This window comes from Arthrobacter sp. OAP107, from assembly GCF_040546765.1.
Lineage (GTDB): Bacteria > Actinomycetota > Actinomycetes > Actinomycetales > Micrococcaceae > Arthrobacter.
In genome coordinates this window covers 4,219,981-4,446,549 of the sequence record NZ_JBEPOK010000001.1, presented here as the reverse complement: position 1 = coordinate 4,446,549, position 226,569 = coordinate 4,219,981, and the positions used below count along the sequence as shown (strand labels likewise).

197 protein-coding genes, 6 tRNA genes, 3 rRNA genes, 4 pseudogenes and 2 riboswitches (2 of these 212 cut by a window edge) are annotated in these 226,569 nt (G+C 66.9%); of the genes and pseudogenes, 105 read left to right on the top strand and 105 right to left on the bottom strand.

What is annotated here, in order from left to right; genetic code table 11:
- Window positions 1-1,124 carry the 3' portion of an MFS transporter gene (locus tag ABIE00_RS20365; protein ID WP_354262477.1) on the top strand. The gene continues 70 nt to the left of window position 1, outside the view, so 1,124 of the gene's 1,194 nt are visible here — the last part of the coding sequence; its start codon lies beyond the left edge, outside the window; its stop codon occupies window positions 1,122-1,124.
- A 226-nt stretch (window positions 1,125-1,350) separates the two neighbouring features.
- On the opposite strand, the gene aceB is transcribed toward ABIE00_RS20365, so the two are convergent.
- Both aceB and aceA read right to left on the bottom strand, forming a co-directional pair.
- The gene (gene aceB / locus ABIE00_RS20360; protein ID WP_354262476.1) at window positions 1,351-3,021 is read right to left on the bottom strand and encodes a malate synthase A; all 1,671 of its coding nucleotides are present in this window, start codon (window positions 3,019-3,021) and stop codon (window positions 1,351-1,353) included.
- A gap of 257 nt (window positions 3,022-3,278) precedes the next feature.
- On the bottom strand, window positions 3,279-4,595 hold the full coding sequence (aceA, locus tag ABIE00_RS20355) for an isocitrate lyase (protein ID WP_354262475.1): 1,317 nt from the start codon (window positions 4,593-4,595) through the stop codon (window positions 3,279-3,281).
- 161 nt (window positions 4,596-4,756) lie between these two features.
- Here aceA and ABIE00_RS20350 point away from each other — a divergent pair, with 161 nt between their 5' ends.
- Window positions 4,757-6,271 (top strand): helix-turn-helix domain-containing protein, encoded by a 1,515-nt coding sequence (locus tag ABIE00_RS20350; RefSeq protein WP_354262474.1) that lies wholly within the window; start codon window positions 4,757-4,759, stop codon window positions 6,269-6,271.
- A gap of 825 nt (window positions 6,272-7,096) precedes the next feature.
- On the opposite strand, the gene ABIE00_RS20345 is transcribed toward ABIE00_RS20350, so the two are convergent.
- A complete protein-coding gene (locus ABIE00_RS20345; protein ID WP_354262473.1) occupies window positions 7,097-7,690 on the bottom strand; it encodes a hypothetical protein in 594 nt (197 codons plus the stop codon).
- Between the two features lie 414 nt (window positions 7,691-8,104).
- Between ABIE00_RS20345 and ABIE00_RS20340 the strand changes: the two genes are divergently transcribed.
- On the top strand, window positions 8,105-9,853 hold the full coding sequence (locus ABIE00_RS20340; RefSeq protein WP_354262472.1) for a pyruvate dehydrogenase: 1,749 nt from the start codon (window positions 8,105-8,107) through the stop codon (window positions 9,851-9,853).
- A gap of 122 nt (window positions 9,854-9,975) precedes the next feature.
- Here ABIE00_RS20340 and ABIE00_RS20335 read toward each other — a convergent pair whose 3' ends face one another.
- The 4 genes from ABIE00_RS20335 to ABIE00_RS20320 all read right to left on the bottom strand — a co-directional run bounded on the left by ABIE00_RS20335 (window position 9,976) and on the right by ABIE00_RS20320 (window position 14,186).
- Complete coding sequence (locus tag ABIE00_RS20335; RefSeq protein WP_354262471.1) at window positions 9,976-10,842, bottom strand: hydroxymethylpyrimidine/phosphomethylpyrimidine kinase; 867 nt, start codon at window positions 10,840-10,842, stop codon at window positions 9,976-9,978.
- Window positions 10,843-10,954: 112 nt separating this feature from the next.
- Window positions 10,955-12,013 carry a TAXI family TRAP transporter solute-binding subunit gene (locus ABIE00_RS20330; RefSeq protein ID WP_502914245.1) on the bottom strand — a complete coding sequence of 353 codons (1,059 nt, stop codon included), beginning with the start codon at window positions 12,011-12,013 and terminating at the stop codon, window positions 10,955-10,957.
- Window positions 12,010-13,521 carry a HAMP domain-containing sensor histidine kinase gene (locus ABIE00_RS20325; RefSeq protein ID WP_354262470.1) on the bottom strand — a complete coding sequence of 504 codons (1,512 nt, stop codon included), beginning with the start codon at window positions 13,519-13,521 and terminating at the stop codon, window positions 12,010-12,012. Before ABIE00_RS20325 ends, ABIE00_RS20330 begins: the two co-directional genes overlap by 4 nt.
- Window positions 13,518-14,186 (bottom strand): response regulator transcription factor, encoded by a 669-nt coding sequence (locus ABIE00_RS20320; RefSeq protein ID WP_354262469.1) that lies wholly within the window; start codon window positions 14,184-14,186, stop codon window positions 13,518-13,520. Before ABIE00_RS20320 ends, ABIE00_RS20325 begins: the two co-directional genes overlap by 4 nt.
- Before the next feature lie 401 nt (window positions 14,187-14,587).
- Here ABIE00_RS20320 and ABIE00_RS20315 point away from each other — a divergent pair, with 401 nt between their 5' ends.
- Both ABIE00_RS20315 and ABIE00_RS20310 read left to right on the top strand, forming a co-directional pair.
- Window positions 14,588-16,018, top strand: a complete 1,431-nt coding sequence (locus tag ABIE00_RS20315) for an MFS transporter (RefSeq protein WP_354262468.1) — start codon at window positions 14,588-14,590, stop codon at window positions 16,016-16,018.
- A gap of 279 nt (window positions 16,019-16,297) precedes the next feature.
- Complete coding sequence (locus tag ABIE00_RS20310) at window positions 16,298-16,990, top strand: queuosine precursor transporter (protein ID WP_354262467.1); 693 nt, start codon at window positions 16,298-16,300, stop codon at window positions 16,988-16,990.
- A gap of 59 nt (window positions 16,991-17,049) precedes the next feature.
- On the opposite strand, the gene ABIE00_RS20305 is transcribed toward ABIE00_RS20310, so the two are convergent.
- From ABIE00_RS20305 to ABIE00_RS20280, 6 genes are all read right to left on the bottom strand, one after another.
- A complete protein-coding gene (locus tag ABIE00_RS20305; RefSeq protein ID WP_354262466.1) occupies window positions 17,050-18,024 on the bottom strand; it encodes a hypothetical protein in 975 nt (324 codons plus the stop codon).
- A 153-nt stretch (window positions 18,025-18,177) separates the two neighbouring features.
- Window positions 18,178-19,482, bottom strand: a complete 1,305-nt coding sequence (gene tgt / locus ABIE00_RS20300) for a tRNA guanosine(34) transglycosylase Tgt (protein WP_354262465.1) — start codon at window positions 19,480-19,482, stop codon at window positions 18,178-18,180.
- Window positions 19,483-19,515: 33 nt separating this feature from the next.
- Window positions 19,516-20,241, bottom strand: a complete 726-nt coding sequence (locus ABIE00_RS20295; RefSeq protein ID WP_331571984.1) for an SRPBCC family protein — start codon at window positions 20,239-20,241, stop codon at window positions 19,516-19,518.
- A gap of 88 nt (window positions 20,242-20,329) precedes the next feature.
- Window positions 20,330-21,442, bottom strand: a complete 1,113-nt coding sequence (locus ABIE00_RS20290) for a DUF6707 family protein (RefSeq protein WP_354262463.1) — start codon at window positions 21,440-21,442, stop codon at window positions 20,330-20,332.
- Window positions 21,443-21,527: 85 nt separating this feature from the next.
- Complete coding sequence (locus ABIE00_RS20285) at window positions 21,528-22,067, bottom strand: NUDIX hydrolase family protein (RefSeq protein ID WP_354262462.1); 540 nt, start codon at window positions 22,065-22,067, stop codon at window positions 21,528-21,530.
- A 126-nt stretch (window positions 22,068-22,193) separates the two neighbouring features.
- Window positions 22,194-22,922 carry a VOC family protein gene (locus ABIE00_RS20280; protein ID WP_354262461.1) on the bottom strand — a complete coding sequence of 243 codons (729 nt, stop codon included), beginning with the start codon at window positions 22,920-22,922 and terminating at the stop codon, window positions 22,194-22,196.
- A 141-nt stretch (window positions 22,923-23,063) separates the two neighbouring features.
- Between ABIE00_RS20280 and ABIE00_RS20275 the strand changes: the two genes are divergently transcribed.
- Complete coding sequence (locus tag ABIE00_RS20275) at window positions 23,064-23,681, top strand: YdeI/OmpD-associated family protein (RefSeq protein ID WP_354262460.1); 618 nt, start codon at window positions 23,064-23,066, stop codon at window positions 23,679-23,681.
- Window positions 23,682-23,762: 81 nt separating this feature from the next.
- On the top strand, window positions 23,763-25,484 hold the full coding sequence (locus ABIE00_RS20270; RefSeq protein ID WP_354262459.1) for a glycoside hydrolase family 32 protein: 1,722 nt from the start codon (window positions 23,763-23,765) through the stop codon (window positions 25,482-25,484).
- A 53-nt stretch (window positions 25,485-25,537) separates the two neighbouring features.
- On the opposite strand, the gene ABIE00_RS20265 is transcribed toward ABIE00_RS20270, so the two are convergent.
- The 4 genes from ABIE00_RS20265 to ABIE00_RS20250 all read right to left on the bottom strand — a co-directional run bounded on the left by ABIE00_RS20265 (window position 25,538) and on the right by ABIE00_RS20250 (window position 30,781).
- Window positions 25,538-26,701, bottom strand: a complete 1,164-nt coding sequence (locus ABIE00_RS20265; RefSeq protein WP_354262458.1) for an ABC transporter ATP-binding protein — start codon at window positions 26,699-26,701, stop codon at window positions 25,538-25,540.
- Window positions 26,698-28,290, bottom strand: a complete 1,593-nt coding sequence (locus ABIE00_RS20260; RefSeq protein WP_354262457.1) for an ABC transporter permease — start codon at window positions 28,288-28,290, stop codon at window positions 26,698-26,700. Before ABIE00_RS20260 ends, ABIE00_RS20265 begins: the two co-directional genes overlap by 4 nt.
- Window positions 28,291-28,294: 4 nt before the next feature.
- Window positions 28,295-29,341, bottom strand: a complete 1,047-nt coding sequence (locus tag ABIE00_RS20255; RefSeq protein ID WP_331571968.1) for an iron ABC transporter substrate-binding protein — start codon at window positions 29,339-29,341, stop codon at window positions 28,295-28,297.
- A gap of 162 nt (window positions 29,342-29,503) precedes the next feature.
- On the bottom strand, window positions 29,504-30,781 hold the full coding sequence (locus ABIE00_RS20250) for a glycoside hydrolase family 76 protein (RefSeq protein WP_354262456.1): 1,278 nt from the start codon (window positions 30,779-30,781) through the stop codon (window positions 29,504-29,506).
- A 176-nt stretch (window positions 30,782-30,957) separates the two neighbouring features.
- Between ABIE00_RS20250 and ABIE00_RS20245 the strand changes: the two genes are divergently transcribed.
- Both ABIE00_RS20245 and ABIE00_RS20240 read left to right on the top strand, forming a co-directional pair.
- Entirely contained in the window at window positions 30,958-31,776 is an 819-nt protein-coding gene (locus ABIE00_RS20245) for an SDR family NAD(P)-dependent oxidoreductase (protein ID WP_354262455.1), read from the top strand.
- A complete protein-coding gene (locus ABIE00_RS20240) occupies window positions 31,773-33,005 on the top strand; it encodes an acyl-CoA dehydrogenase family protein (protein ID WP_502914244.1) in 1,233 nt (410 codons plus the stop codon). The genes ABIE00_RS20245 and ABIE00_RS20240 overlap by 4 nt, the downstream gene beginning before the upstream one ends.
- A gap of 101 nt (window positions 33,006-33,106) precedes the next feature.
- On the opposite strand, the gene ABIE00_RS20235 is transcribed toward ABIE00_RS20240, so the two are convergent.
- On the bottom strand, window positions 33,107-33,925 hold the full coding sequence (locus tag ABIE00_RS20235; protein WP_354262454.1) for a DUF1684 domain-containing protein: 819 nt from the start codon (window positions 33,923-33,925) through the stop codon (window positions 33,107-33,109).
- 375 nt (window positions 33,926-34,300) lie between these two features.
- Between ABIE00_RS20235 and ppc the strand changes: the two genes are divergently transcribed.
- Window positions 34,301-37,111 carry a phosphoenolpyruvate carboxylase gene (gene ppc / locus ABIE00_RS20230; RefSeq protein WP_354262453.1) on the top strand — a complete coding sequence of 937 codons (2,811 nt, stop codon included), beginning with the start codon at window positions 34,301-34,303 and terminating at the stop codon, window positions 37,109-37,111.
- Window positions 37,112-37,240: 129 nt separating this feature from the next.
- Here ppc and ABIE00_RS20225 read toward each other — a convergent pair whose 3' ends face one another.
- The 3 genes from ABIE00_RS20225 to ABIE00_RS20215 are packed head-to-tail and all read right to left on the bottom strand — an operon-like array spanning window position 37,241 to window position 40,278.
- On the bottom strand, window positions 37,241-37,999 hold the full coding sequence (locus ABIE00_RS20225; RefSeq protein WP_354262452.1) for an ABC transporter ATP-binding protein: 759 nt from the start codon (window positions 37,997-37,999) through the stop codon (window positions 37,241-37,243).
- Entirely contained in the window at window positions 37,992-39,152 is a 1,161-nt protein-coding gene (locus tag ABIE00_RS20220) for a FecCD family ABC transporter permease (protein WP_354262451.1), read from the bottom strand. Before ABIE00_RS20220 ends, ABIE00_RS20225 begins: the two co-directional genes overlap by 8 nt.
- Window positions 39,145-40,278, bottom strand: coding sequence for an ABC transporter substrate-binding protein (locus ABIE00_RS20215; protein ID WP_354262450.1), 1,134 nt, complete (start codon window positions 40,276-40,278; stop codon window positions 39,145-39,147). The genes ABIE00_RS20220 and ABIE00_RS20215 overlap by 8 nt, the downstream gene beginning before the upstream one ends.
- A 181-nt stretch (window positions 40,279-40,459) precedes the next feature.
- On the opposite strand from ABIE00_RS20215, the gene ABIE00_RS20210 reads away from it, so the two are divergent.
- Window positions 40,460-41,233 (top strand): DUF6390 family protein, encoded by a 774-nt coding sequence (locus ABIE00_RS20210; RefSeq protein WP_354262449.1) that lies wholly within the window; start codon window positions 40,460-40,462, stop codon window positions 41,231-41,233.
- Window positions 41,234-41,316: 83 nt separating this feature from the next.
- On the opposite strand, the gene ABIE00_RS20205 is transcribed toward ABIE00_RS20210, so the two are convergent.
- The 12 genes and pseudogenes from ABIE00_RS20205 to ABIE00_RS20155 all read right to left on the bottom strand — a co-directional run bounded on the left by ABIE00_RS20205 (window position 41,317) and on the right by ABIE00_RS20155 (window position 50,680).
- A complete protein-coding gene (locus ABIE00_RS20205; RefSeq protein ID WP_354262448.1) occupies window positions 41,317-41,667 on the bottom strand; it encodes a hypothetical protein in 351 nt (116 codons plus the stop codon).
- On the bottom strand, window positions 41,645-41,950 hold the full coding sequence (locus ABIE00_RS20200) for a HypC/HybG/HupF family hydrogenase formation chaperone (protein WP_331571948.1): 306 nt from the start codon (window positions 41,948-41,950) through the stop codon (window positions 41,645-41,647). The genes ABIE00_RS20205 and ABIE00_RS20200 overlap by 23 nt, the downstream gene beginning before the upstream one ends.
- 13 nt (window positions 41,951-41,963) lie before the next feature.
- Window positions 41,964-42,470 carry a hydrogenase maturation protease gene (locus ABIE00_RS20195; protein ID WP_354262447.1) on the bottom strand — a complete coding sequence of 169 codons (507 nt, stop codon included), beginning with the start codon at window positions 42,468-42,470 and terminating at the stop codon, window positions 41,964-41,966.
- A complete protein-coding gene (locus ABIE00_RS26000) occupies window positions 42,467-42,586 on the bottom strand; it encodes a DUF6893 family small protein (RefSeq protein WP_373427236.1) in 120 nt (39 codons plus the stop codon). The genes ABIE00_RS20195 and ABIE00_RS26000 overlap by 4 nt, the downstream gene beginning before the upstream one ends.
- Window positions 42,583-43,953 carry a hypothetical protein gene (locus ABIE00_RS20190; RefSeq protein ID WP_354262446.1) on the bottom strand — a complete coding sequence of 457 codons (1,371 nt, stop codon included), beginning with the start codon at window positions 43,951-43,953 and terminating at the stop codon, window positions 42,583-42,585. Before ABIE00_RS20190 ends, ABIE00_RS26000 begins: the two co-directional genes overlap by 4 nt.
- Window positions 43,950-44,603, bottom strand: a complete 654-nt coding sequence (locus tag ABIE00_RS20185; RefSeq protein ID WP_354262445.1) for a DUF6084 family protein — start codon at window positions 44,601-44,603, stop codon at window positions 43,950-43,952. Before ABIE00_RS20185 ends, ABIE00_RS20190 begins: the two co-directional genes overlap by 4 nt.
- Window positions 44,600-45,373: a DUF5947 family protein gene (locus ABIE00_RS20180; protein WP_354262444.1), complete on the bottom strand. Its 774-nt coding sequence runs from the start codon at window positions 45,371-45,373 to the stop codon at window positions 44,600-44,602. The genes ABIE00_RS20185 and ABIE00_RS20180 overlap by 4 nt, the downstream gene beginning before the upstream one ends.
- Window position 45,374: 1 nt before the next feature.
- The gene (locus ABIE00_RS20175) at window positions 45,375-46,490 is read right to left on the bottom strand and encodes a NifU family protein (protein WP_502914243.1); all 1,116 of its coding nucleotides are present in this window, start codon (window positions 46,488-46,490) and stop codon (window positions 45,375-45,377) included.
- A gap of 148 nt (window positions 46,491-46,638) precedes the next feature.
- Window positions 46,639-48,102 (bottom strand): annotated as a pseudogene (locus ABIE00_RS20170) (nickel-dependent hydrogenase large subunit); the annotation flags it as partial.
- A 214-nt stretch (window positions 48,103-48,316) separates the two neighbouring features.
- On the bottom strand, window positions 48,317-49,375 hold the full coding sequence (locus tag ABIE00_RS20165) for an NADH-quinone oxidoreductase subunit B family protein (RefSeq protein ID WP_354262441.1): 1,059 nt from the start codon (window positions 49,373-49,375) through the stop codon (window positions 48,317-48,319).
- A 30-nt stretch (window positions 49,376-49,405) separates the two neighbouring features.
- Window positions 49,406-50,347, bottom strand: coding sequence for a hydrogenase nickel incorporation protein HypB (hypB, locus tag ABIE00_RS20160; protein WP_354262440.1), 942 nt, complete (start codon window positions 50,345-50,347; stop codon window positions 49,406-49,408).
- A gap of 3 nt (window positions 50,348-50,350) precedes the next feature.
- A complete protein-coding gene (locus ABIE00_RS20155; RefSeq protein ID WP_354262439.1) occupies window positions 50,351-50,680 on the bottom strand; it encodes a hydrogenase maturation nickel metallochaperone HypA/HybF in 330 nt (109 codons plus the stop codon).
- Between the two features lie 205 nt (window positions 50,681-50,885).
- Here ABIE00_RS20155 and ABIE00_RS20150 point away from each other — a divergent pair, with 205 nt between their 5' ends.
- Window positions 50,886-51,191 (top strand): hypothetical protein, encoded by a 306-nt coding sequence (locus ABIE00_RS20150; protein WP_331571926.1) that lies wholly within the window; start codon window positions 50,886-50,888, stop codon window positions 51,189-51,191.
- Between the two features lie 26 nt (window positions 51,192-51,217).
- Here ABIE00_RS20150 and ABIE00_RS20145 read toward each other — a convergent pair whose 3' ends face one another.
- Entirely contained in the window at window positions 51,218-51,862 is a 645-nt protein-coding gene (locus ABIE00_RS20145; RefSeq protein ID WP_354262438.1) for a DedA family protein, read from the bottom strand.
- Window positions 51,863-51,936: 74 nt separating this feature from the next.
- Between ABIE00_RS20145 and ABIE00_RS20140 the strand changes: the two genes are divergently transcribed.
- Entirely contained in the window at window positions 51,937-52,467 is a 531-nt protein-coding gene (locus ABIE00_RS20140) for an O-acetyl-ADP-ribose deacetylase (RefSeq protein ID WP_354262437.1), read from the top strand.
- Here ABIE00_RS20140 and ABIE00_RS20135 read toward each other — a convergent pair.
- Window positions 52,464-53,417 (bottom strand): RluA family pseudouridine synthase, encoded by a 954-nt coding sequence (locus tag ABIE00_RS20135; protein ID WP_354263450.1) that lies wholly within the window; start codon window positions 53,415-53,417, stop codon window positions 52,464-52,466. The genes ABIE00_RS20140 and ABIE00_RS20135 overlap by 4 nt on opposite strands.
- Window positions 53,418-53,605: 188 nt before the next feature.
- Here ABIE00_RS20135 and ABIE00_RS20130 point away from each other — a divergent pair, with 188 nt between their 5' ends.
- Both ABIE00_RS20130 and ABIE00_RS20125 read left to right on the top strand, forming a co-directional pair.
- Window positions 53,606-54,235, top strand: coding sequence for a helix-turn-helix domain-containing protein (locus ABIE00_RS20130; RefSeq protein ID WP_354262436.1), 630 nt, complete (start codon window positions 53,606-53,608; stop codon window positions 54,233-54,235).
- Complete coding sequence (locus ABIE00_RS20125) at window positions 54,228-54,920, top strand: SRPBCC family protein (protein ID WP_354262435.1); 693 nt, start codon at window positions 54,228-54,230, stop codon at window positions 54,918-54,920. Before ABIE00_RS20130 ends, ABIE00_RS20125 begins: the two co-directional genes overlap by 8 nt.
- 159 nt (window positions 54,921-55,079) lie before the next feature.
- On the opposite strand, the gene yczR is transcribed toward ABIE00_RS20125, so the two are convergent.
- On the bottom strand, window positions 55,080-56,561 hold the full coding sequence (gene yczR / locus ABIE00_RS20120; protein WP_354262434.1) for a MocR-like transcription factor YczR: 1,482 nt from the start codon (window positions 56,559-56,561) through the stop codon (window positions 55,080-55,082).
- A 60-nt stretch (window positions 56,562-56,621) separates the two neighbouring features.
- Between yczR and yczE the strand changes: the two genes are divergently transcribed.
- A complete protein-coding gene (yczE, locus tag ABIE00_RS20115) occupies window positions 56,622-57,290 on the top strand; it encodes a membrane protein YczE (protein ID WP_354262433.1) in 669 nt (222 codons plus the stop codon).
- A gap of 28 nt (window positions 57,291-57,318) precedes the next feature.
- Here yczE and ABIE00_RS20110 read toward each other — a convergent pair whose 3' ends face one another.
- Genes ABIE00_RS20110 through ABIE00_RS20095 form a run of 4 tightly spaced genes read right to left on the bottom strand, consistent with a single transcriptional unit; the run spans window position 57,319 to window position 64,844 of the window.
- Window positions 57,319-58,233, bottom strand: coding sequence for an Fpg/Nei family DNA glycosylase (locus tag ABIE00_RS20110; protein WP_354262432.1), 915 nt, complete (start codon window positions 58,231-58,233; stop codon window positions 57,319-57,321).
- The gene (locus tag ABIE00_RS20105) at window positions 58,226-58,477 is read right to left on the bottom strand and encodes a hypothetical protein (RefSeq protein WP_354262431.1); all 252 of its coding nucleotides are present in this window, start codon (window positions 58,475-58,477) and stop codon (window positions 58,226-58,228) included. The genes ABIE00_RS20110 and ABIE00_RS20105 overlap by 8 nt, the downstream gene beginning before the upstream one ends.
- Window positions 58,464-63,302 carry an Lhr family helicase gene (locus tag ABIE00_RS20100; protein WP_354262429.1) on the bottom strand — a complete coding sequence of 1,613 codons (4,839 nt, stop codon included), beginning with the start codon at window positions 63,300-63,302 and terminating at the stop codon, window positions 58,464-58,466. The genes ABIE00_RS20105 and ABIE00_RS20100 overlap by 14 nt, the downstream gene beginning before the upstream one ends.
- Before the next feature lie 51 nt (window positions 63,303-63,353).
- The gene (locus ABIE00_RS20095) at window positions 63,354-64,844 is read right to left on the bottom strand and encodes an FAD-dependent oxidoreductase (RefSeq protein ID WP_354262428.1); all 1,491 of its coding nucleotides are present in this window, start codon (window positions 64,842-64,844) and stop codon (window positions 63,354-63,356) included.
- A gap of 268 nt (window positions 64,845-65,112) precedes the next feature.
- Here ABIE00_RS20095 and ABIE00_RS20090 point away from each other — a divergent pair, with 268 nt between their 5' ends.
- Window positions 65,113-66,090: an IS481 family transposase gene (locus ABIE00_RS20090; RefSeq protein WP_354262427.1), complete on the top strand. Its 978-nt coding sequence runs from the start codon at window positions 65,113-65,115 to the stop codon at window positions 66,088-66,090.
- Here the strand turns inward: ABIE00_RS20090 and ABIE00_RS20085 are convergent.
- Complete coding sequence (locus ABIE00_RS20085) at window positions 66,087-66,761, bottom strand: DUF4232 domain-containing protein (RefSeq protein ID WP_354262426.1); 675 nt, start codon at window positions 66,759-66,761, stop codon at window positions 66,087-66,089. The genes ABIE00_RS20090 and ABIE00_RS20085 overlap by 4 nt on opposite strands.
- Window positions 66,762-67,218: 457 nt before the next feature.
- On the opposite strand from ABIE00_RS20085, the gene ABIE00_RS20080 reads away from it, so the two are divergent.
- Genes ABIE00_RS20080 through ABIE00_RS20070 form a run of 3 tightly spaced genes read left to right on the top strand, consistent with a single transcriptional unit; the run spans window position 67,219 to window position 71,502 of the window.
- The gene (locus ABIE00_RS20080) at window positions 67,219-68,196 is read left to right on the top strand and encodes an efflux RND transporter permease subunit (protein WP_354262425.1); all 978 of its coding nucleotides are present in this window, start codon (window positions 67,219-67,221) and stop codon (window positions 68,194-68,196) included.
- A complete protein-coding gene (locus tag ABIE00_RS20075) occupies window positions 68,193-68,642 on the top strand; it encodes an efflux RND transporter periplasmic adaptor subunit (RefSeq protein WP_354262424.1) in 450 nt (149 codons plus the stop codon). Before ABIE00_RS20080 ends, ABIE00_RS20075 begins: the two co-directional genes overlap by 4 nt.
- A 1-nt stretch (window position 68,643) precedes the next feature.
- The gene (locus ABIE00_RS20070; RefSeq protein WP_354262423.1) at window positions 68,644-71,502 is read left to right on the top strand and encodes an efflux RND transporter permease subunit; all 2,859 of its coding nucleotides are present in this window, start codon (window positions 68,644-68,646) and stop codon (window positions 71,500-71,502) included.
- Here ABIE00_RS20070 and ABIE00_RS20065 read toward each other — a convergent pair.
- Window positions 71,499-72,080: an SRPBCC family protein gene (locus ABIE00_RS20065; protein WP_354262422.1), complete on the bottom strand. Its 582-nt coding sequence runs from the start codon at window positions 72,078-72,080 to the stop codon at window positions 71,499-71,501. The two genes, ABIE00_RS20070 and ABIE00_RS20065, sit on opposite strands and share 4 nt — an antisense overlap.
- Before the next feature lie 123 nt (window positions 72,081-72,203).
- On the opposite strand from ABIE00_RS20065, the gene ABIE00_RS20060 reads away from it, so the two are divergent.
- Window positions 72,204-72,569: a hypothetical protein gene (locus tag ABIE00_RS20060; protein WP_331571896.1), complete on the top strand. Its 366-nt coding sequence runs from the start codon at window positions 72,204-72,206 to the stop codon at window positions 72,567-72,569.
- 193 nt (window positions 72,570-72,762) lie between these two features.
- Here the strand turns inward: ABIE00_RS20060 and ABIE00_RS20055 are convergent, their stop codons facing one another.
- Window positions 72,763-74,151: a cation:dicarboxylate symporter family transporter gene (locus tag ABIE00_RS20055; protein ID WP_354262421.1), complete on the bottom strand. Its 1,389-nt coding sequence runs from the start codon at window positions 74,149-74,151 to the stop codon at window positions 72,763-72,765.
- Between the two features lie 208 nt (window positions 74,152-74,359).
- Window positions 74,360-74,449, bottom strand: a tRNA-Ser gene (locus ABIE00_RS20050).
- A 147-nt stretch (window positions 74,450-74,596) separates the two neighbouring features.
- Here ABIE00_RS20050 and ABIE00_RS20045 point away from each other — a divergent pair.
- Genes ABIE00_RS20045 through ABIE00_RS20030 form a run of 4 tightly spaced genes read left to right on the top strand, consistent with a single transcriptional unit; the run spans window position 74,597 to window position 78,416 of the window.
- Complete coding sequence (locus tag ABIE00_RS20045) at window positions 74,597-75,637, top strand: zinc-dependent alcohol dehydrogenase (RefSeq protein WP_354262420.1); 1,041 nt, start codon at window positions 74,597-74,599, stop codon at window positions 75,635-75,637.
- A gap of 17 nt (window positions 75,638-75,654) precedes the next feature.
- Window positions 75,655-76,053: a 6-pyruvoyl trahydropterin synthase family protein gene (locus tag ABIE00_RS20040; protein ID WP_354262419.1), complete on the top strand. Its 399-nt coding sequence runs from the start codon at window positions 75,655-75,657 to the stop codon at window positions 76,051-76,053.
- Between the two features lie 5 nt (window positions 76,054-76,058).
- Window positions 76,059-77,189, top strand: coding sequence for a glycosyltransferase (locus ABIE00_RS20035; protein WP_354262418.1), 1,131 nt, complete (start codon window positions 76,059-76,061; stop codon window positions 77,187-77,189).
- Window positions 77,190-77,192: 3 nt separating this feature from the next.
- Window positions 77,193-78,416, top strand: coding sequence for a DNA glycosylase AlkZ-like family protein (locus tag ABIE00_RS20030; RefSeq protein WP_354262417.1), 1,224 nt, complete (start codon window positions 77,193-77,195; stop codon window positions 78,414-78,416).
- Window positions 78,417-78,425: 9 nt separating this feature from the next.
- On the opposite strand, the gene ABIE00_RS20025 is transcribed toward ABIE00_RS20030, so the two are convergent.
- Window positions 78,426-78,941 (bottom strand): nucleoside deaminase, encoded by a 516-nt coding sequence (locus ABIE00_RS20025; RefSeq protein ID WP_354262416.1) that lies wholly within the window; start codon window positions 78,939-78,941, stop codon window positions 78,426-78,428.
- A 60-nt stretch (window positions 78,942-79,001) separates the two neighbouring features.
- On the opposite strand from ABIE00_RS20025, the gene ABIE00_RS20020 reads away from it, so the two are divergent.
- From ABIE00_RS20020 to ABIE00_RS20005, 4 genes are all read left to right on the top strand, one after another.
- Window positions 79,002-79,835 carry a phosphatase PAP2 family protein gene (locus tag ABIE00_RS20020; protein ID WP_354262415.1) on the top strand — a complete coding sequence of 278 codons (834 nt, stop codon included), beginning with the start codon at window positions 79,002-79,004 and terminating at the stop codon, window positions 79,833-79,835.
- Window positions 79,836-79,847: 12 nt separating this feature from the next.
- Window positions 79,848-80,483, top strand: a complete 636-nt coding sequence (gene upp, locus ABIE00_RS20015) for a uracil phosphoribosyltransferase (RefSeq protein ID WP_354262414.1) — start codon at window positions 79,848-79,850, stop codon at window positions 80,481-80,483.
- Between the two features lie 84 nt (window positions 80,484-80,567).
- The gene (locus tag ABIE00_RS20010; RefSeq protein WP_331571876.1) at window positions 80,568-80,945 is read left to right on the top strand and encodes a VOC family protein; all 378 of its coding nucleotides are present in this window, start codon (window positions 80,568-80,570) and stop codon (window positions 80,943-80,945) included.
- Between the two features lie 45 nt (window positions 80,946-80,990).
- The gene (locus ABIE00_RS20005) at window positions 80,991-81,671 is read left to right on the top strand and encodes an HAD-IA family hydrolase (RefSeq protein WP_354262413.1); all 681 of its coding nucleotides are present in this window, start codon (window positions 80,991-80,993) and stop codon (window positions 81,669-81,671) included.
- Here ABIE00_RS20005 and ABIE00_RS20000 read toward each other — a convergent pair.
- The 5 genes and pseudogenes from ABIE00_RS20000 to ABIE00_RS19980 form a co-directional block, all read right to left on the bottom strand.
- A complete protein-coding gene (locus tag ABIE00_RS20000) occupies window positions 81,602-82,486 on the bottom strand; it encodes a hypothetical protein (protein WP_354263527.1) in 885 nt (294 codons plus the stop codon). The two genes, ABIE00_RS20005 and ABIE00_RS20000, sit on opposite strands and share 70 nt — an antisense overlap.
- Window positions 82,487-82,505: 19 nt before the next feature.
- Window positions 82,506-82,757: pseudogene (locus tag ABIE00_RS19995) on the bottom strand (glycosyltransferase family 2 protein); the annotation flags it as partial.
- A 247-nt stretch (window positions 82,758-83,004) separates the two neighbouring features.
- The gene (locus ABIE00_RS19990; protein WP_354262412.1) at window positions 83,005-83,814 is read right to left on the bottom strand and encodes an aggregation-promoting factor C-terminal-like domain-containing protein; all 810 of its coding nucleotides are present in this window, start codon (window positions 83,812-83,814) and stop codon (window positions 83,005-83,007) included.
- A gap of 5 nt (window positions 83,815-83,819) precedes the next feature.
- Window positions 83,820-83,974, bottom strand: a riboswitch (cyclic di-AMP (ydaO/yuaA leader).
- 104 nt (window positions 83,975-84,078) lie between these two features.
- Window positions 84,079-85,710: a sensor histidine kinase gene (locus tag ABIE00_RS19985; protein WP_354262411.1), complete on the bottom strand. Its 1,632-nt coding sequence runs from the start codon at window positions 85,708-85,710 to the stop codon at window positions 84,079-84,081.
- 3 nt (window positions 85,711-85,713) lie between these two features.
- On the bottom strand, window positions 85,714-86,454 hold the full coding sequence (locus ABIE00_RS19980) for a response regulator transcription factor (protein WP_354262410.1): 741 nt from the start codon (window positions 86,452-86,454) through the stop codon (window positions 85,714-85,716).
- 274 nt (window positions 86,455-86,728) lie between these two features.
- On the opposite strand from ABIE00_RS19980, the gene ABIE00_RS19975 reads away from it, so the two are divergent.
- The 4 genes from ABIE00_RS19975 to ABIE00_RS19960 all read left to right on the top strand — a co-directional run bounded on the left by ABIE00_RS19975 (window position 86,729) and on the right by ABIE00_RS19960 (window position 90,878).
- On the top strand, window positions 86,729-87,229 hold the full coding sequence (locus ABIE00_RS19975; protein WP_354262409.1) for a hypothetical protein: 501 nt from the start codon (window positions 86,729-86,731) through the stop codon (window positions 87,227-87,229).
- A 701-nt stretch (window positions 87,230-87,930) separates the two neighbouring features.
- Window positions 87,931-88,806: a winged helix-turn-helix domain-containing protein gene (locus tag ABIE00_RS19970; RefSeq protein WP_354262408.1), complete on the top strand. Its 876-nt coding sequence runs from the start codon at window positions 87,931-87,933 to the stop codon at window positions 88,804-88,806.
- 53 nt (window positions 88,807-88,859) lie between these two features.
- On the top strand, window positions 88,860-89,387 hold the full coding sequence (locus ABIE00_RS19965) for a SixA phosphatase family protein (protein WP_331571857.1): 528 nt from the start codon (window positions 88,860-88,862) through the stop codon (window positions 89,385-89,387).
- Window positions 89,388-89,450: 63 nt separating this feature from the next.
- On the top strand, window positions 89,451-90,878 hold the full coding sequence (locus ABIE00_RS19960) for a D-alanyl-D-alanine carboxypeptidase family protein (RefSeq protein WP_354262407.1): 1,428 nt from the start codon (window positions 89,451-89,453) through the stop codon (window positions 90,876-90,878).
- Window positions 90,879-90,906: 28 nt separating this feature from the next.
- Here the strand turns inward: ABIE00_RS19960 and ABIE00_RS19955 are convergent, their stop codons facing one another.
- The 5 genes from ABIE00_RS19955 to ABIE00_RS19935 all read right to left on the bottom strand — a co-directional run bounded on the left by ABIE00_RS19955 (window position 90,907) and on the right by ABIE00_RS19935 (window position 96,497).
- On the bottom strand, window positions 90,907-91,515 hold the full coding sequence (locus tag ABIE00_RS19955) for a hypothetical protein (protein WP_354262406.1): 609 nt from the start codon (window positions 91,513-91,515) through the stop codon (window positions 90,907-90,909).
- A gap of 17 nt (window positions 91,516-91,532) precedes the next feature.
- A complete protein-coding gene (locus ABIE00_RS19950; RefSeq protein WP_331571851.1) occupies window positions 91,533-92,183 on the bottom strand; it encodes a TetR/AcrR family transcriptional regulator in 651 nt (216 codons plus the stop codon).
- Window positions 92,180-94,216 carry a YhgE/Pip family protein gene (locus tag ABIE00_RS19945; protein WP_354262405.1) on the bottom strand — a complete coding sequence of 679 codons (2,037 nt, stop codon included), beginning with the start codon at window positions 94,214-94,216 and terminating at the stop codon, window positions 92,180-92,182. Before ABIE00_RS19945 ends, ABIE00_RS19950 begins: the two co-directional genes overlap by 4 nt.
- Entirely contained in the window at window positions 94,213-94,971 is a 759-nt protein-coding gene (locus ABIE00_RS19940; protein WP_354262404.1) for an ABC transporter ATP-binding protein, read from the bottom strand. The genes ABIE00_RS19945 and ABIE00_RS19940 overlap by 4 nt, the downstream gene beginning before the upstream one ends.
- 68 nt (window positions 94,972-95,039) lie before the next feature.
- The gene (locus ABIE00_RS19935) at window positions 95,040-96,497 is read right to left on the bottom strand and encodes a dihydrolipoyl dehydrogenase family protein (RefSeq protein WP_354262403.1); all 1,458 of its coding nucleotides are present in this window, start codon (window positions 96,495-96,497) and stop codon (window positions 95,040-95,042) included.
- Between the two features lie 129 nt (window positions 96,498-96,626).
- Here ABIE00_RS19935 and ABIE00_RS19930 point away from each other — a divergent pair, with 129 nt between their 5' ends.
- The gene (locus tag ABIE00_RS19930; RefSeq protein ID WP_354262402.1) at window positions 96,627-97,355 is read left to right on the top strand and encodes a FadR/GntR family transcriptional regulator; all 729 of its coding nucleotides are present in this window, start codon (window positions 96,627-96,629) and stop codon (window positions 97,353-97,355) included.
- An 88-nt stretch (window positions 97,356-97,443) separates the two neighbouring features.
- Here the strand turns inward: ABIE00_RS19930 and ABIE00_RS19925 are convergent.
- Window positions 97,444-97,517: transfer RNA gene (locus ABIE00_RS19925), tRNA-Arg, on the bottom strand.
- A 279-nt stretch (window positions 97,518-97,796) separates the two neighbouring features.
- Between ABIE00_RS19925 and ABIE00_RS19920 the strand changes: the two genes are divergently transcribed.
- Window positions 97,797-99,623 carry a phosphoenolpyruvate carboxykinase (GTP) gene (locus tag ABIE00_RS19920; protein WP_354262401.1) on the top strand — a complete coding sequence of 609 codons (1,827 nt, stop codon included), beginning with the start codon at window positions 97,797-97,799 and terminating at the stop codon, window positions 99,621-99,623.
- A gap of 200 nt (window positions 99,624-99,823) precedes the next feature.
- On the opposite strand, the gene ABIE00_RS19915 is transcribed toward ABIE00_RS19920, so the two are convergent.
- The 4 genes from ABIE00_RS19915 to ABIE00_RS19900 form a co-directional block, all read right to left on the bottom strand.
- The gene (locus ABIE00_RS19915) at window positions 99,824-100,984 is read right to left on the bottom strand and encodes a globin domain-containing protein (RefSeq protein WP_354262400.1); all 1,161 of its coding nucleotides are present in this window, start codon (window positions 100,982-100,984) and stop codon (window positions 99,824-99,826) included.
- Window positions 100,985-101,151: 167 nt separating this feature from the next.
- Complete coding sequence (locus ABIE00_RS19910; protein WP_354262399.1) at window positions 101,152-101,601, bottom strand: RrF2 family transcriptional regulator; 450 nt, start codon at window positions 101,599-101,601, stop codon at window positions 101,152-101,154.
- A gap of 102 nt (window positions 101,602-101,703) precedes the next feature.
- A complete protein-coding gene (locus ABIE00_RS19905; RefSeq protein ID WP_354262398.1) occupies window positions 101,704-102,186 on the bottom strand; it encodes a hypothetical protein in 483 nt (160 codons plus the stop codon).
- Between the two features lie 10 nt (window positions 102,187-102,196).
- Window positions 102,197-103,615, bottom strand: a complete 1,419-nt coding sequence (locus tag ABIE00_RS19900) for a phosphomannomutase/phosphoglucomutase (RefSeq protein WP_354262397.1) — start codon at window positions 103,613-103,615, stop codon at window positions 102,197-102,199.
- 129 nt (window positions 103,616-103,744) lie between these two features.
- Between ABIE00_RS19900 and ABIE00_RS19895 the strand changes: the two genes are divergently transcribed.
- Complete coding sequence (locus tag ABIE00_RS19895) at window positions 103,745-105,955, top strand: RecQ family ATP-dependent DNA helicase (protein WP_354262396.1); 2,211 nt, start codon at window positions 103,745-103,747, stop codon at window positions 105,953-105,955.
- Here ABIE00_RS19895 and ABIE00_RS19890 read toward each other — a convergent pair.
- The 3 genes from ABIE00_RS19890 to ABIE00_RS19880 all read right to left on the bottom strand — a co-directional run bounded on the left by ABIE00_RS19890 (window position 105,900) and on the right by ABIE00_RS19880 (window position 109,918).
- On the bottom strand, window positions 105,900-107,375 hold the full coding sequence (locus ABIE00_RS19890) for an MFS transporter (protein ID WP_354262395.1): 1,476 nt from the start codon (window positions 107,373-107,375) through the stop codon (window positions 105,900-105,902). The two genes, ABIE00_RS19895 and ABIE00_RS19890, sit on opposite strands and share 56 nt — an antisense overlap.
- Window positions 107,376-107,468: 93 nt before the next feature.
- Window positions 107,469-107,557, bottom strand: a tRNA-Ser gene (locus ABIE00_RS19885).
- 117 nt (window positions 107,558-107,674) lie between these two features.
- Complete coding sequence (locus ABIE00_RS19880; protein WP_354262394.1) at window positions 107,675-109,918, bottom strand: prolyl oligopeptidase family serine peptidase; 2,244 nt, start codon at window positions 109,916-109,918, stop codon at window positions 107,675-107,677.
- Window positions 109,919-109,979: 61 nt separating this feature from the next.
- On the opposite strand from ABIE00_RS19880, the gene ABIE00_RS19875 reads away from it, so the two are divergent.
- Window positions 109,980-111,941 carry an FAD/NAD(P)-binding protein gene (locus ABIE00_RS19875; RefSeq protein WP_354262393.1) on the top strand — a complete coding sequence of 654 codons (1,962 nt, stop codon included), beginning with the start codon at window positions 109,980-109,982 and terminating at the stop codon, window positions 111,939-111,941.
- A gap of 173 nt (window positions 111,942-112,114) precedes the next feature.
- On the opposite strand, the gene ABIE00_RS19870 is transcribed toward ABIE00_RS19875, so the two are convergent.
- The 3 genes from ABIE00_RS19870 to ABIE00_RS19860 form a co-directional block, all read right to left on the bottom strand.
- Entirely contained in the window at window positions 112,115-112,927 is an 813-nt protein-coding gene (locus ABIE00_RS19870) for a VOC family protein (protein ID WP_354262392.1), read from the bottom strand.
- Window positions 112,928-113,050: 123 nt separating this feature from the next.
- Window positions 113,051-113,182 carry a hypothetical protein gene (locus ABIE00_RS19865; protein ID WP_331571821.1) on the bottom strand — a complete coding sequence of 44 codons (132 nt, stop codon included), beginning with the start codon at window positions 113,180-113,182 and terminating at the stop codon, window positions 113,051-113,053.
- 299 nt (window positions 113,183-113,481) lie between these two features.
- Window positions 113,482-113,569, bottom strand: a tRNA-Ser gene (locus ABIE00_RS19860).
- A 113-nt stretch (window positions 113,570-113,682) separates the two neighbouring features.
- Between ABIE00_RS19860 and ABIE00_RS19855 the strand changes: the two genes are divergently transcribed.
- The 10 genes from ABIE00_RS19855 (at window position 113,683) to ABIE00_RS19810 (ending at window position 124,332) form a co-directional block, all read left to right on the top strand.
- Window positions 113,683-114,666: an NAD(P)H-quinone oxidoreductase gene (locus tag ABIE00_RS19855; RefSeq protein WP_354262391.1), complete on the top strand. Its 984-nt coding sequence runs from the start codon at window positions 113,683-113,685 to the stop codon at window positions 114,664-114,666.
- Window positions 114,667-114,793: 127 nt separating this feature from the next.
- On the top strand, window positions 114,794-115,402 hold the full coding sequence (locus ABIE00_RS19850) for a PadR family transcriptional regulator (RefSeq protein ID WP_354262390.1): 609 nt from the start codon (window positions 114,794-114,796) through the stop codon (window positions 115,400-115,402).
- On the top strand, window positions 115,399-116,133 hold the full coding sequence (locus ABIE00_RS19845) for an ABC transporter ATP-binding protein (RefSeq protein ID WP_354262389.1): 735 nt from the start codon (window positions 115,399-115,401) through the stop codon (window positions 116,131-116,133). Before ABIE00_RS19850 ends, ABIE00_RS19845 begins: the two co-directional genes overlap by 4 nt.
- 1 nt (window position 116,134) lies before the next feature.
- Window positions 116,135-117,712, top strand: a complete 1,578-nt coding sequence (locus ABIE00_RS19840) for an FtsX-like permease family protein (protein WP_354262388.1) — start codon at window positions 116,135-116,137, stop codon at window positions 117,710-117,712.
- Between the two features lie 1,464 nt (window positions 117,713-119,176).
- Window positions 119,177-121,474 carry a carbon starvation CstA family protein gene (locus ABIE00_RS19835; protein WP_331571811.1) on the top strand — a complete coding sequence of 766 codons (2,298 nt, stop codon included), beginning with the start codon at window positions 119,177-119,179 and terminating at the stop codon, window positions 121,472-121,474.
- Window positions 121,474-121,695 carry a YbdD/YjiX family protein gene (locus tag ABIE00_RS19830; protein WP_331571809.1) on the top strand — a complete coding sequence of 74 codons (222 nt, stop codon included), beginning with the start codon at window positions 121,474-121,476 and terminating at the stop codon, window positions 121,693-121,695. The genes ABIE00_RS19835 and ABIE00_RS19830 overlap by 1 nt, the downstream gene beginning before the upstream one ends.
- Before the next feature lie 2 nt (window positions 121,696-121,697).
- On the top strand, window positions 121,698-122,162 hold the full coding sequence (locus tag ABIE00_RS19825) for a GNAT family N-acetyltransferase (protein WP_354262387.1): 465 nt from the start codon (window positions 121,698-121,700) through the stop codon (window positions 122,160-122,162).
- Window positions 122,163-122,200: 38 nt separating this feature from the next.
- Complete coding sequence (locus ABIE00_RS19820) at window positions 122,201-122,923, top strand: bacterial proteasome activator family protein (RefSeq protein WP_354262386.1); 723 nt, start codon at window positions 122,201-122,203, stop codon at window positions 122,921-122,923.
- Window positions 122,924-122,929: 6 nt separating this feature from the next.
- Window positions 122,930-123,373: a hypothetical protein gene (locus ABIE00_RS19815; RefSeq protein ID WP_354262385.1), complete on the top strand. Its 444-nt coding sequence runs from the start codon at window positions 122,930-122,932 to the stop codon at window positions 123,371-123,373.
- 113 nt (window positions 123,374-123,486) lie between these two features.
- Window positions 123,487-124,332: an aldo/keto reductase gene (locus ABIE00_RS19810; protein ID WP_354262384.1), complete on the top strand. Its 846-nt coding sequence runs from the start codon at window positions 123,487-123,489 to the stop codon at window positions 124,330-124,332.
- A 100-nt stretch (window positions 124,333-124,432) separates the two neighbouring features.
- Here the strand turns inward: ABIE00_RS19810 and ABIE00_RS19805 are convergent, their stop codons facing one another.
- The 3 genes from ABIE00_RS19805 to ABIE00_RS19795 form a co-directional block, all read right to left on the bottom strand.
- On the bottom strand, window positions 124,433-124,612 hold the full coding sequence (locus ABIE00_RS19805) for a hypothetical protein (RefSeq protein WP_354262383.1): 180 nt from the start codon (window positions 124,610-124,612) through the stop codon (window positions 124,433-124,435).
- Between the two features lie 39 nt (window positions 124,613-124,651).
- Window positions 124,652-125,737, bottom strand: a complete 1,086-nt coding sequence (locus ABIE00_RS19800) for a hypothetical protein (RefSeq protein ID WP_354262382.1) — start codon at window positions 125,735-125,737, stop codon at window positions 124,652-124,654.
- Between the two features lie 91 nt (window positions 125,738-125,828).
- Window positions 125,829-126,074: a hypothetical protein gene (locus ABIE00_RS19795; protein WP_354262380.1), complete on the bottom strand. Its 246-nt coding sequence runs from the start codon at window positions 126,072-126,074 to the stop codon at window positions 125,829-125,831.
- A 437-nt stretch (window positions 126,075-126,511) separates the two neighbouring features.
- Between ABIE00_RS19795 and ABIE00_RS19790 the strand changes: the two genes are divergently transcribed.
- Both ABIE00_RS19790 and ABIE00_RS19785 read left to right on the top strand, forming a co-directional pair.
- Window positions 126,512-126,775 (top strand): GlsB/YeaQ/YmgE family stress response membrane protein, encoded by a 264-nt coding sequence (locus ABIE00_RS19790; protein WP_003801204.1) that lies wholly within the window; start codon window positions 126,512-126,514, stop codon window positions 126,773-126,775.
- Between the two features lie 177 nt (window positions 126,776-126,952).
- Entirely contained in the window at window positions 126,953-127,147 is a 195-nt protein-coding gene (locus ABIE00_RS19785; RefSeq protein ID WP_354262379.1) for a hypothetical protein, read from the top strand.
- Between the two features lie 23 nt (window positions 127,148-127,170).
- Here the strand turns inward: ABIE00_RS19785 and ABIE00_RS19780 are convergent, their stop codons facing one another.
- The gene (locus ABIE00_RS19780; RefSeq protein ID WP_354262378.1) at window positions 127,171-127,503 is read right to left on the bottom strand and encodes a hypothetical protein; all 333 of its coding nucleotides are present in this window, start codon (window positions 127,501-127,503) and stop codon (window positions 127,171-127,173) included.
- Window positions 127,504-127,570: 67 nt separating this feature from the next.
- Window positions 127,571-127,963 carry a nuclear transport factor 2 family protein gene (locus ABIE00_RS19775; RefSeq protein ID WP_354262377.1) on the bottom strand — a complete coding sequence of 131 codons (393 nt, stop codon included), beginning with the start codon at window positions 127,961-127,963 and terminating at the stop codon, window positions 127,571-127,573.
- Window positions 127,964-128,217: 254 nt separating this feature from the next.
- Between ABIE00_RS19775 and ABIE00_RS19770 the strand changes: the two genes are divergently transcribed.
- From ABIE00_RS19770 to ABIE00_RS19750, 5 genes are all read left to right on the top strand, one after another.
- Window positions 128,218-128,697, top strand: a complete 480-nt coding sequence (locus ABIE00_RS19770; RefSeq protein WP_354262375.1) for a DUF805 domain-containing protein — start codon at window positions 128,218-128,220, stop codon at window positions 128,695-128,697.
- Window positions 128,698-128,873: 176 nt separating this feature from the next.
- Window positions 128,874-129,509, top strand: a complete 636-nt coding sequence (locus ABIE00_RS19765) for a hypothetical protein (RefSeq protein WP_354262374.1) — start codon at window positions 128,874-128,876, stop codon at window positions 129,507-129,509.
- The gene (locus ABIE00_RS19760) at window positions 129,509-129,748 is read left to right on the top strand and encodes a helix-turn-helix domain-containing protein (protein WP_354262373.1); all 240 of its coding nucleotides are present in this window, start codon (window positions 129,509-129,511) and stop codon (window positions 129,746-129,748) included. The genes ABIE00_RS19765 and ABIE00_RS19760 overlap by 1 nt, the downstream gene beginning before the upstream one ends.
- A gap of 130 nt (window positions 129,749-129,878) precedes the next feature.
- Complete coding sequence (locus tag ABIE00_RS19755; RefSeq protein WP_354262372.1) at window positions 129,879-130,352, top strand: SRPBCC family protein; 474 nt, start codon at window positions 129,879-129,881, stop codon at window positions 130,350-130,352.
- Between the two features lie 13 nt (window positions 130,353-130,365).
- The gene (locus ABIE00_RS19750) at window positions 130,366-131,352 is read left to right on the top strand and encodes a hypothetical protein (RefSeq protein ID WP_354262371.1); all 987 of its coding nucleotides are present in this window, start codon (window positions 130,366-130,368) and stop codon (window positions 131,350-131,352) included.
- 32 nt (window positions 131,353-131,384) lie between these two features.
- On the opposite strand, the gene ABIE00_RS19745 is transcribed toward ABIE00_RS19750, so the two are convergent.
- From ABIE00_RS19745 to ABIE00_RS19730, 4 genes are all read right to left on the bottom strand, one after another.
- Entirely contained in the window at window positions 131,385-131,525 is a 141-nt protein-coding gene (locus tag ABIE00_RS19745; protein ID WP_354262370.1) for a hypothetical protein, read from the bottom strand.
- Window positions 131,522-131,764 (bottom strand): hypothetical protein, encoded by a 243-nt coding sequence (locus tag ABIE00_RS19740; RefSeq protein WP_354262368.1) that lies wholly within the window; start codon window positions 131,762-131,764, stop codon window positions 131,522-131,524. The genes ABIE00_RS19745 and ABIE00_RS19740 overlap by 4 nt, the downstream gene beginning before the upstream one ends.
- Window positions 131,739-131,981: a hypothetical protein gene (locus tag ABIE00_RS19735; protein WP_354262367.1), complete on the bottom strand. Its 243-nt coding sequence runs from the start codon at window positions 131,979-131,981 to the stop codon at window positions 131,739-131,741. Before ABIE00_RS19735 ends, ABIE00_RS19740 begins: the two co-directional genes overlap by 26 nt.
- Before the next feature lie 444 nt (window positions 131,982-132,425).
- Window positions 132,426-132,498, bottom strand: a tRNA-Thr gene (locus ABIE00_RS19730).
- A 224-nt stretch (window positions 132,499-132,722) separates the two neighbouring features.
- On the opposite strand from ABIE00_RS19730, the gene ABIE00_RS19725 reads away from it, so the two are divergent.
- Window positions 132,723-133,490 carry an HAD family hydrolase gene (locus tag ABIE00_RS19725; RefSeq protein ID WP_354262365.1) on the top strand — a complete coding sequence of 256 codons (768 nt, stop codon included), beginning with the start codon at window positions 132,723-132,725 and terminating at the stop codon, window positions 133,488-133,490.
- Between the two features lie 89 nt (window positions 133,491-133,579).
- Here the strand turns inward: ABIE00_RS19725 and ABIE00_RS19720 are convergent, their stop codons facing one another.
- The 3 genes from ABIE00_RS19720 to tmk all read right to left on the bottom strand — a co-directional run bounded on the left by ABIE00_RS19720 (window position 133,580) and on the right by tmk (window position 137,003).
- The gene (locus tag ABIE00_RS19720) at window positions 133,580-135,151 is read right to left on the bottom strand and encodes an alpha/beta hydrolase (protein ID WP_354263449.1); all 1,572 of its coding nucleotides are present in this window, start codon (window positions 135,149-135,151) and stop codon (window positions 133,580-133,582) included.
- A gap of 62 nt (window positions 135,152-135,213) precedes the next feature.
- Window positions 135,214-136,359 (bottom strand): DNA polymerase III subunit delta', encoded by a 1,146-nt coding sequence (locus ABIE00_RS19715; RefSeq protein ID WP_354262364.1) that lies wholly within the window; start codon window positions 136,357-136,359, stop codon window positions 135,214-135,216.
- Window positions 136,356-137,003: a dTMP kinase gene (gene tmk / locus ABIE00_RS19710; protein WP_502914296.1), complete on the bottom strand. Its 648-nt coding sequence runs from the start codon at window positions 137,001-137,003 to the stop codon at window positions 136,356-136,358. The genes ABIE00_RS19715 and tmk overlap by 4 nt, the downstream gene beginning before the upstream one ends.
- 115 nt (window positions 137,004-137,118) lie before the next feature.
- Here tmk and ABIE00_RS19705 point away from each other — a divergent pair, with 115 nt between their 5' ends.
- Entirely contained in the window at window positions 137,119-138,303 is a 1,185-nt protein-coding gene (locus ABIE00_RS19705; RefSeq protein ID WP_354262362.1) for a trans-sulfuration enzyme family protein, read from the top strand.
- Window positions 138,304-138,312: 9 nt separating this feature from the next.
- Window positions 138,313-138,669 (top strand): DUF2516 family protein, encoded by a 357-nt coding sequence (locus tag ABIE00_RS19700; RefSeq protein ID WP_354262361.1) that lies wholly within the window; start codon window positions 138,313-138,315, stop codon window positions 138,667-138,669.
- Between the two features lie 12 nt (window positions 138,670-138,681).
- On the opposite strand, the gene ABIE00_RS19695 is transcribed toward ABIE00_RS19700, so the two are convergent.
- Complete coding sequence (locus tag ABIE00_RS19695; protein WP_354262360.1) at window positions 138,682-139,503, bottom strand: class I SAM-dependent methyltransferase; 822 nt, start codon at window positions 139,501-139,503, stop codon at window positions 138,682-138,684.
- A 105-nt stretch (window positions 139,504-139,608) separates the two neighbouring features.
- Here ABIE00_RS19695 and ABIE00_RS19690 point away from each other — a divergent pair, with 105 nt between their 5' ends.
- Complete coding sequence (locus ABIE00_RS19690) at window positions 139,609-140,355, top strand: phosphoglyceromutase (RefSeq protein WP_354262359.1); 747 nt, start codon at window positions 139,609-139,611, stop codon at window positions 140,353-140,355.
- Between the two features lie 124 nt (window positions 140,356-140,479).
- Here the strand turns inward: ABIE00_RS19690 and phoU are convergent, their stop codons facing one another.
- Window positions 140,480-141,142, bottom strand: a complete 663-nt coding sequence (gene phoU / locus ABIE00_RS19685) for a phosphate signaling complex protein PhoU (protein WP_354262358.1) — start codon at window positions 141,140-141,142, stop codon at window positions 140,480-140,482.
- 203 nt (window positions 141,143-141,345) lie between these two features.
- On the opposite strand from phoU, the gene ABIE00_RS19680 reads away from it, so the two are divergent.
- Entirely contained in the window at window positions 141,346-142,614 is a 1,269-nt protein-coding gene (locus tag ABIE00_RS19680) for a sensor histidine kinase (RefSeq protein WP_354263447.1), read from the top strand.
- Window positions 142,611-143,291 carry a response regulator gene (locus ABIE00_RS19675; RefSeq protein WP_354262357.1) on the top strand — a complete coding sequence of 227 codons (681 nt, stop codon included), beginning with the start codon at window positions 142,611-142,613 and terminating at the stop codon, window positions 143,289-143,291. The genes ABIE00_RS19680 and ABIE00_RS19675 overlap by 4 nt, the downstream gene beginning before the upstream one ends.
- A gap of 127 nt (window positions 143,292-143,418) precedes the next feature.
- Here the strand turns inward: ABIE00_RS19675 and ABIE00_RS19670 are convergent, their stop codons facing one another.
- On the bottom strand, window positions 143,419-144,009 hold the full coding sequence (locus ABIE00_RS19670) for a hypothetical protein (protein ID WP_502914240.1): 591 nt from the start codon (window positions 144,007-144,009) through the stop codon (window positions 143,419-143,421).
- Window positions 144,010-144,335: 326 nt separating this feature from the next.
- Here ABIE00_RS19670 and ABIE00_RS19665 point away from each other — a divergent pair, with 326 nt between their 5' ends.
- The 6 genes from ABIE00_RS19665 (at window position 144,336) to rlmB (ending at window position 149,338) form a co-directional block, all read left to right on the top strand.
- Window positions 144,336-144,818 carry a CarD family transcriptional regulator gene (locus tag ABIE00_RS19665; RefSeq protein WP_003801164.1) on the top strand — a complete coding sequence of 161 codons (483 nt, stop codon included), beginning with the start codon at window positions 144,336-144,338 and terminating at the stop codon, window positions 144,816-144,818.
- Between the two features lie 196 nt (window positions 144,819-145,014).
- Window positions 145,015-145,797: a 2-C-methyl-D-erythritol 4-phosphate cytidylyltransferase gene (ispD, locus tag ABIE00_RS19660; protein WP_354262356.1), complete on the top strand. Its 783-nt coding sequence runs from the start codon at window positions 145,015-145,017 to the stop codon at window positions 145,795-145,797.
- Window positions 145,798-145,820: 23 nt separating this feature from the next.
- Entirely contained in the window at window positions 145,821-146,333 is a 513-nt protein-coding gene (gene ispF / locus ABIE00_RS19655; protein WP_354262355.1) for a 2-C-methyl-D-erythritol 2,4-cyclodiphosphate synthase, read from the top strand.
- A gap of 97 nt (window positions 146,334-146,430) precedes the next feature.
- Complete coding sequence (locus tag ABIE00_RS19650; RefSeq protein WP_354262354.1) at window positions 146,431-146,757, top strand: hypothetical protein; 327 nt, start codon at window positions 146,431-146,433, stop codon at window positions 146,755-146,757.
- A gap of 32 nt (window positions 146,758-146,789) precedes the next feature.
- Complete coding sequence (gene cysS, locus ABIE00_RS19645) at window positions 146,790-148,244, top strand: cysteine--tRNA ligase (protein ID WP_354262353.1); 1,455 nt, start codon at window positions 146,790-146,792, stop codon at window positions 148,242-148,244.
- Window positions 148,245-148,336: 92 nt separating this feature from the next.
- Entirely contained in the window at window positions 148,337-149,338 is a 1,002-nt protein-coding gene (gene rlmB, locus ABIE00_RS19640) for a 23S rRNA (guanosine(2251)-2'-O)-methyltransferase RlmB (protein ID WP_331571749.1), read from the top strand.
- A gap of 291 nt (window positions 149,339-149,629) precedes the next feature.
- Here the strand turns inward: rlmB and ABIE00_RS19635 are convergent, their stop codons facing one another.
- Complete coding sequence (locus ABIE00_RS19635; RefSeq protein ID WP_354262352.1) at window positions 149,630-150,439, bottom strand: carbon-nitrogen hydrolase family protein; 810 nt, start codon at window positions 150,437-150,439, stop codon at window positions 149,630-149,632.
- Window positions 150,440-150,552: 113 nt separating this feature from the next.
- Between ABIE00_RS19635 and glgX the strand changes: the two genes are divergently transcribed.
- From glgX to ABIE00_RS19620, 3 genes are read left to right on the top strand one after another with little or no spacing between them, the layout of a single operon-like run.
- Window positions 150,553-152,679, top strand: coding sequence for a glycogen debranching protein GlgX (gene glgX, locus ABIE00_RS19630; RefSeq protein ID WP_354262351.1), 2,127 nt, complete (start codon window positions 150,553-150,555; stop codon window positions 152,677-152,679).
- A 17-nt stretch (window positions 152,680-152,696) separates the two neighbouring features.
- Window positions 152,697-153,218, top strand: coding sequence for a guanyl-specific ribonuclease (locus ABIE00_RS19625; protein WP_354262350.1), 522 nt, complete (start codon window positions 152,697-152,699; stop codon window positions 153,216-153,218).
- 4 nt (window positions 153,219-153,222) lie between these two features.
- Window positions 153,223-153,579 carry a barstar family protein gene (locus ABIE00_RS19620; RefSeq protein WP_354262349.1) on the top strand — a complete coding sequence of 119 codons (357 nt, stop codon included), beginning with the start codon at window positions 153,223-153,225 and terminating at the stop codon, window positions 153,577-153,579.
- Between the two features lie 11 nt (window positions 153,580-153,590).
- On the opposite strand, the gene glgP is transcribed toward ABIE00_RS19620, so the two are convergent.
- Window positions 153,591-156,209: an alpha-glucan family phosphorylase gene (gene glgP, locus ABIE00_RS19615; RefSeq protein ID WP_354262348.1), complete on the bottom strand. Its 2,619-nt coding sequence runs from the start codon at window positions 156,207-156,209 to the stop codon at window positions 153,591-153,593.
- 131 nt (window positions 156,210-156,340) lie between these two features.
- On the opposite strand from glgP, the gene ABIE00_RS19610 reads away from it, so the two are divergent.
- From ABIE00_RS19610 to ABIE00_RS19580, 7 genes and pseudogenes are all read left to right on the top strand, one after another.
- Entirely contained in the window at window positions 156,341-158,413 is a 2,073-nt protein-coding gene (locus ABIE00_RS19610) for an alpha-1,4-glucan--maltose-1-phosphate maltosyltransferase (RefSeq protein WP_354262347.1), read from the top strand.
- Window positions 158,414-158,419: 6 nt separating this feature from the next.
- Complete coding sequence (gene treS, locus ABIE00_RS19605; protein WP_354262346.1) at window positions 158,420-160,216, top strand: maltose alpha-D-glucosyltransferase; 1,797 nt, start codon at window positions 158,420-158,422, stop codon at window positions 160,214-160,216.
- Window position 160,217: 1 nt separating this feature from the next.
- Window positions 160,218-164,160, top strand: a pseudogene (locus tag ABIE00_RS19600) (1,4-alpha-glucan branching enzyme).
- Window positions 164,161-164,623: 463 nt separating this feature from the next.
- Window positions 164,624-166,151 (top strand): 16S ribosomal RNA (locus ABIE00_RS19595).
- Between the two features lie 552 nt (window positions 166,152-166,703).
- Window positions 166,704-169,829 (top strand): 23S ribosomal RNA (locus ABIE00_RS19590).
- A gap of 163 nt (window positions 169,830-169,992) precedes the next feature.
- Window positions 169,993-170,109, top strand: a 5S ribosomal RNA gene (rrf, locus tag ABIE00_RS19585).
- Together the 16S, 23S and 5S rRNA genes form the textbook arrangement of a ribosomal RNA operon.
- Before the next feature lie 392 nt (window positions 170,110-170,501).
- Window positions 170,502-170,990: an SRPBCC family protein gene (locus tag ABIE00_RS19580; protein WP_354262345.1), complete on the top strand. Its 489-nt coding sequence runs from the start codon at window positions 170,502-170,504 to the stop codon at window positions 170,988-170,990.
- A 7-nt stretch (window positions 170,991-170,997) separates the two neighbouring features.
- Here ABIE00_RS19580 and ABIE00_RS19575 read toward each other — a convergent pair whose 3' ends face one another.
- Window positions 170,998-172,011, bottom strand: coding sequence for a LacI family DNA-binding transcriptional regulator (locus ABIE00_RS19575; RefSeq protein WP_354262344.1), 1,014 nt, complete (start codon window positions 172,009-172,011; stop codon window positions 170,998-171,000).
- 3 nt (window positions 172,012-172,014) lie between these two features.
- Window positions 172,015-173,766, bottom strand: a complete 1,752-nt coding sequence (locus ABIE00_RS19570; protein WP_354262343.1) for a glycoside hydrolase family 13 protein — start codon at window positions 173,764-173,766, stop codon at window positions 172,015-172,017.
- A gap of 222 nt (window positions 173,767-173,988) precedes the next feature.
- Here ABIE00_RS19570 and ABIE00_RS19565 point away from each other — a divergent pair, with 222 nt between their 5' ends.
- Window positions 173,989-175,359, top strand: coding sequence for an FAD-binding oxidoreductase (locus tag ABIE00_RS19565; protein WP_354262342.1), 1,371 nt, complete (start codon window positions 173,989-173,991; stop codon window positions 175,357-175,359).
- A 50-nt stretch (window positions 175,360-175,409) separates the two neighbouring features.
- Here the strand turns inward: ABIE00_RS19565 and ABIE00_RS19560 are convergent, their stop codons facing one another.
- The 4 genes from ABIE00_RS19560 to ABIE00_RS19545 all read right to left on the bottom strand — a co-directional run bounded on the left by ABIE00_RS19560 (window position 175,410) and on the right by ABIE00_RS19545 (window position 180,546).
- Window positions 175,410-176,828: a DUF4032 domain-containing protein gene (locus ABIE00_RS19560; protein ID WP_331574631.1), complete on the bottom strand. Its 1,419-nt coding sequence runs from the start codon at window positions 176,826-176,828 to the stop codon at window positions 175,410-175,412.
- 162 nt (window positions 176,829-176,990) lie between these two features.
- Window positions 176,991-178,073, bottom strand: a complete 1,083-nt coding sequence (locus ABIE00_RS19555; RefSeq protein WP_102973130.1) for an ABC transporter ATP-binding protein — start codon at window positions 178,071-178,073, stop codon at window positions 176,991-176,993.
- 240 nt (window positions 178,074-178,313) lie between these two features.
- A complete protein-coding gene (otsB, locus tag ABIE00_RS19550; RefSeq protein ID WP_354262341.1) occupies window positions 178,314-179,144 on the bottom strand; it encodes a trehalose-phosphatase in 831 nt (276 codons plus the stop codon).
- Complete coding sequence (locus ABIE00_RS19545) at window positions 179,134-180,546, bottom strand: alpha,alpha-trehalose-phosphate synthase (UDP-forming) (RefSeq protein WP_354263445.1); 1,413 nt, start codon at window positions 180,544-180,546, stop codon at window positions 179,134-179,136. Before ABIE00_RS19545 ends, otsB begins: the two co-directional genes overlap by 11 nt.
- A 280-nt stretch (window positions 180,547-180,826) precedes the next feature.
- On the opposite strand from ABIE00_RS19545, the gene ABIE00_RS19540 reads away from it, so the two are divergent.
- Window positions 180,827-181,717 carry a DsbA family protein gene (locus ABIE00_RS19540; protein ID WP_331574633.1) on the top strand — a complete coding sequence of 297 codons (891 nt, stop codon included), beginning with the start codon at window positions 180,827-180,829 and terminating at the stop codon, window positions 181,715-181,717.
- A 162-nt stretch (window positions 181,718-181,879) separates the two neighbouring features.
- Window positions 181,880-181,953, top strand: a tRNA-Thr gene (locus ABIE00_RS19535).
- 46 nt (window positions 181,954-181,999) lie between these two features.
- On the opposite strand, the gene ABIE00_RS19530 is transcribed toward ABIE00_RS19535, so the two are convergent.
- Complete coding sequence (locus ABIE00_RS19530; RefSeq protein WP_354262340.1) at window positions 182,000-182,677, bottom strand: TetR/AcrR family transcriptional regulator; 678 nt, start codon at window positions 182,675-182,677, stop codon at window positions 182,000-182,002.
- A gap of 87 nt (window positions 182,678-182,764) precedes the next feature.
- Here ABIE00_RS19530 and ABIE00_RS19525 point away from each other — a divergent pair, with 87 nt between their 5' ends.
- The 5 genes from ABIE00_RS19525 (at window position 182,765) to egtD (ending at window position 188,454) form a co-directional block, all read left to right on the top strand.
- Complete coding sequence (locus tag ABIE00_RS19525) at window positions 182,765-183,778, top strand: NAD(P)-dependent alcohol dehydrogenase (RefSeq protein ID WP_354262339.1); 1,014 nt, start codon at window positions 182,765-182,767, stop codon at window positions 183,776-183,778.
- Between the two features lie 292 nt (window positions 183,779-184,070).
- Window positions 184,071-185,363, top strand: a complete 1,293-nt coding sequence (egtA, locus tag ABIE00_RS19520) for an ergothioneine biosynthesis glutamate--cysteine ligase EgtA (protein ID WP_354262338.1) — start codon at window positions 184,071-184,073, stop codon at window positions 185,361-185,363.
- Complete coding sequence (gene egtB, locus ABIE00_RS19515) at window positions 185,353-186,753, top strand: ergothioneine biosynthesis protein EgtB (protein ID WP_354262337.1); 1,401 nt, start codon at window positions 185,353-185,355, stop codon at window positions 186,751-186,753. Before egtA ends, egtB begins: the two co-directional genes overlap by 11 nt.
- Window positions 186,707-187,471 (top strand): ergothioneine biosynthesis protein EgtC, encoded by a 765-nt coding sequence (gene egtC, locus ABIE00_RS19510; protein WP_354262336.1) that lies wholly within the window; start codon window positions 186,707-186,709, stop codon window positions 187,469-187,471. The genes egtB and egtC overlap by 47 nt, the downstream gene beginning before the upstream one ends.
- Entirely contained in the window at window positions 187,468-188,454 is a 987-nt protein-coding gene (gene egtD, locus ABIE00_RS19505) for an L-histidine N(alpha)-methyltransferase (protein WP_354262335.1), read from the top strand. Before egtC ends, egtD begins: the two co-directional genes overlap by 4 nt.
- A 44-nt stretch (window positions 188,455-188,498) precedes the next feature.
- Here egtD and ABIE00_RS19500 read toward each other — a convergent pair whose 3' ends face one another.
- Complete coding sequence (locus tag ABIE00_RS19500; RefSeq protein WP_354262334.1) at window positions 188,499-189,683, bottom strand: aminotransferase class V-fold PLP-dependent enzyme; 1,185 nt, start codon at window positions 189,681-189,683, stop codon at window positions 188,499-188,501.
- A gap of 199 nt (window positions 189,684-189,882) precedes the next feature.
- Window positions 189,883-190,242 (bottom strand): hypothetical protein, encoded by a 360-nt coding sequence (locus tag ABIE00_RS19495; RefSeq protein WP_354262333.1) that lies wholly within the window; start codon window positions 190,240-190,242, stop codon window positions 189,883-189,885.
- Between the two features lie 180 nt (window positions 190,243-190,422).
- On the opposite strand from ABIE00_RS19495, the gene ABIE00_RS19490 reads away from it, so the two are divergent.
- The 3 genes from ABIE00_RS19490 to ABIE00_RS19480 all read left to right on the top strand — a co-directional run bounded on the left by ABIE00_RS19490 (window position 190,423) and on the right by ABIE00_RS19480 (window position 191,971).
- A complete protein-coding gene (locus tag ABIE00_RS19490; RefSeq protein ID WP_354262332.1) occupies window positions 190,423-190,650 on the top strand; it encodes a hypothetical protein in 228 nt (75 codons plus the stop codon).
- A gap of 103 nt (window positions 190,651-190,753) precedes the next feature.
- Window positions 190,754-191,056, top strand: a complete 303-nt coding sequence (locus tag ABIE00_RS19485) for a DUF4193 domain-containing protein (RefSeq protein ID WP_076798765.1) — start codon at window positions 190,754-190,756, stop codon at window positions 191,054-191,056.
- 366 nt (window positions 191,057-191,422) lie between these two features.
- Window positions 191,423-191,971 carry an AMIN-like domain-containing (lipo)protein gene (locus ABIE00_RS19480; protein ID WP_354262331.1) on the top strand — a complete coding sequence of 183 codons (549 nt, stop codon included), beginning with the start codon at window positions 191,423-191,425 and terminating at the stop codon, window positions 191,969-191,971.
- Between the two features lie 102 nt (window positions 191,972-192,073).
- Here ABIE00_RS19480 and ABIE00_RS19475 read toward each other — a convergent pair whose 3' ends face one another.
- The 3 genes from ABIE00_RS19475 to ABIE00_RS19465 are packed head-to-tail and all read right to left on the bottom strand — an operon-like array spanning window position 192,074 to window position 195,738.
- Window positions 192,074-193,636, bottom strand: coding sequence for an APC family permease (locus tag ABIE00_RS19475; protein WP_354262330.1), 1,563 nt, complete (start codon window positions 193,634-193,636; stop codon window positions 192,074-192,076).
- A 12-nt stretch (window positions 193,637-193,648) separates the two neighbouring features.
- Window positions 193,649-194,659 carry an agmatine deiminase family protein gene (locus ABIE00_RS19470; protein ID WP_354263444.1) on the bottom strand — a complete coding sequence of 337 codons (1,011 nt, stop codon included), beginning with the start codon at window positions 194,657-194,659 and terminating at the stop codon, window positions 193,649-193,651.
- Window positions 194,660-194,670: 11 nt separating this feature from the next.
- Entirely contained in the window at window positions 194,671-195,738 is a 1,068-nt protein-coding gene (locus ABIE00_RS19465) for a nitrilase-related carbon-nitrogen hydrolase (RefSeq protein WP_354262329.1), read from the bottom strand.
- Between the two features lie 216 nt (window positions 195,739-195,954).
- On the opposite strand from ABIE00_RS19465, the gene ABIE00_RS19460 reads away from it, so the two are divergent.
- Window positions 195,955-196,434: a Dps family protein gene (locus ABIE00_RS19460; RefSeq protein ID WP_354262328.1), complete on the top strand. Its 480-nt coding sequence runs from the start codon at window positions 195,955-195,957 to the stop codon at window positions 196,432-196,434.
- 100 nt (window positions 196,435-196,534) lie between these two features.
- Here the strand turns inward: ABIE00_RS19460 and ABIE00_RS19455 are convergent, their stop codons facing one another.
- Complete coding sequence (locus ABIE00_RS19455) at window positions 196,535-198,124, bottom strand: MFS transporter (RefSeq protein WP_354262327.1); 1,590 nt, start codon at window positions 198,122-198,124, stop codon at window positions 196,535-196,537.
- 67 nt (window positions 198,125-198,191) lie between these two features.
- Between ABIE00_RS19455 and ABIE00_RS19450 the strand changes: the two genes are divergently transcribed.
- The 6 genes and pseudogenes from ABIE00_RS19450 (at window position 198,192) to ABIE00_RS19425 (ending at window position 206,854) form a co-directional block, all read left to right on the top strand.
- On the top strand, window positions 198,192-198,731 hold the full coding sequence (locus ABIE00_RS19450) for a TetR/AcrR family transcriptional regulator (RefSeq protein WP_354262326.1): 540 nt from the start codon (window positions 198,192-198,194) through the stop codon (window positions 198,729-198,731).
- Window positions 198,732-198,831: 100 nt separating this feature from the next.
- A riboswitch (glycine riboswitch) is annotated at window positions 198,832-198,930 on the top strand.
- 187 nt (window positions 198,931-199,117) lie between these two features.
- Window positions 199,118-201,997, top strand: coding sequence for an aminomethyl-transferring glycine dehydrogenase (gene gcvP, locus ABIE00_RS19445; protein WP_502914239.1), 2,880 nt, complete (start codon window positions 199,118-199,120; stop codon window positions 201,995-201,997).
- A gap of 25 nt (window positions 201,998-202,022) precedes the next feature.
- On the top strand, window positions 202,023-203,156 hold the full coding sequence (gene gcvT / locus ABIE00_RS19440) for a glycine cleavage system aminomethyltransferase GcvT (RefSeq protein WP_354262324.1): 1,134 nt from the start codon (window positions 202,023-202,025) through the stop codon (window positions 203,154-203,156).
- Window positions 203,157-203,587: 431 nt separating this feature from the next.
- Window positions 203,588-203,971, top strand: a complete 384-nt coding sequence (gene gcvH / locus ABIE00_RS19435) for a glycine cleavage system protein GcvH (protein ID WP_354262323.1) — start codon at window positions 203,588-203,590, stop codon at window positions 203,969-203,971.
- Window positions 203,968-205,309, top strand: a pseudogene (gene glyA / locus ABIE00_RS19430) (serine hydroxymethyltransferase). Before gcvH ends, glyA begins: the two are co-directional and overlap by 4 nt.
- 147 nt (window positions 205,310-205,456) lie before the next feature.
- Window positions 205,457-206,854 carry an L-serine ammonia-lyase gene (locus ABIE00_RS19425; RefSeq protein ID WP_354262322.1) on the top strand — a complete coding sequence of 466 codons (1,398 nt, stop codon included), beginning with the start codon at window positions 205,457-205,459 and terminating at the stop codon, window positions 206,852-206,854.
- A gap of 1 nt (window position 206,855) precedes the next feature.
- On the opposite strand, the gene ABIE00_RS19420 is transcribed toward ABIE00_RS19425, so the two are convergent.
- Entirely contained in the window at window positions 206,856-207,443 is a 588-nt protein-coding gene (locus ABIE00_RS19420; protein WP_354262321.1) for a TspO/MBR family protein, read from the bottom strand.
- A gap of 83 nt (window positions 207,444-207,526) precedes the next feature.
- Here ABIE00_RS19420 and ABIE00_RS19415 point away from each other — a divergent pair, with 83 nt between their 5' ends.
- The 3 genes from ABIE00_RS19415 (at window position 207,527) to ABIE00_RS19405 (ending at window position 211,092) form a co-directional block, all read left to right on the top strand.
- On the top strand, window positions 207,527-208,357 hold the full coding sequence (locus tag ABIE00_RS19415) for a DNA/RNA non-specific endonuclease (RefSeq protein WP_354262320.1): 831 nt from the start codon (window positions 207,527-207,529) through the stop codon (window positions 208,355-208,357).
- Between the two features lie 108 nt (window positions 208,358-208,465).
- Window positions 208,466-209,539, top strand: a complete 1,074-nt coding sequence (locus tag ABIE00_RS19410) for a lipid II:glycine glycyltransferase FemX (protein WP_354262319.1) — start codon at window positions 208,466-208,468, stop codon at window positions 209,537-209,539.
- A gap of 56 nt (window positions 209,540-209,595) precedes the next feature.
- Window positions 209,596-211,092 carry a threonine/serine exporter family protein gene (locus tag ABIE00_RS19405; RefSeq protein WP_354262318.1) on the top strand — a complete coding sequence of 499 codons (1,497 nt, stop codon included), beginning with the start codon at window positions 209,596-209,598 and terminating at the stop codon, window positions 211,090-211,092.
- A 6-nt stretch (window positions 211,093-211,098) separates the two neighbouring features.
- On the opposite strand, the gene ABIE00_RS19400 is transcribed toward ABIE00_RS19405, so the two are convergent.
- Together ABIE00_RS19400 and ABIE00_RS19395 are read right to left on the bottom strand one after the other, a co-directional pair.
- Window positions 211,099-211,938, bottom strand: coding sequence for a siderophore-interacting protein (locus ABIE00_RS19400; protein WP_354262317.1), 840 nt, complete (start codon window positions 211,936-211,938; stop codon window positions 211,099-211,101).
- 10 nt (window positions 211,939-211,948) lie between these two features.
- Window positions 211,949-212,758, bottom strand: a complete 810-nt coding sequence (locus ABIE00_RS19395; protein WP_354262316.1) for a uracil-DNA glycosylase — start codon at window positions 212,756-212,758, stop codon at window positions 211,949-211,951.
- A gap of 139 nt (window positions 212,759-212,897) precedes the next feature.
- Between ABIE00_RS19395 and ABIE00_RS19390 the strand changes: the two genes are divergently transcribed.
- The 6 genes from ABIE00_RS19390 to ABIE00_RS19365 all read left to right on the top strand — a co-directional run bounded on the left by ABIE00_RS19390 (window position 212,898) and on the right by ABIE00_RS19365 (window position 218,702).
- The gene (locus ABIE00_RS19390; protein ID WP_502914237.1) at window positions 212,898-213,272 is read left to right on the top strand and encodes a DUF3263 domain-containing protein; all 375 of its coding nucleotides are present in this window, start codon (window positions 212,898-212,900) and stop codon (window positions 213,270-213,272) included.
- Window positions 213,273-213,321: 49 nt separating this feature from the next.
- Entirely contained in the window at window positions 213,322-213,969 is a 648-nt protein-coding gene (locus ABIE00_RS19385; protein WP_354262315.1) for a LytR C-terminal domain-containing protein, read from the top strand.
- Window positions 213,970-214,127: 158 nt separating this feature from the next.
- Entirely contained in the window at window positions 214,128-214,331 is a 204-nt protein-coding gene (locus ABIE00_RS19380; protein WP_331568564.1) for a cold-shock protein, read from the top strand.
- On the top strand, window positions 214,331-215,605 hold the full coding sequence (locus ABIE00_RS19375) for an ABC transporter substrate-binding protein (RefSeq protein WP_354262314.1): 1,275 nt from the start codon (window positions 214,331-214,333) through the stop codon (window positions 215,603-215,605). The genes ABIE00_RS19380 and ABIE00_RS19375 overlap by 1 nt, the downstream gene beginning before the upstream one ends.
- A 290-nt stretch (window positions 215,606-215,895) precedes the next feature.
- On the top strand, window positions 215,896-217,524 hold the full coding sequence (gene groL, locus ABIE00_RS19370) for a chaperonin GroEL (RefSeq protein WP_331568568.1): 1,629 nt from the start codon (window positions 215,896-215,898) through the stop codon (window positions 217,522-217,524).
- A gap of 101 nt (window positions 217,525-217,625) precedes the next feature.
- On the top strand, window positions 217,626-218,702 hold the full coding sequence (locus ABIE00_RS19365; protein WP_354262313.1) for an RNase H family protein: 1,077 nt from the start codon (window positions 217,626-217,628) through the stop codon (window positions 218,700-218,702).
- A gap of 33 nt (window positions 218,703-218,735) precedes the next feature.
- Here the strand turns inward: ABIE00_RS19365 and ABIE00_RS19360 are convergent, their stop codons facing one another.
- The 6 genes from ABIE00_RS19360 to ABIE00_RS19335 all read right to left on the bottom strand — a co-directional run bounded on the left by ABIE00_RS19360 (window position 218,736) and on the right by ABIE00_RS19335 (window position 225,875).
- Window positions 218,736-219,023: a WXG100 family type VII secretion target gene (locus tag ABIE00_RS19360; protein WP_354262312.1), complete on the bottom strand. Its 288-nt coding sequence runs from the start codon at window positions 219,021-219,023 to the stop codon at window positions 218,736-218,738.
- 127 nt (window positions 219,024-219,150) lie between these two features.
- Window positions 219,151-220,635: a sensor histidine kinase gene (locus ABIE00_RS19355; RefSeq protein ID WP_354263442.1), complete on the bottom strand. Its 1,485-nt coding sequence runs from the start codon at window positions 220,633-220,635 to the stop codon at window positions 219,151-219,153.
- A 74-nt stretch (window positions 220,636-220,709) separates the two neighbouring features.
- A complete protein-coding gene (locus tag ABIE00_RS19350; protein ID WP_214847153.1) occupies window positions 220,710-221,423 on the bottom strand; it encodes a response regulator transcription factor in 714 nt (237 codons plus the stop codon).
- A gap of 61 nt (window positions 221,424-221,484) precedes the next feature.
- On the bottom strand, window positions 221,485-223,128 hold the full coding sequence (locus ABIE00_RS19345; protein WP_354262311.1) for a DNA repair helicase XPB: 1,644 nt from the start codon (window positions 223,126-223,128) through the stop codon (window positions 221,485-221,487).
- 13 nt (window positions 223,129-223,141) lie between these two features.
- The gene (locus ABIE00_RS19340) at window positions 223,142-225,631 is read right to left on the bottom strand and encodes a helicase-associated domain-containing protein (RefSeq protein ID WP_354262310.1); all 2,490 of its coding nucleotides are present in this window, start codon (window positions 225,629-225,631) and stop codon (window positions 223,142-223,144) included.
- Window positions 225,632-225,641: 10 nt separating this feature from the next.
- On the bottom strand, window positions 225,642-225,875 hold the full coding sequence (locus tag ABIE00_RS19335) for a hypothetical protein (protein WP_331568581.1): 234 nt from the start codon (window positions 225,873-225,875) through the stop codon (window positions 225,642-225,644).
- Between the two features lie 184 nt (window positions 225,876-226,059).
- Here ABIE00_RS19335 and ABIE00_RS19330 point away from each other — a divergent pair, with 184 nt between their 5' ends.
- Window positions 226,060-226,443, top strand: coding sequence for a cold-shock protein (locus ABIE00_RS19330; RefSeq protein WP_003804678.1), 384 nt, complete (start codon window positions 226,060-226,062; stop codon window positions 226,441-226,443).
- 8 nt (window positions 226,444-226,451) lie between these two features.
- Window positions 226,452-226,569: the beginning of a DUF3027 domain-containing protein gene (locus tag ABIE00_RS19325; RefSeq protein ID WP_354262309.1), read on the top strand. 446 nt of this gene lie beyond the right edge of the window; the window shows 118 of its 564 coding nt (coding positions 1-118); its start codon is at window positions 226,452-226,454; its stop codon lies off the right edge, out of view.

The following is a 226,569-nucleotide window of genomic DNA, read 5'->3' as shown; positions in this document are numbered from 1 at the left end:
TCAACATGCGCGGCCCCTTCGTGGCGGTGGCGCCGGTGCTGGGGCCGATGCAGCAGGAGCTGGGATTCTCGCCCGTTGAGCTTGGCCTGCTGACCGGGATTCCGGTGCTGTGCTTCTCACTCGCGGCACCCCTTGCCTCGCTCGCCGGGCGCCGGTTCGGCGCGGAACTTGCCATAACCCTGACGCTCGCGGGCGTCCTCGCCGGCGTGGCTGTCCGCTCGGCCGGCGGCGGCGCCATGGTGATGGCGGGTACGGTCATCCTGGGCCTCGCCATCACCGTGGGCAACATCGCGGTGCCACTGATCATCCGGCGGGACTTCTCGCCGCGGCGCCAGGGGACCGCCATGGGCATCTACACGGCCGCCCTGAACGTCGGCTCGTTTGCTACCTCCGTTGCCACCGCCCCACTGGCCGAACTGGCCGGCTGGCGTGCTGCCATTGCGGGGTCTGCGGCGTTCGCCATTGCGGCTGTCGGCTTCTGGATTTTCGCGTCTGGACGCCGGGCCTTCCTCCCCGTGGCCGACGACGGTAGGGGCGGCCCGCCGGCGGCTGGCCGCCCGGCGTCGCGCTGGATCACTGTGGGTTTGACTGTCGGCTTTGCCGGCCAGGCCATCTCCTATTACGGCGTGACCGCCTGGCTGCCCAGCCTGCTGTCCGATGTGCTGGGTATGACTCCGGCCGCCGCGGGGGCAGCCTCTTCGCTGTTCCAGATCATGGCCATTGCGGGCGGTTTGGGTGTGCCGCTGGCAGCCCGGTTTATGAGTACGACGGCGGTCGCGGTCACCTTGAGTGCCATGTGGCTGACCGTTCCGCTGGGGCTGCTGTTCGCTCCCCAGCTGTGGTGGCTGTGGTCTTCGCTCGGGGGAGTGGCCCAGGGCGGGGGCATCACCCTCATCTTCATCGCCATCATCAAGCTCGCCCGCGACCAGGCCTCGGCGGGCCGGATGTCCGCAATCGTCCAGGGCGTGGGCTACGGCGTCGCCGCCCTGGCGCCCACCGTGGTGGGTTACGTCCACAGCGCCTCGGGCACCTGGTCCATGCCGCTGCTGGTAATTCTCGGCTCCGTGCTGGCCTTCTTCGTTTCAACAACGCTGTCCGTGCGCAAGGTGCCCCGCCAGCGTTAGGCGCCGTCCCGCCGTCGTACGTTCCCTATACCCCACCAGCCCCAAACCCCAGCAGCGCGAACTGGCAGCTGATGCCCTCAAACCTGGGTTTTCGGGTCATTAGCTGCCAGTTCGCGCTGCAGGGTGGTTCCGCTGCCGGGCCACCTCCCCGGCCTTCGGGGGTGCCTGTTGCGAAGGGCGCGGCGGCCCGGCGGACGGAAATCTGTGCCGGTTCAGAGTGCGATGCTCAGGCGGCGACGAGCTCGTCCTCGATCGCCTCGGCCGTGGCGTCGATGCCCTCGCGGGCTTCGTGCAGGTACCGGGCGTAGGCGGGAACCGTGAGGAAGCTGGGGAACTTGTCGCTCAGCGTGACCTCCTCGAAGATGTCGCGGGCATCGGCAAAGCGGTCGCCGTCGAAGCGCTCCAACCGGGCGAACTCCTCGTCCAGCATTTCCTCCACCCATTCCCGGGTGATGATTTCGCCGTCATCCGTGATGGCGCGGGCGTAGATCCACTGCCACAGCTGGGAGCGGGAGATCTCCGCGGTGGCGGCGTCCTCCATCAGGTTGTGGATGGCGACTGCGCCGTTGCCCCGCAGCCAGGACTCGATGTAGCGGATGCCGACTTCGATGTTGTTCCGGATGCCCTGCTCGGTGATGGTGCCGTGTGTCGCGGCCACGTTGATGAGGGCCCGGTCGTCCGGGGTGACGTCTTCACGCAGGCGCTCCAGCTGGTTGGGCTTGTGGCCGAGGACGCTGTCGAACACCTCGCGGCAGACGGGCACCAGGTCCGGGTGCGCCACCCAGGAGCCGTCGAAGCCGTCGGCTGCCTCCCGGGTCTTGTCCGCGCGGACCTTCTCGAAGGCGTTGGCGTTGGCGGCTTCGTCCTTGCGGTTGGGAACGGCGGCGGCCATGCCGCCGATGGCCATGGCGCCGCGTTTGTGGCAGGCCCGCACCAGCTGTTCGGTGTAGGCGCGCATGAACGGGGCGGTCATGGTGACCTGGCTGCGGTCCGGCAGGACGAAGCGGGGTCCGCGGGTGCGGAAGTTCTTGATGAGGGAGAAGATGTAGTCCCAGCGGCCGGCGTTCAGGCCCGCGGCGTGGTCCCGGAGTTCGTAGAGGATTTCCTCCATCTCGAACGCGGCGGTGATGGTCTCGATCAGCACGGTGGCGCGGATGGTGCCCTGCGGGATGCCGAGCAGGTCCTGGGCCAGGATGAAGATGTCGTTCCAGAGCCGGGCTTCGAGGTGGTTTTCGATCTTGGGCAGGTAGAAGTACGGGCCCTTGCCTTGGGCCAGGAGGCGGCGGGCGTTGTGGAAGAAGTACAGGCCGAAGTCCACGATGCCGCCGGCGATGGGTTCGCCGTTGATCAGCATGTGCTTCTCGGGCAGGTGCCAGCCGCGGGGCCGGACCACGATGGTGGGTAGGTCCTCGGCGGCCTTGAGCCTGTATTCCTTGCCCTCGGGCGAGGTGAAATCGATCCGGCGCTCAAGCGCGTCGGTGAGGTTCAGCTGGCCCTGGATGACGTTCCGCCAGGACGGCGTGGAGGAGTCCTCCATGTCCGCAAGCCAGACCTTCGCGCCGGAGTTCAGGGCGTTGATGGTCATCTTACGGTCCACCGGGCCCGTGATCTCCACCCGGCGGTCTTCCAGACCGGGCGCCGGGGGAGCCACCCGCCAGTGCGGATCGTTCCGGACGGGCTCGGTCTCCCGCAGGAAACGCGGGTCCTGGCCCCGGGCGATGTCCTCCCTGCGGGCACGACGCGCCCGCAGCAGTTCCTCACGCCGCCCCGCCGTGGCCTTGTGCAGCTGCGCAATGAAGGCCAGGGCATCCGGAGTGAGCACCTCGCCCTGCCGGCAGATCGGCTGAGCGGTGAGAGTGATCCCATTGATAGTGAAGTTGTCGGTGAAGCTGTTCATTTCAAATCTCTCCTCAGAAGAAGCAAAGTGACGCGGGGGCGGCTGGTGCCGGGAGGGCCGAAAAAGGCAATCCTCCGCGTGCTGTTCCCCATACCCGGCAAGGGCCTCGCAGAGCTCGGCCAAGCCGGGGCACAGGACCCCTTTTACGCACGCTTCCGGATCGCCTTTCCCGGCCCGAGGCATGGGCACCTGGTGCCGGCCGCCGTCGTGCCTTCCGGTGAGCGATGTTGACGGCTCACCTTGGGGCTGGATGGGGACTAGTGGAACTGGCCTTCTTCTGTGGATCCCACGAGAGCCAGGGTGGATGCGTTCGGGTTGAGCGCGGTTGCGATGTCGTCGAAGTAGCCGGTGCCGACTTCGCGCTGGTGCTTGGTTGCGGTGTAGCCGCGGGACTCGGAGGCGAATTCCTTTTCCTGGAGTTCGACGTAGGCGCTCATGCCTTCGCGGGCGTAGCCGTGGGCGAGGTCGAACATCGAGTAGTTCAGGGCGTGGAATCCGGCCAGGGTGATGAACTGGAAGGTGAAGCCCATGGCGCCGAGTTCGCGCTGGAACTTGGCGATGGTGGCGTCGTCCAGGTGCTTGCGCCAGTTGAACGAGGGCGAGCAGTTGTAGGAGAGCATCTGGTCCGGGAACTCGGCCTTGACGGCCTCGGCGAACTTGCGGGCCAGCTCCAGGTCCGGGGTGCCGGTTTCCATCCAGATCAGGTCCGAGTACGGGGCGTAGGCCTTGGCGCGGGCGATGCAGGGTTCGATGCCGTTGCGGACCTTGTAGAAGCCCTCCGGAGTACGTTCGCCGGTGATGAATTCCTGGTCGCGTTCGTCGACGTCGGAGGTGATCAGGGTTGCTGCCTCGGCGTCGGTGCGGGCGATGACCACGGACGGGGTGCCGGCGACGTCGGCGGCCAGGCGGGCCGCGTTCAGGGTCCTCACGTGCTGCTGGGTGGGAATGAGAACCTTGCCGCCGAGGTGGCCGCACTTCTTCTCCGAGGCGAGCTGGTCCTCCCAGTGCACCCCGGAGGCGCCGGCGGCGATCATGGACTTCATCAGCTCGTAGGCGTTCAGCGGGCCGCCGAAGCCGGCTTCGGCGTCGGCGACGATCGGGACCAGCCAGTCCTCGACGGTCTGGATGCCTTCGGAGAACTCGATCTGGTCGGCGCGGAGCAGTGCGTTGTTGATCCGGCGGACCACGGTGGGGACCGAGTTGGCCGGGTACAGGGACTGGTCCGGGTAGGTGTGGCCGGAGTTGTTGGCGTCGGCGGCGACCTGCCAGCCGGAGAGGTAGATGGCCCGCAGGCCGGCTTTGACCTGCTGCACGGCCTGGTTGCCGGTCAGGGCGCCCAAAGCGTTGGTGTACTTGCCTTCCTTGTGCTCCTCGGTGAGCTGCTTCCACAGCTTCTCGGAGCCGCGCTTGGCCAGGGTGTGTTCTTCGGAGACCCGGCCGCGGAGACGGACGACGTCGGCGGCGGAGTAGTCCCGAGTGACGCCTTCCCAGCGCGGGTTGGCGGCCCACTCGAGCTCCAGTGCGGCGGCCTGCTGTTCGGGCGTCTGCTGGGTGGGCTCAAATGCTGCAGTCATACTTGTCTCCTTGTTAGCTCCCGGGCCATTCCGGGAAGTTTTTTCCGGGCTGACCGTCCCTGCGCCTTTGCAGGTCCGGCCAGTTTCCGGAGGGGTTTCCTTCGTGACACCTACTTTTCTGCACTTCCACAGCGCTTACTAGAGGAAAAGGCTGGAAAGAAATGCGTTTCTTCGCGTATTCTTCAGAAATGTCGCCTTCAAGCTGGAACAGGGAAGTTTCGCCGCCGCCGTCGTCCCCGCCGACAGCGGAACTGGACGTCATTGCGCTGGGCCGCCGCGTCCGCCATCTGCGCAAGCAGGCCGGCCTGACGCTCGATGACCTGAGTGCCGCCGTCGGGACCGCACCGAGCCAGCTGAGCCTCATCGAGAACGGCAAGCGGGAACCAAAACTGGGGCTGCTGCAGCACCTGGCCGGTGCGCTCGGCGTCGGCCTTGACCAGCTGCTGGGAGCCGAGCCGCCCAGCCGCCGGGCAGGCCTGGAAATCGAGCTCGAACGCTACCAGCGAGGACCGCTCTACGAATCACTGAACCTGCCCAAAATCCGCATCAGCTCGCGGTTGCCGATGGATGTTTTGGAGGCTCAGGTGGGGCTGCTTCAGGAGCTCGAACGGAAGATGAACGAGCAGGTGGCGACGCCCGAGGAAGCCCGCCGCGCGAACGGTGAACTGCGGGCAATGATGCGTGAACGAGGGAACTACTTTCCGGAGTACGAATCCGAGGCACAGAAGGTGCTCAAGCAGGTGGGTTACACCACCGGGCCCTTGAGTCAGCACGTCATCGCGGACATCGCGGAGCACCTCGGATTCACCCTCCACCACGTGGGCGATTTGCCGCATTCCACCCGCTCGGTGACCGATTTGAAGAACCGCAAAATTTATCTGACGCAGAGTGAGCGGCAGGACCACGACCCCCGCTCCGTGCTGCTGCAGGCCCTGGGCCACTACGTCCTGGGACATGAAACGCCTCGGAGCTACGGTGATTTCCTGGCCCAGCGGGTGGCTACGAACTATTTCGCGGCGGCGCTCCTGCTGCCGGAGCAGGCCACCGTGGAATTTTTGCAAAAAGCCAAGGCGGCGAAGGAAATCGCGGTGGAGGACATCCGGGACGCGTTCGCCGTGTCCTACGAGACCGCGGCCCACCGATTCACCAACCTGGCCACCAAGCATCTGGGCATCACCACCCATTTCCAGAAGACCCACCAGAGCGGGATCATCTACAAGGCTTACGAGAACGACGGCGTGAACTTCCCTCAAGACCACACCGGTGCCATCGAGGGGCAGCCGTCCTGCAAAGCTTGGACCTCCCGAGCCGTGTTCGACGTGCCGGACAAGTTCAGCGCCTACAGCCAGTACACTGACACGCCGTCGGGCACGTACTGGTGCACCGCGCGCACGGACCGGTCGGCCAGCGGGCAGTTCTCGCTGAGCATAGGGGTCCCGTACCAGCACGTGAAGTGGTTCCGCGGCCGGGAAACGACGGCCCGGGCAACGTCCAACTGCCCCGACCCGAACTGCTGCAAACGCCCGCCGGCGGCGCTGACATCGGAGTGGGCGGGGAACGCCTGGCCTTCTGCCCGGGCGCACTCCCACCTGCTCGCGGCCATGCCCCCTGGTGCCTTCCCCGGTGTGGACGAGACAGAGGTGTACACGTTCCTGCAGGCCCACTCGGGAAGCTAGGCCGACGCCCTCTCAGTTCCTGCAGTGATTCCCTAAATGCTCTCTCACCCGATCAGTCCAGGAAGGGCAACCGAAGGCCGTTCTTCGTCCGCCACACCCTGGCCTCCTTGATTGCTTTCTTGGCGTCTCGCCGGTGCAGCTTTTGGAGAGCGGAGGACCACTGTGATTTGAAGGACGCCCCAGCGTGTATGGGCCTCATGGTGCACTGCCTGCCTGAGACTCAGTGTGAGTCGGCGCACCGGACTCCACTTTTGTTGGGGCAGTGGTTGCCTGTTTAGAACGCCGAGCACGCAAGCGTGCTGAACGCCGGTTACCAGCAGCACCGCGCCCAATGCGGGAAGGTAGGGAGTCCCCAGCACGGTAGCAGTGCCAGCCGCAAACAAATAGGGAACTGCTATCGCTAGCCATTTATAAGCATTCGATGCCACCGGGCGGCCTTGGTGCTGTGCTTTCAAGGAAAATAGGGCAAATCCGGTGCCAATAACCAGCCCAACTAACCCTAGAACGGAGAGGTAGAGCCCAAATACAATTGCGAAGCCTATGTACTGGGAATCGGCCCAGAACTCATAACCTGGATTCCCTATCAGCGTCAGAAAAATGGCAAAGAGTGCGGCGAGTGTGATGACTGAGAACCAATTCGCTGCGGCGCGCAGTGGGAGTAAGCGGCTTGTGGCCGGCGACCGGAGCGCGTAACCCCAGAACTCAATGGCAAAGAGTGCGGCGAGTGTGATGACTGAGAACCAATTCGCTGCGGCGCGCAGTGGGAGTAAGCGGCTTGTGGCCGGCGACCGGAGCGCGTAACCCCAGCGTTGCCCCCAGGCCTGTTCAAGACGCCCCGCTCGATGAATCGCCCCGCTCGATGAATGACCTTTCAATGCTTTGAAGTCCAAAAACCGTCCCCATGGGTCCAGTGAAGAGCAGGAGGAGCCACAGTATGACGCTGGCTCCCGCGCTCGCAGCTGCCTGCTGGCTCCAGCCAGGAGCGCCTACATGGAGAAGCGTCCAAGTGATGGCACGGTATGGCGCTGTTGCCGCAACGAGCGTCAGGACAAACTGAATAAAACTCAAAAAATCCAAGCGCGTCGAGAGCTTGGCGGCGGCTTCCATTCCCAGTTCGTCTGGCGAGTGGCGGACAAAGCGATTTATTGCAAGAACGACACTTGCGACGGCCAGAAACTGCGCCATGCCGGAAGGGTCCAGGGCGAGGAATGACAAAGCATCAAGGAAAATTGACGTGAGGGCGGGGAACCCTTGTGCGGTAATAATCCACTTAAGGCCGACGAGCAACAAGACGAGCATCGCGAACAGTGTCAGGCCGCCGACGAATACTATTCCAACTTCGAATGCAATGCTTTTGCGCTCGCGTCGTCCCGCGTCGTGCAGGTCATTTATTGAAGTCAATGTCGCGGATGTGTTCATAGCTCGAGCGTAGGCAGTACCCCGGACATTTGGCTGGGCGCGGGTCGTTTCGGGCGGCAATGAACTGCTGCAGCGTTGCAGGGATCTGCGCGTCACGCATGACACGTTTATAGCGGACATCCCCAGTTAGAAGCCCGGAAATCCGCGGATCCCTCTGCCCCAACAGCCCAAGAAACTGCTGTACTTGGCGCAAAGCGGCAGCCAAAAGCCCTTACCCGTACAGTTCTCTGAACGTCTTATCCCGGTTCCGGGAAGTGAAAGTAAGACGGCGGCTGGCTGGCTAGCGCTGACCTTGCGGTCCCCGGCACGGCGGCCGCCGTCGTCGTTCCCGTTCATGAGCTGAACCCCGCGCCAAGGTCGGCGGACTATATTGGCCCTTGTCAGCCACCAATCTGATTGCGGGAGCGTGCACCCATGGCCAAGGAACTTGCCACCCAGCTCATCGAACAACTCCAGGCTGCCGGCGTCCAGCGGATCTACGGAATCGTCGGAGACAGCCTCAACCCGATTGTCGACGCCGTCCGCCAGACGGGCGGCTCGCAGCAGGGCGGCATCGACTGGATCCATGTCCGGCACGAGGAAGCCGCAGCCTTCGCCGCCGCGGCCGAGGCCCAGCTCACCGGGAAGCTTGCCGTGTGTGCCGGCTCGTGCGGCCCCGGCAACCTGCACCTGATCAACGGCCTGTACGACGCCAACCGCTCCGGCGCGCCCGTTCTGGCCGTTGCCTCGCACATTCCGAGCAAGCAGATCGGCAGCGGCTTCTTCCAGGAAACTCACCCTGACCGGATTTTCAACGAATGCTCCGTTTACTCGGAGCTCATCAGCACGGCGGAACAGGCGCCGCGGGTGATGCACAGTGCCATCCAGCACGCCGTGGCCTTAGGGGGCGTCGCCGTCGTCACACTGCCCGGCGACATCGCCGGGCTGGAGGCCACCGCCGAAACGCCGCTGCCCGCGAAGTTCCGGCCCGCCACGCTCACGCCGGCCCCGGAGAGTATCCAGGAGCTGGCCGATGCCATCAACTCGGCGGACAAGGTTGCCATCTTCGCCGGGGCCGGCACGCAGGGAGCCCATGACGAGGTCGTTGCGCTCGCGGAACTGATCGGTGCGCCGATCGGCCATACCCTGCGCGGCAAGGACTTCCTGCAGTACGACAACCCTTTCGACATCGGCATGACCGGGCTGCTGGGCTACGGTGCCGCGGCGGAGGGGATCGAGGACGCGGACCTGCTGATCCTTCTGGGTACCGACTTTCCGTACGACCAGTTCCTGCCCGGCACCCGCACCGCGCAGGTGGACTGTGCCGCCCACCGGCTGGGCCGCCGCACCGACGTCGACATCGCCGTCCACGGCGACGTGCTGCCCACGCTCGCGGCGCTGATGCCGCTGCTGGCTCCGAAGAAGAGCCGCCGCTTCCTCAACCAGATGCTCAAGAAGCACGACAAGCTGATGAACAAGGCCGTGGGTGCCTACACGCGCAAGGTGGAAAAGAAGCAGCCGATCCACCCGGAATACGCAGCGTCCCTGCTGGACCAGGTGGCGGCCGAAGACGCCGTTTTCACCGCGGATACCGGCATGTGCAACGTGTGGACCGCCCGTTACATCAACCCGCTGGGCACCCGCAGGCTGATCGGCTCGTACCTTCACGGCTCCATGGCCAACGCGTTGCCGCACGCCGTCGGCGCGCAGCTGGCATACCCCGGACGCCAGGTCATTTCCGTTTCGGGTGACGGCGGACTCTCCATGTTGCTCGGCGAGCTCATCACCGTTGCCGCGCACCGGCTGCCAGTCAACGTGGTGGTCTTCAACAACTCCACCCTGGGCATGGTCAAGCTGGAGATGCTGGTGGACGGCCTGCCGGACTTCGGTGTGGACGTGCCCGACGCAGACTACGCCGCCGTGGCCCGCGCCCTCGGCTTCCATGCCGTCCGGGTCACGGATCCCTCCCGGATCGAGGATGCGTACCGTGAGGCCTTCGCTAATCCCGGGCCGTCGCTGGTGGAGCTGATCACGGATCCGAAAGCCCTGTCGATTCCGCCAAAGATCACCGGTTCGCAGGTCCTCGGGTTCGCGACCGCCATGTCGAAGGTGGTCCTCAACCGTGGCGCCGGCGAGGCTGTCAGCATGGCACGCAGCAACCTCCGGAACATTCCGCGGCGGTAGCTTTCCCGCCGTCGTACGCATTCGACGGCGAGCGGTACAGAAGGCGGTTACTGCCCCGGCGCTCGGCGGCGAGCAACGCCGCCGTCCGTTCGAAACCGTGACGGGCCAGGCCAATGCAAAGCTTAGCGCGGGCCGCCCTGCCAGAGGGCGTCGAACGGGGCGCCGGAGGCCATACGGTTGCGGATGCCGGCCGTCACGAAGTCCTTCGCGGTCCGCGCTGCCTCCAATGGCGTAGCTCCCTTTGCCAATTCGGCCGTCACCGCCGCGGCGAGCGAGCAGCCTGCGCCGGAGACGGCCACCTCGCCCACCTTCGGGGCCGTCAGGACCTCGAGGGTTTCGCCGTCGTAGAAGACATCGACGGCGTCGGGCCCGGACAGGCGAACGCCGCCCTTGGCCAGAACCGCGGCTCCGCTCAGCTCGTGGATGCGAACCGCCGCGGCCTTGAGGGATTCGACGTCGGTGATCTCCAGGCCGGAAAGGGACTCAGCCTCGAAGTGGTTGGGTGTGACGAACGTGGCCAGCGGGAGGATCTGTGCCTTCAGCGCCTGGTCCGTATCCAGCGCGTGGCCCGGCTCCTGGCCCTTGCAGATCAGCACCGGGTCCAGCACCACATTGCCGAACGCCCCGGAGGACAGCGCCGAGGCAACGGTCGAGATGGTGGCCGGGCTGCCCAGCATGCCGATCTTCACGGTGTCCAGCACGGACGGTGAACCGGAAGCGGCACCGTAGGCCGCCGTCGTCGCCTCCAGCTGGTGCGCGATGACTTCCTGGTCCACGGGAACGAAACGGTGGTTCCACTCATTGTTCGGATCGAACGAGACGATGCAGGTCAGGGTGGCGATGCCGAAAACGCCGAGCTGCTGGAACGTCTTCAGGTCGGCCTGGGCTCCGGCGCCGCCGGTCGCCTCCGAACCTGCGATGGTCAGGACGACGGCGGGAGCGGCGGTGGTGTTCGCCCCGGAAAGGTTCTCAGAAGCAACAGAAGTCATCGTTCCATCCTGCCATGCCGCGAGCATCCTACTGACGCCGGAAGCGCCTGTCCCGGAAGCCCTGCCCGGGAAGCGCAGGTCCCGGAAGCCGACCGCAGTCGGGGGGCGCTGCCTAGCCGTGCAGTGTGCGGTAGGCCTCCGCTGCAGCGGGATGCAGGGGCAGATCGGCCGTGTTGATCAGGGTGTCCGGGCTCAGGAACTGAACGCCGAGGCTGGAACGGGGAACGAGTTCGTCGGCATGATCCACCAGCAGTCGAACGGTGTTCCGGACGATGTCGCCGTCGAGGTCGTCACGGCAGAGCAGGAGGTTCCCGACGCCCACGGTCCAGGCGGACCCGGCTCCCGGGTATGCGCTGCCGGGAATCAGCACGCGGTCGTAAAAGGCACCGAAGCGCCCGCGAAGGGGCCGGACCAGGTTGGACAGGTCGAGCAGCCGAAGCCCCGGCTGCTCGTTCGCCTCCGTGATGGCGGCTGTCGGAACGCCGCCCGACCAGAACAGGACGTCCACGGCTTTCCTCCGGAGCGCGGCGAGCCCGTCGTTGAGGCCCAGATTGACTTCGGTAACGGCCCCAGCCGTGCCTGCCAGCCCTGACACGTCCAGGATCCTGCCGGCCGTCAGTGATGTTCCCGACCCCGCCTCACCAATCCCGATCCTCCTGCCCTTGAGGTCGGTGTAGTTCCCGATTCCACTGTCCCGCCGCACCAGGCAGTGGACATAGTTTTCGTAGACTTTCCCGACGGCGAGCATCGCCCCGGCGGGCTGGCCCCCCGCCTGCGGCGGACCGGTCGGCGGCGCTGCCTCCTGCGGTACGCCTGGTTGCTGCGCAGCTACTTGATGTACAGCGGCGTCGAGAAGCGCGACGGCGAACGTTGCCTCGCCGGCGGCCAGTCGCTTCATGTTGTCAAGGCTGCCGCCGGTGGTCAGGGCTTCTGCGCGTTGGGCGATTCTGTGGCGTTGGAGCGACTCGGCAAGAAGCGTGGCGAACTCGAGGTAGAAGCCGCCGGCTTCGCCTCCGGCCACGGTCACCCTTGCCGGACCCGGTGACGCAGTGCACGCGGCCATGCCCGGAAGGCCAACGGCCCCGAGGACCAGGCCCAGTCCGGACTTCAGGACCCCGCGCCGGCCCACTGAATGCTGCCAGCCCACTGAATGCTCTAGGTCCCGTCTCACGGTCGCCTTCCTTCCCGCAGAGCAGCGCCCGCCCCAGGATCCGCTGCGTCAGCGCCGTCCCTTTCTGCTGCCGGAGCGGTTGTTGACCGAGCACTTGTTGCCGAACCGGCGGGAAACTCCAGGAGCGCAAGCAGACCGTGCGGATCACGTCCCCGAAGCGTCAGGCGTCCCCCGTTCGCACCCGCCAGCCGGTCCACAATGGTCATTCCCAGCCCCGTGCCCCGGATGTCGGCGTGGCGCGGGGAACGCCAAAACCGCGTGGCTGCAGCGGCGAGCTCTTCGGGCGGCAGCCCCGGACCGTCGTCGGACACTTCAATCACCACAGAGCCGCCCAGTGGGCGGGTGTCCACCGTGATGGCGGCCCCGGGCGCGTACTTGATGGCATTGGTGATCAGTTCCCCCACCATCTGGGCCAGCTCGGCGGCGCTGCAGCGAAGCTGCAGGGGTGGCTGCGGAGGAGCCTTCAAAACGAGTCTGGAGGCGACGTGTTTGGCTGCGGGGCGTGCGCGGTCTACTTCCTCCTCCAGCACGGGGTACGGATCGATGGACTGCACCGTGCCGTCCGCGCCCGGCCTGATGGATTGGTTGGCAGCATTTTCGGAAGCCCGGTGCTCGGCGGTAGCCAACTTAAGGACGACGTCCAGGATCTCCTCGACGCGCTCGAGTTCCCTCACGACCCCCTCAGCTTTGGCCCGTTCAGAGTCCGTCCGGAGTTCCAGCTGCAGCAGGTCGATCCGCAGCCGCAGCGCCCCGATGGGGTTGCGGAGCTGGTGGGAGGTATCGGCGATGAGCCGGCGCTGGGACTCCGTGCTGTTGCTTACAGTCTCGGCCATTTTGGTGAAGGAACGGCTCAGTTCCCTGAGCTCGGGTGGCCCGGCTTCGGGAAGCCGCGCAGCCCTGCCGGTGGCCTCCAGTTCCGCCACCGCCGAGTTCAACCGAAGCACCGGCCGGATCACCCATCCTGTGGCACGGAGCGCCCCCAGGAGCAGGACCGCCGAAAGCCCGGCCGCGCCCAGGCCCACCAGCAGCCAGCGGTCGCGAAGTTTCTGCCGTGCCGCCTCGAGATCCACTTCCAGGACGGCTTCACCCAGCACCTGGCTGGCGCTGCCAAACGAGCGCGAAATAAGCGCCCGGCCTGAGCCAAACGGCTGCAACGGCTCAAGCGTTGTGTCATTGAGGTTCAGGCTGGCACGGGAGATCGCATCCCGCACGTCGGGGCGGTCCGGGTCAAGCCCGCCGGACTGCACCGTGGCGGCTTCCTCCAGTCGAACCAGGACGCCCTCGCCGTAAAGGCTGGAGTAACGCTCCATTTCGCGCCGGAGCTGCGTGGGGTCACCACTTTGCGAGGCGTCGTACGCAACCTGGGCAAACCGGTTCAGTGCCGAGACGCGATTGATCTGGACTTCCTGGGTCAGCTCCCGCCCCGCCGAGCTGAGGATGGCGCTGGAGATCGCCACCACCATCACCAGGGCGAACAGGCTCAGGATGCCCAGGACCCGGCGCTTCACGACGGTTCCGCTTCAACCCGGTATCCCACGCCCCGGACGTTGATGATGAAGCCGGGCATCTGCAGCTTGGACCTCAGCCCGGTGAGGTGCACGTCCAGGGACCGGGACGAAGCCAGGAAAGCGTCACCCCACAGGGCATCGAGGATCTGTTCGCGGGTCACCACGGAGCCGGCGTTCCGGACCAGCAGGGCCAAGAGATCGAATTCCGTTGCGGTCAGTGGGAGGACCCGGGAGCCGATGGCAGCCACCCGCCGGTCGAGGTCGACGTCGAGTTCCCCCAGGACAACGCTGTGGGATTTCCCGGGCCCGCTGCGGCCCGCCCGCCGTGTCACTGCTTCAATCCGGGCGAGGAGCTCCACAAGCTTCACCGGCTTGACCAGATAGTCGTCAGCCCCGGAGCGGAGGCCAAGGACCACGCTGCGCTCGTCATCGCGTGCTGTGAGGATGAGGATGGGGCAGCCCGTGACCTGGCGAAGCTTGCGCAGGAGCTCGAGGCCGTCCATGTCCGGAAGTCCGAGGTCCAGAAGAATGACATCGTGCTCCCGGTGGATCAGCAACGCATCCGCACCCCGGGACACCCGATGCGCCTTGTGCCCTGCGGAAACGACAGCCGCCTCGAGGGCCGACGCCATCGCGTCGTCGTCCTCGACGATGAGCACGCGCATTGCCTGTTTCCTCTGCCTTCGTTGCTGTTGGGGGGACATCGGAGTCCGTTTGGACATTACTCCTTGTCCGCGGATTTCGCCTTGCTGCTGCCGCGGGAACGATGGAATGCGTGCAATGACGTTGGGTGAAGGGCAAAGGCGACCCGCCGCCGTCGGCAGTTTCCAATTCCTAAGGAAGTGTTAGGAAATGCCTCTCCACGTTGGATGTGCCAAGGATCACGCATAAATTGGCAGGTGTCCTCTTGCAGGATCTGCCGGCCAGGCGCCCGGTCCGGGGCTGCGGGCGGAGAACTGCTCAACGCCGCCGGACAGGCGCAGGGAAGCCGGGAGCGGGGATTCCGGCAGGACACCCATTTCGCACCTCGGACGCCGACGGTGGCACCGACCAGGAAGGTTCATTGATGAGCACCCAGCACGCAGCGCCCCACGACGCGGCACCCAGCGAAGCCGCACAGACACGCAGGGCCGTAAGCAACATCCTCAAGGGCTCCGCCGGCAACCTCGTCGAGTGGTACGACCTCTACGTCTACACAGTCTTCGCGGCGTACTTCCAAGCACATTTCTTCAATTCCAAGGACGAGCTCCAGGCCGGGCTCGAGGCGATGGCGGTCTTCTCGACGTCGTTCCTCATGCGACCCATCGGCAGCTGGTTCTTCGGGCGATACGCCGACCGGAACGGGCGCAAGGCCGCCCTGACCCTCAGCGTGACCCTGATGTCCGCCGGCTCCTTTGCGATTGCGATCCTCCCCACCCAGGATGTCATTGGGATCTGGGCCCTGGTCCTGCTGATCCTCATCCGCGTGCTGCAGGGCTTCTCCGTGGGCGGCGAATACGGCACCAGCGCCACGTACATGTCCGAAGCCGCCACCTCCAAGCGCCGCGGCTTCTTCTCCAGCTTCCAGTACGTGACCCTGGTCGGCGGCCAGATGCTGGCCCTGCTGGTGCTGGTGGTCCTGCAGAACAGCCTGGGCGACGGCCTGCTGAAGGAGTGGGGCTGGCGCATACCGTTCGCCATCGGCGGCGTTGCGGCGCTGGTGGTCCTTTGGCTGCGGCGCTCGATGGAGGAGACGGTTTCCGCGGAGCAGGTGCAGGCGGCCAAGGCTCCTGCCATATCCGGCGAAGCCCAGCCCGGGACCCTGCGCCTGCTGCTCACCCAGCACTGGAAGCCGCTGCTGATCTGCATCGGCGTGACCCTGGGCGGCACCGTGGCGTTCTACACCTACACCAACTTCATCCTGAAGTTCATGAACGATACGTCCGGCATTGCCAAGACGGACACGTCCGTGATCAACTTCTGGGCGCTGTTCATCTTCATGCTGCTCCAGCCCGTCTACGGCATCATCTCGGACAAGGTGGGCCGCAAGCCACTGCTCCTCTGGTTCGGCATCACCGGAGTGCTCTTCACCTGGCCGCTGCTCTCGACCCTGGCCGGCACCAAGGATCCCTTCACCGCGTTCCTGCTGATGATGGGCGGCCTGCTGATCGTGGGCGGCTACACCTCCATCAACGCGCTCGTGAAGGCCGAGCTCTTCCCGGCATCCATCCGCGCACTCGGCGTCGGGCTGGGCTACGCGATCGCCAACTCGCTCTTCGGCGGGACGGTTCCGCTGATCGGCGCCGCCCTGCAGAAGGCGGACCAGGTAGACCTCTTTTTCACGTACGTCACCATCGCCATCGGTGTGTCCCTGCTGGTCTACATCTTCGCGCTGAAGAACAAGAAGACCACGCACCTGGACCGGGAGCAGGGCCACGCCTGGTCCGGCACGGCAGCGTCCGGCGTCCCGGCGGGCGCCGCGCGCAAGGACGACGACGACGACTTCGTCAGCGCCTGAGCTCCAGTAGCGCACAGCGCCTGCTATTTACAGGCGATAACGCACGACGGCGGGTTGCCATCACCGCGGTGACCTTTGGGTCCCGGGGGCGGCAGCCCGCCGTCGTCCGTTCCCAGGGTTCGGCAGTACGTGAGTCCGGCACTTTGGGGTGCAGATAACGGTGGGAGAATGGAGGGCGGTTTCGGCGGCCAGCCGGCGGGACCCGTCCAGTGCTAATACAGCCGGCTGCCACTTCCCGAGTCGAGGGCAGCCGAGCGAACCACTACGAATGGAACACCCATGACCACCGCCCAGTCCTCCCTGCCGAAATCCACGCCGAAATTCGCCTCGGCGGGTTCCCCCTACTTCGGCATCATGCTCGCCGTCATGGCCGTGGTGCTGATCCTGTCCAACATCGGTGCCTCCAAGGGCGTGGCGCTGGGACCGATTGTCACGGACGGAGGCTTCTTCCTGTTCCCGCTGGCGTACATTCTGGGCGACGTCATCAGCGAGGTCTACGGCTTCAAGGTTGCCCGGAAGGCCATCGTCACCACGTTCGCCCTGTCCGTTTTCGCCTCGCTCTGCTACTGGGTGATCATCGCGCTGCCCGGCTTCGACGACGACTTCGGCGCTGCCAAGCAGGCCGCGCTCGAAGGCGCCATCGGCCCGGTTCCGCAGATCGTCCTGGCCTCGCTTCTCGCGTTCTTCGCCGGGCAGACCATCAACTCGTGGATCCTGGTCCGGATGAAGGCCCGTACCGGCGAAAAGTCCCTGTGGGCACGCATCATGAGCTCCTCGGTGGCCGGGGAGTTCGTGGACACGCTGATCTTCTGCAGCATCGCGGCCTCGGTGATCGGCATCAGTGACTTCGGCATGTTCGTGAACTATGTGCTGGTGGGCTTCCTCTATAAGACTCTCGTGGAGTTCCTCTTCGTTCCCGTGACAACCCTGGCCATCGGCTGGGTCAAGAAGCGCGAGCCGAGTTACGCGTAGCCTTTGGCGCGCCGGCCGCCGTTTCGACGCTTCCGTGCCAGTTCGACGTTCCGCAGCGTCTAGCCGGCAGGGAACCGTCGAAACGGCGCGGGCTGGGTTCCATCCGAGCCCTGTTCCAGCGCGCGAAGCAGCCGGTACTTGAACTCCTGCTCGCGGAACAGGTCCTTCCACTCGACCCGGATGAAAGTCCAGCCCTGCTCCATAAGAGCCTTTTCCCGGCGCCGCTCCTGAAACACGACCTCGCTCGTGGGCCGGTAATCGAAGTATTTGGTCTTGCCGTCGAACTCGAGTGCCACCTTTCGCCTGGGCCACGCAAAGTCCAGACGGTGTTCGCCCAGCGGTGTCCGCACTACGTATTGCAATTCCGGCGCTGGGATCTTGAGTCTGTGAATGAGTTCCCGGGTCAAGCTCTCACCGGCAGATTCGGAGCGGGCATCCACCAGTTCCAGCGCCCGGCGAAATGCCACGACCCCGTTGCGGCCCGCCAACGCCGTGCAGTAGTTCCGCAACAGCTGTAGGTCGGCCCCCAGCCGGGCGGCGTGGTCCACCAGAATCAGGGATTGGCGAGCGCTAAACATCAGGCAGCAGTCCACCACGGTCCGCTCTAGCGAGGTGCACGGGAGGCCATCCACAAAAGTCATCTCACGGCTGCTCACATGCCGGGTATGGGCCACCACGCCGCGCCCATGCGAAACACCCGACGGGCAGCCAGCCTGTGTCAGATGGACCTTATCGTCGACTCCCCACAGGTGGAGCCTCTGCAAGCTGGCACCCGAGGTGTGGCTGTAAACGAAGCCTCCTGCCGACGTCGTGCGTGTTCCGTGCGCGTGAGCGTAAATGAGCTGCCGCCGGCGGCCGGCGGCATTCAGGCTGGTCCACCAGTTGCCGCGCGCGTAGCAGCCGCGACGCACCCGGACCAGGGTCTCATCCCGGACCAGCTGGGCGATTGCCCGCGAATTCAACCCGCGCTCCAAGAGTTGCTCGGTGCGCCAGAGGTTCTCCCTTGCGGGCAGCCCGGCTAAAGGTTGGCTCATGTTTCCACCATGACCGCTCTGGAAGCGGAGGCCCAGAGACTCTCACCCCTATGTGGAAACAGCCTGTTTCGACGGTTCCGTGCCCGCAAGACGTCCGGCAACGTCTACCGGACAGGGAACCGTCGAAATGGGCGGATGGGCGCAGGAAGTCGCCTAGGTGTAGTACCGGCCCAGGGTCTCGGCCTTGAACTCGAAGAAGTCGCCGGAGTCGATCGCCAACCGGGCGTCGTCCACCATCTTCACCACGAAGCGCTCGTTGTGGATGGAGATCAGCGTGGCGGAGAGCATTTCCTTGGCCTTGAACAGGTGATGGATGTAGGCGCGCGAGTAGTTCAGGCACGCGTAGCAGTCGCAGCCGTCCTGCAGCGGACCGAAGTCGCGCCTGTACTTGGCGCCGGAGAGGTTGAAGCGGCCGTCGGGCGTGTAGAACGCGGAGTTCCGGGCCACCCGCGTGGGGGAGACGCAGTCGAAGGTGTCGGCGCCGTTCTCGATGGCCGTGAAGATGTCGTCCGGCTCCGAGATGCCCAGGAGATGCCGCGGCTTGTTCTCGGGAAGTTCCTCGTTGCACCAGCGAACAATGGTGCCCAGGTTCTCCTTCTCGAGGGCACCGCCGATCCCGTAGCCGTCGAACGCCATGGCACCGAGATCCCGGCAGGCCTTCCGGCGGAGGTCCTCGTACTGGGCGCCCTGGATCACCCCGAACAGGGCCTGGTACGGCTTGCCCGCCCGCTCGGCCGTGAGCCGGAAGTGCTCCTCGAGGCAACGCACCGCCCAGAGCCTCGTGCGTTCCAGCGATTCCTCCTGGTAGCCGCGCGAGTTCTGCAGAGTGGTGAGCTCATCGAAGGCGAACATGATGTCCGCACCGATCTGGTGCTGGACCTGCATGGAGATCTCGGGCGAGAAGCGGTGGCGGTCCCCGTTGAGGTGGCTCTTGAACCACACGCCGTCGTCGTCGATGTGGGCCAGGCGCTCCTTGCCGGGGGCCACGGCATCGTCCGGTCCGGAGGTGTCCACGGACTTCATGTCGATGACCTTCTTGAACCCCGAGCCCAGGCTCATCACCTGGAAGCCGCCCGAATCGGTGAAGGTTGGCCCGGGCCAGTTCATGAACGCACCTAGGCCGCCGGCTTCGTCCAGGATCCCGGGGCCGGGCTGCAGGTAAAGGTGGTAGGCGTTGGCCAGCAGGGCCTGGGCACCGAGCTCGGCCATGGACTCGGGAAGAACCGACTTGACTGTGGCCTTGGTCCCGACGGCGATGAAGGCTGGCGTCTGGATCTCGCCGTGCGGGGTGGTGATGGTGCCGGTCCGGCCCAGGAACCCGCCTCCGTTGGCGTCCTCCTGCTCGGGGGCCGGGCTGCAGGTTTCATTGAGGCGCTTGCCTACCCGGAAGGAGAACCCGGACTGGCGGGCGGCCGGCGCCGGTGCAGAAGGGGAGGACGGTTCAGGATTGGCTGGCACGGTTCAAGTGTGCCAGCTAACAGCCGTGAACCTTCACTGGAGGGGTTCTGATGTGGGGTAGTTCTCAGAGCGCCAGTCGTCCCACAGGGAACGGATCGTTTCCATGCTGTGCGCGCCGAGATCGTACAGCGAGAGGATCACCATCGAGCCGCCGTCGGGCCTTTTCTCTGGGATCACGGGCTGGTCGGCAACGATCAGCAGGCCGTCACCGTGCTCCGCATAGCTGTTGACGGTGAGCCCCACCTGGTGGTTGGTCTTGTGCCAGACCCTGCCCGAGACCTCTTCGCCGGTGCCGAGGGTGAGTGAGTACTCTTCGCCGGCAGCAGGGATGTCCTTGAGCCCGAGTTTCTCGATGGCGGAGCCGCCCGAGCCGGGGACGGAGAAGTAGCAGGTGCGGCGTGTGCCGTGGGGATGGCGTTCCAGCGCGAACCGCAGCTGCTGCAAGAAGATCAGCCAGCCCTGGGTGATGTCCTCGTCCCATGCTGCCCATTCGGAGTTGTGGTCCACACCGGCGCGGGTGACGCTGACCTCGGTTCCGGTGGGCACGGGCTTCAGCGTGAAGATGTCGCCGTTGTTGACGGTCAGAGAGGTGTGGTCCGGCCCTTCAACCACGGATTTGCTGAAGTAGATCTCATTGATCTCCGCCGCCAGCTCGTCGGCTTCCCAGCCATGCCATTGCGCGACTTTCGAGGGTTCACGCAGCATCGTCCAAACCTGTGGGGCGTCGGAATTGATCACAACGCTGAGATTGTTCGTCATGGCCTGAATCTACAACTTGGGCGCAACCCGGGCCAGAGGAATTTCCTGCTGAAGGCGGGCTCGGCAGTCCGGGAAAAGCGCAGCGCCGTTAGCCCCGGACGGACTCCAGCTCGTTCGCAATCCGGCGCTCCAGCTCCGACGCGCTGATGGTCTGCGACCCGCCGTGGGCGCGCAGGAACAGCAGCGACTCGAGGCGCAGCAGCCGCCATTCGCGCTCGGCCTCGTGGTTGGAGTTGTCGATGGAGCGGAAAATCTCCTTGTCGTACAGGTTCGGCTCGTTCAGTGAGCGCTGCCGCACCCGGGCCTGCATCCGCGCCTTGAACGGATCCGTCTCCTGGTTGTCCGGCGCGCGGAGCAGCTTCTCGTACACGGCGGCGCGGTCCTTATGCCCGGTCTGCCGGCATACGTAGCTGGACAGCGCGAGCGAGGCTTCCACGGACCCCCAGCGCCCCGGGTTGCCGTCGAAGGGCAGCACGTTCAGCAGGTCGGCCACGGACAGCGACGCCTCGGCGTCCTTGAGCATGATGAACAGCTCGTGCGCGAGGTCGCTCAGGTCCTTCAGGCAGCTGCCCGACTTGGTGTTGATGCCCTTGACCAGCTTGTCCGCCAGCAACTGCACCCCGACAGAGTCCGGATGGGCCTCCGCCACGGCTTCCACCACGGATTCCGGCGTGCCGGACGGCTCCGGGATCAGGGCCAGGTCTTCGGCGCTGGGACCGACCACCACCGGGGTGGTGGACGGCAGCGGAGGTACGACGACGGCGGCAGGCACGGTGCGCGCAGGCTCCCCGGCTGCTTCGTTCCCCACTACCGAAAGGGGAGCGCCGGCGTCGGACGCCTGGGCCTCTGCTGTTTGGACGGCACCGTCCGACGTTGGGGTGTCCGCCGTTCCGGCGCCGTCTGCGGCATGTTCGACGGCGGTAGCGGACCCGGACGCCATGTGGCCGGCGGCGTCCGGGGCGGGAGCGTCGTCGGCCGCGGGTCCGGGGATCCGGACGGACGAGCCGGCAGCGATGCGGAGCGTGCCGCCGCCGGTGAGGGTCGCAAGGACGATGGCGGGGCTGCCGAAATCGTCGGTTTCGACTTCCACGGAGTGGATTTCCGCGGACCGCTCGCCGTCAGGCAGGAGAAGGTGGTCGCCCGCCCGCAAAGAGCCCGCCTGCTGTTCACGGAAGGTCTTGGCAGCTGCAGGGTGGTTCATCGGGAGTCCTTAAGTTCTCTTGCGGTCCGCCCAACAGTCTACAAAGGAGAGGGTGCGAAGTCGGGTAGGCGCGGGCTCCCGGGCGTCAGGCGCCAACGCCGGCGTAGGCCAAAGCCTGCCGGACCAGGGCGCCGCGGCCGCCGGCGAACTCGAGCTGCACGCCGTCGCTGAGCACTTCCTGGGGAGTCATCCAGGTCAGCTCCAGAGCGTCCTGGCGGGGGTCGCATTCGCCGGTCACGGGGATGATGTAAGCCAGTGACACGGCGTGCTGGCGGTCGTCGGTGAAGCCGGTGTGCGACGGCGCGGGAAAGTATTCGGCCACGGTGAACGGCACGGGGCTGATGGGGAGCTGCGGGAAGGCCAGCGGGCCGAGGTCCTTCTCCATGTGGCGAAGGAGCGCGGCGCGGATGGTCTCGCGGTAGAGCACCCGGCCGGAGACGAGGGACCTGACCATGGTGCCGTCCTCGTCCGCCTGCAGGAGCGTGCCCACCTCATTCACGAAGCCCAGCGGATCCAGCCGGACCGGCACTGCCTCCACGTAGACCATGGGGAGCCTGCCTCTGGCTTCGAAGAGATCTTCGTCCGAGAGCCAGCCGGGGTTGGGGTCAGGGGTGCGCACGTTCATGAATCATTTTTACCCCATTGCCACAGGTCCGGCCGCCGAAGCGTGAGATCACGACGCTTAGCGGCGGCCAAAGCGACGAGATCTCACCACTCGACTTGGCGATGCCGTTGCCCGCGCCGGTGCACGCTACGCCGGGCGCCGGGCCGAGATCCAGAGGGGTGCCCGCTGGCCGCCCGCTCCGTCATTGTCCGGGTGCGCAACATGCAGGGTGCGTCCGAAGGCTTCCTCGGTCAGGGTCACGTCATGTCCCGCCGCCGTGAGGTGGTCCCGCAGTGCCTCAAGGTCCCCGGCATACTCGAACCCCAGGCCCGCGTGCGCCGCGCCTGTGCCGGGCCGCACCATGAGCACGCCGCCGTTCTTTGCGGTGAAGTCGGCGGTTTCGTCGTCGTCCGGGACCGGCCGGAACCGCGCGCCGATGTCCCGCAGCGCCTGGGCCGCGGCTGTCACGTTTTCGCTGAACCAGACCTCCACCACGGCCAGCGCCGGGTCCGCATCCGCGCAGTTGGCCCCGTGGGCGGCCTTGTCGGCGAAGAAGCTGAAGCCGTCCGCGCCCGTGATCCGGCAGGAGTCACCGTGGTCCGCCCGGACCAGCTCTGCGGAGGAGCTGTCCGATTCCGCACCGGACTGGTTGGTGCGCCGGGCAAACTCCTCGAGGTCGCCGACCTCCACGCCAAAGTGCGTGATGCCGTCCTCCGCCGCGCCCGGCTCGGCCTGGTGCAACGCCAGCCGGCCCGCACCGGCGTCGTACTCCCGCCAGGAACCCTCGTCGGTGGACTTGATCATCCCCAGGTCGGTGAGGAGCCGCTCCCAGGGTTCAACCCTGGACGTGAACTGGATGGGGCGGACACGAAGCATGCTCTCTCCTCGAACTCGAAACACCAGGATCTTCGAAAACGTCGCCGACATGGCCATGATGCCACGTCTTGAATCGCGTGGCACCGGGTTGAATCACGGTGCCCGGGTTGAATCCGGAGGCGCTGAAGGCAGAATAGGCGCATGGCCGTTGAACTCGAGGAACTGCTGGTGCCCGATGCCGCTGCCTGGCGGGCGTGGCTGGAATCCCATCACAGCGACAGCCCGGGCGTGTGGCTGGTCCTGCACAAAAAGGGCGGCAACGTCACCGAACTCGACTACGACGCCGCCCTGGACGAGGCGCTCTGCTTCGGCTGGATCGACGGGCAGGTCAAAAAGCGCGACGGCGACAGCTACCTCCAGCGTATGACCCGCCGGGGTGCGAAGAGCCCCTGGTCGGAACGGAACGTGGGCCATGTGGCCCGCCTTGAGGCGGAAGGAAAGATGACAGTCCCCGGCCGCGCCGCCGTCGACGCCGCTAAAGCCGACGGCCGCTGGGAGGCCGCCTATTCGGGACAGGCGACGGCGGAGGTCCCGGCAGACTTGGCCGCCGCCATTGCCGCCGTGCCCGAGGCGCAGGCCATGTTCGATGTACTTACGTCCGTGAACCGCTATGCGCTGATCTACCGCACCAACTCGGTCAAACAGGCGTCGACGCGGGAGCGGAAGATCGCCGGATTCGTCGAGATGCTGGCGCGCGGCGAGACGCCGTATCCGCAGAAGAAGCGCCCGCTGCCGAATTCCGATCAGCCCGCTGGTTGAGCCTGTCGAAACCGGGTGCCGGGGCATCGAAAACGCCGTCCGCGCTAAAATTGCTGCCAACTCCCAACATGAACGGCGAACATGCAGCGGTATTCCCTTCGCGCCCTGGGCCCCCGCGGGCGGTGGGTCGCGGTGGCGGTGATCCTGGCCCTGGTGCTGGCCGCGACAACGATTATCGGCCTGGCCGGCCGTTCAAACAACGGCGGAACGCAGGGCGGCGCCGCACCTGGAAGCTCCGCACCTCAGGGAAGCGGCACGCAGAGTGAAGCCCCGAAACCATTCAGCAGGCCCGAGGGCGCCTCGCAGTTCCGGCCTTCCTACCACCTCACCCCTGCCAAGGAGTGGATGAACGATCCGCAGCGGCCCTTCCTGCTGGACGGGGTGTGGCACTACTACTACCTCTACAACGCGGACCACCCCGAGGGGAACGGCACCGAGTGGTTCCACGTCACCAGCACGGACCTGGTGCACTGGAAGGACGAGGGCGTTGCCATCGAGAAGTTCAAGAACGGCCTCGGGGACATTGAGACCGGGAGTGCCGTGGTGGACCAGGACAACACGGCCGGCTTCGGCAAGGGTGCTGTCGTCGCCGTCCTGACCCAGCAGGACAAGGGTGTGCAGCGGCAGTCGCTGTTCTACTCCACGGACAAGGGCTACACCTTCAAGGCCGCCGACGGGAATCCGGCCATGGACAACCCCGGCGCGCAGCACTGGCGCGACCCCAAGATCATCCGCGACCAGGCCCACGGACAGTGGGTCATGGCGTTGGCCGAGGGGGAGAAGATCGGCCTGTACACCTCGAAGGACCTCAAGGACTGGCGCTACGCGTCCGGTTTCGAGCGGAAGGGCCTGGGGATCCTCGAATGCCCCGACCTCTTCCAGCTGGACGTCGACGGCGATCCCGCCAAACGCACCTGGGTTCTGGCGGCCAGCGCGAACGGCACAGCCGAAGGACGGACCACCGGGGTGGCCTACTGGACCGGGACCTTTGACGGGACCAGGTTCACCCCTGCGGATGACAAACACCAGTGGCTCGACGCCGGCGCGGACTTTTATGCCGCCGTCACCTGGGACGATCCCCGGCTCCCGGAAAACGAACGGATGGCGTCCCGCCACGCCATCGGCTGGATGAACAACTGGACGTACGCCCGTCAGCTGCCCACCACCGATTGGCAGGGCGGCGCCGACTCGATCGTCCGGGACATCCGGCTGAAAACCGTGCAGGGCCGGCCCACGCTCGTCTCCACGCCAACGCCGGCCCTGTCAGCGCTGGACGGCGAAGCCAGGACGGTAGGCAGCAGGGCGCTCACCCCGGAGGGTGCCGGCGGGCTTCCCGCGCCCGCAAGCGGAGCGTACCGGCTGGATGTGACCCTGGAACGGGGTCAGGGCGACGACGGCACGGAGGCCCTGCTGAACCTGGGGAACGGCGGGGCGGACTACGCCACGGTCGGCTACAACTTCGAGGCGGGCACGGCGTGGGTGAGCCGGGCTGCAGTGGTCCCGGGCGCGGACGCCCTCGGACCGCTCTTCACGGACCGGCGGAGCGCCCAGAGCCGGCCGCGCAACGGCAGCGCGCCGGGCGGCTCAACGGTCAACCCGGCAGGCCGGGGCTCCGCGGAGCTGACCATCTTCGTGGACTACTCCTCGGTGGAGGTCTTTGTGAACGGCGGCGAGCAGACTTTGACCTCCGTGGTGCTGCCGAAGGCCGGGCAGCCCGCGGTCAGCGCCGCCACGGCCGGCGGGAAGCTGACGCTGAAGTCGTTTAAGTACACCCCGCTGGCCACCGTGCTGACGGCACGCTGAAGCGGGAACGGCCACGCCGGCCCCGGCGGAACGCGGGGCCCCGGACAGGACCGTCAGGCAGACTCGATCGCGAACGCCACTGCTTCGCCCACCACGCGCAGGCAGAGCTCGGTGCCGGGCTGGGCGATGGACGCGTTCCAGTGCCGGATAGTGATCACCTCGCCGCCGCCGGGATAGCGGTGGTCAGGCAAGGCGCCGGCCAGCTGGGGCGGCACGGCGAGCTTGAGCCGCACGGTGGTCTCCGGGCCGAAATAGTCGGTGTCCACCACCACGCCGCGAATGGGCCCGTCCTCGGCGATCCGGATCTGCTCCGGACGCAGCATGAGCTGGACGCGGCCCTGCGCGGGCGGACGCCGGACGGGAATTCCGCCCAGCGAGCACGTAGCCAGCGAACCCTCCATCCACGCATCGAGGATCACGGCGTCGCCCAGGAACTCTGCCGTGGCGCGGTCGGCCGGCCGGGTGTACACCACGAACGGGTTGCCGATCTGCGCCAGCTTGCCGCCCCGCATGACGGCCACCTGGTCCGCGAAGGACAGCGCCTCGGCCTGGTCATGGGTCACGAGAATGGTGGTGACGCCGGCCTCGTTGAGGACCTTGGCCACGGCCCGCCGCGTGGCGACCCGCAGCCCGGCGTCCAAGGCGGAGAACGGCTCGTCCAGCAGCATGAGTTCGGGCTCGCGGGCCAGCGCCCGGGCAAGGGCAACGCGCTGCTGCTGCCCGCCGGAGAGCTGGTGTGGCCGTCGCTTGGCCATGGCAGTATCCAGCGACACCATCTCGAGGAGTTCGCTGACCCGGGCCTTAACCGCGCGCCGGCCGCCGTCGAGCTTTGACGCACTGAGCCCGAACGCGATGTTCTGCCCCACGGTCAGGTGCGGGAACAGGGCGCCGTCCTGGGCAACATAGCCGACGTGGCGCTTGTGCGCCGGCAGCCACACGCCGTCGCCCGCCACCGGTGAGCCGTTCAGCGAGATGGTGCCGGTGCCCGGGTGTTCAAAACCGGCAATCAGCCGCAGCAGGGTGGTCTTTCCCGAGCCCGACGGGCCAACGATCGCGGTGGTGCCGCCCTTCGCCACGGCCAGGTTAACGCCCTTGAGGACGGCCTGCGAGCCGAAGTTTTTGGTGACGGCGTCGATCTGCAGGTGGCTGTTGGTGCTTGGCGCCACGGACGGTGAGATCCGCGGTTCCGGAAGCCTGGACGGGGATTGTTCGGTCACTGTCCCGCTACTTTCTTGGACTGCTGGAAGAGCAAATAGGTCATGGGCGCCGAGATCACGATCATGAGGAGCGCGTACGGCGCCGCGCCGGCGTAATCGATTTCGCTGCTCTTGCTCCAGAACTCGGTGGCCAGGGTCCGGGTTCCGTTGGGCGAGAGCAGTAGCGTGGCGGTCAGTTCATTGGCGATGCCGAGGAACACCAGCGCTGCGCCGCCGGCCGCAGCGGGAGCGGTGAGCCGGAGCGTCACACGGATGAAGGACAGCAGCGGGGGCGTTCCCAGGGCCTGGGCCGCCTCATCAAGTTCCTTGGGCGCCTGCGCCAGCCCGGCACGGATGTTCACCAGCGCGCGCGGCAGGAAGAGGAGGATGTAGGCAGCCACCAGGACGCCCGAGGTCTGGTAAATGTTCGGGAGCAGCCGGATGCTGACGGTGACGAAGGCCAGGGCCACCACGATGCCCGGCATGGAGCTGGTGACGTAGTTGGAGAGCTCCAGTGCCTTGCTGAACCAACCGGCGTGCCGGACGGCCAGGTACGCCATCGGGAAGGCGACGATGGTGGTGGCCGCGGCGCCTGCCAGCCCGTACAGCAGGGTCTGCCACAGGGCCGGAACGAATTCGTCGGCGGCCCAGATTTCCGTTCCGCCGGCAAAGATCCAGCGCAGGACGAACAGCAGCGGCAGCCCGAAGGCCAGCAGGGTCAGCGCGAGCAGGGCCAGCTGGGCAGGGACCTGGTAGAAGTGCAGGGGCAGCCGCAGGGCCCTGGCCTGGACACCGGAGCCAACGCGGGCGTACCGGGCGGTGCCGCGGCTGCGGACCTCGACCAGGAGGAGCAGGAGGCAGAAGAACACCAGCACGCTGGCCAGCATGGTGCCCGCGGTGCCGTTGAAGGTGGACTGGTACTGCACCATGATGGCGGTGGTGAACGTGTCAAAGCGGATCATCGCGAAGGCACCGTACTCGGCCAGCAGGTGAAGTGCCACCAGCAGCGCGCCGCCGGTCATTGCGATCCGCAGCTGCGGCAGGACCACCCGGAAAAACGCCCGCCAGGCCCCGAGGCCCAGGGAGGCCGCGGACTGCTCGACGGCGGGATCCAGCCGGCTCAGCGTTGCGGCGGCGGGGATATAGACCAGCGGGAAGTAGGAGAGGGTGGCGATCAGCACGCCCGAAAACAGGCCGTGCAGCGACGGCACGGCGGAAACCCACGCGTAGCTGTTGACGAACGCCGGGATGGCCAGCGGGGCCGCAAGCAGCACGGCCCACACCTTCTTCCCGCGGAGGGTGGTCCGTTCCACGAGCCACGCGCCGCCCACGCCCAGGACGAGGCAGAGCGGCACCGTGAGCACAATCAGGAGCACGGTGTTGAGCAGCAGCTCGCCGACCCGCGGGCGCACGATCAGTTCAAGGGCGGTGTCCCAGCCCGTGGCCGCGGTCATCACCGCGACGTAGCCGAGGGGGACGAGGGAAAACAGGGCGATCAGCATCGCCATGACGCCTACTGCGGAAACGCCGAAAGGCGGGCGGGGGCGCTTGCCCCGGCCCGCCGTCGTCGTGCTTCCGGAAGTCTCCGGCGCCGATACGTGCGTGGTCACAGAATTAGAGCAGTCCTGCCTTGGTCATCAGTTCGGTGACCTTCTGGGAGTTGAGCTTGGCGGGGTCCACGGTGGGAGCGTCGAGTTCCTTGATGGGAACCAGCTTCTCGTTGGCGGGGACGCCGGAAGCGATGGCGTATTCGAAGGACGTGCCCTTCTGCAGGATCTCCTGGCCCTTCTTGCCGGTGATGAACTTCAGGAAGGCCTGGGCGTTGTCAGCGTTCTTCGAGGACTTCAGCACGCCGCCGCCGGAGACGGACAGGAACGCGCCCGGGTCCTGGTTCTTGAAGTAGTACGGCGTGACGTTCTTGGAGTTCTCGCCGGTCTTCGCCTGGTCGCCGTAGTAGTAGTAGTGGTAGATCAGCGCGGCATCGACCTCGCCGGCGTTCACTGCCTTCATGGCGGTGCTGTTGCCCTTGTAGGCGGTGGAGTTTTCCTTCATGCCCTTCAGCCAGGCCTCGGCAGCGGCTTCGCCCTTGAGCTCAACGAGGGCGGAGACGATGGCCTGGAAGTCGGCGCCGGTGGGGGAGGCTGCCCACTTGCCCTTCCACTCCGGCTTGGCCAGGTCCAGCATGGACTTGGGCAGCTTGTCCTCGGAGATCTTGTTCTTGTCGTACACCAGGACGGTGGAGCGCGCGGCGATGCCGGTCCACTTGTTGGTGCTGGGGCGGAATTCCGCCGGGACCTGGGCCACGGTGTCCTTGTTGACGTCGGCAAACAGGCCGGCGTTCTCCACCTGCGCCATTGCGGGGGAGTTTTCGGTGAGGAAGACGTCCGCCGGTGAGGCCGCGCCTTCCTGGACGATCTGGTTGGACATCTCGGTATCGTCACCCTGGCGAAGCGTCACCTTGATGCCGGTTTCCGCGGTGAATGCGTCCACCCATTCCTTGGTCAGGCTTTCGTGCTGGGCGTTGTAGACCGTGATCTCGCCCTTGGAGGCGTCAGCGGAGGACGAGGCAGCGGGGGAGGAGCTGGAGCCGCAGGCCGAGAGGCCAAGGGCTGCCGTGGCGGCGATCGCGATGCCGGCCAGCGCGTTGATGCGGATCTTCATCGGGTGCTTCTTTCTGAAAAAGTCTGGTGGGCGAGGCCCTCTGTGAGCTGGGGAAGTTAGGCAAAGCTCACTCGAAAAACTGTAGGTTAGCCAAACCTAAGCACCAAGCGGCAGAGGCATTAAGTGATGAGGATCACATCAATTACGCAACTGTTGCGTGTCCTAATTATGGTGTCCCTGTGAGGCCGGCTTTAGCGATGCCGCGGCCTCCAGGGCCAGCCAGGCCTGAAGCTGGGTGGAAAGTTCGACGGCGGCACCCGGCGGATACGTGCCGTCCGCCGGCCGCCGGGGTTCCGAAGAGAAGATGGGGCGCCCGGCCTGCCCGTGCCGGGCCAGCGGTTCGCCTGCCGCAATGAGCCGGCGGCCGGCCCAAAGGGCATCGGCCGTGCCGGTGACCAGCCCGGCGGCAGTGCTCCGGACGTCCTGCGGCAGCCGTTGGTCGTTCGCGGCCAGCGCCAGGTAGCGGGTGAGGATGCCGGTGAACAGTCCGCCGTCGCCGGTCCCGTCGCAGCGGAGAACCATGGGGTTGGCGGGTTCTGTCCTGTTGGCGGCGCCTGTTCCGTTCGCGGCGTCTGTCCTGTCGGTGAGGGGATCCGGCAGGGTGAGGTGTGCTGCCACCGCGCGCACCACGGTTGCGGCGCGCTCCAGGTTGGCAGTGCCGCCGAGTTCCAGCAGGGCGCCCAGGACGGGCCCCTGGTTATAGGTGTAGATGGCGTCCTCGAGCACCGTCTCCCCGGTGCTGCGGACCCGGATCCCGTCCAGGTACAGCCCGCGGGCGCGGTCGAACAGCCGGGCGTCCAGCCAGTCCAGCAGGGCCTGCGCCCTCGCGGCGTTGCCCGTACGCGCATAGTAAAGCGCCACCGGGGCCGTGGCCGGGGTGTTCTTGAAGTCCCGCTTGGTGCTCCAGAACGTGCCGCCGCCCAGGTCGTCCGTGGATGCCGAGTCGAACTGCAGGGTCAGGCTCTTGCGGATTCTCTCCTGCCGGCGGGGGCTGGGCCTGCGGCTCTCTTCGGCCAGCCGCTCCAACCGGAGCGTGGACAGTGCCAGCCATGCCATGTCGTCGTAGTAATGGTTGACGTACGTCAGGAAATTCCGCAGCCGGATGCCGGTGACCAGCCGCGAGGCGAGCTGGCCCGCGCTGGGGCGGGTGTTGCCGTCGAACTTTGCCGGCGGGCTGCCCGCTTTGCCGAGCTCGCGAAGACCTGTGTCCACGAGGCAGTCCAGATAGTGCGCCTGCCACCAGTAGTGCCACGGGCGGCGGAGGTTCCCGATCCGGCCGGAGGGGCGGGTGGTGGCCGCGATGTGCGTCCCGGGCAGGAAGAACAGCCGCTGGCCAAAGATGTGCGTCACCGACCGCGCGGCCTCGTCGGCCCGCTGCGCCCATTCCGTCGCGGAGGCGGGAGCGGCATGCGGGGTGGCGTCTGCATCGGGCTGCGTCATGCGGCCAGCCTAACGAAAAGCGCCCTGCAAGCGCGCCCTGCAACAGTGCCTTGCAACCGTGTGACGGCGACCGTGCGGCGCGGGTGCATCCGCCGCCCATTTCAGTTAACATTCACTAACTAACGTTCGCGGCCGGATCCGGACCGCATCGACCGGTTCCGCATCAAGGAGGATGTATGGATATCGAGGGTTCCGTCGCGCTCATCACGGGTGGTGCGTCCGGCCTGGGCGCCGCAACGGCCCGGCGGCTGTTCGACGCCGGCGCCTCCGTGGTGCTGGCCGATCTCGCCTCTTCGGCCGGCGCCGCGTATGCCGGGGAGCTGAACGCGGCCGGCCCGCAGAACCTTGGGGGCCATCAGGCGGTGGCCCCCAAGGCGGTTTTCGTGCCCGCTGATGTGACCAGCGAGGACCAGGTGCAGGCCGCCGTCGACGCCGCCGCCGGACTGGGACCCTTGCGGATCGTGGTGAACTGTGCGGGCATCGCCACGCCGGGCAAGGTCCTGGGCCGCGACGGCGTGCTGCCGCTGGAGACGTTCCAGCGCGTCATCCAGATCAACCTGGTGGGGACGTTCAACGTGGTCCGGCTGGCCTCGGCCGCAATGGCCGCCACCGAGCCTGCCGTCACGGAGTTGGGTGGTGAGGAACGCGGTGTCATCATCAACACCGCCTCGGTGGCCGCGTTCGACGGGCAGATCGGCCAGCCTGCCTACGCCGCATCCAAGGGCGGAGTGGCCGCCATGACCCTGCCGCTGGCCCGTGAACTGGCCCGGTCCCTGATCCGCGTGGTCACCATAGCGCCCGGGATCTTCGAGACGCCGATGATGGCCGGGCTGCCGCAGGAGGCACAGGAGTCACTGGGCCGGCAGGTGCCCCACCCCTCCCGGCTGGGCCGGCCCGCCGAGTACGCCAACCTCGCCGCGCACATCGTGGAGAACGCGATGCTCAACGGCGAAACCATCCGCCTCGACGGCGCCATCCGGATGGGTCCCAAGTGAGCCGCACCGGACTTGGCACGACCGCGCCCGTGATACCCGCCGTCGACACCCTGCCTACCGCTGACTTTCTTGGGTACGAGTCCCTGCTCAGCGCCGCCGAGCAGCGGAAGCTGAACGAGTTGCGGGATTTCCTGGCGGCGGAGATCGCGCCGTTCGCGGGGGACTGGTGGAACAGGGCCGAATTTCCGGCCCACATCCTGCCCAAGCTGGCTGCCCTGGAGCTGAGCACGCCGGCGCAGCGCGGCTACAGCCACCTGTTCGCCGGGCTGGTGATCGCGGAGATGACGCGGGTGGACACCTCGATCGCCACGTTTTTCCTGGTCCACCACGACCTCTTCGTCGAATCGCTCTACCGCTTCGGCTCCGAGGACCAGCGCCGCCGCTACCTCGCCAACGCCTCGAACCTCAGGACCACCGGCGCCTTTGCCCTGACCGAACCGGACCACGGCTCGGATGTGGCCGGCGGCATGGAGACGCGGGCACGCCGGATATCCGGCGTTACGGGAGAGGCCGACGACGCCGGGGACTGCTGGGTGCTGAACGGCGCCAAGCGGTGGATCGGCAACGGGACGTTCTGCGACTACCTGCTGGTGTGGGCGCGGGACGAGGCCGACGGCGCGGTGCGCGGCTTCATCGTGGACGCTTCGCTGCCCGGGGTGAGCCGGAGCCGCATCGAGAATAAGATCGCGCTGCGCACGGTGCAGAACGCCGACATAGTGTTCGAGGACGTCCGGGTTGCCGAGGCGGACCGCTTTGCCGGCATCGGCAGTTTCGAGGACACCAACGAGCTGCTCCGCGGTTCCCGCATCATGGTGGCCTGGCAGGCGGTGGGGCAGCAGCTGGCGGCGTTCGACGTCGCCCGGCAGTACGCCGTCGAACGCCAGCAGTTCGGCCGTCCGCTGGCGAGGTTCCAGCTCATCCAGCAGCAGCTGGTGTCCATGCTGGGGAACGCGGTGGCGAGTATGGGCATGATGGTCAGGATCGCCCAGCTGCAGGAGCAGGGCGCCGGGATGGCGCAGGTGGCGCTGGCCAAGTCCTACACGTCGGCGAGAATGCGCGAAACCGTGGCAATGGGCCGGTCCATCCTGGGTGGCAACGGCATCGTCACGGACTACCGGATGGCCAAGATCTTCGCCGACGCCGAGGCCATCTACACCTATGAGGGCTCGTTCGAGATCAACACGCTGATCGTGGGCCGGGCGGTCACCGGCGTCTCCGCAATCGCCTGACGGTTCTCCAGGCCCAGAGCGAAGCGCGAACTGGCAGGTAATGCCCGGAAATCTCCGTTTTGAGGGCATCAGCTGCCAGTTCGCGCATGACGGTCCGTGTTTCAGGAGGCGGGCTGCTTTTCACCGGCCTCGATCCGGGCGTCCAGGCTGTTGTTCCGCACCGGCATGGGGCAGGTGCCGTACGGCGTGAAGGCGCTGGGGTAGTTGATGGCGCGGTTGAAGTCCAGCACCACGGAGCCGTCTGGCCGGGGACGGGCTGTGGACACCTTGCGCCATTCGTCGGTCGATTCGCCGTTGGTCTCGTCGTGGAACGTGACGGTCAGGGCACCCAGCTTCTCCTCTTCGGCCTGAAGCCGGTACTCGTGGTCCTTGCCGGGCAGCCGGAACACCAGTTCGCCCACGCTGCGATGTACCCCGTCCACCAGCGGGTTGGCGGTGGAAATGGGCACATCCACCGGCTCCGGGTAGGGCTCGAACCTTGCCTCCACCGCAAGGTCGGGCCGGAAGTCAAAGGTGGGCACTCCGTCGAACCCGGTGAACACCGGCGACGACGAATCCCGGGTGCGGAGCGCGTACCTGTCGGCGCGCATCGCCAGCTCCACCACCACCTGCCGGCCGTCCGCGCCGCCGAACTGCACCCACATCAGCGATTCCTCGTCCGCGAGCCGGGCGGTAACCGTCCCGTCCACCGGCTCCCCGGTCGCCACGAGCGTCAGCCCGTCGGACGCGGCTGCGGTGAGTGTCGCCGTCGTACCGTCCGCTGACCACCGTCCGGGGACAAGGTCGACGGCGGCCGGCTGGCTTTCCAGCCACTGGAACGAGGTGAGGGTGAGCCAGCCGTGTTCGGCCGCGAGGGCGGTGTCGCGGCCCTTGCGGAAGCGGCGCCAGCGCTCGAGCTGGCCGTCTGCTGTGGTGCTCATGTGTCCTCCAACGGTGCTGCGTGTTACGGCCGGTGCGTGGCCGGCCATGGGGGTCAACTCCGGGCCCAGCCGCTTCATTCCGCGGGCCCCGGTTCCGCCGTCAAAAGCGCCGCCGGAACCGCGCACTGCCCCCGGACGCGCGGCCGGAGTAGCCTTGGTGAATGGCCCCGTTCCGGCGGATCCCGGGGGCCATGTTCCAGGTGCAGCGCCCTAAATACAGCGACCGGCCGGTCCGGTTCAAGGGCCTGACAACATCTGAGACATATTCCCGGGCTGCGGCCGGCTGCGGGTAACATCCCATAGGAACAGTAACCCGGCTCACAGTATCCAGCGCAGTGTACGAGCCAAAGTCGAACACTCGAAAGATAGTTTTCCATGGCTGACACTGCAATGAATTCCGAAACAGATCTCGCCGCCGAACTCCGCGCGGACGTGCGCCGCGTCTCCACCCTGCTGGGCGAGTCCCTGGTCCGCCAGCACGGCCCTGAACTCCTTGACCTCGTGGAGCAGGTGCGCCTGCTCACCAAGGAATCCAAGGAGGCCGCCCGGGGCGGCGCGGACGCCACCGGGCCGTGGAGCGCGCACGACGTCGTTGCCCAGGTCCGCGAGCTCCTCGCCTCCCTGCCGCTCGAGCAGGCGACCGACCTGGTCCGTGCCTTCGCCTTCTACTTCCACCTCGCCAACGCCGCCGAGCAGGTCCACCGGGTCCGCCGGTTGCGCACCCGGCAGGAGAAGGACGGCTGGCTGGCCAAGGCCGTCGAGGACATCGCGGGCCAGGCCGGCCCGGCCGTGCTGCAGGAAGTCGTCAACGAACTCGATGTGCGCCCGATCTTCACCGCGCACCCCACGGAGGCGTCCCGCCGTTCCGTGCTGGACAAGATCCGCAAGCTCTCGGACGTCCTGGCCCAGCCCACCGAGGAAGGCACCAGCGCCCGGCGCCGGCAGGACCGCCAGCTGTCCGAGATGATCGACCAGATGTGGCAGACGGACGAGCTGCGCCAGGTCCGGCCCACACCGGTGGATGAGGCCCGCAACGCCATCTACTATCTCAACAGCATCCTGACGGACGCGCTGCCCGAGATGCTCACGGATTTCTCGGAACTCCTCGGCGAGCATGGCGTCGCGCTGCCGGCCCAGAACGCCCCCATCCGGTTTGGTTCCTGGATCGGCGGTGACCGCGACGGCAACCCCAACGTCACCGCGGCCGTGACCCACGAGATCCTGCAGTTGCAGAACCAGAACGCGGTGCGGATCAGCATCGCCATGATCGACGAGCTGATCTCGGTCCTGTCCAACTCCACCGCCCTGGCCGGTGCGGACCAGGCACTGCTCGATTCGATCGACGCCGACCTCGCGAAGCTGCCCGGCCTTGACCCCCGCATCCTGGAACTCAACGCCCAGGAGCCCTACCGGCTGAAGCTGACCTGCATCAAGGCCAAGCTCATCAACACCGGCAAGCGCGTCGCCTCCGAAGCCAAGCACCAGCCGGGCCGCGACTATACCTCCACCGAGGACCTGATCGGCGAGCTCGAGCTGCTGGAGCTGTCCTTGCGCAACCACTCGGCGGCCCTCGCCGCGGACGGCGCGCTGGCCCGTGTCCGCCGGGCCATCGCCTCGTTTGGCCTGCACCTGGCCACCCTCGACATCCGCGAGCATGCAGACCACCACCATGACGCCGTCGGGCAGCTCATGGACCGCCTCGGCGGCCCCGGCATCCGCTATGCCGAGCTGACCCGGGAAGAGCGGCTCGAGGTCCTGAGTGCCGAACTCGCCTCCCGCCGTCCGCTGTCCGGCCACCCGATCAAGCTCGACGGCGCCGCTGACGGCACGTACGACGTCTTCCGGGAGATCCGCCGCGCCCTGCGCACCTACGGCCCGGACGTGATCGAGACGTACATCATTTCCATGACCCGCGGCGCCGACGACGTCCTGGCCGCCGCGGTCCTGGCCCGCGAGGCCGGCCTGGTCAGCCTATTCGGTGACGCCCCGTACGCCAAGATCGGCTTCGCGCCGCTGCTGGAAACCGTTGAGGAGCTGCGTGCCTCGGCGGAGATCGTGGACCAGCTGCTGTCCGATCCCTCCTACCGCGAGCTGGTCCGGCTGCGCGGGGACGTCCAGGAAGTCATGCTCGGCTACTCGGACTCCAACAAGGAATCCGGCGTGATGACCAGCCAGTGGGAGATCCACAAGACCCAGCGCAAGCTGCGCGACATCGCCACCAAGCACGGCGTCCGCGTGCGCCTGTTCCACGGCCGCGGGGGTTCCGTGGGCCGCGGCGGCGGACCCACCTACGACGCGATCATGGCGCAGCCGAACGGTGTCCTCGAGGGCGAAATCAAGTTCACCGAACAGGGCGAGGTCATTTCGGACAAGTACTCCCTGCCGGAGCTTGCCCGCGAAAACCTGGAACTGTCCCTCGCTGCCGTGCTGCAGGGGTCTGCGCTGCACCGCACGCCGCGCACCTCGGACGACCAGCGTGAGCGGTTCGGCCACGTCATGGAGACCATCTCCGACGCCGCGTTCGCCCGCTACCGCAGCCTCATCGACCACCCGGACCTGCCGGCGTACTTCCTGGCCTCGACGCCGGTGGAGCAGCTTGGTTCGCTGAACATCGGCTCCCGCCCGTCCAAGCGCCCGGACTCCGGTGCCGGGCTGGGCGGCCTGCGCGCCATCCCGTGGGTGTTCGGCTGGACCCAGTCGCGGCAGATCGTGCCGGGCTGGTTCGGCGTCGGCTCCGGGCTGAAGGCGGCACGCGAAGCCGGGAACTCCGCCCAGCTCGTGGAGATGATGAACGGCTGGCACTTCTTCCGTTCGGTGCTGTCCAACGTGGAGATGACCCTGGCCAAGACGGACATGGAGATCGCCGGATACTACGTGGACACCCTGGTCCCGGCGGAGCTGCACCACCTCTTCCGAGCCATCCGTGACGAGTACGAGCTCACCGTCTCCGAGATCCAGAACCTCACCGGCGAGAACGTGCTGCTGGACGCCCAGCCCACGCTCAAGCGGTCCCTGGAAATCCGTGACCAGTACCTCGACCCGATCAGCTACCTCCAGGTGGAACTGCTCCGCCGCGTGCGTGCAGAAGGCGCCGGCATTACCGGCGGCGAGATCGACGAGCGCCTGCAGCGGGCCATGCTCATCACCGTCAACGGCGTGGCAGCAGGCCTCCGCAACACCGGGTAGCCCCCGGACGCGGCCTCACCTCCCGCAGGTTTCCCCGGGACGCGTCCTCACTTTTCGTCGGGTTTGCCGCAACGCTTCCTCATCCGCTGAGGGAGCGTTGGGGGTTAAGCGGCGGGATCGGAGGAAGCGTCAGCTGCCGTAGTGCACCACGATGGTACGGCGGGGCGTCGTGCTGGGGACACCGTCGCCGTCGTCGGAGTAAGCCACGGTGCTAACGCGCACGCCGTAGAGGGCGGACAGCTGGGCGTCGGTCAGGAGTTCCGCGGCCGGGCCTGTCCGCACGCCGCCCGAGCCCAGCAGGACCACGCGGTCGGCCAGGTGCAGGGCGTGATCTGGATGGTGGGTGCTCAGGAGCAGGGCCATGCCGTCGGCCATCAGTTCGCGCAGCAGCGTCAGTACCCGGGCCTGGTTCTTGAGGTCGAGGCCGGTGGCGGGCTCGTCCAGCACCAGGATGGGCGAGCCGGCGGCAATGGCCCGGGCGATCAGGACCAGCTGCTGCTCGCCGCCGCTCAGTGTGGGGAAACGCCGGTCCCGCAGCCCGGCCGCGCCCACCCGCTCCATCGCCTCCAGTGCTGCCGCGTGGTCGGACGGACCGGGTGTCCGGAACACGCCAACGTGCCGCGCCCGCCCCATCAGGACCATGTCCAGCGCCCGGTAGGCAAAGGCGCTGCCATGCGCCTGCGGCACGTAGCCGGCGCTTTCACTCCGCCGGACGGTTCCCTCCCGCGGGTCTAGCAACCCCGCGGCGCAGCGCACCAGCGTGGTCTTGCCGCTGCCGTTGGGGCCCAGCACGGCGGTGGCAGTTCCCGGCGGCACACGGAAACTGACGCCGCGGAACACCCAGTCCCGGGACGAATAGCCGAAGCCAACGCCGTCGAGTTCAAGCACTGTCCCAGACCTTCTCGCGGTTCCGGTGCAGGAGCATGAAGAACACGGGCGCGCCGATCAGGGCCGTGAGGACGCCGAGCGGGATTTCCCCGGCGGTGGCCGTCCGGGCGATGGTGTCCACCAGGACGATGTAGGCGCCGCCGAGCAGGAAGGACACGGGCAGGAGGACCCGGTGGTCCGGGCCCACCCACATCCTGGCGAGGTGCGGGATCACCAGGCCCACCCAGCTGACGGCGCCGCTGACCGCCACCGCACCGGCCACGATCAGGGCCACGGCCACGAGCACCACCCAGCGGAGCGGGCGGGGGCGGACACCAAGGGCAGCAGCGTCCTCGTCGCCGAGGGACAGCACGTTGATCCGCCAGCGCAGGGCCAGGAGGACGGCGGCCCCGCCGAGGACAGGGATCAGGGCCACGGCGACTTTGCCGAAGGTGGCCGTGGACACGCTGCCCAGCAGCCAGAAGACGATGGCGGGCAGTGTGGTGTTGGGGTCCGCAATGTAGGTCACCAGTGCCACCAGGGCCGAAAAGAAGGACCCGGTGACCACACCGCCGAGCACGATCATGAGCATCGGTGTGCCCGAGCGTCCCGAGGTGATCAGGAACAGCGTCCCGAGGGCCAGCAGCCCGCAGGCAAAGGAACCGCCCACCAGCAGGAACGGACCCAGGCCGAGCAGCAGCGCCAGGGCGCCGCCGAAGGATGCGCCGGCAGACACCCCGATGATCTCGGGGCTGACCAGGGGGTTGCGGAAAATGGCCTGCAGCGCGGCGCCGCCGATGGCCAGGCCGCCGCCCACCAGCAAGGCGAGCAGGACCCGGGGCAACCGGACCAGCAGCACCACATTCTGCTCGGTGCCGGTGGCCTGAACCGGAACCGGCGCGAGTTGCCCGGCCAGGATCTGGACCACGTGGTCCAGCGGCACGCTGTACCGCCCCACCGCCAGCGCCAGCACCGCGACGGCGGCAAGGAAGCAGGCAGCTAAGGCGATGGGAACGACGACGGCGGCTTCCCGCCGTCGTTCTCCCTCCCGGCGCCTCCCTACGGTTTGATTTGCAGTGCCGTCCGGGGCAGGAAAAGGCCCCGCCCGCGGCAGTGCCGGCTGCGCCGGCCGCGGCCGCCTGCGCAAGCGCGGGGAACCGGCCCCATCAAGCATTGAACTGCCGGTAGTCGGCGGACTGCCCGTTTTCCGCGGTCCAGAGAATCTTGTCCAGTTCACCCTTGGTGAGCTCGTGGTTGTACAGGAACCTGAAGTATTCGGACGCCTTGCTCCGCACCGCGGACCTCTGCTGCGGGAAGGCGATGTCGCCGAGCCAGTGCCACATCAGCGGTGACTCCTGCCCGGGCGGATCCCAGCGGTAGCCGCCCAGCGGGACCTTGTACACGCGCTTCGAGCGCACCGCGGCCACGTTCTGCCACACCGGGTCCGAGTAGACGTCCTGCGGCATGGCGGCGTCGAAGTTGCCCAGCAGGATGACCTCGGGGTCCCAGCGCAGCACCTGCTCGATGTCGACGCCCACCATGCCGGAACCGGTCAGGGGGTCCTTGCCGGTGGGCGGGTTGGAGCCGCCCACCAGCTTGATGTAGAAGTCGTTGTAGCTGTTGGCGCCGGCAACCTTGAGTCCGCCCGTGAAGCGGTTGAAGTACAGGATGCTTGGGCCCTTGGACGCCCGTCCGGCCGCCAGGGACCTGACCTCGGCAAGCTCCTGGTCGCTGCGGGTTTTGAGCTCGGTGGCACGGTCGGGCTTGCCGAGCATGGTGGCGAACATGCTGACCCAGGCGTCCACATCCTCCTGGGTTCCGGAGTTCTTCAGTCCCAGCACCTGAAGTCCCGCCTTCTCCAGGGGTTCGATGAGCTGCGCGTCCGACCATTGGACCACCATGTCCGGGTTGAGGGCCCGGATGCTCTCAACGTTGGCGGTGAAGTCCTGCGTGGCGATGTCGTGGGGGAGGTCCAGGGCGGCCGGAAACATGGTGCCCATGACGCCGTCGCGCATGGCCGCCCAGGAGGCGTTGTGCATGGCCGCGAGGTGGTCGGCGCTGCGGTCGACGGCCACCAGCAGCGACGCCGACGGCATCGGGATGGTCACCACCCGGGCCACCGGCCGGGCGAAGGAGAGGGTTTTGCCGCGCTGGTCCGTGAGGCTGATGCTGTTGGTGCTGCCCGAAGGGGACGACGGCGGTGCGGTGCCGGATGCACCGCACCCGGCCAGCAGGGCGGCGGAGCCGCCGGCAATAAACACCTGTAGGGCGGCGCGGCGGTTCAGGTCTGCAGCTGTCATCGTTGACTCCCTGCGAGTGGGTCCTCACAGCATCCGCTTTGGGGGCAGGGCTGTCAACGCCTTCGCCGGCGCTCCAGGGATTGCCGGCTGCGTTCCGGGAATTGCCGGCGGCGGCCCGTCCCTTGTCGGCGCCATGGCCCGGTGCTACTTTCAGAAGACGCTCGCAGAAGGTGGCCACGGGATGGTTATCGATGGTGCCCAGTTGTTTGTCCGCTATGCCTATCCGCCCAATTCGCGGGGCAGCTGCGGTCCGCCGGACAGTGATGCCCTGCTGCACTATGGGCAGTCCGGCGTCACGGATCAGGGGCTCCGCGAACTGGCCAAGGGTTTTGCCGGCGCGTGGCCGTACCTCGAACTGATCGCGGGATCGCACGGCATCGCCGATCCGCTGGATGCCCGCGTGGTGGAGGCCTACTGGGTGGGCAACACCCTGCTGGATTCCGTCGGCATCACGAACATCGGAAATTCCATGGAGGACCGCTTCCGGGCGCGCACCGGACGGCAGTTTCCGCACCTGGTGGAAGGCGTGCTGGCGGGCGGGGTCCCGCACCACAGTTTCCACGTCTTTGAAATCTATCCGTGGCTGGGCCTGCTCCGCGACGAGCGCCGGCACGCCACCGCACTGAACGTGCTGGACAGGTGCCGGATCCGCTGGGGACAGGTGCTCGCAATGACCGGCGACGACGCCGTGGTGCGGTCCCGGCCGCTGGTGTGGGACGGCACGGCCCTGGACATCGGCGAACCCGTGGTGGAATCGGCCAAGTTTGCCGTGAACGGGACCGGGTTCGTGGCCGGGCTCGCAGTGGGCGACGTCGTCTCGCTGCACTGGGACTGGGTGTGTGACCGGTTGTCGGCCCACCAGTTGCAGCAGCTGAAGCACTTCACGGCCCGGCACCTGCGCATTGCCAATTCCGGCGTGGAGCACCGCGGAGCGGCCATAGCACTCGAGCATTAGAGCATCGGAGCACTGGAGTCGAACTCCAATCCCGGCCCCGGGCGGGGCCGGGATCCAGGGCGGCTGCCTATGGCGGCGGCGGCCTAGGGTGACTGTGGCGCCGCGCTGTCGGGATGCTCGGGGCTCTTGACGGCGGTCGCATCGCGGGCGGACGACTCGCCGGTTGGCCTGCCGGCAGGGGATTCGTCGGTGCCCGTGTGCTCGCGTCCCGGTTCGGAGCCCTCCTCCTTGACGACGTCCTCGCCCCTGCGGGTGGTGCTGACGCCGACGCCGGCGGGCGCCGGTGCCGCGTCCTCCGGAGTTTCGTCTGCTCCGGGCTGGGCGGGTTCCTTCAGCGGCGGTTCGCTGCCGAACGCCCGCGCCGTACCGGGTGCTGTGCCCGAAGAGGTGCCCTGTTCCTTGTCGGCGGGATCAGGCTGGTTCGTGGGTGACATGCTGCTCTCCTTGTGGTGGTTGTGCCGGCTGGGGTCCGGGCGCGGTGTCCGCCGGGCGGCCCATCAGTTCCAGCCCGTCCATGGCCTGTTCCGCGCCCGCGGCGTCCACGCGTTCCAGCGCGAAGCCCATGTGGATGAGGACCCAGGTACCGGGTTCCAGGGGCCCCTCATCCAGCAGCCCAATATTGATCTTCCGCTGCACTCCGGCCACATCGACCAGTGCGAGCTGGCCGCCGTAGCCCTCGAGGAGTTCAACGACCCTGCCGGGAATTCCTAGGCACATGTATGACACCGCCTTAGTTCGATGTGGACGACCGGTTGGGAGCGGAAGACTGCTGGCCGAGCAGGGACCCGACGGCCGTAACGGCTTCTGGCACCGCCGCTGCCACCGCCGGCGAGAGGCCGATACCCTCGGACAGGTCTGCGGGGACACAGCCCACCACATACGTGGCAGGCAGGCTGCCGCCCATCGACCGGAGCCGGACCAGCACTGCTGCCGGATCCATGCCGTGCGGGTCAAACGACGCCCTGCTGTCCAGGTCCGCCGAGCTGACCTGCAGCACGCGGATGCTGCCGGGGGCCGAGGTCCCGTCGGGCGGCACCGTGTCCACGAGGATCAGGGTGTCGACGCCGGCCAGGAGATCGTAGGCCAGGTGCATGCCGCGGATGCCGTAGTCCACCACCCGGACGTCGGAGGCCGGCGGCCGTGGCTGGGCGGCCAGGTGCCGCGCCACCTCGGGGCCGAAGCCGTCGTCGTGCAGGAACATGTTCCCGACGCCGGCGACGAGTACGCCGGCGGTCACATCCGCCGCACTTTCATGTACCGCCGGATATCCGGAACTGCGCGGATCCCGACGTAGATGCCCCAGAGGGCCATCGCTGCCAGCACGGAAACAGTGGCCATTCCTATTGCCTTCATTGCGGGGGTTCCTTTCCGTCCAGCGGTTCCAGTTCGTCGGGCGCATAGTAGAAGGACCGGCCGTAGCCCTCATGGAGATCAGCCGCCGGATCCTGTTCCAGCACGAGCCCGACGTGGGTGCTGCCGTCGACGTCGAAATGCACGCTGGTGACCCGCCCGGTCTGGCCGCCGAAGAACAGGTCCTGGGCGTCGGCGCGCCGCTTCGGGTGCACGCGCACGCGGCTGCCGCGCGCCACCGGGACGCCGTTGATCACGACGGCGTCCATGTCCGGCCGGACGCTGGCCTCCGCCTCGGGATTCCACCAGGGAACGTCCTCCCTGGCCGTGGTCCACGCGTCGGCCGGGTCCGCGGCGAACGCGTGCGGGTTCCGCAGGGCGCCGTGCAGCTGCTGGAGGTCCTCGGGCGACATCTCCTCGCAGCGGTCGATGACGGCGGCAGCCCGCGGATCCGTCGCCCGCGCCTCGGCCTTTTCCTCGTCAGTCAGCGTCAGCACCCGCAGTGTAAGGATCTCGTCGATCTCGGTGGAGTCGTACAGTGCCACCGAACTTTCCGGGGCCACGGCGGGGTGGTCGTAAAGGATGATCGGTGAGATCAGCAGCACGTCGGTCTGGCCCTGGGGCCCGGCAAGCACGGGCCAGCAGCGGTGCTGGGAACACAGCCGTGCTGCCGGCTGCGCCCACGCCGGCGGGTCCAGCAGCGAGACGAAATCCCCGTCCCGCACGCCGAGCAGCATGTGCGCGCCGATGAAGGAGGCCGCAATGGTTGCCTGCCGGTTCCCGGCAGGCAGGGGACCGGCCGTGTTGGCCGCGGTGACGCTGAGCCGCAGCAGCCCGCCGGAATCTTCGGCGGCGTTGAGCCGCAGTTCACCGCTGAGAGCACGACGGCGGCGCACCAGTCGGCCGGCCGGCCTCCCGGCGTCGTCCTTGAGTTCCTCGACGTCGAGTCCCTCGGGAACATCCACGGGGAGGACCAGCCCGGCCCGGAGCCGGGCCACGGAGAAGGGGCCGAAGGTGTTTTCCTGCTCGACTGCCTCGTCCCAGCTCAGCCAGTTCGCACCGCCCACGGCGAGGCTGTCCACGGGAGTGAACCCTCCGCCGTCGTCCGCTTTTTCTGCCGTGCGGGTCTGCAGCTGCAGGAAGCGGAAATGGATTTCCAGCCCGGCCTGCGTCCCTGGGGCCAGCAGGCAGTCGGCGGACATGGACGGTTCCTCCCCGCTGCCGTCCGCCGCGGCGCCCGGGGGACCAAGGATACCGAACTGCCAGCGGGCCTGGTTCTTCTGGGAGGAGGCGCGGTAGGGGTAGAGCAGGTAGCCCTCGTAGAGGACGGCGTCGGCGACTGCGCGGGCAAGGGCCAGGCTGGTGTTCATGGCAGTTCCCCGGACACATCGGCGGTGGCCTCGGCGAGCAGTTTCTCCATCGTGGCTTCCCAGGACGTGAGGCCGCGCGCGGACTTGTACCGGGCGAGGGCTGCCAGGACGTCGCGGTCCAGGCGGATCCATCCGGCGTTGGGGAAATACTGGTCCATCAGGCTGCGCCAGGCGGCGACGGGCAGCCGGTAGGACGCCTCGAGGTCCCATGGCACCTGTTCCACCGTGAACCCCGTCTGCCCCCTGGTAAAGACGGTTCCGGAGAACAGCAGCTCCAGAGGTATCTCGCCGTCGCGCAGGGCGTGCAGGTACTTGGCGGCGGCCACGTCGAAATCGAAGGTGCAGGGCAGCGGCAGGTCCACCTCGGTGTTGCCGGTGAAGCCCTGCACCATGGTGCTGCACTGCATCCAGACGAATGACTTGAGCGTGGTGGGCCAGCGGCCGCGGTCTCCGAAGAGATCCAGCAGTCCCGTCTCCTCCTCGGGCACGTAGCCGCGGCGCTGCGGCAGGATCCGGACCTGGCAGCGCAGCGCCACAGCGTGCACCACGGCGCCGGTGCCCTCCGTCACCTGCAGCCTGGCCGTCAGCTGGGGCGCGGCTGCGTAGGGTTCGGGCCGGATCTCCAGCACGGCGAAGGAAAGCTCTGTCACCGGAAGCCTCCCGTGCTGCGTGATGCACCGTTCCCGGAAGCAGGGCTGCCGGGGTCCGGGCTGCCGGAAGCTGCGCTGCCGGACTCTGCCGGGGCCGGAACGCTGCGGCGGCCGATCCGCTCGAAGAAAGCGGTGAGCTCGTCGCGTGCCTCCTGGCCGCCGTCGAACCCCCGCCAGAGGCGGCGCAGCCGGCCCACGAGCTCGTAGCACGCGTCCACGGGAACGAGGTGGCAGTCCGCGGCGGCCCGGCCCGGCCCCGGGCCGCGGATCAGCAGCGCCTCGGTGTCCGGCGCAGCCAAGCCAAGGGCCGGGTTGCAGGCCAGCACCGCGTCCCACGCGGCCAGCGGCAGTTCCGATTCCGTGGCCCCGGCCGGGCCCGGGTAGAAGGCCACCGTGCGGCCGAGTTTGGAGCTGCGGAAAAAGAACGCGAGACCCACCGGAATTTCCAGTTCGTCCCACTGCCCCGGACCGAGATCGAAGTCGGGGAAGGAGAGGTACCGGTCAGGCACCGATCGGTAGCGCATATGGGCGCCGGCGTCGGTGAAGAGGAGGTAGCAGGGCCGGCAGGTGCACATCATCGCGTGGCTCTCCAGGTCCACCACGTGCTGGTGTGCGTCGGGAATCGGTTCGCCGCACATTTCGCAGCATTCCCCGGCGGCGGGAGCGGGCCGGTTCGCGGAAATCCGCCGCAGTAAGGCCACCGGCAAGGCGCCGCTGGCCTGGCCGGTCCCCGGGCCGTGCCCTGTACCTCCTCCGTTCTCCACGTTCATGTCAGCGGTCCTGCCCCGCGGCTGCCTGCAGTTCCGGCGCCATGGCGGCTGCCGGCGCCGGGACGGGTTCCAGCCCGGCCGGCGTCACCAGCGGGAGAGCCTGCACCGGTGTCACGGCCGCCGGCGTCACGGCCGCCGTGGTAGCCGGCGCCGGGGCAACCGGCAGCGGCACGGACTGCAGGGACGCCGTCGGGACCGCCACGGACATCACGCCGTTCCGGACCAGCAGCGGAAGCGGCTCCAGGTGCAGGTCCTTGTCCTCCAGGCACATGCCCGCCCGTCTCACGTCAAAGTGGCCGCGGCATGTGGGGCAGGTGAGCAGGCCTCCGCCAACAGGCGCCGCGAGGGCGCGCTGCAGCACGGCGCCGGCCATCGAACCGGTGCAGCGCGGGCAGTAGTCGCGGTACGCGTAGATATCCTGCCCGGTACGGCAGGCCAGCACCGCGTAGCCGCCGACGAGGAAACCTGCCACCTCCCCGGGTTCGAGCCCTGCGACCTCCGGAACAGGTTCCCACGTGCCGCCGGACATGTCGTGCCAGGATTCCGCCGGCGTGCCGCCCGCCGGATTGTTCACCCGGACCAGCAGCGAGTCCACCGGAATCAGCGCCGGGGAGCCCGGCTGCTTTTCCGCCTCGACGACGTCGATCGCCGTCACTTCCGGGGCTGCGTTCTGGATGGCCTCCTCGACGGCGTACTTGAGGGTGACGGACGACGACGGGCAGCCCTGGCAGGTGCCCAGCAGTTTGAGCCGCACCACGCCGTCGGGGCTGATGCCTTCCAGTTCCACGTCGCCGCCGTGGGAGCCCAGGTAGGGCCGGACGCTGTCCAGCGCCGCGGCCACCCGTGCCTCCATCGACTGGGGGTGCAGCCCGTGGATCACCAGGAGCCCGGCCACCAGGCTGTCAGCGGTCAGCGCTTCCAGCGTGCCGTCGTCGAGCTTTCCCTGGGCCTGCAGGATTTCCATGATCCGCTGGAGTCCGGCGCCGTAGAGGTCTGTCACCTGGCGGACCAGGTCCTCGGCCCGGCCGCGGGCCACGGCCCCGCCGGCGCCGAGGGCGTCGAGGAGTGTATCGATCTGGTCGCCGTTCTGCAGCGGCGGCCGGTCCCCGCCGAGCATGGCCTACTCGCCGGTCAGGGTCTGGGTGGGGGAGTGCAGCATGTCCAGCGTCTGCCCGTTGCCCAGGTACATGTGGACACCGCAGGGGCAGGCAGGGATCGAAGCTGCGGACGGTGCGCATGATGTCGATGCCCTTGAAGTGCTCCCGGTCATTCTCCTCGAAGATCGGCTGTCCCTGGACCGCATCCTCATAGGGGCCGGCCACGCCGTTGGAGTCGGTGGGGCTGGCGTTCCAGGGGGTGGGCGGGTAGGGGTGGTAGTTGGCGATCTTGCCGTCACGGATCACCATGTGGTGGGACAGGACGCCGCGGACCGCTTCGGTAAACCCGCAGCCGATGCCTTCATCGGGGACTTCGAACGTTTCCCAGGTCTTGGTGCGGCCGGCGCGGATTTCCTCGAGGGCCTTTTCCGCGAAGTGGAGTGCAGCAGCCGCGGCGTAGGCCTGGAAGTAGGTCCGGGCGCGGTTGCGTTCGAGCGTGTTGCTCCACTGCGGGATATTCCACTCGAAGGTGACGGGTCCCTTCAGCGCGGTCTTGGGCAGGTTGATCTGCACGCTGCTGCCGGTGGCCTTGAGGTAGCCGATGTCCACGAGTCCGGCGAGCGCCGTGGCCCAGAGCCGTGCCAGCGGGCCGCCGCCGGTGTCCAGCGCGAGGTTGTCCTGGCCGTCGAACCAGCGCGGGGACATGACCCAGCTGTACTTGTCTGAAAGGTCGCGCTTCTGCGGCCGCGGGTTGGTGTGCTGGTTCCAGGGGTGCCTGCGGTCCACCGGGTTGCCCAGGGGATCGTGGGTGACGAACATTTCCTGGCCTTCCCAGTCCTCGTAGTACGAGGAGCCGAGCATGATCCGCAGGCCCAGGTTGATCCGCACCAGGTCGGTGGTGACCAGCTTGCCGTCCACCACCACGCCCGGCGTGACGAACATCTTCCGGCCCCACTCGGTCATGTCCTTGTACTCGAAGTTGCAGTAGTCCGGATCCTGCAGCGAGCCCCAGCAGCCCAGCAGCGTCCGCCGCAGCCCCACCTGCTCGTAGCCCGGCAAGGCCTCGTAGAAGAAATCGAACAGGTCGTCATGCATCGGGACGACCTTCTTCATGAACTCGACGTAGCGCATGAGCCGGGTGAGGTAGTCCGTCATCAGCTGGATGGTGGCCACTGTCCCCACGCCGCCCGGGTAGAGCGTGGAAGGGTGCACGTGGCGGCCTTCCATGAGGCAGAACATTTCGCGGGTGGCGCGGCTGACCTGGAGCGCTTCGCGGTAGAACTCGCCGGTGAAGGGGTTCAGCGAGCGCATGATGTCCGCGATGGTCCGGTAGCCGTGGTCGGCCTCATGCGGCGCCCTGGTGTTCTCCGCCTTGGCCAGGACACCAGGGTTGGTTTCGGAGACCATCTTTTCGCAGTAGTCCACGCCCACCAGGTTCTCCTGGAAGATGTTGTGGTCGAACATGTACTCGGCGGCCTCGCCCAGGTTGACGATCCACTCACCCAGGTTCGGCGGCTTGACGCCGTAGGCCATGTTTTGCGTGTAGCAGGAGCAGGTCGCGTGGTTGTCGCCGCAGATCCCGCAGATACGGCTGGTGATGAAGTGCGCGTCCCTCGGGTCCTTGCCTTTCATGAAGAGCGAGTAGCCGCGGAAGATCGAGGACGTGCTCTTGCACTCCACGACCTGGTTGTTCTCGAAATCGATTTTCGTGTAGATGCCGAGGCTGCCGACGATCCTGGTGATGGGGTCCCAGTTCATCTCCACCAGGTTGTTGTTGCCCGTTCCGCTTCCGGAACCCATGGGAATTGTTGACGTCATTGTCTTCGCCTGTCTGGACGTGGGTGGGTTACCAGGTGCGCCGGGCCCCGGTGAGGAGCTCGGGTCCGGGCCGGCGCCACTTGGGCTCCTGGTCCAGGGTGTGCGTCGTGATGCCCCGCAGGGTCCGGATGGCGGAGCCGTAGGGGCGGATGGTGCTGGTGGACAGCTTGCCGCCGGGAGGCTCGTCCATGAACGGCATGAACTTATCCGGGAAGCCGGGCATGGTGCAGCCGATGCAGATGCCGCCGACGTTGGGGCAGCCGCCAATGCCGTTCATCCAGCCGCGCTTGGGCACGTTGCACTTCACCACGGGACCCCAGCAGCCGAGCTTGACGATGCACTTGGGGGAACCGTACTCGGTGGCGAAGTCGCCCTGCTCGTAGTAGCCGGCCCGGTCGCAGCCCTCGTGGACCGTCTTGCCGAACAGCCACGTGGGACGCAGTGCCTCATCCAGCGGAATCATCGGTGCCTGGCCCGTGGCCTGGTAGAGCAGGTAGGTCATGGTTTCAGAAAGGTTGTCAGGCTGGATCGGGCATCCGGGCACGCACACGATGGGAATTCCGGCCTTGGACTTCCAGTCGTAGCCGAGGTAGTCCGGTACGCCCATGGCTCCGGTCGGGTTGCCCGCCATGGCGTGGATGCCGCCGTAGGTGGCGCAGGTTCCGGCGGCGATGATGGCGGTGGCCTTGGGAGCCAGACGGTCCAGCCATTCGCTGGTGGTGATCGGCTGCCCGGTCTCGAGGTCATTGCCGAAGCCGCACCAGTAGCCGCCGGGGTCGTGGAGTTTCTCGTTGGGGATGGAGCCCTCCACCACCAGCACGAACGGTTCCAGTTCGCCGCGGTCCGCCTTGCGGAACCACTCCAGGAAATCGTCTGCCCCTTCCTGCGGGCCGCATTCAAAGTCGATCAGTGGCCAGTGCATGGCGATCTTCGGCAGGCCGGGCAGCGCCCCGAGGACGATCTCCTCGACGCTCGGCTGGGTGGCTGCGGTCAGCGCCACCGAGTCGCCGTCGCAACTGAGCCCTGCGTTGATCCACAGCACGTGGATAAGGGCTTCTTCGGCCTTAAGGGAAGTTTCCGTAGGCATCGTTGCCTCTTTCAGTGCCCCTTGCGGGGCTCAGTGTGCTTCTGTCAGGGAACCAGCCAGGGGTTCTGGCCGGGCAACCCCGGGGGTGGGCGCCGCCACATGGGAGGCGGCGCCGTCGAGCCAGCCGTACCAGGCGGCGAGGCCTTCGCCGGTGGTGGCGGACAGGGTGAGGACTTCGGCCCGCGGATTGATCTGCCGGATGCGCCGCAGGCACTGGTCGACGTCGAAGTCGACGTAGGGGAGCAGGTCCGACTTGTTGACGATCACGAGGTCGGCTGCCATGAACATGTGCGGATATTTCTGGGGTTTGTCATCACCTTCCGTTACCGAGACGATCACCACCTTGGCTGTTTCGCCGAGGTCAAAAAGCGCGGGGCAGACGAGGTTGCCCACATTTTCGATAAAGACCGTGGAGCCCGGCTCCGGGGACAGCGCATCAAGGCCGTGCCGGAGCATGTCGGCGTCGAGATGGCAGCCCGCTCCGGTGTTGATCTGGATGACCGGGCGCCCGGTGGCGCGGATGCGGTCAGCGTCGAGGGACGTCTCCTGGTCACCTTCGATGACGCCTGCGTTGAGGCGCCCGCCAAGCTCCGTCAGCGTGCGGACCAGGAGGGTGGTCTTGCCGGCGCCCGGTGAACTCATGACGTTGAGCGCCCGGACTCCCCGGCCGGCCAGCCAGCCGCGGTTGGTGGCGGCCAACAGGTCGTTCTTGGCCAGCAGGTTCTGTTCGAGCACGATGGTCTCCGTGCCCGGATCCGCAGGGTGGTGCCCGTTCGTATGCCCGTGGTTGTGCTCATGGGAGTCTGCATGGACGTGGAGGTGATCGGTGGAGTCCGGGTGCTCGTGTGTGAAGGTGTGGCCGTGCTCATCCGTATGGCTGTGCAGATGCCCGTGCCCGGGTGTCTGCAGGTCGCCTGCGAGGTTTGAAATGCGGGTGCCGGCCTCGTCTCCGCAGCCGCATGTTGTACACATGTCCTATGCCACCTCCACGGACACCAGCATCAGCTCACGGCCGCTGAGGACTTCGACGTCCGCGCTTCCGCAAGGGCAAAGCAGGATGGGATCGTTCAGCTTGAATTCGTCCTGGCAGCTGCGGCACCGTCCCCGGCCTTCCGGCGCCTCGATCTGCAGCCGCGCGCCGGCCAGCGGAGTGCCCGCCACTGCCACGTCAAAACAAAAGCGCACGGCATCAGCCAGCACGCCGGAAAGGGGACCGATCCTCAGGTTGACCGCCGTGACCGGCCGTTCGCCTGTCCGGTAGAGAACGGCGTCGACAAGGCCCTGCGTGATGGAGAGTTCGTGCATAATCGCGCCCCTTCCTGCCAAGATAGGCTCGCGCCGGACAAAACGCAACCGTCCGCATAACCCGTGCGCCCCACCCCGGCGCGAACGGACAGTTGAGGCCCTGCGGAGCCGGATTTTTGGGGCCACAGGTGTCCGTTCGCGCCGTGTCCGTGGGTGCCGTGTCCGTGCGTGCTGCGTCTTTCGCCCGCGGCGCTAGGGTTGAAGGATGCCGTCCTTCCAGACCAGACTCAAGATCACCGGGCTGAAGCCGGGCAACCCTCCCGAAGCCGTGATGGACACCGCAGTCGAGGCGCTGCGGTCGCGGCACCATGTGGAGTCGCACCAGCTGGAGCTGGCGGGCGGTGTGCCGCAACTGAATCTGCGGTTCCTCGTGGAGCCCACCGAATACAACGGTGAGAACAGCGCGGCACGGGAATCGGCAGCCGTGATGCGCGACGCCGTCGAACGCGTTGCGCTGACAGGCTCGCTTTCGGTGCTCCGCCGCAGCCGCGGCCGCTGGGCGCCCGTTTAGGGCATAGGTGTTTAGGTTTCTAAGGCTTAGGCGCCCGGAGCTTGAGTGCCCGGCCCGGAGGCGCTGCCGGGTTCGTCCACCGGGGATCTGTCGCCGCGCCGGCGGGTGACGATCAGGCCCACGACGGCGCCGATCACCAGGCCGACCGCCACCCCAATCAGCGAACTCGCCCAGAACGGCAGCCGCGTTGTGGAGCCTGTGAAGTAGCCGAGGCCCACGAGCCACGTCGCCCACAGCACGGCTCCCAGCCCGGCGCACAGGCTGAAGCCCCGGGTGGAGACGTCGGCGATGCCCGCGGCGGCCGACGTCGCAAGCCGTCCTCCCGGGATGAACCGGGCCCCTATGATGGTGCCGTACGCGGAGGACCGGCCTGCCTTGGCGATGGCCTCGTGGATGCCGCGGTGGACTTTCCGGCCCCATGTCCAGCGGTCCAGGACGTGGCTCAGGCGGCGCTTGAACAGCTGGAACACCACCATGTCGCCTAGCCACGAGGCGGTGGCGGACAGGACGCCGACCAGGAACAGGTTGGCCCGGCCCGCGGCGGACAGGGCACCGCCCGTGATCAGCACCATCTCGGACGGGATCGGCGGAAAGATGGCATCGCCGAGGACAGCGGGGATGATCCAGAAGTAGATCGCCGTGCTCCACGTGTCCGGATTGCCGAAGTCCATTTGCACAACGTACCGCACACGGAACGGGAGCGGACCCTCTACGCCGGGCCGGGTCTCAGTGCCACACTGGCTGCATGCGGATAGAGATCGTTGAGGGTGACATCACCGGACGGCCGGTGGACGCGGTGGTGAATGCGGCCAACTCCTCGCTGCTGGGCGGCGGCGGCGTGGACGGGGCGATCCACCGCGCGGCGGGGCCGGAACTGTTGGCCGCCTGCCGGGAGCTGAGGGCGACGACGCTCCGGGACGGGCTGCCGGTGGGCGCTGCCGTGGCCACCCCCGGGTTCGGCCTGCCGGCGCAATGGGTCATACACACCGTCGGTCCCAACCGCCACGCCGGGCAGACCAACCCGGCGCTGCTGGCGTCCTGCTTCACCGAGAGCCTGCGGGTTGCCGAGGGGCTGGGTATCCGGTCACTTGCCTTTCCTGCGGTGAGCGCCGGCGTCTACGGCTGGGACGCCCGCCAGGTGGCGCAGGTAGCTTTCGACGCCGTCCGGTCCTATGCCGCCCGCTCTGCCGAAGGCGGCGTGGAGCTGGTGGAGTTCGTGCTCTTCAGCCCGGAAACCGTGGCGGTCTTCCGGAACGTCCTTGAAGGCGCTGGCTAGCGGACTTCGCTTAGCTGGAGGCGGCTGCGGTACTCGACGGGCTCCTTCGTGACGGGGTCCACGAACCGGATGCCGCGGGCCAGCAGCTGGAGCGGTTTGGTGTAGTCGTCAGGAGCCTTGTCCAGCAGCTCCGGGTAGAACGAATCGTGCAGGATGCCCAGGCCCAGCGAGGCCATGTGCACGCGGAGCTGGTGGGTTTTCCCGGAGTGCGGTTCGAGCCGGTAGAGGCCAAGTCCCCCAGCCCCGGCCGCCGTACGGTCACCTGTCCCAGCGCCGTCGAACGTCCGCAGCAGGTTGATGCGCGTCTCCGCATTCGGCTCGCCGTCGATGACTTCCGCCAGAAGATAGCTGCGGGACTTGGTCATCCGGTTGCGGACCACCACCGGGAAGTCGACGGCGGGATGCCCGGCAGCCGGTTCGGCGGCGGACACGCACTCGTATTCCTTCTGCACCTGGCGCTTCTCGAACAGCACCTGGTACTTGCCGCGGGTCTCCGGGTTGGTCGAGAGCAGGAGGATGCCAGCGGTCATGCGGTCAAGGCGGTGCATCGGGATCAGGTCCGGGAGGTCCAGCTGGTTCCGGAGCCGGACCAGTGCCGATTCCTGGATGTACGTTCCGCCGGGAGTGGTGGGCAGGAAATGCGGCTTGTCCACCACCAGGATGTGCTCGTCCTGGTGCAGAATGTTCAGCTCGACGGGCAGCCGGGTTTCCGGCGGGAGCGTGCGGTAGTACCAGATGAAGGTGTGGTCCTCGAGCCTGGTGCCGCGGTGCAGGGGGATGCCGCCCTCGCCCACGATCTCGCCGGCGTCGAACCTGTCCTCGATGCCCTGGGGGTCGATGTGGCCCCAGCGGTGCATCATGTAGTCCATTGCGGTGTCCCACGGTCCCTCGTCCGGCAGGCGCAGACGGGTGGCGTTCACGCCGTCGCGCACGGGAAGAGGGGATTGCATCACCGGTCCATTCTACTTTGCGCCCGGTTCCTGCTTGCTGCCCCGCCCCTCGGCCCGGTCCGCCCGTTTCGACGGTTCCCCGCGCAGACGACGATCCGCGCCGTCGATCGGGCAGGGAACCGTCGAAACGGCAACGGACGAGAAAAAAGTTCTTGACAAATAAAATTGTCGGTGAAGATACTTGAAGCATGTTGGACATCGAAGTGATCGAGGACCCGGCCGCGGCGGAGGCCTCGCTGGATCCTATCCGGACCCGCATCCTCCAGGAGCTGGCGGAGCCCGGGTCGGCCACGCAGCTCGCTGCGAAGGTGGGGCTGCCGCGGCAGAAGGTGAACTACCACCTCAAGGCACTCGAGCGGCACGGCCTGGTCGAGCTGGTGGAGGAGCGTCGCAAGGGCAACGTCACCGAGCGTGTGCTGCGCGCCACCGCTGCCTCCTACCTCATCTCGCCGGTGGCGCTGCAGTCGGTGGCGCCGGATCCGCGCCGTTTCGCCGACCGGTTCTCGGCCTTCTGGCTGCTGGCGCTCGCCGGCCGCATGGTCCAGGAAGTGGGGAAGCTCATCGCCGGAGCTGCTGCCGCGCGGCAGAAACTTGCCACGTTCGCGATCGACGGCGAGATCACCTTCCGCACGGCCGCGGACCGGGCCGCCTTCGCCGAGGACCTGGGCGTGGCGGTCACCCGGCTCGTGGATAAGTACCACCACGGCGGTGCCGGCGGACGGAAGCACCGGCTCGTCATCGCGCTTCACCCGGCACTCAAGCCGGAAACGCAGGACTCAACCAAAACCATCCCAGCCAAGGAGCAGGACAATGACTGACGACCGGAAATTCGAGATTGTTTTTGACACCGAGCTGCCCGGCACCCCGGAACGGGTCTGGGAAGCCGTCACCAAGGGCACGCCCGGCTGGATGTTCCCGACCGACCAGTGGCCGGACGTCAAAACCGTGGAGGAGTATCCGCGCCACCTGGTGTCGCGGATGGACGGTCCGGGTGGCTGGTTCAACCAGCTCGAGCACGTACTGGAGCCGGTCGACGGCGGCCGGGCCAGGCTCCACTATGTCCACAGCGGCATCTTCGCAGACGACTGGGACCAGCAGTACGACGGCGCCAGCAAGCACACGGAGTTCTACCTCCACACGCTGGGACAGTATCTGAAGTACTTCGACGGCCAGCCTGTAATTTTCACGGATATCCAGGCGCCGGCCGCGTCCCAGTCGCCTGGCGGCTTTGCGCAGCTCAAGAAGGCGCTCGGCGTGGACGGTGCGTCGCAGGGCGACAGTTTTGAGGTGGAGGTCGACGGCGTTGGGCGGCTTACGGGGGAGGTGGACTTTTCCAACGCGAACTTCCTGGGCCTTCGGACCGGGGACAGCCTCTACCGCTTCTTCGGCCGCAATGCGTTCGGCGCGCCCGTGGGCATGACCGTCCACGACTTCACCGGCAGCGGCGGTTCCCAGGCCACGGCCCAGGCCTGGGGTGCGTTCCTCGGGAAGGTCTACGCGTAGTCCCTGGGTCGGGACGCCGCATGTGCTGTCCGACGCGCAATCTGCTGGATGACGCGCATATTGCCGTGGGACACGGGGATTCCCGCGTCACCAGGTAATGTGCGCGTCGCCAGGGAATGTGTGGTCGCCAGGCACTGCCGCGTCCTCCGTCGCCGGCAATCAGGCGATGGCGGCGGCGGGGGAGTCGCTGAGGGTCCGCCGCAGCTGCGGGGCGGCGTCCAGCCTGTCCTGGGCGGCCCGCAGTGCGAGAACTGCGGTTTCCAGGTGGTCCGGGGGAAGCGTGAACGGAATGCGGAGGAAGTTCTCGAACACCCCGCCCACGCCGAAGCGCGGTCCGGCGGCGAGGCGGATGCCGAATTCCGGGGCGATAACGGTGAGGGCCGTGCTGCTGGGTGATGGCAGGCGGCACCAGACGGCCAGGCCGCCGTCGGGCCGTTCCGCCTCCCACCGCGGCAGGTGCGCCTTGAGCAGTTCCAGCAGCGCGGAACGGTTCTCCCGGAGCGCGGACAGGCGGGCGGGCAGGGGATCGGCCAGGTTTCGCACCAAATGCGCCGCCGCGAGCTGCTCCACCACCGGGCCGCCAAGGTCCATCGTGGTCCGGACGGCCGCGAACCGCTGAATCAGGCTCTCCGACGCGCGGATCCAGCCCGTGCGCATGCCTGCCCAGTGGGACTTGCTCAGCGATCCGATGGACACCACGGCCGGACTGAAGGATGCCAGCGGAGCCGTTGTGCCGCCGTCGAGGTTCAGCTCACGGAGCGTCTCGTCCACCACCATGACTGTGCCCGACGCCGCGGCTGCGCGGGCCAGCCGGCGGCGCTGCGCGTCGGGCATGAGCCGGCCGGTGGGGTTGTGGAAATCCGGGACTGTGTAGAACATGCGGGGCCGTTGCTGCCTCAGCACCGACTCGACTGCGTCCATGTCCCAGCCGCGCTCGGATGCGGGCGGAAGGGGGACCGGAACGATGCGGCATCCAGTGGCGCGGATGGCGTCGAGTGCGTTCGGGTAGGTCGGCTGTTCCGCGAGGACCTTGTCCTGCTTGCCCGCCAGCGCCCGCAGCACGATGTTGAGGGCGTGCTGGGCGCCGGACGTCACCAGGATCTGCCCGGCCGTGGTGGGTACGCCGGTGTCGGTATAGTGGCCGGCAATCGCTTCACGAAGGGCCGGCACGCCCAAGGCGTCGTAGCCGAAGCCGGGCAGCAGGGCGGGCAGTTCGGTGAGGGCGGCGGCGAAGGCCTGGTGGACCGCTTCACCGCTGGCAGGGAGCGACGCGTACGCGAGGTCTATGACGCCGTCGGGAACCGCCAGGCCAGGCGCCCCCGACAATCCAGCCCGGGAATCCCGCTGTTTACCTGCGCCGTACGCCGTCCGCGGCAGGCACGTGCGGCCTCGCGTGCCCTGACCGCTGCTCAGGAACCCCTGCTCGCGCAGGCTGGAATACGCCGCCGTCACCGTGGTGCGGCTGACAGCGAGGGTTGCGGACAGCGTCCGTTCGCTGGGCAGCGCAGTCCCCAGCGGGATGCGCCCGTCCAGAACCAAAAGGCGTACGACGTCGGCCAGCTCCCGGTAGGCGGGAGCGTTGCCATGGTGCCACTGGCCCAGGAGGCGGGCGAGGGCAGTGGGGGAGAGTGATCCGGACATGAGGCCAGTATTTCAAACTGGCCATGGAAAACAAGGCCAGTTCTGCTTCAGGATGGTTCAATGATGACTCGCAGACTTGTACAGCTCTTCACCGGCCTCGGCATGTACGGCATTTCGCTGGCCCTGTTCATCCGGGCCGGGCTCGGACTGGACCCTTGGGACGTGTTCCATCAGGGTGTTGCCGGCAAGACAGGCCTGAGCATCGGCGTGGTGGTCATCATCGTCAGCTTCCTGGTGCTCCTGCTGTGGATTCCGCTGCGGCAGCGGCCGGGCTTGGGCACACTCTGCAATGCGATCCTGGTGGGCGTCTTTGCCGACGTCGGGCTCGCCCTGATCCCCGCGTTCTCCCATCTCGGGGGCCAGATCGCGCTGCTGGGCGGTGCGGTGCTGCTCAACGGGATCGCGTCTGCGTGCTACATCGGTGCCCGCTTCGGCCCCGGCGCCCGTGACGGGCTCATGACGGGCCTGGCCCGGCGCACCGGCTGGTCCGTGCGCCTGTCCCGCACGCTGATCGAGGTGGTGGTGCTTTCCGCGGGCTGGCTGCTGGGCGGCTCGGTCGGCGTAGGCACGGTTCTTTACGCCCTGGCGATCGGACCGCTGGTCCAGCTCCTGCTGCCGTACTTCCTGGTTCCGGCCGCAGGCGGAGGCGCCCGCCAGGCTGCCGAGTCCCAGTCCGTGGACCGCGAGGACCGCGAAGGCCAGTCCGCGGCGCCGGCGGCCGGGTCCTGACACCGCTTCTCTGTGTCCGTTTTTCCTGTCAGGTTTCGGAGCCGTTCAGCAGGGGCTGGCACGTCGGGCAGAAGTAAATGTCGCGTTCTTCCGTGACCGCCGCGGACGCACTGCCGGGGCCCGCCGCAGTTATTCCGGCACCACTCTTGCCCGGCACACTTTTGCCCGGCACACTCTTGCCCAGCACGGCGTGACGGATGGGGGTCCGGCAGCGAAGGCACGGCTGGTGCTCGCGCCGGTACACCCAGTAGCCGGGGCGCCCGGCCGCCCGGCCCACCGGAGTTCCACGGGCATTGAGCACGGTGGTCCGGCGGCCCGGCCCGAGATTGGCCTCAAGCAGCTGCTTGGCGTCGGTGAACATAGCGGGCCAGTCCTTCACCGCGGAAGCGGGCGATGCCGGGTGGATGCCGGCCAGGAAGCACACCTCGCAGCGGTAGATGTTCCCGATGCCCGCGAGGTTGCTCTGGTCCAGCAGGGCCACGCCCACCGGCACGTCCGGCCTCGCCGCCACCCGGCGCTCGGCCTCGGCCGGGTCCCAGTCCGGGCCCAGCAGGTCGGGGCCAAGGAACCCCACAGCCTTGTCCTCCTCGCTGGTCTTGATCACCTCGAGCAGGCCAAGGGAAAATCCGACGGCGTCTGCCGCGGCCGTGCGGAGCACGCACCGGGCCGTGAATCCCGGCTTCCGCCACCTGCCGCCCGGCGGGTAGACCTGCCAGCTGCCCTCCATCTTCAGGTGCGAGTGGATGGTCAGCCGCTCCTGGCCAGGTCCGGCCAGCCGCATCAGCAGGTGCTTGCCGCGGGGGACAACCTCCTCCATGGTCCAGCCGGCCAGGTTCAGCGTGGCGAAGCGGGGCACGCGGAAGTCGGATGCGAGAAGCTTCTGGCCGGCCAGGGCCGTGTGCAGCTGGCGGGCGGCACGCCAGACGGAATCGCCTTCAGGCACGGATCCTCAGCCCCTTCGGGGTGGAGTAGGCGCCGGCGGCCGTCAGGGCCGAAGCCGCCGGGGTGTCGAGGATGCCGTGGCCGTTGACCTTTTCCATGACGAGCTTGTCCACGGCCCCGCGCTTCACCACGTCCACGAGGGCTCCGGCAGAGGCAGCGAGGACGGCCTCGTCCTCCGTGAACACCAGCAGCGTCTTGCCGCCACGTTCGACATACAGCACCAGCGCGCCGTCAACCAGCACCACGAGCGCGCCGGCTTTCCGTCCCGGGCGGTGCCCGCTGCCGGCTTCGACGTTGCCTGGGGGCCACGGAAGGGCGGCGCCGTAGGGGTTGGCCGGGTCGGTTTGCCGCGAGGGCCAGCGCCACGGGCTCCGGCTTGGCCAGTTGGGCGTCCTCGGTGTACGAGCGCAGCCGGTCGACGGTTGCGGGCACGGCAAACTGCGCGGCACCGAGATGCTCGATGAAGTATCCCCGCCTGCAGCGCCCGGCTTCCTCCAACCGGGCAAGGACCTTGTACATGAGGCCAAATCCGCCCAGGATGTTCTCGGCCATGACGGATCCGCGGGTGACAACGCCGTACCTGTCCAGGAGCAGCTCCGCGGTGGCGCGGGCGTGGATCGTGGGGTCGAGCTCGGGCGTCGGGAGCGCGGACCAGCGCCCAGCGGCGAGCGGCGGGGTGGGCGCCGGGCCGCCGGCGGATCCGTAGCGTCCGCCGGACAGGCCCGGCGAGCCGAGCAGCCCCGTGCCGTGCGACCGTCCCAGGCGGCTGAGGCGCGGCGCCCTGGCCCGCGGCGAGCGTGCAACCTGCCGGTGGGCGGTGTGCCCGCCGGCGATCAGGGACCGGACAGGGGCGAACGTATCCCCGGTGACCCGGCCGGCCCAGGCCAGATCCCAGATGGCAGACACCACATCCTGGTCGCCCAGCACGGCATCCATGCCGCCGGCAATGTCAGTCAGCTGCCGGAAGAAGTAGCCGCCGCCGTTGGCCTGCAGGTGGTCCAGCAGCCGCCGGTGGGCGTCGCCGGGTTCAAAGTCGGGGGCCGGGTTCAGCGTCAGTTCCACCGAATCCGCCAGGTGAAGGCTGATCCACCCGTCGTTCCCCGGCAGCGCACCGGCACCCGACCAGAGGACCTCGCCGGCGGCCATGAGTTCGTCCAGCATGGCGGGCTGGTAGTTGGACACCCGGCTGGCGAGCACCAGCGGTTCCCAGGCCGAGGCGGGGATGGGCACGCCGGAGAGCTGGTCCACGGCGGTGATGATGCCGTCGAGTCCGCGCAGCGCCGGCTGTCCCCGTCCCGCGCCGGGCGTGCGGACATGCTGCCATGACGGCAGGAACCTGCCGTAGGCCGTGATGTCCACGGGCTCCACCTCGGCCCGCAGCGCAGCAAGCGAGCGGCGGCGGAGTTTGCGGAGGACTTCGGCGTCGCACCATTCGCTGCCGGCCAGGGCCGTTGCCGCTGAGGCGACGGCCGACGCGGCCGCTGCTTCCGCGACGGGGTCAAGGCCGGCACGCGAATCTGACTCGGGCGGGGCAGCGGACGCCCGTTCGCCGGGAGGCGGCTCGGCGTGGGGCCGGAACTCGCCTTCCACCACGCGGCCGTCGGCCGCCAGCCGTTTCAGGGCGGTTCCGACGACGGCGGAACCAAGTCCCAGCCTGGCCGCGGCCTCGGTGGCGGTGAACGGGCCATGGGTCCGGGCATAGCGCGAGACGAGGTCGCCCAGCGGGTCGGCCACTGGCTCGATGAAGGCAAGTGGAACGCCCATGGGCAGCGGGACACCGATGGCGTCGCGCAGCCTGGCCGCGTCCTCCACAGCTGCGAAGCGTTCGACGCCGGCGATGGTCACCTTGATCGCCCGGTTCGCCCGCTGCAGGGCGGCGAGGTGGGTGGCGGCCTCGGCCGTTGTTGCCTCGGACGGCTTGGTTTCGGCAGGCTCGACCGGCGGTGTGCCGGGTTCGGTTGCCTCGACCGGCGGGGTGCCGGGGTCGGTTGCCTCGGCCGGCGGGGTGAGCCTGGCCGCGACTTCCCCGGGGTCCAGGGGGCCGAGCAGCCGGAGCAGATCGGCCACGCCCTCGAGGCCGCGGACCTTCCGGTCGGTGGCAAGGCGCTGCAGCTCGCGTTCGGTGGCGTCGATGACCCGGGCGTCGAGGAGTTCGCGCAGCTCCACACGGCCCAGAAGCTCATTGAGCAGTGTCGAGTCAAGGGCCAAAGCGGCCGCCCGGCGTTCGGCGAGCGGGGAATCGCCCTCGTAGAGGAACTGCGCCACGTAGCCGAACAGCAGTGACTTGGCGAACGGGGACGGCTGCTGCGTGGTGGTCTGGACAATCCGGAGCTCGCGGCGTTCCACCGAGGCGGCGATGTCCTTCAGGGCCGGCAGGTCGTAGACATCCTGCAGGCATTCGCGGACGGTTTCCAGGACGATCGGGAACGACGGGTACTTCCGGGCAACATCCAGCAGCTGCGCGGACTGCTGCCGCTGCTGCCACAGCGGCTGCCGCTTGCCGGGCGTCTGCCGGGGGAGCAGCAAGGCACGCGCCGCACATTCGCGGAAGCGCGACGCGAACAGGGCGCTGCCGCCCACCTCGGCGGTGACAATCTGCTCCAGCTCCTCGGGGTCGAAGAGGAACAGTTCGGCGCCGGGAGGTTCGTCCTCCATCATCGGCACGCGGAGCACGATGCCGTCGTCCGCGGCCATGGCCGATCCGTCCAGGCCGTACCGCTGGTGCAGCCGCTGGCCCACGGCAAGGGCCCAGGGTGCGTGGACCGGCATGCCGAACGGGCTGTGGAGAATGACCCGCCAGTCGCCGAGTTCGTCATGGAAGCGTTCCACCACCAGGGTTGTATCGCTGGGGACCACCTCTGTGGCCAGCTTCTGTTCGGACAGGTACTGCAGGAGGTTGTTGGCGGCGAAGTCGTCGAGGCCGCTGGCCTTGCAGCGTTCGGTGGCGGGGCCGACGTCGGACGCTGACAGTTCGCGGACAAACGCGCCAAGGGCGCGGCCCAGGTCCACGGGACGACCCAGCGAGTCGCCCTTCCAGAAGGGCAGCTTGCCGGGCTGGCCAAAGGCGGGGGAGACGAGCACTCGGTCGTGCGTGATGTCCTCGATCTTCCAGCTGGTGGCGCCCAGGGCAAAGATGTCGCCGACGCGCGATTCGTAGACCATCTCCTCGTCGAGCTCGCCGACCCGCCGGCCGCCCTTGGCCGGGGCCGTGCCCGGACCCTTGCCGTCAGAGGCTCCCGCTGGTGAGGCCGATCCTTCCGACTCCGTGCCGATGATGTAGACACCGAACAGTCCGCGGTCCGGGATGGTGCCGCCGGACGTGACCGCCAGCCGCTGGGCACCCGGCCTGCCCTCGATGGTCCCGGCGTTGCGGTCCCAGACGATCCGGGGGCGGAGCTCGGCGAATTCATCCGAGGGGTAGCGCCCGGCCAGGAGGTCCAGCGTTGCCTCGAAGGCGGACCGCGGAAGGGAGGCGAACGGGGCCGAGCGGCGGACGGTGGAGAACCATTCCTCCACATCGATGCTGCCCAGCGCAGTGGCCGCGACGGTCTGCTGGGCCAGGATGTCCAGCGGGTTGGCCGGCACGCTCAGCCGCTCGATCTTGCCCTCCAGCATGCGCTCAACGGTGATGGCGGTGTGCACGAGGTCGGCCCGGTGCTTGGGGAACAGATAGCCCTGGGAGATCTCGCCCACCTGGTGTCCGGCGCGGCCCACCCGCTGCAGCCCGCTGGCCACCGACGGCGGCGACTCGACCTGCACCACGAGGTCCACGGCACCCATGTCGATGCCGAGTTCCAGCGAGGACGTGGCCACCACGCAGCGCAGCCGGCCGGACTTCAGGTCGTCCTCGATCAGGGCGCGCTGGTCCTTGGACACGGAGCCGTGGTGGGCCCGTGCCAGCAGCGGATCGGCCCCCGCGGTGCTGCCCGCCTGCGCCATCATGTGCGCCGGTGTGGCGGTCGACGCCGGAACGCCTCCGGGCGGGGGGAGATCCGGGTCCTCCCAACCGCCGCCCACTGTCAGGAGCTGGCGTTCCGCGTGGATCTCATTGAGCCGTGCCGTCAGGCGCTCCGCCAGCCGGCGCGAGTTGGCAAAGACGATGGTGGACTGGTTGGCCAGCACCAGGTCCACGATCTTTTCCTCCACATGGGGCCAGATGGAGGCCTGCGGCTGCAGCCCGGAGGCCGGCCCGGAATCGAAGGCTCCGGCGGCGCCCTGCAGATCGGACATGTCCTCCACGGGGACGGACACCGTGAGGTCCCAGTTCTTCCGCGCTGGAGGGGCCACGATCTCCACCGGTGCGGAGCCGGCCAGGAACTGTGCCACGAGTTCCCGCGGCTCGACGGTGGCCGAGAGCCCGATCCGCTGCGCCGGCGCGGGCAGCAAAGCGTCAAGCCGTTCCAGCGAGACGGCGAGATGCGCGCCCCGCTTGGTGCCGGCCACGGCATGGACCTCGTCCACGATGACGGTGTCCACCTCGCTGAGCGTTTCCCGCGCCCTGGACGTGAGCATCAGGAAGAGGGACTCGGGCGTGGTGATCAAAATGTCCGGCGGGTTGCTGAGCAGGGCACGGCGGTCCGAGGCGGGGGTATCTCCGGACCGCACACCTACGGTGATCAGCGGAGCCGGCAGGCCCAGCCGTTTGGCCGTCTGGGTGATGCCGATGAGGGGCGACCGGAGGTTGCGTTCGACGTCGACGCCAAGCGCCTTGAGCGGGGAGATGTACAGGACACGGGTTTTCCGCTTGGGCTTCCGCGTCCGGGACTGTTTAGCCTTGGCGCCGGCAGGCGCCTCTTCGAGGCCGGGCAAAACAGCAGCCGGTGCAGCAGACCCGGACGCCAGGAGCCGGTCCAGCGCCCAGAGGAACGCCGCGAGGGTCTTGCCTGAGCCGGTGGGCGCAACAACGAGGGCATGCGAGCCGGATGAAATCGCGTTCCAGGCACCCTGCTGGGCGGGGGTGGGCTCCGAAAACGCGCCGCGGAACCACTCCCTGGTGGGCCGGCTGAACTGGCCCATCGGGTCCCGGGCGGACGTGCCGGTGGGGGTGCCGGCGGGCTCCTGCGACTGCATGCCTCCATCATGCCTCACGGCACTGACACCGGCAGAAGCACCAGGAACGCCTTAGCCGGCCGGGGGAAGGTCGCGGGTGGCCGGCCCCTCCAGCACCTGGCCGTCACTGCTGAACCGCGAGCCGTGCAGCGGGCAGTCCCACGACTTTTCGTTGTCATTCCAGTGCAGGATCCCGCCCAGATGGGTGCAGACCGCGGACAGGCTGCACGTCTTTCCGTTAACGGTGGACGTGGCCACGGGCTTCCGCTCGCGCAGCGCAACGGTGCCTGTGCCCTCTCCCGGCGCTGTACCGTCCGCCGGCGGCAGCTTTTGCAGCCGGCCCCAGTCTTTTGCCAGTGTGGCTGCCACGCCCGCGTTGAGGGTCAGGGCTGAGGCGGCGCCCGGGGGTGAGGTCACGCGGCGGTGGATGGTGTTGGCCCACGGCAGCTGGCCGCCGAGGATGTCCGCTGCGATTCCCAGGGATGCGGCCACCGCGTTGGTCATGCCCCACTTGTTGTAGCCGGTGGCGAAGAGGATGCGGCCGCGGCCGCGGGGAAGCTTTCCGAAGAAGGGCATGAGGTTGGTGGCCTGGTAATCCTGGGCGGACCACGTGTGAGTGACGGTGGCACCGGGGAAATGCTGCTGCGCCCATGACAGGACGTTCTCCAGATGTGCCTGTTCGGACCCGGCCTTGCCCACGGGGTGTCCGTTGCCGCCCACCAGGAGGAGATTCCGGCCGTCCGCCGGGTAGTCCCTGATGGAACGCACGGGCTGCTCCACGGAAATGTACATACCTTCCGGCGGCGCCGCGTCTCCTGCTAGTTCCAGAGCGGCGGCATAGGAGCGGTTCGGCTTGAGCTTGGCGAAGTAGAGACCGCGGTTCAGGATGGGGCTGCCGGTGGCCAGCACCACGGAGATCGCCTGGACCGATCCGCGGTCAGCGTGGACTGTTGACGGCTCCGCACCGGTGACGTTCCGGACGCGGACGCCTGTGACGATACGGCCGCCGTGGCTCCGGACGTCCTCCGCCAGCGCGGTGAGCACATCCATGGGGTTGATCTGCGCCTGCCCGCGAAGGCGGACCGCTCCCCGGATGGGAAACGGCAGCCCCGCGTCCCTGACGTAGTCCACTTCCAGGTCAGCGGCGAGGGCAGCGGTGAGCTCGCCACGGACCGCCTCCGTGCCCTGCTGCGTGGCTGCGTAGGTGTAGGCGTCGCGCAGCTGGAACGGCACGCCGCGCTGCTCCATATAGCGCAGCAGCCAGGCCTGCCCCTCGCGGTTGCCGGACACATAGGCGTCTACCACCTTCTGCGGGTACTGCTGCCGAAGGGCGGACAGCACGGTGCCCTGCAGCAGGGTGACCTTGGCGGTGGTGTTGCCGGTGGCTACGGCGCCCAGCCCGCGCGCCTCCACGACAAGTACGTCCTGTCCCGAGCGGGCCAACAACAGGGCCGTGGTCAGGCCGGTCAGGCCCGCACCTACCACCACGGTGTCAAAGGATTCACCGGGGGTGAACGGGTCGCCGGTGAAAGTGTCGGTCCGGTCCAACCAGAGTGACGTCACGTGCCTCAACCTGCCTTTGGCCTGCGTCTTTGCTGCGGGGCGTTCCCGCGGCCGGCCCGGCGCTCCCGGCCAGGACCCCGACGTAACCGTAAGTGTACTTACGAAGATGGGGTCCGAACAGGCTTGGGACAGGGCAAGTTGCTCGGGGCAAGCTTTGCGCTAGCTGTAATTCCCAGGGACGTTGTGAACAGCGTGGCGTGATGTAAAGGGCGAGGGCCTCCGGTATCGATTTGGGTTACCACACTCATCTCGACGCCAGGAGGCCCTCGTGTCCTACGTTACCCATGCCAATGCCGACCTGACACCTAAGGCCAGGGGGAAACTCGCTTGTTTGGTCATCGAGCAGGGCTGGACGCTGCGCCGGGCCGCGGAGCGGTTCCAGTGCTCGCCGGCAACGGCCAAGAAATGGGTGGACCGCTACCGGGCCTTGGGTGAGGATGGCATGGCTGATGCGTCGTCCCGGCCTCGACGGAGCCCGAACCGCACGCCCGCGCGCACTGAGCGACGGATTGTGGCGCTGCGTTTCACACGCCGCTGGGGACCGCACCGGATCGCTGCCCACCTTCACCTGGCCCGCTCGACCGTGGGCAAGGTTCTGGCCAGGTACCGGATGCCGAGGCTGGCCTGCCTGGACCAGGGCACCGGACTGCCCGTCCGAAAGCCGGCGCCGCAACGCTATGAACACGAGAACGCCGGGGATCTGGTCCACGTGGACATCAAGAAGCTCGGACGAATCCCCGATGGCGGCGGACACCGCGCCTTGGGACGTGCCAGGGGTCGGCGGAACCGCCGTGCCGGGACCGGGTACGCGTATCTGCACCACGCCGTCGATGACCATTCGCGTCTGGCGTACTCAGAAATCCTCGGCGATGAGAAAAAGGAAACCGCTGCCGCTTTCTGGATCCGGGCCGTCGCGTTCTTCGCCGCGCACGGAATCACCGTCAAGGCCGTGCTCACCGATAACGGATCCTGCTACCGCTCCCGGGCCTTCGCAGCTGCCCTGGGCCCGCACGTCAAGCACCGGCGGACCCGCCCCTACCGGCCGCAGACTAACGGCAAGGTCGAACGCTTCAACCGGACCCTCGCCAGTGAATGGGCCTACGCCAGGCCCTACACCTCAGAAACCGAGCGCGCCGCCACCTACGAGGCCTGGCTCCACCACTACAATCACCACAGAACCCATACCGGCATCGGCGGCAAGACCCCCATCAGCCGCGTTCACAACCTCAGTGGGAATTACAGCTAGCGGGCCTGGAACGCACCGATCGTCAGGAGCTGAATTGAGGCATTGCTGCAGGCATCCGACGGCCGGGCGACGAACAGCGACGCGGTGTCCTCGGGCGGGTAGATCCGGAACCCGGCGGCAGCGGTCTTGGTGCAGTCCGGGTAGTTCCCCGCCTGCGTGTAGCGGAGCACCGCGCTGCCTGATTTTCCTGGCGCCAGCAGGACGTCCTGGACGGCGACGGAGGTGTCACGCCGGGCCGGGGCCCCGATCGGCTGGCCGTTGGGACCGGTGGTCAGGGATACGCCTGCGAACCCTTTCAGGTGGCAGGCGGCCTTGCCGCTGTTGGTGAGGATCAGCTCCATGTAAACGCTGCCGGCGGCACCGCCGCCCGTGGCATCCGTGGTGGCCTTCAGCCCTGAGGCCTTGCACAGCTGGGCGCCCGCGGTGATGGACTGCGGCGCCGCTGACGTCGGAGCCGGCGAAGCCGGCTGCGTCTGGGAAGGTGAAGCAGAGGGCGACGCCGGGGAGGACGTCTCGGTTCCCGCCTGCGTACTGGGTGTGGTTGCGCCGGGCGCCGGTTCAGTTGTCCCCTGGGTGGCGGGCTGGCTAGGTCCGCAGGCGGTGAGCAGCAGCGCCAGTGCGGCAGCCGCCGTCGTGCATATCAGTCCGTTGTTGTTTCGCTGAGGCCTCATGGCTTTAACTTTGCGGGCGTTGCCGCCGGAGTCAACGAAGGCGCGGCGGAGACCCCGATTTGATGCCCGGATTGTGACATCGGGCCGGGAGGGACTCTCCGTTCGGTCAAATGGTTTCCCGCCGACGTTGATGCAACGATAAACCAATTTTATAGGGCAAAATTAGCCAATTTCAGGGGAAAAGTTGCGTTGATCTGCAGTTTTCGGTGTGCCAAAATGAACTTGGCCTCACTTATCCATACCTTGTAGGAAATTGAAAAGCCGGCAAGGAAATAGCGCTCGTAGTCTGGCCGCGGTCCACCATCACTCCCGCGGCCAGAAGTGTCCTCCAGCAACGGAGGATGTGCAGGGTTGAGGGGAGACAGCTCGGCACTCGTCCTCGGCAACGCCGCCGCGGACGTACCTGAAGAGGCGCATCAGTCATTGGTTTCCGGCAACGCCGCCGAAGCCAATAACGATGGGGGCTGAGGTTATGACCGGTCGGCTTGTCCGCTGGAGTCTTAAGTTTCGATTGATTGTTTTAGCCGCCGCTGGCGGCATTCTGGGGTTCGGCTTAACCACCCTGCCGTCCATGCCAGTGGATAATCTGCCAGAATTCTCTCCGCCGCATGTGGAGATCCAAACCGAGGCACTGGGCCTGTCAGCCGTGGAGGTCGAACAGCTTATTACCTCGCCCATGGAGGCCGACCTTCTGAACGGGATTGCCTGGCTCGACGAGATCCGTTCGAAGTCAGTTCCAGGCCTTTCGTCGATTGAGATGGTTTTTGAGACCGGCACCGATATTCTCCGTGCCCGGCAGCTCGTTGCAGAGCGGCTGACGCAGGCTTTCGCGCTGCCCAACGTGTCATCTCCGCCGGTACTGATGCAGCCGCTCTCCTCGTGGCTGGCACTCGCGGCGGCAGCCGGCATCCTGGTCCTGCTGCTGACGGTCCTGGGCAACTGGCGGCTCGCAGGGCTGGTGTTCCTGCTGCTCCCGGTTGCACTGTCCGGCGGCATCCTCGCCGCCGACCTGGGCGGCGGATTCGGCTCCGTCTACGTGCTGGTGGCCCTGGCGGCAGTGCTCGCCCTGGCAATCCGGGACGTGGTCATGCTGATGGGAACATACCAGTCCCTGCAGTCCCGCGCCCCGTCGGATTCGCCGGCGCACCTCATGCGGCAGGCCGCCGGAGAGAGGCTTCTGCCAACTGTTCTAACCACCGTGATCACCGGACTGGCGCTGGTGCCGCTGGTGCTGCTCGGCGGCCCGGTCGGCGGGGGCATGATCCTTCCGCTGGCACTGGTTGTGTGGGGCGGGCTTATCACCTCTGCCCTGCTGACCCTCTTTATTCTGCCGATCCTCTTCCTCCGCATTGGTCCGCGCTCCAACACGGACTGGGGGAGCTCATTGGTGATCAACAACGGACCGGTTCTGGCAGAGGGGTCGGAATTGTCATGAAAAGCAATAGTGGTTTTGGGGCCTGGCGTTCCGTTCTCGTGCTGGCCTGCGCAGCGTCAATGGGCCTCGCCGGGTGTGCGACAGTGAAACCTGCCGCCACCCCCACCTCGGCAGCGGCCAGCATGGAGAAAGCCGGCGCCGATCTGAACAAGCTGACGCTGACAGACAAGGCAGTGGAAAGGCTGGGCGTCACAACTGCCAAGGTGACCAAGGGCGAAGGCAGTGCGCTGCAGGTGCCTTACGGTGCCTTGGTCTATGACGCCAACGGCAAGACCTGGGTCTACACCAACCCCGAGCCACGGACCTACATCCGGGCCGCGGTGACGGTGGACAAGATCGCCGACAACAAGGTCCAGCTCCGGTCCGGTCCGCCTGCGGGAACCGATGTTGTCACCATTGGTGCCGCGGAACTGTTCGGTGCCGAATTCGGCACAAAGGGTCACTGACATGCTTTTCGCTCCGGGGGCGGACCTGCTCAAGGCCCGCCAGCTCGTCTCGGAGCGCGTTGCCAATGTCACACCGTCGCTGCCCACCTGGGCGGCTCCACCGGTGATGCTGCAGCCGCTCTCGTCCACCAGCCGGGTCATGAAGATCGGGCTGACCTCGGACGAGCGGTCGCTCATGGAAATGTCCATGATCACCTACTGGAAGATCCGCGCCCACCTGCTGCGGGTCCCGGGCGTGGCCAACGTGGCCATCTGGGGTGAGCGTCTGCAGATGCTGCAGGTGCAGGCCATTCCGGAGAAGCTCAAGGCCAACGACGTCAGCCTGAACCAGGTCATGGAAGTCACCGCCAACGCCCTTGACGCAGGCCTGCTGCAGTATTCACCGGGTTCGGTCATCGGCACCGGCGGCCACATTGAGACGCCTAACCAGCGGCTCAGCATCCAGCATGTGCTGCCGATCACCACACCGAAGGACCTCGCGGAGATCACCATCGAGGAGAAGAACGGGAAGCCGCTCCGCCTCGGTGATGTGGCCAATGTGGTTGAGGACCATCAGCCGCTCATTGGCGACGCCGTGATTAATCAGGGCGAAGGGCTGATGCTCATCGTCGAGAAACTTCCATGGGGCAACACGCTGGAAGTCACCAAGGGTGTTGAGGAAGCGCTGGAACAGATGAAGCCGGGGCTCAGCGGAATCACCCTTGATACGGAGATTTTCCGTCCGGCAACGTTTATCGAAGAGTCCCTGAACAACCTCAGCCGCGCGCTGATGCTGGGCTGCATCCTGGTGGTGCTGGTTCTGGGCGCCTTCCTCTTCCAGTGGCGCACGGCGCTGATCAGCCTGATCGCCATCCCATTGTCGCTGGTGACGGCGGCGTCGGTCCTTTACCTCACGGGCGCATCGGTAAACACCATGGTCCTGGCGGGGCTGGTGATTGCCGTCGGGGTGGTGGTGGATGATGCGATCATCGACATCGAGAACATCATCCGAAGACTCCGGCAGCACCGCGCCGAAGGTGGGAACCGGTCCACGGCCTCGGTGGTCCTGGAAGCGTCGTTGGAGGTCCGTGGGCCGATCATCTATGCCACGCTGATCATCATCGCCGCTGCGGTGCCGATCTTTTTCCTCCAGGGACTGACTGGGGCCTTCTTCAGGCCGCTTGCCATCTCCTACACTCTGGCGGTGTTGGCATCGATGCTCGTGGCACTGACCGTCACCCCCGCACTGGCACTGATCTTCATGCGGAAAGTCCCGCTGAAGGAGCAGGAACCGCCCCTGGTGAGGGTGCTGAAACGCGGTTATCGCGCGGTCCTGAGCCGGATGGTCAGGCGGCCCGTCGCGGGCTATGCGACCTTCGGCGCCATGGCGGCCATCGGTGCTGTCACGGCACCGCTGCTTGGGCAGTCGCTGCTGCCTGACTTCAAGGAGCGCGACTTCCTGATGCACTGGCTGACACAGCCGGGCACGTCGGTTACGGAGGAGTACCGCGTCAGCCAGAAGGCCTGCGAGGAACTGCTCACGATCCCCGGAGTCCGGAACTGCGGCTCGCACATCGGGCAGGCCTTTAACGCGGACGAGGTCGTGGGGGTGTACTTCGGTGAGAACTGGATCAGCATCGACCCCGCCGTCGACTACGACAAGACGCTGAAGTCAATCCACGAAGTGGTGGACGGCTATCCCGGCATTGTGCGCGACGTCCAGACCTACCTGAAGGAGAGGATCCGTGAGGTTCTCACGGGTGCCAGCGACGCCGTCGTCGTCCGGCTTTACGGGGACGACCTGGCCCTCCTGCGTTCAAAGGCTGCGGAGATTCAGACGATCTTTGAGCAGACCGAAGGAACAGTGGCCCCCCACACGGCACTGCAAAAGGACATTCCTCAGCTGAACATCGAGGTTGATCTGGCAAAGGCACAGAGCTACGGGCTGAAGCCGGGCGATGTCCGGCGTGCAGCGGCGTGGCTGGTGGCCGGCGAGGAAGTCGGTGACGTCTACCGGGGCGGCAAGGCATATGACGTCCAGGTCTGGAGTCCGCCGGAGGTCCGTTCCGATATCAGCAGCATCAGGAACCTGCCGATCGATACACCGAGTGGGCAGAAGATCCTGCTGTCCGATGTGGCGAGCGTCCAGGTGAAACCGACCCCGAACGTCATCCAGCGTGACGCGCACTCCCGACGGATCGATATCGAAGCCAACGTCAAGGAAGGCGCTCTGGGCGACGTGGTTGCGGCCATGGAGGAAGGGCTCAAGAAGGTGGAATTGCCGCAGGGCTTCCGTACCCAGATCCTGGGTGAGTTCCAGGAGCGGCAGGCGGCGACCAAGACCCTGCTGACGCTCGCTATCGGGGCGCTGGCCGTTATCTACCTGCTGCTGCAGGTTGCCTTCGGAAGCTGGCGGCTGGCCACGCTGGTGATCCTCACGCTCCCGATTGCCCTGGTGGGTGGGGTGTTTGCCGCCTTCATGGGCGGAGGCGTGCTGTCGCTGGGGTCCATTGTGGGCTTCCTGACGGTCATGGGCATCGCCGCCAGGAACGGCATCCTGCTCATCAACCACTGTCAGCACCTGGAGAAATATGAGGGTGAAAAGTTCGGACCCGAACTGGTGCTGCGGGGCGCCGGGGAACGCCTCTCACCGATCCTCATGACCACCTTGGCCACGGGGCTTGCCCTGGTGCCGCTGGTGGTCCTGGGGAACATCCCAGGCCACGAGATTGAACATCCCATGGCCCTGGTGATCCTCGGTGGGCTGGTGACATCCACGCTGCTCAACCTGTTCGTGGTCCCGTCGCTGTACCTGAGGTTCGCCAAGCCGAAGGCCCAGCGGCACCAGGCACCGCCGGAGCCCGTCCTGGCTAACGCCTAGCCGCGAACCTGCAGGTCCATCCGCCGCCCACGCCCCGCCACCCGCGGGAACGTGGGCGGCGGTGGTGCCGGGACGGAATCCGTACTGGTCCCGGCCCGCCGGCGCCGCAGCTCCAGCGCCAGGCTCTCCTGGCCGCGGGCCATCGCCCAGCGGTGGTTGGCCGAGAAGCCGGGTTTCAGCAGCCAGCTGAGCCGCCTCAGCAGCGGCTTGGTGGCGCTCACCCGCCAGTCGTAGGTGATCATGACCTCCGGGCCGTCCTGCTCGAAGGTCCAGCGTCCGGTCCCGTCCAGGTCTCCTGTTGCGCGGATCGCGAAGCCCCTGCTGGTGATGGGTTCCGTGACGGTCAAGGTCCAGCGGAGGGTGTAGGGGAGCCAGCCCTTGGTGTGAAGCCTGGCCATGCGCCCAACACCGTTGGCCTTGCCTGGATGGATGAGGTCCACGCGCAGGTATACGGAGGGCCACCACCGGGCCAGCCCGACGGGGTCGGCCAGGATCTGCGCGACGTCGTCCGCGGTCCCGGCCACCCGCCAGACCGTGAAGAAGGTGTAGTCCGTGCTCCTGGTGCCCTTGGCGTTCATGTGTGCCTCCTGGCGCTCCTGCCCGCTCCCGCCGGCGAAAAGATCTGCAACCATTCAAGCGCGTGCCGCCCGTCCGCCATAGACTGCAGGCGTAAGTCACCACCCCCAACTTGAGGAGTAGCGATGAACTACAGCGGAAGCCAGTATGAGAAGGCCGTGACGGCGGGGGACCTTGACCGCAGCCACGTCGGCCAGACGGTGAGCTTTCAGCCGAACGATTTCACCGTGGTGTTCGGCCGGATCGCCGGAATCGCCCGGACAGACGCCCAGGTGTACCTGACCCTGGATGGCGTCGGCGGCGGAACGCACCTGAAGGACGAGTACGACCTGCCCGTGGCGCACGAGGTGTATGTGCAGTTGGATCCGCTGAGCACCGCGGGGAAGACCATCTCGGACGCCGAGCGGGTCATCAAGGAGAAACTGGACGAGATCAAGAAGAACCTCCTCGACCGGGAACAGAAGTCTGGCTCCGGCACCAATACGGAGTAACGGCGCCGGTTGTTGGCTCCTACGGCGAAGAGCCCCGCTGCACTGGAGTGCAGCGGGGCTCTTCTAGGCAACCGCTCCGCATATGGGGGAACACGGAGCGACCCTGTCAAAACTAATGGAAAGCTTGCTTAGGTCTCAAATCGGCACCACTTTTTCCAACCCGGCGGCGGTAGTATCCCGCTACCCTTTTCGCTCATCGAACAGCAGGGATGCCCGCTTTTTCGGTTTGTGGTTCCTGCTGCTCCGCTCCGGCGGGGTATCCGTGGGGCGGTTCAGTCACGCCGGCCCCACCGTTGAATGCGGCGAGCATAGCGTCGCGATCGAACTGGCCTTCCCATTTCGACACCACGAACGTCGCAACGCAGTTGCCCAGCAGGTTGACCGCCACACGCATCGAGTCCATAAGCCGGTCAGCGCCCAGCAGCAGCGCGACGCCCGCAACGGGGAAGATGCCGAGCGCCCCGGCCGTTGCCGAGAGGGCCAGGAAGGCAGAGCCGGGAACGCCGGCCATGCCCTTGGAGGTCAGCATAAGAATGCCTAAGGCTGCCAGTTGCTGCCCCAGGTCAAGGCTGTGTCCGAATGCCTGGGCGAGGAACAGAAGTGAAATGGACAAGTACAGCGCTGCACCGTCGAGGTTGAAGGAATAGCCCGTTGGCACCACCAGTCCCGTGGTCGCGCGGGAGCAGCCCGCATTTGTCAGCTTGGCCATGATGCGCGGAAGCACTGATTCCGTGGAGGCAGTCCCGAGCGCAAGAAGGAACTCTTCGCGTGAGTACTTGATGAACTGCCACAACGGGACCCGCGGGTAGGCCCACGCCACGATGAACAGGAAGCCGATGAAAACAAGCGCGGACCCGTAGCAGGCGGCAATCAGGAGGGCGTAAGTGCTCAGGGAGCTGAGCCCGTACTGGCCGATGATGAAGGCCATCGCCCCGAAGGCACCAACCGGGGCAACCCGCATCACCCAAGTCATGATCTTGAAGAACAGTTCGAGGGTGGTCTCCATCAGGTCGAGGACGGGTTTGCACTTGTCCCGGCCGACGACCACGATGGCTGCCCCGAAGAACACGGAGAAGCACAACACCTGAAGCAAGGTGTTGGACGCAAAAGCTCCAACGACGCTCGTGGGAATGATTCCCAGAAGGAATTGTCCCGCGTCCTTGGGTGGTGCGGTTGCGGTCTTCGCGCTCAGGGCGTCCTGGGAGAGGCTGGCAGGGTCGATGTTCAGGCCGGCGCCCGGCTGAACAACATTGGCCACAACCAGCCCGAACGCCAACGCGAAGAGTGTGGCCGCAGTGAAGTACACCAGCGCTTTGACGCCCACCCGGCCGACTGACTTCACATCGCCTACAGCCGATATCCCCGTGACGATCACCAGGAAGATGAGCGGAGCGATGATCATCTTGATGAGTTGAATAAAACCGTCACCGAGCGGCCGCAGGGCGGAGCCCGCGCTGGGCCAGAAGTAGCCGATGGCAATTCCAAGCACGACGGCAACCAGGATTTGCATGAACAAGGACTTGTGGAGCGGCCTGTTCGGAGCGGGGTGTGCAGCTGGGGATACGGGTGACGGGATCTTCATGTGGCGCCTAACTGTGTGAGGCCAGGGAGGAATGATGGCCGAGGTCACTGATGACGCTAGGTGCGGCTTGTTTCAGCCGTGCTACGCAACAGCGGCGGCGGCGTAAACAAATGGAAGCGTAGTTCCATAGTGCGGAAAAGAACCGTGGCGAGGCAAAGCAAAAGACCCCGGTTCCCTCTCTTTAGAGGGAACCGGGGTCTTCGCTATGTGGCGGTGACGGTGGGATTTGAACCCACGTTGGCTTTTACACCAAACAACATTTCGAGTGTTGCACCTTCGGCCGCTCGGACACGTCACCAACCTGAATAGGGTACCGGAGCAAGGCCCGCATCCCCAAAACGGCATGTTTTTCCGGACTGATCAGCCCTGGGCAACGGGTCCGGCGCGGCCACGCCGGGACGCATCTTCCCGGAAATCGGGGCCGGGCACTAGATTCGTAAGCAAGATGAGTACTTTCCAGCAGAACGCCGAAGCAACCGCATATTGGACCGTGGGCCCGGGGCAGGGTGAACTGCGCAGTGAGAAGCTGCCTGCCCCCGGCCCGGAGGAGGCGCTGGTGCGCTCGCTGTACTCGGGCATCAGCAAGGGCACCGAACTCGTGGTCCACCAGGCCGCCGTTCCGCCCTGCGTCGCCGAGGAGATGCGCGCCCCGCACCAGGAGGGCTCCTTTCCGTCGCCGGTAAAGTTCGGCTACCTGTCGGTGGGCGTGGTGGAGCAGGGCCCGGCGGACTGGGTGGGCCAAACCGTGTTCTGCCTGCATCCGCACCAGGACCGCTACGTGGTCCCCGTGTCCTCGCTCACCCGCGTTCCCGACGGCGTCCCTCCCCGCCGCGCGGTCCTCACCGGCACCGTGGAAACGGCCGTGAACGCCCTCTGGGAGGCGGGGCCACGGCTGGGCGACCGCGTCGCCGTGATCGGCGCCGGGCTGGTGGGCGGAATGGTGGCCACGCTGCTGCGCACGTTCCCCCTCGGCCGGCTCCAGCTCGTGGATCTCGACTCCAACCGCAAGGGCCTCGCAGACTCGCTGGGGGTGGACTTCGCCCACCCGGACGACGCTCTGCCGGACTGCGACATCGTGTTCCACTGCTCCGCGTCCGAAGGCGGCCTGGAACGCAGCCTGAAGCTCGTGGGGGACGAGGGCGAGATCATCGAAATGTCCTGGTACGCCGACCGCAAAATCACCCTCCCGCTCGGCGAGGACTTCCACGCCCGCAGGCTCTCCATCCGGGCCAGCCAGGTGGGCGCGGTGGCGCGGGCCCGCCGGCACCGCCGGACCACCGCTGACCGGCTGGAACTTGCCGTGTCCCTGCTGAAGGATCCTGTGTTCGACGGCTTCCTCACGGGTGCCTCCAAGTTTGCCGAGCTGCCCGGCGTGGTCCAGGACCTGGCCGGCGGCCGGCTCGAGGCGCTCTGCCACGTGATCGAATACCCCGCCGCCGGCTCCGACGCAGCCGGTCCCGTTCCCGAAAACCACCACACCACATAGAAACCGCGAGGTAACCATTGTTCAGCCTGACCGTACGCCGCCATTTCATGATCGCCCACAGCCTTCCCCGGGAGGCGTTCGGGCCTGCCCAGGGACTGCACGGGGCAACTTTTGTGGCAGAGGTGACGTTCCGCCGTCGTGCCCTCAACGACGACGCCATCGTGCTGGACATCGGCGCTGCGGGCGGCATGATCGAGGAAGTCCTGGCCGGCCTCAACTACCGCAACCTGGACGAGCACCCGGACTTCGCCGGGAAACTGAGCACCACGGAGGCACTGGCGCAGTACATCGCAGGCGCTGTCGCGGAGCGCCTGCGTGACGATAACGACGGCCGGGAACTCGCCGGCCTGGACGTCACTCTGCGGGAAAACCCGGATGCCTGGGCGAGCTTTTCCCTCGAGTTCGACCACCGCTGACCGCCATGCCGTCCCCGCCGCCGGCCATCCGGCTCCTGGTTCCCGGAAACATCCGCCACAACTCAGGCGGCAACGTCTACAACACCGCCCTGGCGCAGGGCCTCGAGCACCTGGGTGCCGAGGTGACCATCCAGCCGGTCGCCGGCTACTGGCCGGTAGGCAGCAAGGAGGAACGACGGCGGCTGGCCGGCCTGCTCACGACGGGAACCACGGCAGGAACCGCCACCGTCACCATCGTTGACGGTCTGGTCGCCTCCGGCGCCCCTGACGCGATGGAGGCGGCCGCCGCCGCCGGCCACGCGCCATGGGTCCTGCTGCACATGCCCCTCGACGAACACCCGGACCTGGAAGTCCGGGCACTCCGGGCGGCTGCCGGCGTGATCTGCACCAGCGGTTCGGCCGCCGCCGAGATTACCCGGCGGCACGGCCTGGCCGGCATCCGCGCGGCGCTGCCCGGAACGGAACGAGGCCAGGTGGCCGCCGGATCCGAACCGCCGCGCCTGCTTGCCGTGGCGGCACTGCTGCCGAATAAGGACCAGCTGATCCTCCTCGGCGCGCTGGCCCTGCTGCAGGACCTCGAGTGGACGGCAGCCCTCGTCGGCTCGGACACGGCGGACACCGATTACGCCCGCCAGGTCGCAGCGGCGGTAGAACAACACGGGCTGGGCGGCCGGGTGGAGCTCCCGGGCGAACTGACCGGCGAAGCGCTGGAACAGCAGTGGCACGCCGCCGATCTCAGCCTGCTGATCTCCAAGGTGGAGGCATTCGGCATGGCTGTCACCGAGTCGGTGGCCCGCGGGGTGCCGGTCATCGTCCGGGCCGGCACCGGGGCGGTGGAGGCGCTGGGACTGGGGGCGGAACCAGTTCCAGGGACTCCCGAAGGTGCGGAGCCCGCCCTGCCCGGCGCCGTCGTCGAACTCGAAGACTCTGCCGAAGGAAACCCCAAACCGCTGGCGATCCTGCTGCGCAGCTGGCTCACGGACCCCGCGTTACGCGCCGAATGGCGCCGGCGCGCCCTCGCCGGCCGGGATCTCCTGCCCGGCTGGGACGCCACTGCCCGGCAGGTGCACGGCCACGTGGCGCCGGAAGCATCGCCGGGAGGCCATTCCTCGCAACCGCTCGCTGATGGAGAATGAGGCATGACCAGCCACGTCCCGTCTGCCGCCACCCTGGAATCTGCCTCCGCCCTCACCCCGGAGCTGCTCCGTGCCTGGGCCTGGCACCGGCAGGAGCTGGACGGCACGCTCGACGGCCGCACGTCCCAGGAGGTGCTCGCCGCGGCGGGCTGGGCGAGGTCGGTGGGCGGCGCCAACCCGTACCTCACCCTCTTCGCCCGCGCCGGACTCCGCCGGGACCAGGTGGACACGGACGTCCGCGAACTCCGGATCCACGAACTGCCCACCGCCCGCGGCTGCACCTACGTGCTGGGCCGGGAGGACTTCGACTGGGCGCTAAGCCTGGGCAAAAACGCTGAAGAGGCCTTCCGGGTACTGGCCAGGCTTGGCGTCGACCGCGGCGAGATCACGCTGCTGGAGGAACAGATCCTGCATGTCCTCGGCGAGGCGGACGGTCCGCTGGACCCGCGGCAGCTCAAGGATGAGCTGGGGGAGTCGGTCCGGAACCTGGGCGAGGAAGGCAAGAAGAAAGGGGCCGCCACCACGCTGCCCACAGCTCTGGGGCTGCTGCAGGCGGATGGCCGGATCCGGCGCGTTCCGGTCAACGGGCGGCTGGACCAGCAGCGCTACGCCTACACGCTGTGGGGCCTGCCGCCCAGCCGGCTCGGTCCCGAAGGTGCCCGCGAGGAACTGATCCGCCGCTACCTCGGCTGGACCGGCGGCGCCACCATCAAGCAATCCCAGTGGTTCACCGGCTTCACCCTTACTGACAGCAAGGCGGCGCTCGCCGCCGTCGGGGCCGTGGAGGTTCCCACCGCCGCCGGCGACGTGCTCTGGATGCTGCCGGCCGACGTCGAACGCCTCGCCGACTTCAGCCCGCCGGAAGGCGAACAGATCCAATTGCTGGCCGGCACCGATTCGCTCGTGCTGCATCGCCGGAACGCGGGTGACCTCTTTGCCGACGAGGACAGGGACCGGAAGCTGCTGAACACCACCCTGGCGCTGCAGGCGGACCTGCCGGACCACCCCATCTTTGACCGCGGCCGGATCATCGGACTCTGGCAGTATGATCCCGGCAACGAAAGGATCGCGGCGTGGCTCTTTGCGGGCCGGACGCCCGCCGTCGACCGGCGCATCGCCGAGGTCGAGGCGTGGATTCGGGAGGACCTGGGCGACTTCCGCTCCTTCAGCCTGGACTCGCCCGCGTCCCGGCAGGAACGGATCGACGCACTGGACGCCGCCGGCTAACCGGCCGGGTCAGTTGGGCTTACTCCCGGTGCGGTGGGCGGCGAAGAACTCCCGCAGCAGCACCCCGCATTCCTCCTCCTGCACGCCGGCGTAGACCTCCACCCAGTGGTTCAGGCGCCGCTCGCGCAGAATGTCGAACACGGAGCCCGCGGCCCCCGCTTTCTCATCCCACGCACCGAACACCACGCGGTGGATCCGGGCCAGGACGATCGCTCCGGCGCACATGGCGCACGGTTCCAGGGTCACCACCAGCGTGCAGTCCTCCAGCCGCCAGCCATCGCCGCTGCCGCCGTCCAGAGCCGCGCGTTCCCGCAGCCGCGCGGCGGCCTGGCGGATGGCCACCACCTCGGCGTGCGCGGTGGGGTCCCCGAGGGCCTCGCGCTCGTTCCGGCCGGTGCCCAGGACCGATCCGTCCGGACCGATCACGACGGCGCCGATCGGCACATCCTCGGTAGTCAGGGCCCGCCGGGCTTCTTGGAGGGCAAGGCCCATCCATTCCAGGTGTTGCGGATCTGCCGGGGCCATGGGTCAATGATAGTTTCGAAGGGTACTTACCAACGGACAAGGCAAGCGCCGGGAGTAACGATGAAGTCCCTGACTGAACGGTACGGCAGGTGGCTGGGGCCCTACGCGGCCCTGTGGATCACCCTCGTCATCGGCGGCTTCCTGGTGGTTGTCCTGACGCTCCTCAGCGCCGAGGTATACGACAGCGTCGTGGACCAGAACGGCGTCTCGGGACTGGACAAGCCTGCCCTCCAGCTGGCCAAGGAGTACCGGAACCCCGGCCTCGACTCGGCCGTCACGGCCTTCACGAACATCGGCGGCGGTATCGGCATGCCCATCCTGGCGAGCATCCTCGTTGCCTGGCTGATCTACGTCAGCCGCAGCTGGCGGCCGCTCATCCTGGTCGGCGGCGCTGCGGCGGTCTCCGTCACCGCCACCAGTGTGGGCAAGACCCTGCTGGGCCGCACCCGTCCTGACCACATCGACGCCGTTCCGCCCTTCGAGTTCTCGCCCTCCTTCCCCAGCGGGCACACGCTGAACACCACCGTGGTGATCGGCATCGTGGTGTATCTGGTGTGCCTGCAGTTCCGGAAAACCTCCGCGCGGACGTGGGTGATCATCGCGGGGGCAGTGTTCATTCTCGCCATGGGACTGAGCCGCGTGTTCCTCGGCCACCACTGGCTGACGGACGTGATGGCCGCCTGGCTGATCGGGACGGCCTGGGTTGCCGTGGTGATCCTGGCCCACCGGCTGTTCCATGTCGTACGCCGGCGGGAGCACGCGGGCCCCGCGCCCACATTCGAGCATCCGGCCCATCTCAAGGACAGCAAAGCCGAGCGGGCGGAGCGTCTCCAGGGGACTCCCGGTGCCGGGTCAGGAGCCGGAAACCGGGGCGGGGAGCCAAGCCCCGGGTGATAGTTTTGACCCATGCGCACACTCCTCGTGGACCATCCCCTGGTCGCCCACAAGCTCACCGTCCTGCGGGATAAGAACACCCCCTCGCCGGTCTTCCGCCAGCTCACCGAGGAACTGGTCACGCTGCTCGCCTACGAGGCCACCCGCGACGTCCGCACCCAGCCAGTCACCATCGAAACCCCGGTGGCCACCACGGTGGGCACCGCGTTCACCAAGCCCACCCCTCTGGTGGTCCCCATCCTGCGCGCCGGGCTGGGCATGCTGGAGGGCATGACCAAACTGGTCCCCACCGCCGAAGTGGGTTTCCTGGGCATGGCCCGCGACGAGGAAACCCTGGACATCATCACCTACGCCGAGCGGCTGCCGGACAACCTTTCGGGCCGGCAGATCTTCGTTCTGGACCCCATGCTCGCCACCGGCGGTACTCTGCGTGAGGCCATCAAGTTCCTGTTCAAGCGCGGCGCCGCCGATGTCACCTGCATCTGTCTGCTGGCCGCGCCGGAGGGCCTGGCCAAGCTGGAGGAGGAACTCCAGGACGCCAACGTCACTATCGTCCTCGCCTCCATCGACGAGAAGCTGAACGAGAAGGCCTACATCGTGCCGGGCCTGGGCGACGCCGGCGACCGGCTCTACGGCATCGCCGGCTAAACCACACCACAGTCCCGCACCACACCCAAAGTTCGCCGCCGGAGGTCTTCCGGAGGGCAGTGCGCCCCGGTTAGCCTGTGCACCATGGACTGGAAACTTGAACTCGTGTTCGTCCCCGTGTCCGATGTGGACCGCGCCAAGGACTTCTACGTCAACAAGGTCGGTTTCAACGCCGACTACGACGAGCGGCCCATGGACGGCCTGCGCTTCGTCCAGCTGACCCCGCCTGGCTCGGGCTGCTCGATCGCCATCGGGGAGGGCCTCAACGATGCCCCTCCGGGCACGGCTCCCAGCCTTCAGCTGGTGGTCAGCGACATCAACAAAGCCCACGACCAGCTCAAGGCGAACGGCGTGGACGTCAGTGACGTGGACGTCCAGGACTGGGGCCACTTCGTCTACTTCGCCGACCCGGACGGCAACAAATGGGCAGTGCAGTACCTGCCCAACCGGCCGAACGGCTGAACCCGAACAGCGCGTCTGGGGACAGGATGAGGCAGGATGGAAGGCATGAGCTTTCCTGCCGAGTCCGCCACCATCACGCTGACAGCCCGTGCCGTCCTGTTCGACATGGACGGCACGCTCGTTGATTCCACAGCCATCGTGGAGCGCGTGTGGACCGAATTTGCCGGGCGCTACGGCCTTGATATCGCCGAAATCCTCCGCACCTCCCATGGAGTGCAGGCGCTGGATACGGTCCGCCGCTTCGCTCCGGAGGGCGCCGATATCCACGCGCTGGCCGCCGAGCTGGGACGCATGGAACTGACCGAGACCGACGGCATTGTCGCGGTGCCGGGGGCGCTGCAGCTGCTGGAGTCGCTGCCGGCCGACGCCGTGGCCCTGGTGACGTCGGCTTCGCGCGACCTCGCCACCGTCCGGATGGCGGCGGCCGGGGTGGAGCTTCCGGCGGCGGTGATCACCTCCGAGGACGTGTCCCGCGGCAAGCCGCACCCCGAGGGCTACCTGCTTGGCGCGTCCCTGCTCGGGGCCGACCCCGCGGAAGCAGTCGTGTTCGAGGACGCTCCCGCCGGCATCGCCGCAGGAGTCGCCGCCGGCATCCGGACCGTCGCGGTGGGCCCGAACACCGGCGTCCTTCCCGACGGCGTGCTTCACATTCCGGACTACACCTCCGTGTCCGCGTCGGTGGAAACCGGCGAGGACGGGCGCCCGGCGATCTCCCTGCGCCTGTAGCCCCGCGCGTCCAGCCCAGAGGCCGCACGGACAGGCCCCGTCAGGACAGATCGTAGACCGTGGCGCCGCCGACGGTTTCGGCTGGTGCCCAGGAGGCCGCCCATGCCGCACCCTCGGCCGCCGAATCCGCCCGGGGTACGGGTGGAGTTTGCCGTGCCGGGATTCGCGAGCGTGCCCGGCCCGGCCAGCGTTCCCTGCCGGCCAAAGTTACCCAGCCCGGCGAAGTTGCCGCGGGTTCCCGTTGCGGCCGGTCCGGCGCTGACGATCGCACCGGAATGCGCAGTTGCCGCGGTGGTGAGGGAGTGGGCCAGCGGCGCGGCGAGTGCCGCGGCAACAGCGGCAGCCGCCGTCTTGCGCCGCAGCGCCTTGCCAGCCCCGCCGGAAGGCGCGAACGGGAGCAGCAGCAGGACCACGGCCTCCAGCGCGGAGACCAGAACCAGCCAGCGGAGCCAAGGGACATAGGCAGGGGAGCGGCCCAGCAGCTGGAAGGCCACGGCGCCGGCGGCTGCCACCGCTGCGGCGAGCGGCACCGCCGCTGCCGGCAGGGAACGGCGCTGCCAGAGCAGGACGCCGCCGAGGCCCGCGAGGCCGGCGATTCCCGGTGCCAGGGCCACCATGTAGTACGGATGGATGATGCCGGCCATGAAGCTGAACGTCAGCCCGGTGACCACCACCCACAGGCCCCAGATCACCGCCGAGGCCCGGACAGCATCCGTCCGCGGAGCCCGCCTGCCGATCCACAGCAGGGCGCCGGCGAGGATCAGGACGGACGGCAGCGGCCTTGAGCGTGCCGTCGGTGCTCGCGTTGTCCGCAACCGTGATCCGGAACGAGTGCGTGAAGGTGCCTCGCAGGTAGGCGTGGAGCCGGCGCAGGCACTCCCCCAGGTCGCGCTCCTCGTTGTAGACCGGGATGGTCACGTCCAGGACCGGTACCGCGGTGGAGGTGTCGATGGGCGACCGCCGCGTGTGCTTGATGAGGGTGTGCACCGGGGCGTGTCCGGCCGCGCCGGCTCCATGGGGCGAGTGCGGCTGGAGGTGCAGCGGTGGGTGCGGCTGGGTTCCGGAGTCCTGGTCAGTGATGGTCATGCACCAACAGTGGCGGCCGCTGTTATGAGGGTTTTAGGGCGAAGCTGTGCAGGGGCTGTGGAAGTATTTCGGTTGCGTTTTCCGAACGGCGGCGGCCGCATTTCTGCACCTCTTTTTCCGCCGCGGGAAGCCTGGGACAGCAAAAGGGCCCCGGATCCTGGCGGATCAGGGGCCCTGGCGCTCAAGCCGGGCGCCCTAAAGCGGTGCAGAAATGCTCGCCGTCAGCCGGTCCGGCCGCGGCAACCGGTCAGTACCAGTTGTGGGCGAGGTGCCAGTTCAGCGCGCCACACGGGGAGTCGTAGCGCTCCTTGATGTAGTCCAGGCCCCACTTGATCTGGGTGCGGTAGTTGGTGCGGTAGTCCGCCCCGGCGGTCGCCATCTTCTCGGCGGGCAGTGACTGCACGATGCCGTAGGCGCCGCTGCTCGCGTTGGTGGCCGTCGTGCGCCATTCCGATTCCTTGGTCCAGAGCCGCTTCAGGCACTGCATCTGGTCTGCGGACCAGCCGAAGGAGCCCAGCTTGCTGGCCGCGTAGGCCTGGGCGCCGGCGGGATCGTTCAGGGCAACAGGCGCAGCGGCCTTCGCGGGAGCGACCTTGGCGGCCACCTTGACGGCGGGCGCGGCCTTGGCAGCCGGAGCGGCCTTCGGTGCAGCTTTGGTGACTGCCTTCGGAGCCGCAGCCTTGGTGGCCTTGGGGGCAGCCTTGGCGGTGGCTTTGGTGGCTGACTGCGGTGCGATGGACGCCGCGGACGGGGCCGGGAAGGCGGAGATCAGCGTTCTGTCGAAGCTCAGCGTCTGCCCGGCGTCAGCGATGGCCGCGGCCGGCTCGGCGGCGGAAGGCGTAGCCTGGTCGGCCGCGTGGCCGGCAGCGCCGACGCCGATGAGTACGGCGGCGGCAGTAGTCAGGACGGCTGCCCGGCGCCCGAAGGACGGAAGGCCTGCCGCGAAACGGCCAAGGCCAGTCTTAGGCTTGGCAGGCTCGGCGCGGTGACGGGAAATCTTGGTGCCGGACTGCTTGGAGGCGCGTTCAGGGCGCGCCTGAGTCTTAAATTCAGACATGGTGGATTGCCTCTCAACACCTGCGGAGTTAGCTGTCGGGTTCGGATGAGGTCATCCGGCCGCACGGAAAATTCACGTGTCGGCTTCACCCCAAGGGCTGATGCGGAAAGCCCGGGACTCTGGTTCCCCCGCCTCTGCCTGATCTAAGCGGAATCCGGGAAGCGGCAGAGCTGGGCGTCAATCCGGACATGCGGCTCTAGTGGCGGCCGCACGCTATCGACGGTACAGGAGGCTTTTGATTAAGTCACATTTAGGTAACGGGAGTCATGGCGTCGGCGCGGCGCCTTGCGCGGGCAGCCGGACGGCAAATTCCGTCCGGCCGTGCCGGGACGTGACCTCCACCGTGCCGCCGTGCGCTTCCACGATTGACTGCACGATGGACAGGCCCAGCCCGCTGGTTCCCTCTGCCGAGGCCACCCCCGGTTCTCCCTGCGAAGCCCCTGGTTCTCCCCGCGAATCCGCGGTATGGAGGGCCGTGCCCGCGGTTGCTCCCACGGCGGCGGAGCCCATCGCCGCTGCGGATGCAGGCGCCAGGGGTGACTGAACCGGTGTCGCACGTGAGGCGTCTGCGCGGGCGAAGCGCGCGAAGACCTTGTCCACGAATTCGGGCGGGATGCCGGCGCCGTCGTCCGTGACAGTAATCACAGCGCTGCCGTCGGCCGAACGCATCACTCCGGTCGTCACCGTAGTGCCGGGCGGGGTGTGCTTGCGGGCATTGGAGAGCAGGTTCACGAGGACCTGGTGCAGCTGGGAGGCATCGCCCCGGACGGACACCGGTTCCTCGGGAAGGTCGAGGTGCCACGCCCGGTCCGGCGCCATGACTTTCTCGTCGCTGACCGTCTCGATCACGAGCTGCGTGAGGTCGACATCGCTGAGCTTGAGCGGCTGGCCCTCGTCGAGCCGGGCGAGCAGCAGGAGATCCTCCACCAGCGCGGTCATGCGCTCCGACTGGCTCTGCACGCGTGCAAGCGAGCGCTGGCCGTCCAGGGTGAACTTTTCCGTCATGCGCATCAGCTCGGTGTAGCCGCGGATGGCCGTGAGCGGCGTCCGGAGCTCGTGCGAGGCGTCCGCCACGAACTGCCGCACCTTCATTTCGCTTTCCTGCCGCGCTTCCAGCGCGTTGGAGACGTTGTCCAGCATCTGGTTCAGGGCGTGCCCCACACTGCCCACTTCGGTTCCGGGATGGGCGTTCGACGGCGGGACGCGGACGGCGAGTGCCACCTCGCCGGCATCCAACGGCAGGCGCGACACCTGCGTGGCCACCTCGGAGAGCTGCTCCAGCGGCTTCATGGTGCGGCGGATGAGCACCGTCCCGGCCAGACCGATCAGCACGAGTCCGCCCAGCGAGACGATGGTGATGGTCCAGACCAGCGACGTCAGGGTGCTCTGCTTCTCGGCCACGGGAAGCCCGGTCACCATGACGTCGCCATAGGGCGTCTGGGCGGCAACAAGACGGTAGGCCCCGGTGGACAGGGTGCGGTCGACGGGGATGCCGTCGCGGCGGAGCTCCAGGAGGGTCTGGTTGTCGGCGGCCGAGAGCGGTTTGCGGGTGGCATCCGATGCCAGGAAGCCGGCGCTGACCTGCCCGGACTGGATCCTGGCCACGAGGGTGCCCACCCGCTGGCCCCGGCCTTCGAGGGGGTCGGGCCTGTTGCCCGCGGAACCGAGCGGTGGGCGGCCAAAGTCCCGGGCCCTGTCAGCGGCTCCGGTGAGTTGATCGTCGAGCTGACGGGTCAGGAAGGAGTCCATTGAGGCGTAGCTGAAGAGGCCGATAGCAGCGCAAATGGCCACCAGAAGCGCCATGGCGACGAGGACCAGACGGGTGCGCAGGTGCCAGGTACCGGGCTTCAGCCAGCTTCGGCGCTGGGTACGGACTGCACCGGAAAGGTTTGCCACGGCCTACTCTGCCGGCTTGATGACGTAACCCGCGCCGCGGACCGTGTGGATCATCGGCGGGTGCACGGCATCCACTTTCTTGCGCAGATAGGAGATGTACAGCTCCACGATGTTGGCCTGGCCGCCGAAGTCGTAGTTCCACACCCGGTCTAGGATCTGGGCCTTGCTGACCACACGCTTGGGGTTCTCCATGAGGTAGCGCAGCAGCTCGAACTGGGTGGCGGTCAGCTGCAGTTCGTCGCCGGCGCGGGTGACTTCGCGCGTGTCGAGGTTCAGGACGAGGTCGCCCACAACGAGCTCGGCGGAATCCATGGCGGCCACGCCGGAGCGCTGGACCAGCCGGTGCAGGCGCAGCAGGACTTCCTCCATGCTGAACGGCTTGGTGACGTAGTCGTCGCCGCCCGCGGCGAGGCCCAGGATGCGGTCCTGCACCGCGTCCTTGGCGGTGAGGAACAGGGCCGGGACCTCCGGCGCGAAGGCGCGGATCCTGCCGAGGAGCTCGACGCCGTCGAATCCGGGAAGCATCACGTCAAGCACCAGCACGTCCGGGCGGAACTCCTTGGCGAGTTTCACGGCCTCGGGGCCGTCGGCAGCGACGGCGACCGACCAGCCGGCCATGCGCAGGCCCATGCTCATGAGTTCCGAGAGGCTCGGCTCGTCGTCGACCACGAGGGCACGGATGGGGGATCCGTCCGGGTGGGTCAGCTGGGGAAGGTTGTTGGTCATGGAGTGCGAAGTGGCCATGTGACAACTCTCCGTCCTGGTGTTTAGCCGCCGCTTTGGCAACCCTGTGCGCCGGCTGTGAATCCCAGCCTAGCGAGCTGAAAGGCGCCGTGTAGGCATTCTTCAGGCCACAGCCATGGCTCCTGCGCCGCACAGGCGGCGTCGGCAGCGGCCAGGCCCCGGCCGACGGCGGCTTCGGTGCCGAGTGGGCAGGACCGCCGCCGGCCGGCGGCGAAGGCTGGGGAGTGCCGCCGTCGGCCGGAAAAGCCCGCGGACCGGCGGCCAACGGCAAGCCGTGGACCATGAAGCGCGGGCTGGTCGTGGCCGTGCTGCCACAGTGCTGGCCGCTGGCGCAGGAGCCGCGGTGTACGGCCTGGGCAGCAACGCTGCCGCTGCCGGCGGAACGGCCGCCGGTGCCCAGGGCGGCTTGGCGCAGGGTGGAACGCAGGGCGGGTTGAGCCAGGGCAGTGCCCAGGGTGGCCTGCCACAGGATGGCGGGTCGATGGGAGGTCCGGGCGGCATGCAGGCGCCGGGCAGCGGAACCGTGCCCGGCCAGGGAGGCGACTTCGCGCCCAACGGCCTCGGCGGCATGGGCAGCGGTGTTTCTGCGGCGGTCCATTCGGAGTACGTCCTCGAGGAGAACGGGGAGTACGTCACCAAGGTGGCGCAGATCGGCACCGTCTCCGGCGTTTCCTCCGGTTCGGTCACGGTGAAGAGTGTCGACAGTTTCACGCGCACCTACACGCTCAGCGATGCCACAGTGGTGGGCAACCTGCTGCAGAGGCGCCAGCAGTGAGCGGCCGGCGACCTGGCGAGCGGCACTGCCGGATCCACCGGAGGCACGCAGCCGGGCGGAACCAGCGGCACGGGCCAGACCAGCTGATTGCCAGCCGGTGTGATTGATACGGGAAGGCGCAGCGCCCAGGCTGAACGGGCGCTGCCGCCGTCGTTCATCTGATTTGACCGGAGCGCCAACCCGCGCTGGGGCCGAAAATTCCCGCTCCGGATTGCGTCATAGCTGGACAATCGGCGTATCGCGGCTGCCGGTTTCCGGCATTTCAGATGTCATTGAATATTCAGCGCGTATTCACTGGGAAATCGAAGAAGATTCTGTAGAAGCGGCTTTCCGACCGTCCGTTCGGAAAAAAGAATCAAAAAATCGGCCGCTGGCAAAACTGTGATTTATCACACAAACACGCCGTTTGTCTCAGCATGCGGACAGTTCCGTCCATTGTTACTTGCAAGTTTTCATTGTTACGTTGCACACTTTCAAATGTGAACAAGAACTCAACAGCACCTGCAGCCGCAGAATATTGGTCCAGCACACCCGCTGCTGCCGACATGCGCTGTTGTCGAATGCACGCCTAACTTTCACCACCCCACGAAGTTTTTAGGCATTCGCCCCCAGCCCAGCGTAGGGCGCCCCTCCCCAGAATCATTGCGGGGACCCAAGCATTCGAGCCGCGATGACGGCCATTCACATTGAGGTAAGCATTCATGTCAGTTGCATCCGGATACGTCCACATCTCAGTCCGTAACGCCAACAAGGCAGGTCAGGCGCAGGGCCTGCGCCAGGGATTCGGCGCCCGCCCCGCTTTCGCTCCCGGAGGCCAGGCCAACAGCATTCCCGCCGCACCCGGTTACGCGCCGCAGGGCTACAACCCGAACTCCTACGGCCAGCTGCGCGCCGTGCAGGCCGAGGAAGCCGCGCCGCTTACCGCGCCCACCCCTTTCGTGGCCCCGGCTGCCACCGCGCCTGTCCGCCCCGTGCCGAACGATAACGTCGCCCGCGGATTCGTCCTGTACATGGGCATTGACGAGGAAACCGCGGCCGCCGCCGGCACCTCGATCGCCAAGCTTGCCCAGGAGATCCGGGCCTACGCCCAGTCGCTGGTGACCGGCGCCGAGAGCTACGCCGCCGTCGCTGTGGCTCCGGCCAGCGCCCCCGGTTCCGCGCTCGACGTCGTCCGTTCCACCTTTGGCGATCCCACCGTCAATGCCCGTCAGCGCACAGAGACTGCCCGTGTCCAGCCGGCCCAGGACCCGCGTCCCTCCGGTGTCCTGATCGACCTCGCCCGCCGCGAGGTACACCTCGACGGCGAGTCCCTGAACCTGACCTTCAAGGAATTCGAACTCCTCAACTACCTCGTGGAGAACGGCACCCGTACCGTGGGCCGCGACGAACTGCTCGAGGGCCTGTGGCGCAACGCCGAAGAAGTGCCGAACGAGCGCACCATCGACGTCCACATCCGCCGCCTGCGCTCCAAGCTCGGCCGCCTCGCCAACACCGTGCGTACGGTCCGCGGCCAGGGCTACCGCTTCTACGAGCACCCCGAGGTTGTTGTCTGGGCCGCTCCGGAGTACTCGATCTAGTCATCCCTAACGCCGCACCGGGCACTGGGCTCCGCGGCTAGTAGGGTGAGTTCATGAGTGCGCACCATAAGAAGCGGTTGGTCCTGATGCGCCATGCCAAGGCCGACTGGCCGGGCGGAGTGGCGGACCACGAGCGCCCCTTGGAGGAACGCGGCCACCGCGAGGCCCCGCTTGCCGGTAAATGGCTGCTCAAGCACAACATCGTCCCGGATTTCATCCTGTGCTCCAGTGCGCTGCGGACACGGCAGACGTGCACGTGGGTGTGCGCTGAACTCGGTGAGAAGGCCCCGACGCCGAAACTTGAGGACGGCCTCTACGGCGCCTCCGCGCTGCGCATGCTTGCGGTCATCAACCATGTGCCGGACACCGTGACCACGCTGATGGTGATCTCCCATATGCCCGGTGTGCAGGACCTGGCCATGCACCTGGCATCGCGGGATTCCAACCACGACGCCTACATGGATGCCGCCACCCGCTTCCCCACCAGCGGGCTGACGGTGCTGGAGACGGAAAAGCCCTGGGCTGAACTGGATGGCCAGGACGCCCGGCTCACGCACTTCAAGGTCCCGCGCGCCCATTAGCCGCGCACCCTTGCGCGGGCGAGTACGCTTGTCCCCAGCGTCGTCTAATGGGGAAGGGCCGCCATGCTGAATTCTGTACCCGCCCGGTGGCGGGCCGGTGCCCGGCGGTGCGCCGCCGCCGTCGTCGTCCTCCTGATGCTTTCCGCCGGCGCGCAGCCGGCAACTGCGGCGCCATCCGGTGAGCCGCTGTCCACGCAGGCTGTGTCGGACCCCGGCAATGCGTGGGTCCTGGTGAACAAGTCGCGGCCGCTGAATCCACGCCAGTTCGCGCCGTCGGACCTCGTCAGCTGGGGCGGCACCGGCCATCTGCTCCGGCGCCAGGTCGCAGGTGCCCTGGGCCAACTTTTCGCGGGCGCGCGTGCTGCCGGCTATTCCCTGGAGGTCATCAGCGGATACCGGTCCTACGCATCCCAGAGCGCCCTGTACAACTCGTACGTGCAGATGTACGGGCAGGCCTATGCTGACCAGATCTCGGCCAGACCGGGATACAGCGAACACCAGACCGGGCTGGCAGCGGACGTCGGCAACGCGGGCGGCGCCTGCGGACTGACCGATTGCTTCGGGACCACTCCCGGCGGGCGCTGGGTGGCGGCGAACGCCCACCGCTACGGCTTCATCGTGCGCTACCCGCAGGGGTACACCGGCATCACCGGCTACGCGTATGAGCCCTGGCACCTGAGGTTCGTCGGGGTTCCGCTGGCCACGGACATGAAGAGCCGCGGCATCCCCACCATGGAACAGTTCTTTTCCGCCCGGCCCACCATCAGGAGCGGGGCCGACGTGCTCGCCGCGGACTCCAGCGGCGTGCTGTGGGCCTACCCGGCCAACGGCCAGGGCGGCTTCGGCACTCGCAAACGGATCGGGCCCGGCTGGTCCGGTCTGAAGGCCGGCTTCGTCGCTGACTGGAATGCCGACGGCGTAAACGACCTCGTGGCCCAGTGGAAGACCGGCACGCTCTCGGTGTACCGCGGCAAACTCTCCGGCGGGTTCCTGAGCCCCGTCCGCGTGGGCAGCGCCGGATGGCAGTCCATGAACATTACGGTGGGGAAGTGGCACAGCGGCCAGCGGTACCCGGGCGTGGTGGGAACCGCGGCGGACGGCGCCATGTACTTCTACCCGAACGCCACGGGCGGTGCGCTCAGCGCCCGGCTCCGGCTCGGGCAGGGGTTCCAGGGGATGAAACTGACCATGGCCGACTTCGACAACGACCGCCGCCAGGATCTGCTGGTCACCAAGGCGTCCGGCGAACTCCTGCTGTACAGGTCCGACGGCGCCGGCAAGATCGTTGCCGAAGCCCGCCGCCGGGTGGGGACCGGCTGGAATGCGCTGGTCCAGTCGCACGCATCCTTCGGCTTCCAGGGGCGGGGGACGCGCGGTCTCACCGCGAAGACCACCGACGGGCGCCTCGTCTACTACAGCCTGGGCAACAGCCAGTTCACCGGTCTCCGATCCGTCGGGCCGGGCTGGCAGTCGTACAACATCTTCCGGTAGCAGGCGGCTTCCGCCAGCCGCTGGCCCGTTACCGGCGCGGCTTTGGCGGCGCTGTCCGCGGGGCCTGCTGTTGCCGAACAGGGGCCGGCACTGATTGCCGGGCGCCCGCCGGAAGTCTCGTTGCGGGACGCCCCGGAGCTCCGGCCGCGGCCGCCTGGCCGGCGGTCCTGGCAGGGCCTGCGGCGGCCCGGGGCCTGGCGGTGCCGGCGGCCCTGGCGGCGCGGCTGGACCGGGGGTGTTCTGCCTGGCGCAGCCGCCGGCGGGAGGGCCAGACCGCAGCGCAAAAAAGCACCAGCAGCGTCAGGCTTCCCGAGGCCGCAGCCAGATAGAAGTAAATGTCCGAATCCCGGGTGGTCACGGCCTGGCCCAAGGCTGCCGGGCTTTGGTTAAACGCCAGCCCCCACATGCGCAGGAAGGCGATGCTGCAACCGATGAACAGGCTGGTTCCGGCCCCGCCCGCCAGCAGGGCAAGGTAGCGGTTCCGGGCGAAGGCTTCGGCCACGGACGCCACGTACCCCACCCCAATCGCGCCCAGGAGGGCCACCAGCGCGGCTTCTTCCAGCGTGTAAGCGGTCAGCGCCAGCAGGCCCGCCGCCGCGGCAAACGCACCGATCGCTGTCTTTCCGCTGTTACCCATGTGGCCCATGGGACTAATCATCCCTGAGGAGCGGGCCCCTTCAGCACGTAGCCGCGCATGATTGTCATGATGGCTGCAACGCTTTGGTCACGGCTCCGTTCCGGGTTGTACGTCTGGCGGTCCAGCCCCACCACGAAGCAGGCGCCAAACACGGCCGCCTCCAGGCTTCCCCGGGAAATGGTGGCGTCCACGGGGTATTGCGCGGCAACACTTTCGATGGCCGTGCCGATCACCTGCAGCAGCCGGGTCCGGAGCTCGACGAAGGTGTCCTGCCATTCACTCGGGGTGCGCCACTGTTCGCCCACCCACAGCCTGGCGAAGGACGGGTACTCCGCCATAAAGTCCATGGCTTGGCCGATCATCGCTTCCATACCGGCCAGCGGGTCCGCCGTGGCGCCGCGCATGCTGAGCAACCGGGCCTCGAGGATGTCCACGCCGTGCCGCAGCAACTGGGCGATGAGATCGGACTTGCTCCCGAAGTTGTAATAGACGGTCCCCTTGGACACACCGGCGGCGGCCGCGATCTCGTCGACGGTCACACCTGACGCGCCGCGTTCCCCGATCAGGTCCATGGAGGCCTCGAACAGCTTCTGCTTTGTGGCGTTGGTCCGGCCGGGGCGGAGCTTCCTCGGTGCGGCGGGTTCCTGGTCCGCCTCCAGCGTGCTCATACTGCGATCTCCGGTTTCAGGGTTTTAAGGGTCCAGAACTTGTTCTTGCGGACGGCCAGCGTTGACAGGGCTATCCCCAGCAAAGTGTAGCCAAACAGCCCTGCCACGGTCCCCGGGACCAGGGACAGGTCCGCGCCGTAAACCAGGTGCCGCATGCCATCCACCACGTAGCCCATGGGCAGGACCCTGTGGACCGCGTGCAGCGGCTCCGGCGTGGTCTGCCACGGGAAGGTGCCGCCGGAGGAGACCAGCTGGAGCACGAGCAGGATGAGCACCACGAGCTTGCCCGGTGAACCGAGCAGCGCCACAACGCCCTGGATGATGGCGCTAAAGGCCATGGCGGCTGCCAGCAGCAACATCCACATCAGCCACGGGTGGGCAGGGTGCAGTCCCAGCCCCACATTGACGACGACGGTCAGCAGGCTCGCCTGCACTGCGGAGACCGTCAGGAACGGAAGCCAGCCGCCGACGGCGATCTTCCACGCCGGCGCGTTGGAGGCCAGGGCACGCTGGGTGATGGGCCGCATGGCCTGGACCAGCATGAAGATGCCGATCCACAGGGCCAGCGTCATGAAGAAGGGAGCGAGCCCTGCGCCGTAGGAGCCGGCCTTTGCCTGCGAGACGTTGCTGACTGCCACGGGGTCGGACATCACGGCCGAGAGGTCGCTCTTTTGCGCGTCGTCCGGGTGGGGGACCTTGCCCGCACCCTGGGACAGCCCGGCTGCCAGCTTCCCGGCCCCGGCTGCGGCGGTGCCCGCTCCGCTCTCCAGCTGCGCCGCACCGCCGTCGAGCTCCCGGGCACCTGCCGACAGGGCGGCCGAACCTTCCACCGCCGTCTGCTCTCCGGAAGCCAGTGTGGTGGCGCCGGCCGCCAGCCGGTCTGCCCCGGCAGACGCCGTCGAGATGCCGCCGGTCAAGGCAGGTGCGGCGGCGGCCAGACGCGCCGCACCGGCACTTACCGCCGCCGATCCGTCGGAAAGCTGCTGGATCTGCGCTGCGTCTGCCTGGATCTTCGCCCTGGCATCGCTGACCGGGCCGGAGGCGGCTGCGGAATCGACTTCCGCGAGCACCTTGTCGGCTTGTTCCCGGGTCAGGACACCGGCGGCCACCAGCCTGTTGTTGGACTCCTGCAGCCGGTCGCGGAGGCCGGTTTCAGCAGCCTCGAGCTGCCCCACGGCGTCCTGCACCTTGCTGTTCAGCGCCGCGTTTCCGGCCGCAACCTGGGCAGCACCATCAGCGAGGCGCTGTGAATCCGCCGGAAGCCCGGCCGTCCTGTCCCGCAGCTCCGCCAGCCCTCCGCTCAACTGGCCGGCTCCGGCGGAAAGTTCGTCGGCACCGTCACGCAGCCTTGTCTGGCCGTTATAGAGGTCGGCGGCGCCGGTAGCCAGCTTCCCGGTTCCCGCATGCAGGGTGACAGTACCCTCGTGCAGCCGGGTGACGCCATCCGCCAACTGGGTGGCGCCGTCGGCCGCCTTGACCATCTGCGTGTGGATGGTGCCGAATCCGGTGAGGAGCTGGTTGGCCGTCTCCGCACCGACATCCTTGGCCACCGAGGCATGGACGGCCGTGGTCAGCTTGTCCACAATGGTGCTCAGCAGGTAGTTGTTGGCGTCGTTGGTGGTGACGTTGAGCATTGCCTGGGTGGCCGAATCGAAGCTGCCAGGCGAGGCAAGGTTGGCCGAGAAATCCTTGGGGATCCTGAGGGCGAACGCGTACTTTCCCTCGCTGACGCCCTGGTCCGCCTCTGCCGCGGACTGGACGGTCTGCCAGTTGAACACGTGGCCCTCGAGGAGGCTGTCCGCCACCTTCTGCCCGGCTTCCAGCCGCGTTCCGCCGCTGGTGGCGGCCCCGGCGTCCTCCACCACGAGCGCGGCGTCGATGCGGTCGAGGTTGCCGTACGGGTTCCAGTTCGCGTAGAGGTACACCGCGCCGTAGAGCAGCGGCACCAGGGTGAGGGCCAGGATGGTCAGCTTGGGCAGCAGGCCGCCGGTCATGCGCTTGAGTTCGGAGCGCGCCAGCCGCAGGATTGTCATTTGGCCATCCCGCCCGTCACGCGGTCATCCGTCAGGCTGTCACCCGTCACGCCGGAGCTTTTGTCCACATATTCGGACTTCAGGGGCGTGTTGGAGCCATTGTCCTGACTAAAATCCGCCGCGGAAGGACGGGCGGCGGCGTTGCCGATTTCGGCGGACGGTCCGGTCCAGTTTTCCGGGAGGGCGGTAACGGTTGCGACGACGGCGAGTGGCCGGCCGCCGTCGTACGCCAGTTCCGTGAGCCGCGGCAGCCAGCCGGAGGGGTCCGCGCCATGCCGGTCGGGGGAATCCACGACGAGGAGGTCCGTGCCGGGATTGGCGAGGGCCAGCGCCGTGAGGAGCTCTGTGCGGCGTGCCGGCGGGAGCTGCTCCGTCCACATGCCGGCGACGTCCTCGAAACGGTTGACCTTCAGCCACGGCTTGCTGAGCAGGGCGCCACGGTAGCGGCGGGGCACCAGGGCCAGATCCTCGGTCACCAGGTCGGCGACGCTCAGGTGCTGCTCGGGTTCGTTGACGCCGGGGGAGTCCACCAGGGCGCTGGCGCGCCGCAGCGGCCTGACCCCTGCCGTGCCGTCCCAGGTGGCAGTTCCGCCGTCGGGCTTCATCCGGCCGCTGAGGACAAGCGCGAGCGCCGTCCGCTGGTCCTGTCGGTCGCCGGTCACCAGCAGCAGTTCGCCGCGGGTCACCTGGAGGGAAGTCGGCGGCAGGAGGTCGAGCCGCCGGCCTTTCACGCTGAGCTGTCGTGCGCAGAGCAAAGGGAGCCTTTCGCAGAAGTTGTCTGCCTCAAGGCTAACTGAACTGACTAGTCAGTTCAAATAAAGGCTCACAGGCCGTATTTCTCCAGCAGCCGCAGCCAGACCTCGCTGATGGTGGGATAGGAGGGGACCGCGTGCCACAGCCGGTCCAGCGGAACCTCCCCAACGACGGCAATGGTCGCGGCGTGCAGGAGTTCGGCGACGTCGGGCCCGGCAAAGGTTGCGCCGAGGAGCACCTTGCGGTCCTCGTCCACCACAAGCTGGGCCCAGCCTTCGTAGTTCCGGGCATGGAGTGAGGAACCGGCCACTTCGATCGGGAGCTCCACCGACGAGGCGTTGTAGCCGTCCTTGCGGGCCTGCTCCAGCGACCTGCCGACATTCGCCAGCTCGGGGTCGGTGAACACCACGTTGGGAATGGCGTGTTCGTCGGCGGTGTGCGCAAACCGGCTCCAGGGCTCGGGCTCCCCGTGCAGCTCGCCCTTGGCCCGGACGGCAATGGCCGCGCCGGTGGCCCGGGCCTCGTACTTGCCCTGGTGGGTCAGCAGTACTTTGCCCGCGGCGTCGCCCACCGCGTAGAGCCAGGGACCGTCGTCGTTGCCGGCCGCTTCCGCCACCAGGCCGGTTGAGTCGGTGCGGATGGCCAGGGGCTTGCCGTCGGCGGCGGTCAGCCCCACGTTTTCCAGCCCGAGCCCTTCCAGTGCGGGGTGCCGGCCGGTCGACACCAGCAGCTTGTCCACCGTGACCGTGTCGCCGCCGTCGAGCGTGAGCGTCAGGGAACCGTCGGAATTCCGGTGGACGCTACGGGTCTTGGTGTCGAGCCGGAGCTCCACACCGTCGGCCCGGAGGCCGGCGGCCACGAGTTGCGCGGCCTCGGCCGGGAAGTTGCGCAGCAGCCCGCTGCGGGCCACCAGCGTGACCGTTGATCCGAGCCGGGCGAAGGCCTGGGCAAGCTCGGTGCCGGCGACGCCGCCACCCAGCACGCCAAGCCGCCCGGGGACCTCTTTTGCCGAGGTCGCCTCGCGCGTGCCCCAGTACTCAACCTCGCCCAGTCCGTCCACGGGTGGCCGGTTGGGTGTGGAGCCGTTGGCAAGCACGACGGCGTGACGCGCCGTGAGCGCATAGTCGTCGCCGTCCAGCCCCGATACTTTGACACTCCGCTCGCCACTGATCCGGGCCCGGCCGCGGATCAGTTCGATGCCGGCGTCCTCCACCCATTCCACCTGGCTGGTGTCCTGCCACTGGGAGGTGAAGGAGTCGCGACGCTTGAGGACTGCTGCCGCGTCGAGCGTTCCGGTCACGGCCTCGCTGGCGCCGGGAACTGCCTGGGCCCCGTGCAGCGCGGTGCCCGGGCGCAGCAGCGCCTTGGACGGCATGCAGGCCCAGTAGGAGCATTCACCGCCCACCAGTTCGGCTTCGACGAGTACCGCCGTCAGGCCTCCCTGCACCACCCGGTCCGCGGCATTTTCCCCTGCCGCTCCGGCGCCGATCACAATGACGTCGAATTCCCGTTCAACAAGTCGTGGCATGGCAACAGCCTACGCCGGGAGGTGCCTCGGATTTCGGCAGGCACTGCCGCAACACCGGACCCTCCGTTCCGGGGACGTGGGACATCCGATACGGTGAGGAAAAGTACGGACAGCGCAAAGGAGCCCTCCATGCAGCCCTCCAACATGGTTCCGCCGGCCCGCTTCAGCGCCCAGGCCCGCCTGCGCGCCCTGCAGGCGGACATCATGGAACTGATCCTGGACCGGGAACTGGAGCCCGGTGACGCCCTTCCCACCGAAAACGAGCTGTGCCTGGTCCTCGGCGTGGGCCGGAACACGCTGCGGGAGTCGCTGAAGGTCCTGCAGGCACTGGGGGTCATCGAGATCCGCCACGGCTTCGGGATGTTCGTGGCGCCCAGCAATTTCGAGTCGCTCGCCGACGGCCTGATTTTCCGCGGGCGCCTGTCCCTGCGGCACCATGGCCAGGAGGCGCGGCAGCTCGTGGACGTCCGCCAGGCGCTGGAGGCTGGCCTCATCGGGAGCGCGATGGACGAGATGACCGCCGGCCAGCTGGCCGCCATTGAGGAATCCGTGATCCGCATGGAACAGAGTGCGGCGGCAGGGGAGGCCTTCGTGGAAGCCGACGCCGAATTCCACCGCAGGCTCTTTGAACCCCTGAACAATGAACTGCTGCTCAATCTGCTGGGCGTCTTCTGGAAGGTCTACCGCAAGATCTACACGGAGGTCGGGCCCGGGGTGGAGGATCTGCCGGCGCTCGCTGCAGTGCATCGGAACATCTATTCGGCCGTGGCCGCGGGGGACAAAGCCCGGGCTGCCCACGAGCTGACCCGCCACTTCGACGGCTTCCGGCAACGGATTGTGGAGGCCGTGGGCGGATAGATGGTTTTGGCCGCACCGATTTCCGCTCACGGGTGTGCTTAACGCAGAAGGTCCGCACCGGTTTCCCGGTGCGGACCTTCTCTCTCTGTGCGCCCAAAGGGATTCGAACCCCTGACCTTCTGTTCCGTAGACAGACGCTCTATCCAGCTGAGCTATGGGCGCATCTTCCGTTTCGTTTCGAGCTTTTCGCTCGCCCCGAACCTCGAATAACTTTACGCGAGGAGGGCCGCAGTTCCAAATCGAAGACGGTGTAATTTACACAACTAGACCGGTCTATGTGACCTTCGTCACTAATTTCAACTTTTCTAAATCCAAATTCCCCGGGTTTCCGCGGAAGTTGCCCCGGAAAGGGCAGGACATCCGATGTCTGACCGCCAATTGGTCCAGAGCATCAGAAATAGCATTTAGCACACACCACTGAACCCGAAGAAGGGAACTGCAATGGCCCACCTGGCGCGACTGCCGCTGCTTGAGAAAGCACCCACCACCCATACCGGTCTGCTGGCCTGGGTTGAAGAGGTCGCTGGCCTGACCCAGCCGGACCGGATTCATTGGGTCGACGGCTCCGAGGAAGAAAACACCCGCCTCACCGACGAACTCGTCGCGGCGGGCACCCTGAAGCGGCTGAACCAGGACCTGTTCCCCAACTCCTTTGCAGCCTTCTCGGATCCTGCCGACGTGGCCCGTGTCGAAGAGCAGACCTTCATCTGCTCCGAGAAGGAGCACGACGCAGGCTTCACCAACAACTGGATGGCCCCGGCGGAGATGAAGGAGAAGCTGCGCGGGCTGTTCTCCGGCTCCATGCGCGGCCGCACCATGTACGTCATCCCGTTCGTGATGGGCCACCTTGACGCCGAGGACCCCAAGTTCGGCGTCGAGATCACCGACTCCGCCTACGTGGTTGCCTCGATGCGCATCATGGCGCGCATCGGCACGGACGTCCTGAACCGGATCACCGAAACCAACGCTTTCTTCGTTCCCGCCCTGCACTCCCTGGGCGCTCCGCTGGAGCCCGGCCAGGCAGACGTCCCCTGGCCCTGCAACCCGGACAAGTGGATCGTGCACTTCCCCGAAGAGCGCTCTATTTGGTCCTTCGGCTCCGGCTACGGCGGAAACGCGCTGCTGGGCAAGAAGTGCTACGCCCTGCGCATCGCTTCGGTCATGGCCCACGACGAGGGCTGGCTTGCCGAGCACATGCTCATCCTCAAGCTCACCTCGCCGGAAAACAAGACGTACTACGTCTCGGCAGCCTTCCCGTCCGCCTGCGGCAAGACCAACCTCGCCCTGCTGGACCCCACGATCAAGGGCTGGAAGGTCGAGACCCTCGGCGACGACATCACCTGGATGCGGTTCGGCAAGGAGGGCGAGCTCCGCGCCGTCAACCCCGAGGCCGGCCTCTTTGGTGTGGCCCCCGGCACGGGCTGGGGCACCAACCCCAACGCCATGCGCGCCATCGCCAAGGGCAACAGCATCTTCACCAACGTTGCACTGACCGACGACGGTGGCGTCTGGTGGGAAGGCATGACGGAGGAAACTCCAGCCCACCTGACAGACTGGCAGGGCAACTCCTGGACGCCCGAGTCCGGCAAGCCGGCAGCCCACCCGAACTCGCGCTTCTGCACCCCGATCGACCAGATCGACATGCTGGCCGAGGAGTACCACAACCCGAACGGTGTGGAACTGTCCGCGATCCTGTTCGGCGGCCGCCGCAAGACCACCATCCCGCTGGTCACCGAGGCCCGCGACTGGACCAACGGCATTTTCATGGGTTCCACCCTCTCATCGGAGACCACCGCTGCTGCGGCCGGTGCCGTCGGCGTGGTCCGCCGCGACCCCATGGCCATGCTGCCGTTCATCGGCTACGACGCCGGCGACTACCTGAACCACTGGGTTAACCTCTCCGCGAAGGCCAACCCGGAGCGCCTGCCCAAGATCTTCCTGGTCAACTGGTTCCGCCGCACGGCAGAGGGCGGCTTCGCCTGGCCTGGCTTCGGGGACAACGCACGTGTCCTGAAGTGGGCCATCGAGCGGCTCGAAGGAAAGGCCGACGCCGTGGAGACCCCCATCGGCTTCGTTCCGACCGGCGACGCCATCGACCTCGACGGGCTCGACATGACCCCTGCCCAGGTTGAGGAGGCAGTTCACGTCGACCCCGAGGAGTGGAAGACCGAGCTCGCCTCGATCGAGGAGTGGTTCGCCAACTTCGGCGACTCGCTGCCCGCAGCGCTCCAGAACGAGCTCGACGGACTGAAGGCCCGCCTGGCCTAGACCCCACTGCCTCCCCAATCTCGCAAGCTCGATTGGGGCCCCTCGGCAGCGTGGGCCCAAAAGTACGACGGCGGCCCCGCACCTTTTTCTTCAAAGGTGCGGGGCCGCCGTCGTCCGTCCTGGAGTTTCTTGTCCAGATAATGGCTGCTAGAGGCCTCTAAAGTAGCGACAAATGGACAAGTACTCCCCGGCGGAAGAGCTTAGGAGGCCAGCCAGATGTCCGGGCCGAAGACCTCGTAGTGGATCTTCGTGGCCGGGATGCCGGCGTTGATGGCCTCATTGCGGATGTTCTTCATGAACGGCAGCGGACCGCACAGGTACAGCGACGCGCCGGCCGGGAGGTCCACCTCACGCAGCGACATGAAACCGGAGTTGGACCCGGCTTCCGGCTGCTCAAGCCAAAGCTGGAGGTCGGCGCCGCCGAGGCGTTCGACGTCGTCCGTCATCTGGGAGCGCAGGGCCCAGCTGTCCAGGGTGCTTTCGGCGTGCAGGACCAACACCTGGCGCTCGGAGCCGCTTTCGGCGAGGGAACGCAGGATCGAGGCGGTGGGTGTGCAGCCGATGCCCGCCGAGGCAAGGACCACCGGGCCGTCGCCGTCCTTCAGCGTAATTTCGCCGTACGGGTTGGAGATGTCGATGATGTCTCCGACCTCAATGCTGTTGTGCAGCACGGGGGAGACCTCGCCGCCGTCGTCGAGCTTGGTGGTGAAGCTGCGGCTGGTGCCGGCATCGCCGGACAGGGAGTACTGGCGGACCTGGCGGATGCCGTCGGGCAGGGTGACCTTGACGCTGATGTACTGGCCCGGAAGTGCGGGGGTGACCGGGGTGTCATCGGCCGGCGCGAGGGTGAAGGTCATCGATCCGGTGCCGGCCGGGATCTTTTCGATGACCGTCCACGGCATCCACATCGCGGTGTTGGACTGCGCCGCGTAAAGGTCCTTTTCCAGCTTGACCAGGGCGTCCGCCATGAGCCAGTAGACCTCGGTCCAGGCTTCCGCGATTTCCGGCGTGATCACCTCGGCAAGGTCGTCGGCAATGGCTGCGAACAGGTGCTCGTAGACCACCTGGTACTGCGGCTCGGTGATGCCCAGTGAGGCGTGGCGGTGGGCGATGCGGGACAGCACGGTCTCCGGCAGGGTGTCGGGGTTGTTCACGAGATGGGTGGCAAAGGCGGCGATGCTGCCGGCGAGGGCCTGCTGCTGGTTGCCGTTGCGCTGGTTGGAGCGGCTGAACAGCCCGTCCAGGAGTTCCGGGTGCGCGGCGAAGAGCCGGGCATAGAACTTGGGGGTGATCTCGCCGATTCGTGAACCGACCAGGGGGAGGGTGGCTTCGATGACAGGACGGGCTTTGTCCGAGAGCATTGGCACTCCTGAGCTAGTGGTCCGGGGTCTTTGGCCGGACCGGGGCTGCAGATACTGGCATTTGAAATGCCACTTTCTGGCTGATCCATTTCTACACCCTGTAGAAGGAATTTTCCAAATGGGAGGCATGTGCGGGCGTGGGCCCGACGAGGCGGTGACGGGAGGGCTCAGGCGCCGGGGCGCAGCCCGATCGCTTCGAAAACGGGAGTCATCTGACGTGAGGTGGGCAACTCGGCCACCACGACGTCGTCGAGCTCCCGGTAAAAAGCCTCGCGCGCCCGGGCGAGGGCGCCGCGGAGCCGGCATTCATTGATGAGGGGGCAGCTGCCGGCCGGGCCGATGCACTCGGCGGCATCCTCGCGGGTGTCCAGCTCCCGCAGGACCTGGCCAACGGTGGCGCGGCGGCCGGCGGCACTCAGCCGGGAGCCGCCGTTGCGGCCGCGCTCGACGTCAATCAGACCCAGCATGCGCAGCTTCGCCACGGCCTTGCTGACGTGGTTGTAGGGGGTTCCGACGGCGTCCGCCACGTTCTGGGTGGTGAGCAGGCCGCCCTCCGGTGCAGCAGCGAGCACCATGAGGGCGCGCAGGCTGACGTCCGCGAAGGCGTTGATTTTCATGGTACTAGCCTAATAGCCTGTGCAAATCGCCGGTCCACCCGGCGCGCATCGCGTGATCTGTGCGGAGCGGGGGACCAGGTCAAAGGGCCGCTCCGGACCGGTCTAGTCAGCCCAGATGACAGGTTCGTTGGAGTCGGCCGCAAGGTCGCCGAACTCCCACTCGCTGCCCCCGTTGTGGGGCGAGTACGGCAGGACGGCTGCGAAAACCGCACCGTCCCGGTGTTCCGTGGCCACGTGGATGGCGTCCGAGTCCTCCTCGACCAGGGTGATGTCGCAGACGATGGCGGCGGCCCGGAACTCGTCCCGGTGCTGGCGCAAAAGTTCCGTGATGTCGCGGATCATCCCGTCGGCATCGAACTCGCTGTCCCCGCCGGCATCCGGATCTGCCGGCGAAACGGCCACGAGCCGGACGTCGCCGTCGTTTTCCACCACGAGGGCGAACGGCAGGAACCCGCCGCTGCGCTCAAGCTGCTCCTGGGCTGCCGCCATTCCGGTGCCCAGGAGGTTTTCCAGGTCCGTGGCCGTGGCCTCCGGGACGGATGCACGCCACGACGACTGGGCCGGGATCGGATCGGGTGATGCCACGGGCGCCGCCCTAGCTGCGGACCAGGGCCAGCACGCGGTCGCGCACCCGCTCCATGGTGGCCCGGTCCGTGGCCTCGGCGTTCAGGCGCAGGTACGGTTCGGTGTTGGAGGGGCGCAGGTTGAACCAGAAGCTGCCGTCGGCGGCCGTGAAGGTGCTGCCGTCCAGGTGGTCCACGGCCACGTCCTCGGTCTCGAAATCGGCCCGGACGCGCTCGACGGCGCCGGCCTTGTCTTCGATTTCCGAGTTGATTTCGCCGGAGGAAACGTACGGCTCGTACTCCCGGCCGAGCTCGGAAAGCGGGCCGTCCTGTTCGCCGAGGGCGGCCAGCACGTGCATGGCGGCCAGCATGCCGGTGTCCGCGTTCCAGAAGTCACGGAAGTAGAAGTGGGCGGAGTGTTCGCCGCCGAAGATGGCGCCTTCCTCTGCCATGACGGCCTTGATGAAGGAGTGGCCAACCCGGGTGCGCACGGCACGTCCGCCGTCTTCGGCGACGAGTTCGGGCACCGCGCGGGAGGTCAGGAGGTTGTGGATGATGGTGGGCGTTGCCTCGCCCTGCGCCTTCGCGCGGGCGATTTCGCGGCGGGCCACCATGCCCGTGATGGCCGAGGGCGAGACCGCCTCGCCCTTTTCGTCGATGACGAAGCAGCGGTCGGCGTCGCCGTCGAACGCCAGGCCGATGTCCGCGCCGTGCTCGACGACGGCGGCCTGCAGGTCGCGCAGGTTTTCCGGCTCCAGCGGGTTGGCCGGGTGGTTCGGGAAGGAGCCGTCGAGTTCGAAGTAGAGCGGAACGATGTCGAACGGCAGCTTGGGCAGCAGCGTGTCGCCCAGGACGGCAGGCGTGGTCAGCCCGGCCATGCCGTTGCCGGCGTCCACCACGACCTTGAGGGGGCGCGAGCCGGAAAGGTCAACGAGCGTGCGCAGGTATTCGGCGTAGTCCTTCAGCACGTCCCGGACGCCGATCTGGCCCTGCGTTTCGGCAGCGGGGATGGAGCCGGCGTTCAGGTACTGCTCGGCGAGTGCCTGGATCTCCTTAAGGCCCGTCTCGGAGGAGATGGGAACGGCACCGGCCTTGGCCATCTTGATGCCGTTGTATTCGGCCGGGTTGTGGCTCGCGGTGAACGTGGCGCCTGCGGCGTTGAGCGCTCCGCACGCGTAGTACAGCTCGTCCGTGGAGATCAGGTCCAGCAGCTGGACGTTGGCTCCGCGGGTGGCCGCGCCGCTGGCGAACGCCTTGCTGAATTCGGGGGAGGAGGGGCGCATGTCACCGCCGACCAGGACCGTCTGTCCCTCCAGGCCAAGCACATCAACGAACGCTGCGCCCACGGCCTCGACGATTTCAGCGGTGATGGATTCGCCCACGATGCCGCGGACGTCATACGCCTTGAACGAGGCCGAAAGGTCAAAAGTACGGGTCTGGTCGCTAGTCACGGCACTTATCTTACGGGCACCCGCGCGGCGGCCTGTGAAGGCGCAGTCACAGAAGTGTGTGGCGGCGGGTTGTCCACATGGCACGTGCCCGGGGTTTGGTGTGTCAGAGGCGGCTGGGATACTGAATCAATGGCAAATAACCAGCACGCTCCTGTCCTTGCTTCTGCCCCCGGCACCGGTACCGGTGCCGGAAGGGATGAGGAAACGGTCGCCGGGACGCGGGGTCAGGCCCTCTCCGTGCTGCGCGAGCTGGTGGGGCGGCCGGAGGCCGACTTCCACGACGGCCAGTTCGAGGCCATCGAGGCGCTGGTCGACGGCGGCCGCCGGACGCTCGTGGTGCAACGGACCGGCTGGGGAAAATCTGCCGTTTACTTCGTGGCGTCCTTGCTGCTCCGGCGTCGCGGGGCCGGACCCACGCTGATCGTGTCGCCCCTGCTGGCCCTGATGCGGGACCAGGTGGCCGCCGCGGCCCGGGCGGGCGTTAAGGCCGTGGCCATCAACTCCGCCAACCAGCTGGAGTGGGACGCGGTGCGTGAGCAGCTTGCCGCAGACCAGGTGGATGTCCTGCTGGTGTCCCCGGAGCGGCTCACCAACCCTTCGTTCCGGGAGAACCAGCTGCCCGAACTCATCCGGCGCACGGGGCTCCTGGTGATCGACGAGGCGCACTGCATCTCTGACTGGGGCCACGACTTCCGGCCCGACTACCGGCGCATTGCCGACCTCATCGGGGAACTGCCGGACACCGTGCCGGTGCTGGCCACCACGGCCACCGCCAACTCGCGGGTAGTCCACGACATCGAGGAACAGCTCGGTGACGGCGTGCTCACCATCCGCGGTGCGCTCGGCAGGGAGTCGCTGCGGCTCGGGGTCCTGGCGCTGCCCGACTCGCGTCAGCGTCTCGGCTGGCTGCTCACCCACCTGGCCGATCTGCAGGGCAGCGGGATCATCTATACCCTGACCGTCTCCGCCGCCGAGGATACCGCCAGGCTCCTCGCCGAGGCCGGTCACGAGGTGCTGGCGTATACGGGCCGCACCGACCCCGCCGACCGCGAGCGGGCAGAGCAGCTTCTGAAGGACAACCAGGTCAAGGCGCTCGTGGCCACCTCCGCGCTGGGGATGGGCTTCGACAAGCCGGACCTCGGCTTCGTAGTCCACCTCGGCGCCCCGTCGTCCCCGGTGGCCTACTACCAGCAGGTGGGCAGGGCGGGCCGTGGCGCCGCCAATGCAGACGTCCTGCTCCTGCCTGGGTCCGAGGACCGCGAGATCTGGCAGTACTTTGCCACCGCTTCCATGCCTTCCGAGGAGAAGGCCACTGCTGTGCTGACCGCCTTGGCAGAGGCGGGCTCGGCTGTGTCCACGGTGGCTCTGGAAGCCCGGGTGGACCTGCGCCGTACGCCTCTGGAACTGCTCCTGAAGGTGCTCGCCGTGGACGGGGCGGTGGAACGCGTGGGCGGTGGCTGGCGCTCCACCGGCGTGCCGTGGACGTATGACGCCGAACGGTACCGCCGCATCGCGGAGGCCCGGGTGGACGAGCAGGACTCCATGGTCATCTACCAGGACACCGCCGGGTGCCGGATGGAGTACATCACGTCCGTGCTGGATGACGAGACCGCCGCCCCCTGCGGCCGGTGCGACAACTGCGCCGGCAGGTGGTTCCCGTCGGACGTCGCCGCCACGGCCACGGAGGCTGCCGGGCAGACCCTCAGCCGCGCAGGCATCGTGCTGGAGTCCAGGCTCCAGTGGCCCAGCGGAATGGACCGACTGGGGGTGCCGGTGAAGGGCAAGATCAAACCCGACGAGAACACGGCCGACGGCCGGGTCCTCGCCAGGCTGACGGACCTGGGCTGGGGCGGGGCGCTGCGCGAACTCTTCGCGGCCGGGGCTCCGGACCGCTCCGTCGATCCCGGCATGCTGCAGGCCTGTGTCCAGGTGCTGCGCGAATGGGGCACCGGTGACTCCCGGATACCCGGCTGGAGCGGTGCAGGACGGCCGGCAGCGATTGTCAGCATGCCCTCGCGCAGCAGGCCAGAGCTCGTGGATTCCCTGGCCCGGGGCATCTCCCAGATTGGCCGCATCCCGTACGTCGGCCAGCTGCAGCTGGAACACGGCGGCCCCACCGGCGGCCGCGGCGGCAACAGCGCCTACCGGCTGGCCGGGGTGTGGGACCGTCTGGTGGTGGGGGAGTCACTGGCGGCCGAGCTCGCTGGCCTGGGCGGCGGCAGCGTTATGCTCATTGACGACCTCGTGGACAGCCGGTGGACCGTGACCGTCGCCGGGCGCGCCCTTAGGCGGGCCGGTGCGGGCGCGGTGCTTCCGCTGGCGCTGGCCCAGGCCGGCTGACCTCGGCCCCCGCATGCCTGTGCAGCATCAGGCTATCGACCGTGCTGAGGAGCATCAGCACCGCTATCGACAGGAATGCGCCGCGGTAGGCGGCCACGCCGCTGCCCTCCGGTCCGCCTGACAGGATGCCGCCAAACCCGGACGAGAGCCGGGAATCCGACTCGAAGAGGCGAAGCAGGAGGGCGCCAACGGCGATTCCGGCCCCGGTGGCCAGCTGCACCAGCGTCGCGGAGACGGCGTTGGCTGACGTCAGCTGGGCAGGCACGATATCTGCGTACTGGACCGATGCGTACGCGGAGAAGCCAATTGATCGGAAGGCCCCGCTGCACACCAGCAGCGCGAACACCAGCGGCTCGGGTGTCTCCGGGGTCAGCAGCGCGCAGAGGGCGAAGGTGGCTGCCGAGGCCAGGGACGCGAACACCAGCACCGGCTTGAACCCGAAGCGTCTGATGAGCGGGGTTGTCGCAGGCTTGATGCCGATGTTCCCGATGAACACGGCGGCCACCATGATGCCCGCGTGCAGGGGGCTCCAGCCGAAGCCGTTCTGGAACATCAGCGGCAACAGGAACGGCACGGCGCTGATGGTCAGCCGGTAAATGAAGCCCCCAGAGTTGGTGGCCCGGAAGGTGCGGGTGCCAAACACCGTCAGGTCAAACAAGGGGTGGGCCGCGCGGCGCATCCACAGGACCGCCGCTGCCAGCGCGAGAACCCCCGCCAGAATGCTCGGCCAGGTCCACACACCGCCGGGCTTCCCGCTGGCCAATTCCAGGCCCGCCACCAGTGCGCCCACGCCCGCCGTCGTGAGGGTGAGTCCCAGCCAGTCCAGCCGCCGGTTCCAGTCGCCGGGAACCGCCGGAACCAGGCGCAGGGCGGCCAGGAATGCCGCAATGCCGAGCGGCAGGTTAATCAGGAAGATCCAGTGCCAGGACAGGTAGGTGGTCAGCGCACCGCCCACGAGTGGCGCCAGGACCGGAGCCAGCAGCCCCGGCCAGACGAGATAAGCCGTGGCGCGCAGAAGATCAGACTTTGGCGTCCCGCGAAGCACCACCAGAGTACCCACCGGCACCATCATCGCCCCGCCAAGGCCCTGCAGGACGCGGCTGACGGTCAGGACCGTGAGGTCCTGGCTGGCGGCGCACAGCAGCGACGCCACGGTGAAGACACCGATGGCGAGGCAGAAAATCCGCCGGGCCCCGAGCCGCTCCGCCAGCCAGCCGCTCAGCGGGATCCCCATGGCCACCGTCATCAGGTAGGCGGTCATGGTGATGTTCACGCTGGCCGACGGCACGCCAAAGTCCCCGGCGATGCTCGGGATGGCTGTCGTCAGGACCGTCCCGTCGAGGAACTCCATGAAGAATGTGGCCGCCACAAGCAGGGCCAGCCTGGGGCTCCAGGCCTCGTTGGCAGAAAGCTTGTTCATGGAGTCATCCTGCCACCGGAAAGCGCTTTATCGCCTTGACCGTCCGGCACGCGGACACGCAAAAGGCCCCGGTCCGAGGACCGGGGCCAAACGCGGAGACGGGGGGATTTGAACCCCCGGTCGAGTTTAACCCCGACCCTTCATTAGCAGTGAAGTCCATTCGGCCGCTCTGGCACGTCTCCAATTGCTATTACTAGCCCACCAAGGATACGCAGAACCGGCCACGCAGTGCAAAACGGCCGGTGCAGCCCGCCCAAACCGCACCGGCACCTGCGATCGGGGCGTGCTTAAGGAGGCGGTCAGGCGGTGCCCTCTGCCAGCGCCTTCCACAGGAAGTGCTGGCTGCGGCCCTGGAGCGCGGCCGCCTGCCGGTTGTCCGAGGCGCCCGCGTGCCCGCCTTCGAGGGCTTCGTGGTACCAGACGTTGGGGATGCCCATGGCCAGCATGCGCGCGGCCATCTTCCTGGCCTGCACTGGACCCACCCGGTCATCGGACGTTGCTGTCCAGATGAAGGTTTCCGGGTACTCCACGCCGTCCTTCAGCTGGTGGTACGGCGAGAAGGTCTTGATGAATTCCCAGTGCTCGGGCAGATCGGGGTCCCCGTACTCGGCAATCCACGAGTGGCCGGCCGACAGCTTCGTGTACCGGCGCATATCCAGCAGCGGCACCCCGCAGGACACGGCACCGAACAGCTCGGGATACCGCGTCAGCATGTTGCCCACCAACAGGCCGCCGTTGGAGCCGCCGACGCAGCCGAGCCGCTCCCTGCTGGTGACGCCCCGCGAGATCAGATCCCTGGCCACCGCCGCGAAGTCCTCGTAGGCGCGGTGCCGGTTCTCCTGCAGCGCGGCCCGGTGCCAGGAGGGGCCGTATTCCCCGCCGCCGCGGATATTGGCGACAACATACACGCCGCCCCGGCTGTGCCCCTCCGGAAGGCCGTCGCCCGGAACGGCTGCAGTGCGACGCTCCAGCCACGCCCGGCCGATCGTGCCGCTGTACGCCGGTGTGCGCGAGACCTCGAAGCCGCCATATCCGGAGAGCTGCGTGGGGTTCTGCCCGTCCAGGACCAGGCCCCGCGCCGCCACCTGGAAATACGGCACCTTCGTGCCGTCCGCGGAAACGGCGAAGTGCTGCTGCACCTCGTAGTCCGCTTCGTTGAAGAACGACGGCGACGCCTTGACTTCCGCGTGGCGGCTCACCACGCCCGCCCCGGCAGTTCCGCCGGAACCCCCGCCGTCGGTGGTGCCCCCGTTCGGTGCCCCGCGGGTCAGCGTCCCCCGCGTCAAAGTGCTGGGCGTCGTGAAGCCGGTGGCCACGAGCCAGAAGTCGTCCCCGGCCCCGCCTTCGGCCTCATCCTCGTCGTCCACCGCGAAGGCGTTGACGTCGTGCAGCGGCGGGCAGGCGTCCAGCAGCGAGGAGCGCCACGAGTCGGCCGGGTCCAGCACCCGGATTTCCGAGGACACGTCCTTCAGCCGGTTCAGCAGCAGGAAGTTCCGCGTCCAGCTCCAGGACTGCAGCGACGTGTGCGAGTCCGGGGCGAAGAGGACCGTCAGCTCGCGCTGGCCGGCCAGATACGCCCGGAAGTCGGCGGCGATCAGCGAACCCGCCGCGTAGGTGGTGCCGTCCACAGTCCAGTCGCGCTGCGGCCGGAACAGCAGCCATTCCCGGTGGACGCCCGTGTTCACGTCGGTGGGCACGTCCACCGGCACCCAGTCTCCGTCCTGCAGCACGGACGTGCGGCGGTTGAAGAAGTCGATCCAGTCCACCGCGAACGTCCGCTCAAAGCCGGGCGTCGATTCGTGGGCCACGATCGCCATCATGTGCTCCTCGGGGATCTCGAAGATGCGGGGCGCGTCGGCCAGGGCCTGGCCGCGGTGCAGCCGCACGGCGGTACGGGCGTACGAGGACGCCGTGCGCGGGAGAGCTTCCGCGGTGCTGGCGACCAGCAGCGTGTCTGGATCCAGCCACGAGACGTTCCCCTTCGCCGTCGGGAGGTCAAAGCCGCCGGCGGCGGGATCCACGAAAGCGCGGGTCTCGACGTCGAACTCGCGGTAGCGGTTGGCGTCGCCGCCGTCGGGGGAGAGGGCCAGGAGTGCGCGGCGGTACGGCTGCCCGGGTTCTGGCCGGAGCAGGTTTGCCCCGTGGAAGACCCATTCCACGCCGTCGGCGGCCGCCAGCGCATCCACGTCAAGCAGCACGTCCCATTCCGGGGCGTCGCTGCAGTAGCTCTCCCAGCTGGTCCGGCGCCACAGCCCCTTGGGGTTCTGCCGGTCCTTCCAGAAGTTATAGTACCACTCGCCGTGTTTGCTCACCATGGCGATCTTGTCCGTCGAGTCCAGCACCTCGAGGATGTCGCCCTCGAGCCGGACATAGTCGGCGTCCTCCAGCAGGTCCTCCGTGCGCGCATTCTGCTCGCGTACCCAGGCCAGCTGTTCCTCGCCGTAGATGTCCTCCAGCCAGATGTTCTCGTCGGTGGGCGCGGGCGCGGTCTCGGGAGGAACGGCGCCGGACGCGGGGGCAGAATCAGCTGCAGTGGTGGTCATGCGCCCATCCAAACAACATCCGCGCTCAGCTAGCAAGTCACATGCCGATACTCTGGAAGGCGTGGTTATTTCGCAGAGCATCCGGACGGCGCTGATTGGTGCCGGACCGAGGGGTACCAGCGTGCTGGAGCGGCTGCTCGCCAACTGGTCCGCCGCCCGCCCTGCCGGAGCCCGCCTGCACATCGACGTCATCGACCCCTTTCCCGCCGGTCCCGGCCACGTCTGGCAGCCCGGCCAGTCCCGGCTATACCTGATGAACACACAGTCGTTCTACCCCACACTGGTTCCCGAGGACACAGGATTGGCCGCGCCCGTTGCCGGAACCACCTTCGACCGCTGGCGGACAGCACAGCAGCGCAGCCCCCTCCCGGAGCTGTCCGACGACGAGCGGGCAGAGCTGGCCGTGCTGGGATCGGGCGACTTCCCCAGCCGCGCCATCTATGGCCGTTACCTGCGGTCCACCGTCGAGGAGCTGCTCGCCGCACTGCCCGATGGTGTCACCGTCGAGATGCACCAGGCGACGGCCACCGCTGCGCGCCGGCGGCCGGACGCAAAGTTCGACATCGAACTGGACGGCGGCGGGACCCTCACCGTCGATTCCGTCGTCCTCGCGCTGGGCCACCTCGCGTCCCGGCTCAACCCGGAACAGCGTGAACTGCAGGCGGCCGCGGCCCAACTGGGCCTGCGCTACCTCCCGCCGGCCGTTCCGGCTGACGTCGACTGGAGCGTCATTCCGGCTCAGGAGCCTGTGCTGGTCCGCGGGATGGGCCTGAACTTCTTCGACGTGATGGGCCAGCTCACGGAGGGCCGGGGCGGGAAGTTCGTGGAGGCAGGGGACCGCCTCGAGTACCTGCCCTCGGGCCAGGAACCGGTCATCTTCGCCGCGTCCCGGCGCGGAACCCCGTACCGGTCCAAGGCCACCCTCGCAGGCTACTACCCGGCGTCGGTCACGCTCCGCTACTTCACCGCGAAGGCACTGCAGAGGTTCACAGCGGCCGGGATTGTGCCGGCCTTCGACCACGACCTCTGGCCGCTCCTGCACCGGGACGCGCTCTGGGCCTACTACACGACCCTCGTGCGCTCGCAGCCGGACGCCGTGCAGGACCATGCCACGTTCCTCAAGGAGCTCGACGAGGCCCTGCACCCGCATGCCCACAGCACCGGCCGGTGGGAAGAGGACTTCAACGCCGTCGTCGGACGCCATGTCCAGCAGGGAAGCCGGCTGGACCTGCGCGGCCTTGCCGCCCCGCTGTCCGGACGGACCTTCGCCTCTCGTGCCGAGCTGGATGCCGCCGTCGTCGATTACCTCGATGACGATGCCCGCCGCTCCGCGCTCGGCGAGGACGACCCCGTCAAAATGGCCATCGGTGCCCTGCACCATGGCCGTGCGGTGCTCAAATCGGTGGTGGCCGACGGCGGCATCACCGATGAGTCCTGGGTTGCCGGCCTGCGGGGCTGGTTTGAGTCGCTGGTGGAGGGCCTGGCCAGCGGGCCTCCGGCGCTGCGCGCCGAGCAGTTGGCGGCACTGGCACGCGCCGGAATTGTCAGCTTCGTGGGCCCTGATCCCAAGTTCGCCGTGGCCCGCGGGAAGCGCACCTTCACCGCCGCCTCGCCGTGGGTACGTGGCGGTGCCGCGGAAGCGCAAGCACTGGTGGAGGCACTGGCGCCGGCCAACCGGGTGGTCCTGAACGAGTCCCCGCTGCTGGAACAGCTCCTCGCCGACGGGCTCGTCCGGCCGCGGACCATGATGACCGTGGAAGGCACGCCGGTGCAGTCCTCGGGGCTCGACGTCCGCCCGCACCCGTACCGCCCGGTAGCGGCGAACGGCGAGGTCAACGACCGGATGTACGTGCTGGGGCTTCAGCTCTCGGCCACGCAGTGGGGAACGGCCATCGCCGCCGAAGCCGCCCAGCAGGCCGGTCCCGTGTACCCCAGCGGGCAGCGGACGCTCCGTGACGCCGACGAGATCGCCCGCGCCATCCTCGGCCTGCCCCAGAACGCGTCCTCACGTTCTGCCGCCTAAGCCCAGACGCGTCCTCACATCCGGCCGTTTGAGTCCAAACGCTCCTGCAGTTCCTGCCGCTTGAGTCCAAACGCTCTTGCAGTTCCGCCGTGACACCACCCGCTGGCCGGACAAAGAATACCGGCCGGCAGCTTGGAGGAAGCTGCCGGCCGGCAATTGTTCGGGAAAGCTGGTTACTGTCCGCCGGTTCCGGCATCGCCGGCATTGCCCTGGCCCGTGTCGGCCACCAGTTTGAACCTGGCCCCGGTGGGGTCCGTCAGGGTGGCTAGCCGACCGTGGGGGGTGTCATCCGGTCCGTCAATTACTGTCGCGCCCAGGCTGACGGCCTTGTCGATGGATGCGTCAGCATCCTCGACGGCGAAGTAGACGACCCAGTTGGAGGGGACTTCGGCAGGAAGGTCGCCTGCGGCGTCGTAGATTCCGGCTTTGGCGTCCCGGCCGGCGCCCAACGTCGTGTAGCGGAACTCTGGGGTGTCGCTCATGACGTCGGTCTTCCAGCCGAACACTTCCTGATAGAACTTCACCGCGGCGGCATAGTCCTTGGTGTGAAGCTCGTGCCAGGCCGGGGCGCCCGGCTCGCCGACAAGCTCGTAACCGCGCATCTCCCGCGGCTGCCACACACCAATCGCGGCTCCGGACGCATCACCGAAGAACGCCATGTGGCCCTGCTCCGGGACGTCCATGGGTTCCATATACACCTGGCCGCCGTTGGCGGAGACCGCGGCAGCCGTGGCAGCGGCGTCGTCGGACCACAGGTAGGTGGACCACATGTCCGGCATGCCCGCCTGGTCCTCCTGCTTCTGCATGATGCCCGCGACGGTCTTGCCGTTCTTCTGCGCGGTGATGTAGCCGCCATATTTTTCCTGGTCTCCGGTCTGGAAGTCCCAGCCGAACAGTTCGCCATAGAACTGTTTAGCCTGGTTGGCATCGGTGGTCATGAGGTCGACCCAGCAGGGTTCGCCGGGCGTGGGTTCGGGCGTAGGCATGTTGTGCTCCTGGTGTGGTTTGCGGGATATCCCCGCAGGTCATGGAGGTGCTACGGACAGAACCGACACTATGCCGGGGGTGTGACAGTTTCAATGGCGGCCGCAGTCAGGCCGGGGCGGGGCTCAGCGCTGGTCTGAGTACGACGTCGCCGGTTCCTGGTCGTCGTCGGCCTCGATCCACTCGATGAAGTCCTTCAGCGACATGCACCAGTAGTAGTCCGAGTACCGCAGGCCCTGCTTGTCGGCCTTGCTCATGACCTCGACCCCCACATGGAACGGTGGATGCGGAAAGCTCCATCCCGCGGTGGCAGGAAAGCGCTGATTCAAGTGAACGCCTCCCGGCAACGGCGCGCATGAGTGGCGCGTACTCGAATTCTGCAGGGCAGGTACTCGGACTACCTGATTTTGGGCGTGGAGTCCACGCCCCTACTTGCCCGTAGGAGCCGGACATTACTTGGCCACGCAAAAGGCCGGCCGAACCAATCTTCCGATTGGCCCAACCGGCCGCCAAATTGGCCGTCATTGCGGTGCTTTCGCACGGCACGGGCCCTGCGCGGAAGGTAAGAGATTCGAACTCTTGGTACGGGGTTACCGCACACTGGTTTTCAAGACCAGCTCCTTCGGCCGCTCGGACAACCTTCCCTAACTAGTAGTGTTTCATAGGCAGTTGGCTGCAACAAAAACCACCGCGTGGCAGTTGTCGCCGGTGCACAGTATTTTTGGGGCAGGAATCAGCTAGAAATCGGGAGTTCGCCATGAAAGCCGTCTTTATCTCGGAGCCCGGCGGGCCGGAAGTGCTGGAAATCCGTGAGGTGCCGGCTCCCGAGCCGGGCCAGGGTGAGGTCCTCATCGATGTGGTGGCTGCGGGCCTGAACCGCGCCGACGTCCAGCAGCGGAGGGGCTACTACCCGCCCCCGCCGGGTGCCTCGGAGATTCCAGGGCTGGAGGTCTCTGGCCGGATTGCGGGCTTCGGACCCGGTGTCACCAAGCCGTTTTCCATCGGGGACAAGGTGGTGGCGCTGCTGTCCGGCGGCGGCTATGCGCAACAAGTCGCGGTGCCCTCGGAGCAGGTGCTGAGGATTCCCGACGGCGTCGACCTGGTTACCGCTGCGGCCCTGCCTGAGGTGGCGGCCACCGTCTACTCAAACCTGGTCATGACCGCGCAGCTGCAGCCGGGGGAGACGGTCCTGATCCACGGCGCCACGGGAGGCATCGGCACCATGGCCATCCAGTTGGCCAAGGCCCTGGGTGCCACCGTGGCCGCAACCGCGGGGACCGACGAAAAAGTCAGCACCGCCAAGGCGTTCCTGGGCGCCGACATTGCCATCAATTATGCGGAGAAGGACTTCGCCGAGAGCCTCCGCGCCCAAAACGGGGGGAAGGGTGCCGACGTGATCCTGGACGTCGTGGGTGCCAAGTACCTGCAGAAGAACGTCGACGCCTTGGCGGACTACGGCCGGCTCGTCGTCATCGGGCTGCAGGGAGGCGCCAAGGGGGAACTGGACCTCGGCCAGCTGCTGAGCAAGCGTGCGGCCGTCGTGGCCACGGCGCTCCGGCCCCGCCCGGCTGCGGAGAAGGGGGTCATCATGACAGCGGTGCGGGACTCTGTGTGGCCCCTCGTCGCTGACGGGCGGATCCACCCGCTGGTGGCCAAAACCTTCCCGCTGGACCAGGTCCGGGCTGCCCACAAGTACTTCGACTCCGGCGAGCATGTGGGCAAGGTCCTGCTGGTGATGTGACGCCGAAGACAGGCGGTAGATACTCAGTATTGCCCTGCCGCAGAAGACAGGCTAGGCTCTGGATATACGCGGTATGCACACGTCTTGGGGGCGTGTGCATGCCGCCGACTTCCAGCCTAGGAGCCAGATGTCTATCCGCCACAGCCTCCTCGCCCTCCTGCAGGACCAGCCGCGTTACGGCTACCAGCTCAGGGTCGAATTCGAAGACCGCACCGGTTCCACCTGGCCGCTGAACATCGGGCAGGTCTACACCACGCTCGACCGGCTGGAACGCGACGGCCTGGTCAGCAACGACGGCGGCGACGGCGAGGGCCATGTCGTGTACAGCATCACCGAAGCCGGCAGGGCCGAGGTCCAGGGGTGGTTTGCGACGCCGGTGGAACGCAGCAATCCGCCGCGGAACGAGCTCGCCATCAAGCTGGCGCTCGCGGTCACTCTGCCCGGAGTGGACGTGGCAGCCATCATTCAGGCCCAGCGCGCCGCGTCCATGCGCGCACTGCAGGACTACACCAAGTCCCGTCGTGATACCGCCGCCAACCAGCGGGCCGCGGACACGGCCTGGCTGCTGGTGCTGGACTCGCTGATCTTCCAGACAGAGGCTGAGATCCGCTGGCTGGACTTGTGCGAGGCCAGGATGGTGCAGCTTACGCAGGCCTCCGGGCCCCGCAGCCAGGCACGCAAAAACGGGGTCACTTCGGATGAGGCTGCCCCGCTCACAGCGGAGAACCGCCGGTGAGCGTGCAGGGGCCGCAGCAGGTTCTCGAACTCGCCAAGGTCAGCAGGACGTTCGGGCAGGGGGCGACGGCGGTCGCTGCCCTGCGGGATGTGGACCTCACCGTCAACGCCGGGGAATTCGTCGCGGTGATGGGGCCATCCGGATCCGGAAAATCATCCCTGCTGGCGCTGGCCGGCGGACTGGACCGGCCGACGTCGGGCGGTGTTTTTGTGGAGTCAACGCCCCTGGCGGGGCTGGGACTGAACGCGCTGGCACGGCTCCGCCGCCGTGCCGTGGGCTACGTCTTCCAGGACTTCAACCTGGTACCGATCCTGTCGGCCGCGGAGAATGTGGCCCTGCCGCTCGAGCTCGACGGCGTGCCGGCGCGGAAAGCGCACCGCCAGGCACTCGACGCCCTGCGGCAGGTGGGGATTCCCGAGCTGGGGCACCGGTTCATGGATGAGATGTCCGGCGGGCAGCAGCAGCGTGTGGCCATCGCGCGTGCCATCGTGGGAAGCCGCCGGCTGATCCTCGCCGACGAACCCACCGGCGCCCTGGATTCCACCACGGGTCACGGAGTAATGGAGGTGCTCCGCTCCCGGGCCGACGCCGGCGCCGCCGTCATGCTGGTCACGCACGAGGCCCGCCATGCCGCCTGGGCAGACCGCGTGGTGTTTATCCGCGACGGCCGGATCGTGGACGAGGCAGCGGCCATGCACGATCCCGCAGTTCTCCTGGCACCGGCCGGCTGAAATGGCCCTTGATGTTGGGCCCGCGACGCACGGCCGCCGGCACAGTTTCCGCCTTGCCCTCCGGATGGCGCGCCGGGACATCAGCCGGCACCGCGGCCGCTCCCTGCTGATCATCGTCCTGATCCTGCTGCCCGTCGCCGGAATGACCGGCGCCGCGGCACTGGCGCAAAGCATGCAGGAAACCCCGGCGGAACGGGTGCAGTACCAGCTGGGCAGCACGCAGGCGCGGTTCCGCAACATGCACGCCTCCAACGCCGAGACGGTGCAGGATCCCGTGCTTGAGACGGCAACCATGACGCGGAACTTCACCGCCGATCCGGACTTCACGCCGCGGAATCCGCGGGATGCCATTCCCGCCGGCTACGAAGTTCTCACCGAAACCCAGCTGACGCTTACCGTCCGTGCCGGTGCGTCCCGGACCGGTGCGTCCCAGACCAGTGCGTCCCAGGGCGGGGCGTCCGATGTCCCGGTGATGGCCAAGGCCGTCGACGCCCTGAACCCCGCCTTCACCGGCAAATACACGCTTTTGGACGGCAGGCCCGCCGCCGCTGACGACGAAATCCTCGTCTCACCAGGGGCGCTGGAACGGTTCGGGATCCGTCTCGGGGACAGGCTTACGACGGCGGACGGTACCTTCGCCGTCGTCGGCACCCTCCGGGATGCCACCTACTCGGACGGCAACCCCATCCTGTTCCTCAGGCCCGGACAGGCCGCGATGGGCAGCCCGGCCGCTCCGGGGAATCCGCTCGGCGAAACGATGTACTACCTCGTGGGGCCAAAACCCGTCCAATGGGACCAGATCCGTGACCTGAACAGGGACGGCATCGCGGTGCTGTCCCGCGCCGTGGCACTCGACCCGCCGGTCCCGTCGGGCGCAGCCACCGGCTCCGAAGCCATGCCCGGCGCCGGCTACGTCGCCGGCGTGCTGATCGGGACACTTGCCCTGCTCGAAGTGGGGCTCCTGGCCGGGGCAGCCTTTGCCGTGGGCGCCAAGCGGCAGGTCCGCGAGCTCGCGCTGCTGGCCGCCAGCGGCGCCGAAGCACCCACAGTCCGGGCGGTGGTGACCGCCGCCGGGCTGTGGCTTGGGGCCATCGCGGTGGCCGCCGGCGCCGTGCTGGGTGCCGGCGGTGCCGCCGCAGTGGTGGCGGTAGCCAGGCACCTGGGTTCCGTCCGCTTTCCCGGCTTCCACCTGGACATGCTGCCCACCGTTGCAGCCATGGCCATGGGCCTGCTGGCATGTTTCCTGGCCGCGGTGGTTCCGGCACGGCAGGTTGCGCGGCAGGCGGTGCTTGGGGCCTTGAAGACGGGCCGCGCACCGGCTGTTTCCGGTCCCTGGCCGGCGCGGGTGGGAGCCCTGCTGCTGGTTGCGGCCGTCACCTGCCTCGCGGCCGGGCGAACGCTGGGGATGACAGGTGACCTGGACGCCATCGCGGCCCGGACCCCCGCTGGTGGCGGCGTTGCTCACCGCCGGCGCGGTCCTGGCGGTGGCGGCCCTGGTGCTGCTCACCGGGACGTTCGTGAAAATCCTGACCGCACGCACCGCCTGGCTGCCGCTGCCGCTGCGGATGGCCGCCCGTGACTCTGCCAGGAACAGGAGCCGCACCGTGCCCGCCGTGGCGGCGGTCCTCGCCGCGGCTACGCTGGCCAGTGCCGCGATGGTCCTCTCGGCCAGCCAGATGGCGGAGGCCAAGCGTACGCACATGTGGGCTGCGCAGGAAAACCAGGTCTCCCTGCCGCTGGAAACCGCGCCGGTCCAATCACCGGGGACGGCGCCCGCACCCGATATTGACCCGGCCGCCGTAGACGCGGCGCTGCGGCGGGAGCTCAGCACCGTGCAGTGGACGCAGGTCCTGAAAGGCCCGGTGCTGAGCAAGTGTGACATGCAGGCGTCCACCGGTGGGTCCAGTCCCGCCAGCAACGCCGGAGCGGACTGCCGGCAATACAAGCTTGCCGTGCCGGCAGCCAACGAATGCCCTGCCACCCCGCAGGGCCGCGTCCTGGACGGGCAGGACTGGCGGTGCAACGGATCCATGTCTGCCGCCGGTTCCGCCGGCCAGCTTCCGCCGTTGGTGGTTGGCGGAGTGGACGAGCTCCGGGCTCTGCTGGGCCGGGAACCCAGCCCTGCCGCGGTGGATGCACTGAACAGCGGGGGAATGGTGGTCAGCAACCCGGTCTTCGAAAAGGACGGGAGGACCACGCTGCAGTCCTATGACGTGCGCCAGCCCGTTCCCGGCCCTGGTTCCGCAGTTGCCTACAAGCCCCTGAACAACAAAGAGCTGCCGGCAATCGTGGAGGCGCCGGACGTGCCGGTCCCGTTCTACGGTGTCATTCCTCCTGAAACCGCGTCCAGGCTGGGCATCCACGTCGGCAACTCCGTGCTGCTCGCCCAGCTGTCCGCCTACCCGGAAGCCGCTGAACAGGACAGGGCGTCCGCGGCACTGGCGCAGGTCTACCGGATCCAGGCGATGGGCTTCTACGTTGAGCCGGGAGCGGACCGCACCGGGTCCGAACTGCTGTGGCTGATCGTTGGCACCAGCGCACTCATCACGCTCAGCGCGGCCGGCATCACCACGGGCCTGGCGCTCGCCGATGCCAGGGCGGACCACATGACGCTGGCCGGGGTCGGCGCGCCGCCGCGGCTGCGGAAGGCGCTGGCCGGAGCACAGTCGCTGATGACCGCGTCGCTTGGGACCTCGCTGGGAGTGGCCGCCGGGGTGGTGCCTGCAGTCCTGCTTATCGGGGCCACCCGGATGTTTGCAGAGCCGGTCGTCCCGTGGATGCCGCTGCTGGCCCTGCTCGTTGCCGTGCCGCTGACCGGCAGTGGCCTGGCCTGGATCTTCGCGCGTGCCCGCCTGCCGGTGTCCCGGCGAAGTCCCGGCACCTGACCGCCGGTATCGGCCCGGCAGCCCGCCGCTTACCGCGGCATCGGGACCGCTCGTCGATTCCTCCGGCACCACCGCTCAAAAGCCAAGGGTGAGGCCCTGCCGGTTGGTAGGGTGCCCGTGGCACACTCCGTGCCAGCTGGGAATCTCAAGGAGGAGACATGGGCACCATGCCTGAGGACGGGACCCGAACGGCGGACGGGGAACTGGATCCCGCCGACGAAGCGCTGCCGCCGGCGTCGGTTGATGACGCGGTCCGCGACGCCGAGGAGCGCAGATGGACCCCTGCGAAGATCGCCCTCTGGGTAGCCATCGCACTCCTGGGCGGTGTGGCCTGGTTCATGCTGGCCATCGTCAGGGGCGAAACCGTCAACGCCATCTGGTTCGTGTTTGCCTCGGTGTGCACCTACCTCATCGGCTACCGCTTCTACTCGAAGGTCATCGAGCGCTATCTGCTCAAGCCGGACGACCGCCGCGCCACACCGGCAGAGTACAAGGCTGACGGCAAGGACTACGTCCGCACCGACCGCAATGTCCTCTTCGGCCACCACTTCGCCGCCATCGCCGGTGCCGGCCCGCTCGTGGGACCCGTCATCGCTGCCCAGATGGGGTACCTCCCCGGCACCATCTGGATCATCATCGGCGTCGTCCTTGCCGGTGCCGTCCAGGACTACCTGGTCATGTTCTTCTCCATGCGCCGCGGCGGCCGTTCCCTCGGCCAGATGGCGCGGGAGGAACTCGGCGTCATCGGCGGCACCGCCGCCCTGGTGGCAACCCTGCTGATCATGGTGATCATCGTCGCGATCCTGGCGCTCGTCGTCGTCAATGCCCTGGGCGAGAGCCCGTGGGGCGTCTTCTCCGTGGGCATGACCATCCCGATCGCGCTGTTCATGGGCGTGTACCTGCGGTACCTGCGTCCGGGCAAGGTCATGGAGGTGTCCATCATCGGCTTCGTTCTGCTGATGGCGGCGATCATCGGCGGCGGTGCCGTGGCCGGCACCGAATGGGGTGCGGCGTTCTTCCACCTGGACAAGGTCACCATCGCGTGGGGCCTGATCGTCTACGGCTTCATCGCGGCCATCCTGCCCGTGTGGCTCCTGCTCGCACCGCGTGACTACCTCTCCACGTTCATGAAGATCGGCGTCATCGCGATGCTGGCCGTGGCCATCATCGTGGTGCGCCCCGAAATCACCGTTCCGGCGTTCAGCGAGTTCGCCGGCCGCGAGAACGGTCCGGTCTTCTCCGGCGCCCTGTTCCCCTTCCTGTTCGTCACCATCGCCTGCGGTGCGTTGTCCGGCTTCCACGCCCTGATCTCTTCCGGCACCACGCCGAAGCTCATCGAGAAGGAGCGGCAGACCCGCTTCATCGGCTACGGCGGCATGCTGATGGAATCCTTCGTGGCCATCATGGCGCTCGTCGCCGCGATTTCGATCGACCGCGGCATTTACTTCGCCATGAACGCCCCTGCGGCCCTGACCGGCGGAACCGTGGAGACGGCTACGCAGTGGGTCAACGGACTGGGCCTGGCCGGCGTCAACATCACCCCCGACGTCCTGGCGGAGACCGCCTCGAACGTGGGTGAGGAGAGCATCGTCTCGCGCTCCGGCGGCGCGCCAACGCTCGCCGTGGGCCTGGCCCACATCATGCAGCAGTTCATTGGCGGCACCGGCATGATGGCCTTCTGGTACCACTTCGCCATCATGTTCGAGGCGCTGTTCATCCTCACCGCGGTCGACGCCGGAACGCGCGTTGCGCGGTTCATGCTGCAGGATTCGATCGGGAACTTTGCCCCGAAGTTCAAGGAGGCATCCTGGCGTCCCGGCGCGTGGCTTTGCACGGCCATCATGGTGGGTGCCTGGGGCGCGGTGCTCCTGATGGGCGTCACCGACCCGCTGGGCGGCATCAACACGCTGTTCCCGCTCTTCGGCATCGCCAACCAGCTGCTGGCCGCGATCGCCCTGGCGGTGTGCATGGCCATCGCGGCCAAGCGCGGCTCCTTCAGATACCTGTGGATCGTCGCCGTGCCACTGGCCTTCACCGCCGTCGTTACCATCACGGCGAGCATCCACAAGATCTTCTCCTCGGTCCCGGCGGTGGGGTACTTCGCGAACAACGCCGCCTTCAGCAAGGCGCTGGCCGACGGGAAGACCTCCTTCGGCACGGCCAAGACCACGGCGGCCATGGAGGCGGTGGTCCGCAACACCATGATCCAGGGCTGGCTGTCCGTAATCTTCGTGGTCCTGAGCATCATTGTCATCGTCACAGCCGTGGTGGCTACCGTGAAGGCCTTCCGGAACACGACGGCGGGGATCCCCAACGCCAACAACGAGGACCGGCCACGTCCCTCGCGGGTCTATGCGCCCGCCGGGCTGATCCCTACCGCCGCCGAGCGCGAGCTCATGGCGGAGTGGAACAAGCTGCCCGCTGACCTGCGCATCGAGCGGGCAGGACATCACTGATGAGTGCCAACGCGGGATCGGGCGGCATGCTGCATCCGGTGGCCCAGGCCTTCCGCGGCTTCTCGCGGTACCTGCAGGGGGTCATGGGGGCTGACGCCTACCGGAAATACCTGGAGCACCATGCGGCGGCCGGCCACGGCACGCCGCCCATGGACGAGCGTGCGTTCTGGCGGGACCGGACGGACCGCCAGGATACCAACCCGCAGGGAAGGTGCTGCTGACCATGGCTGTTCTGCCGGCCGGATTCGTCGTGCGCAGGATCCGGCCGGCAGAGGCCGCCGCACTTGTCTCGCTGGCGGCCACGGACAACCTGTTTGACGAGGACCCGGGGACCGCGCCGTCGGGGGATTTGGACCCCGACGGCGCCCGGGACTTCCTCGCCGACCCGTCTGTTCTCTTCTGGCTGGCAGAGGCCGGGGGACAGACCGTGGGTTTCCTGCACGGCTGCATCCAGCGGCGCCGGACGCCCGGCCCCTGGGCGGAGGTGCTGCTGATGGAGATGGGAACCCACGCCGCGTGGCGCCGAAGGGGTATAGGGCGGGCACTCATTGCGGAGATGGAGGCCTGGATGAGGGGCAACGGGGTGGCGGAAGTGTGGGTTCCGGCCAACACGTACGCCGTCGGCTTCTACCGCAAATGCGGTTTCGCTACGGACGAAGGCGAAATCCTGGTCAAGGAGCTTCATTGACTGGACTCCGCATTCCGGGCCCGTGAGAGTATGAACGCATGAGCGATCCCGAAGACACTCCACCCACCCAGGCGGCCGGTCCGCAGGCCGCCGTCCAGCCCGGCGAGCCGGGCGTTCAGCCCGCAGCTCAGCAGGCCGCGGAGCCTTCCGTGCCCTCTTCCGTGCCGCAGGAGGACGAGGAGCCTGTGGAGGGCACCACACTGGATGCGGGGGCTTCCGACGGCCCTGCCGACGCCGGCAAGCCCAAACATGCCAGCCTGCAGGACCTCGTGGATGAACCTGCCAAGGTGATGCGGATCGGCACCATGATCCGGCAACTGCTTGAAGAGGTGAAGTCGGCGCCCCTGGACGACGCCGCCCGGGGCCGCCTTGCGGAGATCCACGAGCGTTCCATCAAGGAGCTTGAGGACGGCCTGGCACCGGAACTGGTGCAGGAGCTGGAACGGATCAGCCTGCCCTTCCCGGAGGACGGCACGCCCTCGGACGCCGAACTGCGGATCGCCCAGGCCCAGCTGGTGGGCTGGCTGGAAGGCCTGTTCCATGGCATCCAGACGGCGATCGCCGCCCAGCACGCAGCCCGGGAACACACGATGGCCCAGATGCAGCTCCGGCAGCTTCCGCCAGGGACCGTCATCGCCCCCGGCGTCGTCATTGGCGAAAACGGCGAGCCGCAGCGTGCCAAGGCACCCCAGCCCGGCGCCGACCCGCTGCACCCGGGCCGAAAGGAAGACTCCGACCACGGCCCCGGCCAGTACTTGTAGGCCTCTTTGGGATTTTTCACGGCCGCCCGCCAAGGGCGGAAAGACGACGCCGAACTTGGCAAGGGCTTATGGCGCCGCGCCCACGACCGGTTCCACCGCGGCCTGGACCGGTACCACCAGGTGCTCGAGGGTGTGGAGGACGACCAGCTCTACGCAGAGCTGGTCGACATAGCCAACCAGCTGGCGGGCCTCTCCGGCCGTGTCCGGGAGATCTGCGTTGAGGCGCAGCGGCGGTCGCCCAGCGACGGCCTGGATATTCCGCACGCCCTGTCAGGTGTTCACCGCTCGCTGTCCAAGGCGGGCAACTCGCTGGCCGCCACCGCCGAGGCGGCCGCGATGCTCCGTCTCGCCGTGGGGCCGGTGCCCGTTGGCGCGGCATCCGTCTGGCGCCGGGCGGAAACTGTGTTTGAGCAAGTGGCCGACGCCGAGCGGCTCCTTTCGGAGTCCTGACCGGCCGGGGTTTTCTTTGCGCCGAAATATTCCCCGTGACACGGCGTTACGCGGCTAGCTTAGCTTCGTCATATTCCGTGCGCTTCAAGTTTGATTGTTGGCAGGATGGACAAATGACTTCTTCACCAATACTGACATTCAATGACGGCAACACCATTCCCCAGCTGGGCTACGGGGTGTGGCAGGTTGAAGACGACGTAGCCGAGAAGGTCGTCTTTCAGGCGTTTCAGGCCGGGTTCCGCCACATCGACACCGCCAAGATCTACGGCAACGAATCCGGTGTAGGCCGGGCGATTGCCAGTTCCGGGCTGTCGCCGGAGGAAATCTTTATCACCACCAAGCTGTGGAACGCCGACCAGGGCTACGAATCGACGCTCGCCGCGTTCGAGGAGTCGCTGGAGCGCCTGGGTCTTGAAACCCTGGACCTCTACCTGATCCACTGGCTCCAGCCCAAGCAGGACAAGTACGTGGACACCTGGAAGGCGCTGATCGAACTGCAGAAGCGCGGCAGGGTGAAGTCCATTGGCGTCTCCAACTTCACCGTCGAGGGCCTGCAACGGATCATCGACGAGACCGGCGTGGTTCCGGCCATCAACCAGGTGGAACTGCACCCCTACTTCAGCCAGTCCGAGCTGCGGAACTTCAATGCGTCCCAGGGCATCCTGACCCAGGCCTGGTCTCCGCTGGGCCAGGGCGGGGAGCTCCTGGCGGACCCGGTTATCGCGGGCATCGCACAAAAGCACCGTGCCACCGCAGCTCAGGTGGTCATCGCTTGGCACCTCGCCATCGGTAACGTCGTCATCCCCAAATCCGTCACCGAGTCCAGGATCCGTGAGAACTTTGACGCCCTGAACGTCACGCTGGACGCCGGGGACGTTGAAGCCATCAACGGACTGGATCGCACCGCGGACGGAACCGGCAGGATCGGCCCGGACCCGGCCGTCTCCGACTTCGCCTGACAGTCAGGTAACCGCCGAGAGGCCCCGCTCCGCCTGCCCGCGCGGACGGCGGGGCCTCTCCGCGTTTGGGCAGCCCCGGCCGGGCGGGGCCTTGCCGGCGTCAGGCGGCGAGCTGCTCCTGCTGGACTGCTACGGCGTCGACGACGGCCCAGCAGTCTTCGCCGGTGATGCTGCGGCTGGCGAAGCGCTCTGCAGCCGCCACAGTATCGAAGACCTCGGTGCGGATCCGGCCGCAGTCGGCGTCGAAGTACGTTACGTGGAATTCCTGATTATTTTCCATGGCTCCATCGTGCAACCGGGGTCTGACATTTTTGGCAGTTCAGTCCGGCGTGTTGCGCAGCCGCAGCACGCGTTCCTTGGCCAGCACCGCCGACCGCTCGCTTTTTTCCGCTGCCCGGGCGTACTGCTTCGCTTCAGCGGCTGCGGTCTCGCGTTCCTTGCGTGCGGCATCCAGTGAAAGCTCCAAGGCACGGAGCCGCTGCCGGGCGTCGTTGACTTCGGCTGTGAGCCGGACGAAGTCTGCCGCGGCTTCCTCCTGGGCCCGGGCGCGGCGCGCTGCCTCGTCTGCGGCATCAGCAGCCGCTTCCTCCGCTTCCGCCAGCGCTGCCTGCGCCTTCTCCAGCAGCGACGGCGTGACCGGGCGGGGAGCGGTGCGGACGGCTCGGAGGCGCGGCTTCTCCTGATCCACCGCGTCGGGGCCGGCGTCGGCGCCCGCCCGCGCCGCGGCTTTTGACGGCTGGCTCCGGTCACGCCGTCCGGCCGGGGCAGTCGTGGCGGATGGCTCCTGCCGGTGGCCTTTCGGTGCCCCGCCAGCCGGGCGTGGCGCCCCGCCAGCGGGACGCTGTGCATCAGCGGGCCGCTGGGGCGGGAGCGGCCGGGGTGGCAGCTTTCCGAGCGCGGACGGAACCGCTACGGCGTCACTGAGATCAACCTGGTCAACGCCGTCGGCGGACAGCCCGCGAAGCAACAAACCGCTTTCGACGGCGGCGGCAGCCGCCAGGTCCGCCGTGGCCGCCCGCAGTGTCTCTTCCACCTCGGTGGCAACTGCGCCGCTTACCTTCCGGCCCTGCTTTTCAGCGGCCAGCCGAGCTTCACCGACAGCGGTGCCGAGGAGTTTCCGACGTTCCTTGGCAAGCTCCCTTAGGGTCGAAGCGTCGAGTGATGCCTGAGCCTCCTGCATGGTCTCACCGAGAGCCCGTAGCTGCTGAACGGCGTCGGGGCTGTGGTGTGCCAGCATATTGACGGTCCAGGCGGCCACGGAAGGCTTGGGCAGGGTCCGGATTGCCTGCGCAAGGGGCTTGTTGGATGCCGCGGCATCTTTGGCGGCAGCAGTGCGGGCGGCGATGAACTCGTCGAAGGGAAGCGCGTACAAAGCCTGTGCGGCACGCGCCAGTTCCTCCTCCATGACTGCCATCATATGTACTGGCGAGCAGGTTTCAGCATGCCCTCGCACGGGCAGCGCTCTGGCGGGCGCGTCGGCCTGGGGCTGTTCCGCCCTAGTGGGCCGCCAGCCTGCCGCGCTGGCGGTCGTGCCACCTGTCCAGCAGGTGGTGGTACAGCCCGAGGACAGCCTTGTAGAGGCCAACGGCCGTGGCGTTGATGAGTAGAACAATCACCTGTACGGCGCCGGCCCCGAGCAGAAGCAGGCCGAGAACAGCGAGCGCCGGCAGAAACATAACAAAAACGGCTATCGCCACCGCGATGTAGCCGAGGGCGTAGCTGACGATTGTCGCCTGGTCCACAGAAATCCCACCACAACCAGCTCAAGGAACTCCGGATGCTGCGATCCCCTCCGCAGCTAGGGTGATGTGGTCCCCGGCTGCTCCTGCAGCCGGGGACCACTTAGCGGGAATAGGATCCGCACGCTGATGATGCTGCACCTGCACACTATGCGCTGTGGCGTTCTCTGAAAGCTCTCCGCCCAATAAGCAGCTTTGCGTTTACCGGTATCCCGTCCCGGTCCATGAGGCGTTAATTGGCTGCCGGGGACCCCCTCCTTGACCTCAGTTTCCGATGTTGGCTGATACCGATTTTTATAGCACCACCCCAACAGGACTGACAAGAGAAATTTCGGGCCACGCGCATCGGACGCTTGCCAGCTACTAAGCATGCTGATTAACTCATCTCTATAGCTGGTGCCACACCCGCGGTGCCTGTCTGGTGGAAAGGAAAGTGCGTCATGGGAATTCTTGGATTTCTCCTGCTCGGTCTGATTGCGGGGGCCATTGCAAAAGCCATTCTTCCCGGGAGGCAGGGCGGCGGTTGGATAGTCACCCTCGTCTTGGGCGTCGTCGGGGCCATCCTTGGCGGCTGGATCGGCTCGCTGATCTTCGGTGGTGGCTTGGGTGACTTCTTCGACCTCAGGACCTGGCTGTTGTCCATCCTCGGAGCTGTCATTGTGTTGCTGATCTACGGCGCCGTCACACGCAGAAGCCGCGTCTGACCTGAAGCCATAACACAGGGATCTATTGGTGGGGTCGGCCCAAACAAGGGCCGGCCCCACTGGTTCCGGTTTTCCCGCAGCCAAACGGGGATGCTGGAAGCGACGGTACTGACTCAGGGGACAGTGCCTATCGAAAGAGCAGTCGGGGAAAGGTTCGCGGCCGGGCAGGAGGTGCACGTGACGTACGCTTCAGAGGATTGGACGATGCGCCGTCAGGTAATGGACGTCATCATCGATGTACTTTCTGCGGTTGCCACCGGCCCCGACGTGCGCACCAGCCTGCTGCGCCACCTCGAGGAAAACCCGGGCAGTCCGGAGCGGGCCCTGCTGGCCCACCTGTCCGACCGGAACATCGCCGACGACGTCGCGTAGCGACTTCCGGCCGAAGAGGGCGGCTAACGCCGCGCCCGGAGTGCACCCCGCAGCGCAAGCCCGACGGCCGATACCAGCGGTACCAGGCAAGCCGTCAGCGACAGTGGATTCGGACGGAAAGTCAGCCGGCCGCCGTCGTCGTGGGTATATACGCCAAGGGGGAAGACGAATCCGCCTCCCCCGCCACCGGAGCCGGCTCCCTCCGGATCACCGCCTTCGGTGCCGCCGCCAAACCCGAAGGAAACCAGTGCAACGGGAACGATCTCTTTCCCGTCCAGCCGGATCGGATCTCCGTAAGCCCTTGAAACGCCCACGTTCCTGAAGCTTTCAGTGAGGGACTTCATCGCGTCTGCCATGGGCCCACTCTAGGCGACCCTCGCAACAAAGGATCGGGTGCAGGCGGCCCCAGGGAAGCTGCGATTCTCAGGACCAGAAATCGGCGGCCTTGGCGGTGTCCTCCGGGAATTCGTAAACCTCGCTGACTTTGCCGTCCTTGAGTGCGAAGACGATAACGGCGCGCTGGTCGATGGCTGCGCCGTTGCGTTGCGCGTGCACGCGCTGGAAGCCAACCGTATGGTTGTCCCCGCCGATCAGATCATCCAGGTCGACCTTGATCGTGCCGTCGGAGCGGGTAAACAGTTCGCCGAAGTACGCGATGATCGCGTCCAGGCCCTGCTTGTCACCGGACAGCCCGCCGCTGCCCCCGAGATGCCAGACGGCGTCCGCCGCGAACAGCCCGCGGAGGGTGTCCATGTCACCTGCACCGAAAGCGTCGTAACCCCGCTGCACCAAATCAACATCTTCCAGGGCTCCCATTTTTGCCACCTCACCGTCGTCGTTGTCGGGTCCCAGCGAGGAAAGGTTAAGCCCGCGCCGGGACCGTGTCGATGGTCAGTTGCTAGCCGCACCCGGGCCCGCGGCATCAGCGGCTCCGCGGAGTCCGAAACTTCCGCACTTATCAGGACGCGAAGTGAAAATCGCAGTAAATTTTCTCCATCGAAAGGCCGATTCGCCGGTTTAGGCCCCTACGATGGGCTCGTCTCATAACTCAGAACCCGTGGGGGGAACCAGTGAGCTATCAGCAATATCCACAGCAGCAGGCCTATCAGGGAGGAACCGGCGAACCGCCGCTTTGGGCCCCTTACTACGGGGCGCCCTTGCCCGCAGCGGTCCGCAGGTTCTTCAAGAAGTACGCCACGTTCTCGGGCCGTGCCAGCCGGAGTGAGTACTGGTGGTGGCTGCTCGTCGCAGTCGTGGTCGGCATCATCATCAACGTCATCACGGGTGCAGGGGGAACAACCGTGGCCGCAGACGGTTCGCCCGTTCCCGGTCCGGGCGCCACGGTGGGCCTCATCCTTGCCATTGTTTGGGGACTGGCGACCATCGTGCCGTCCCTCGCCTTGACTGCCCGGCGCCTGCACGATGTGAACCTGAGCGGCTGGTTTGTGCTGCTGGGTATCGTGCCGTTCCTTGGGGCGGTAGCACTGTTGGTCCTGACGATCCTTCCGTCCAAGCCCGAAGGGCAGCGGTTCGACGCGCCGAACGCCTGAACGCAGACGGCCCTGCCGTAAGGAGCCCGCCGACGACGGACCACCCGTCCGCCCCGGCGGGTTCCTTTTTGCCCCGTACGGGGCAGCAGGCGAGCCTGCCGGACATTGACACCGGCTACGGATAGCCCTATGTTATCGATTGTCGTTATTAACGAGTTTCGATAACTGGGGGACTGATGAAAGTTACCAAGCACGCCATTCCGGATGCACGGCGCAAGATGTTCGTGACCAGGACGGATGCGCTTTTTCTGATGGTTGCCTCGTCCGCCGCAGCGGTCACGACGACGGCGTTCACGGTGACTGGCATCGTGGATTCCTCGGCCGGGCAGGTAACGCTGACGCTTCCGGTGGCGACGCCGCGCCAAACGGTGTCCGGATTGTCGCTGGGTGCTTCCGGCCACTACACGGCCCTGGATGCGACAATTCCGGTGCTTCCCTCCGGCCCGGCCGCGCTGCTGGCATGGGCGGAGGCGCTAAACGAGCTAGGTATCCTTGCCGTTCTGGCGCTGGTCTTTCTGCTGGCCCGCCGGCTCCGGAGCCAAATTCTCTTCACACCTGGTTCTGACTGGCTCGTTGGTACCGGGGGAGTGGTCCTCGCGCTGGCCGGGACGGCGGGGCAGATCCTCGACTCCATTGCCCGGAGCCGCCTGGCAGAACTGATCGGAGTCAATGGGCATGTGCCGGGGGAGCCCTACCTCTTCTCCTTGGACTTCAACGCCGCGCCGCTGGTGCTGGGCATCGCCCTGCTTCTTGTGGCCGGGGTCTTCCAGTTTGGCCGCCGGCTGCAGAAGGACACCGAGGGCCTGGTCTGATGCCGGCGGACGAAGCCTCAGGAATCCATTGCCGGCTCGACGAGCTGCTGGCGGACCGCGGGATGACACTGACCGAACTGAGCAAGCGGGTCGGGATCAGCCTGGTGAACCTGTCGGTGCTGAAAAACGACAGGGCCAAAGCGATCAGATTCTCCACTTTGACTGCTATCTGTGACGCCCTGGGCTGCCAGGTCGGGGACCTTCTGGTCACGTCAGGCGGCACCGCTGGCATTCCCTGAAGCCAATCACCTGCAGGGTCTGGACACAGGACGCCACCGGACCTACCGTTCAGGTGGCGGTTGCTGTGCGGAACGACGGCGGCTGCCGAGGGCCCGTAATCGGGCCACCCGTAACGACAGGAGGAAGCAGATGGAAACTGTTGAAGAGACCGTTGATGTCGCAGTTCCGGTCCATACGGCCTATAACCAGTGGACGCAGTTCGAATCATTTCCGCAGTTCATGTCCGGCGTGGAATCCGTAACCCAGCTGAGCAACACCACCAATCACTGGGTTACGAAAGTCGGCGGCGTGAAACGGGAATTTGATACCGAAATCGTGGACCAGGAGCCTGATGACCGGATTGCCTGGCGCAGCACCGATGGCAAGTCCCATGCCGGCATCATCAGGTTCACGCCCCTGGACGCCACCCACACCAAAGTGAAGGTCCACTTCGAATGGGCGCCGGAAACCGTCACTGAGAAGGCGGGCGCGGCCCTGCAGATCGACAAAATGCAGGTCAAGTCCGACATGCGCAAATTCAAGGACTTCATCGAATCACGCGGCACCGAAACCGGTGGCTGGCGCGGTGAAGTCGAGGACACAGGCCCCACCGGGCAGTTCTAGAGTGGCCCCGGCCGTGGACCTGCTGCCTGAACAACAGGTCCACGGCCCGTGCACTCACGCGCCGTGGTTCCGTGCACGCCGGCGGCTCGCTATCGCAACGGCGACTGCCTTGGCGGCGGTTCCTGCGCTGGCGTCCTGCACGGCACCCGAGCCACAGGAACCGGGGACGCGCTCTGCTGCACCGCAACCGATAGCGGTGGAGGTGAACCAGTCCCGCGACCAGTACGGAAAACAGGCCATCCAGCTCCTGCTCACCAATGTGTCCGGCGGGTCCCTGACGGTTGCCGCGGCAGAGCTCGCGTCGCCGCTGTTTCAGGGGGACATCGTCTGGGAGCCAGCGGGCGGCGGTCTCGAACTGCCTCCCGGCCAGCCCAAGAGTCTTCCAGCCCGGCTTCCGGCCCCGGCCTGCGGCCGTGGCCAATCGGGCACACAGCAACCAACCCCGCCGCAGTCAACCGCGCAGCAGCCAGTCGCCACCGTGAGATTCTCGGGGCCCGGGCGGGCCGGATTGCGGGAGGTGGCGCACGTCGCCGATGACCCCTTCGGGGTCCTGGAACGGAACAACCAGGAGCTGTGCCTGGCTGCGGCCGCCGCCGCAGTGGCGGACATCGCCCTGGACCGCAGACTTGAGGTGGCCCCGGACTCCCGCACCGCCGTCGTGCGCCTGGTCATCATCCCGAAGGAAAGGGGCGGCGCCGGACAGGATGCAGGGCCGATGACCATCGCGGGCATCGGCGGGACCACTCTGATTGCCGAGCCAGTGGAACAGCCGTGGCCGCGGAACGTCCGGATCGCGCAGGGCACGTCACGCACTGAACTGCGTTTGCGGATCCGCCCTGCCCGCTGCGATCCGCACGCCATCGCGGAGGATAAGGTGGGCACCCTGCTGCCCCTGCATGTGAGTGCGGGAGGACGTGAAGGACAGCTGAAGATCGCGGCCGGCACGGCGCTGCGCGCGGAGATCTATGACTTCGTGACGGCGGCGTGCGCGCGTGGCTGAAGCAGGCAGAAGGGCCGCAACCGGGGGAAGGCCTACCGGTCGGGGCGGCGCCGGCTGGCGAAGGCCTCCTGCAGCTCCGGCAGGTGCAGGTCGATGTCCCGCGCCACGCCTGCGGCAGCGGCCAGGTCAGCGGCCATCAGGGCCTTCTCCAGCCGGCTGCACAGGTGGCTCATCCGCAGGGGCCAGCCATGGACGACGCCGTCCGCAGGCTGAGGGCGGCATCCATCGCCATCTCACGGTGCCCGACGCCGATACTCCGGACGATGCGGTCAACGCGCTGCGTGAGCAGGGCCGTGTAATTGTCCGCGAAGGCCTCGGCGGCCGCCGTCGAGCAATCCTCCGCCAGGTCCCGGAGGTGCCGCCCGTCCAGGGTCGGCTGGGGCGCGTCAGCCTGCGGCCGGTGTTTTTGCACCGCCGGCCCCGTTCCCGGACCCGTCAGCAGCCTCGGGGCCCTTCCGCCAGATCCTGGCCAGCATTCGCAAGACCAGTACCCCGGGAACCCCGTAGGTCAGGGCCATCAGCACCGCCGGTTCGCGTAGTGCCTGGATTGCTGTTCCGCTCAGCAGCGGCTGGCCCTTGGCTGGGGCCGCGGGGACGGGTCCCCGGGCCGCCGGCGCTGCTGCTGTCATGGCTTGCTGCCTTACGAATGGGCCCCCTCCGCCGCGGTTCTGGGGCCAGACGACGGAGGGGACGTGTGTGGGTTATTTGTTGGCACGGGATGGCCGGGTGGCGGTGAAGATCGCGGACGTGGCGGCTCTGCCGGCTGCGGAGTTCAGGTTGCGACCCATGATGGCGAACGTCCGTTCTTGAGGGAGTCCGGCGGGCGGACTTCGGGTAACCGGTCTTCCGTGCCGGTAACGACTACTCTGCCCGCACTGACTCAAGGACTCATCGAGGGCCGATCAATACTGGCTCAAGAAAATTCCCGGGTGCGAATTTACCGGACCCGGGTGCAGCGGATGTTTGCGCCGAGGGGCGCCAAAAGTATGCCCGGGCCTGTCGGCATCTCCGGGCGAAACCAGCAAAAAACCCCGTACCGCCGCCGAACGAGCGACAATACGGGGTTCTTCCCGAGCTTCCTATCAGAATCGAACTGATGACCTTTTCATTACGAGTGAAACGCTCTACCGACTGAGCTAAGGAAGCACCGCACCAATCAGCCGGGAAACCGGCCGGTTCATGCAAGAGACAACTCTAATAGAGTCCCCGCGTCCGGGTCAAAATGAACGACCTGCAGGTTGCGATTGACGTTGGCGGGACGTTCATTCCGCCGTCGGGTCCGGTTCAGGCCCGCATCAGCAAAAGCCGCGATGCTGGAATGAAAAGCGTGGCGCAGCCTGCCTGCGCATTAGCGGCAAAGGAGCTTAACCATGACACCAGAGAGCGCAATCTCCACCGGCAGCGCGGTCCGCACCGCCGTCTCGGCAGATGCGGAGACGGCAGGGCATGGATCGTCAGTCCGGCTCGCGGTGCTGGCCATGGTGGGTACAACCGTGTACGACGGCGGTCTGATGGACCGCGCGATGTCCCGCACGCTGGTGGAACAGGGAGTCGCGGCCGGCTCGGCGCGCTTCGAAGGCATGCTGCGCTACGCGCGGGAGCGTTCCGGCATCTCCCGGATGACCGTTTTCGCCGAACTGTTCCACGATGCCCAGGCGGCGGCCGGCGCCAACAAGAAATTCGAGCTGAACTGCGACGAACTCATAGCCGACGGCGGAGTCCGGGCGGTCCCCGGGGCGGAGGACACCATCGGCTGGCTCCGGGACGCCGGCATCAAGGTCTGCCTGGCCACCGGCTTCGGGCGCCACACCCAGAACATGGTGCTCGAGTCCCTGGGCTGGATGGGCCTGGCGGACCTCAGTCTGTGCCCTGCGGACGCAGGCAGGGGCAGGCCCTTCCCGGACATGGTGCTGACGGCGGTCCTGGCCCTGGACATCGAGGACGTCCGGAAAGTGGCCGTGGTGGGGGACTCCGCCGCGGACATCCATTCCGGTCTCCGTGCCGGGGCATCGGTGGCTGCCGGGGTGCTGACCGGGTCTAACTCCGAGGCATCACTTCGCAACGCAGGCGCCACCGACGTCCTGCCCTCCATCAAGGACTTTCCGGCACTACTGGAGCGCCGCGCTTCCCGGCACTGAGGCGCCGGCAGACTGAGTCACCGGCGCACTTAAACGCCCGACGGCGGCCGGTGCCGCAATTGCTGCGCCGGCCGCCGTCGGGCCCGGAGTCAGCAGACGGTGTTGTCCGCTGGCTCCTTCCCGTCAACCAGGTACCTGTCCACGGCGTTGCTGATGCAGGTGTTGGACCGGCCGTAGGCGGTGTGGCCCTCGCCTTTGAAGGTCAGCAGCGACGCATTGCCCAGCTGCTTGCGCAGTTCGCTGGCCCATTCCACGGGAGTGGCAGGGTCACCGGTGGTGCCGACGACGACGATCGGTGCGGAGCCGGTGTACTTCACCGGGGCCGGGGTGCGGATGTTCTTGTAAGGCCAGTCCGCGCAGTTCGCCCCGCCATAGGCGAAGAAGTAGCCCAGGGTGGGGGAAGCCTCGCGGAGCCGCTTCTCTTCGGCGCGCATGGCGGCCGGGTCACTGTTCGTTGGATAGTCCAGGCAGTTGATGGCGCCGAAGGCCAGTGCCGTGTTGGACGTGTACTTGCCGTTGGGCGAGCGGTCCGCGCCCAGATCGGCCAGGCGGAGCATGGCACTGACATCACCCTGCATGGCGAGGTCCAGCGCCTGTGTCAGGGCCGGCCAGCTTTCGTTGGCGTACAGCGGAACGACGATGCCGCTGACGAAGAGGTTGCCGCCCACCAGCCTGCCGTCCTTGGCGGTGCGCGGCGTCTGGACCACGGAGGTGATGAGATCGCGGATTTGCCGCACGCCGTCGTCGACTGTGCCGCTGAGGGGGCACCCTTCCTCGCCGAGGCAATGCTCAACGTAGGCACGCAGCGCCTTCTCGAAGGCCCGGGCCTGGCCCAGCGTCAGGTCCTCGGCGCTGAGCGAGGGGTCGATGGCACCGTCGAGGACCATGCGCCCCACGTTGTCGGGGAACAGCGAGGCGTACGTGGAGCCGAGGAAGGTCCCGTAGGAAAAGCCCATGTAGTTCAGCTTGGCATCGTTCAGCACCGCGCGCAGGACGTCCAGGTCCTTGGCCGCACTGACGGTGTCGATGTGCCCAAGCACGGGCCCGGTTTGCTGCGCACACTTTGCGGCGATGGCCTTGTTGTCGGCACGCAGCACCGCCAGCCCGGCATCGGTCTCCGGGGTGTAGACCTTCGTCCGGGCCTCGTCCCGCTCCTTGTCGGTGAGGCAGGTGACAGGTGCCGAACGCTTGACGCCGCGCGGATCGAAGCCCACGAGGTCGTAGTTGGCGCGCACAGTCTCGGAGAAGTGACTGGTACCGGCGTCCCTGACGAAGTCATAGCCGGACGCACCCGGACCGCCCGGGTTGACCAGCAGGCTGCCCTTCTTGTTCCCGGTGCTGGCGACCTTCACCACCGCCAGTTCGATGGTATCGCCGTCGGGCTTCGCGTAGTCGACGGGCACCTTGACCTTGGCGCACTGCAGCTTGTCCTCGCAGGGCCCCCAAATGATCTTCTGGGAGTAATAGGACTTGAGCCCCTCCGGTGCGGCCGCCGCTATGGAGGGGTCGGCCTGTCCCGTCGAGCCGTTCTGCGAGGACTCGTCCTTGGACGAGCCGAAGGCACTGCACGATGCCAGCAGGACGGCCAGCGCCATGGCGCCGGCCGCCCGCATCCCGGCCGCGAGGGTCCGGGGTCGCGAGGACAGAGGCGGTGCAGACATCATGCGGTTTCTCCTTGTGGGCGGTGTCAGCTCGGTCAGGCAAATGACGGGCGGCGGCGTGGCTACTGGATCAGGCTTGCGGCCATTGACTCTATGGCCAGCAGCGGTGCGACGTTGGTGGTGGTGATTCGCTTGCGGGCGTTGTTGATGGCGTCCATCCGGGCGAGGGTGACGTCCGGCCCGGACCTTTGGGCAAACTCCTCCAGCTCGCTCCTCAGCTCAACGTTCACCAGTTCCACGGCGTTCCCCAGCTGGATGATCAGGACATCCCGGTAGAACGAGAGGAGGTCCGTCAGCGTGCGGTCCAGGGAATCCGTGACGGAGCGCTTGGCGCGCCGCTTTTGATCGTCCTCCAGCTGCTTGACCTGGCTGCGCATGGCCGGCGGCAGGGTCCCGGTTTCCGGGGCGCCGAGGGTGGCCAGCAGCGCGGCCTTTTCGGCGGCGTCACGTTCCTCGTTGGAGCTCGTGGCTTCTTCAGTGGCGATCTTCACGAGCTTGTCCGCCATCATTACGGCGGCCGTGATGCCCCGCAGCCCCAGCGGGAACCGGACTGTCTCCAGGCGCCGCTCCCTGGCCTCAGCGTCGCGGGCCAAACGCCGGGCGATGCCCACGTGGCTCTGGGCCGCCCGGGCCGCGCGCTCGGCAAGGGCCGGATCCACGCCGTCGCGCTTCACCAGCAGGGCCGCGACGTCGGCGGCGGGCGGCAGCCGCAGCGCCACTGCCCGGCACCTCGAGCGGATGGTCACCAGGACGTCCGCGGGGGAGGGGGCACACAGCATCCAGATGGTGCGCGGGGTGGGTTCTTCGATGGCCTTGAGCAGCACGTTGGTGGTGCGCTCCGCCATCCGGTCGGCGTCCTCCACCACGATGATCCGCCAGCGCGCCGAGGACGGCCGGTTGCCGGCGGTGGCCACGAGATCGCGGGCCTCTTCAATGGTGATGGTCACCTTTTCGGTGCGGACAAAGGTGACATCGGCGTGGGTTTCACCCAGGATGGTCAGGCACGCCGGGCAGGTGCCGCAGCCGCGCATGGTGACGTCGTCCTGGTCGCAGTTCAGGGCCGCGGCGAAAGCTTTGGCTGCATTGGAACGGCCCGAACCCGGCGGGCCGGTGAACAGCCAGGCGTGCGTGAGCCCTTCACCCATGGATGCCTGCCGCAGCTGGGCGACGACGGCTGGCTGCCCCTGCAGGTCATCCCAAACGGTCATGGCTGCGTGTCCCTTGCTGCAAGGAGCTTTTCGACGCGTTCCAGGATCAGACCCGCAATTTCCTCGACGGGCTGTCCTGCATCGAGGACGAGGTAGCTCTCAGGGCGCGCCCCGGCGAGGTCCAGGAATGCCTGCCGGATCCGGGCGTGAAACTCGTCCGCTTCCGATTCCAGCCGGTCCTCAGCGGCATCCGCGGCGGTGCGCCGGGTCCGCCCCTCGGCCGGGTGGACGTCCAGGAGCACCGTCAGGTCCGGCTGCAGCCCGGACGTGGCCCACTCGTTAACACTGCGGACGGCGTCCGTGCCGAGGCCGCGGCCGGCGCCCTGGTACGCCACCGAGGAATCGATGTAGCGGTCGGTGAGCACCACCTCGCCGCGGGCCAGGGCAGGCCTGATGACCTGGCTGGCGTGCGCGGCCCGGGAGGCGGCGAAGATCAGGGCCTCGGTATGGGCGTCGATGTGGCCATGGCCGTGGTCCAGCACCAGGGAACGGAGCTTCTCGCCGATGGGCGTCCCGCCGGGTTCCCGTGTGCGCAGCACGGTGAGGCCGCGCGATTCCAGCGTGCCGGCCAGCCGGGCCGCCTGCGTTGACTTGCCGGCACCGTCACCGCCCTCGAAGGCGATGAAAAGTCCGGAACTCTGCATATTCACTTATCCAGCCTACCGATTTCCACCGACGAAAATGCCCGGTGCCCGCTTCGGTACCTTCCCGGAAGCGGCCGCTTTCCGCGCGGGCAGGGAGCCAACGTACCCTTTGACCATGAGTCTTTCCGATCAGCACGCCGCCTCCCTGTCTGCCGAAACGGTGGTTGTGGCCGCCGGCCGTCCGCCCCGCGAACACGATGCGCCCGTGAACCCGCCCATCGTGCTCTCCTCGACGTACTTCGGCACCGGAGCGCTGGACGACGGCGACCGGGGCTACGGCCGCTACGCCAACCCCACCTGGGACCCGTTCGAAGAGGCCCTCGGCCAGCTCGAAGGCGCGTCGCTGCCCGGCCTCCTTTACTCCTCCGGCCTGGCCGCCGTCAGCTCCGCACTCTCCCTGATTCCCAACGGGGGCGTCCTGGTGATGCCGTCCCACAGCTACTCGGGCTCGCTGGTCATGGCCGCCGAGCTGGCTGAGAAGGGCTTCCTGGAACTCCGCACCGTGGACATCGCCGATACCGACGCTGTCCGGGCCCGGATAGCGCCGCAGGACGGCAAAGCGGCGGACATGCTGTGGCTGGAAAGCCCCACCAACCCGATGCTCGGCATCGCGGACATCCGGGCCCTGACCCAGGCCGCGCACGACGCCGGTGCCGTCGTTGTCACGGACAACACCTTCTCCACGCCCTTGGTGCAGCAGCCGCTCAGCCTGGGATCCGACGTCGTACTTCACTCGGTGACCAAGTATCTGGCCGGCCATTCCGACGTGGTGCTGGGCGCCCTGGTGACCTCTGATGCGAAACTGCGCGAAACCCTCCTTCACCACCGCATCATCCACGGCGGCATCGCCGGGCCCTTCGAAGCGTGGCTCGCGCTGCGCGGGCTCCGGACCCTGGCCCTGCGGATCGAGCGTTCGCAGGCGTCGGCAGCGGTGCTTGCCGAGCGCCTGAGCGCGCACCCGGCCCTGGAGAATGTGCGCTACCCGGGCCTCGTGTCGGACCCGGGGCACGATCTGGCCAAGTCACAAATGACGGGCTTCGGTTCCATCCTCTGCGTGCAGGTTGCCGCCGCCGGCGGGCTCAGCGCCGCCGAAACCGCGGACAAGCTGGTCCGTGCCCTGAACCTGTGGCTGCCTGCAACGTCCCTCGGCGGGGTGGAGTCGCTCATCGAGCGGCGGCGCCGGCACGCCGCGGAACCGGTCAGCGTCCCCGAGAACCTGGTCCGGCTGAGCGTCGGGATCGAAAACGTCGAGGACCTCTGGGCCGATTTGAAGCAGGCGCTGGACGCGCTGGACCGATAGGCTGGGCTGGTGGACGGACGAGTACTGATTTTCTACGTTGAGAGCACGGTCTACTACATCCTGGGGCTGATTGCTTTGGCCCTCGAGGTGTGGGCCTTCTTTGACTGCGTCCGCCACCGGCCCAACGCCTTTGAGGCCGTAGGCAAGCGCACCAGGACATTCTGGCTGGCACTGACCGGCGGCAGCCTGGCCGTCGGAGCGCTGTCCGTGCTCGGCGGCGGGTCGGGAGGCCTCCTCGGCCCGCTGGGCCTGTTCGGCCTCGGAGCCGTGGTGGCGGCCTCCGTTTACCTGGCCGACGTCCGGCCGGCCGTGAAGGACGCAGGCCGCGGCGGCAGCCGGAACATGGGCCCGTACGGGCCCTGGTGACATCGCCGGCACTCAGCCTGGTGCCACAGCTTCCCAGCCGACCGTAAGTTCCCCGAGCCGCCAACGCGAGGGGCCATCATGTACCGGCCACCCGCCGTCGAGCAGTGCCCTGCACATGGCCGTCCACCGCTGCCGGTTTCCGAACGGCGCCAGCGGCGCGGCCTCCAGCCAGGCCCGGTCCATGGCCTGCAGCAACATATGGATCCGTTCGCCGGGAACATTGCGGTGGATGAGGGCCTTGGGCAGCCGTTCCGCGACCTCGGATGGCAGCACGAAACTCCCGAACCGCACCGACATGGTGAGGCTTAGGGGGCGCCCGGCATCGAGGGCAACCCACGCGGAGCGGCGGCCGATCTCGTCGCACGTTCCGTCGATGAACAGGCCATCCGGAGCCAGCCGGCCCTGCACCAGTCCCCAGATGCCGCGGACGTCCGCCTCCTCGTACTGGCGCAGCACGTTGAACGCGCGCACAAACACCGGGTTCCCGGGCACCGGAAGTTCGAATCCGCCGTTGTGGAAACTCAGGCCGGGGCGCTCAAGGGCCTTCGCCGCGCGCACCCGCTCCGGTTCGATTTCGATTCCGCACACGCGCACATCCGGCCGCACCGCCCGAAGCCGTTCAAAGAGTTCGACGGCGGTGGCCGGCGAGGTGCCGTAACCCAGGTCCACGACGAGCGGGTCAGCAGCCCTCCGGAGCCGCCAGGCCTGCGGCCCGGCCAGCCACCGGTCCAGCCGGCGCATGCGGTTCGGGTTGGTGGTGCCGCGGGTCACATTCCCCACCGGCTTGCCCCGGCTGCCCCGGTCGGTCACCACCCGTTCTGCTTTCTGCACCACGGCCCCAGCCTATCGGGCGGCGCCGGGATGCGGCCCGGTTGGGCGGCGCCGCCGCGTGATGTAACTCTCGGCGCCCGCGGGCCGCGCTCGGCTAGGATGAAAATCATGACTTACAAGTTGATTCTGCTGCGCCACGGCCACAGCGAATGGAACGCCAAGAACCTGTTCACCGGCTGGGTGGACGTCGACCTGAACGACCAGGGCCGCGAGGAAGCAGCACGCGGTGGGGAACTGCTGGTTGAGAACAACATTCTCCCGGACATCCTCTACACGTCGCTGCTGAAGCGGGCCATCAACACAGCCAACATCTCCCTGGACAAGGCGGACCGCGGCTGGATCCCCGTCAAGCGCGACTGGCGCCTGAACGAGCGCCACTACGGTGCGCTGCAGGGCAAGGACAAGGCCCAGACACTGGCCGAATTCGGCGAAGACCAGTTCATGCTGTGGCGCCGTTCCTACGACACCCCGCCGCCGCCCCTGGACGACAGCAGCGAGTTCTCCCAGGCCCGCGACCCGCGCTACGCGGACCTCGGCGACGACCTGCCCCGCACCGAGTGCCTCAAGGACGTCCTCATCCGCCTGCTCCCGTACTGGGAATCGGACATCAAGGAAGACCTGAAGGCCGGCAAGACCGTCCTGGTCACCGCCCACGGCAACTCCCTGCGCGCCCTGGTCAAGCACCTTGACGGGATCAGCGACGACGACATTGCCAGCCTGAACATCCCCACCGGCATCCCGCTGGTCTACGACCTGGACGAGAACTTCCAGCCGATCACCCGTGGCGGAACCTACCTCGATCCCGAGGCTGCCGAACAGGCCATCCTGGCCGTCGCCAACCAGGGCAAGAAGTAGCCCACTGCCCGCCCCTGGTTGCGCCTGTCGAAACCACAAACGGACGACGCCGGCCGGTCACCCTAGGTGACCAGCCGGCGTCGTCCGTTTGTTTCACGGGAGTTGTTGCCCGGCCGGGCTGGATTTAGCCGTGTTCGATGCTGTTCGGGTGCCATGCGCCGGTCACGAGGTAGGTGACCTTCTGCGCAACGGACACTCCATGGTCGGCGAACCGCTCGAAGTAGCGGCTGGCCAGGGCCACGTCCACGGTGGTGGCCGGGGATTCCTGCCAGTCGGGGCGTGCGATCGCCTTAAAGACGCTGAGGTGGAGGTCGTTCACGGCGGAGTTGACCTTGAGGATGTCGCGGGCAACCTCGAGGTTGCGGGTCTCCAGCAGCTCGGTGAGCTTGTTGGCGATCTCGATGTCATGCTCGGCGAAACTCTTAAACGTCCCGGTCAGCGCCTCCGGTATCACCAGGGAGGGGAACCGCAGCCGGGCGAGCTGGGCAATGTGGCGGGCAAGGTCACCCATCCGCTCCAGGGAGGCGCTCATCCGCAGCGAGCCAACGATCATGCGCAGGTCACTGGCCACGGGGCCCTGCAGCGCGAGGATGTCGATGGCGCGCTCGTCGAGGCTGTTCTGCAGGAAGTCGATCCTGGCGTCCGCGGCGATGACGTCCTGTGCCAGGTCGACGTCGGCACTCTCGAATGAGGTGGTTGCCTTGCCGATCGCTTCGCTGACCAGCTTTGAAATCTCGATGAGGTCCTCGCCCACGTGGGCCAGCTCCTCCTGAAAAACCTTGCGCACGTAGGCGTCCTTTCCTTGGAAACTCCGCCCCGCCGCGGCGGTCAGAATTTCGTGTCACCGTTCCGGCAGTCCAACCGCACACTCTTCCAGTGTTCGGTGAACTGTTACACACCTCAAGATGAACGTTAGCTGAATCCGCACCGCGTGGGCCGTTTATCGGATATCGGGGCTTTCCGGAAGCATAAGCTGGAGGCGTGGATCCAATGCTCTTAGGTGTCATCGCCGGCCTGCTGGGCCTGTCGTTCGGCGTCTTTGGCGTGCTCGCTTTCCGTGCCAGCGAGAAGCAGCGCGAGCTCGTGGATATCGAGTACGACGAACCGGCGCTGCCCCAGGGCTCCGCCGAAGTCCTCGCCGTCGTCGGCCAGGCGTTCGTGGTGGTGGACGCGATCGACGGCGTCGTCCGGGCAAGCCCCGCGGCCTACGCCTACGGCCTGGTGCGCGGACACACCGTGGTGCACCGCGAGCTGCTGGACATGACGGCGAACGTCCGGCGTGACGGCGTCATCTTGGAGAGGCAGCTTGAACTGCCCCGGGGACCGCTCGGCCAGGGCACCATCATCGTGCAGGTCAGGGCAGCCATGCTGGGTGAGGAATATATCGTCCTGCTGGCCGATGACCGCACCGAAATCACCCGGACGGAGGAAATCCGCAACGACTTCGTGGCCAACGTGTCCCACGAACTGAAGACCCCGGTGGGAGCCATCTCGCTGCTGGCTGAAGCGCTGGAATCATCTGCGGACGATGAGGACGCCGTCCGCCGCTTCGCGAAACGCATGCACAAGGAGTCGGCCCGCCTCGCCGCGCTGGTGCAGGACATCATTGAGCTGTCCCGGCTGCAGGGCGCCAACGTCGCGCAGCAGGGGCACCCTGTCGATATCAACGACGTCATCTCCGAAGCCGTGGACCGGTCGCAGCTGCCCGCCGAGAGCAAGAACATCCAGATCGTCATCGGCGGCCGCGCGGAGGCCAAGGTCTACGGCGACCAGGACCTGCTGGTCACGGCGCTGCGCAACCTCATCGACAACGCCATCCGGTACTCGCCGGAAAACACCCGCGTGGGCATCGGCGTGCGGTCCAAAGAGGGCCTGGTCTCCGTCTCCGTGACGGACCAGGGCGAAGGTCTGTCACCCGAGGACCAGGAGCGGGTGTTCGAGCGCTTCTACCGCGTGGACGCGGCCCGGTCCCGCCACACCGGCGGAACGGGTCTCGGCCTGAGCATCGTCAAGCACGTTGTTTCCAACCACGGCGGGGAAGTCACGCTCTGGTCCCAGCCCGGCCAGGGCTCCACGTTCACCCTCCGGCTGCCGGAGATGGAAGGGCAGGGAGACGAGCCCGCCCCGGAATCGCGCCCCTTACCCGCCAGGGAAGCCACAGCGCCGGCGCCCGCCTCACCGGAGGCCCAGCCCGACCGGCCGCAGGCCAAAGAACCACGCGACGCCGCCGGCGTCCACGAACGAGGAGCTAACGCTTGAGCAGGATTCTTATTGTCGAGGACGAGGAGTCGTTCAGCGATCCCCTGTCCTATCTACTGGGCAAGGAAGGGTTCGAAGTGGAGGTCGTGGACAACGGCCTCGACGCCATCACGGAATTCGACCGCAACGGGGCAGACCTCGTGCTGCTCGACCTGCAGTTGCCGGGACAATCCGGCACGGAGGTCTGCCGGCAGCTGCGCCAGCGCTCCACCGTCCCCGTCATCATGCTGACCGCCAAGGACACCGAGATCGACAAGGTGGTCGGGCTGGAGTTGGGCGCAGACGACTACGTCACCAAGCCCTACTCCTCCCGTGAGCTGGTTGCCCGTGTCCGCGCCGTGCTGCGCCGCCAGGCGGAGCCGGAGGAACTCATTTCATCCACCGTCCATGCCGGTCCGGTGCGGATGGACATTGAACGGCACGTGGTGAGTGTCGACGGCGAGCAGGTGTCACTGCCGCTGAAGGAGTTTGAACTGCTGGAGATGCTGCTGCGGAACTCCGGCCGCGTGCTGACCCGGGGCCAGCTGATTGACCGCGTCTGGGGCTCCGACTACGTGGGCGACACGAAAACGCTGGATGTCCATGTGAAGCGGCTGCGCAGCAAGATCGAACCGGACCCCTCCCTGCCACGCTACCTCGTCACCGTGCGCGGCCTGGGCTACAAATTCGAACCCTAGAGGCTCACCGGCGGCCGGGAGAGTGGCCCCGGGCGCGGCACAACAAGGCGGCGATAAAACGAAGAAGGAGGGGTTCCCGGCCGGGAACCCCTCCTTCTTCTATTACCGGCCTTGCTGGCCGGCGCTGCTAGTGGCTTGCGGTGGGCGTGGCCGTGGCGGATTCGCCCGGCGTCGCGGTTTCACCCGGCGTTGCAGTCTGGCTCGGAGTGGCGGACTCGCTGGGCGTGCCATCCGGCAGGTAGGCGGCGTATTCCTTCAGCGTGCCGTCCACCACAGGAATCTTCACGGTCTTGTTGACGTTGGTTGCGTCCTCGGTCACCTGGACGTCCACGAGGGTGCCGGGCTTGCCGCCGGAGGTGCTCAGGGTGGCTGCGTCCGTGGACTGGTTCAGCAGCGTGTAGGAGTTCTGCTTGACCGGAACTTCGGTCTGCGCGCCTTCGGCTCCCTTGAAGGTGACCTTGACGTCCTTCGAGGAGGAGTTGTAGACGGCGCCGATGACGCGGCCCGGCTGGTTCTCGCCGGCGGAGACGATCAGCATGTTGCGCAGCTGGACCGGTCCGACGTCGGTACGGATTCCGTCGGAGGCGACGTACTGGTGAGAGGTCTGCTGGGCGTTGATGTAGCCGCAGCCCGTCAGGGCCAGCAGGCCGACGCTCAGGGCGGCTGCCGCCATTGCCATCTTGCCGCTCTGGCCCCGGTTCATCGCAGTGAAACGCACGTCACGCACTCCTCGAAAAGTCTTTGAAACAGTTTTCAGGCATAGCCTATCGGCAAAGAGCGTCAAACAAGGATTCGGCCCCTCCACATGACTGCCCCCTCGAACTCCGGCCTGGAGGCTCCGCAGGCCGTCCCCGAAGGCCCGCAACTACCCGCGCGTAACGCTTGTGGGGGCGTGTGGGATGCACTATTGTTCGCATTCGTCAAGGGGTCTGAGCCGCTGATTTGGGCCATTTTCCGCGGATTTACGCGGTTCCCGGGCCGTATCCATGCCAGTCATATGCCTTAATCGTGATAAACTGGTCTGCGGGAAAGGGGAAAGTCCACATGGTTTTTGAGGTCGGCGAGACAGTAGTTTACCCTCACCACGGTGCAGCAAAAATTGAAGAGATCAAGATGCGCACTGTCAAGGGCGAAGAGAAGATGTATCTCAAGCTCAAGGTGGCTCAGGGTGATCTGACCATTGAAGTTCCAGCAGAGAACGTTGACCTCGTTGGGGTACGCGACGTAGTGGGCAAAGACGGTTTGGAGCACGTGTTTGATGTGCTCCGTGCCGAGTTCACTGAAGAGCCCACCAACTGGTCGCGTCGTTACAAGGCAAATCTGGAGAAGCTTGCTTCCGGTGACGTCATCAAGGTTGCAGAGGTCGTCCGCGACCTCTGGCGCCGGGATCACGACCGGGGCCTTTCCGCAGGCGAGAAGCGTATGCTGGCCAAGGCCCGGCAGATTCTGATCTCAGAATTGGCTCTGGCTGAAAAGACCGACGAAGAGAAGGCTGCGAGCGTTCTCGACGAGGTCCTGGCTTCCTAAGTAAATAGGAGCTTCCTAACAAGAATTGAACCCCGGTGGCAAAGTGCCGCCGGGGTTTCTTCTTACCCAAAATCAGCCACCCGGGAAATCCCCGTGTAGGCAGCAGTGGAGGGCGCTCCCAGCGCCGGGAACGCCCGCAGCTGCTACCGGGTTGGGAGATGGAGGGGGAGTGCGGCCGGGACGTAGGCTAGAGCGCATGAACACTGCACCCAAGCGCCCCGTGACCGCCGTGATCCTCGTCGCCGCCGGTTCCGGGCAGAGGCTGGGGTACGGCATGCCGAAGGCCGCCGTACCGCTGGGCGGTGAACCGATCCTCATGCATGCGCTCCGCGGAATCGTCGCGGCCGGCATTGCCAGCCAGGTGTGCATCGCGCTACCGGCCGGGGACGAGGAGCTTCGCCGGCTCTGCGAGGACTTCCGGGTGGAACTAGTGGACGGCGGCCCGCTCCTGACCATGGTCGACGGCGGGGCCTCCCGGGCGGATTCGGTCCGTTCCGCTCTGGCCGCCCTGGAGGACGGTACGGAGGCGGTCCTGGTCCACGACGCCGCTCGGGCCCTGACGCCCGAGCAGGTCTTCCACCGCGTAGCACAGGCATTGGCCGCCGGCGCGGACGCGGTGATCCCGGTGATCCCCGTGGTGGACACCGTCAAGACGGTCGCCGCCACCGAGGGGCCGGCCACGGACATCGCACCTGAACTCGTCACCGGAACCGCACCCCGCGAGGAGCTCCGGGCAGTCCAGACCCCGCAGGGTTTCAGGCTCTCCGTACTGCGGCAGGCACACCAGGCAGCCTCGGGCTTCGACGAGCGCCAGGCCGCCGCGGTCACCGACGACGCGATGCTGGTGGAGCTTCTCGGCGTGCCGGTGCATGCCGTCCGCGGGGCCAGCCAGTCCCTGAAAATCACCACGCCGCTGGACCTCATCATCGCCGAAGGCCTGCTCGAGGGCCCCCTCGGCGCCCGCTGGGTGGAGGGCTGAAAAACCACATGACGGAAGGCCCCATGACAGACAACGCTTCGCGGACCCCGGCACTCCTGCCCCGGACGGGCATTGGCATCGACGTGCACGCCTTTGCCCCGGACAACAATCCGCAGCCGCTCTGGCTGGGCGGGCTCTTCTGGGAGGGGGAGCGGGGCCTCGCCGGCCATTCCGACGGCGACCCCGTGGCCCACGCCGCAGCCGACGCGCTGTTCTCCGCCTGCGGGATCGGCGATCTGGGCACCCACTTCGGCACCGACCGGCCCGAGTTCGCCGGCGCCTCCGGAGTTACGCTGCTGGCCGAAGCCGCCCGGATCGTTCGCGCAGCCGGCTTCGAGATCGGCAATGTCGCCGTGCAGTTCGTTGGCAACCGTCCCAAGTTCGGCCCGCGCCGGGAAGAGTCCCAGCGCGTGCTCAGCGAAGCCGCGGGGGCTCCGGTCAGCGTTACCGCCACCACCAGCGACGGGCTCGGCTTCACCGGACGCGGCGAAGGAATTTCCGCCGTGGCCACGGCCCTGGTCTACCCGGCCGGATAGCACGTCGGCCCGGCATCCGGCGGCCGCAGATCGGGCCCCGCAGCCAAATCACCTACGCTGGAATAAGCATCAGTACCGCAATCCCAGGAGACCCGCCGTGAAAAAGTTGCTTCCCGCCGTCGTGATCGCAGGGATGCTTCTGGCCGGCTGTGCCGGCAGCCCCCGCATGAGCGTGGAGGAGAGCTGCAAGTTCCTGCAGGGCGACACGTTCAAGCCCACGGGCAACCAGCAGCAGCAGGCCGACCAGATCGCCAAGCACTACCAGGAGGTCGCCGACAAGGTGGCCCAGGACGTCGCCGACCCCATCCAGAAGATGGCTGACATCATGAAGAAAGTGGCCGGCACGTCCCTGGGAACCAAGAGTTCGGAGCAGACAGCTGAACTCGCCAAACAGAACAACCGGATCGGCGAGGTCTGCAAGTAAGCGGGGACAATGGCATCGGCTAATCTGGAGCGGTGACCCTGCGCTTTTACGACACTGCATCCGCCGAAGTCCGCGACTTCGTTCCCCTGGTACCGGGCAAGGTAAGCCTGTATTACTGCGGTGCCACGGTGCAGGGCATGCCGCACGTGGGGCACATCCGCTCCGCCATCGCCTTTGACCAGCTCACCCGCTGGCTCGAGTACCGCGGCTTCCGCGTCACGGTGGTCCGCAACGTCACCGACATAGACGACAAGATCCTCGCCAAGTCCGAGGCCTCCTTCCACCCGGAATTCGAGCAGGAGCCCGGCTCCGTCCCGGAGGAGGAATGGTGGGCGCTGGCCTACCGGTATGAGCAAGAGTTCCTCAAGGCCTACGACACCCTCGGCGTCTCCCGGCCCACCTACGAGCCGCGGGCCACCGGCCACATCCCGGAGATGCACGCGCTCATCCAGCTTCTGATCGACCGCGGACACGCCTATCCTGCCCTCGACGGTTCCGGCGACGTCTACTTCGACGTGCGCTCCTGGAACAAATATGGTGCCCTGACGCGGCAGAAGATCGACGACATGCAGGGTGCTGCCGACGCCGACCCGCGCGGCAAAAAGGACCCCCGCGACTTCGCCCTGTGGAAGGGCTACAAAGAAGGGGAGCCGACGACGGCGAGCTGGGTTTCGCCGTGGGGCAGCGGCCGTCCGGGCTGGCACCTCGAATGCTCGGCGATGGTCACGAAATACCTTGGCACCGAGTTCGACATCCACGGCGGGGGCCTCGACCTGCGCTTCCCGCACCACGAAAACGAGATGGCGCAGTCCCAGGCGGCCGGCCACGGTTTCGCGAACTTCTGGATGCACAACGGCATGGTCACGTACCAGGGCGAAAAAATGTCGAAGTCGGTCGGCAACACGGTCAGCCCGGCAGAGATGCTGGAGCTCGCACCGCCTCGCGTGGTCCGCTATTACCTCGGCCAGGCACAGTACCGCTCGGTGTTGGACTACCAGCCAACATCGCTGCAGGAGGCAGCCGCCGCCGTCGAGCGCATTGACGGTTTCGTGGCCCGCGCCGTCCGCGCATTGTCCTCCGACGGCGCCCTGCTGTTTGGCACCCACGGCACCGTGCCGGATGCGTTCGCCGCTGCGATGGACGACGACCTCAACGTGCCGCAGGCCCTCGCGGTCCTGCACGACACGGTTCGGGCCGGAAACTCGGCGCTCACCGACGGTGACGTGGAGGCAACGCGGCAGGCTTTGGCGGGCGTGACCGACATGCTGCGGGTGCTGGGCATCAGCGCTGCCGCGCAGCCCGCCGTCGACGACCAGGCCACCACCGCTCTTGGCACACTGATTGAGGCTCAGCTCGCTGCCCGCGCCGAAGCCCGCTCCAGGAAAGACTGGGCCGCTTCGGACGCCATCCGGGACACCCTCGCGGCGGCCGGGATCCTGGTGGAGGACAACGCCGACGGCGCCACGTGGAGCCTGCAGCGGAGCTAGCCTTCGCGGCTCCCGGACCGCCCGGTCAACGATTTGAGGCCAGTCAGTAGACTGGAGTCCAGACTTACTCAATACAACCAAGGGTGGAATTCATGGCCAACAAAGGTCGCCCGGGCGCAGTCCGCAAGCTCAAGAAGGGCCCCACCACCGGAACCGGTGGCCACGGCCGCAAGGCTCTCGAAGGCAAGGGGCCAACCCCCAAGGCCGAGGACCGCCCGTACCACAAGGCGCACAAGAACAAGCAGCTCGCGGAGCGCTCCGCAGCCAAGCGGCCCGCCGGCGCCGGCGGCACCCGCAGTGCCGGTGCCCGGTCGGGCCCGAAGGGGCGTGCCACGGAAGAGGTTGTCACCGGCCGCAACTCCGTCGTCGAGGCCCTCCGTGCCGGCATTCCCGCCAAGGCGCTGCACGTCGCCATCCGGATCGAGATGGATGACCGCGTCAAGGAATCACTGAAGATCGCCGCCGAACGCGGCATCCCCCTGCTGGAAACCGGCAAGCCCGAGCTGGACCGGATGACCGACGACGCCGTGCACCAGGGACTCGTCCTGCAGATCCCGCCGTACGAGTACCAGGACGCCTACGACCTTGCCGAAGAGACCGTCGAAGGCTGGAAGAAGGGGCACATCGCGAACGCCCCGCTCTTCGTTGCACTGGACGGCATCACCGACCCCCGCAACCTCGGCGCGATCATCCGCTCGGTCTCGGCATTCAGCGGCCACGGCGTGATCGTCCCTGAGCGCCGCTCCGTGGGAGTCACGGCGGCCGCATGGAAGACTAGCGCCGGCGCGGCGGTGCGCGTTCCGGTGGCCCGTGCCTCCAACCTGAACAACGCCATCAAGCAGTTCAAGGACATGGGCGTCTTCGTGCTGGGGCTCGACGGCGACGGCGACGTTTCCCTGCCGGACCTCACCGTTGCCACCGAACCGGTGTGCATCGTGGTCGGCTCCGAAGGTAAGGGCCTCAGCCGCCTCGTCCGGGAGAACTGCGACCAGATTGTCTCCATCCCGATCGACTCCGCGATGGAATCCCTGAACGCCTCCATGGCCGTCGGCATCTCGCTGTACGAGGTCTCCCGCCAGCGCGCCGCGAAGTAAGCCCCCCGGTCCAACCTGCCAAGACCCCGGAACGCCCCATCAGTTCCTGCAGGAATTGGACGAACCCTTCTTCAGCTTTTGCAGGAGAATCGGGAACCCTTCTTCAGCTTTCGCAGCAAAACGGGAAACGCTTCCGCACCTAGTGCGGAAGCGTTTCGTCTTAATCGGCAGGATCTGAAGGAGGGTCGGCAGTTTTCCGGCAGGATCTGAAGGAGGGTCGGCAGTTTTCCGGCAGGATCTGAAGGAGGGTCGGCAGTTTTCCGGCAGGATCTGATCGAGCGTTGTGTCCTCCTAGAACTCGCGGCGGTTGGCCAGAACCGGGAGTTTGGTGCGGGCTTCCTTGACCAGGGCCGGATCAAGGTCGGCGAAGATCAGGCCGGGGGCGCCGTCGAGCTCCTGGAGCACCTCGCCGAAAGGTGAGACGACGGCACTGTGCCCGACGCCCGTGGGCGCTGCGCCGCGGGGCTCGATGCCCTGGGTCGCGGGGTCGCCCTGGCCGCAGGCGAGAACGTAGGTGGTGGTGTCCACCGCGCGGGCCCTGGCCAGCAGCTGCCACTGGTCCACCTTGCCGGGGCCGGAACCCCAGGAAGCACAGACGATGTTGGCGACGGCCCCGCGGTCGGCGTTGGCCGTGAAGAGGGCCGGGAATCGGATATCGTAGCAGGTGGCCAGGCCGAAGGTGAGGCCGCCGACTTCGAACGTTACGGGCCCGGTCCCGGCGTCGACAGTGTCGGACTCCAGGAACCCGAAGGCGTCGAACAGGTGAACCTTGTCGTAGCTGGCGTCCACGCCCGGCCCGGTCACGAGCAGCGTGTTGCGGACCTTCGTCTGCCCGTCGGAGCCCGATGAACCCGGGGTGAACATTCCGGCAACAATCACAATCCCCAACTCCCCGGCAATCGCGCGGACACGGCTGGCCCAGGGGCCGTCCAAAGGCTCGGCGATGTCCAGCAGGGAATTGCCGAACGCGCGCATGGTGGCCTCGGGGAAAACCACGATTCCGGCGCCGCCGTCCTTGGCACGGCGGGCGTATTCTTCGACCACGGTGAGGTTTCCGTCCACGTCCCTGCCGGTGATGATCTGGGCCAATGCAATCTTCACGAAAACCTCCAGTAGGTGCGTTCTTACACGGTTCAGCGGTGCCACCACAGGGCCGCACGCGTAACATGCGGGAGAAGACTGGCTATTTGGACGTGACGGCTAAGCTTTAATTGATGGTAATGCCCCTTTTAGACACAGCCCTGACGGTGGACGACTCCCAGGCCTTTCCCCTCGGGGTCAGCGAAGCGCGCCAAGGCCCGGGCGGTGCATCAGGCGACCGTGCGAACGTCGCCGTTTATGCTCCCGGCATCGCGATGCTCGAGGTGGCCTATCAGGCCCCCGGACAGAACTGGCGGATGCAGACCCTGTCCAACCTCACGAACGGTGTCCACCACGGCGTGGTGGACGGGTTACCCGTGGGATCCCGGTACGGCTTCCTTGCAGCCCCCAGCGGCGAAGCGGCCCCCAAGGGCGATGAGGTGCTGCCGCTTGCGGTTCCCACCGTTGATTTCGACGACGGCAGCCGGCAACCGCTGCTGCTGGACCCCTACGGCCGGGCCGTCGATGAACGCGACGGGTTCCTGACCAGCGTCCGGATGTCTTCCGACTTTGACTGGGCCGGGGACCGGAAGCCGAATACCCCGTGGCGCAACACCATCGTCTACGAGGCACACGTCCGTGGGCAGAGCATGCTGCACCCCGACATCCCGGAGGCGCTGCGCGGCACCTACGCCGGCATGGCCCATCCCGCGATGATCGAGCACCTCACCGGAGTGGGCATTACGGCCCTGCAGCTGCTGCCGGTGCATTTCCATCTGGACGAGCCCCATCTCCAGAACCTCGGCCTCACCAACTACTGGGGTTACAACACCGCGGCGTTCTTTGCCCCGCACCCCGCGTACGCCACCAAGTCCGCCCAGGAAGCGGGGCCGCAGGCCGTCCAGGACGAATTCAAGGGCATGGTCAAGCTACTGCACGCGGCCGGCATCGAGGTCATCCTCGACGTCGTCTACAACCACACGGCCGAAGGCGGCCCGGACGGCACCACCCTGAGCTTCCGGGGGCTGGGCGAGCAGAAGTACTACCGCACCGACGGCCACGGAAAATACATCGACACCACAGGCTGCGGCAACACACTCAACTTCGGCGAACCCCGAGTTGTCCAGATGGTGCTGGACTCACTGCGGTACTGGGTGGACGAGTTCCACATCGACGGTTTCCGGTTCGACCTGGCCGTCACGCTCTGCCGGAACGCAGCCAACGAGTTCGATCCCCACCACCCCTTCCTCGTGGCGGTCGCCGCCGACCCCTCGCTTTCCCGCGTCAAGCTGATCGCCGAACCGTGGGACGTGGGCTACGGCGGCTGGCAGACCGGCCGTTTCCCCGGCGGCTGGGTGGACTGGAACGATCACTACCGCGACGCCGTGCGCTCCTTCTGGCTGGCCGACCGGGCCGCCCTCGACAACGGCGGCCAGGGCGGGTCCGTGGCCCGGCTTGCCGATGCCCTGTCCGGCTCGGCGAGCCTCTTCGAACCGTCGGGCCGCTCACGGCTGGCGTCGCTGAACTTCGTCACCGCCCACGACGGCTTCACCATGACCGACCTCGTCTCCTACGACCGCAAGCACAACGAGGCGAACGGCGAACAGAACCGGGACGGGCACGGCGACAACCGCAGCTACAACCACGGCTTTGAAGGACGCACCGAGGACGAGGGCATCCTGACGCGCCGCGCCCAGAGCAAGCGCAACCTCATGGCCTCGCTCATGATTTCCCTTGGCGTCCCCATGATTACGGCAGGGGACGAGCTCGGCCGCACCCAGCAGGGCAACAACAACGCATACTGCCAGGACAACCCGCTCACGTGGATCGACTGGACCAGCACGCCGGAATCCCATGCCATGCTGCGGACCACCAAGCGTGTCATCCGGCTCCGCCGGGAGTTCCTGACGGCCCAGCCGCACGACTACCCCGTCCGCGACGCGCGCTCATACCTGTACTGGTACGACCGGACCGGCCAGCCCATGTCCATGGAGCGCTGGAACGACAACGGGAACCGGGTGGTCCAGCTGCTGCTCGGCTCCGACGACGGGCACGTGGCCGGGCTCATCGTGGTCAACGGCGGACCTGAGGACGTCGAGGTCACCCTGCCGCAGGTCACCAACGACGACGGCACCGGCAAGCGGCTGTTCGACCTCCGCCTCACCACGTCCGAGCTCCACGACCGGCGGCAGGGCGCCCTGGTCGAGTCCGGCGAGCCTGACGAGGTGCAGGCCTACACCATCAACATCTACCGCACATAAACTCCGGGGAATCAGGCATGCGCAGGCGTTGGACTGTCGGAACGCTGCTGCTGGGGCTCGCCGTCGCTGCCCTCGCGGTCTTCAACCTTTTCATTGGACCGGGCGGCGCGCCGCCCGGTCCGGGACCACAGGGAACGACGACGGCGGCACCCGGCTTTTCGACGTCGGCACCCGCAGCAGCCGCGACGCCGGCACCTGCCGCCGCGCCGCCGTCGTCGTCCGTCGGCCAAACCACCGGCGTGCCGAACGCGCCCGGCCTCCCCACGATCCCGGAGTCCCAGCTGCCGGCCGAAGGCCGGCGCACCCTGATCCTGATCCGGCGGGGCGGACCCTACCCGTACACCCGCGACGGCGTGACGTTCGGCAACTTCGAACGCATCCTGCCGCGCAAGGCCAGCGGTTATTACAGGGAGTACACGGTGCCCACGCCCGGCGAGTCCGGCAGGGGAGCCCGCAGGATCGTGGCAGGACAGGCCGGCGACAAGTACTACACCGCCGACCACTACGCATCGTTCAAGTTCATAGCAGAAGGCAAATAGCACCATGAAGATCTACTCCGGCGACACCTGGACCCTCGAGGAACTGAAGGACCAGGTTGCGGACGCCGGCCGCCGCAGCCTGCTGGTTCCGGCCGCCGATTCCAGGAAGTCCGTCCTCGCCGCCTTCGGCGAGGCCCTGGACTTTCCAGAGCACTACGGCGTGAACCTGGACGCGCTCAACGACTCACTTCACGACTTCGCCGACGCCATTTCCGACGACGGCGCCAAACCCCTGACCGTGATCTGGCAGGTCCCCGCAGCCTTCCGCGGCGACCGCTCCTTCGGCACCATCTGCGAGATCCTGCAGGACGCCGAAAGCTACGCAGGCAAGGACCTCGCAGTCATAGCCGTGCTGCTGTAGCCCGGCTGGGACTACGCGTTGACGATCAGCCCCAGCTCGGCCTTCGATGCGAGGGCCTCGTGCGTGGGGAGCACCCGCACGGTGTAGCCGAAGGACCCGGAGCGGTCGATCACGATGGACCCGGCGAAGAGGTAGCGGCCGTTGCCGAGCTCCTCCTTGGCCTCCAGTTCCACCATCGTCACGTTGGCCAGCTCGTCGCTCTCGGCCGCCTGCCCGTACGCCACCTCCACTGACACGTCCTGCGGAGACAGGTTGTGCAGTCCCACGTAGGCGTGGACCTGGAGGGTGTCGCCGATCTGCGGGTCCTCCGAGACGCCCAGCGAGTCCACGTGCTCCACGTGCAGCTGCGGCCAGGCGGCGCGGACTTTGGCGACCCATGCCGCGAGTGCCTTGGCCTGGGCGTAGGAGCCGGCCACAGCCTCGCGTCCGGAAACCGCGGCGGGCCGGTACAGGACGTTGACGTAGTCCTGCAGCATCCGCTCGGCCGAGACCGCCGGGCCGAGGTGCGCCAGCGTGTGCTTGATCATGGACACCCAGTGCGTGGGGATCTTCTCGTGGCCGGACTCGGACGGGCCGGCGGCACCGGCCGCTTCGGAGACGGTGTTGCCGTAGAACCGCGGCGCCACCTGGGTCTCGAGCAGCTCGTACAGTGCCGCGGCCTCGATGTCGTCCCGTTCGTCGGCGGAAGCACCGTTGTTGGCGGTGGGGATCGCCCAGCCGTTTTCGCCGTCGTACATTTCATCCCACCAGCCGTCCAGGACTGACAGGTTCAGGGACCCGTTGATCGCGGCCTTCATGCCAGAGGTGCCGCAGGCCTCGAGCGGCCGCAGCGGGTTGTTCAGCCAGACGTCGCAGCCGGGGAACAGCGTCCGGGCCATGGCGATGTCGTAGTTCGGCAGGAAGACGATGCGGTGCCGGACGGCGGGATCGTCGGTGAAGCGGACCAGGTCCTGGATCATTTTCTTGCCGGCGTCGTCCGCGGGGTGGGACTTGCCGGCGATGACCAGCTGGATGGGGTGCTCCTTGTGCAGCAGCAGCGCCTTCAGGCGCTCCGAGTCCCGCAGCATGAGGGTCAGCCGCTTGTAGGTGGGCACGCGACGGGCGAACCCGATGGTCAGGACGTCGGGGTCCAGCACCGAGTCGGTCCATGCCAGCTCGGCATCGGCGGCGCCGCGCTTCTTCCACGCCGCCCGCAACCGGCGCCGCACGTCCTCCACCAGTGAAACCCGCATCTCGCGCCGGAGAGCCCACACCTCGGCGTCGGAGACGTTGTAAGCGAGGTCCCAGCGCCCCGTGAGCTCGGTATCGGGGCCGAACCGCTCCCGTGCCAGCTTGGAGATGCGCGGATCCACCCAGGTGGGCACGTGCACGCCGTTGGTGACGGAGGTGATGGGCACCTCGGAGTGGTCAAATCCCGGCCACAGCGCCGAGAACATGCCCCGCGAGACTTCGCCGTGCAGCTTGGCCACGCCGTTGGCGCGCTGCGCGAGGCGCAGTCCCATGACGGCCATGTTGAAGACAAAGGGGTTGCCTTCGTGGAAGTTCTCGCGGCCCAGGTCGAGGATCCGCGAGGTGGGAACGTCCGGTGCCAGCCCGGCTTCGAAGAAGTGCTGGATCTGCGCGGCTTCGAAGCGGTCGATGCCGGCCGGAACGGGCGTGTGGGTGGTGAACACGGTGGACGAGCGTCCGGCGGCAAGGGCCTCGTCGAAGGTGAGCGCCTGCTCGCCGGCCATCAGCTCCTGGATGCGTTCGATGCCGAGGAAGCCGGCGTGGCCCTCGTTCGTGTGGAACACCTCCGGCGCCGGAGTGCCGGTGAGCTTCTGGTAGGCGCGCAGCGCCTTGACCCCGCCCATGCCCAGCAGCAGTTCCTGCTGCAGCCGGTGGTCGCCGCCGCCGCCGTACAGTCGGTCGGTGATGCTGCGGGCGGCGTCGTCGTTTCCGGGGACGTTGGAGTCCAGGAGCAGGAGGGGGACGCGTCCGACGTCGGCACGCCAGATGTGGGCCGCAAGGTGCCGCCCGTTGGGCAGCGGGAGCGAGATTTCCAGCGGTTTGCCGTTGCCGTCCGCGGCAGGTTCCCGCAGCAGGGTCAGGGGCAGGCCGTCGGGGTCGATGACCGGGTAGGTCTCCTGCTGCCAGGCGTCCCGGGAGAGCGACTGCTTGAAGTAGCCCGCCTGGTAGAGCAGGCCGACGCCGATCAGCGGCACGCCCAGGTCGGAGGCGGCCTTCAGGTGGTCGCCGGCGAGGATGCCGAGACCGCCGGAGTATTGCGGCAGGACTTCGGTGATGCCGAATTCGGGCGAGAAGTAGGCAATGGAGGCGGGGGCGTCGCTGCCCAGGCCCTGGTACCAGCGGGGCTCGGTGAGGTACCGGTCCAGGTCCGCGGCTGCCGCCTGGACCCTGGCCACCACATCCTGGTCCGTGGCGAGCCGGTGCATCTCCTCGCGGCCCACCAGGCCCAGGAAGCTGACCGGGTCATTGCCGCATTGGGCCCAGACGCGCGGGTTCAGGCTCTCGAACAGTTCCCGCGTGGGCCGGTGCCAGGACCAGCGGAGGTTGGTCGCCAACCGGGCCAGCGGCCGGATCGGCTCGGGGAGAACGGTACGGACTGTAAATCTGCGGATTGCCTTCACCTGCGCCACACTAACCGACTAGGTGAACGGCAGGAACCGCTTTTGATTACTTTCCGGTAAATGACGAATCGCTTCATTAATTAAGTTCGCAGGCTTAGCAATCCGCCCCATTTCTCGCTAACGTCGAGCCTGTGACGACTAACACGCGAACCAGTGCCCCAGCAAAGCAAACGCCGAAAGTTTCGATCACGGAAGGCCTTCGGTTTGGCCGTTTCCCAATCACGGACGTTCAGCCTGTTGTCGAAGGGGGGAAGTTCCCGGCCAAGGCGCTGCCCGGCGAAGGAATCGTGGTCAGCGCCAGGTCCTTCCGCGAGGGCCACGACCAGCTGGGCGTCAGCGCGGTCCTGCTTGACCCGAAGGGCAACGAGCGCCAGCGGACCCGTCTGCAGCCGCCGTCGGGTGACCGCGGTAAGGGAACCGACCTGTGGGAAGGGCTGCTCACCCCTGATTCCACCGGTAACTGGTCCTTCGTCATCGAGGCCTGGCACGACCGCTACGGCACCTGGCACCACAACGCCGAGGTCAAGGTGGACGCCGGCATCGACGTAGAGCTAATGCTTGCGGAGGGCGCCGCACTGCTCTCGCAGGCCGCCGAGGAACCCGCCCGGAACGAGGCGGACCGCCAGACGCTGCGCTCCGCGGCCACCATCCTCTCGGACGGCTCCCTGTCATCCGAGGACCGCCTGGCGGCCGGCTTCAGCCGCGACGTCGCCGCCGTCGTCGACCGCGAGCCGATCCGTGAGCTCGTCACCGTCTCCGAACCGTTCCCCCTGCTGGTTGAGCGGGACCGCGCCGGCCGCGGATCCTGGTACGAGTTCTTCCCGCGCTCCGAGGGCGCAGTGCGCGACCCCGGCACCGGCGCCTGGACCTCCGGCAACTTCCGGACCGCCGCCAACCGGCTGGACGCCGTTGCCGGCATGGGCTTCGACGTCATCTACATGCCGCCGATCCACCCCATCGGCGTCCAGCACCGCAAGGGTCCCAACAACACCCTGATAGCCGGCCCGAACGATCCCGGTTCACCGTGGGCCATCGGCGCCAAGGAGGGCGGGCACGACGCCATCCACCCGGACCTCGGAACCTTCGAGGACTTCGACGCCTTCGTGGCCCGGGCTAATGAGCTCAACCTCGAAGTGGCGCTCGACCTGGCGCTCCAGGCAGCCCCGGACCACCCCTGGGTCACCGAGCACCCGGAATGGTTTACCACCCGCGTGGACGGCAGCATCGCGTACGCCGAGAACCCGCCGAAGAAGTACCAGGACATCTACCCGCTCAACTTCGACAACGACCCCGAGGGCCTGTCCAAGGAGATCCTGCGCATCGTCCGGCTGTGGGTCAGCCACGGCGTGAAGATCTTCCGCGTGGACAACCCGCACACCAAGCCGGTGTGGTTCTGGGAGTGGCTCATCGCCGAGGTGAACAAGAAGGACCCCGACGTCGTCTTCCTCGCCGAGGCCTTCACCGGCCCCGCCATGATGCACGCGCTGGGCAGGGCCGGCTTCCAGCAGTCCTACACCTACTTCACGTGGCGCAACACCAAGAAGGAGCTGGAGGAGTACTTCCACCACGTCAGCCACGAGTCGGCGGCCTTCTTCCGGCCCAACTTCTTCGTCAACACCCCGGACATCCTCACCGAGTACCTGCAGTACGGCGGGCCGGCCGCGTTCAAGATCCGCGCGGCCCTGGCGGCAACAGCCAGCCCGCTCTGGGGCGTGTACGCAGGCTACGAACTGTACGAGCACGTGGCCCGGCCCGGCGCCGAGGAGTACATCGACAACGAGAAGTTCGAGTACAAGGCCCGCGACTGGGAGGCCGCCAACGCCTCCGGCCGCACCCTCGCCCCGTACCTCACCAGGCTGAACGAAATCCGCAGGGCCCACCCGGCACTGGGGGACCTGCAGAACCTCACCCTGCACCAGTGCACGGATGACGCCACCGTCGTCTACTCCAAGCACAAGACGCTGCCGGACGGCACGAGGGACACCATCATCGTGGTGGTCAACGTGGACCCGCACAGTGCGCGGGAAGGCATGGTGTCCTTGGACCTGGCTGCGCTGGGCCTCGACCCGGCCGACCTCACCCACAACGGCGGGTTCTGGGTGGATGACCTCATCTCCGGCGAGTCGTGGGAATGGGGGGAGTACAACTACGTGAGGCTGGATGCACATGTTGAACCTGCACACATCCTGAGCATCCGGAGGTAGCCGCCAGTGACCTTCAGTCCGCAGAGCCCCTTCCAGCACTTCACCCCCAAGAGCACGTTCGAGCTCAGTGCGCCCGGGTTGCAGCATGATCCGCTGTGGTACCGGAAAGCGGTGTTTTATGAAGTGCTGGTCCGGGGCTTTGCGGACGCCAACGGTGACGGCTCGGGCGACTTCCACGGGCTGATCGAGAAGCTCGACTACCTGCAGTGGCTGGGGGTGGACTGCCTGTGGCTGCCGCCGTTCTTCCAGTCACCCCTCCGGGACGGCGGGTATGACATCTCGGATTACAACTCCGTCCTGGACGAGTTCGGGACCATCAGCGACTTCAAGCGGCTGGTGGCCGAGGCGCATGCCCGCGGCGTCCGGGTCATCATCGACCTCCCGCTGAACCACACATCGGACCAGCACCCCTGGTTCCAGGAGTCCCGGAAGGACCCGGACGGCCCCTTCGGCGACTTCTATGTGTGGAGTGACACGGACGAGAAATACCAGGACGCGCGCATCATCTTCGTGGATACGGAGGAATCCAACTGGTCCTTCGATCCGATCCGGCGGCAGTTCTTCTGGCACCGGTTCTTCAGCCACCAGCCTGACCTGAACTTCGAGAACCCCAAGGTCATCGATGCCGTATTCGACGTCGTGCGGTTCTGGCTCGACCAGGGGATCGACGGGTTCCGGGCGGACGCCATCCCGTACCTCTTCGAGGAGGAGGGGACCAACTGCGAAAATCTCCCGGCGACGCACGAATTCCTGCGCCAGCTGCGGAAGATGGTCGATGAAAGCTACCCGGGCCGGGTGATCATCGCCGAGGCCAACCAGCCCCCCAACGAGGTGGTGGAGTACTTCGGCACCGCGGAGGAACCGGAATGCCACATGGCCTTCCACTTCCCGATCATGCCGCGGCTGTACTACGCGCTGCGTGACCAGAAGGCCGCGCCGATCATCGAGACCATGCACGATACGCCGGACATTCCGGAAGGTGCGCAGTGGGGCACGTTCCTGCGCAACCACGACGAGCTGACGCTGGAGATGGTCACCGCCGATGAGCGGGCGGCCATGCTCGGCTGGTACGCGCCGGACCCGCGCATGCGGGCCAACATCGGCATCCGGCGCAGGCTGGCCCCGCTGCTGGACAACTCCCGGGCGGAAATCGAGCTCATCAACGCCCTGCTGCTGTCCCTGCCGGGCAGCCCGTTCCTGTACTACGGTGACGAGATCGGCATGGGCGACAACATCTGGCTCGAAGACCGTGACGCCGTCCGCACCCCCATGCAGTGGAACCCCGACCGCAACGCCGGCTTCTCCAACGCCGACCCCGGCAAGCTGTACCTCCCGGTGATCCAGTCGCTGGTCTACAACTACGCCATGGCCAATGTTGAGGCCGAGGCCGCACACTCCGGATCGCTGCTGCGGTGGACCCGGCAGATCCTCAGTGTGCGGAAAAACCACCCGGCGTTCGGGCTCGGGGCGTTCAAGCATGTGGAGGCCGACCACGAAGTGGTGCTGGCGTATCTCCGCGAACTGCCGGAAGGCAACGCAGCGGGCGAACCGGCCGAATCCATCCTCTGCGTCTTCAACCTTTCCCAACACCCGGTGTCCTCCACCCTGAGGCTTCCGGACTTCTCGGGCCGGGGCCTGCGGGACGTCTTCGGCGGCCAGCCCTTTCCCGGCATCGGCGAGGACGGACATCTGACGCTGACGCTCGGCAGCCACGACTTCTTCTGGCTGCGACTGCGGTCCGCCACCTCCAACCCCGCCGCACCCTTTACCCAAGCGATGCCGATACTGTCGATTGAGGGATGAGATGACCCAAACCACACTGACACCCACACTTGAGCACCTGCTCCGCGACTGGCTGCCGGCCCAGAGGTGGTTCCCGGTGAAGACCCCGGACTTCACCCTGACGCCTGTGGGCGGCCTGGTCCTCGAGGACGCTACCGGCCAGGCCAGCCTGGAGGTGTTCCTCGCCTCCGTCGAGTCCAAAACGGCCGACGGCGGCTCCCGCACCGACGTTGTGCAGATCCCGCTCAGCTACCGCAGCCAGCCGTTGGCCGGCGCGGAACGGGCCCTGATTGGCGAAAGCGACGACGCCGAACTGGGGCACCGCTGGGTCTACGACGCCGTCCACGACCCCGCCTTCATCGGGGCCTGGATGGGCCTGATCCGGACACAGCAAACGGCCGGTACCGCCAGCGGCCACCTCTCCGGTGCGGCCCGGCCGCTGCCGCAGGCCACGGGAACAGTCCGGGTCCTGTCCGGCGAACAGTCGAACACCTCGGTGATAGTGGACGACGGCGGCTCCGCGGCGATCGTGAAATTCTTCCGTGTGCTGTCGGCCGGGCGAAACCCGGAGGTGGAGGTCGGCGCCGCGCTGTCCGCCGCCCGCACCGAGGAGGTCCCGGCCACGCTGGGCTGGGTCACGGCCGAGTGGTACCCCCAGGGCCAACTTCCCCCTACCCAAGGCACGGGCGGATCCGCATCGGGCGGACCGGTCCAGGGTGAACTGGCAGTGGCCCACGAATTCCTGGCCGGCGGCCGGGACGCGTGGCGGCTGGCCGTCGACGCGGCCGCCGGGGGAGCGGACTTCACGGCCGAGGCGCATGCCCTTGGCCATGCGACGGCGACCGTCCACCGCCGGCTCGCCGAGACGCTGGGTGTCTCGGCCGAAGCGGTTCCCGGCGCGGATATTGCGCCCGGAGTAGCTAAGCGCGTGCGTCAGATGTGGGCGGAGGCGGGACCCGCCGTCGGACCTTACGAGGAAGGGCTGGAACGCCTGCTCAGCAGGCTCGAAGGCACCCCGGCGGGCGCGCTTCAGCGCATCCACGGCGACCTCCACCTTGGCCAGATCCTCCAGGTCCCGGGCGCCGAGGGCGGCCACGACCGGTGGGCCATCCTCGACTTCGAAGGGGAGCCGCTGCGGCCAATCTCCGAGCGCAACTTCCCCGACGACCCGCTCCGGGACGTGACGGGAATGCTTCGCTCCTTTGACTACGCGGCCGGCGCCGCCGAACGGGAACAGCCCGGCGTCCGTGTCCCGGAATCCTGGGTGGACGACTGCACCGAGGCCTTCCTGGCAGGTTACGCGGAAGTAACTCCCGGAACGGTGGACCGTAATTCGCCGCTCTTTGTGGCATTGTGGCTGGATAAGGCGCTCTACGAAGTCGTGTACGAGTTGCGCAACCGGCCGGGCTGGTTGGCCATTCCGGTGAATGCGGCCAGGCGGCTCCTCAGCACTAAAAGCTCCGGCGAACCGGCCGGAGCAGCAGCGGAAGGTAAGAACATGACAGGCTCTGCACACACCGACAGCCCCCACGCACCGTTGCACGTGGACGCGCACACGCTCTCACGCGTCGCGGCCGGTGAACACCACGCCCCGCACTCGGTGCTTGGTGCCCATTTGGACGACTACGGTCACGTAACCATCCGCACCGTCAAGCATCTGGCAGAAGCGGTCAACGTGGTGACCCAGGCCGGAACCGTGCCCATGACCCACGAGGCCGAAGGTGTCTGGGTGGCGGTACTCGAGCCGCTGCAGCACGGCCACGTGCCGGACTACCGCCTTGAGGTGACCTACGAGGGCGCCGAGCCGGTAACGGTGGACGATCCGTACCGCTACCTGCCCACCGTGGGCGAAGTGGACCTGCACCTGATCGGCGAAGGACCGCCACGAGAAGCTCTGGACCGTGCTGGGCGCCCACGTGCAGCACTACAAGTCCTCGATGGGCGACATTGACGGCGTGTCCTTTGCCGTGTGGGCCCCGAACGCCGAAGCGGTCCGGGTCAAGGGCGACTTCAACGCCTGGGACGGGCGGGAAAACTCGCTGCGGTCCCTCGGCTCCTCGGGCGTCTGGGAACTGTTCATCCCGGGCGTCCCGGCCGGCGCCTGCTACAAGTACGAAATCAAGACCAAGGGCGGCTACTGGGTGGAGAAGGCCGACCCGCTGGCCTTCGGCACCGAGGTGCCACCGCTCACCGCCTCGAGGGTTGTCGAGTCCCACTACCGGTTCCAGGACGTGGACTGGATGAAGGAGCGGGCCGCCCGGGATCCGCACAACTCGCCGATGAGCGTCTACGAGGTCCACCTGGGATCGTGGCGGCTGGGGCTCAGCTACCGCGAGCTGGCCAAGGAACTCGTGGAGTACGTGAAGTGGCTCGGGTTCAGCCACGTCGAGTTCATGCCGGTGGCCGAACACCCCTTCGGGGGCTCCTGGGGCTACCAGGTGACTTCCTACTACGCGCCAACGTCCCGCTTCGGGCATCCGGACGAGTTCCGCTTCCTGGTGGATTCCCTCCACCAGGCTGGCATCGGCGTGATCCTGGACTGGGTGCCGGCACACTTCCCGAAGGACAACTGGGCCCTGGCGCAGTTTGACGGTCAGGCACTTTACGAACACGCTGACCCGAACCTGGGCGAGCATCCGGACTGGGGCACCCTCATCTTCGACTTCGGCCGCACCGAAGTCCGGAACTTCCTCGTGGCCAACGCGCTGTACTGGCTCGACGAGTTCCACATTGACGGCCTGCGCGTGGACGCGGTCGCGTCCATGCTGTACCTGGACTACTCCCGGGAGCACGGCCAGTGGCAGCCCAACCGTTTCGGCGGCCGCGAGAACCTGGAGGCCATCTCCTTCCTCCAGGAGGCCAACGCCACGGTCTACAAGACCCACCCCGGCGCCGTGATGATCGCCGAGGAGTCTACGGCGTTCCCGGGCGTCACCGCGCCCACCAGCCAGGGCGGCCTCGGCTTCGGCCTGAAGTGGAACATGGGCTGGATGCACGACTCGCTCAAGTACGCCTCCGAGGACCCGGTCAACCGCAAGTGGCATCACGGCACGGTCACGTTCTCCATGGTCTACGCCTTCACCGAGAACTTCCTGCTGCCCATCAGCCACGACGAAGTCGTCCACGGCAAGGGCTCCATGCTCCGCAAGATGCCCGGCGACCGCTGGCAGCAGCTGGCCAACCTCCGCGCCTTCCTCGGCTACCAGTGGGCGCACCCGGGCAAGCAGCTCATCTTCATGGGCACCGAATTCGGCCAGGAAGCCGAATGGTCCGAACAGCACGGCCTCGACTGGTGGCTCGCCGACATCCCGGCGCACCGGGGCATCCAGATGCTGCTCAAGGACCTCAACGAACTGTACAAGTCGACGCCGGCCCTCTACTCGCGGGACAACGAACCGGGCGGGTTCCAGTGGATCAACGGAGCCGACGCCGACCGCAACGTCCTCACCTTTGTCCGCTGGGACACCGAGGGCAACCCGCTGGTCTGTGCCGTCAACTTCTCCGGCGGCCCGCACAAGGATTACGCACTGGGCGTGCCGTCCGCGGGGGCCTGGACCGAGGTGCTGAACACCGACTCCGAGGTCTACGGCGGATCGGGCGTCCTCAACGGCGGCACGCTGGCCGCGGAGGACGAGGGCATCGACGGCCAGCCGGCCACCCTCACGGTTACGCTGCCTCCGCTGGGCGCCGCCTACTTCCGCCCGTCTGATTCCAGCGTGATCACCACCCCCGCCGCAGCCAAGGCCAAAGCCACCGAAGCCGGATCCATCTTTGCCGGACCGACGGCTGCTGAGACCCGGGCTGCCGAGACGCGGGCTGCTGAACCGAAGAGTGCTGGACCGACTCGGGCGGAGCCGGCGGGTACTGAGCCGGCGAGTGCTGAGCCCCATGATGCGGCCCCGGCTGGTACTGCGCCGGCCGGAGAGACGGGGAAGTCGGCTCTGCCCGGCGGCCCGCTCGTCTAAGTCTCCGCGGTGGCCGCTACCGTGGCGGTCTACTGGAAGGAAGGCCCGGAAACCCTTGGGATTCCGGGCCTTCCCCAGCGTTGCGTTGGTGCAGTTGGCATTCCGCCGATGTAGTGGTAGAGTTTATTTCCGCGCCGCTCCCCGGAGCGAGTCGGCAAGGTGATCCGGAAGCCACAGGCTGGGCCGGACGAAATCTGCCGGTTTGACTCGGGCGAAGCGAGCGGGTAAGTTTGAAAAGTTGCTCCGGAGCGATCCTGAACGTTGGTTTGGGTGGTGCCGGGTGTGTCTGTTGTTTGAGAACTCAATAGTGTGCCAAGTTTGTTGATACCGATTTTTTATGAATTGGTTGATTGTGCCGGGCTGCCCACCCCCGTGGTGTGGCCTGGTGTTTTTGGCTGGTTTCAAATTTTGTGCAGCCGTTGTCCCTGTTATTTCCGGGGGTGGTGGTTGTGTCTGTTTTTCTTCAACGGAGAGTTTGATCCTGGCTCAGGATGAACGCTGGCGGCGTGCTTAACACATGCAAGTCGAACGATGATCCGGTGCTTGCGCCGGGGATTAGTGGCGAACGGGTGAGTAACACGTGAGTAACCTGCCCTTGACTCTGGGATAAGCCTGGGAAACTGGGTCTAATACCGGATATGACTCCTCATCGCATGGTGGGGGGTGGAAAGCTTTTTTGTGGTTTTGGATGGACTCGCGGCCTATCAGCTTGTTGGTGAGGTAATGGCTCACCAAGGCGACGACGGGTAGCCGGCCTGAGAGGGTGACCGGCCACACTGGGACTGAGACACGGCCCAGACTCCTACGGGAGGCAGCAGTGGGGAATATTGCACAATGGGCGAAAGCCTGATGCAGCGACGCCGCGTGAGGGATGACGGCCTTCGGGTTGTAAACCTCTTTCAGTAGGGAAGAAGCGAAAGTGACGGTACCTGCAGAAGAAGCGCCGGCTAACTACGTGCCAGCAGCCGCGGTAATACGTAGGGCGCAAGCGTTATCCGGAATTATTGGGCGTAAAGAGCTCGTAGGCGGTTTGTCGCGTCTGCCGTGAAAGTCCGGGGCTCAACTCCGGATCTGCGGTGGGTACGGGCAGACTAGAGTGATGTAGGGGAGACTGGAATTCCTGGTGTAGCGGTGAAATGCGCAGATATCAGGAGGAACACCGATGGCGAAGGCAGGTCTCTGGGCATTAACTGACGCTGAGGAGCGAAAGCATGGGGAGCGAACAGGATTAGATACCCTGGTAGTCCATGCCGTAAACGTTGGGCACTAGGTGTGGGGGACATTCCACGTTTTCCGCGCCGTAGCTAACGCATTAAGTGCCCCGCCTGGGGAGTACGGCCGCAAGGCTAAAACTCAAAGGAATTGACGGGGGCCCGCACAAGCGGCGGAGCATGCGGATTAATTCGATGCAACGCGAAGAACCTTACCAAGGCTTGACATGGACCGGACCGCCGCAGAAATGTGGTTTCTCCTTTTGGGGCCGGTTCACAGGTGGTGCATGGTTGTCGTCAGCTCGTGTCGTGAGATGTTGGGTTAAGTCCCGCAACGAGCGCAACCCTCGTTCCATGTTGCCAGCACGTAGTGGTGGGGACTCATGGGAGACTGCCGGGGTCAACTCGGAGGAAGGTGGGGACGACGTCAAATCATCATGCCCCTTATGTCTTGGGCTTCACGCATGCTACAATGGCCGGTACAAAGGGTTGCGATACTGTGAGGTGGAGCTAATCCCAAAAAGCCGGTCTCAGTTCGGATTGGGGTCTGCAACTCGACCCCATGAAGTCGGAGTCGCTAGTAATCGCAGATCAGCAACGCTGCGGTGAATACGTTCCCGGGCCTTGTACACACCGCCCGTCAAGTCACGAAAGTTGGTAACACCCGAAGCCGGTGGCCTAACCCCTTGTGGGAGGGAGCCGTCGAAGGTGGGACTGGCGATTGGGACTAAGTCGTAACAAGGTAGCCGTACCGGAAGGTGCGGCTGGATCACCTCCTTTCTAAGGAGCACCTACAGTCTTTCCGGCCCGTGTATGCGGGTGTGGTGGGGTTGTCAGGAGTAAAGGCCCGTTGCGCAGACGGTTGTTCTGCGGCGGGTGCTCATGGGTGGAATATCAGCAAATAGGTGCCTGGTGGCACGGACCGGTGGTTAGTACGGATCCTTCGTTTTTTCTTCGGAAAGGGCGTGGTGGTCCTGGAACGCGGCCGGCACGGGTTGCCGGGTAGTGTTTGGCACACTGTTGGGTCCTGAGGCAACAGGGCCGGGGGAGGGGGTTTTTCTTCTTGTCCCGGGGTTTGTTTGTTTCTGGTTTCCTGGCTGCACCGATCGCGCGTGGTTGGCTCCTTTGGGGGTTGTGTGTGGGGTGTGTGGTACGGGGTTGTTGTTTGAGAACTACATAGTGGACGCGAGCATCTTTTATAAGAAGCAATTTCCAAGAATATGAACCTGGATCTGGCTGCGCGTGATGATGGCTGACTTCTTTGTTGGGGTTGGTGGTTGTTGGGTGTGGTTGGTTTCGTGGTTCTCTCGAAAATTACTGATTGATCTTTGTGGTCAAGTTTTTAAGAGCACACGGTGGATGCCTTGGCATTAGGAGCCGAAGAAGGACGTAGGAATCTGCGATAAGCCTGGGGGAGTCGATAACCGGACTGTGATCCCAGGGTGTCCGAATGGGGAAACCCCGCCAGACGCGCGAGTGATCTGGTGACCCGCATCTGAACACATAGGGTGCGTGGAGGGAACGCGGGGAAGTGAAACATCTCAGTACCCGCAGGAAGAGAAAACAACAGTGATTCCGTTAGTAGTGGCGAGCGAACGCGGATCAGGCTAAACCGACTCATGTGTGATAGCCGGCGGGCGTTGCATGGGCGGGGTTGTGGGACTTGTTGTCCTGGTTCTGCCGGACCGGGGAGGTGTGAGTGCTGGTATAGGTGAACGGTCTTGAAAGGCCGGCCGTAGAGGGTGTGAGCCCCGTAACCGTAATGCTGTGCACCGCCTTTGATGAGTATCCCAAGTAGCACGGGGCCCGAGAAATCCCGTGTGAATCTGTCAGGACCACCTGATAAGCCTAAATACTCCCTAATGACCGATAGCGGACCAGTACCGTGAGGGAAAGGTGAAAAGTACCCCGGGAGGGGAGTGAAACAGTACCTGAAACCGTGTGCTTACAATCCGTCGGAGCAGCCTTGTAGTTGTGACGGCGTGCCTTTTGAAGAATGAGCCTGCGAGTTAGTGTTACGTCGCGAGGTTAACCCGTGTGGGGAAGCCGTAGCGAAAGCGAGTCTGAACAGGGCGTTGCAGTGGCGTGATCTAGACCCGAAGCGAAGTGATCTACCCATGGCCAGGTTGAAGCGACGGTAAGACGTCGTGGAGGACCGAACCCACTTCAGTTGAAAATGGAGGGGATGAGCTGTGGGTAGGGGTGAAAGGCCAATCAAACTTCGTGATAGCTGGTTCTCCCCGAAATGCATTTAGGTGCAGCGTTGCGTGTTTCTTACCGGAGGTAGAGCTACTGGATGGCTAATGGGCCCTACAAGGTTACTGACGTCAGCCAAACTCCGAATGCCGGTAAGTGAGAGCGCAGCAGTGAGACTGTGGGGGATAAGCTTCATAGTCGAGAGGGAAACAGCCCAGACCACCAACTAAGGCCCCTAAGCGTGTGCTAAGTGGGAAAGGATGTGGAGTTGCGAAGACAACCAGGAGGTTGGCTTAGAAGCAGCCATCCTTAAAAGAGTGCGTAATAGCTCACTGGTCAAGTGATTCCGCGCCGACAATGTAGCGGGGCTCAAGTACACCGCCGAAGTTGTGGCATTCACATATTTTCCAAGCCTTTGTGGTTCAGGAGTGTGGATGGGTAGGGGAGCGTCGTGTGGGCGGTGAAGTCGCGGTGTAAACCAGCGGTGGAGCCTACACGAGTGAGAATGCAGGCATGAGTAGCGAAAGACGGGTGAGAAACCCGTCCGCCGGATGATCAAGGGTTCCAGGGTCAAGCTAATCTGCCCTGGGTAAGTCGGGACCTAAGGCGAGGCCGACAGGCGTAGTCGATGGACAACGGGTTGATATTCCCGTACCGGCGAAAAACCGCCCATGTTGAACAGGGGATACTAACCGCCCGAGACCTGCCCGACACCCCTTGTGGGTGAAGGGTTTTGGTGGAGCGCGGGACCTGATCCTGGGAGGCAAGCGTATTAACAGGTGTGACGCAGGAAGGTAGCCGAGCCGGGCGATGGTTGTCCCGGTCCAAGGATGTAGGGCGAACGGTAGGCAAATCCGCTGTTCATGTGCCTGAGATCTGACGGGACTCCCGTAAAGGGGGGATTCGGTGATCCTATGCTGCCTAGAAAAGCATCGGCGCGAGGTTTTAGCCGCCCGTACCCCAAACCGACACAGGTGATCAGGTAGAGAATACTAAGGCGATCGAGAGAATTATGGTTAAGGAACTCGGCAAAATGCCCCCGTAACTTCGGGAGAAGGGGGGCCCCAACCTTGATGGACACGTGCTGTCCGGAGGGGATCGGGGCCGCAGAGACCAGGGGGAAGCGACTGTTTACTAAAAACACAGGTCCGTGCGAAGTCGCAAGACGATGTATACGGACTGACTCCTGCCCGGTGCTGGAAGGTTAAGAGGACCGGTTAGCCTCACGGCGAAGCTGAGAATTTAAGCCCCAGTAAACGGCGGTGGTAACTATAACCATCCTAAGGTAGCGAAATTCCTTGTCGGGTAAGTTCCGACCTGCACGAATGGAGTAACGACTTCCCCGCTGTCTCAACCATAAACTCGGCGAAATTGCAGTACGAGTAAAGATGCTCGTTACGCGCAGCAGGACGGAAAGACCCCGAGACCTTTACTATAGTTTGGTATTGGTGTTCGGAGTGGCTTGTGTAGGATAGGTGGGAGACGTTGAAGCCCGGACGCCAGTTCGGGTGGAGTCATCGTTGAAATACCACTCTGGTCACTTTGGACATCTAACTTCGGCCCGTAATCCGGGTCAGGGACAGTGCCTGATGGGTAGTTTAACTGGGGCGGTTGCCTCCTAAAAAGTAACGGAGGCGCCCAAAGGTTCCCTCAGCCTGGTTGGCAATCAGGTGTCGAGTGTAAGTGCACAAGGGAGCTTGACTGTGAGAGAGACATCTCGAGCAGGGACGAAAGTCGGGACTAGTGATCCGGCGGTACATTGTGGAATGGCCGTCGCTCAACGGATAAAAGGTACCTCGGGGATAACAGGCTGATCTTGCCCAAGAGTCCATATCGACGGCATGGTTTGGCACCTCGATGTCGGCTCGTCGCATCCTGGGGCTGGAGTAGGTCCCAAGGGTTGGGCTGTTCGCCCATTAAAGCGGTACGCGAGCTGGGTTTAGAACGTCGTGAGACAGTTCGGTCCCTATCCGCTGCGCGCGCAGGAAATTTGAGAAGGGCTGTCCTTAGTACGAGAGGACCGGGACGGACGAACCTCTGGTGTGTCAGTTGTACTGCCAAGTGCACCGCTGATTAGCTACGTTCGGATGGGATAACCGCTGAAAGCATCTAAGCGGGAAGCTCGCTTCGAGATGAGATTTCCATACACATTTTGTGTGAGAGGCCCCCAGCCAGACCACTGGGTTGATAGGCCGGATGTGGAAGCGAGGACTAACGACTCGTGAAGCTGACCGGTACTAATAGGCCGATAACTTACACCACACAAGAACAAAGCATGCTTGCGTCCACTATGTGGTTCCCAACCAACAAACCCGCCACGGGCTTGTCCGGTTGCAGGAACCAAGATAACTGAATACAACACCACAGTTGTAACACCACAGATTTCCCCCACACCCCCGCAAGGGCGTGTGCCGGGAGCAAGGGTTACGGCGGTCATAGCGTGGGGGAAACGCCCGGTCCCATTCCGAACCCGGAAGCTAAGACCCACAGCGCCGATGGTACTGCACCCGGGAGGGTGTGGGAGAGTAGGTCACCGCCGGACACTATTTATGGCTCAGGCCCCGACGACGAACGTCGGGGCCTGAGCCTTTTAAAGGCCCAAATTTCTTGACCAATCTTCTATTAACACAGCCCTGCCACACCCCAGCTCCACCCGGCGGCTTCCTCCCCCCACTGCCTTTCCTCAAACGCGTCCTCACATCCGCCGGTTACGGTAGGCAGAGAAGGCCGGCCGTGGCGGGCGGCAACGAGGGAGGCACCCTTTGATAGAGCGTCGGGGGAGAAGCGGCAGGGACTGATAGAGCGTCGGGGGAGAAGCGGCAGGGACTGATAGAGCGTCGGGGGAGAAGCGGCAGGGACTGATAGAGCGTCCGGGGAGAAGCGGCAGGGACTGATAGAGCGTCCGGGGCGGGGCTGCCGGTAGAGTTGGTAGCCATGGAAAATCTCTTCAGCCACGCCGCCGGCAGCGATATGCCCGGGCCCGTGGACAACCTGGACCCCGTCATCTGCACTGCCGTGGTCCCCGGGCCTGTATCCCGGGCTTTCATGGGCTTCACCGACCACACGCATCTCTGGTGGCCCATGGAGACTAACAGTGTGTACGGGCCCGGCTCCTACGTGGAGTTCGAGGAGAACCTCATTCTTGAAACCGCCGACGACGGCCGGGGCGCCACCTGGGGAACCATTGACGATTGGCAGCCACCGCTGTCCTTCCACGCCTCGTGGTACCCCGGCAGCACCGCACTCTGGTCGACGGAGCTTCGTGTTGCGTTCCGTGGCGTCGAAGAAGGCACAGAAGTGCGCATAGTCCACGATGGCTGGGAGGGTGCCGAGGATCCGGCCGGCACCCGCGCCGCCTGGGCGAAGGACTGGCCGGAAGTTCTGAGCCGGTACGTGCGGTTCATGGGCGGCGCATCAGACTAGCGCTGCCCTAGAACGGAGGTACCGCGGTGCTCCGCCGGACGACAAACCGGGTTGGGTATTCGGCTTCCACAGCGCCCCGCGCGGTGCCGGCGTCGAACCCCTCGAGCAGCAGGCGCACCGCGAGCGCTCCCTGGCCGCGCGGATCCTGATCGATCGTGGTCAGGCCGAACAGTTCGCCCAGTTCGTGCCCGTCCAGGCCGATGACCGACAGGTCTTCGGGAACCCGGAGCCCGAAGTCCCTGGCCGCCAGAATGGTTCCGATCGCCATCTCGTCCGAGGCCGCAAAGACTGCTGTGGGCCGTTCCGAGACTCCGCCGAGAAGGTCCCGTGCCACGGCATAGGCACCTTCGACGGTGAAGTCCGCCCTGACCATCCACGAGGGGCGCAGCTGGAGCCCTGCGTCGGTCATGGCCTTCTCATAGCCTGCCCGCCGGGTGCGCGGAATCTTGAAGTCCTGCTCGTACACCGAGTCGCCCGTCAGGTGCGCGATCCGCCTGTGGCCGAGCCGGATGAGGTGCTTAACCGCCGACTCTGCCAGGGCGTGATCGTCTATCCATATGGTGGAAGCTCCGGGCAATGGTCCGCCGATGCCCACCAGCGGACGGTTGATGGCAAGCATCTTGCCGATCTCCTCCTCCGACAGCGCCAGTGCCACCGCGATGACCGCATCCACCCGTTTCCGCAGCAGGAAGTCCTGGAGGATACTCCGGCGCCGGACCGGGCCCTCCGTGATGTTGTAGAGCGTCAGGTCATAGCCCGCGTCGAGGAGGGCAGCCGAAACGCCCTCCACCACGGACGAGAAGTACCAGCGGCGGACGGTGGGGACCACAAGGCCGATGTTGCGGGTACGGCCGGAGGCGAGGCTGGATGCCTGGTAGGAGGGCACGAAGCCAAGCTCGGCCGCGGCCGCCCGGGCACGCTCGCGGCTCACCGTCGATACGTTGCCCCTGCCGCTCAAGGCACGCGAAACGGTGGCTATGGAAAGCCCGGCCAGTTCCGCAACGTCCTTGATGCCGGCCACGGTTTAGCTCTGCGCGCCCTCTGGCGAGATCCGCAGCCAGACGGTCTCCCCGGTTGCCAAGGCAGACTCCTGGTCACCCTCACCGCCGCCCGAGGGAGATGAACTGCGGAGCACAACCTCGCCGGCGGGCAGTTCCACCGGATACGAGCCGATGTTCATGATCACCAGAATGTCGCCGTTGAGGAATGCCAGCGATGACGCGGTGCACCATTCCTCCGCCCACGCGAGGGATCCCCGTCCGAGGTCCAGTTCGCGGCGGACCGTGAGCATGCGGCGGTACAGGTTCAAGTGCGATGACGGGTCCCCGGCCTGGGCGTCGCGGGCCAGTTTCGGGAAACTTTCCGGCTGGGGGAGCCATGGCGCCTCTCCGTCGCCGAAGCCGCTGTGGCGTTCGGACGCCTTCCACGGCAGGGGAACACGGCAGCCGTCGCGGCCCAACCGGGCGCCGCCGGTGCGCGCGAACGTCGGGTCCTGCCGCTGGTGGTCCGGGATATCGATGCCGTCAGGCAGCCCCAGTTCCTCGCCCTGGTACAGATAGGCTCCGCCGGGGAGCCCCAGCATGAACAGGGATGCCGCCGCGGCCCGGGTCCTGCCCAGCTCCTCGTCCGGCTGGGGGTCATAGGGACCGATGCCGTCCCCGTCCCGTGGCCCGGACCAGTCGTAGCCAAAACGTGTGGCGTGCCGGACGACGTCGTGGTTGGAGAGCACCCAGGTGCTCGGCGCACCCACGGCGTCCAAGGACGTCAGTGACTCGGTGACGATGTGGCGGAGGCGGGGGAGGTCTAGTCCTGCATGGACGTAGGGGAAGTTGAAGGCCTGGTGCATTTCGTCCGGCCGGACCCAGTGGGCCAGCCGCGGCAGGGGGTCCACATTGGCCTCTGCGCAGAGAATGCGGTCGGGACCATACTCCTCAAGAATCTGGCGCCACCTGCGGTAGATGTCGTGCAGGGCCGGCTGGCCGAACATCGGGGCCTCGTGTCCAGGGAAACCGTCGGAGCTGCTGCCGTCGGCGCGTCCGCCCCAGGCGGGCAGCCCTGGGGCCTTGACCAGGGCGTGGGCCACGTCCACGCGGAAGCCGGAGACGCCGCGGTCCAGCCAGAAGCGCAGGACGCGCTCGAACTCGTCATGCACGGCCTGGTTGTCCCAGTTGAAGTCCGGCTGCGAGGCATCGAAGAGGTGCAGGTACCACTGCCCCGGTGCACCGTCAGGCTCGGTGATGCGGGTCCAGGCAGAGCCACCGAAGTGCGATCCCCAGTTGTTGGGTGGTTCGTTGCCCTCGGCGCCCTGGCCGTCGCGGAAGATGAACATGTCCCGTTCCGGGCTGCCCGGGCCGGCAGCCAGCGCCGCCTGGAAGTCGTGGTGCTGGTCGGAGCAGTGATTCGGGACCAGGTCCACGATGACGCGCAGGCCCAGACGGTTGGCTTCAGCCACCATGCCGTCGAAATCACCGAGCGTGCCGAAGATCGGGTCGACGTCGCAGTAGTTGCTGACGTCGTATCCGGCGTCGCGCTGCGGGGAGCGGTAGAAGGGGGAGAGCCAGACGGCGTCCACGCTGAGCTCGGCAAGCTGCGGCATCTCGGCGGTGATCCCCGCCAGGTCACCGATTCCGTCGCCGTTCATGTCCCGGAAGGAACGCGGGTACACCTGGTAAATGACGGCGGACCGCCACCAGCCGTGTGCGTTGTCGGGGGCGTGGACGGGCGTCAGTGCGCCAGCCAGCGGCGACGCCGAGTGCAGAAACGAGTCAACAGACATTGGGCAATCCTAAGGGCGGGAAGCCCACAATGAAAGCGCTTACACCAGCATATCGATTGACAGTTCAGGTCAATCCTGCGGGACCAGCCGTCACTGCCATCACAAACCTGGAAACGCTTCCAGTACGGGGCGGACCGGCCCGCCGGCAAGAGAACCGCCGCCGGCGGAGCGTGGCACACGGGCGACATCTAGACTGAAGCAAAGTGATCGAACGGGAGACCCATGGGCAGCATCGCCGACGAACTGACATCAATCCTGGGGCCGGGGAAAGTTCTCCGGGACGAGGGCGCACTCGCCGCATACGCGGTGGACCAGGCGCCCGTGGTGGACTACCGGCTGCCCGCTGCCGTGGTGCTCGCGGAGTCGGTGGACGACGTCCAGGCCACTGTCAAGGCCTGCGCGGCCCGGAACGTTCCGCTGGTTCCGCGGGGCGCCGGGACCGGAGTCTCGGGCGGAGCCCACGCCAGTGAGGGCTGCATCGTCCTTGGGCTGGAGCGGATGAACCGCATTCTGGAGCTCAACGCGGACGACGAGACCGCCGTCGTCGAACCCGGCGTTATCAACGCCGACCTGAATGCCACCGCCGCGGTGCACGGGCTCATGTTCGCTCCTGACCCGGCGAGCTTCCGGAGGTCCACCATCGGCGGCAACGTGGCCACCAACGCCGGCGGCCTCCGGTGCGCCAAGTACGGCGTAACCCGGGATTCCGTGCTGGCCCTGGACGTGGTCCTCGCGGACGGATCGCTGCTGCACACCGGGCACCAGACCTTCAAGGGCGTAGCCGGCTACGACCTGACCGGGCTGTTTGTGGGGTCGGAGGGCACGCTCGGCATCGTGGTCGCCGCGACCGTCCGGCTGAAGTACTTGCCCCGCGAGGTGCACACCATCGCCGCGTTCTACCCCGGCTTCCGGCAGGCGGCGGCCGGTGTGCTCGCCGTGGGCAAGGCCCGCGTGCAGCCGGCCATCATGGAACTGCTCGACGGCGGCTCGCTCGCGCAGCTGGACGAGCTGCACGGTTCGGACCTTGCAGCGCGGGGCGCCTCACTGCTCCTCGTCCAGACGGACGGCTTCGGTGCGGCGGCGGAGGCCGACGTGGTGCGGGAGGTCCTGGCAGCAGGCGGTGCCGTGGTCACCACAGAGGCCAATGCGGAAGCCGAGCAGCTGGTGGAACTGCGGCGGAACAGCAGGGGCGTGGAGGTGGACGACCAGTACCGCGTGGGCGAGGACGTTGCCGTGCCGCGCTCCCGGCTGGTGGACTACGTAGCCGCCCTCGAAGCATTGGCCGAGGCCCACGACGTGAAGCTGAAGGTCGTGGCCCATGCCGGGGACGGGAACCTGCACCCGACGTTCTGGATTGACCGGGTGAACGACGAGGTGGACGCCGGCGCGATGCGCCGCCTGAACACGGCACTCGACGCGTCCATCGTCGCGGCCCTGGAGATGGGCGGCACCATCACCGGCGAACACGGCGTGGGGCAGTACAAGCTGCGCTGGCTGAGCCTGGAACAGCCCGAGCCGGTGCGCGAACTGCAGCGCGGGATCAAGAAACTCTTCGATCCCGCCGGCATCCTGAATCCCGGCAAAGCGATCTAAAGGAAGGCGGGCCAGGGCAGGCCAAAGCCTGCCGGGCGTGCCAGGAAAACTCAGTCGTCGGCGTCGGGGTACTCGTCCTCGGTCTCATCGGCCCCGTAGCGCGATTCCTCGGTCTCCACGGCGAGGATCTTCAGCATCTCCGTGTCAGGGTTCAGCATGATGGCGGCCTCGTCACGGCGGTGGCGCAGGATGGAGTCGATGTAGGACTGCACAGCCTCGGCCAGCGGAATGTGGCGTTCCTGCTTTTCCGACATGTACCAGCGGTGTTCCAGCACCTCGTGCACGGCTTCTGCGGGTTCGAGTTTTCCGGACAGGTCCCGGGGGATGGACCGGACGATCGGCTCGAAAATCTGGCTGACCCACAGGTGGGCGCTGTATTCCTCGTCCATCCCCGGGTTGTTGTCGGCCCGGAAGGTATCCATGTCGTTGAGCAGGCGCCGGGCCTGGTTCTCCTGGGCGTCGAGTCCGGTCAGGCGCAGCAGGCGGCGCATGTGGTGGCCGGCGTCGACCACCTTCGGCTGCAGCTGGATGGTGGAGCCGTTCTGGGTGGTCTTGATCGCGTACTCTTCGACGTCGAAGCCGAGCTCGTTGAGCCGGCGGATGCGGGCACCGACGCGCCAGCGCTCACCCAGTTCAAAGGATTCCTTGGCGGTCAGCTCCGTCCACAGGCGCCGGTAGCTCTCCATGATGAGTTCGCTGGTGGCCACGGGGTCCACCTTCTCCTCGATCAGGCCGCCGTCGAGGAGGTCCATGAGCTCGCCGGCGATGTTGACGCGGGCGATCTCCAGATCGTACTCCCGCTGGCCGGTGGAGAGATCGGGGTACAGCTCGCCCGTCTCGGCGTCCACCAGGTAGGCGGCGAAGGCGCCGGCGTCGCGGCGGAACAGGGTGTTGGAAAGCGAGACATCGCCCCAGTAGAAGCCGATGAGGTGCAGCCGGACCATCAGCAGCGCCTGGGCGTCGATGAGACGGGTGAGCGTGTCCTTGCGCAGCATCTGCGAGAAGAGCGCGCGGTACGGCATGGAGAACTTCAGGTGCCGGGTCACGAGGACCGGGTTCAGGGGGCGGCCGTCAGGGGTGGTGCGGCCGGTGATGACGGCGACGGGTTCCACGCAGGGCACGTCCAGGCGCGCCAGCTTGCGAAGCATGTGGTACTCGTGGCGGGCCACGTGCTCGGACGTTTCCTTGATGGCGATGACGGAGCCGCCCAGGTGGGCGAACCGCACGATGTGCCGGGAGATACCGCGGGGGAGCGCGGCCAGGTTTTCCGCCGGCCAGTCCTCGAGTGCGATGTGCCAGGGCAGGTCGAGGAGCTCGGGGTCCGCGGCTGCCGCCGTGATGTTGAGGTTGCTGGCGACCGAGGCTGCCTTGTCGTCATTGGCGCTGGCTGCTTCGAACCGCGGCAGTTTGCCGATCTGCCCGTAGTCGGTGGGTTCGTCGTGCCACTGTGCGCTGTGTTCCTCGGTCATGGGTCAATTCTTCCGTATTTTGCAGGGGGTGCCTAAAAGGGGACAGCGGTTAAAGCCCGACGGCGGCCCTCCGGTTGGGAGGACCGCCGCCAGGTTTAACCTAGGCCCACGCCGGCAGGGTTCCCTGGCCGAAGCGGAGCGAGGTTAGGGTGCCGGTGGGGACTAGTCGCCCAGGCGCTCGCCGGTCTTGGTGTCGAACAGGTGCACGTGGCCGGACTGCGGACGGACCCAGATGGACTCGCCCTTCATCGGGGGACGGCGGCCGTCGACGCGGGCCACGATGTCGTGGGTCTTGCCGTCCAGCGTGGTGTGGCCGTAAACGTAAGCGTCGGCGCCGAGTTCCTCGACGACGTCGACCTCAACCTGGATCCCTTCGCCCTGGGCCGCGGTCTCGAGGTCTTCGGGGCGGCTGCCCAGCGTGACGGTCTGGCCGTGTGCTTCTTCAAGGATGTTGCGCGGCACGGGGTAAACGGTGCCGCCGAACTGGACGCCGCCGTCGACCACGGGGAGTTCCAGCAGGTTCATGGCCGGGGAGCCGATGAAGCCGGCCACGAAGACGTTCTTGGGGCGGTCGTACAGGTTTCGCGGGGTGTCCACCTGCATCAGCAGCCCGTCCTTGAGCACGGCAACGCGGTCGCCCATGGTCATGGCCTCGACCTGGTCGTGGGTCACGTAAACGGTGGTGACGCCCAGGCGGCGGGTGAGGGAAGCGATCTGGGTGCGGGTCTGAACACGGAGCTTGGCGTCCAGGTTGGAGAGCGGCTCGTCCATGAGGAAGACCTGGGGGTTACGCACGATGGCGCGGCCCATGGCAACACGCTGGCGCTGACCGCCGGAGAGTGCCTTCGGCTTGCGGTCAAGGTACTGCTCGAGGTCCAGGAGCTTTGCGGCTTCACGGACACGCTCGGCGCGCTCTTCCTTGCTCACGCCGGCGATCTTAAGGGCGAAGCCCATGTTGTCCGCCACGGTCATGTGCGGGTACAGCGCGTAGTTCTGGAAAACCATCGCGATGTCGCGGTCCTTCGGCGGAACGTCGGTGACATCGCGGTCGCCAATGAGGATCCGGCCGGCGTTGACGTCCTCGAGGCCTGCGAGCATGCGCAGGGAGGTGGACTTACCGCAACCGGAGGGTCCAACGAGGACCAGGAATTCGCCGTCGGCGATTTCGATGTTGAGCTTGTCAACAGCGGGCTTTTCAGTGCCCGGGTACAGACGCGTAGCGTTGTCAAAAGTAACTGTTGCCACAGTTATCAATCCCTTCACCGGCAGGTACGTGCCGGACGATCCGTAGTGAATGGTTCATGTAATTCAGTTGTGCCCTACATGATGACTCCCCGGCCGGGGCCGAGGAGCATCCAGTGACGCCGCACGGTTCCTGTGCGCCACATCACAAAGAAGAGTATGTCAGATTTATCGGGAATCGGACAAAATGTTACGGGCGTCACATATGAGATGCCGCACAGGGGCGCCCAGGGCGTTGCGGCGTCAGGACCCGGACGAGACGGCCTTCCGGCGTTCGCGCAGCAGCGCCTCGAGCAGTTCGGCGATGTGCACCGGTGCCTCCACCCGGAACTGCGCCTGGGTGAAGTCGAGCCCCACCTTCACCCCGACGTCCTCCGGCCCGAGGCGGCCCAAGGCGTCCTCGTCGGTGGTGTCGTCGCCGGCAAAGAGCACGCCGGTGGCTCCGGCCGCCTGGCGCAGGAAGTCCACGCCCTCGCCCTTGGACGCGTGCACCACGGACGTTTCCAGGACGCGCTTGCCGTTCTTGAGGTAGACGCCGGGCCGGTCCTGGAGCGCGGCGCGCGCAGCCGCGACGGCATCTTCGGCAACGTCGTCCGCTGCCAGCCGCGTGTGCAGCACGACGCCGGCGGGCTTCTCCTCCAAAACGGTGCCGGGGGCCAGGTCCGCGATCTCCGTCAGGATGTCCCGCACCTCCCCGAGGAGTGAGAGCTGCTCCGGATCGAGGGTCAGCGGCGCCGAACCCGGACCCAGCCACGCCTCGGCGCCGTGGCTTCCGATCAGCAGGGTCTCGTCCGGCGGGGAGGCGACCGCCCGCAGGCTGTCCAGTGCACGCCCGGAGATGAGCGCCGTCGTCGTACGCGGCAACGCGGTCAGTTCGGCGAAGGCGGCGGCCGATCGGGGGAGCGGGCGCGCGTCCCCGGCGTGGTCCACGATTGGGGAGATGGTGCCGTCGAAGTCCATGGCCACCAGCAGGTGGTCCGTGCCGGCGATGCGGCGCACCGCCTCGAGCAGTTCGGGGGCCAGGGTCAGTTGGGTGCTGCCGGTCTTGCCAGCGTGCTCTGCCTCAGGAGTCATCGCGGATTACCTTCTCGTTGAGGGCGTTCAGGAAGTCGGCTGACCAGTGGTCGACGTCGTGGTCCAGGATCTGCTTGCGCATGGAGCGCATGCGGCGGGCGGCTTCCTTGGGGGCCATCCTGACCGCCCGCATCACCGCGTCTTTGAGGCCGTCGATGTCGTGCGGGTTCATGAGCAGCGCCTGCTTGAGCTGGTCCGCGGCGCCGGCGAATTCGCTGAGCACGAGGGCGCCGTCGTTGTTGGTGCGGGCCGTGACGTACTCCTTGGCCACCAGGTTCATGCCGTCCCGCAGTGCGGTGACCAGCATGACGTCCGCCGCGAGGTAGAGCGCCACCATTTCCTCCACCGGGTAGCTGTGGTGAAGGTAGCGGACTGCGGTGTTCTCGATGGTGTCGTAGGTGCCGTTGATATGGCCCACAGTCCCCTCGACCTCTTCACGCAGGAGCCGGTACTGCTCCACGCGCTCGCGGCTGGGGCTGGCAACCTGGATCAGCGTCGCATCGCCCACCTTGAGCTTGCCCTCGTTCAGGAGCTCCTCGTAGGCCTTGAGGCGGTGGCCGATGCCCTTGGTGTAGTCCAGCCGGTCCACGCCGAGCAGGATGGTCTTGGGGTTGCCGAGGTCCTGCCGGATCTGCCGCGCGCGTTCGATGATCTCGGGCTTCTGCGCCAGTTCGGTGATGTGCTGGACGTCGATGGAGATGGGGAAGGCCTGGGCGCGGGCGATGTGGGTGAGATCGCCCTCGGCATCCTTGACGTGCACCTGCTGCTGTTTGACGCTGGCGCCGAGGAAGCGCCGGGCGGAACGCATGAAGTTGCCGGCGTCGCTGCTGCGCTGGAAACCCACCAGGTCGGCTCCGAGCAGCCCGTCGATGATGGCCTGGCGCCAGGGGAGCTGGGCGAAGATCTCCGGCGGCGGGAAGGGGATGTGGTTGAAGAAGCCGATCTTCAGGTCCGGCCGCGCCTGGCGCAGCATCCGCGGCACCAGCTGAAGCTGGTAGTCCTGCACCCATACGGTTGCGCCCTCGTCGGCAGTACGTACGACGGCGTCGGCGAACCTTCTGTTCACCGTGCGGTAGGCATCCCACCAGGTTCTGTGGAACTCCGGCGGGGCGATCACATCGTGGTAGAGGGGCCAGAGCGTTGCGTTGGAGAAGCCTTCGTAATACAGCTCCACGTCATCGCTGCTGAGCTGGACGGGTACGAGGTCCATGCCGCCGTGGCTGAACGGCTCGACGGTCTCATCGGCGGCGCCGTGCCAGCCCACCCAGGCACCCTCGGTCCTGGTCATCATGGGGGCGAGGGCGGTGACCAGGCCGCCAGGGGAGCGGCGCCAGCCGGAGCCGTCGTCGCCGGGCTCGCCCGGAGCGCAGCGGTCAACGGGCAGGCGGTTGGAGACCACCATGAAGTCGTACTTAGTGGCGTCCTTCGTGGCGTCTGAGCTGCCGCCGGGCACAGCCGAGCTTTCCGTTTTTGTGTCGGATTTGTCGCTTACGGCTCCGTGCATGGGGGCTCCCTGAGGTTGCTTGTGACTTCCATCAACCCTATCGGGCCGGAATCTTACGGGCTATTCGTCCGTTGGTCAGGCTGAACGAATACTTGAAAGCGCAAGCTCCAGGGTTCTCCCCTAAACTAGGGGAGTTGCCCCTGGTGGCCCGCACTTGTCCGTACGACACGAGGAACTAATGAGCCCCGCAAACGAAGCCCGCAAGTCCAAAGCAGAACGCACGGCCGAGGCCCGCGAGAAGGCCCGTGAAATCCGGGAGGCGCAGCTCAAAAAGGACAAGCGGAACAAACTGCTCATTGGCTGGGGCATCGTCGTCGCTGTCGTGGCCATCCTCGCCGTCGTCGCGCTTGTGGTGACCACCAGCCTCAAGAACAACGCCCCGGTGGCGGACCAGGGCCCCACCCCGGCCAACGGCAACGTCCACGGCGGTATCACCCTGCTGAAGGGCACCGAGGTAGCAAAGTCCGCCGCTGCCAGCGTGAACATCGCGGACATTCCGTCGCCGGCGGCGTCTGCCCCGGCGACCGTTAAGGCGCCGGGCGCGGAGGCCGAAAAGGGCAAGCCGGTGAAGGTGGTCCTTTACATCGACTTCATCTGCCCCGTCTGCAAGAACTTCGAGGCGACGTACAACGAGACCCTCACGAAGCTGCGTGACGAAGGCAAGATCACCGTCGAGTACCGGGCCCTGGGCTTCCTGGACAGCCGCTCCACCACCAACTACTCCTCGAGGGCAGCCAACGCCGCTGCCTGCGTGGTGAACGAATCGCCGGAGAAGTACTCCGACTTCGTGAATGCACTCTTCGACAAGCAGCCGGCCGAAGGCAGCGCCGGGCTCTCCGACGACGAACTGAAGAAGCTGGCTACGGACGTCGGTGCCAAGAGCATCGACTCCTGCGTTGAGAACAAGACCTACCGCCCGTGGGTCAAGTACACCACCCAGGAAGCCGCAGCCATCGGCGTGACCGGTACGCCGACGGTCCTCGTGGACGGCAAACAGTGGGGCAAGGGCGACAGCGCCCAGACCGAATTCCCGGCCTTCGTTGACGCCGCCATCAAGGCCAAGGCGTAAACGTTCATCCTTGCAGTGGCCCGGCTCCCCGGATATCTCCGGTGCCGGGCCATTGTTTTGCTTAACTGGTTGTCCGTTTGCTGCCGTCAGCCCGTTTTTACGGGTGGCGGTCCTTGGGCTAACCTTATCTAGCGCCATAGCGGCGCCCGCCCTGCCGGGCACGCCTCCTTAGCTCAGTTGGCCAGAGCACCGCTCTTGTAAAGCGGGGGTCGTCGGTTCGAATCCGACAGGGGGCTCTTTCTTTGGCTTTGGCCTGCGGCGCCAGTTCGATGCGGCCAAATCTCAGCGCTGGCCAGCTGCTGCCGGTCCCAACGCATCGAGGATCAACTCCAGCCCGTAGGCGAATTCGTTGCCGTAGTCGTAGCCGGGCTGCATGACCACTTCCGTAGCGATCTCGACCATGTGTGGGTACTCTCCGGTCGCGAACCTTTCCATGATGGGACCGGCCACCTCGGCCATCGGTTGATTGCCTGCCAGTGGCAGGGCGGCTTCCTGGAGGGCGAATCCGTAGATGTAGCTGTCCAGCAGCGAGTAGGCCCGGGCGGTCTGTTGTACGGTAAAGCCCGCAGCACGCAGCGCGGCCAGTGTTGCCTCGTGGTGCCTAAGGGTTGCCGGGCCGGGAGTTTTGCGGGATTCGAGCAGCCCGACCGCCCACGGATGCCGGCGCAGCGCGTCGCGCGCCGAATGGGCCCGGCGGCGCATCTGTTCCTTCCACTCGCCTCCCGCCTCCGGTGTTTCAATTTCCGTGAAGACGAGGTCCACGAGGCCGTCAAGGATCTGGTCCTTGTTGGCCACGTAGTAGTACAGAGTCATCGGCTTGGTGCCTATCTTCTGCGCGAGGGAACGTATCGACAGGGCGGCGATACCGTCCCTGTCTGCCAACTCCAGAGCCTTCTGCAGTACCTTCTCCCGGCTGAGCCCGGGCCGGTCCCCGCCGCCCGCGTCCGCGTCCTTCATCATTTACCCCTCCCAGCTCTTCCACTTCCGTACACCGTACGATACTCTTTTCGTACAGCGTACGAAAACCGCGACCCCGAAAGGAACGTTATGAAAACGCAGGAGCGCTCCCAACGGCGGGGCACCGGAACTGTTCAGGACATGCGCGCTATCGTTCGGGACAGCTACGGGGGGCCGGACGTACTGCGCCTGGAGCGGGTGCCCCGGCCTGTTGTCGGCGGCGACGACGTGCTCGTCCGCGTCAGGGCGGCCGGCGTCGACCGCGGCGCCTGGCACATGATGACCGGCCTGCCGTACCTGGGCCGTCTCGCATTTGGTGTCCGGAAACCTAAGGCCCGGATTCTGGGCTTGGATCTCGCGGGAACCGTGGAAGCCGTGGGCCCCGACGTCACCCGGTTTGCCGTCGGCGACGCGGTGTACGGCAGCGGCAGCGGTTCCTACGCTGAATACGCCGTTGCGCCCGAATCCAAACTGGCCGCGAAGCCCCAGTCCCTCTCCTTCGAGCAGGCCGCGGCGGTGCCGGTCTCCGCGGTCACTGCCCTTGTGGGCCTGCGCGCCGGCAGGATCGGTGAGGGGCAGAAGGTGCTGGTCACCGGTGCGTCCGGCGGCGTGGGCAGCTACGCGGTCCAGCTGGCCAAAGCCTTCGGGGCGCAGGTCACGGGAGTCTGCAGTACCGGCAAGGCCGGGTTTGTCCGTGCCCTCGGCGCGGACCGCGTCATCGACTACACCCGTGAGGACTTCGCGGCCACTGGCCCGTACGACCTCATCCTGGACATTGCGGGAAACCCGTCGATCTCGCGCCTGCGCCACGCCCTAACACCTACAGGAACGGCCGTTATCACCGGCGGTGAGGGCGGCGGGAAACTGACCGGCGGCCTGCACCGCCAGCTGGGCGCCCTGGCGCTGTCACCTTTCATCGGCCAACGGCTGACCATGTTCCTCGGCCTGGTCCGTGCTGCCGAACTTCAGGACCTAACCCCGCTCATCGAGGCCGGCAAAATAGCGCCGGCCCTCGACCGGACCTTCGCACTGGCTGAGGCGAGGGACGCGCTCCGCTTCCTGGAAGGCGGCCACGTGTCCGGCAAGGTGGTGCTCACCATCTGACGGCCCAATCAGGAGTCAAAATAAGACGGCGCCGTGCACGGCTTCCGGGCGGTTTAGAGCCCACTATCTGCACAAAAACCCGAGAGAGAACTAAGGGAAGTACGACGTCGGCCGGTCACCTGGGGAGATGGCCGGCCGACGTCGCTCTTGTGAGGTCAGCCGACATGCATGGGTGGGGGCACCCCGGCTGGTGCTCCGTAGCACTTTTGCGTGCCCGCATAAACCGTTGACAAGGCTGAAAGAGGACTGCTTAGCTTGCCGCCAGAAGACACCGACGTCGAAGGAGTGACACGTGACGTCCGCTTTGCAGGCCGGGCACGACATCCGCCCCCTTTCCGAGTCCGACGCCGAAGTGTATGTGGCCTCCGTGTGCTTTAAGACCGGACCGCCGGGTGCTGCCGGGGTGGAGGTCGAACGGCTGGTCCATGACGCCGCTGATCCGCAGGCCCCGGTTACCGTTGCGCGTGTGCGTCAGGCCATGGCCGCCTCGGCTGGGGCGCTGCCAGGTGGGGGAGCGATCACCTTCGAGCCTGGCGGCCAGCTGGAGGTGAGCTCCGCCTGCGCTCCCGGTCTTCCCGCTCTCGTCGCCGCGACCAGAAAAGACCTCAAAGCCGTTGAAACCCGGCTTTCGGACGCCGGCCTGTTCTTCGGTTCGGTCGCCCTGGATGCTGGACGCCCCGCTGTGAGGTCTTTGGAGCATCCGCGGTATGCCTCCATGGAGCGGCACTTCGACGGCTTCGGTCCCGCCGGACGAACCATGATGTGCTCCACCGCCTCACTTCAGATTTCCTTGGAAGCCGGATTCGACAGTCCGGCATCCACCGGCGCGGCACAACGCTGGGCACGGCTGCACAATCTCCTGCCGGTCCTCATCGCCATGTTTGCCAACTCCCCCTTCCTTCACGGCGTCCCCAACGGATGGCACAGCAACCGTCAGCGCACCTGGCTGGGCATTGACCCGACCCGGACTGCCGCGGTCCCCCGTTCGGAGGAACCCCGGGGGGCCTGGGCGCGCTACGCGCTCGACGCGCTGGTCCTCTGCATCCCGTCACAGGGGCGCCGCTGGGATCCGCCGCCGGGGCTGACGATGCGGGACTGGTTGCGCGGGAGCGGGCCCAGGCCTGCAACACTGAGCGACCTGGACTACCACCTCACAACTCTTTTCCCGCCCGTTCGTCCACGTGGATTCATGGAACTCCGGGTGATCGATGCACAGGCGGGCCATGACTGGGAGCCCGTCACGGCGATAGTCACCGCGCTCATGGAAGACGAACACGCCGCCGACCTCTCCGCAGACGCGTGCGCACCGCTTGCTTCGCTGCCGGACCCGGTGAGAACTGCCGCCCACCAAGGGCTGACGAATCCTGCTCTTGCCCTGGCTGCCCGGTCTTGCGCCGAGGCGGCGCTCAACGCGCTGCCTCGGCTGGGGGCGGACACCACCACCCGGAGCCTGGCCGAAGACTTCATCGAGCGCAATACCGCACGGGGCCGGTGCCCGGCCCAGGAGAGGCTGGACCTGTGGCAAAGAACCGGCAGCTGGTTTGCCGAACCGGAGCAAAGGGAGGCTTACGTTGATGCCAAGTGACCTTCCCGGGGCCCCTGCCGACCCCGAAACACTCAGGACCTTCATCGCCGAAGGGCTGGAACGTGCCCGGAACCGCACCCATGCACTGACCGACTGCGACGACGAAGATCTACTCAAGCAGCATTCGCCGCTGATGTCACCGCTGGTGTGGGACCTGGCGCACGTAGGCAGCCAGGAGGAAATCTGGCTGGTGCGGGATGTGGGCAAGATGGAGCCGCTGCGCTGCGATATCGACCAGATGTACGACGCGTTCCAGCACTCCCGCAGCAGCCGGCCCTCGCTGCCGCTGCTCTCACCGGCGGATTCCCGCAGCTACATCGCCCAGGTCCGTGACAAGGCGCTCGACATCCTGGAGCGGACTCCTTTGGAGGGCGCGCCTCTTGTGCACCGGGGCTTCGCGTTCGGAATGATCATCCAGCACGAACAGCAGCACGACGAAACGATGCTTGCCACGCACCAGCTGCGGACCGGCGCGCCGCTCCTCCACGCCCAGCCCCTGGCGGCGGGCATCCGCCCCCCGGATCTGCATGCTTTGGCCAAGGAGGTGCTGGTCCCCTCCGGGGAGTTCACCATGGGGACATCGGTGGAACCCTGGGCGCTGGATAATGAACGCCCGGCACATACTGTGGAGGTGCCCGGCTACTGGATTGATACCGTTCCGGTGACCAACGGGGCTTACCAACACTTTATTGCGGACGGCGGCTACCGGAACCCCCGCTGGTGGAGCCCGGAAGGCTGGACGCATTGCATTGAAGCCGGCTTAGTGGCTCCCAAGTACTGGGAACGCGACGGCGACGGGTGGTGCAGGACCAGATTCGGTGTCGTGGAACGCGTTCCGGATGATGAACCGGTGCAGCACGTGAGCTGGTACGAAGCGGACGCCTACGCACGCTGGGCCGGGCGCAGGCTCCCCACCGAAGCAGAATGGGAAAAAGCAGCCCGCTACGATCCCCGGTCAGGCCGATCCCGGCGATACCCTTGGGGCGACGAGGATCCTGCACCCCACCACGCCAACCTTGGCGGGGCAACGCTCCGCCCGGCCCCGGCCGGTTCCTTTCCCGCGGGAGCCTCGCCGCTGGGGGTACGGCAGCTGATTGGGGACGTCTGGGAATGGGTTTCCAGCGACTTCCGCCCGTATCCCGGATTCACCGCTTTCCCTTATCCGGAATACAGCGAGGTATTCTTCGGGTCGGACTACAAGGTGCTCCGGGGCGGGGTCCTGGGCAGTGGATCCTGCCGCCTGCAGGGGTACCTTCCGGAACTGGGACTACCCGATCCGCCGGCAGATCTTCACCGGATTCCGCACGGCGCGCGACGCCTCGCCGGCGGAGGATTGCTAGCCCATGTGCCGTCATCTCGCCTACCTCGGGACGCCGGTGCCGCTGGCTGAGCTGCTGCTCGTCCCGGACCATGGGCTTTTGGCCCAGTCGTGGGCACCGCGCCGCCAGAGGTACGGGACGGTAAACGCCGACGGTTTTGGCGTCGGATGGTACGCCCCGGGCGATCCCGTGCCCGCCCGCTACCGCCGTTCCGTCCCGATCTGGGCGGACAGGTCCTTTGCCGACGTCGCCCGGGTCACCTCCAGCCCGGCGGTACTGGCAGCGGTGCGGTCGGCAACGCCGGGCATGCCACCGGACGAGTCAGCGGCTGCGCCCTATGCCCACGGACCCTGGCTCTTCAGCCACAACGGCAGGGTGGAGGACTGGCCGCATGCGCTGGAGGAACTGGCTGCTTCACTCCCGCCGGCACGCCTGCTGGCCTTGGAAGCGCAGGTCGATTCAGCGTTGCTCTGGGCCCTTGTACAGGAGCGGCTTGCCGCGGGGGCCACCGCCGGCGAGGCGCTGATGCAGGTGGTCAACGTTGTCTCCTCAGTCGCCGGCGGCAGATTCAACTTTCTGCTCACGGACGGAACTGCCATCGCGGCCACAGCCGCCGGCGACAGCCTCTTTTGGCGGGCCGGCCGCGGGGGCGTGGTCGTCGCCAGCGAACCATCCGATGAGGACCCGGGGTGGCAGGAGGTCCCGGACAATTCACTCCTGACCGCTACCCCCGGCCACGTCGAAGTTCGTCCTATCCCGACTCTCACGAAGGAGCACGCAGCCACATGAGCCTCTCCGCCGACCGCAGCGACATCGTCCACCACCTGCCCCCGGACCACCTGGAGCGAAGTCTGCGCGCCGACGTGCTCGCCGGGCTCAGCTCGTCACCCAAGACGCTGCCGCCCAAGTGGTTCTATGACAAACTCGGCAGCGCGTTGTTCGAGCGCATTACGGACTTGCCGGAATACTATCCGACACGGGCCGAACGTGAGGTGCTGGAGCTCTTCGCCGCTGAGATGGCGGCCGCGAGCCCGGCAGAAACGCTGATCGAACTCGGGTCCGGATCGTCCAGGAAGACCCCGCTATTGCTGGATGCCCTGCGGAAGGCGGGACCTCTTCGCCGCTACGTCGCTGTGGACGTTAGCGACAGCGCACTGCTGGATGCACGCAACGAGCTGGCTCCCGCGTTCGCCGATCTTCAGCTGGATGCAGTGGCAGCGGACTTCGAAACCCAGCTGCACCTGCTCCCGCACAACGGACGCCGCATGGTGGCGTTTCTGGGCGGCACCATCGGCAATTTTGAGCCGGCGGCCAGGGCACGCTTTCTCGCCGGGATCCGCGAGCTGCTCGGCGGAGAGGGCGGTTCGCTGCTTCTTGGTACGGACCTCGTGAAGTCACCACACATCCTTGTTCCGGCCTACGCCGACGCCGAGGGAGTCACCGCCGAATTCAACCGGAATGTGCTCCGCGTCCTCAATGCCCAGCTGGGTGCCGATTTCGAGGTGATGGCATTTGATCACGTCGCCGTCTGGATGCCCCAGGAAGAGTGGATCGAAATGCGGCTGCGGGCGACGAAACCGATGCTCGTGCGCCTGCCGGGTGTGGGCCTGGACGTCAGGTTCGACGAAGGCGAGGAACTCCGCACCGAGATTTCGGCGAAGTTCCGGCTCGAGGGAGTGGCCCGCGAGCTCGAATCGGCCGGGTTTTCCCTCGCAGGGCAATGGACCGACAGCCAGAACCGCTACGCCATGACACTCGCGGAAGCCGTCTAGGCTGTCCGGCTGCATGCACAATATTGGCGGCGGAGCGGGCCTGCTCACCGGGGGAGGAGGCCCACCAGCCGCAGGACCTCGTCCTCGGTGTTGTAGTAGTGCACTGAGGCGCGCACCACCGTTTCCGCCACGTGCGGGCTCCCGCTGAGGAGGGATTGGACCTCGCCTGAGGGCCGCGGAGCCACCGAGACATTAATCCGGTGCTCCGCCAAGCGGGCCCTGATGTTCCCCGCCTCGCTTCCCTTCACAGAGAACGTCACGATGCCGCACCGGGTGATGCCGTGGTCGTGGACAGTAACCGCCGGAACCGCCGCCAGCTCCGTCCGCAGTTGCTCCGCCAGCCAGCCCACGCGCTCCTGCACAGTGTCCAGGCCCAGGTCCAGGGCATAATCGACGGCCCGGCCCAGACCCAGCCTTCCGGCGATGCACGCCTCCCAGCTCTCAAAACGCCGGGCATCGCCGCGAACTTCAAGCCCCTCGGCCCCGGAGGAATAGGCAGACAGCCCGTCCAGGGCGAGCGGCTCAAACCGCCCTAGAGCCGAGGCGCGCACATACAGGAACGCGGTGCCGCGCGGCCCCCGGAGGAACTTCCGCCCGGTTCCGGCCAGCACATCACAGCCCAGAGACTCCACGTCCAGCGGCATCTGGCCCACAGACTGGCACGCATCGAGCACAAACAGCACCCCGGCAGCCCGGCAGCGCCTGCCCACCTCCGCTGCCGGATTGACCAGGCCGTCCGCCATGGGCACATGCGTCAAAGCGACCATGGCCACGTTTCCACGCTCGAGCTCCCGCTGAAGATGTTCCACATCGACCTGCCCGTACGGATCGTCGTTGAGAACCACAATCTGCAGGCCATTCCGCTGCGCCAGCTGCCGCAACGCCATGACGTTGCCCGTGTACTCCGAGCGGCCTATCAGGAGCCGTGAGCCGCGGACAAAGGGAAAACTGTGCATCGCCACAGCCCACGCCCGGCTGCCGCTCTCGGCCAGGGCGATCTCGTCCGGCCGTGCCCCGATCAGCCGCGCCAGGGAGGAATACACCGTGTGCAGCCGGTCAGCTGCCTCCTCCGCCGCTTCATAACCGCCGATTTCCTCCTCGCGGCGCAAATGTGCCGCCACGGTCTCCGCCACGGGGCGGGGGACGAGCGAGCTTCCCGCATTGTTCAGGTGGGCTACGTTCAGGACCCCGCGGGTCTGGTCGCGCACCGCGCGCACATCAATCGACATGAGTCACATCGTGCCGCAAGCAGCGGAACTTTTGTCCACGTATCGCGACTTCGGGGCGTTTAGAGGCCATTAGCCGGACAAAAACCCGGGAGAGGGAAGGGGAGTACGACGCCGGCCGGTCACCTTGTGAGGTGACCGGCCGGCGTCGCTCTGGTGAGGTTGGCCGGACGTTCCGCGGTGCGGGTTTCGTTCGTGCCGGCTACGAAGCCCCCTGGTCCGCGTCGATCTCCTCCAACAGGTCCTTGGCCGCCTTGCGGATGTCGTCATGATCGTGCTGCGCCGCCCGGCTCTCCAGCGAAATGATGGCGCAGCGGTGGACCTTCTTGAGGTCCCCGAAAGGAAAGCTCACGCTGCCTTTGGTGCCCTCGGATTTCTCGTTGTCAATGCCGAGGTGCCACTTCGCGAATTCGTCGAAGCCGTGTTTGTCGATGAAGGAATTCTCGTCGTCCGCCGAAGGAGCGTGTTCGCTCCAGTCGTCACGGACGTCCCGCTGAACCTTCCCCTTCTTAATGAGGCCGCGTGCGTGTTCCAGTGCCTTGCGGTTCAGTTTCGTAGCCATGTGCCCCTCCGCTGCTCGGTGGTCAGATCCAGGATGGTCGGATGCAGGAACAGCTCAAGGCTAAGTCCGACGACGACGCCCGGCCAGTCCGCGCTACGGCGCGGCCCAGTCCCCGGACACTTAACTGCCCCGAGACGCGGCCGAAACGTGTCCACAACACGGGCCGCATAGCTTGGCGGCATGACCATCACAGAGTTGCTCACCCGGGCACGTGCGGCGCTCGCGAACGCCCTGTTCTTCCCGGCGGTTCCTGACACTGCCGGGCAGGCCAACGATGCCCTCCAGGAGGTCACCCGGTGGGCGTGGCTGCCTCCGCTCAGTGGCGTCGCCGTCGCGGAAGACCGCGCCCTCAGGACGCACGTAAATGCCGCCGCCAACACCGCGGAACAGGCGGAAAAGACCAATTAGTGTCGCGTTGGCCACACTATTCTTGACGTCGCCGCTTTATGACCTAAACTGCTTCACTGAGGTGCCTGAATGGCGCTGTGCAGCAACGAAAGTGAACAACGCTATGGCTACCGATTACGACGCCCCACGCAAGACAGAAGAAGAGTCTCCCTCCGAATCGCTGGAGGCACTCCAGGCGTCCCGCGGCGGCGGTGCCCAGACCGCCGTTATCGACGTCGATGAGAATGACACTGCCGAAGGAATCGACCTTCCGGGCGCCGATCTTTCCAACGAGGAACTGACGGTCATCGTCGTTCCCGAGCAGTCCGACGAGTTCACCTGCGGCTCCTGCTTCCTGGTCCGTCACCGGTCCCAGGTCGCCAAGGAAAAGAACGGCATGAAGTACTGCCACGACTGCGAAGGCTAAGAGGGACAACCCTCTGCGCTAGTCCTGCTTTGCGGCCAGGCAGCCTTCATAGCCAGGCAGCCCGCAGTGCAAAGCCACGCGAGGCGCCGGCTCCCCGATGGGGAGGCCGGCGCCTCGCTTTTTTGTGCCCGCGATCGCGCCCGCTTCCGGTCCGGCAAAGTCCCCGTTACCTGCGGTAACGGAAGCGTGGAGAAAGGGCCACGAACGCCTCTCGAAGCCGTTAAAAGCAGGCCCGGAATTACGGCGCCGTGACCCGCATTTTGCGAGACTAACGGTTGCGCCCCGAACCGGCCACATCCCTCGTATAGCGCTTTTGGCGCTCCTACTCTGGAGTTATCCAAATACTCACTCGAAAGGGGTGGCCAAATGAAAAAAATTCCCGCCTGGCTCACAGTCATCCTCCTGGCTGTTGGACTGGGCCTGCTGGCTCCGGGCTCCGCCTCGGCAGCCTCCTACTGCGGGCAGGTGTGGGGCTCGCTGGCGAAGGCTGACAAGACCATGAGCACCGCCGCCATCACCAACGTCCGCACCGGGCAGCACTATTGCTTTGACCGCCTCGTGATCGACCTCAAGGGCAAAGCCAAAGGCTACAACGTCCGTTACGTTTCCGAGGTGGCACAGGAAGGCTCCGGCCTGCCGCTCAAGCTCCGCGGCGGCGCATTCCTCCAGCTCACCATCAACTCGCCCGCGTATGACAATGCCACGGGCAAGGCGACATTCACCCCGGCCAACCGGTCCGAGGTAACCAACGTATCCGGGTACCACACGTTCCGGCAGGTGGCGTGGGCCGGCAGCTTCGAGGGCTACACCACGCTTGGCCTGGGCGTCCGCGCCCGGCTGCCCTTCAAGGTCTACACACTGGATGGCCCCGGCGCCGGTTCCCGGCTCGTCGTCGACGTCGCACACTACTGGTGAGCCTGCCACAGGTGAGATGCCCGCAGTAGGGGAGCAGTGTTAAAAGCAGCGATGCCCCGCCTCCCGGACCGGGAAGCGGGGCATCGCTGTAGGTGGAAGCCGCTATTCGGGGACCACCAGTGCGGGGGTGTCCTGGCGGATGGTGTCGCCGCGGAAGTAGCCGGGCCGCAGCCGCGACATCACCAGCATGACGACGACTCCGAGGGCCAGGATCCCCACGCCGAGCACGAACACGAGCCCCACGCCGAAGATCTCCGAACCACTGCCGAATTCCGGCGCCCAGCTGTCCACGGCCGTCTGGATGAAGACGACGGTGAGGACCAGCCCGCCCAGCATGGGGAACAGCAGCCGCATGAAGAAGTTGCGGACGCTGGAGAACAGGCTGTGCCGGAAGTACCACGTGCAGGCGAAGGCGGTCAGGCCGTAGTAGAAGCAGATCATCAGGCCCAGCGCCAGGATGGTGTCGTTGAGGACGTTCTCGCTGACCACCTTCATGACCGCGTAGAAGCCGCCGGAGATCCCGCCCGCAACCAGCGTTGCGAAGCCGGGGGACCCGAAGCGCTTGCTGACTGAGGCGAAACGCGGCGGCAGGGCGCCGTAGTGGCCCATCGCGAGCAGGCTGCGTGCCGGGGACGCCATCGTGGACTGCAGGGACGAGGCGGTGCCGGAGAGCACGGCGAGAGACATCAGGATGGCCACCGGACCCATGACCGGCGAGGCCAGCGCGGCGAAGATATTCGACTGGTTGTCCGGGTTGTTCAGGCCAATACCGTCGGCGCCGGTGCCTGCCACCATCATGGTGGCCACGATCACTGCGAGGTAGAGGGCCAGCACGGCGACCGCCGTCGTGGTTCCTGCCTTGCCCGCGGTGCCCCTGCCGCCCTTGGTTTCCTCATTCACCGTCAGGCACACGTCCCAGCCCCAGTAGACAAAGACGGCGAGTGACATGCCGGCGGTGAACTGCTCGAAGCTCTCGATCTTCGCGGGGTTGAACCAGTCCCAACTGAACGCGAGGGATGTACCGGCGTCACCGGATGCTGCGTGCGTGAGTGCCATGATGATGAACAGGACCAGGACCAGGACCTGAAAACCGACCAGGCTGTATTGCACGAGTTTGGTGGCGTGCAGGCCGCGGTAGCTGACCCAGACTGCGAGCGCCACGAACGTGAGGCAGGTGGCAATGTTGACTGCCGTGTTGGAAGTCAGGTCCGCCAGCCCGGGGTTGTTGAATACCTGGGCCAGGAAGAGATAGAAGAAGTCCACCGCGACCCCTGCCAGGTTGGACAAAACAATGATGTTCGCGGCGAGCAGGCCCCAGCCGCCCATCCAGCCGACGAAGGGGCCGAACGCTTTTGTGGTCCACGTGAACGTGGTTCCGCTGTCCGGGGAGTCGGCGTTGAGCTCGCGGTAGGCGAACGCCACCAGGATCATCGGGATGAAGGCGACGATAAAGATCGCTGGAAGCTGCACGCCCACGGTCCCGACGGCGGGCCCCAACGAACTGGTGAGGCTGTAGGCCGGAGCCACCGAGGATATGCCCAGGACGACGACGGCCAGGAGGCCCAGCTGTCCGCCCTTCAGGCCCTTCCCGGTGATGCCGTGCGTTGCTTCGCCAGCCGGGGAAGTGCTCTTCCCGCCGGGCTCGATGCTCGTGGTTTGGCTCATGACAGGCCCTTTCTAGGCGGCAGCGGGCTGCTGCTGGGTGATGCAGTGAATTCCCCCGCCGCGGGCGAAGAGTTCGCGGGCGTCGATGCCCACGACCCTGCGCCCGGGATATGCGTCCGCGAGGATGCGGAGTGCCTTCTCGTCGTTGGGGTCGGAGAACGTGCAGGCGATGACTCCGCCATTGACCACAACGTGGTTGATGTAGCTGTAGTCCACGAAGCCCTCCGGATCCGTCAGGGCAACGGGCGCCGGGACCTCGATGATCGTCCACTCCCGGCCGGCAGCGTCCGTGGTGGAGGACAGGAAGCTGACAATTTCCCTGCTCACCTCGTAGTCCGGATGGGCAGGGTTCTGCTGCGAATGGACCAGCAGCGTGCCCGGGGACGGGATGGCGGCAACGATATCCACGTGCCCGCGCGTACCGAACCGCTGCGAGTCACGGGTGAGCCCGCGCGGCAGCCAGATGACTTTTTTGGCGCCGATGGTCCTGGCCAGTTCGGCCTCGACCTCGGCCTTGCTGAGTCCGGGATTGCGGCCCGGATCCAGCTGCACCGTCTCGGTGACCAGCACGGTGCCCTCGCCGTCCACCTGGATGCCGCCGCCCTCGTTGACCAGTTCGGACACGAGGTGCCGGGCGCTGGACCGGCCCGCCACCTCGGCGGCCACCAGCGAATCCTTGTCCCAGCTGGCCCAGTCCTGGGCGCCCCAGCCGTTGAAGACCCAGTCGACGGCGCCCAGGGCGCCGTTTCCGTCCAGCACAAACGTCGGGCCGATGTCGCGCATCCAGGCGTCGTTGAGTTCCGCCGTCAGCACCTCGACGGCGGGGGCCAGGTACCGGGCGGCGGTTTCGACGTCGGACGGGTCAACCACCATGGTGACCGGTTCAAACTCGACCGCGGCGTTCGCGACGGCGGCCCAGACGGATCGGGCGGCGTGCGCCGCGTCCGCGGTGTCGCCGAGGGTGTAGCCGCCGGTGGGGAAGGCCATCCAGAGCCGCTCCTGGTGCGCAGTTTCAGCCGGCATGCGCCACGTGCTCACGCGGTCACCCGCTCGCTGGCGGCGGCCGTGTCCTCGGTCTCGACAAGCTCGACCACCGGATCGCTGCCGAACGGCTCCTCCGGGCGGACCGGGTCGGTGAGCCGGGCGTAAGTGTCCGGGCGGCGGGTGGTGAGGAACGGGAACAGCGTCAGCCAGTCCTTGCGCTGGTCCAGGTCGAGGTCGGCCACGAGGACCGCCGACTCGTTGCGCGGTGCCTGGACCAGGATGCGGCCGTAGGGGTCGGAGATGAAGGAGGAGCCGTAGAAGTTCAGGCTCCCTTCCTGGCCCCAGCGGTTCGGGACCACCATGAACAGGCCGTTGGCGATGCCGTTGCCCACGATGACCTGCTGCCAGAGGGGCTGGGTGTCAAAGTCCGGGAACAGCGGCTCGGAACCGATCGCCGTCGGGTAAACCAGCAGCTCTGCGCCGCCGAGGGAGTACATGCGGGCCAGTTCGGGGAACCATTCGTCCCAGCAGGTGGGCATGCCCAGCCGGGCGCCACCGAGTTCGGCCGGGGCGTGGACCCGGTAGGCATCCCCGGCAACGGGACCTTGGCGGAAGAACTTGTCCTCGTAGTATCCGGCGGTCACCGGGATGTGCAGCTTGTGGGTGCGGGCCAAGAGCTCGCCGGCCGGGGACACCAGGATGGAGGTGTTCAGTCCGAGGCCGTCATCCGAGCCGTCCGGGTTGCCGGCGTGCTGGTAGAGCGAGGCATGGACGGTGATGCCGTTCCGGCGGGCGGCCTCGGCTGCGAAGCGGAAGGTGGGGCCGGTCAGCAGGTCCTCGGCGCCGTCTGAGGGGCGGGGCCTGTCCTGGCCCTGCCGTGCAAGATCATTCTCCGGAACCTGGTCTGCGGGGTAGCGGGAGAGGGTGAGTTCGGGCAGGAACACAACGGTGGCGCCCAGCCGAGCAGCCCGGTCGATGCCTTCATTGAGTTCGGCGTGGAGTGCGGCGGCGCTGCTGTGCCAGCGGTGCTGCACGAGGCCGACCCTCAGGGCGGGGCGTCCGGACGGCGCTGTCCGGGCGAGCGAAGCAGGCGCGTTGAGGCAGGTTATTTCGATCATGATGATGATTACTCCAGTGAGACGACCGTCACTAAATGAATGACGTTCATTTAGTATGCATGCGCCGAGCGGGTGTGGCAAGGGGGTAATTGAATGCCGACCATTTATGACCCGTCTATTAGTAAGTAAGCTGATCGTGAAATTCGGCCTCCGGCGCTCCCCGCGCCGCGTTGGCTGCGGTAGCGTCGAAACCACTGGACCAATCGAGGAGGATTCATGAAGGCTTCACCGACACTGACCAATAACATGCAGGCCGTCCTGACGGACCTGATCGAACTGCACATCCAGGGCAAGCAGGCGCACTGGAACATCGTTGGGACCAACTTCAGGGATCTGCACCTTCAGCTCGACGAGATCGTGGACGCCGCCCGTGCCTTCGCCGACGACATCGCCGAGCGCATGCGCGCACTGCATGCCCTGCCGGACGGCCGCAGCGCCACCGTGGCTAAGGCGACCCACCTTCCGCAGTTCCCCGACGGGCTCATCAACACCAAGGATGCGATCGACCGCATCGTGGCAGCACTCGAAGCGGCCGTGGGCACCATGCGCAAGGTCCATGACGAGGTGGATGAGGAAGACCCCACCACCGCTGACCTGCTGCACACCTTCATCGAAAAGCTCGAGCAGTACGCGTGGATGGTGGGTGCCGAGAACATGAAGGCGTCCGCCAGCGTCACGCACCCTGACGCCAAGTAGCGGGCCGGCGGGATATACCGCGCCGAAGGCAACGGGCAACCCGGAGAGGATTCTCTCCGGGTTGCCCTTTTCTGTGCGGGCCGCCTTGCGCCGGGCCGGCTTACCTTGCGCGCGGAATCCGGCGCAGCACGACGGCGGCCAGCACCGACGCTGCGGCCATCAGTACCAGCGCAATCGCCGCGGTGATGTGGACGCCCGAATCAAATGCGGCCCGGGCGGCCGCCGTAAGCCCCTCGGCCAGCGGGGCCGGCAGGGATCCGGCGATCTCCATGGCGCCCGCCAGCGTTTCCCTGGCCTGGTCCGCTGACGCGGCCGGAGCTGCCTGGACAACAGCCGCGGGCAGGGCGAGGTGCTGCTGGTAGGACGCCGTCAGGATGGACCCCAGGATGGCTGTTCCCAGGAGTGATCCCACTTCGTAGCCCGTCTCAGAAATCGCCGCGGCCGCTCCTGCTTTCTCCGCCGGCACCGCTCCCAGAATCAGATCGTTGGAGATGGTCTCGGCCGACCCCACACCCAGTGCCAGGATGAGGAGGGCGGCCAGCAGCGCGGTGGGCCCGGCGTCGTGATTCCCGAACGCAACTATGCCGTACCCGCCGGCGCTCAGCGCCAGTCCCGCCGCCACCACAAAGCCCGGCCGGACCTTCCGGACCAGGGGAACCACGAGAAGGCCCGCCACCACGGTGGCCGTCAGGGCCGGCAGCATGGCGGTGCCCGACTCCGACGGCGACATCCCTTCGAGCAGCTGCAGGTGCTGGGCCAGGAACAGAATGAAGCCGTTGTAGGAGAACAGTGCCAGGATGTTTGCCGTGATCGCCGTGCTGAACACGCGGTTCCTGAACAGTGACATATCCAGCAGGGGGGACCTGCCCGGCAGCGGGGATGCGCGCACCATCGGGGCCGCGAGGGTCTGCTGGCGGCGGACGAATACAAGACCCATGGCCAGTCCGAACGCCAGAACTCCGAGCGGCGCAACGCCCGGTCCCTGCGTGGCCAGTTCCTTGATGCCGTAAACCACCGGTGCCATGGTCAGCATGGACAGCGCCACGCTGGCCAGATCCACTTTGCCCGGGTTGGGGTCCTTGGATTCCGGAATGAGGAAGCGGCCCAGGACCAGCGGCGGCAGCATGATGGGCACGGCCACGAGCAGGACGGCACCCCACCAGAAGCGCTCCACCAGCCAGCCGCCAAAAATCGGCCCGAGCGCTGCGCCGCCGGAGAAGCCTGCGGCCCAGATGGCCACGGCCAGCCGCCGCCTGCCCGGTTCCCGGAAGATGTTGCGGATCAGGGACAGCGTGGACGGCATGAGCATGGCGCCGAAGAATCCGAGGGCCGCGCGGCCGGCGATGAGCCATTCGGCGCTCGGCGCGAAGGCTGATGCCGCGGAGACCACCGCAAAGCCCGAAATGCCCACCAGCAGCAGCCGGCGGCGGCCGATCCTGTCGCCGAGGCTGCCCATCGCCACCAGGAGTCCGGCAAGGACCAGGGCATAGGCATCCACCACCCACAGAAGCTGCACGCCCGTGGGGTCGAGGCTGCGGGCGACCGCCGGAAGGGCGAACGTCAGCGCGGTGTTGTCCACGGCCACCAGGAGGACAGGGAACATCAGCAGGGCCAGGGCGAACCAGTCGCGCACGCCGCCGGCCTGGCTTGCTGAAGTGCGCTCCGGGGAAAATGCTGAGTGCATGGTCATAACTTAACTATACCGTCCAGACGGTACAGTTATAAACCTTGGTGCGGAACCGGGCATGATGGAAGCCATGCCCAGAAAACCGGTCGCCCGCGGCGCAGTCGTTGACGCTTTTGAATCCCTCCTGATCGAGGTGGGGGAGCGTGCCGCCACCCTTGACGCCGTGGCTGCCCGCGCGGGTGTATCAAAAGGCGGGCTCCTGTACCACTTTCCGAACAAGGAAGCGCTGATCGGCGTCCTGCTGGACCGGCTCGATGAGTTTGCGGAGGCGGACGCCCAGGCCATGGCTGCGGCCACCGAGGGTGCGGCCGCCTACTTCATCAGGTCGTCCGTCTGGGCGGACACCCCGCTGGACCGTGCCATCGTTGCCGCGACACGCCTGGCCGAGGTGGCGCACGAGGAGACCCGGCGCCGGTTCGCGCACATCCAGCAGCGGTGGCTGGACGAGATCGCCCGGGACGTCGGGCCGGGCCTGGCCAGGGCCGTCCTGTACATGGGTGACGGACTCTACTTCAACGCCATGCTGTCCATCGGGCCGGCAGCGTCGCCGTCCGAGACCGCGGCCGACGTCGAAAGCCTCCTTTCCGCGCTTGACCGACTCAGGCGGTGAGTGGCGTGTGCCAGCCCACGCTGCCACAGTTTGCAGACGCGTTCCCGGCGTAGGACAATAGCCTCTGTGACAGCTGTCACCGCTCAATTGAATAAGCCTTTGATCTGCGGCGGGAGAGTCCTGCAAGTAGGTACAAGCAGGCGCCGTAGGAGCAAAACCTCCCCAGGAATCTCTCAGGCCCATGTACCGCCGCGGCAAGGCAACTCTGGAAAGCAGCAGGCTGCCGGCCCGGCACGTTCCGCCTTCGCGGACGGTTCAGGGCATGCTCTGCTCACCGACGGTGCAAGCGGTGCTGTGCGAAAGTGCAGCAACGCGGAAACTCTCAGGTCCAATACAGAGCGGGGAGGAACCCGAATCAATGTGGCGTACCCTGCGTCGCCTTAGTTATGGAGTTCCTTTTGACCGTTAATTCAGCCTCCTCGTCCTTCGTCGACCGGCATATCGGCGCCCGCCGCCAGGCCGACGTCGAAGCCATGCTTAAGGCCGTCGGGTACGACACCGTCGACGCGCTGGTTGATACGGCAGTGCCGAACGACATCCGCCAGGACTCCGCGCTGCAGCTCGCCCCGGCGCTGAGCGAGGTTGAAGCCCTCGCCGAACTCCGCAAGCTCGCGGCCAAGAACAAGACCGCTGTGCAGATGATCGGCCAAGGCTATTACGACACCGTGACGCCCCCGGTGATCCGCCGCAACATCCTGGAAGCACCCGCCTGGTACACCGCGTACACGCCCTACCAGCCGGAGATCTCCCAGGGCCGTCTCGAGGCCCTGCTGAACTTCCAGACCATGGTCCAGGACCTCGTAGGCCTGCCCATCGCCAACGCCTCGCTGCTGGACGAAGCAACCGCCGTGGCCGAGGCCGTGCTGCTGATGCGCCGGGCCAACAAGAACGAGACTGCCCACGACGGCAAAACCGTCCTGGATGCGGACTGCCTGCCGCAGACCATCGCAATCGTCAAGGGCCGCGCCGAGGCCCTCGGCTTCGAGGTGGAGGTCGCCGACCTTTCCCAGGGACTGCCCGACGGCGACATCAACGGCGTCGTCCTCCAGCAGCCCGGTGTCTCCGGCCGCGTCTTCAACCACAGTGAAGTCATCGCCGCCGCGAAGGAACGCGGCGCCCTGGTCACCGTGGCCGCTGACCTGCTGGCCCTGACCCTGATCACGCCTCCGGGGGAGCAGGGGGCGGACATCGCCGTCGGCTCCGCCCAGCGCCTGGGCGTTCCGCTGTTCTACGGCGGCCCGCACGCGGCCTACATGGCCGTGCAGAAGGGTCTTGAACGCTCCCTGCCCGGCCGCCTGGTGGGCGTCTCCAAGGACAATGCCGGCGTCCCCGCCTACCGCCTGGCGCTGCAGACCCGCGAACAGCACATCCGCCGCGAGAAGGCCACGTCCAACATCTGCACCGCGCAGGCACTGCTGGCCATCGTCGCGTCCATGTACGCCGTCTACCACGGACCGGAGGGCCTGAAGGCGATCGCCGAAACCGCCCACGGCCACGCGAAGACCCTGGCCGCATCTCTCAAGGCTGCCGGGCTGGACGTCCTGCACACCAGCTTCTTCGACACCGTGACGGTGTCCGTCCCGGGCAAGGCCGCCGGCATCATCGCCGCCGCCGAGCAGAAGGGCATCAACCTCCGCAGCATTGACGCCGACACTGTCGGCATCTCCGCCGATGAAACCACGACGACGGCCATCGTGGCCGACCTGCTCGCAGCCTTCGGTGCAGAGGCAGTGGAAGCGACCGACGGTTTCGCCCTGGACGCCGCCGTCGAACGTTCCTCCGCGTACCTGCAGCACCCGGTGTTCAACACGCACCGCTCCGAGACCCAGCTGCTGCGCTACATCCGCAAGCTCTCCGACCGCGACCTGGCGCTGGACCGCACCATGATCCCGCTGGGTTCGTGCACCATGAAGCTGAACGCCACGGCCGAGATGGAAGCCATCTCCTGGCCTGAGTTCGCCTCCATCCACCCGTTCGCCCCGGATTCCCAGACCGAGGGCTGGCGCGAACTCATCGCCGACCTCGAGGCGCAGCTGACCGAGATCACCGGCTACGACCAGGTGTCCATCCAGCCGAACGCCGGCTCCCAGGGCGAGCTGGCCGGCCTGCTGGCGATCCGCGGCTACCACCTGTCCCGCGGCGACGAACAGCGCAACATCTGCCTGATCCCGGCCTCTGCCCACGGCACCAACGCGGCCTCGGCCGTGCTGGCCGGCATGAAGGTGGTAGTAGTGGCCACCGCCGCCGACGGCACCATCGACCACACCGACCTGTACGCCAAGATCGAGGCCAACAAGGACGCCCTGTCCTGCATCATGATCACCTACCCTTCCACCCACGGGGTGTACGACGCCGACGTCCGCGAGGTCTGCGACGCCATCCATGCGGCCGGCGGCCAGGTCTACATCGACGGGGCCAACCTGAACGCCCTGGTCGGCCTGGCGCAGCCGGGCAAGTTCGGCGGCGACGTCTCACACCTGAACCTGCACAAGACCTTCTGCATCCCGCACGGCGGCGGCGGACCCGGCGTCGGACCCGTTGCAGCCAAGGCGCACCTTGCCCCGTTCATGCCGGGCGACGCGGCCACCTGGACCGAAGGCAACTGCGTTCCGATCTCCGCCTCGCGCTTCGGCTCCGCCGGCGTGCTGCCGATCTCCTGGGCGTACGTGAAGCTCATGGGCGGGGCCGGACTGACCGAGGCCACCAAGTCCGCCCTGCTCGCGGCGAACTACGTGGCAGCCAGCCTTAACGATTTCTTCCCGGTGCTCTACACGGGCGAGGGCGGCCTGGTGGCACACGAGTGCATCCTGGACCTTCGCGAACTCACGGCACGGACCGGCGTGACCGCCGAGGACGTGGCCAAGCGCCTCATCGACTACGGCTTCCACGCGCCCACCCTGGCGTTCCCGGTGGCCGGCACCCTGATGGTGGAACCCACCGAGTCCGAGGACCTGGGCGAGATCGACCGGTTCATCAAGGCCATGATCGCCATCCGCGGCGAGATCGACCAGGTTGCCAACGGCGACTTTACCGTGGAGAATTCCCCGCTGCGCAACGCCCCGCACACCGCGGCCGCCGCGATCAGTTCCGACTGGGACCGCGCCTACCCGCGCGAGCAGGCAGTCTTCCCGGTGCACTCCCTCAAGCAGGACAAGTACTTCCCGCCGGTAGGCCGCATCGACGGAGCCGCAGGCGACCGCAACCTGGTCTGCTCCTGCCCGCCCCTCGAAGCGTTCGAGGACAACACAGAAGCCTTCGAGAACTAGATTTCGTCCCGCAAAGGATTCCTCAATGACTGAGAACTACACTGCCCTTTACGAGGAGCACAAGAAGCTGGGCGCCTCGTTCACCGACTTCGGCGGCTGGCAAATGCCGCTCAAGTACGGCTCCGAACTGGCCGAGCACAAAGCCGTCCGCAACTCGGCCGGCATCTTCGACCTCTCCCACATGGGCGAAGTCTGGGTGACCGGCCCGGACGCCGCCACGTTCCTGGACTACGCCCTGGCCGGCAAGATCTCCGCCATCGCCGTCGGCAAGGCCAAGTACTCCCTGATCTGCAACCAGGAGGGCGGCATCATCGACGACCTCATCGTGTACCGCCGCGGGGACGAGAAATTCCTGGTGGTCCCCAACGCCGGCAACGCCAAGGTGGTGGCCGAAGCATTGGCGCAGCGGGCTGCAAACTTTGACGTCGACGTCGAGGATGTTTCCGCCGAGACGTCGCTGATCGCGGTGCAGGGTCCCAAGGCCGAAGGGATCCTCCTCCGCCTGGTCCCGGCAGCCCAGCACGAGCTGGTGACCGGGCTGAAGTACTACGCCGCCGTCGAGGTTTCCTTCCTGGTGGGCGGCGCCGAGCGCAGCCTTCTGCTGGCACGCACCGGGTACACCGGTGAGGACGGCTTCGAGATTTTCGTGGAGAACGACGACGCCACCGCCCTTTGGCAGTCCATCGTCGCCATCGCGGACGAGGGGGAGTTGACGCCCTGTGGCCTCGCCTCCCGCGATTCGCTCCGCCTTGAGGCCGGCATGCCGCTGTACGGCAACGAGCTCTCCCTCCAGGGCGACCCTTTCGCCGCCGGACTGGGGCCGGTCGTCGCACTGTCCAAGGAAGGCGACTTCGTGGGTAAGGCCGCGCTGGCCGCCAAGAAGGAATCCGGCGCCGGTGCCTCCGCGGGACGCAAGCTCGTGGGCCTCAAGGGCCTGGGCCGCCGTGCCGGCCGCGGGCACTACCCGGTGCTCAAGGACGGCAACGTCGTCGGCGAAGTCACCTCCGGCCAGCCCAGCCCGACCCTCGGCTACCCGGTGGCCATGGCCTATGTCGACGTCGCCTGCGCCGAACCCGGAACCGCACTGGATATCGACCTGCGGGGCAAGGCGGAGCCGTTCGAAGTGGTCGCACTGCCTTTCTACAAGCGCTCAAAGTAGCCGGCCGGTAGAGCCAAACCCTTCGGCCCGGCCCGTCCCCGGCTCCGGGCCGGCGGGCCCCAGTTTTCACGCGTGCTGCTCCTTCGTCGCTTTGACGCACGCTTTCGAAAACCGTGGCCAGCCACCCCTCGAGGACCACTCACCTTTGGGCGGTAGTCAGGGCACAACCGTCCTCCGGACCAGCGCCTTCGACAGCCAAAGGTGCTGGGGGAGGGGCCGCGAACCGCTGATTGAGCCTGTCGAAACCGGGCAAGTGGGCCCGATTGCGCAAGCTCGATCATTGGGGGTTGAGCTTGCCGATCCCGGGCGCCGCAATGGCTTCTTCGCGGAGAACTGTCGTCCCGCTGTCTGAACGGTAATCGGCGGAGGAATTCGCTCACACGCCACCAACCCAGCCACAAGATTTGCACCAAACGTAAAGGAAGAAAGACATGGCAAAAGTTGCCGCTGAATTGCAGTATTCCGACGAACATGAGTGGGTTTCCCGCGAGGACGGAAATGTGGTGTCCATTGGCATTTCAGCCGTGGCCACTGACGCCCTCGGTGACATTGTGTATGTCGACCTGCCCGAGGTCGGTTCGGCTGTTACCGCGGGGGAGACCTGCGGCGAGGTTGAGTCCACGAAGTCGGTCTCGGACCTGTATGCCCCGGTCACGGGTGAGGTCACGGAGATCAACCCGAACGTCATCGAGGATCCCGCACTGATCAACAGCGACCCGTACGGGGCAGGCTGGCTGTTCAAGGTGGCCGCCGATTCCGAGGGCCCGCTGCTGTCGGCCGAGGAATACGCTGCCAAGAACGGCGGCGAGCTGTGAGCGCGGCACAGGCTGCGACTGCAGTCTTCGAGCAGGCCGTGTCCCCGAGCCTGAACGCGGACCTCGCGGAACTGGACCCGGAGATCGCAGCGAAGATCGACGACGAGCTCGGCCGCCAGCGCGGGGGCCTGGAAATGATCGCGTCGGAGAACCACACGGCCGCGGCCGTGATGCAGGCACAGGGGTCGGTGCTGACCAACAAGTACGCCGAGGGCTACCCGGGCAAGCGCTACTACGGCGGCTGCGAACACGTTGACGTGATCGAGCAGCTCGCGATCGACCGGGTCAAGGCCCTGTTCGGCGCCGAGTACGCAAACGTGCAGCCGCATTCCGGCGCCCAGGCAAACGCCTCGGTGATGCACGCCCTGATCAAGCCGGGCGACACCATCATGGGCCTGAACCTGGCCCACGGCGGCCACCTGACCCACGGCATGCGGATCAACTTCTCCGGCCGCCTCTACAACGTGATCCCGTACCAGGTCCGCGAAGAGGACCACCGGATCGACATGGCCGAGGTGGAGCGTCTGGCCCAGGAGCACAAGCCGCAGCTGATCGTGGCAGGCTGGTCCGCCTACGCCCGCCAGCTCGACTTCGCCGAGTTCCGCCCGGATCGCCGACTCAGTTGGCGCCTACCTGATGGTGGACATGGCACACTTCGCCGGGCTGGTCGCCGCCGGCCTGCACCCGTCCCCGGTCCCGCACGCGCACGTCACCACTTCCACGACGCACAAGACGCTCGCCGGTCCCCGGGGCGGCATCATCCTGACCAACGACGCCGACGTCGCCAAGAAGATCAACTCTGCGGTGTTCCCCGGCCAGCAGGGCGGCCCGCTGGAGCATGTCATCGCCGGTAAGGCCGTGGCCTTCAAGATCGCCGCGTCCGAGGAGTTCAAGGAACGCCAGGAACGCGTCCTGGCCGGTGCCCGCATCTTGGCCGAGCGCCTGGTTCAGCCGGACGTGATCGCCAAGGGCATTTCCGTGGTGTCCGGCGGCACCGACGTGCACCTGGTCCTGGTGGACCTGCGCAACTGTGAGCTGGACGGACAGCAGGCTGAGGACCGCCTCGCGGAAATCGACATCACGGTGAACCGCAATGCCGTGCCGTTCGATCCCCGTCCGCCGATGGTCACCTCCGGCCTGCGGATCGGCACCCCGGCCCTGGCAACCCGCGGCTTCGGCGAAGCAGCCTTCGCCGAGGTTGCGGACATCATCGCCGAGGCCCTGACCGCCGACGCCGGCGCGGACCTGTCCGGACTGCGCACCCGCGTGGAGGCCCTGGCCGAGGCCCACCCGCTCTACCCGGGCGTGCAAGACCTCGCCGCGGCAAAAACCGCGTAGCGTGGATTAAAACAGTAGGACGGCGGGCAGCCGCCATAAGCTGCCGCCCGCCGTCGTACTGGCTGGCTGGAGACCGCCATCCGCGGCCAAGCAGCCCTCCGGCAGGACCATCTGCCGGGCCACAGATTGATCTAGTTAGGAACCGACATGGCTGTTGGAGTCTTCGACCTCTTTTCCATCGGGATTGGCCCGTCGTCCTCGCACACCGTTGGACCCATGCGGGCCGCCGCGGTGTTCGCCGGGGAATTGAAATCCTCCGGGAAGCTGGAGGGCGTGGCGTCGCTGCGCGTGGACTTGTATGGTTCGCTCGCTGCCACCGGGCACGGGCACGGCACCATGACGGCGATTCTGCTGGGCCTGGAGGGTTACCACCCCGAGCTGATCCTGCCTGACGAAGTCGAGCAGCGGCTGGCCTCGATTGCCGATACCGGGACCCTGCAGCTGGCCGGGGCGGTTCCCTTGCCGTACGGCGTGAAGGACATGATCCTGCACCCGCTCACCGTCCTGCCGCGCCACACCAACGGTATGAAGTTCGCGGTGTCCGACGCCGGGGGGAACGTGCTGCACGAGGCAACGTTCTTCTCGGTCGGTGGCGGGTTTATTGTCCGGGAGGGCGAGGAGGACGCGGCGCTGCAGGAGCTGGAGGAGTCCAAGAAGGAACTGCCGTTGCCGTTCCGGACGGCCGCCGAGCTGCTGGGCCGCTGCCAGTCCAAGGGCCTGTCCATTGCCGACATCATGCTGGTCAACGAGCGCGCCTCCCGCTCCGAGGAGGAGATCCGGGAGGGCCTGCTGCACATCTACTCGGTGATGGAAGCGTGTGTGGAGACCAGCCTGAAGCGTGAGGGGCTGCTGCCCGGTGGACTGAAGGTCCGCCGTCGTGCTCCCGACTGGCACGAACGCCTCCTGAAAGAGGACAAGGACCGGGACCCGAAGTACTGGCAGGAATGGGTCAACCTGATCGCCCTGGCGGTGAACGAGGAGAACGCCTCGGGCGGGCGGGTGGTCACTGCCCCGACGAACGGGGCCGCGGGCATCATCCCGGCTGTCCTTTATTACGCGCTGCATTTCGCTCCGGGCATGGATCAGGCCACCCAGGAGGACCGCGACGACGTCGTGGTCAAGTTCCTGCTGACCGCCGGCGCCGTCGGGGTGCTTTACAAGGAACAGGCGTCCATTTCCGGCGCGGAGGTGGGCTGCCAGGGCGAGGTGGGTTCGGCGTCGTCGATGGCGGCGGCCGGGCTGGCCGAGGTCATGGGTGGCACGCCGGCGCAGGTGGAGAACGCCGCCGAGATCGCGATGGAGCACAACCTGGGCCTGACGTGTGATCCGATCGGCGGCCTGGTCCAGGTGCCGTGCATCGAGCGGAACGCGATCGCCGCGGCGAAGGCCATCAACGCGGCCAAGATGGCGCTGTGGGGCGACGGCTCGCACCGGGTCTCGCTGGACGAGGTCATCGTGACCATGCGCGAGACCGGCAAGGACATGAGCTCCAAATACAAGGAAACCGCGATGGGCGGACTGGCGGTCAACGTCGTCGAGTGCTGACCTAGTTGTTGCCGGCCGCCCACAGGTTCAGGCTCGACGCGAAGATGACCCACGTCAGGTACGGCAGCATCAGCAGCCCGGCCGTGCGGCGGATCGGACCGAACAGCAGCACGGTGCCGGCCACCGCCAGAGCCAGTGCAACGATGATGCCCAGCGCCAGCCAGAGCGCGGCCGAACCCCACGCCGGATACAGCCCGAAAAAGACGGGCGTCCAGGCCAGGTTCAGGGCAAGCTGTACGCCGTAGAGGGTGAGTGCAGCCCTCCGGTTCGGGCTGCGGCTTCGCCACACGAGCCAGGCCGCCACCGCCATGGCCGTGTACAGCACAGTCCAGACCGGCCCGAACACCCAGTTGGGCGGGGACCACGGCGCCTTGTCGGCCGACGCATACCAGCCCGTGACGTTGCTGATGGTTGCCTGCGATCCCAGCCACGCCACCAGGGCGCTGGCGGCCAGGAATGCCAGGAGGGCGGCCAGTTCGACGGCGGTGCGCCGCGGCCTGGGCCCCGCGCCGTCACCACTGGGTCCGTCACCCCCGGCGCCGGTGTCTCTTTCGGCTCCCGCGGCCGGCACGCGGTCCCTGCTTTCCATTGTTCTACAGTTGCCAAGGGCACGGCCGGAGTCAAGGCGGCCAAGCAACCGCAGGCGCCCGATTGTAAGGCTGCCGTGCCACCATGGGAACCATGGGCGAAGGCTACGATCCCGGCTTCCTGCGCGAGGCCGTTGACCTGCCGGGCCCCGACGCGCCTACGGTCCTCCTCGACTACACGCACTTCTCGGTGCGGCTGTCGCCGGCCCGCAGGCTCGCAGCCGTGACCGGCGTCAACATCAACGGACATGCACTGGTGCCGTTGGGGCGCGAGGGAACCTGGCACTACGACCCCCGGGTGCCGCAGGGACTCCAGACCGGCCCGGATGTGTACCAGCACAATGACCTGGACCGGGGCCATCTTGTCCGCCGTCTGGATCCGGTCTGGGGCGATGACAGCACCGCGCTGGCCGCAAACCAGGACACCTTCTCATACCCGAATGCGGCGCCGCAGGCAGCTGCCTTCAACCAGGGCAAAGAACTCTGGGCCGGCCTGGAAGACCACGTTCTCCACCACGCCAGCCAATTCGACGCCAGGATCAGTGTTTTTACCGGACCCGTCCTCGACGCCGGCGACCTGCCATACCGGGGCATCCAGATACCGCGGAAATTCTGGAAGATCGCAGCCTGGACCATGGATGGCCGGCTGGCCGCGGCGGGTTTCCTGCTGGACCAGTCCCCGCTCCTGGGCCCGGAGGAACTGGCGAGGATCATGAGGGAACGCCTGCTGGCCGACGAGCCGCCGCCGCTGGGGCCTTACCGGACCTTCCAGGTCCCCATCCCGCACATCGCTGAGCTTAGCCGGATCGCACTGACGCGCCTGGCCGACGCCGACCGGTTCACCGCCGGCGTCCCGGATGGCACGCCGGGAGGAGCCGTCCTGCCGCTCACTGACCTTCGGCAGGTGCGGCTCTGACCAGGATCACGTCCCCGCGGCAAGCGGCGTGGGAGGCCGGACGGATAGACTTGAGGCTGCTTCTCCGGCACCTGCACGAAACGTAAGCGAAGATTGGATACGGCACACTTGCGAGAATTCACTGCCCGCTTTGCCACCTCCGAAGAGGTCGCCAACTGGGACTCCCACGTAACCGCGAATCCGAACGGCGGAAACCTGCTGCAGTCGGAGGCCTTCGCCGAGGTCAAGCAGCACTATGGCTGGAAGCCCCTGCACCTGGTGTACGAAACGGCTGACTACACGAGCTACAACCTGGTGCTGGAAAAGAGCTTCCCGCTGCTGGGCAAGCTCTGGTACCTCATCAAGGGTCCGGACGTGGCCGGCGTCGAGGACATCCCCGGCATTGCCGCGGCGAACGCCGAGTTCGTCAAGCGCGCACGGCTGGGGGTCTTCGCTATCAAGATCGAGCCGGACATCATCCTCAGCGACTCCGCCCGCGAAGTCATCGAGGGGGCCGGGCTGGTCAAGACGCACAACCTGCAACCCAACGACTCCACAGCACTGCTGGACATTTCACCTGAAGAGAACCAGTTGCTGCGCAACCTCCACTCACGGGGACGGAACGCCGTTCGCCGCGCCATCCGTGAAGGCGTCCAGGTGCACAACGTGGACCCCAGCGAGGAAAACTTCAAGTCCATGTACGCCCTCATGACGGACACCGTCCAGGCGAAGTCGCAGGTCCGCGTCCGCGAATACGACTACTACCGCCAGTTCTGGACGAACTTCATCAAGCGCGGCCAGGGCCGGCTCATGTTTGTGTACGAGAACGGCGTTCCCTCCGTGGGGGCCTTTGTCATCAACTACGGCCGGAAGGGCACCTACAAGGACGGCGGATCCCTGCAGAAGCGCGGCCAGTACGGCGATTCGCACCTGGTGCAGTGGACCGCGATCAACCAGCTCAAGGAACTGGGCTGCACCGAATATGACTTCTGCGGAACGCCACCCAGCGACAAGCTCAAGGACACGTCGAATCCCTTCCACGGACTGGGCCTTTTCAAGACCAGCTTCAGCAAGACGGTGACGGACTTTGTTGGCTGCTATGACCAGGTCATCAGCCCGCTGAAGTACAAGGCGTGGATTGCCGCGGGCGAACGCGTGGCCCGGCAGCTGTACACGCGCCGCACCGGGCAGCAGTTTTACTGAGCCAGGGGACTGGCAGGCACTGAATTCCTAAGGCACTGACAGAAGGGGGAGCCCTGATGACCAAACCACCCCGTGGCTCCAACCGGCCGCCCGCGGATGGGCTGCCCAAAACGGAGCCGCTGACCGCCTCGCAGCTGCACCAGAACGCGGCAGCCAAGCGCATGCTGCGCCGCCTGGTGCAGGGGGAAAATCCGCCGACGGCGCCACTGAGCATCGTGGACAGGCTCGCCGGGAGCCCCTACGCCAATCCCATGATCCAGGTGGGCGGGATCGACGAGTCCGCCCGCAAGACGATGGACTTTGCGCTGCACCTTGCCGAGTCGATGTTCCGGTACGGCGCCGGCGCCCTCGAGGTCGAAACCAGCATCATTGCGGTGACGGCGGCGCTGGGGCTGAAAAACATTGAGGTGGACATCACCAACCAGTCCGTTGGCATCAATTACGCAGCCAAGGACCAGACGCCCATCACCCTCCTGCGGGTGGTCCGGTCCTGGACCAACAACTACGCGGGGCTTGCCCAGGTTCACCAGCTGGTCACAGATATCGTTGCCGGCGGCGTTGGCCGGGACGAGGCCGTCCGTCGGCTCGACGAGATTGTCCGGCGCCCCAAGCCGTTCCCGCGCTGGATGGTGACGGTGGCGTTCGCGGTGTTCTCCGCCGTGTTCGTGGCGGTCATCGGCGGCGGTCCCGGCGCCTCGGCTGTCGCCTTCGTCTCCAACCTGCTCATCAGTCTGGTGGCCCGGAAGCTGGGCCGCTGGCGGACCCCTGACTTCTTCATCACGGCGGCCTGTTCGTTTGTGGTGACGGTGATCGCGCTGCTGCTGTGGCGGTTCGGCAGTCCTGTGGGGATCCGGCTGGCTCCCGCCATTGTGGTGGTGGGCGGCATCCTGCTGCTGCTTCCCACCGGGCGGCTCGTGTCCTCGGTCCAGGACGCCATCAACGGCTTTCCCGTGACGGCGGCCGGCAGGTTCCTGTCCACCCTGCTGACGTTCGGGGCGGTCGTCGCCGGGATCGCCGTCGCGTTTGTGGTGGGGGACAGGATCGGCATGGAGCCGATCGACGTCACGGAGACGTTCCCGCCCGCGTATCCGCTGTGGGTGCAGGTGATCCTGGTTGCCATCGCCGTCGTGGCGATCGGCGTTACGGAACAGACGGACTGGAAGCTGCTGCTTCCGACGGCGGCCGTCGGTGTGGTGGGGCACCTGGCCCTTATCGGCGGCGAGGCGGTAGGGATTGGCCCGCGGTTCTCGCCGGCGCTCGCCGCCGTGGTCATCGGCCTGCTGGCCCGTGTGGTGGCGCTGAAGATGGGTGCCCCGCAGCTTGTGGTCGCCGTGCCGGCCGGTCTGATTCTCCTGCCCGGCCTCACCATCTTCCGGTCCATGTACGTCCTGACCATCGAGGAATCCGAGATCCTCCTCGGGGCCGGCGGGATGCTCAGCGCCGGGGCGATCGTGTTCGGCGTGGCCGGCGGCATTGTGCTTGGTGACACGCTGGCCCGGCCGCTCACCCGAAGCCTGGCCAGCAACGAGCGGCGTCGGTCCCGCCGCCGCTAGGACCGGCTAGATCTTTCCGATCGGGAGCTTCTTCTCGGCCTGGAACACATCCTCGACGCGGCCTTTGGCCCAGTAGCCGGACAGTGAAACCTGGCTGCGGTCCAGGCCGCGTTCGCGGAACAGCACCTCCCGCAGGCCCTTCATGTAGCCGCGCTCGCCGTGCGCAAAGACGTTTACGCGGCCGTCGGGCCAGGCGGCGTTGCGCACCGCCTCAACCAGTTGGCTGCTCTCGCCGGCGGGAATGTCGCCGCGCTTCAGCCAGACCAGCCCGAGTCCGGCCGGGGCAGCAATCTCCTGGACGTCCGCCTCCGAACCCACTTCGAGGAAGGCCAGGCCGCGGGCGTGCGCGGGGAGCGACTCGATGACGGCTGCCACTGCCGGCAAGGCAGCCTCGTCGGCGGCCAGCAGGTACCAGTCCGCGTCCGGATCGGGGTTGTAGCCGCCGCCCGGGCCCGTGAAGATGAGGCTGTCGCCCGGTTTGGCCGTGGCCGCCCAGGGACCGGCCAGGCCTTCGTCTCCGTGGACCACAAAGTCAATGGCAAGTTCGCCGGCAGCGGTATCCACCCAGCGGACCGTGTAGGTGCGGGTGTGCGGCCACTGCTCCCGCGGCATCGATTCCCGGATGGCCCACAGGTCCAGGGGCTGGGGGTAGTCCACCCCGGGCTGCGGAAAGACGATCTTGACGTAACGGTCCACGAAGTCGTTGTTGACGTAATCGGCGAACCCCGGGCCGCCGGCAACGATCCGGACCATGTGGGCGGAAAGCTGTTCCCGCCGGAGAACAGTCAGGGTGACCTGCGGGCGGGATTTCTTGGTGGCGGTGGTGTCTGCCGGAAGCGAAGTCATGCGGGTAAGCCTAGCCTAAGCTCCTTGGCGGGAGCTGGCGGGCCGGGACCGCCGGAAGCTCCCAGTCCACCGGGTCTGCACCCTGCTGTTCCAGCAGGGTGTTGGCGCGGCTGAACGGCCGGGAGCCGAAGAACCCCCGCGATGCGGACAACGGGCTGGGATGGGCGCTGGCCAGCACGGGGGTACTGCCCAGCAGCGGGCGGACGCTCTCGGCATCCTTGCCCCAGAGCACGGCGACGAGCGGCGCTGCCTTTCCGTCAGCTGTCCGGCGGCCGGCGACGGCGGCAACTGCCGCCGTCGTGATCGTTTCCCAGCCCTTGCCGCGGTGGGACCCGGCACCGCCTTCCCGCACGCTCAGCACCCTGTTGAGGAGCAGGACGCCCTGGTCCGCCCAGGCGCCGAGGTCGCCGTGGATCCGGGGCGGCAGGCCCAGGTCCGACTCAAGCTCCCTGTAGATGTTGGCCAGGCTCCGCGGGATAGGGCGCGTGCCGGCGTCCACGGAAAACGCGAGGCCCACGGCATGCCCGGGGGTGGGATAGGGATCCTGGCCCACAATCAGGACCCGTACCCCGTTCAGCGGCTGCCGGAAAGCCCTGAGGACGTTCGACGCCGGCGGCAGCACCCGCCGTCCGGCCGCCTCCTCGCCGGCGACGAAAGACAGCACGGACCGCAGTTCCGCCTCCACCCCGGCCAGGGCATCCGCCCAGTCCGGTGCCATCAGCTCGCGGAGGGGCAGCCTGGCCAGCTCTGCAAAGTCCGGGCCGGCCGCCGTCGCAGGTTCGAGGTCGAAGAGCGGTTCAGGTTCTGTCACGGTGTCCATTCTCCCGCAACGCTGCCCGGAGCCCGGTGCAGGTCCAGATAAGACCACCCGCTGGAGCCCCGTGCCGCAAATGACAATAATGTTATTCCTCCGTAACATAGGGGAGGTACTTTGACCGGATTCAGCTAAGGAGAGCGCAGTGGCCGAGCCGTTGCAGGACCACCTCGCGGAGCGGGATTCTGAGCAGGATTCAGGGGAAGATTCACCGCTGGAGCAGGTGCTGCGGAGCGGCTCGCTGCTGGACGACTTCAAGCTGCGTGATTCGCCGCTGACCGAGCGGGAGCAGCAGATTCTCGCCCTGGAACGGCAGTGGTGGAAATACGCCGGCGCCAAGGAACAGGCCATCCGCGAGCTCTTTGACCTGTCCGCGACGCACTACTACCAGATCCTGAATGCCCTGATCGATACAGAGCACGCGCTGGCCCATGACCCCATGCTTGTGAAGAGATTGCGTAGACTACGTACGTCACGTCAGCGGGCCCGCACTGCACGCCGCCTTGGATCTGACGCGTAACTGCTAGCGCCGGACTGCCGGCGAAAACCAACAAGGACTCCTGTTTACCATGACTAATTTTGCTCGGGACGAATTCGACAGGGTGCCTGAGGTCTCCTCCCGGCAGGGCGTTCACCGCGCTGTCTCCGCGCCGTCGCGTCCCAAGTTGTGGCCGATCCTTTCCGTGGGAATCGGGGCGCTCGCCGTCGGCCTGGTTGCCTTCTTTCTGCTGCCGCAGCTGGGATTCCAGCCTGCCATCGCGCCGCCGGCCGCCGCGGCGGCTGGGACCTCCACGGCGCTGGCCAGCCCCACAGCGACGCCCTCGGCAAGTGCGACACCGAGCGCCAGCGCCAGCGCCCCGGCCTCGGCGTCCGCTTCCGAATCGGCTTCGCCTTCCGCCCTGGAACCCGCCACCTCGGAAACCGTTGCCCCGGCAGCAGCGGTGGACAAGTCGCAGCCGGTAGCTATCTTCAACGGCACGTTGACCTCCGGACTGGCCGGCCGCGTTGGTGCCACGGTCCAGTCCGACGGCTGGGTGCTCGGTGAAGTGTCCAACTGGCAGGGCGCTCCCCAGCAGCAGTCCGTGATCTTCTACTCGGACGCTGCCCACCGGGCCAACGCCGAGGCCCTCAGCGCACTCCTGAACATCCCCACGCTGGTGGAGAGCGCGGACTTCCAATCGCCCGTTGCGGTGGTGCTGGGCCCCGGCTACCAGTAGCCAAACTGGTTACGCCTGAATAACTATTGCCTCCGCTCCGGGCCGCCGGCCTGCGCCTCCCAGGGCCTGACTGGATAGAGTGAAGGCAGGCTGCGGGGCGTAATTCACGGCACACACCGACGTGGGCCTTACGGAAGCAACCTGAAAGTGTGGGGATCATGGCATTGGGAACCGTGAAGTGGTTCAACGCGGAAAAGGGCTACGGCTTCATCACTGTTGACGATTCGGGCGACGACGTCTTTGTGCACTGGTCGGCCATCCAGACCGACGGGTTCCGGGCGCTGGACGAAGGCCAGCGGGTGGAGCTGGAAGTGGGCGAAGGCGAAAAAGGGCCGCAGGCAGAAATGGTCCGGCCCGTCTAGTGGCACGCAGCGCAGGTCTCAGGGGTTCTGCCGTCTGGGGCGCCGCCGTCGTGATGACGCTGGGCGCATGCTCCGGATCCGGCGACAACGCCCGGACGGCTCCGGTTGAAGCCAGTGGCGACGGGACCCTGCGGATCGGGCTGATTCTGGACAACACCGGACCCCAAGCCTTCCTGAACGCCGCCGAGCTGGCCGCCGCCAAGCTCGCCATCCAGGAAATCAACGCCGCGGGCGGGCACAAGGGCAGGCCCGTGGAGCTGCTGCCGGCTTCCGCCGGCGGCGATACCGCCGTCCAGGCCCGGGCACTCGCAGATGCAAAGGCGGACGCCGTGATCGGCCCCACCGATTCCAGCCAGGCGCCGGCGGCCATCGACGTGCTGTCCAAAGCCAGGATCACGCTCATCTCTCCCGCCAACACGGCCCCGGAGCTCAGCGGCTACAAGAGCGGCGGCTACTACTTCCGGACGGCGGCGGCGGACATCGCGCAGGCTCCCGTCCTGGTGAAACTCGCCAAGGACGCCGGTGCCAAGAGCCTCGCAGTGGTCTACGAGGAGGGCAACTACGGCCAGGATGTGTCCGGAGCGGTTTCCGCTTCCGCCAAAGCCGGAGGGCTGGACCCCGTCACCGTTTCCGGCTTCAAGGCGGGTGAGGCACAGAAATCCGCGGCTGCCGTCCGCGACGCGGTGCCGGACGCCGTCGTGGTCATTGCCCGGGACGGAGCGCAGGGCGCTATCGCCGAACTCGCCAACGCTGGAGTGCCGGGCAACAAACTCATCCTGGCCGATAGTGCATTCAGGCAGTACGGGTCCGCCCTCGGATCGAGGTCGCTGGAGGGAGCGCGCGCCCTGGTGCCCGGCGTCTTTCCTTCCGCGCACTTCCAGGCCGAACTCGTGGACATCGATGCGAAACTCAAGGACACGACGTTCGCGGCCGAGACCTACGATGCCGTGAACCTCGCGGCCCTGGCCGCCGCAGCCGCAGAGGACGACGCCGGTACCTCCATCGCGGGGACGCTCATCTCCGTCTCCGGCGGCACTTCCGGCAGCCGCGCGGCTGCCTCCCCGTCGGCGAAGCCGACAGTCTGCTCGACATACAAAGACTGCCTTGCCGCCATCCGGGACGGGAAGGTCATTGACTACGACGGCGAGTCAGGCCCCGTCCGCTTCGACGCGAACGGCGACGTCACCGCGGCGAAGTACATGGTGTTCACCTACGGCGCCGACAACAAGGCCAGGCTCAGGGGCAGCGAAGCGGCGGGCAGGTCCGCCGGCTGATCGCTGGCAGCGAATAAGTCCGCCCGTTCACGGGATAAACAAGCTCATCTGCTTGCACTCTCCCCGGGGGAGTGCTAATTATTGATTAGCACTCCAGCGTGCCGACTGCTAAAGGGTCGTCCGGTTCCGGCCGGCACTACCCCGGCGGCGGCGCAAGGAGCGAAAGAAACACCTGGTTGGGGTGAGATCCGGACTGTTGGGCATACAGAGGCCCGCGGAAAGGATCGTCCGTCGCGGGCACCGCAGCGAGGTTCCTTCTTAACGACTGTCCCGAAAGGACTACTGCCGTTATGGCCAAGATCATTGCATTTGATGAAGAGGCACGCCGCGGTCTTGAGCGGGGCCTGAACATCCTCGCCGACGCCGTCAAGGTCACCCTGGGCCCGCGTGGCCGCAACGTCGTCCTCGAAAAGAAGTGGGGCGCCCCCACGATCACCAACGATGGTGTTTCCATCGCCAAGGAGATCGAGCTGGACGATCCCTACGAGAAGATCGGCGCCGAGCTGGTCAAGGAAGTTGCCAAGAAGACGGATGACGTCGCTGGCGACGGCACCACCACCGCTACCGTCCTGGCCCAGGCACTGGTCAAGGAAGGCCTGCGCAACGTTGCGGCCGGCGCTGACCCGCTGTCCCTCAAGCGCGGCATCGAGAAGGCCGTTGAAGCTGTCACCGCTGAACTGCTGAACTCCGCCAAGGAAATCGAAACCAAGGAAGAGATCGCAGCCACGGCTTCCATCTCCGCCGGTGACGACGAGATCGGCGCCCTGATCGCCGAGGCCCTGGACAAGGTGGGCAAGGAAGGCGTCATCACGGTCGAGGAGTCCAACACCTTCGGCCTCGAGCTGGAGCTCACCGAAGGCATGCGCTTCGACAAGGGCTACATCTCCGCCTACTTCGTCACGGACACCGAGCGCCAGGAAACGGTCCTCGAGGACCCGTACATCCTGATCGTCAACTCCAAGATCTCCAACGTCAAGGAACTGGTCGCTGTCCTCGAGAAGGTCATGCAGTCCAACAAGCCGCTGCTGATCATCGCCGAAGACATCGAGGGCGAGGCGCTGGCCACCCTGATCGTCAACAAGATCCGCGGTACCTTCAAGTCCGTGGCCGTCAAGGCTCCCGGCTTCGGTGACCGCCGCAAGGCGCAGCTGGCCGACATCGCCATCCTCACCGGTGGCCAGGTCATCGCCGAGGAAGTCGGCCTCAAGCTTGAGACCGCCGGCCTCGACCTCCTGGGCAAGGCACGCAAGGTTGTCGTGACCAAGGACGAGACCACCATCGTCGAAGGTGCAGGCGACGCTGACCAGATCGCCGGCCGCGTATCCCAGATCCGCGCCGAGATCGAGAACTCCGACTCGGACTACGACCGCGAGAAGCTGCAGGAGCGCCTGGCCAAGCTGGCCGGCGGCGTTGCAGTCATCAAGGCCGGTGCCGCCACGGAGGTTGAGCTCAAGGAGCGCAAGCACCGCATTGAGGACGCTGTCCGCAACGCAAAGGCTGCCGTTGAAGAAGGCATCGTTGCCGGTGGTGGCGTGGCCCTGATCCAGGCCGGCGCCAAGGCATTCGCCAACCTGCAGCTCCAGGGCGATGAAGCAACCGGTGCGAACATCGTCCGTGTTGCCATCGACGCCCCGCTGAAGCAGATCGCCTTCAACGCCGGCCTTGAGCCCGGCGTCGTGGTGGACAAGGTCCGCGGCCTGCCCGCCGGCCACGGCCTGAACGCAGCAACCGGCGAATACGTCGACCTGCTGGCTGCCGGCGTGAACGACCCCGTCAAGGTAACCCGCTCTGCCCTGCAGAACGCGGCTTCCATTGCCGGTCTGTTCCTTACCACCGAGGCCGTTGTGGCCGACAAGCCGGAGAAGAGCGCTCCGGCCGTCGGCGGCGGCGACGACATGGGCGGCATGGGCGGCTTCTAGCCTCCCGCTGATCCCAGCTGGCTAAAAGGTGCGGCCCCCTCCACGGAGGGGGCCGCACCTTTTTGCCCATTTTTGTCCTTGCAGTCTGGCAGGATGGTTCGGTGACGATTACTGCAGCAGCCGACGGTTCGGCATTGGGAAACCCGGGTCCCGCAGGGTGGGCCTGGTACGTGAACGACGACTGCTGGCGGGCCGGCGGCTGGCCGCACGGCACCAACAACCAGGGTGAGCTGATGGCCGTCCTGGACCTCTTCCGCTCCACCGCGCACCTCCCCGACGAGGACCTGCACATCCTCTGCGACAGCCAGTACGTGATCAACTCGGTGACGAAATGGATGCCCGGCTGGAAGCGCAAGGGGTGGCGCAAGGCGGACGGCAAGCCCGTGCTGAACGTCGATATCCTCAAGGACATCGACCGGGAGCTCGCCGGGCGGAAGTACCGGTTCGAGTGGGTCAAAGGCCACGCCGGACACGAATTGAACGAGGCCGCCGACGAGCGCGCCAGGGCCGTGGCCACCGCCTACCAGCAGGGCGTTGCCGCCCGCTCGGGGCCCGGATTCCCCAACGCGGAACCAGCGCCCGGCCGGCGGGCGGTCAAGGAAGGCCGCGGCCAGGGCGGCATCCCTTCGCTGTTTGAACCTGAGGCTCCGGTTGAACCGGCAACATTGGTTGAACCGGAAACACCGGTTGAACCCAAAACACCGGCCAGCCGTTTCGAGTCCGGAAGCCCGGCTCTCTTCGGAGACGAACCCGATCTCTTCAGCGAACCTGATCTCTTCAGCGAACTGGGCGCCGGCGACCTTGGTGACGAGGCGTTTGCCGAACTCCCGGCCGGTGCCACGCCCGAAGAGATTGTGGAGGCCCTGGAACGGGAACTCCTCCGTCCGGACGTCCGCAGCGATATCGGGCGCACAGGACAGCTCCTGCACCCGGACTTCACGGAAATCGGCACCGCCGGCCGGCTCTGGACCCGCGACGCCATGATGATGTCCCTCGAGGAAAGCCCGGGCGGTCCTGTCGACCTGGACGTGCTCAGTGCCGACCGGATCGGCACGGACACAGTCCTGCTGACCTACCGCAGCTACTCCCGCGCCGGCTCAGCCCTGCGGAGCTCCCTGTGGGTCCTGGACGGCGACCAGTGGCGCCTGCGGTTCCACCAGGGCACGCCCGAAGCCTGAGTGGCCCGCCGGCGCCAGCCGGACCACCTGCCGTCAGCTGAAACGCTGGGCGTTGCCCTGCTCCGCCTGGGCATAGGTGTCAGCGGCCGACGACAGGGCCAAGTTGATGGAGGCGAGAGATGCCTCGACCTTGCCCTGCGTCAGCGTCCACTCGGCCACGAGCGCCTGGAAGTTGGTGGCAGCCGAACCGCGCCACGTGGCCTGCAGTTCGTCCAAGCCGTGCTTCATCGCCCGGACGTCGGCGCTGATCCTGTCAACGGTCGCCTTGACGTTGGCTGATTTCACCTGCAGGAGGTCGGTATCGACGGAAATGATGCTCATGGCGGGGCCTCTCGACAACTTGAGGGACTGCCCGGCGGGACAGCCGCTGTGGCTTGCGGACCGGCCATTCCGGCCCGCTACATCGAGCCTATGAACCGGCCGGCACCCGCCGCCACTGCGGGATTCCCTATGTGGATAAGTGATTCCCGCCCGCAGCACGTTCCCCGGAAACACTGTCCGAGAACGTCCCGATGCCATCCACCGCCGGGGCGTCCGCATCAGGGCCGCCAGCCTCCGGCGAGTCCTCGCGGAGGGGGAGGCTGACCACGAGGGTTGCGCCGCCGCCGTCGGTCCCGTCCACCCGGACGGAGCCGCCGTGCGAGCCGACAATGGCGGCCACAATCGCCAGACCCAGCCCGCTGCCGCCCGTCTCCCGGGTGCGTGACGTATCGGCCCGGTAGAAGCGTTCAAACACCTTGGGTGCCTCGGTGTCGGAGATCCCGGGGCCGTGGTCCCGGACTTCGAGGACGGACATGGCGGAACCGTCGTCGGCCCGCCGGACGCCCACGGCCAGCTCGATGGGTGTTCCCGCAGGAGTGTAGCGCAGCGCGTTGCCCACCAGGTTGCCGATGACCTGGCGCAGCTTCGCTTCGTCGCCGAGCACGGGCGCCGGTTCGGCACTGCCGTTGTGCAGGCCGGTCAGGGTGATGCTGCGGTTCCGTTCGCTGGCCTGGGTGTCCACCACCGCGTCGTGGGCGAGCAGCTGCAGGTCGATGGGCTTGCGCTGCAGCGGCCGCTGCTCGTCGAGCCGTGCCAGCAGCAGCAGGTCCTCCACCATGGAGCCCATCCGCTTGGCCTCGCTCTCGATCCGGCCCATGGCGCTGGCCACGTCCTCCGGTGACTGCAGCGCGCCGTGCCGATACAGCTCCGAGTAGCCCCGGATGGTGACCAAGGGGGTGCGCAGCTCGTGCGAGGCGTCCGCGGCAAACCGGCGCATCCGGTCCTCGGACGCCATCCGGGCAGCGAATGCGGCTTCGATGTGCGCGAGCATGGCGTTCAGGGACCGGCCGAGGCGGCCTACCTCCGTGGAAGGGTTCTCCACATCGACGCGGCGGGAGAGGTCCCCGGCGGCGATGGCGGCGGCGGTTTTCTCCACCCTGGCCAGCGGCCGGAAGGATCTGGTTACGGTCCAGTTGGCGATGAAGAAGGCGAGGATGATCGCCAGCGCTCCTACTCCTACCCCAACCAGGCTGATGTGGCGCAGTACCTCCTCCACCGGGGACAGCGGCAGTCCGATGACCACCACCGCGCGCTGCTGTTCGCTGCCCACGACGACGGGAACAGCCACCACGCGCCAGTTCTTACCATCGGTGCCACGCACCTGGTAGGGAACGAAATCACGTTCCCGGGCCTCCTCGACGGAGATCGACGAAATGTCGGGCCGGGCCAGCTTGTCGTCGATGGGGTCCCGCTGCGTTCCCGGATAGTAGAGCGTCACCGCATAGTCCGTGGGCACCGCCGGGTTGGCGATGGGGGAGATGGAACGCTGCGACTGGGCGGCGGCGACGGCGGCCCGGAGCTTGTCGTCCACCTGGCCCTCGAGGTAGCCGCGCAGCAGCGTCAGGGCAACCACGCCGGTCACGGCCAGGGCCATTAGCAGGAGGGCCATCATGATGGCCACCAGCTGGGACCGGAGGGTGGCGGACTTCCAGCGCTCCAGCGCCGACCTCCATCGTGCCAGCAAGGTCAGCGCTTTTCTGCTGTCCGCAGCACGTAGCCGACGCCGCGCTTGGTCTGGATCAGGGCCGGCGCATCGGGGTCGATGTCCACCTTGCGCCGCAGGTAGGAAATGTAGGACTCGACGATGGACGCGTCACCGTTGAAGTCGTATTCCCAGACGTGGTCCAGGATCTGCGCCTTGGACAGGACCCGGTTCGGGTTGAGCATCAGGTACCGCAGCAGCTTGAACTCGGTGGGGGACAGCTCGATCACCTTGCCGCCGCGGCGCACCTCGTGGGCGTCGTCGTCGAGCTCCAGGTCATCCACCCGGATGACGGCCTCGTCATCCTCCAGCAGCGGCTGCGTCCTGCGGAGCACGGCCCGGATGCGGGCCACCACCTCATCAAGGCTGAAGGGCTTGGTGACGTAGTCGTCCCCGCCCACCGTCAGCCCGGTGACCTTGTCCTCGGTGTCATCCTTGGCGGTCAGGAAGAGGACCGGGAAATGCTTGCCTGCCGCGCGCAGCCGGCGCGTGACGGTGAAGCCGTCCATGTCCGGAAGCATGACGTCCAGCACCGCGAGGTCGGGCGCGTGCGCCTCGACGGCGGCCAGCGCCTCCCGTCCGTTGCCCGCAGACACCACTTCAAAGCCGGCGAAGCGCAAGGACGTCGAGAGCAGCTCGCGGATGTTCGGTTCATCATCAACCACGAGGAGCTTCGCTTCGGCGCTGTTCTTTTTCATATTTCCCATGATGCTCCCAGAATCTGGGAGTTTTCTGGATGAATGTTGTGTGTTGCTTGGGTCAGCAGGATTCGACGTCCTTTGCGTCCATGATGCGGTAGGCGTAGCCCTGCTCGGCCAGGAAACGCTGGCGCTTGGCCGCGAAATCCTGGTCGAGGGTGTCGCGGGCAACGAGCGAGTAAAAGCGCGCCGACCGCCCGTCCTGCTTGGGCCGCAGCAGCCGGCCGAGCCGCTGGGCCTCCTCCTGGCGCGACCCGAAGGAGCCGGAGACCTGGATGGCCACGGAGGCCTCCGGCAGGTCGATGGAGAAGTTGGCCACCTTGGACACCACCAGCGTCTGGATCTCCCCGGCGCGGAAGGCGTCAAAGAGCTTCTGGCGGGCCCTGACCGAGGTGTCTCCCTTGATGACCGGTGCGTCCAGCCGCTCGCCGAGTTCATCGAGCTGATCGATGTACTGCCCGATCACCAGGACCTGCTCGCCGCGGTGGTGTTCCACCAGCTGTTCGGCCACGAGGGTCTTTGTCTCGGAGGTGGCGCACAGCCGGTACTTGTCCGCATCCTCGGCCATGGCATAGGCCACGCGCTCGTCCTTGGGAAGGTCCACGCGGACCTCCACGCAGTCGGCAGGCGCGATGTAGCCCTGGGCCTCGATATCCTTCCACGGCGCGTCATAGCGCTTGGGGCCGATGAGACTGAAGACCTCGCCTTCCCGCCCGTCTTCACGCACCAGGGTTGCCGTAAGGCCGAGCCGCCGCCGCGCCTGCAGGTCCGCCGTCATCCGGAAGATCGGGGCCGGCAGCAGATGAACCTCGTCATAGATGATCAGGCCCCAGTCGTGCCCGTCCACGAGCTCAAGGTGCGGGTACAGGCCGCCGCGTTTGGTGGTGAGGACCTGGTAGGTGGCGATGGTCACCGGGCGGACTTCCTTGACGGCGCCCGAATACTCGCCGATCTCGTCTTCGGTCAGCGAGGTCCGCCGGAGCAACTCGTCCTTCCACTGCCGCGCCGAGACCGTGTTGGTGACGAGGATCAGCGTTGTGGTGGAACTCGTGGCCATCGCCGCGGCGCCCACGAGCGTCTTTCCGGCGCCGCAGGGGAGCACGACGACGCCGCTGCCGCCGGCCCAAAAATTCTCCGTGGCCAGCCGCTGGTACGGCCGCAGGGTCCAGCCCGATTCGTTGAGCATGATGGGGTGCGGTGTGCCGTCGACATAGCCGGCCAGGTCCTCCGCCGGCCAGCCGATCTTCAGCAGCAGCTGCTTCAGCTGGCCGCGCTGGGAGGAATGGACCACCACCGTCTCGGCATCGATCCGCGGGCCCAGCAGCGGCTGGATCTTCTTGGCCCTGCTGACCTCCTCCAGCACCGGATAGTCGCTGGTGCGCATGACCAGCCCGTGCTGGGGGTCTTTCTCCAGCCGGAGCCGGCCGTACCGGGACATGGTTTCTTCGATGTCGATCAACAGCGAGTGCGGAACCGGGAACCGGGAATAGGTGAGCAGCGTGTCCAGCACCTTCTCGGCGTCGAGCCCCGCGGCCCGGGCGTTCCAGAGCCCCAGCGGGGTGAGCCTGTAGCTGTGCATGTGCTCGGGAGCGCGTTCCAGCTCGGCGAAGGCCGCGATGGCGTGCCGTGCCTCCGTGGCCTGTTCGTGGTCCACTTCGAGGAGGATGGTTTTGTCACTCTGGACAATCAGGGGGCCGTCGTTCACGCAGGTAGAACCTTCACTGCTGCATTTCCTCTGCTGCCTCGATATCGATGATCCGGTGGATGGAAAGCACCCGTTCCGTGTCCTTCGCGGGGTCGAAGACGCGGACGCGTCCGCCCGCGACGGAGACCGGAACAACCGTTTCCAGTTTCGCATTCCCCAGGCTGTCCACGACGTTCATCACGACCTTTTGCCTGAGCCGGATGGCCTTGTGCAGGGTCTCCAGTCCCAGCTGGGTTGCCTCCTCGCCGCCGGCAGCGGCGGGCCGGGAGCCGTTGGGGCTGGTGTGCTCCGCATGGCTGCGGAGGAGCGCGAGCTGGGCGGTGACGTCGGCGTCGGGAAGGGCGGTGCGCGGTGCGCTGTAGACGGGGCGGCCGGTGCCCGGAACGGGGGCGGTCCGGTTAAGGCGTACGACGGCGGATCCGGCCTCTTCGACGGCGGGTGACAGTCCCAGCCCGCGCAGCACGAGCGCAGTCTGCCGGGGCGAAGCCATGGAGACCAGCACGGTGGGGGCGATCCGGACCAGGCCCAGGGATGAGGCCGCAGCCTCCCGGCAGAGCTCGCTGAGCGCGGCCTCGTCGTCGCTCTGGATGAAGCTGGCGGCAGCCCCGACCCGCAGCTTGCCGTGCCTGGCGGCGGTGTCCTCCACGAGGTACTGCAGCGGCTGCGGCACGGCGGTGGCGGAGTGCCGGCGGAGGAAATCCAGGATGGCCGCCGCGTCCTGGCCCGAGTCCAGGGCGCGCCGGATGGACTCCACGGAGAACCGGTACGTCGTGGCCGGGCCCTGCCCTTCGGCGTCGGCCATCCGCTGTAGCTGCTCTGCCAGGTCAGGGGCCAGGTATCCCGGCGCCACAGCGGTCAGGTCCGCCTGCAGGAGCACGTGGTTGAGGGCTGCAGGGAGGTGTTCGCCCAGGAGGTCCATGGCGTCGTCGGGCGCGTCCGCGGCGATGGCGGCACCGAGCTGGCTGAGCGCGCCGGACCCGATCAGCCCCAGCAGCTCAGCCTCTGCCAGGACGCCGCCGATCAGGGAACTGAACCGCCGCGCCATGCGGGGCTGGGACCACTCGGCACGCTGCAGCACTGCCTCCGCATTGAGGACCGGCGCGGCCCCGTCCGGCATCTCCGCCTCGAGCGTTAGCTCCCGCAGGATTTCCAGGATCCTCTTGCGGATGACGGGCGCGTCGGACCGCTGGGCCTCGGCGGAGAGGGCATTGACGGTGGCCGCCGGGGCGGCCCGGTGGTTGGCGGGCCCGCCGGGCTGGCCGTTGATGGGCTGTCCCACGAGTGACGGGGCGCGCTCGCTGGCCAGCCAGGCATTGACGAGCCACAGCCACTGTTCCTGCCGCGGCAGCCCGAGCCATTCCAGCTGCGGCGGCTGCACCCAGCACGAGCTGTCCACATCCAGCCGGATCAGGCCGGACAGGGCGCAGACTTCCAGCAGTACGGCGGTGGTGTGGTGGTCCACGCGGAGCGTCTCGGCGAGCCGCCGCATTTCGCGGATGCCCACGCCGCCGCTCCGCAGGGTGGCCAGGGGCTGGTCCCTGACCGCATGCAGCAGTTCGCCGGTGAGCCGTAATGTCTCCGCGATGGCGCCCAGCGCGGCGTTGCGGCGCAGCGCCGCGGTGGTGACGCCGAGCGTTGGCGCGGGGGGAGTCAGGGAGAAGTTGTCGATGATGGCGCCACCGCGCAGGGAGATGCCCACGCTGTGCGGCAGCTCCACGTGGGCGGCGTCCAGCGGCACCAGCAGGCCCCGCGCCAGCAGCCAGTCGACGGGTCCGACGTCGTGACCTTCGGTGGTGACGGAAGCCTTGCGCTGGGCCTGGGGCACGGCACCCATGGCCCAGTTGCTGAACCGTGCCAGGAGCGCCGCCGTCCGCGCCGGGGCGGTGGCGAGGAGGGCGTGTAATGCCTCGGGGGAGGAGGTCCAGTGCTGCAGCGCCAGCGCTGCCTCCATCGGGGTGGTGGCGGCCTGCACGGCGGCGCCGCTTCGGTGCAGCTCCGCGACAAGCTGGACAACGCGCTGGGCGAACGCCGGCTGCAGCCTGACGAGCTCGGTGTAGCTGCGCCCCAGCCCGGCCGGGTAGATGCCGACGACGTCTTTCAGGCTGCTCACCGGAAGGTAGTAGCGCTGCCGCTGGGCTCCGGGTCCTGCTCCATGCGGTGGTTCCGCCCGCTGCACGAGGGCCAGGTCATGCAGCGACTGCAGGAGTTGCTCGACGGCGGCCACCGTTGATCCTGCGATGGCTTTCTTCAGCACCGTGGCCGAGGCGCTGTGGCCGGTGTCCGTGTTGGTGCACAGGTGCAAGGTTTCCAGGACCTGCATCTGGGGACGGTTCAGGCGCTCCAGGGCACGCTGTACGCTCACCCGGGCGCTGGCGCGGGCGGCGAGGGCGGGGAAATCGGGAACTCCGGGCGAGATCAGGTCCGGCCGCGCAGCGAACAGGGCCCGCAGTGACTCGTCGCTGCGTGCCTCCAGGTCCTTGCTGAGCGCTCGAATGAGGGACATCAGTCCAACGTTACCGCCCGCCCGGGGTTCCTGCCCGGCGGCGGGCGGCAACGCCGTCGGCCACCAGCACAAGCATCAGCAGGAAAGCCGCCGGAAGGCCGTACAGCGCCGCCGACGTGATCCACTGCGGCGCGGCCTGGCCCGCAGCGGCCAGCGCCATGACCGCGCCGACGGCAGCGAGGGACAAAACTGCAAGGAGCACTGCCGCGGCCATCAGTGGCCGCCGGATACGCGCGGATGTCATGCAAGTAACGCTAACAGCAGCGCCGCGGCCGCGCCTCAAAGCGGGATTAGCCTGCCAGTCAGGATAACCTTGAAGGAACAGACCAACATGGACCAGGCAGTCATACCCTGAACCCGCACATCGGTGCGGATGCGGTGCCCGCCGGCCATGTCCCAGAACGTCAGAAACGAAGAAGGTTGATTAGGTGCCTACCGGCAAGGTCAAGTGGTACGACAAGGACAAAGGTTTCGGATTCCTCGCGGGCGAGGACGGGCAGGAAGTGTTCCTTCCCAAATCCGCGCTGCCCGCCGGAGTTTCGGAACTGAAGGCCGGCACCCGGGTTGAGTTCGGCGTCGCGGACGGACGCAAGGGCGCCCAGGCCCTGGGTCTGCGCGTCCTTGAAAAGACGCCGTCCATCGCCAAGGCCAAGCGCCCCAGCGCGAGGGATCTTGCCCCGCTGGTGCAGGACCTGGTGACGGTTCTAGACAACCTGTCCGGCACGCTGTCCTCCGGTAAATACCCGGACGGCAACAAGGGCAAGGCCATTGCCGCCGCCCTGCGTAAGGTTGCCGACGAGCTGGACGCCTAGGCCTCCCAATGAACCCGGAACCTGAACAGGCCGAATCCAAGGTGGAGCCCAAGGCTGAATCCAAGGCCCTCAAGAGGCGCGCCGGAGTCCCGGTATGGCGGACGGGGAAGCCCGACGCCGTGCTGG

What these genes read in the sequence shown, in the direction of transcription:
- ABIE00_RS19335 (WP_331568581.1), bottom strand. Translation starts at nt 225,875, where the DNA reads ATGACATCCGCGCGTATCCGGCGGCCACTGATGGCCGCGGCAGTGCTC.
- ABIE00_RS20140 (WP_354262437.1), top strand. Translation starts at nt 51,937, where the DNA reads ATGCGGATAGAGATCGTTGAGGGTGACATCACCGGACGGCCGGTGGAC.
- ABIE00_RS19970 (WP_354262408.1), top strand. Translation starts at nt 87,931, where the DNA reads ATGTCAGTTGCATCCGGATACGTCCACATCTCAGTCCGTAACGCCAAC.
- ABIE00_RS20250 (WP_354262456.1), bottom strand. Translation starts at nt 30,781, where the DNA reads ATGACGCAGCCCGATGCAGACGCCACCCCGCATGCCGCTCCCGCCTCC.
- ABIE00_RS20350 (WP_354262474.1), top strand. Translation starts at nt 4,757, where the DNA reads ATGCGTTTCTTCGCGTATTCTTCAGAAATGTCGCCTTCAAGCTGGAAC.
- tmk (WP_502914296.1), bottom strand. Translation starts at nt 137,003, where the DNA reads ATGCAGAGTTCCGGACTTTTCATCGCCTTCGAGGGCGGTGACGGTGCC.
- ABIE00_RS20255 (WP_331571968.1), bottom strand. Translation starts at nt 29,341, where the DNA reads ATGAAGATCCGCATCAACGCGCTGGCCGGCATCGCGATCGCCGCCACG.
- ABIE00_RS19475 (WP_354262330.1), bottom strand. Translation starts at nt 193,636, where the DNA reads ATGAGCCAAACCACGAGCATCGAGCCCGGCGGGAAGAGCACTTCCCCG.
- ABIE00_RS19945 (WP_354262405.1), bottom strand. Translation starts at nt 94,216, where the DNA reads ATGACAATCCTGCGGCTGGCGCGCTCCGAACTCAAGCGCATGACCGGC.
- ABIE00_RS19485 (WP_076798765.1), top strand. Translation starts at nt 190,754, where the DNA reads ATGGCTACCGATTACGACGCCCCACGCAAGACAGAAGAAGAGTCTCCC.
- ABIE00_RS20295 (WP_331571984.1), bottom strand. Translation starts at nt 20,241, where the DNA reads ATGACGAACAATCTCAGCGTTGTGATCAATTCCGACGCCCCACAGGTT.
- gcvH (WP_354262323.1), top strand. Translation starts at nt 203,588, where the DNA reads ATGGCAAAAGTTGCCGCTGAATTGCAGTATTCCGACGAACATGAGTGG.
- ABIE00_RS19580 (WP_354262345.1), top strand. Translation starts at nt 170,502, where the DNA reads ATGGAAAATCTCTTCAGCCACGCCGCCGGCAGCGATATGCCCGGGCCC.
- ABIE00_RS20055 (WP_354262421.1), bottom strand. Translation starts at nt 74,151, where the DNA reads ATGAAGATCCCGTCACCCGTATCCCCAGCTGCACACCCCGCTCCGAAC.
- ABIE00_RS19405 (WP_354262318.1), top strand. Translation starts at nt 209,596, where the DNA reads ATGACCAAACCACCCCGTGGCTCCAACCGGCCGCCCGCGGATGGGCTG.
- ABIE00_RS19540 (WP_331574633.1), top strand. Translation starts at nt 180,827, where the DNA reads ATGAGCCCCGCAAACGAAGCCCGCAAGTCCAAAGCAGAACGCACGGCC.
- ABIE00_RS19870 (WP_354262392.1), bottom strand. Translation starts at nt 112,927, where the DNA reads ATGCCTACGCCCGAACCCACGCCCGGCGAACCCTGCTGGGTCGACCTC.
- otsB (WP_354262341.1), bottom strand. Translation starts at nt 179,144, where the DNA reads ATGACTCCTGAGGCAGAGCACGCTGGCAAGACCGGCAGCACCCAACTG.
- ABIE00_RS19895 (WP_354262396.1), top strand. Translation starts at nt 103,745, where the DNA reads ATGGCAAATAACCAGCACGCTCCTGTCCTTGCTTCTGCCCCCGGCACC.
- ABIE00_RS19620 (WP_354262349.1), top strand. Translation starts at nt 153,223, where the DNA reads ATGAAGATCTACTCCGGCGACACCTGGACCCTCGAGGAACTGAAGGAC.
- ABIE00_RS20245 (WP_354262455.1), top strand. Translation starts at nt 30,958, where the DNA reads ATGGATATCGAGGGTTCCGTCGCGCTCATCACGGGTGGTGCGTCCGGC.
- ABIE00_RS19850 (WP_354262390.1), top strand. Translation starts at nt 114,794, where the DNA reads ATGTCTATCCGCCACAGCCTCCTCGCCCTCCTGCAGGACCAGCCGCGT.
- ABIE00_RS20270 (WP_354262459.1), top strand. Translation starts at nt 23,763, where the DNA reads ATGCAGCGGTATTCCCTTCGCGCCCTGGGCCCCCGCGGGCGGTGGGTC.
- ABIE00_RS19890 (WP_354262395.1), bottom strand. Translation starts at nt 107,375, where the DNA reads ATGAACAAGCTTTCTGCCAACGAGGCCTGGAGCCCCAGGCTGGCCCTG.
- ABIE00_RS19500 (WP_354262334.1), bottom strand. Translation starts at nt 189,683, where the DNA reads ATGTCGATTGATGTGCGCGCGGTGCGCGACCAGACCCGCGGGGTCCTG.
- ABIE00_RS19415 (WP_354262320.1), top strand. Translation starts at nt 207,527, where the DNA reads ATGGGAACCATGGGCGAAGGCTACGATCCCGGCTTCCTGCGCGAGGCC.
- ABIE00_RS20080 (WP_354262425.1), top strand. Translation starts at nt 67,219, where the DNA reads ATGGGGGCTGAGGTTATGACCGGTCGGCTTGTCCGCTGGAGTCTTAAG.
- ABIE00_RS19360 (WP_354262312.1), bottom strand. Translation starts at nt 219,023, where the DNA reads ATGAGCATCATTTCCGTCGATACCGACCTCCTGCAGGTGAAATCAGCC.
- ABIE00_RS20280 (WP_354262461.1), bottom strand. Translation starts at nt 22,922, where the DNA reads ATGCTTCGTGTCCGCCCCATCCAGTTCACGTCCAGGGTTGAACCCTGG.
- ABIE00_RS19530 (WP_354262340.1), bottom strand. Translation starts at nt 182,677, where the DNA reads ATGATGAAGGACGCGGACGCGGGCGGCGGGGACCGGCCCGGGCTCAGC.
- ABIE00_RS20320 (WP_354262469.1), bottom strand. Translation starts at nt 14,186, where the DNA reads ATGCGCGTGCTCATCGTCGAGGACGACGACGCGATGGCGTCGGCCCTC.
- ABIE00_RS19955 (WP_354262406.1), bottom strand. Translation starts at nt 91,515, where the DNA reads ATGGGTAACAGCGGAAAGACAGCGATCGGTGCGTTTGCCGCGGCGGCG.
- ABIE00_RS20085 (WP_354262426.1), bottom strand. Translation starts at nt 66,761, where the DNA reads ATGAGGCCTCAGCGAAACAACAACGGACTGATATGCACGACGGCGGCT.
- ispD (WP_354262356.1), top strand. Translation starts at nt 145,015, where the DNA reads ATGAACACTGCACCCAAGCGCCCCGTGACCGCCGTGATCCTCGTCGCC.
- ABIE00_RS20035 (WP_354262418.1), top strand. Translation starts at nt 76,059, where the DNA reads ATGCCGTCCCCGCCGCCGGCCATCCGGCTCCTGGTTCCCGGAAACATC.
- ABIE00_RS19565 (WP_354262342.1), top strand. Translation starts at nt 173,989, where the DNA reads ATGGGCAGCATCGCCGACGAACTGACATCAATCCTGGGGCCGGGGAAA.
- ABIE00_RS20165 (WP_354262441.1), bottom strand. Translation starts at nt 49,375, where the DNA reads ATGCCTACGGAAACTTCCCTTAAGGCCGAAGAAGCCCTTATCCACGTG.
- ABIE00_RS20205 (WP_354262448.1), bottom strand. Translation starts at nt 41,667, where the DNA reads ATGTCACCCACGAACCAGCCTGATCCCGCCGACAAGGAACAGGGCACC.
- ABIE00_RS19450 (WP_354262326.1), top strand. Translation starts at nt 198,192, where the DNA reads ATGCCCAGAAAACCGGTCGCCCGCGGCGCAGTCGTTGACGCTTTTGAA.
- ABIE00_RS19420 (WP_354262321.1), bottom strand. Translation starts at nt 207,443, where the DNA reads ATGGAAAGCAGGGACCGCGTGCCGGCCGCGGGAGCCGAAAGAGACACC.
- ABIE00_RS20310 (WP_354262467.1), top strand. Translation starts at nt 16,298, where the DNA reads ATGACCACCGCCCAGTCCTCCCTGCCGAAATCCACGCCGAAATTCGCC.
- ABIE00_RS20345 (WP_354262473.1), bottom strand. Translation starts at nt 7,690, where the DNA reads ATGAACACATCCGCGACATTGACTTCAATAAATGACCTGCACGACGCG.
- ABIE00_RS19460 (WP_354262328.1), top strand. Translation starts at nt 195,955, where the DNA reads ATGAAGGCTTCACCGACACTGACCAATAACATGCAGGCCGTCCTGACG.
- ABIE00_RS19525 (WP_354262339.1), top strand. Translation starts at nt 182,765, where the DNA reads ATGAAAACGCAGGAGCGCTCCCAACGGCGGGGCACCGGAACTGTTCAG.
- ABIE00_RS20315 (WP_354262468.1), top strand. Translation starts at nt 14,588, where the DNA reads ATGAGCACCCAGCACGCAGCGCCCCACGACGCGGCACCCAGCGAAGCC.
- ABIE00_RS20180 (WP_354262444.1), bottom strand. Translation starts at nt 45,373, where the DNA reads ATGAACGTGGAGAACGGAGGAGGTACAGGGCACGGCCCGGGGACCGGC.
- ABIE00_RS19495 (WP_354262333.1), bottom strand. Translation starts at nt 190,242, where the DNA reads ATGGCTACGAAACTGAACCGCAAGGCACTGGAACACGCACGCGGCCTC.
- hypB (WP_354262440.1), bottom strand. Translation starts at nt 50,347, where the DNA reads ATGTGTACAACATGCGGCTGCGGAGACGAGGCCGGCACCCGCATTTCA.
- ABIE00_RS19800 (WP_354262382.1), bottom strand. Translation starts at nt 125,737, where the DNA reads ATGGAGGAGGAACTGGCGCGTGCCGCACAGGCTTTGTACGCGCTTCCC.
- yczE (WP_354262433.1), top strand. Translation starts at nt 56,622, where the DNA reads ATGATGACTCGCAGACTTGTACAGCTCTTCACCGGCCTCGGCATGTAC.
- ABIE00_RS19980 (WP_354262410.1), bottom strand. Translation starts at nt 86,454, where the DNA reads ATGGCCACTTCGCACTCCATGACCAACAACCTTCCCCAGCTGACCCAC.
- egtD (WP_354262335.1), top strand. Translation starts at nt 187,468, where the DNA reads ATGAGCCTCTCCGCCGACCGCAGCGACATCGTCCACCACCTGCCCCCG.
- ABIE00_RS20285 (WP_354262462.1), bottom strand. Translation starts at nt 22,067, where the DNA reads ATGAACGTGCGCACCCCTGACCCCAACCCCGGCTGGCTCTCGGACGAA.
- ABIE00_RS19705 (WP_354262362.1), top strand. Translation starts at nt 137,119, where the DNA reads ATGAGTCTTTCCGATCAGCACGCCGCCTCCCTGTCTGCCGAAACGGTG.
- ABIE00_RS19395 (WP_354262316.1), bottom strand. Translation starts at nt 212,758, where the DNA reads ATGGACACCGTGACAGAACCTGAACCGCTCTTCGACCTCGAACCTGCG.
- ABIE00_RS20100 (WP_354262429.1), bottom strand. Translation starts at nt 63,302, where the DNA reads ATGCAGTCGCAGGAGCCCGCCGGCACCCCCACCGGCACGTCCGCCCGG.
- ABIE00_RS20155 (WP_354262439.1), bottom strand. Translation starts at nt 50,680, where the DNA reads ATGCACGAACTCTCCATCACGCAGGGCCTTGTCGACGCCGTTCTCTAC.
- ABIE00_RS19480 (WP_354262331.1), top strand. Translation starts at nt 191,423, where the DNA reads ATGAAAAAAATTCCCGCCTGGCTCACAGTCATCCTCCTGGCTGTTGGA.
- ABIE00_RS20125 (WP_354262435.1), top strand. Translation starts at nt 54,228, where the DNA reads ATGACTGACGACCGGAAATTCGAGATTGTTTTTGACACCGAGCTGCCC.
- ABIE00_RS20290 (WP_354262463.1), bottom strand. Translation starts at nt 21,442, where the DNA reads ATGAACCACCCTGCAGCTGCCAAGACCTTCCGTGAACAGCAGGCGGGC.
- ABIE00_RS20210 (WP_354262449.1), top strand. Translation starts at nt 40,460, where the DNA reads ATGGTTATCGATGGTGCCCAGTTGTTTGTCCGCTATGCCTATCCGCCC.
- egtC (WP_354262336.1), top strand. Translation starts at nt 186,707, where the DNA reads ATGTGCCGTCATCTCGCCTACCTCGGGACGCCGGTGCCGCTGGCTGAG.
- ABIE00_RS19820 (WP_354262386.1), top strand. Translation starts at nt 122,201, where the DNA reads ATGAGCGATCCCGAAGACACTCCACCCACCCAGGCGGCCGGTCCGCAG.
- ABIE00_RS20030 (WP_354262417.1), top strand. Translation starts at nt 77,193, where the DNA reads ATGACCAGCCACGTCCCGTCTGCCGCCACCCTGGAATCTGCCTCCGCC.
- ABIE00_RS20075 (WP_354262424.1), top strand. Translation starts at nt 68,193, where the DNA reads ATGAAAAGCAATAGTGGTTTTGGGGCCTGGCGTTCCGTTCTCGTGCTG.
- ABIE00_RS19355 (WP_354263442.1), bottom strand. Translation starts at nt 220,635, where the DNA reads ATGATGGCCCTCCTGCTAATGGCCCTGGCCGTGACCGGCGTGGTTGCC.
- ABIE00_RS19930 (WP_354262402.1), top strand. Translation starts at nt 96,627, where the DNA reads ATGCAGCCCTCCAACATGGTTCCGCCGGCCCGCTTCAGCGCCCAGGCC.
- ABIE00_RS20045 (WP_354262420.1), top strand. Translation starts at nt 74,597, where the DNA reads ATGAGTACTTTCCAGCAGAACGCCGAAGCAACCGCATATTGGACCGTG.
- ABIE00_RS19935 (WP_354262403.1), bottom strand. Translation starts at nt 96,497, where the DNA reads ATGCCACGACTTGTTGAACGGGAATTCGACGTCATTGTGATCGGCGCC.
- ABIE00_RS19455 (WP_354262327.1), bottom strand. Translation starts at nt 198,124, where the DNA reads ATGACCATGCACTCAGCATTTTCCCCGGAGCGCACTTCAGCAAGCCAG.
- ABIE00_RS19735 (WP_354262367.1), bottom strand. Translation starts at nt 131,981, where the DNA reads ATGACAGCAGCAGCGCCGGCGGCCCGGGGACCCGTCCCCGCGGCCCCA.
- ABIE00_RS19745 (WP_354262370.1), bottom strand. Translation starts at nt 131,525, where the DNA reads ATGAGCCACCTGTGCAGCCGGCTGGAGAAGGCCCTGATGGCCGCTGAC.
- upp (WP_354262414.1), top strand. Translation starts at nt 79,848, where the DNA reads ATGCGCACACTCCTCGTGGACCATCCCCTGGTCGCCCACAAGCTCACC.
- ABIE00_RS19775 (WP_354262377.1), bottom strand. Translation starts at nt 127,963, where the DNA reads ATGGGAGCCCTGGAAGATGTTGATTTGGTGCAGCGGGGTTACGACGCT.
- ABIE00_RS19720 (WP_354263449.1), bottom strand. Translation starts at nt 135,151, where the DNA reads ATGTCTGCACCGCCTCTGTCCTCGCGACCCCGGACCCTCGCGGCCGGG.
- ABIE00_RS20135 (WP_354263450.1), bottom strand. Translation starts at nt 53,417, where the DNA reads ATGCAATCCCCTCTTCCCGTGCGCGACGGCGTGAACGCCACCCGTCTG.
- groL (WP_331568568.1), top strand. Translation starts at nt 215,896, where the DNA reads ATGGCCAAGATCATTGCATTTGATGAAGAGGCACGCCGCGGTCTTGAG.
- ABIE00_RS19855 (WP_354262391.1), top strand. Translation starts at nt 113,683, where the DNA reads ATGAAAGCCGTCTTTATCTCGGAGCCCGGCGGGCCGGAAGTGCTGGAA.
- ABIE00_RS26000 (WP_373427236.1), bottom strand. Translation starts at nt 42,586, where the DNA reads ATGAAGGCAATAGGAATGGCCACTGTTTCCGTGCTGGCAGCGATGGCC.
- egtB (WP_354262337.1), top strand. Translation starts at nt 185,353, where the DNA reads ATGCCAAGTGACCTTCCCGGGGCCCCTGCCGACCCCGAAACACTCAGG.
- ABIE00_RS19545 (WP_354263445.1), bottom strand. Translation starts at nt 180,546, where the DNA reads ATGGTGGTCTCCAACCGCCTGCCCGTTGACCGCTGCGCTCCGGGCGAG.
- ABIE00_RS19470 (WP_354263444.1), bottom strand. Translation starts at nt 194,659, where the DNA reads ATGCCGGCTGAAACTGCGCACCAGGAGCGGCTCTGGATGGCCTTCCCC.
- ABIE00_RS20335 (WP_354262471.1), bottom strand. Translation starts at nt 10,842, where the DNA reads ATGACTTCTGTTGCTTCTGAGAACCTTTCCGGGGCGAACACCACCGCC.
- ABIE00_RS20130 (WP_354262436.1), top strand. Translation starts at nt 53,606, where the DNA reads ATGTTGGACATCGAAGTGATCGAGGACCCGGCCGCGGCGGAGGCCTCG.
- ABIE00_RS19805 (WP_354262383.1), bottom strand. Translation starts at nt 124,612, where the DNA reads ATGGAAAATAATCAGGAATTCCACGTAACGTACTTCGACGCCGACTGC.
- ABIE00_RS20235 (WP_354262454.1), bottom strand. Translation starts at nt 33,925, where the DNA reads ATGAGCACCACAGCAGACGGCCAGCTCGAGCGCTGGCGCCGCTTCCGC.
- ABIE00_RS19385 (WP_354262315.1), top strand. Translation starts at nt 213,322, where the DNA reads ATGACTAATTTTGCTCGGGACGAATTCGACAGGGTGCCTGAGGTCTCC.
- ABIE00_RS19835 (WP_331571811.1), top strand. Translation starts at nt 119,177, where the DNA reads ATGGGCACCATGCCTGAGGACGGGACCCGAACGGCGGACGGGGAACTG.
- ABIE00_RS20145 (WP_354262438.1), bottom strand. Translation starts at nt 51,862, where the DNA reads ATGGACTTCGGCAATCCGGACACGTGGAGCACGGCGATCTACTTCTGG.
- ABIE00_RS19990 (WP_354262412.1), bottom strand. Translation starts at nt 83,814, where the DNA reads ATGTCTGAATTTAAGACTCAGGCGCGCCCTGAACGCGCCTCCAAGCAG.
- ABIE00_RS19920 (WP_354262401.1), top strand. Translation starts at nt 97,797, where the DNA reads ATGGCCCACCTGGCGCGACTGCCGCTGCTTGAGAAAGCACCCACCACC.
- gcvP (WP_502914239.1), top strand. Translation starts at nt 199,118, where the DNA reads ATGGAGTTCCTTTTGACCGTTAATTCAGCCTCCTCGTCCTTCGTCGAC.
- ispF (WP_354262355.1), top strand. Translation starts at nt 145,821, where the DNA reads ATGACAGACAACGCTTCGCGGACCCCGGCACTCCTGCCCCGGACGGGC.
- rlmB (WP_331571749.1), top strand. Translation starts at nt 148,337, where the DNA reads ATGGCCAACAAAGGTCGCCCGGGCGCAGTCCGCAAGCTCAAGAAGGGC.
- ABIE00_RS19915 (WP_354262400.1), bottom strand. Translation starts at nt 100,984, where the DNA reads ATGCTCTCGGACAAAGCCCGTCCTGTCATCGAAGCCACCCTCCCCCTG.
- ABIE00_RS19830 (WP_331571809.1), top strand. Translation starts at nt 121,474, where the DNA reads ATGAGTGCCAACGCGGGATCGGGCGGCATGCTGCATCCGGTGGCCCAG.
- ABIE00_RS20070 (WP_354262423.1), top strand. Translation starts at nt 68,644, where the DNA reads ATGCTTTTCGCTCCGGGGGCGGACCTGCTCAAGGCCCGCCAGCTCGTC.
- ABIE00_RS20275 (WP_354262460.1), top strand. Translation starts at nt 23,064, where the DNA reads ATGGCCGTTGAACTCGAGGAACTGCTGGTGCCCGATGCCGCTGCCTGG.
- ABIE00_RS20060 (WP_331571896.1), top strand. Translation starts at nt 72,204, where the DNA reads ATGAACTACAGCGGAAGCCAGTATGAGAAGGCCGTGACGGCGGGGGAC.
- ABIE00_RS19790 (WP_003801204.1), top strand. Translation starts at nt 126,512, where the DNA reads ATGGGAATTCTTGGATTTCTCCTGCTCGGTCTGATTGCGGGGGCCATT.
- ABIE00_RS19910 (WP_354262399.1), bottom strand. Translation starts at nt 101,601, where the DNA reads ATGAAAATCAACGCCTTCGCGGACGTCAGCCTGCGCGCCCTCATGGTG.
- ABIE00_RS19625 (WP_354262350.1), top strand. Translation starts at nt 152,697, where the DNA reads ATGCGCAGGCGTTGGACTGTCGGAACGCTGCTGCTGGGGCTCGCCGTC.
- ABIE00_RS20005 (WP_354262413.1), top strand. Translation starts at nt 80,991, where the DNA reads ATGAGCTTTCCTGCCGAGTCCGCCACCATCACGCTGACAGCCCGTGCC.
- ABIE00_RS20215 (WP_354262450.1), bottom strand. Translation starts at nt 40,278, where the DNA reads ATGACAGCTGCAGACCTGAACCGCCGCGCCGCCCTACAGGTGTTTATT.
- ABIE00_RS19340 (WP_354262310.1), bottom strand. Translation starts at nt 225,631, where the DNA reads ATGTCCCTCATTCGAGCGCTCAGCAAGGACCTGGAGGCACGCAGCGAC.
- ABIE00_RS20175 (WP_502914243.1), bottom strand. Translation starts at nt 46,490, where the DNA reads ATGCTCGGCGGGGACCGGCCGCCGCTGCAGAACGGCGACCAGATCGAT.
- ABIE00_RS19755 (WP_354262372.1), top strand. Translation starts at nt 129,879, where the DNA reads ATGGAAACTGTTGAAGAGACCGTTGATGTCGCAGTTCCGGTCCATACG.
- ABIE00_RS19465 (WP_354262329.1), bottom strand. Translation starts at nt 195,738, where the DNA reads ATGATCGAAATAACCTGCCTCAACGCGCCTGCTTCGCTCGCCCGGACA.
- ABIE00_RS20190 (WP_354262446.1), bottom strand. Translation starts at nt 43,953, where the DNA reads ATGAACACCAGCCTGGCCCTTGCCCGCGCAGTCGCCGACGCCGTCCTC.
- ABIE00_RS20305 (WP_354262466.1), bottom strand. Translation starts at nt 18,024, where the DNA reads ATGAGCCAACCTTTAGCCGGGCTGCCCGCAAGGGAGAACCTCTGGCGC.
- glgX (WP_354262351.1), top strand. Translation starts at nt 150,553, where the DNA reads ATGGTAATGCCCCTTTTAGACACAGCCCTGACGGTGGACGACTCCCAG.
- ABIE00_RS20200 (WP_331571948.1), bottom strand. Translation starts at nt 41,950, where the DNA reads ATGTGCCTAGGAATTCCCGGCAGGGTCGTTGAACTCCTCGAGGGCTAC.
- ABIE00_RS19880 (WP_354262394.1), bottom strand. Translation starts at nt 109,918, where the DNA reads ATGACCACCACTGCAGCTGATTCTGCCCCCGCGTCCGGCGCCGTTCCT.
- ABIE00_RS19490 (WP_354262332.1), top strand. Translation starts at nt 190,423, where the DNA reads ATGACCATCACAGAGTTGCTCACCCGGGCACGTGCGGCGCTCGCGAAC.
- ABIE00_RS19570 (WP_354262343.1), bottom strand. Translation starts at nt 173,766, where the DNA reads ATGTCTGTTGACTCGTTTCTGCACTCGGCGTCGCCGCTGGCTGGCGCA.
- ABIE00_RS20150 (WP_331571926.1), top strand. Translation starts at nt 50,886, where the DNA reads ATGCCGTCCTTCCAGACCAGACTCAAGATCACCGGGCTGAAGCCGGGC.
- ABIE00_RS19780 (WP_354262378.1), bottom strand. Translation starts at nt 127,503, where the DNA reads ATGGCAGACGCGATGAAGTCCCTCACTGAAAGCTTCAGGAACGTGGGC.
- ABIE00_RS19865 (WP_331571821.1), bottom strand. Translation starts at nt 113,182, where the DNA reads ATGAGCAAGGCCGACAAGCAGGGCCTGCGGTACTCGGACTACTACTGG.
- ABIE00_RS19950 (WP_331571851.1), bottom strand. Translation starts at nt 92,183, where the DNA reads ATGAGCACGCTGGAGGCGGACCAGGAACCCGCCGCACCGAGGAAGCTC.
- ABIE00_RS19680 (WP_354263447.1), top strand. Translation starts at nt 141,346, where the DNA reads ATGCTCTTAGGTGTCATCGCCGGCCTGCTGGGCCTGTCGTTCGGCGTC.
- ABIE00_RS19725 (WP_354262365.1), top strand. Translation starts at nt 132,723, where the DNA reads ATGACACCAGAGAGCGCAATCTCCACCGGCAGCGCGGTCCGCACCGCC.
- ABIE00_RS19665 (WP_003801164.1), top strand. Translation starts at nt 144,336, where the DNA reads ATGGTTTTTGAGGTCGGCGAGACAGTAGTTTACCCTCACCACGGTGCA.
- ABIE00_RS20220 (WP_354262451.1), bottom strand. Translation starts at nt 39,152, where the DNA reads ATGCTTGATGGGGCCGGTTCCCCGCGCTTGCGCAGGCGGCCGCGGCCG.
- ABIE00_RS19690 (WP_354262359.1), top strand. Translation starts at nt 139,609, where the DNA reads ATGACTTACAAGTTGATTCTGCTGCGCCACGGCCACAGCGAATGGAAC.
- ABIE00_RS20020 (WP_354262415.1), top strand. Translation starts at nt 79,002, where the DNA reads ATGAAGTCCCTGACTGAACGGTACGGCAGGTGGCTGGGGCCCTACGCG.
- ppc (WP_354262453.1), top strand. Translation starts at nt 34,301, where the DNA reads ATGGCTGACACTGCAATGAATTCCGAAACAGATCTCGCCGCCGAACTC.
- aceA (WP_354262475.1), bottom strand. Translation starts at nt 4,595, where the DNA reads ATGACTGCAGCATTTGAGCCCACCCAGCAGACGCCCGAACAGCAGGCC.
- ABIE00_RS19715 (WP_354262364.1), bottom strand. Translation starts at nt 136,359, where the DNA reads ATGACCGTTTGGGATGACCTGCAGGGGCAGCCAGCCGTCGTCGCCCAG.
- ABIE00_RS19400 (WP_354262317.1), bottom strand. Translation starts at nt 211,938, where the DNA reads ATGACTTCGCTTCCGGCAGACACCACCGCCACCAAGAAATCCCGCCCG.
- ABIE00_RS19380 (WP_331568564.1), top strand. Translation starts at nt 214,128, where the DNA reads ATGGCATTGGGAACCGTGAAGTGGTTCAACGCGGAAAAGGGCTACGGC.
- ABIE00_RS20010 (WP_331571876.1), top strand. Translation starts at nt 80,568, where the DNA reads ATGGACTGGAAACTTGAACTCGTGTTCGTCCCCGTGTCCGATGTGGAC.
- ABIE00_RS20025 (WP_354262416.1), bottom strand. Translation starts at nt 78,941, where the DNA reads ATGGCCCCGGCAGATCCGCAACACCTGGAATGGATGGGCCTTGCCCTC.
- gcvT (WP_354262324.1), top strand. Translation starts at nt 202,023, where the DNA reads ATGACTGAGAACTACACTGCCCTTTACGAGGAGCACAAGAAGCTGGGC.
- aceB (WP_354262476.1), bottom strand. Translation starts at nt 3,021, where the DNA reads ATGAACAGCTTCACCGACAACTTCACTATCAATGGGATCACTCTCACC.
- ABIE00_RS19560 (WP_331574631.1), bottom strand. Translation starts at nt 176,828, where the DNA reads ATGACCGAGGAACACAGCGCACAGTGGCACGACGAACCCACCGACTAC.
- ABIE00_RS19965 (WP_331571857.1), top strand. Translation starts at nt 88,860, where the DNA reads ATGAGTGCGCACCATAAGAAGCGGTTGGTCCTGATGCGCCATGCCAAG.
- ABIE00_RS19425 (WP_354262322.1), top strand. Translation starts at nt 205,457, where the DNA reads ATGGCTGTTGGAGTCTTCGACCTCTTTTCCATCGGGATTGGCCCGTCG.
- ABIE00_RS19840 (WP_354262388.1), top strand. Translation starts at nt 116,135, where the DNA reads ATGGCCCTTGATGTTGGGCCCGCGACGCACGGCCGCCGGCACAGTTTC.
- ABIE00_RS19350 (WP_214847153.1), bottom strand. Translation starts at nt 221,423, where the DNA reads ATGAAAAAGAACAGCGCCGAAGCGAAGCTCCTCGTGGTTGATGATGAA.
- ABIE00_RS20065 (WP_354262422.1), bottom strand. Translation starts at nt 72,080, where the DNA reads ATGAACGCCAAGGGCACCAGGAGCACGGACTACACCTTCTTCACGGTC.
- ABIE00_RS19765 (WP_354262374.1), top strand. Translation starts at nt 128,874, where the DNA reads ATGAAAGTTACCAAGCACGCCATTCCGGATGCACGGCGCAAGATGTTC.
- ABIE00_RS19810 (WP_354262384.1), top strand. Translation starts at nt 123,487, where the DNA reads ATGACTTCTTCACCAATACTGACATTCAATGACGGCAACACCATTCCC.
- ABIE00_RS19825 (WP_354262387.1), top strand. Translation starts at nt 121,698, where the DNA reads ATGGCTGTTCTGCCGGCCGGATTCGTCGTGCGCAGGATCCGGCCGGCA.
- ABIE00_RS19960 (WP_354262407.1), top strand. Translation starts at nt 89,451, where the DNA reads ATGCTGAATTCTGTACCCGCCCGGTGGCGGGCCGGTGCCCGGCGGTGC.
- ABIE00_RS20340 (WP_354262472.1), top strand. Translation starts at nt 8,105, where the DNA reads ATGGCCAAGGAACTTGCCACCCAGCTCATCGAACAACTCCAGGCTGCC.
- yczR (WP_354262434.1), bottom strand. Translation starts at nt 56,561, where the DNA reads ATGTCCGGATCACTCTCCCCCACTGCCCTCGCCCGCCTCCTGGGCCAG.
- ABIE00_RS19760 (WP_354262373.1), top strand. Translation starts at nt 129,509, where the DNA reads ATGCCGGCGGACGAAGCCTCAGGAATCCATTGCCGGCTCGACGAGCTG.